Raw genomic sequence first — 229576 nt, 5'->3', positions numbered from 1 at the left:
GAGCATTCCGTTGAAAGCGGCCATATCGGTTTCGGATAAGCCTGCGCCTTCGACTGCCTGATTCAAGGTAGAACCGAAAAACACGATCTGTCGAATCGCTTCACCAAGCTGCTCACGATAGCGGGCTCTCAACGGGTCTGGGCCGCCCATGGACTCGACGATGACCTGATATTTATCGATCGAGCGGCGGTAGGTCCACTCGAACAAATCGATGGCCAAAGTGACGTCGAGTCGCTCGTAGACGCCTATCATCGCCAGCGCGTAATCGCTTTGCTCGACGTCGAGGAAGGACAAGGGTGCGCAATTCGACAACATGAGCGGCATATTTGCGCTCAGGCGACTAGTGCGCTTGTTCCCGTCGACGAAAGGCTGCAGATACGCGAGATTCACCCAAACGAAAAACGCTGCTTCCACAGGATTATGGATTCGAGTCGCTTTATCGATGATTTGCAAAAGCATCTCTTCGAGCAGCTTCGGCACCTGACTCGGCATGTACACCGACCCATGAATGCTAACGATCTTGCTTCGGATAGCACCGAGATCGGCTGCATCCGGCAGAAGATCGCGCATGAGCAGACTCTGCAAATTTCGAACGACAGGCACCGTCATGCCTTCGGTGGGAACCGCATCGACCATGAATTCGATCGCTTCCTTGTGATTCAAAAGCATGGTCGCGTCGCGGTCATCGGATTCCGTTCGTCCCCTTTCGAACAGTTCTCGCGTATCTAGCAGGGTCTTCTGATTGCCTTCGAGTCGCGATGACGACCATGACAAGTCGATGAGCAGTTGTTCCAAAACTTTTCGCGCATATGTTCCGGCAGGCTGTTGATCCTGCGACTTGCCTTTTGAATACAGATCTTCGGCTAGAGCGGCGGGCAGTAGACCGCCGAAATTCGGCCGATAAGCATCGACAAATGAGCGTTGATAAGAGACAGGTTGTCGCATTCCCAGCGGAGCCGACAGCGCGGCAATCAGTTTCCGCGCTTCGTCATCCAACGCACGATAGCGTGTACCGGCAGGCCCGCGGAGCTCCTCTTGCACCTCGACCAACGACGAAGAATTGGTCGTTCGATAGATGGTCGACCTTCCCGCGCCTTGTCGCTCCAGTGAGCCTTGCGCGACCAGCCGGGCCAGAGCACGGTTGACTGTCGGTCTGGACCACGGCCCGATGCTTGCCTCGATGACGCCAGCAGAAACACCGGGATCACCCGCCTCGATGCGTTGCGCTACGCACTGGACGATGGCTAGAAGAAGCGATTGGTCGATCATAACGGCGCCGATGATAAGAATAGCTTAATCTTATCATCGGCCTGATAAGATTGATAAGATTAACGCCGATCTCATCGAATCTCATCAGCGCCCCACCTCACCCCAACAACGCGTCCGCGAACTCTTCCGCGCTGAACGGCTGCAAATCCTCGACCTTTTCTCCAACGCCGATGAAATACACCGGAATCGGCCGCTGACGCGCGATAGCCGCGAGAATGCCGCCTTTCGCCGTGCCGTCCAGCTTAGTCACGATAAGACCCGTCAAGCCGAGCGCGTCGTCGAAAGCCTTCACTTGCGCGAGGGCGTTCTGTCCCGTGTTGGCATCGATCACGAGCAGCACTTCGTGGGGCGCGTCGGGCATCGCCTTGGCGATCACGCGGCGCACCTTGCGCAGTTCTTCCATCAAATGCAACTGCGTCGGCAGGCGGCCGGCGGTGTCGGCCATCATCACGTCTATCTTGCGCGCGCGGGCAGCGCCCACGGCGTCGAAGATGACGGCGGCCGCGTCGCCGCTTTCCTGCGCGATCACCATCACGTTGTTGCGCTCGCCCCAGACCGTGAGTTGTTCGCGCGCGGCGGCGCGGAACGTGTCCCCGGCGGCGAGCAGCACCGACTGATTGAAATGCTGCAGATGCTTCGCCAGCTTGCCGATGCTCGTCGTCTTGCCGACGCCGTTTACACCCGCGATCATCATCACGAGCGGTTGGGCGCGGCCGAGCATCAGCGACTTTTCGAGCGGACGCAGCAAGTCGATCAAGAGCACGCGCAGTGCGGCCTTCACTTGCGTGGCGTCCGTCAAACGCTCGGCGCGCACTTTTTCGCGCAAGGATTCAAGCAGATATTCGGTGGCATCGACGCCCGCGTCGGACATCAGAAGCGCGGTTTCGAGCTCCTCGTAGAGATCTTCGTCGATCTTCGCGCCGACGAAGATTCCCGTGAGGCTCGTGCTCGTCTTCGATAACCCATTGCGCAGACGCGCGAGCCAGGACTTGCGCGCGGCCGGATCGGGCTCGGGCGGCGGCATGATTTCCTCGCTCGCCTGATCGGTCTCGGGCGCGCGCAGCCATTGAGATTCGGTGCGGCCTTGCCAGTATTGCGTAGGCTCTGCGGCCGAAGGCGCCGGTGCTCGATGTGATGATGTGTTTGCAGCTTCAGCCTGATGCGGCTTCGCGTTGCCGCCATGAACATGTTCGTCAGACGCCGCCGGGTCGCCGCGAATAGCTTGCGTGTTCGAGGCCGCCGCGTCTTCACCATGAACATGTTCGCCCGACGCCTCGTCCTCTAATGCAACCGAGGAACCGTCGTCGTCCGCTTCGAGGTTGTCCTCTTCCGGCGTGTCGAGCGGCTCGTCAGCCAGCTTTTTGAATCGTTTGAAGAAGCTGAACATGGTATGTGAGGAGAGCGCGCGTGCTTGCCGGTTCGCGTCTGCGCGCCGATGCGCTCGCGTGTGCGCGGCTCGCGCTGAGATGTGTAAGCCGCGTATTTTATCAGGCGCGGCCCGACGCGCCTGTGCGCCTCCCGGCACGACGCCGCGCTGTGGTAACGTGGGCGCTCACAGCCCGCGCCAGTCGCCAGGAACAGTCAAAACGCCCATCGGCCGGGCCGCGCGCCAGTCTCACTCAATCTCTTTTATGTCCCGTTCGTCCGACACTCGTCCGCATACTCCGGCCCGTTCCTCGGCCTCTTCGAGCCGCGCGTCATCGCGCAGCGGCAAGCCGCACACCATTCGCATCATCGGCGGAAACTGGAAGCGCACGCCGCTGCCCGTCCTCGATCTCGACGGTCTGAGACCCACGCCCGACCGTGTTCGCGAAACGCTCTTCAACTGGCTCGGCCAGGACCTCGATGGCCAGCGCTGTCTCGACCTGTTCGCCGGCAGCGGCGCGCTCGGTTTCGAAGCCGCGTCGCGCGGCGCGGCACGCGTGCTCATGGTCGAGCGTAGCGGCCGCGCGGTCGCGCAACTCAAAGCGAATCAGGCGCGGCTGGATGCGCGCAACATCGAGATCGCCGAAGCCGACGCGCTGCGTCTGGCTCGCAGTCTCGCGCCAGGCTCGTTCGATGTCGTGTTCCTCGATCCCCCTTTCGGCGATCAGGCTTTGCTCTTGCGCGCGCTTGAAATCGCCGCGCCGCTCGTCGCCGCGGATGGCGCGCTCTACGTCGAATGCGGCGATCCGCTGGAACCGGCGAGCATCGACGCTTTGGCGGGCTGGGAAATCACGCGCGAAGGGAAAGCGGGCATGGTTCGCTATCATTTGCTGCGCCGCCAAAATGATGAATAATGCGCGTTCCCCGATCTGACGCGCCCGGCGCGTTCGGACGGGGGCGGGGAAAATGGGCCATCGCTGTCACGCGGTCCAAGGTAAATAAAAGAGGAGAAAGCTCATGGTTGTCGCCGTGTACCCGGGAACGTTCGACCCGCTGACGCGCGGGCATGAAGACATCGTCCGGCGCGCATCGAGCATTTTCGATACGCTGGTAGTCGGCGTGGCCGACAGTCGCGCGAAAAAGCCGTTTTTTTCGCTGCAGGAACGGCTGGATATCGCCCACGACGTGCTCGGGCATTATCCGAACGTCCAGGTAAGCAGTTTCACCGGGCTACTAAAAGATTTCGTGCGCAAGAACAACGCGCGCGTGATTGTGAGGGGCCTGCGCGCCGTATCGGATTTCGAGTACGAGTTTCAGATGGCCGGCATGAATCGCTATCTTTTGCCCGACGTCGAAACCATGTTCATGACGCCGTCGGACCAGTACCAGTTCATTTCGGGCACCATCGTGCGCGAGATCGCCCAGCTTGGCGGCGATGTGAGCAAGTTCGTGTTTCCATCGGTGGAGAAGCGGCTGACCGACAAGGTCGGCGTGGCCGCCCAGAAAGATCCTTCGGCGCCTTGAGCGCCGGGTCCGCGTATCAGCGCTCGCGCGATGCGCGGACTCCATGCCGGAACATCGCCGGCGCAAGAGAGTGAAGCATCATGTCTTTGATCATTACCGACGAGTGCATCAACTGCGACGTGTGCGAGCCCGAGTGCCCGAACGACGCCATTTCGATGGGTACGGAGATCTACGTGATCGATCCGAACAAGTGCACGGAATGCGTCGGCCACTTCGATGAGCCGCAGTGTCAACAGGTGTGCCCCGTCGAATGCATTCCGCGCGACCCGGCGCACGTCGAGTCGCCGGAGCAGTTGATGGACAAATACCGCGCGTTGATGGCGACGAAAGGCGAGTAACCGCCTTATCTCTGTTCTTACGCGCTGGCGAGTTCGGTCAGTGCAGCGACGAGCGCATCGCATTCGTCTAGCGTGCCGACCGTTATCCGCAAATGCTGGTCGATGCGCGGCAGCTTGAAATGCCGCACGAAGATTTCCTTCGTTCGAAGCGCGGTGGCGAGCGCGAGCGCGTCGTGCGCGGGGTGTTTCGCGAAGACGAAATTCGCCGCCGACGGCACCACTTCAAATCCCAGCGCGCTCAATTGCGCTGTCAACTTGTCGCGACTCGCGACGACTTTGCCGCAACTCTCCTCGAACCACGCGCGGTCTTCATACGAAGCGAGCGCCGCTACTTGCGCGAGCCGGTCGAGCGGATACGAGTTGAAGCTGTCCTTCACGCGCGTTAGCGCTTCGATCAGGCTTGCATCGCCGAATGCGAAACCCACGCGCATGCCCGCAAGCGAACGCGCCTTCGAAGTCGTGTGCACGACCAGCAGATTGGGATAAGCATCGACCAGATTCACGGCCGATTCCGCGCCGAAATCCACGTACGCTTCGTCGATGATGACTGGCGCATCCGGATTCGCCTTCAGCAGCACCTCGATTTCGGAGAGCGGCAGGGCGCGGCCCGTCGGCGCATTCGGATTCGGCAACAGCACGCCGCCGCCTGGCGCGCGGTAATCGTCGGTATCGATACCGAAATCCGCGTTCAGCGGGATCGCCTCGTATTCCACACCGTACAACTGGGCATAAACCGGATAGAAGCTGTACGTGATGTCGGGAAAACGAATCGGCCTGTCGTGTTTCAAGAGAGCCTGAAACGCGTGCGCGAGCACTTCGTCCGAACCGTTCCCCGCGAACACCTGCTCCACGCGCAAACCGTGATGCTTCGCCACCGCCTCACGCAACGCGCGCGCGGTCGGATCGGGATACTTGCGCAGCGACGCGCCATCCTTGCCGAGTTCGCGCGTAATCGCCTCGACCACACGCGGCGACGGCGGATACGGATTCTCGTTGGTGTTGAGCTTGATGGGATGTGCCAGCGCGGGCTGTTCGCCCGGCACATAAGGCGTCAGTCGATGGACGATATCGCTCCAGAAACGGCTCACGGTCTGCTCCAGTGGAAGTCAGGGATTGCGATGCAGGTTCATCATCGCGCGTTCGTTTTCGCCCGCGACGACGAAGGGCATGACGGCGAGCGCGCGCTCGATCGACTGATCGATCACGTCCTGCTCTTCGCGGCGCGGCGGCTTCAGCACGAAATTGGCGACGTCCGGCTTCGCGCCCGCACGCGCGCCTTCGGGAATCAGATCACGCGGATGCCCGATGCCAATGCGCAGCCGCCAATATTGCTGCGACGACAGATGCGCGGAAATATCCTTGAGCCCGTTGTGGCCTCCGCTGCCGCCGCCGAGCTTCATCTTGACGGTGCCGGGCGGAAGATCGAGTTCGTCGTGTGCGACGAGAATCTCATCGGGAAGAATCTTGAAGAACTGCGCGACCGCAACCACCGATTGTCCCGAGCGGTTCATGAACGTCTGCGGTTCCAGCAAATGGATTTCATGCCCGTTCAGACGTCCGCGGCCATAGTGACCGTGAAAGCGGCGCTCGTCGCGCAGACTCGCGCCGGCGTCGCGCGCCAATTGGTCGACTAGCCAGAAGCCCGCGTTATGGCGCGTCGCGGTGTATTCGGCGCCCGGATTTCCCAGGCCAACGATCAGCTTGATCATGTCGAATCATCGCAGGCTAAGAAGCCTGCTCGTATCGTTTGGTGTTGATGCGAAAAAAAAACCGCCGAGGCTTGCGCGCCGGCGGGTCACGTCGACCGTCCTTGCGAACGGATCGAGAGGATAGCGATACTTCGCTAGCTGATGCGTTTTACTCAGCAGCCGGCGTTTCACCCGTGGCTTCGTCCGTCGAATCCGACACGACAGCAGCCGGAATGGTCGCCGATGCAACCACCGGGTTTTCCGCTTCGATCGCGATCGTCAGGCTCACGCCCTTCGGCAGCGGGATGTCCTTTGCGTGCATCGTCTGGCCGGCTTCGATGGTCGCCAGATCGATTTCCAGGAACTCGGGCAGGTCTGCCGGCAGGCATTCCACTTCCAGTTCCGTCACGACGTGCGAGATCACCGCGCCCGCGAGCTTCACGGCCGGGTTGGTCTCTTGATTCATGAAGTGCAGCGGCACCTTGGTGTGCAGCTTCTTGTTCGCGTCGACACGCTGGAAATCCACGTGCAGCACCAGTTGCTTGAACGGGTGATATTGCACGTCGCGCAGCAGAACTTGTTGCGAACCGCCAGCGACTTCCAGTTCCAAAATCGACGAATGGAACACTTCCTTCTTCAGCGCGTGCCACAGGGCGTTGTGGTCCAGTTCGACCAGTTGAACGTCCTTGTCCGCACCGTACACAATAGCCGGGGTCTTGCCCGAATTGCGCAGGCGGCGGCTCGCACCCGTACCTTGCTTGCTACGCTCGAAAGCGACGACTTTCATTTGAAACTCCTATATCTGCCCGCGACCAGGCAGTGAAAATCGGGATCAACGAAAATGCGCTGATCCCACAACAACGGCAAGAACCTTCGTTCGTTCCTGCCGATCATGCAAAAACGCGAAGCTCGTGCTCCGCGTTCCTTGCTAATTCTTGCTCAACCTTCCGCGAAAAGCGACATGACCGAGTCGCCGCGCCGGATTCGGGAGAACGTCTCGGCGAGCAGACCCGCGCTCGACAGCGGACGAATCTTCGGGCACGCGAGCGACTCCGCCGACAACGGAATGGTGTCCGTCACCACGAGTTCGTCCAATTGCGACGCCGCAATACGCTCCGCCGCGCCACCCGACAACACCGGATGCGTGGCATAAGCGAAAACCTGCGTCGCGCCGCGATCTTTCAGCACTTGCGCTGCCTTGCAGAGCGTGCCGGCGGTGTCGACCATGTCGTCCATGATGACGCAGGTACGGCCTTCCACTTCGCCGATCACGTTCATCACTTCGGCGACATTCGCTTTCGGACGACGCTTATCGATGATCGCGAGATCCGTATTCAACTGCTTGGCGAGTGCACGTGCGCGCACCACGCCGCCGACGTCCGGCGATACAACCAGCAGATGATCGTGATTTTGCTTACGCAGATCGCCGAGCAAAATGGGCGTGGCGTAAATGTTGTCGACGGGGATGTCGAAGAAACCTTGAATCTGGTCGGCGTGAAGGTCCATGGTGATCACGCGATCGACGCCGGCAATTTCCAGCATGTTCGCGACGACCTTCGCCGAGATGGCCACTCGCGCGGAACGCGGACGGCGGTCCTGACGCGCATAGCCGAAGTAGGGGATGGCTGCGGTGATCCGGCCTGCTGATGCGCGCTTGAGCGCATCGACCATGATCATGAGTTCCATCAGGGTGTCGTTCGTCGGTGCGCAGGTGGACTGCAGAACGAATACGTCTTTACCTCGAACGTTTTCCTGAATCTCGACCATGATTTCGCCGTCGGAGAAACGGCTGACCATCGCTTTGCCGAGAGGAATTCCAAGGATCTTGACGACTTCCTGTGCAAGCGCGGGATTTGCGTTGCCAGTAAATACCATCAGGCCGTCACTGCTCATCGTGCACCTGTCTGCGGCTGGAGGCGAGAGGAAAAACGCGAGAAAAGGAATGGCAGGGGAGGAAGGACTCGAACCCTCGCATGCCGGAATCAAAATCCGGTGCCTTGACCAACTTGGCGACTCCCCTACACAACTTTGAGTCTCGCCGGGAAGTGTAGGACATACCCGGCAAAACGAAACCTATGACGCGAAAGCAAAGAGAGGATGACGTTCCAGACTGCTTGTCACCACGCTCTTCCAGCTTGCCGGGAGTTTGGCTTGCGCCATCTCTGCTTCGGCTCGGCTCGGGAAAGCGGCGAACACGCTTGCTCCAGATCCGGTCATTCGCGCGGGTGCGAGATTGGAAAACCACTCGAGCACCTGTGCAACTTCCGCGTACTTTCTTGCGACTACAGCCTGCATGTCATTTCGACCGAAGCTGTCTGGCCAGTTAGTGTCTGACTTTTGCGCTGCAAGAAAGTCCGTCATTGTGGCGACCTTCGTATCCCTTGTCAAGGCCTTTTCCGAAAAAATCGCCGCCGTCGGGACGTGAACTGAAGGAGTAACTACCAGGAAAAAACGCTTGGACAGAACGACTGCCTGCAGCGCTTCGCCAACACCTTCTGCAAAAGCATTTTGCCCGAAGACAAAAAACGGCACGTCCGCGCCGAGTTGCAGGGCGAGATTCTGCAGAATTTCACGCGAAAGATCAACACCCCAGAGACGATTCAACGCTAAAAGAGTCGTTGCCGCGTCGGAACTTCCTCCACCAAGCCCCGCGCCCATCGGCAGATGCTTGTCGATCTCGAGCTCGACGCCAAAGCGACTGCCGGTGTGCTTCTGCAGCAGGCGCGCCGCGCGCACGACGAGATCGTCCGCTTCGGGTACGCCCGGCACGAGCGTCTTGCGCGTAACGATGCCGTCATCGCGTCGCTTGAAGTGCAGCATGTCTCCCCAGTCGAGCAACTGGAAGACAGTCTGCAGCGAGTGATAGCCATCCGGACGACGGCCCGTGATGTGCAGAAAGAGGTTCAGCTTCGCGGGCGCGAGGCAGTTGCGAAGCGAGTCGTGAGTCGATGACATTTCTGATGCGAAGGCGTTATTGATCGAGCACCAGCTTGATATCGAGCGGCGGTTCCGAGCGGACCAGGTTCACGCGCTTGACGCCCGTCGCGGGCGCGTCGGCATAGGCGAGATAGTCGATGGTCCAGCCGTCCTGTCTGATCTCTTTGGGGCGGCCGTTGTTGGCTTCGGGATCGAGCGTGGTCTGCGCGCGCGAGGTTGGCGCCGCGGACGGCTGCAGCCAGTAGCGCAAGCCCTCGACCGGCAGCGCGAAGCCGAGCGTGTTCTGCATCAGCTCCGACACGTTCTCGGCGTTCACTGGCGGCCGGTTCGGCAGTTCGAGCGTCGCGAGCGACGGCGACGAAGTGACGATCGCCATGGTCTGGCCGAGCGGGTTGCGCAACTGGAGCGTCACGGTGTCCCCGGTTTCCTGCCAGTCGAAGTTGCCGTAGGCGTTGCGCGTCGTGCCGTTCTGGTCGTTGTACTGCACGGCGAAGCGTCCGTGATACGCGCGGCTCGTCTGCGTGGTGAGCGAAGTCGTCTTATCCGATGTGGTCGGCAAACGCGGCTGCAATGCGCAACCGGCAAGCATCAACACGGTCGCGGCCGTAAAACCGAGCGCGCCTTTGCGCATGAAACCGCGCGACGCGCCGGCAATGAAATCGAAAGCCATCAAGAGATCGTTTACCTGAAGTCGTTTGAGCGTTTTGACGAGCGTGTCGTTGTCGGGTTCGAGCTTCTGCGCCTGACGCCACGTGGCGCGCGCCTGATCCTGCTCCCCGGACTTCCACTGCACCTCGCCGAGATGCGCGCCGATCTCCGCGTTCGGCTGAATCTTGTAGGCGTCCGAGAGAATTTTTTCGGCTTCGGCCGCGTTGCCCTGGCGAAAGCGGGCCCAGCCGAGGCTGTCCATGATGAAGGCGTCGTTCGGCGCGAGCGATACCGCCTTCTCGATCAGCTTCACCGCTTCGTCGACGCGCTGGTTGCGATCCACGAGCGAGTAGCCGAGCGCGTTATATGCCTGCGGATTGCTCGGGTCCACGCGCATGAGCTTGCGCAACTGTGTTTCCATTACGTCGTAGTGACCATTCTTTTCGGCGGCCATGGCGTAGTCGTAGGCGAGATCCGGATCGTCCGGGAACGCGGCCACGGCCTTCGCGAGATTCGCTTCCGCTTCGTCGTAGCGATGCGCCTCGAAAAGAATCGCCGAGTCGGTGCGCGCGAGCAATGCGAGGTCGCGCGGATCGGAACTTTGCAGGCCATTGAGAAGCGATCGCGCTTCATCCACCTTGCCTTGCTTCGCGAGCAGTTGCGCGCGCGTGATCTGCGCGGGCAAATATTGCTGGCTCGTGCGCGGAATCTTGTCGAGCCACTGGCTTGCTTGCGCCTCGTCCTTCTGTTCGAGCGACAGTTGTGCGAGGTAGATGTAAGCCTGTCCCGGATCGCCGTTGGGCGACGCCTCCGCAGCCTGCGCGTACTGCTTGAGCAGGTCCTGCGCCTTGTCGAACTGCTTCTTCTGAATGTCGATGAGCGCGAGCGCCATGAGCGGCGTCAGATCTTTCGAGTCGTTCTTGCGCATGATCTCGAACTGCTTCTGCGCGTCGTCGAGCCGGTCCGACGACAGATACAACTGCGCCAGCGCGAGCCGCGCGTCATGCGACTTCGGATTCTTGTCGAGATACTTCTCGAACGAAGCGATGCCTTCCTTGCGCTCTTCCGGGCCCATGCGCGCGAGCGTGAGCGCCGCGGGCAAGTAATCCGGGCGCAGCTTCAACGCCTTTTCCAGCGATGCCTTCGCGCCCGGCTGGTCGTCCGCGAGCAACTGCTGACGGGCGAGCGCGAGTTGCGTTTCGGGCAGATCCAAGTCGTTCGCGGAGAGATCCTTCAGGACATTCAGGCCGCCTACGCGATTCGGTCCGCGTGCAAGCAGCGTCTGCAACGAAAGAATGGCTTCGCCGCGTTGCTCGGCCGGAACCTTGGCGAGTTCGTTTTGCAGCGTGGGCTTCGCGTCGTCGGGCTTGCCGGACACGATCAACAACGAAGCGCTCAACTGCGCGGCGCGCTCGGAATGCGGCGCAAATTGCTGCCAAAGCTGCGCGGAGGTCATTGCGTCGGTGGGGCTCTGCGCGGCAATGGCGATTTCCGTGGCGCGCTGAGCGAAGCGCGGATCATGCGTGTCACGCGCGAGCGAGAGGTAAGTCTGGTAGGCGGGCGCGGCCTGGCCGCGCTGCAAGGCGACTTCCGCCGCCAGAACCTGAAAGACGATCTGGCTGGATGCCGCCACGTTCGGCAAGTCCTGCGACTCCGCGTTATTGACAGGCGCGGTCAGAAGATCAGACGCGTTTTGCGCCGCGGCCTGATCGTCGGTGCTCGGCACGGGTGTCGCGTTCGGTACCTGAGCGTGCGCGGGCGTGAAGGCGATCGCGGACAATGCAACTGCAATCGCGCCGGCCATGCGCGTGAACCGCGCCCTTGACGGTGCATGCGATCGGATGAGGCCGGCCTGACGCAACGTATTCAGTTTGATTTCGAACGGGTTCATGGAAATCCAGACGATGTTTCGGTCGATTGTAACGCGGTGGCTAAAATACCGGCACACTCGTCCCAGCAAGACGCTCTCCAGGAAATATGCCAGAACTGCCGGAAGTAGAAGTCACCCGTCGCGGAATCGAACCTTATGTCGCCGGAAGGCGCGTCGAGCATGTCGATGTGCGTACGCCCGCGCTGCGCTGGCCCATTCCGGCGCATCTCGCAAAGACGCTCGCGCGCCTGAAAATAGGGAAGGTCGAAAGGCGCGGCAAATATCTGCTGTTCGAGACGGCCGAAGGCTGGCTCATCGTGCATCTCGGCATGACAGGCACGCTGCGCGTCTTGCGTAACGTGCCGCGCCCACCGGATGCCGCCAAGCACGATCACGTCGATATCGTGTTCGATGACTTCATCCTGCGCTTTCGCGATCCGCGTCGCTTCGGCGCGATTCTGTGGCACGCACGCGCCGATGGCGACGTCCTCGCTCATCCCTTGCTCGCGAGTCTCGGCGTCGAACCGTTCTCGCCCGAATTCTCGGGCGCGCTGCTGTTTCGCGCGACGCGCGGGCGCAAGGTGTCGGTGAAGCAGGCGCTGCTTGCGGGTGGAATCGTCGTGGGCGTGGGCAATATCTACGCGTCGGAGAGCTTGTTTCGCGCGGGCATTCGTCCGACGACTGCCGCCGGGCGCATCTCGCTCGTGCGTTACGATCTGCTCGCCGATGCCGTGCGCGTGACGCTCGCGGCGGCGATCGAAAAGGGCGGCAGCACGCTGCGCGACTTTGTCGGCAGCAATGGCGAATCGGGCTACTTCCAGCTCGACTATTTCGTCTATGATCGCGCCGGATTGCCCTGCCATGTTTGCGGCACCGCCATCAAGCAAATCGTCCAGGGGCAACGCTCGACGTATTTTTGCCCGCGCTGCCAACGTTGAATTCAATGCTCGCTCTTACAGACTTTTCCGCGCGCCTGATCGCGTGGCAACGCATTCACGGCCGTCACGACCTGCCGTGGCAGAACACGCGCGATGCTTACCGCATCTGGCTCTCGGAGATCATGCTGCAGCAGACGCAGGTCAGCACGGTCATTCCGTACTACGCGCGTTTTCTCGAACGTTTCCCGACCGTGACTGCGCTCGCGGACGCCCCGATCGACGACGTGATGGCGCTCTGGGCCGGGCTCGGATATTACTCGCGCGCGCGCAATCTGCATCGCTGCGCGCAGGTCGTGGCGTTCGAACACGGTGGCGCGTTTCCGCGCACAGTCGAAGCGCTCGCGGAATTGCCGGGCATCGGCCGATCGACGGCGGCGGCGATTGCATCGTTCGCGTTCGCCGCACGCGCGACGATCCTCGATGGCAACGTGAAGCGTGTGCTTGCGCGCGTGTTCGGCGTCGAAGGTTTTCCGGGCGAAAAGCGTGTGGAGAACGCAATGTGGACGCTCGCCGAATCGCTCTTGCCCGATGCCGCCAACAAGGATGAAGTCACCGCCTACACGCAAGGCCTGATGGACCTCGGCGCGACGCTGTGCGTGCGCGGCAAGCCCGATTGCGCGCGCTGTCCGTTCGCGCTGGATTGCGTGGCGAACGTGGAAGGACGTCAGCGCGAGTTGCCGGCGGCGCGTCCGAAGAAAGCGGTGCCGACGCGCAAGACGTGGATGCTGGTGCTGAAAGACGGCGATTCGATCCTGCTAGAAAAGCGTCCGCCGACGGGAATCTGGGGCGGTCTCTGGAGCTTGCCCGAAGCCGCCGACGAAGCCGCGCTCGCGGCCGTGGCGCACAGTTTTGGCGGCGACGCGCACTTGCAGCGGCTTGCGCCGCTTTCGCATACGTTCACGCATTTCAAACTGGAAATCGAGCCGCGTCTCGGCGAAACCCGTGGCACGCCGCGCGAACTAAACAACGCGCAAACCGTCTGGGCGCCGCTTTCCCGGCTCGATGCGTTCGGCGTTCCCGCGCCCGTTCGCAAGCTGCTCGACGGGCTCACCGGCTCGCTCATCTGAAGCGCTAAAGCAGTTGATGATGCTGCATGTAGTGATGCACGACGTCGATACGCGCGCCGGCATCCATCAGTTCCATGAGCTTCTGGCGCGCGCGCATGGGAATCGGCAGGATTTCGGCAAGACGGTTCGACACCCAGGTGGGGTCGTCGAAGAGATAGGGCTCGACGAACGGAAGGTTCTGCGGCTCGCGCGTTTTGATGGTCTCGATGATGCGCTCCAGCACCTCCGCGCACGCGCCGAACTTGGCGAGCGTTTCGGCGCCATGCAGCGGCTGATCCTCGCCCAGCACTTCCGCCGTTCCAACCAGCAGATTGCTCGGGTCGACGCGATGCGTCACGAGCCGAAAGCGTTCCGTTCCGCGCGCCTGCACGAGCAGGAGGCCGAAGGTATCGACATCGCATTCCGTGATTTCGGCAAGACAGCCGATGCTTTCCGGCACCGACGGATCTCCCGGCGACGCGATCTCATGACCGCTCTTTAACAGGCACACGCCGAACGGCGACTTCTCGCGCAGACACGAACGCGCCATGTCGAGATAGCGCGCCTCGAAAATCTTGAGCGGCAGCAGGCCGCCGGGAAAGAGGACGGTGTGAAGCGGAAACAGCGGCAAGTCGGCTAGAACGGGGTTCGAGGACATTGCGCGCCTCCAGTTTGCGACCGCCGACGCGGCGATCAGGTTCGCGTGTGGATTGCGCTGTCATCCACGGGGATGGGCGCGTCACGATGCCGCACGATCACATTGGCGTCGCCGCGAAAGCGCGCGGCCAGCGCCTGTGCGATGTACACCGAGCGATGTTGCCCGCCTGTGCAGCCGATCGCAACCGTGAGATAGCTGCGGTTATCGTCGCGAAAGCGCGGCAGCCATTTGCCGACGAATTCGCCGATGTCGTCGATCATCTCGCCGACCATGGGCTGCGCCGAAAGATAGTCGATGATCGGCTGATCGAGGCCCGTGAACGGGCGCAACTCGCGGTCGTAATAAGGATTCGGCAGTGTGCGCACGTCGAAAACAAGATCGGCGTCGAGCGGCACGCCGCGCTTGAAGCCGAACGATTCGAACATGAGGGTGAGGTCGGCGGCATCGGTTTCGACGAAGCGCTTGACCCACGCGCGCAGGACATTCGCGCGCAGATTGCTGGTGTCGATCTGATGGCCGTATTCGGCCAGGTCGGCCACGAGTTCGCGTTCCCGCTCGATAGCTTCCGCGAGCGAGTTGAGCACGCCGACATCGGCCTCGTGCATGGGTGAACCGGAAAGCGGGTGACGGCGACGCGTCTCGGAGAAGCGCTGAATGAGCGACTGCGTGCTTGCGTTGAGGAACAACACGCGCAGGTCGTACTTGCTAGACAGTGTGTGGATGATGCCGGGGACATCGTCCAGGGAATGGCTCGAACGCGCGTCGATGGCGACGGCGAGACGCTGCTGTCCTTCGCTCGACAGGTAATCGGCCAGCTCGGGCAAGAAGCGCGGCGGCAGATTGTCGACGCAGTAGTAGCCGCCGTCCGCGAGAGCGTTCAGCGCAACCGATTTGCCAGAGCCGGAGATGCCGGTGATCAGGATGATACGCATGGGCTTCGCTTCAATTGCCTTATCTTAGCACTGGCTTCGGGTCCGTTTTTTCGCGCTTCGAGCGTGAACTCGGGCGGGAAATCAGATCAGTTTGCCGGGGAACTGGCTATCCGGGTCCTGCATGGCGAGCCGCTGACGGTCCATGAAGTCCCGCAACGTGTCGATGCCGCGCAATTGCAGGATCGTATTGCGTACCGCCGCTTCTACCAGCACAGCAAGGTTTCGGCCCGCGGCGACTTGAATCGTCACTTTGCTGATCGGCAGACCGAGGACATCCACGGTCTGACTTTCCAGCGGAAGCCGTTGAAACTCGCCATCCGGCCGACGGACCAGTTGCACGATCAGCTTGAGTTTCATTTTGCGGCGCACGGCGGTCTCGCCGAAAATCGTCTTGATGTCCAGCAGACCGAGACCGCGCACTTCGAGCAGATTTTGCAGCAGGGGCGGGCAGCGCCCTTCGACGAAATCAGGACCAAGGCGCACGAAATCCACGGCGTCATCGGCCACCAGACCGTGACCGCGGCTGATCAACTCCAGCCCGAGTTCGCTTTTGCCGAGGCCGGAGTCGCCGGTCAGAAGCACTCCCATACCCAGAATGTCGATGAACACGCCATGCAGCGTGGCGCGTGGCGCGAGAATGCGTGACATGTAAGCGCGCAGACTGTCGATGACCGCAGCCGCGGACATGCGCGTCGTGAAAAGCGGTGTGGACGATCGCGTACAGCGCAGCACGAGTTCCGGCGGCGCGCCGACTTCGCCGGCCACTACCAGAAACGGCGGTTCCAGTGCGATCAGTTCGGCCATGTGGCGCGAACGGTCTTCGTCGGACTGGCGCTGGTAGTAGTTGATCTCGGCGTCGCCGAGCACCTGGATACGGTTGGGGTGAATCAGATTCAGGTGGCCGACCAAGTCCGCGCTGGAGGTCGCGTTGGCAACGGTTTCACTCGAAAACCCGCGTTCCCAGCCTTCGTGCCCAGTCAGCCAACTGAGCTTCAAAGTGGCGGCGTTGTCGTCGAAAATGCTTTGGGCGTTGATGCTGGACGTATCCATGAGGCCGGAACTCCGTTGGAAGCCGGGAGCAGCCAACGCGCGCCGAAGCGAATTGCTTCAATCAGCCGCATGGTGCTGCATTTCACTGCGTTTGACCCGCGTTCAGACCGCGTTTGAAACGATTGTGCCGCAGAAGCACCGCATAAGCGAGACGCCCCAAAAAACCTGGAAAGGGCGGCTGACCTGCTGCAAATGCGGCTCTCGGCAGTGCGAGCGCGCCGCTTACGGCTGCCACTGCGTGAGGACCTGATATAGGGCCTCGCGATTTTCTTCCTTATGCAAACGCTCGCGCGCTTCGCTGTCGGAGAGTAATTGCGCGATCTCCGAGAGAATTTCAAGATGCTGCTGGGTCGCCTGCTCGGGCACGAGCAGGAAGATCAGGAGGGAAACCGGCTGCCCGTCGGGCGATTCGAACGCGACAGGCTCCGCCAGGCGCACGAAGGCGGCGAGCGGCTGCTTCAGCCCCTTGATGCGGCCATGCGGAATGGCGACGCCTTCGCCGAGGCCAGTCGAGCCGAGACGCTCACGAGCGAAGAGATTGTCGGTGACGATGCTGCGGGCGATGCCGTTCTGGTTCTCGAAAATCAGACCCGCCTGCTCGAATACACGCTTCTTGCTGGTAACGGCCAGTCCGAGAACCACGTTCTCGATGGGAAGAAATTTAGCTAAACGATTCATGTTGGCAGGCTGATGCGTGGCCTGATAGCTCCTCATCGTGGCTACTGTAAGCGCTCACGGCGACGATCGGACGGAAAATGCGCTTGGGCTTCCTGCAGCGTATCTGTTTGGTTAACCCCTGTAACAACCGGGCCATTATAGAACAGGGTAATGCGTGATGGTGCGGCGCGCCATTGCCCTATTGCAACTCAATGTGCAGTACAAAACCCGGGAAATCAATGGCTTGTACTGACTCGTCACCGATTCCCAACAAAAAAGCCGCCAAGGCGGGCGGCTTTGCTCTGGTCTGTGCTCTCGATGACTGTTCGGCCAAGGTTGGAGGATTTCCTCCAAACCCGCCCACCGGCTGGCGGCGGGCACGTGCAAAACGACTTCGGATCACGCGACGCGCCGCATTCAGGGCGACGGCGCTTCCAGTTCTTGCGCTTCGGCGCGGTACTTGATGGCCTCGTGAGCGTGGCCCTGGATCTTGTCCTTATGCTTGATGACTTGACGATCCAGCTTGTCCACCATCAGATCGATGGCCGCGTACATATCAACGTCACAACTCTCTATGAAAATGTCCTTGCCCTTCACGTGCAAGTTGATTTCACACTTTTGCCGCTTGTCCTTTTCCCTATGATTGTCGACCGAGAGGACAACGCTGCCGTCGATCACTTGATCGAAGTGACGCAGCACCCTGTCCAGTTTCGTGATCACGTACTCGCGCAACGCAGGCGTCAATTCGAGGTGGTGTCCACTGATCTTCAAGTTCATAGTTGCTCTCCAAGCTGATGGCCGCCAGGCCAAGGCTCGTCCGATACCGGTCGGCGATGCGGCTCCAGAGCGCATGAGCTACGAGCGCGTGAGGAAGGGCGCACCGGCCGGCTCGTCCGCGCATTTGCGCTGCGGCCGGTAAACGTCCGTCGCGACATGCGACAGACTATAGAGACGGGTTAAAGAGACTTGCGCAGATTCACTGCGGGAATTCTCAGTGCCTCGCGATACTTGGCGACAGTGCGCCGCGCAACCACGAAGCCTTGTTCCGCCAGCAGTTCGGCGATGCGGCTGTCTGAAAGAGGAGTTTTAGGGTCTTCCGCTCCTATCAGTTGCTTGATGAGGGCCCGGATCGCCGTGGACGATGCCGCGCCTCCAGTGTCAGTCGAAACATGCGATCCGAAGAAGTACTTAAATTCAAGCGTCCCGAATGGGGTGAGCATGTACTTTCCGGTCGTCACGCGTGAAACCGTCGACTCGTGTAAACCCAGCGTATCAGCTATTTCCCTCAAAACCAAGGGCCGCATGGCGATTTCGCCATGAGCGAAGAAGTTCTTCTGACGCTCGACAATGGCCTGCGCGACGCGAAGAATCGTCTCGAATCTCTGCTGAATATTCTTGATGAGCCAGCGCGCTTCCTGAAGTTGTTGCCGCAACGAACCGCTGCCCGGATCACCACGGTTGTTACGCAAAATGTTCGCGTACAAGTGGTTGATACGCAGCTTCGGCACAATCTCCGGATTCAACTCAGCGGTCCACCCGCCAGACATCTTGCGCACGAGAATGTCCGGTACGACGTAATCGGCTTCGCTCTTGCCATAGGCAGCTCCTGGAAACGGCTCCAATGACTTGATTAGCAAATGCGCGTCCCGCAGCGAATCGTCGCTCGCCTTCAGATGCTTGCGCAGACGCGTGAAATCTCGCGCGGCAAGCAATTCCAGATGATTGTTGACGATGTCCAGCGCAAGCGTGCGCGTGGGCGAACCATCCAGTCGCAGCAATTGCAGCTTCAAACACTCGGATGCCGAGCGGCCGCCCACACCGGGCGGATCGAAACTCTGCAGCAAGGCGAGTGCCGCGCTGAGTTCGTCGACATCGACTTCAAGTTCGTCGGGCAGATCGGCCTGGACTTCTTCGAGCGTGGCCGTGAGATAACCGTCTTCGTCCAATGACTCGATCAGGAACGTAATCAGCGCGCGATCGCGCTGGTTCGCCGACGTCATGCGCAACTGCGCGGTCAGATGGTCACGCAGCGTCGTGGTCGATTCGTGGATTTGCAGCGGCGGGAGATCGTCGTCGTCGGAGGCATTGTTCGAACGGCCATAGTCTTCGAGGTTCCACGAACTCGAATCCGCGCCGTTGTCGGAGCCCATGCCGTTGTATTCGTCGACACCTTGCGGCTCGCCGTTCTCCGAGCGATCGGAACTCGACGTGCTCGATGACGAGCCGTTGCTCATCATGGGTTCGGGCGCCGAATTGTTCGAAGCGGGAGACGAGATCAGCGAGCCGTCTGCCGCGACGCGCAGCGGGCTTGCAATCCAGTCGTCCTCGTTCTCGAGCAGCGGATTTTGCGCGATGGCCATTGCCACTTCCTGCTGCAATTCGAGCGTCGACAACTGCAGCAGCCGGATGGACTGCTGCAGTTGTGGGGTCAGCGCAAGATGCTGCGATAGTCGGAGTTGGAGGCTGGCTTTCATGGCAAATTTTTATTCATTGTAGAGAGTTTGCCACGCGCGCGAAACCTCGCGGCGAATCCAAAAAAGCGTGTGCCGCCTCGGTGGGCGGCACGTAAAAATTGCACTTGCGACTTGATGCGGCGCGGTACACGCGCCTTTCGTCCTATGCGTTACATGCGGAAATGCTCACCCAGATAAACGCGCCGCACGTTTTCATTCTCGATGATCTCGCTCGGCGCACCCGCTGCCAGCACGCTGCCATCGCTGATGATGTACGCGTGGTCGCAAATGCCGAGCGTCTCGCGCACGTTGTGGTCCGTGATCAGCACGCCGATGTTGCGCTGCTTCAGAAACTTCACGATCTTCTGGATTTCCAGCACCGCGATAGGATCGACGCCCGCGAACGGCTCGTCGAGCAGGATGAAGCTCGGGTTAGTTGCAAGCGCGCGCGCAATTTCAACGCGCCGGCGCTCGCCGCCCGACAGCGACAATGCCGGATTCTCACGCAGATGCGCAATCTGCAGTTCATCGAGCAGGGCTTCGGCGCGCTGTGTAATGGCGTCTTTGAACAGGCGTTTGCCCGTTTCGTCCGTCTGCAGTTCGAGCACCGCGCGAATGTTCTGCTCGACGGTGAGCTTGCGAAACACCGAGGCTTCCTGCGGAAGATACGACAAACCGAGATGCGCGCGCTGGTGAATGGGCAGAAGGCTGATCGAGGTATCGTCGAGCACGATTTCGCCCGCGTCGAGCGGCACGAGGCCGACGATCATATAAAACGACGTAGTCTTGCCCGCGCCGTTCGGCCCGAGCAGACCGACGACTTCGCCGCTCTTCACATCGAGCGACACGTCTTTCACCACGGTGCGCGAGCCGTAACGCTTCTTCAGATTGCGCACGACCAGCGAGCTCGACTGGCCTTCCGGCTTACGGTGGGGCATGGCTGGCGAGTTCACTGCTGCGGCGTTCCCTTTAGAGTGTTCGACGGTGCAAGCGTGGCGGGCGGGCCATCCAGCGACGCCGCGTTGCCGCTGCGCGGCGCGAGCATGGCGCGCACGCGGCCGGTCGGATTGCCTGGTGAGGCCACGTCCTTGCCAGCGGTTGCCGTGTAGAAGTCTTTCTGACCGTCGTAGGTGATGACGCTGCCGTGCACTTCGTCCTGCACCTTGGTCAGGCCTTGCAGGCGGCGCACGGTGGCGCGCGTCGTGAGTTTGGTGAAGTCGTTCTTGCCGTCGTAGTCGATACGAACCGCGTTGCCGTCGATGTACTCATCGAGACCATCGCGCTTTTGACGGAAGTACGAGAGATTGTTGCCGGTCGAGGTGCCGGTCGCGTACTGATAGCCCTGTGGATCTTGCGTGACATCGACGCGATCCGCCTTGATGACGATCGTGCCTTTGGTCGCAACGACGTGACCGGTGAACACGTTCTTCTGGTTCAGGTCGTCGTAGGACATGTTGTCCGCTTCGATGTTGAGCGGCTTGTCGCGGTCGGCCTTTTCGGCGTGCGCCGCAGTTGGCAGCGCCAGCATCGCGGTGAGCGAAGTCAGCGAGACCAGGGCGGCCGCGAGCCCGGCCCGCACGGCGTGCGCGGTGCGGCGCGCGAACATTGCGCGCGTGTGGCCGCCATCGGGACGAGGGAAGCTTTGGTTCATGCAGTCACAAAATTCGGAAGGATTTGCCGGGATAACTAGGTTACTTTGACGAGCCGCCATTGATGTCCGACGCGGCTATCGCGCCGCGCACGTTACCAAAGAGCTTCATTTCCCGGGTCACGTTGTTGTAGTTCATGCCGTTGGCCGTCATCACGGACGGGCCGCGCTGAAGTCTAACCGGTTTTTCCGTCTCGATGACATCGTCGTTCACCAGCACGCGAAAATGCTGCGAATCCGCCTGCATCTGCGGATCGCCGAAACCGGCTGCGCGCAGGATGCGGGCGTTGTCGTAGAGATCGACGATGGACACGTCGCCGTTCACCGTGCCGCGCTGCGCCGTCGCCGTGACGGTGGGCTTTTGCGGCTGGAACATGCGCATGGCGGGCAGCGTCAGGTCGCTGTTTTCGTCGTCTTCGTAATGCACCATGGACTTGGCCGTGAGGCGATACTGCGTCGTGCCCGAGGTATCGAGTTCGGAGACGGAAAAATTCTCGGCGAAGTAATCGGCGGTATGACGCTTTGGCTGCTCGGGCGCGGGCGCACCGGACGGCAGCGTGCTCTGCAGAAGCCAATAGGTGATGCCCGCGAGCGCCGCCATGGCGACGAGCGGCAGTAAGGAGGAGAAACGGCCGGGACGAGGCATTGGCTTATTCTCCGAGCGCCGCGGCGAGCAGCGCGTCGTAGCGGTTCTGCGCGCGCAAGATGACGTCGCAGACTTCGCGCACCGCGCCTTGACCGCCACGCGCTTCGGCCACGAAATGCACGCGTTGGATCACTTCCGGATGCGCGTTCGCCGGCGCGGCCGCGAAACCGCAGCGGCGCATCACGGCGAGGTCGGGCCAATCGTCGCCCATGTAGCCGGCTTCGTCGGCGGCTATTTTGGTCGCGGCGAGCAACTCGGCGAGGGCAACGGTCTTGTCCGCGACGCCCTGATAAAGATGCGTGACGCCCAGTTCCTTCGCGCGCGCCGCGACGATGCCCGACTTGCGGCCCGTGATGATCGCCGTCTGCACGCCGACCGACTGAAGCATCTTCACGCCGTGGCCGTCGAGCGAGTTGAACGATTTCATCGCGTCGCCTTCGGCGGTGAAGAAGAGGCTGCCGTCGGTGAAGACACCGTCGACATCGAAAATCATGAGCTTCACGCGGCTCGCGCGTTCGATAGCGGACGCGGCGGATGCGTCAGAAGCGGCGGAAGAAGGCGTTTGCGCCATCAGATCACCTTCTTGGAAAAGAGGTCGTGCATGTTCAGCGCGCCGATCAGTGTCGCGTCGGCGTCCACGACCAGCATCTGATTGATACGAAAGCGCTCCATCAGTTCCACGGCTTCGACGGCAAGATGGTCGGGACCGATCGTGCGCGGATTACGCGTCATGACATCGGCGAGTTTCAGCGCGCGGAAATCGCCGTCGCGCTGCAGGATGCGACGCAGGTCGCCGTCCGTGAAGATGCCTTCCACGTGACGATCGCCGTTGATGACCGCCGTCATGCCCATGCGCTTGGCTGTGATCTGAAAGAGCGCGTCCGATACCGTGGCGTCGAGCGAGACGACCGGCACTTCGTCGCCCACGCGCATTACGTCGCGCACATAAGTCAGGAGGCGCCGGCCGAGCGCGCCGCCCGGATGCGAACGCGCGAAATCCTCGGGACCGAAGCCGCGCGCATCGAGCACGGCGACGGCAAGGGCATCGCCCATGGCAAGCGCGGCCGTGGTGCTGGCCGTGGGCGCGAGATTCATGGGACACGCTTCCTTTTCGACGCGCACGTTCAGATGCATGTCCGCAAGTTGCGCGAGGCTGGATTCGGGCCGTCCCGTAATGGCGATGAGTTTTGCGCCAAGACGCTTGATGAGCGGCAAAATAGCGACGAGTTCCTCGGTTTCGCCCGAGTTGGACAACGCGATGAAAATGTCGTCGGCCGTGACCATGCCCAGGTCGCCGTGGCTCGCCTCAGCCGGATGCACGAAGAACGCCGGCGTGCCCGTGCTTGCGAGCGTGGCGGCGAACTTGCGCGCCACGTGTCCCGACTTGCCGATGCCGGACACGACCACGCGCCCGCGGCAGGCAAGCAGCGTTTCGACTGCGTTCGTGAAGTTTTCGTCGAGAAGTTCTGAAAGCCCGCGAACGGCGTCGGCTTCGATCTGGATCACGTCGCGAGCGAGTCCCAGTGCCCGGTCGCCATTGATTTTCGCTATCATGCGCGGAGTATAGCAAAGGCGTTTCTTCGCCGCGCCGCTCAAGGGCGTGACGCGCCGCCGCCTATCCGCCCCCGCAGGCCCCGGCGTCAGGGGCCTTTCCAAGACACCGTCGCGCGGCCTTCGCGCGTGCCGGAACGCCGACGAACGAGGACGCTGGACGGATGATTTCTCCGCTCGAAATGACGCTGTTGTTGCTGCTCTGCTCAGTGGCAGGCGTCGTCGTATTTCGCTTTTTCAATTTGCCGCCGATGCTCGGTTATCTGACCGTTGGCATCATCGTGGGTCCGCATGCGGCCGGCATCGCGCCGGATAGCGACCGCGCCCAGCATCTCGCCGAATTCGGCGTGGTGTTCCTGATGTTTTCCATCGGACTCGAATTCTCGCTGTCGAAGCTGCGCTCGATGCGGCGCATCGTGTTCGGACTCGGTGCGAGCCAGGTCGGCGCGACCATCGTGCTTGCGCTGCTGTTCGGCTGGATCGCCAACTTCTGGATTCCGATGTCCTGGCAGGCGAGCTTCGCGCTCGGCGGCGCGTTGTCGATGTCCTCGACCGCGATCGTCAGCAAGCTGCTCGCGGAACGGCTCGAACTCGAATCGGAGCACGGTCGCAACATCTTCGGTGTGCTGCTGTTTCAGGATCTGGCGGTGGTGCCGCTGCTCATCATCATCGCGGCGTTCGGCAACGGCAATTCGTCGCAACTCGCGATGTGGCTCGGCATCGCGGCGATCAAGATCGTGGTCGCGTTGACGGTGCTGCTGTTCATCGGCCAGAAGTTCATGACGCGCTGGTTCGATCTGGTCGCGCGCCGGCGCTCGCAAGAGCTCTTCATGCTGAACCTCTTGCTGGTGACACTCGGCGCCGCGTTCATCACCGACAAGTTCGGGCTGTCGCTTGCGCTCGGCGCATTCATCGCGGGCATGTTGATCGCCGAGACACCTTACCGGCATCAGGTGGAAGAGGACATCAAGCCGTTTCGCGACGTGCTGCTCGGGCTTTTCTTCGTGACGACCGGCATGCTCCTGAACCCGCGCGTGATCTGGGAGCATCCGTTCCTCGTGCTCGGCTTTCTGATCCTGCCGATTCTGCTCAAGGCCGTGATGATTACCGGGCTCTCGCGCCTGTTCGGCGCGACGCCGGGCGTCGCCATGCGCACGGGTCTCGGGCTTGCGCAGGCGGGCGAATTCGGCTTCGTGCTGCTGAATCTGATTCTGGATTCGCATCTCGTCGATCCAACCATCCTGCAGGCCATTCTTTCCGCGATGCTGCTGTCCATGCTCGCCGCGCCGTTCATCATCCAGAACGCCGACCGGATCGTGCTGCGGCTGTCGTCGACGGAATGGATGTTGCAATCGCTGCAAATGACGAAGATCGCGACGCAAAGTCTCAAGCAAAGCGGTCACGTGATCATTTGCGGATACGGCCGCGCCGGGCAGAATCTCGCGCGCATGCTGGAGCAGGAAGGCATTTCCTACGTGGCGCTCGACCTCGACCCGGATCGCGTGGCGGCAGCGGCGGCGGCCGGCGAATCGGTCGTGTTCGGCGATGCCGGGCGCCGCGAATCGCTGCTCGCGGCGGGTCTGCATCGCGCGGCGACGGTCGCGATCACTTACGCGAATACGCCATCCGCGATGCGCGTGCTCCACAACATCCACGAACTCGCGCCCACCTTGCCGGTGATCGTGCGTACCGTCGACGACGCCGATCTCGAAAAGCTCACCGCAGCGGGCGCGACGGAAGTGATTCCGGAGATCGTCGAAGGCAGCCTGATGCTGGCGTCGCACACGCTCGTGCTGATGGGCGTGCCGATGCGCCGCGTCGTGCGGCGCGTCGAGGAAATGCGCGACGCGCGCTACAGCATGCTGCGCGGCTACTTTCACGGCGCCGATGACGATGACGACGACGATGGCCACGAGCAGGTGCGGCTACAATCCGTACCGATCGACGAGAAATCGGACGCCGTCGGGCATTCGCTCGACGATCTGGGGCTCGTCGGCAACGGTGTCGAGGTCACCGCGATCCGGCGCCACGGCATCCGGGGCGTCGAACCCGCCCCCGACACCAAGCTGCGCGCGAACGACATCGTCGTCTTGCGCGGCATGCCCGAAGGGCTCGCGCAAGCCGAAGAGCGGCTTTCGCGCAACCGCCGGGCAGCGTAACTTTTTCTCTTCATCGTCAAGGCGGGCGCGGCCTCACAGCGCGGACTTGGAGAAGTCATGTCCTTTACCCCTACGAACGTCACGCCGGACGCCGCGCGTTTCATCAAGGAGCGCGTGCGCACCGTCGAAAACTGGCCGCAGGCCAGGCGTGCAGTTTCGCGACATCACGCCCGTCTTGCAGGACCGGCGCGCGCTGCGCACGTTGATCGACCTGTTCGTGCAGCGTTATATCGATGCAAAACTCGATTCGATCGCCGGTCTCGATGCGCGCGGTTTCATCATCGGGCCGATTCTCGCGTACGAACTGAGCCTGGGTTTCGTGCCGATCCGCAAGAAAGGCAAGCTCCCGTACAAGACGCTCTCACAGTCCTACGAGCTCGAATATGGCAGCGCGACCGTCGAGATTCACGAAGACGCGTGCAAACCGGGCGATCGCATCGTGCTCGTCGACGATCTGGTCGCGACCGGCGGCACCATGATGGCAGGCAAGGTTCTGCTGGACCGGCTCGGTGCGGAAGTGGTGGAAGCGGCGGCGATCATCGACTTGCCGGATTTGGGCGGCTCGAAACTGCTGCGTGAAAGCGGCGTGCCGCTTTACACCGTTTGTGAATTCGCGGGGCATTGAGATGCCGAATTTCCTCCTCTTTCTTGCCGCATCGGTGGCGATTACCGTCGCGCCGGGGCCGGACAATCTGCAAGTGCTTGCGCGCGGCATCTCGCAAGGACGGCTTGCGGGCATCGTGGCGGCGCTCGGCTTTGCGTGCGGCGTGATCTTTCACACGACGCTCGCGGCGCTCGGCATTGCGGCGCTCTTGCGCTCGTCGCCGATGGCGTTCGAGGCCGTGAAGCTTGCGGGCGCGGCTTATCTCGTGTGGATCGGCATCAAGGCTTTGCGCAGCCGTGGCATCGCGACCGCGCATGAACGCGCGAGCCAACCGCTTTCGACCGTGTTCCGGCAGAGCGTGATCGGCAACATGCTCAATCCGAAAGTCACGCTGTTCTTTATCGTGTTCCTGCCACAATTCGTCGATCCGCACGGCGCGCAAAGCGTGATGCTGCAGATGTTCGAACTTGGCGGCGCGTTCATGCTGCAAACGGTCGTGGTGTTCTCGCTCTTCGGCATCGGCGCGGGCATGATCGGTTCGTGGCTCAAGCGCCGTCCGCGCGTGGGCTTGTGGCTGGATCGTCTGGCTGGCGTGACGTTCATCGCGCTCGGGATTCGCGTCGCGTTGAAAGATTGAGGCGGGCGCTTTCGAACGCTCACGAACGCCACGAACACTCACCAGCGCTCACCAGCGCTCACCGAACGCTCACGAGCGCTCACCAACGCTCACCGAACGCTCACGAGCGCTCACCAACGCTCACCAACGCTCACCAACGCTCAAGCCGCGAGCGCAAAAGCCCAGCCTTCGATTCAATTGGCCGCGCTACAATTTTCGGCCTTTCACGGGCCGCCGAGCCTGCCGGAGCCTTCATGTCCCTGCCTTCGATCGCCGCTGCCCGCCATTTCGACGCCACCCTGCATGTGCCTTTTCTGATCGGCGAGGAGCGCGTCGGCTGGATCCGCGCTTTCGATGTCGCATCGCTCACGCGCTGGCCGAACATCTTCGTAGTCGATGCAACCGCGGTGCGGCTGCATCCATCGCTGAACGACGTCGATGCGCGCACGGCCGCGCTTCACGATGTCATCGACACGCTCGCTCAGCAGGGCAAGATTCCCGGCTGGCGCAACGAAACCTACGCGATTCGCAACGACTTCCAAGCAGCGCCGCTCGCGTTCATCGAACGCGCGGCCTCGCGCTTCTTCGGCACGATGACTTATGCGGTGCATCTGAACGGCATCGTAAAATATCGCGATGGCGCGCCGCGGTTGTGGATCGCGCGCCGCAGCGATACCAAGTCCGTCGATCCCGGCAGGCTCGACAACGTGGTCGCGGGCGGCATCGGCTGGGGTATGGATATCGAGCCGACGCTCGCGAAGGAATGCTGGGAAGAAGCGGGCATGCCGGCCGAACTCGCGTCGACGGCCACGCCCGGCGGCACGCTCCACGTGCTGCAGATGATTCCCGAAGGCACGCAGGCCGAGCAGCTTTTCGTCTACGACATCGAGCTTCCGGACGACTTCACGCCGCAAAATCAGGACGGCGAAGTCGGCGAACATCGCCTGGCGCGCATCGAGGATGTCGCGCGCTGGATAGAGGAAGGCGAATTCACCGTCGATGCCACGCTCGCCACCCTCGATTGCCTGCTGCGCCACCGCTGGATCGACGAGGAAGCGTGCGAAGGCATCGCCGCGCTCTACACGCCGCCATCGCTCTAACAATGATTAAGGAGTAACCGGGTCATGTCGACCGAACATAGTTTCATCCTGAAGTTGTCGTGCCCGGACCGTCCGGGAATCGTGCATGCCGTTTCCGGGTTTCTGTTCAATCTCGGCGCGAACATTCTGGACTCGGCGCAGTTCGGCGACAGCCACACCGGCGAGTTCTTCATGCGCGTGCATTTTCAGGAAGTCGGCGGCGATCCCGGCCTCGATGCGCTGCGCACGTCGTTCGGCGAACTGGCCGACACGTTCGGCATGCGCTGGGAGTTGCATGATGCATCGGTGAAGCCGCGCGTGGTCATCATGGTGTCGAAGATCGGCCACTGTCTGAACGATCTGTTGTTCCGTTATCGCACGGGCCAGTTGCAGATCGACATCGCGGCTATCGTGTCGAATCACAAGGATTTTTATCAGCTTGCCGCGAGCTACGACATTCCGTTCCATCATCTGCCGCTTCTCAACGGCACGCCGCAGGCGAAGGCCGCGCAGGAAGCGCGCGTGATGGAGATCATCGACCAGAACGATACAGACCTCGTCGTGCTCGCGCGCTACATGCAGATTCTCTCCACCGAAATGTGCGACAAGCTCGCGGGCCGCGCGATCAACATTCATCACTCGTTCCTGCCGAGCTTCAAGGGCGCGAAGCCGTACTATCAGGCGTTCGATCGCGGCGTGAAGCTGATCGGCGCGACCGCCCATTACGTGACGTCCGACCTCGACGAAGGGCCGATCATCGAGCAGGAAGTAGAGCGCGTCGATCACAACATGACGCCGGATCAACTGACCGCCATTGGCCGCGATGTCGAATGCGTGACGCTCGCGCGCGCGGTGAAGTGGCATGTGGAGCATCGCGTCGTGCTGAATGGGAGCAAGACGGTGGTGTTCCGGTAAGCATCGCCGTCAAAACGAGAAACCCCGCTGAATTCAAAGATTCAGCGGGGTTTTTTTATGTCGATGCACGCTTCAGACGAGCCGCAAATAAATCAGTTCGCGCTTGATATACGCGTAGAAAATCGGCGCGGCGATTACGCCCGGAAGACCGAACGCGGCTTCCATCGCGAGCATGGCGAGCAGCAGTTCCCACGCGCGCGCCTCGATCTGCCCGCCGATGATGCGCGCGTTCAGGAAATACTCGAGCTTGTGAATGACGATGAGAAAGCCGAGCGACGCCACCGCCGTGCCGAACGAAACCGACAATGAAATCCCGACAATGATGGTGTTGGAAATGAGATTGCCGATTACCGGCAGCAGACCGACGATGAACGTGATCAGCACGAGTGTCTTCGACAGCGGCAAACGCTCGTGAAAGAGCGGCAACGCGACCAGCAAATACAGCGCGGTGAAAACCGCGTTGATCGCCGAAATCTTGATCTGCGCGAAGACGATGCGGCGGAAGGCATCCGAGAAGCGCGACACGCGCGTGACGAGCGCGGTGGATAACGGCAACCGATGCGCCTGCTTCGGCGCTCCGACCGCGATGATCGCGCCAATGATCATGCCGATCAGAATATGCCCGAAGCCGCGCGCCATTTCCTTGCCGCCTTGCTGCAATTGCTCGGCGTGCTTGTGCATGAGGTCGGCGGCGCGGTCTTTCATCTGATCGGCATCGACTGGGAGGTAATTGGCGATCCAATCCGGCACGCGCAGCCTTGCGTGCGACGTGATGCTCATCAACTGATCCAGCAATTTTTGCAGGCTCGGCACGTCTTGCTGGAAGTGCTCGATGATGGCTATCGTCGCGAACGTGAGCCCGCCGATGATGATCGTGGAGATGATGACGACGGACACCAGCCGCGCGCCGCGGCTCATGACGTGCCGCTCGATCACGGGCGCGATCATGTGAACCAGTTGGAACACCAGCATGCCGGCGAGCAGTCCGCCCAGCAACTTCAGCTGCAAAACCAGGTACATACCCGCGAACGCCGCCAGATAGCTGCCGATCTCCACGGCGGACAACTTCGGCATGCTCATGTCGCTCGTCAGCCTGACGGGGCGCGCGGGGAGATCCCGTATGCGTCGCTCCTCGTTGGCCGCTTCGTTGCGCTTCGCCATGACTGCGTTCCTTTTCCCTGCTTGCGACGGTTATTCGTGCCGCGTATCGCGGCGCATTTCGAACGGCTATGGCGCGCGGCGCAAGTGGCGCGCCGCAACCATGCTACGCCGCCGACTTGGGCCGTTGCAGCAAGGGTGCCAGATATCTGCCCGTAAAGCTCGCTTTCGATTTCGCGACCTGCTCGGGTGTTCCCTGAGCGATGATCTGGCCGCCGCCCGCGCCGCCTTCCGGACCGAGGTCGATGACCCAATCCGCCGTTTTGATCACGTCGAGATTATGCTCGATGATCACGACCGTGTTGCCCTGATCTCGCAGACGGTGGATCACTTCGAGCAGAAGCGCGATGTCGTGGAAGTGCAGACCGGTCGTCGGTTCATCGAGGATATAAAGAGTCCGACCGGTGTCGCGCTTGCTCAGTTCCAGCGAAAGCTTGACGCGCTGTGCCTCGCCACCCGAAAGCGTGGTCGCCGACTGGCCGAGCCGGATATAACCGAGGCCCACTTCCAGCAGCGTCTTCAGCTTGCGCGCGACGACCGGCACCGGCTTGAAGAACTCGTGCGCGGCTTCCACCGTGAGGTTGAGCACTTCGCTGATGTTCTTGCCCTTGTACTGAATGTCGAGCGTTTCGCGGTTGTAGCGCTTGCCGTGGCACACGTCGCAGGGCACATAGACATCCGGCAGAAAATGCATCTCGACCTTGATGACGCCATCGCCCTGACACGCCTCGCAGCGTCCGCCCTTCACGTTGAACGAAAAACGGCCGGGATCGTAACCGCGCTCCTTCGCGGCCGGCACGCCGGCGAAGAGTTCGCGGATGGGCGTGAACAGTCCGGTATAAGTGGCCGGGTTCGAGCGCGGCGTGCGGCCGATCGGTGATTGATCGACGGCGATCACTTTGTCGAAGTGTTCGAGACCTTCGATGGACTCATACGGCGCGGGCTCGGTCGATGATCCGTACAAATGTTGGGCAACCGCGTGTTGCAACGTGTCGTTGATGAGCGTGGACTTGCCCGAACCCGAGACGCCGGTCACGCAAGTCAGAAGCCCGACGGGCAAATCGAGCGTCACGCGCTTCAGATTATTGCCATACGCCTCGACAATACGAAGCTGCCGCTCGTCCGGCGCGGTCCGCTCGGACGGATAACCGATAGTCCGCTTGCCCGACAAATACTGTCCCGTGATCGAATTCGGGTCTTTCTGCACCTGATTCGGCGTGCCTTGCGCGACGATCACGCCGCCATGCACGCCCGCGCCCGGCCCCATGTCGACGACGTAATCGGCCATGCGGATCATGTCTTCGTCATGCTCGACCACGATCACCGAGTTGCCGATATCGCGCAGATGCTTGAGCGTGGCGATGAGCCGGTCGTTGTCGCGCTGATGCAGGCCGATGGACGGCTCATCGAGCACGTACATCACCCCGGTCAAGCCCGAGCCGATCTGCGACGCGAGCCGGATGCGCTGCGCCTCGCCGCCCGAGAGCGTTTCGGCGCTGCGTTCGAGCGACAGGTAATCGAGCCCGACGTTATTCAGGAACGACAGCCGCGCGACGATTTCCTTGACCACCTTGTCCGCGATCTCACCTTTCGCGCCGTCGAGCCGTAGCGTCTGGAAGTAGCCGAGCGTATCGCGCAACGGCCAGCCGCTGACTTCGTAGATGCCGCGAGCGTCATCGCCGGAACCGACTTTGACGAAACGCGCCTCGCGGCGCAGACGCGTGCCCTCGCAGGCCGGGCACGCCTGATTGTTCTGATACTTCGCCAGTTCCTCGCGCACGGCGGCCGAGTCCGTTTCGCGATAACGACGCTCCAGATTCGGCAGAATGCCTTCGAATGCGTGCTCTCTCACCGAAGCGCGCCCGCGCTCGTTGATGTACGAGAACGGAATGACCTGCTTGCCCGAACCGTACAAAAGCGTCTTGCGCACCTTTTCCGGCAGTTCCTCGAACGGCGCGTCGATGTCGTATTCGTAGAACGCCGCGAGACTTTGCAGCATCTGGAAATAGAACTGATTGCGCCGGTCCCAGCCCTTCACCGCGCCCGCCGCGAGCGAGAGCGAAGGATGCGCGACCACGCGCTTCGGATCGAAAAACGTGATCTGGCCCAAGCCGTCGCATTCCGGGCACGCGCCCATCGGATTGTTGAACGAGAAAAGGCGCGGCTCCAGTTCCGGCAGCGAGTACGAACAGATCGGGCACGCGAACTTCGAGCTGAAGAGCTTTTCGTTCTCGGTATCCATTTCGAGCGCGATCGCGCGGCCATCGGCGAGACGCAGCGCGGTCTCGAACGATTCCGCCAGGCGCTGCTTCATGTCCGGACGCACTTTAAGCCGGTCGATCACCACGTCTATGGTGTGCTTGTCGTTCTTCTTGAGCTTCGGTAGCGAGTCCACTTCATAGATTTTCGCGACGCCTTCGTTCGCCGTGCCGCCGCCCGAACGAATGCGAAAGCGGATAAAGCCCTGCGCCTGCATCTCTTCGAATAGCTCGACGTGCTCGCCCTTGCGATCCACGACGACGGGCGCGAGGATCATCAGCTTGGTTTCCTCGGGCAGCGCGAGCGCGGCATCGACCATCTGCGAGACGCTTTGCGCTTCGAGCGGAATCAGATGATCGGGGCAATAAGGTGTGCCGACGCGCGCAAACAGCAGACGCAGATAATCGTGAATCTCGGTGACGGTGCCGACCGTCGAACGCGGATTATGCGAGGTGGCTTTTTGTTCGATCGAAATGGCCGGTGAGAGGCCTTCGATCAGATCGACATCGGGCTTTTCCATCAGCTGCAGAAATTGCCGCGCGTACGCCGAGAGGCTCTCGACATAGCGGCGCTGACCTTCGGCGTAAAGCGTATCGAATGCGAGCGACGACTTGCCCGACCCGGACAACCCCGTAATCACAATCAGCTTGTGACGCGGCAAGTCGAGATTGACGTTCTTCAAATTGTGGGTGCGAGCCCCACGAATACGAATTTCTTCCACGAGTCTCTTCCGGGTTCTTTCGGGGGTCTTTCGGGCGTCTTTTAGGTCGTGGCGCGGGGTTTCCTGCGACTACCGGACGACAAAGTAAGGGGGCTAAACCTGCTACTATAACGACTTTTGCAGGGTGCGGCGCCCGTGCCAAAAGGCTCTCAGGGGCTCTCAGGGGCTCTCAAGGCTTCTCGGCGGCTTTCCAACGGCTTTTCCGTTTCCCAGGCGCCTTCGCGTTAATGGCCGCAGGTCGTGCGGCGCGCGAGCAGCCGTGTGTCGCATATAGTGCCGTTTCGAGCCAGAACAAGGCGGCCGCGCCGCGCTCCCACGCGTCAGGCCAGTCGCGACCCTCACCCATTTCCGTTCCTGATGTCCAATCCGTCTGCCACGTCCACACGTTTGTCCGCGCCGGAATTGCGCGCAACCGTGTCGCTCGCCGCGATCTTTGCGCTGCGCATGCTCGGCCTCTTCATGATCATGCCGGTGTTTTCCATTTACGCGAAAACCATCCCTGGCGGCGATGACGTGTTTCTCGTCGGCATAGCGCTCGGCGCTTACGGCGTCACGCAGTCCATGCTGTATATCTTCTATGGCTGGATTTCGGACAAGCTGGGCCGCAAACCCGTGATCGCATTCGGCCTGCTCGTGTTCGCGCTCGGCAGCTTCGTGGCGGCGGCGGGGCACTCCATGGCGTGGATCATCGCCGGACGTGTGATTCAGGGCATGGGCGCGGTGTCGTCGGCGGTGATCGCGTTCATCGCCGATCTGACTGAAGAAGAAAATCGCACCAAGGCCATGGCGATGGTCGGCGCGAGCATCGGCGTCTCGTTCGCGGTCGCTATCGTTGGCGCACCGATCCTGTTCCACTGGGTCGGCATGAGCGGCTTGTTCACGGTGATCGGCGTGCTGTCGATCGTCGCGGTCGGCGTGGTCCTGTGGGTCGTGCCGGACCCGCCCGTGCCGCCGGTTCACGTCAAGGCACCATTCGCCGAGGTGCTGCACAACGTCGAGTTGCTGCGTCTGAACTTCGGCGTGCTGGTGCTGCACGCAACCCAAACCGCGCTCTTTCTCGTCGTGCCGCGCATTCTCGAAGCGGGCGGGTTACCGGTCGCCTCGCACTGGAAGATTTATCTTCCGGTGATGGGCCTCGCTTTCGTGATGATGGTTCCGGCAATCATCGCCGCCGAGAAGCGCGGCAAGATGAAAGCGGTCATGTTGAGTGCGATTTTTCTTATCCTGATCGGCCAGTTGTTATTAGGCGCGGCTCCCCATACGCTATGGTCTGTGGCCGCGATCCTGTTTGTGTACTTTTTGGGCTTCAACGTGCTGGAGGCGTCGCAACCTTCGCTTGTGTCCAAACTGGCGCCAGGCACCCGCAAGGGCGCGGCCGCCGGGGTGTACAACACGACGCAGTCTATCGGGCTCGCGCTTGGTGGCGTGATCGGCGGCTGGCTGCTCAAGCTGAATGGCCCGAGTGCGGTGTTCTTCTCGTGTTCGGCGCTGGTGCTGGCATGGTTGATCGTCGCGTCGAAAATGAAGGCGCCGCCGCGCAGGGTCGAGCGCGCGGCGTAGCGAATCTGTATTAATCATATTGAGGCAGTGCGATGTTTCCCGTCCTCTTCCGTGGAAGAGGGTTGAACTGATAACGTCGCATAACTGCTAGTGGGCAAGGAATTTACCGGAGAAATCATGGCATCTGTCAACAAGGTCATTCTCGTAGGCAATCTGGGCGCCGACCCGGAAACGCGCTACCTTCCGAGCGGCGACGCCGTGGCCAACATTCGTCTCGCGACGACCGACCGTTATAAGGAAAAGTCGTCTGGCGAGATGAAGGAACTCACGGAGTGGCATCGCGTGGCGTTCTTCGGGCGTCTTGCCGAGATCGTGAACGAGTATTTGAAGAAGGGCTCGTCGGTGTATATCGAAGGGCGCATTCGCACGCGCAAGTGGACCGATCAGGCGGGGCAAGAGCGCTATTCGACCGAGATCGTTGCCGATCAGATGCAAATGCTCGGTGGCCGCGGCGGAGCAGGCGGCGGCGATGACGGCGGCTACAGCCGCAGCGCGCCGATGGAGCGTTCAGGCGGCGGTGGTGGTGGCGGCCGCGCGCCGGCAGGCGGGCGCGCTGCGGGCGGTGGAGCCAGTGGCGGATCGAGCCGTCCGAGCCAACCTGCGGGCGGCGGTTTTGAAGACATGGACGACGATATCCCGTTCTGACGACTCGCAACAAATTCGTTTAAACACTAAGCCTCCGGCATTAATTGTCGGAGGTTTTTTTTTACCAAAATCGGCAAGGCGCTTTCCGAAATATCGCTTCAAGGCTCTCCGCGATTCCCGCAGCCGTATTACGCTTCTAATTAACCGCGAATATGAGGCTTTATACGGACCAACGAAGAGTCATTGCAGTCTAATCGGAGTAATCCTATGGTGCGCGGATTGTTTGCGTCCTACTTTGACTCATTGAGTTTTTAACGTTTAGTTACTTGCTGCTTTTTGGCATTCTTTTATCGAGTTCAGATGTTTACTCGATGTTTATCGAGTTTAAGCAACGTAGCAGAAGAGAGACTTCGTTGGTTGCATAAAGCAATAAATGCGTTCTAACCAAAATCTAAAAATCAACAACATCATTTAGAGGGGCGACTTTGAAACTTCGCATAGTGCTGGCCGACGATCATCCTTTCGTGGTCCTTGGCGTAAAGGCGCTTTTGAAGGCCGACGAGGGGATCGATGTCGTCGGTGAGGCGAATAATGCGAGCAGTCTCGTGGTCGAACTCGCGAAGACGCCATGTGACGTGCTTGTCACGGATTTCGCCATGCCTGAGCCGGGGCCGGACGCGCTAGACGGATTACGGCTGATTCGTAGAGTCAGGCAAGAGTGGCCAAGCATCAAAATCGTCGTGCTGACGAGCGTCAGTAATGTCGCGATTCTTCGTTCTATTCTGAATGCCGGTGCCATCGGACTCGTGAATAAGGCGGAGGCTATTGAACTCGTGGCGACTGCCGTGCGCCATGCGGGAATCGATCGCCGTTATGTCAGTGGGTCTTTTGTTACCGCGTTAGCGGAAGCGGGCGCCGAAACCGAGTCATCACCAGAGGAACCGCGGCTTTCGCCCCGGGAAGAAGAAGTCGTTCGTTTGTTCGCCAAGGGTCGCACGATCACCGAAATCGCCAAAGCGTTGAACCGCGATGTACGCACTATCAGTCGACAGAAGCGAGATGCGATGAACAAGCTTGGAATCAGAAACGATCCAGGTTTGTTCGCTTTTGTACGCGCTCAAGGACTCGGCTGAGTTATCGGCGTGGTGAGTTCGAATTCGGATGCATCTTATGTTTTTTAATGTTTCGGTATCCGATTCTTATCGGTGTCAAGAATGAATTTGAGTTCGCTCAACGCGTGAAGGTTTTAAGTGATGGAATCATTGAATGAAAGTCAAGTGTTCTCGCATGCCAGGAGAATTCGGTTAGCAATAGCGGACGATCATCCGCTCGTTATTCTTGCTATCGAACGGCTGGCTGGGAATTTTCCCAATGTAGAAGTGGTGAGTCGAAGCATCGATTCCACGCAGCTCGACGAGTGTCTGGCACGCGGCGAATGCGACGTGGCCATCGTCGACTTCTTCATGCCTGGGGGACGCCACGGTGACGGCGTTCAACTCGTGCAGCATATTTCTGCGACTTATCCGAATGTGCATATTGTCGTGCTATCGCGCACCGATAACGCGACGCTCATCAAGCAGGCGCTGGACGCGGGCGCGCACGCGTTCCTCAGCAAAGAGGACCGGCTTGACCTCATCTACGTCGCGATCGTCTCGGTCATTGCCAACGAGACCTATCTCGGACCGGCAATTCGCCGTGCTTTGGCCATTGCAAATACGGAAAGTCACGCTCTGTTCATTCGGCAGAGACTGACTAGCCGGGAAATGGAAGTCATTGAAAACTATGCGCGCGGTGCCAACGTGACTGAGATCGCAAGGAAGCTGGGCCGTAGCGTAAAGACCATCAGCGCTCAGAAATGCGCCGCCATGCGCAAGCTGGATCTGTCCACGGACGCAGATTTGTATCGCTTCGTCGCGGACACGAATCTGATCTGACGCGCGCTTATAAGCAGCTTTGATCGGCCGGCGTAGAGACGCATTGCCCTCGTTAGAAGGGCATGCCGGCTTTTAAAATAAAAGAGACCAATGAAAACAAGAATGCCGCTGAGGGCAATCATCGCCGATGATCACCCAATTGTCGTGAAGGGTATCAAGAGCTATCTCGAACGGGACGGCGCCGTCGAAGTAGTGGCGACGGCGCACGACACCCAAGAGCTGGCCGAAGCGCTGGATTCGACTGCTTGTGACTTCGTCTTTTCTGACATTGGAATGCAGGGGATGGAAGGTGAGAGCAGTTCCATCACATTTCTGAGGCGTTTTTCGAGTCGGATCGAGCGGCCGAGGCTGGTCGTCATCACCATGCTTTCACAAGCTCGAATGCTAGCGGGACTCATACGAATGGGCGTCGACGGTGTGGTCGACAAGCGCGACGGACTGGAGTCTCTCGAAACCGCAATTGCGGCCATCAGCGCAGGCAGACGGTTCGCCTCGCCGCTTGCCATAGATGCGTTGAGCAGCCTTCCAGAAACCATGCCCGCATGTGTCGGCGTATTGAGCCGGCGCGAGTGGGAAGTGTTTCGGCTGTACGCCAGTGGCATGGTGGTGCACGAGATTGCAAGCCGATTCGGACGAAGCAGTAAAACCATTGCTACCCAGAAACGCAGTGGCATGCGGAAGCTGGGTCTAAGTTCGGAGGCCGATCTCGTCGAGTATTTCAGGCAGGTGGGCCTCGTCTGACTGAAGTGAACGGTTGGCGTCATCAGAATTATTTAAGACGGTTCCGATGTCTGCGCCAACGGATGCGTATCAGACTTTACTATTTGACGGCGCCTGCGACAGCCTGTGTTGCAGCGTACAGCAAGATTTCCCATGCGGCGTCCTCTCAACGACGCCGACTTTTACCTTTGAGAGATTCGATTTGAGTTCCGTCGTCGTGCGTTGCTGGTTCCTGCTCGTCGTGCTCCTGTCACCGTATTGCACGGCGGTTCGCGCGGACATTTTCGCGTCCGACGCGCGTGCAACGGCGGCAGATATCTCGCCCGCAAGGGAAAGCATTCCGCCTGTCGATGCGGATGCCTTCATGTTTCGCGCTAACGACGCGCTCTCGAACGTTTATGTCTCGGCAGCGCCGTCCCGCGTTCTGAGCGTTACCGCACTGCGCCTGCTTCCTGCACTGATTGGCGTGCTGGCCGTTTTGATCGTCACGCTTCGGGCATTCGTCCTGTTGCAGCGGGAAATGCGAAAGCGTCTCAAGATCGAACAGCAACTCGCGACGCAGTTGAGCTTCCAGCAGACCATGATGGAAGTCGTGCCGTATCCGCTTGTCGCGAAGGACATGGACAATCGCTACGTCGCGGTCAACCGTGCGTTCGAGGAGGCCCTGGGCGTTCGAAGGACGGATATCGTCGGACAGACGGCGCTCGAAGTGGGCGCGTGGGGAGCAAAGCACAGCCGTTTGCTGCACGATCTCTCTGGTTGCACGCTCGCCACGGGCAAGCGTCAGGAAGTCGAGGCCGAGTTCTTCGACGAGTTCGGCAGATCGCGCTACGGCCTCTTTTGGACCGGTGCATTTCTGGCACCGGACGGCGAGCGAGCAGGCGTAGTCGGCACGATGATCGACATTACCGATATTCGCGACGCGGAGATGCACGCCCGTCGCACGGAGCGGCGCCTGCACGACGTCACGCGCTCGCTCCCCGCTGTCGTATTCCAACTGCGGCGTGCGCGCGATGGCGCTTACAGCCTTCCGTATATCGACGGCGACACGCGGCAATTGCTAGGCCTCGATCTTGGAGCCTTGGCTAACGATCCGCTCAAGGTATTGCGTCAAGTCAATTCCGAGGACGGCGTGCGCCTGCTGGCGGAAATAGAGCGGTCATCGCTTACGCTCGAGCCCTTGCATACGGAATTTCGAGCCGTCGTCGGCGGCGTGACGCGCTGGTTTCGCGCAGACCTCGTCGCTCATTGCGAAGACGACGGCGCCGTGGTCTGGAGCGGATATTGGGTGGATGCGAGCGTCGAGCACGCGCGCGCTGAAGAGCTTGCGCGGGCGAGAGATATCGCGGAGGCCGCATCGAGAGCGAAGGACGATTTTCTCGCCATGATGAGCCACGAAATCCGCACGCCTATGAACGGCGTTCTGGGTCTCGTCGAAGTGTTCGAAAATACGCCGCTCAATCCGGATCAGTCGCAAATGCTCGGCATGATTCAGGATTCGGCCAGCGCCTTGCTTCAGATTCTCGACGATCTCCTGGACTATTCGAAGATCGAAGCAGGCCGTCTGACGATCGAGCCGACCGCGATCGATTTGCGCGAACTCGTCGATAGCGCCGTCGGCTTGCTGGCGGGCAGGGCACACGAAAAGGGCTTGCGCGTGCGAGTCAATGTCGCGCCGGAAGTGGCGGCTACCGTGCAGGGCGACAGCGTGCGTCTGAGGCAGATCATCTTCAACCTGATGAGCAACGCGATCAAGTTCACCAGCGCTGGTGAAGTCGCTGTGCACGTACGGGAAGTGGGATCGACGGAGTCCACTCAGCTGCTCGAACTCTGCGTGAAGGACACGGGCATTGGTATCGCGTCCGAGGCGCAGGCGAGTCTCTTCGAGCCGTTCGTGCAAGCGGAAAAGTCCACTACTCGACGCTTCGGCGGTACGGGCCTCGGACTGACTATCGTCAATCGGCTCGTGGATTTGATGGGTGGCACACTAACGTTGCAGAGCGAAGTAGGCGTCGGCACATCCATGACGCTTCGCCTCGAACTGCCGGTCGAGACTTTGCAGTATCAGATCGACGGCTTGCGCGGCCGGCGAGGCATCGTGGCGATCGACGAAGATCGCGTCGCCGACGCGTTGGTGAACTACGGACAGGCGCTCGGTCTGGTGCTTCAGCGCATTCCGTCGGATAGCCCGAGCCTGATGCTTCTGGAGACGTTCGAAGGCGTCGATATCGTATTTCTGAGCGATACGCACAAGGACAAGCTGCCGTTCGGATCCCGCGTCATTCACGCGACGGAAAAGCCGAAGCCAACGGGTTATCGTATTCTTGAAGACGATATTCGCGTCAGCATCAATCCCATCTCTTGGCGAGGGCTTGGCGCTGCCTGCGTCGCGGCCTTGACCGGCATGCCGCAGATTGCGGCGCGCGCGACAATGGGCCTCGAACCGAAGAAGGAAGCGCCCGACCGCGAGGATGCTTTGCGCAACGGCAGGCTCGTGCTCGTGGCGGAGGATCATCCCGTTAATCAGGAGTTGATTCGCCACCAGCTTTCGTTGCTCGGGTTCGCCTGCGATGTCGTGCAGGATGGCGTCGAGGCGCTCGCGGCGCTCGAACAAACGCATTACGGCTTTCTGATCACGGACTGCCATATGCCGAACATGACCGGCTACGAACTGACGAGACACGTGCGCGCCAACGAAGCGGGAACAGCGGTCCGCCTGCCGATTCTCGGCATCACCGCGAGCACGGCGGCCGAGGAGCGCACCATGTGCCGCGACGCGGGTATGGACGATTGCCTCATCAAACCCACACGGCTCGCGACGCTGCGCGAGCATCTTAACCGGTGGTGGTTGAAGGATACGATCGCGCCAGAACCGGAAGGACGGGCAGTCGGCGGCGCCGAAGCAAGGCACGCGGAAGAAGACGAACTCGACCTTGAAGCGATGGCGCAACTCTGGGGCAGCGAGGCCACCGTCAAGGCGCTTCTCGATGCCTTCGTATCCTCGTTCCGCGACGATCTTGCCGCGCTCGAACCACTGGTCGCACGTGGCACGGTAGAACACTTGCGCGAATGGCATCATCGCGTGTCTGGGGCGGCGAGCGTCTTGCAGTATCGGCCGCTGCTTGATGCGCTGGAAACATTCAGGCGTGACTTGTCGAGTAAGCCACTTGCAATGCGTCGACGGGACGGAAATCTGTTGATCGTTCGCTGCAGGCAATTGCTCGAGCGCATAGAGGCGCAAGGCGCCGAGCTCGTTTAAGCGGTCGAATCACTCAAAGCGCGACGCGAATCAACCGCGTCGCGCTTTTTTCTTTTAGTCGGAAAGACTGGCCGCGCCGATATCGGACGTCGCACGGTCGCGGAAATGCATCAGCGCAAAGTCGACGAATGAACGCGTCTTAGCCGATACGTGTCTGCGTCCCGGATAAACGATCGACACTTCCTTGTCCGCGTCGTTCAGCGTGTAGGCCGGCAGCAGGCGCACGAGCGCGCCCGCTTCGACGTCCTGCCGGACATAGCTCTCGGGCAATACGGCAATGCCCATTCCCAATATCGCCGCCTGCCGCAACATGGGTGAACTGTTCACCGTGTACGACGGGTCGATCGACACTTCCTCGCGCGAACCCGTCGGACTGGTGAATGACCACTTTGATCCGTGAATATCTGTGGACGGCGCGAGAAACTCGTGTTTGACGAGAGCGGCGGGCCGCGCCGGCATGCCGTGGCGCGCAAGATAGTCAGGCGATGCGACCAGTGCCGCGGCGACCTTGAAAAGCGGCCGGTTGATGAGCGTGCCGCTATTGACGAGATGCGGCACGACGATGCCGACATCGAAGCCTTCATCGACGAGATCGACCGGCCGATGGAGCAGCGTAAGACTGAGCTTCACGCTCGGATAGCGATCGCGATAAGCGCGCAGCATGGGCGTGAGTTCGAGCAAGGAAAACGATGCCGATGCAACGAGCTTGAGTGTTCCGGATGGATCGACTGAACTGTTCGCTACTGATGCCTCGATATTCTCGACGTGTTCGATCACTGTTCGGCAGCCATCGGCGTATTCCTTGCCCGCTTCAGTCAGCGACACGCTTCGTGTCGTGCGATTCAGCAAGCGGGTATTGAGATGCGCTTCGAGTAGCGAGACATAGCGCGTGACCACGGCGTTCGAAAGATCGAGCGCTGCGGCCGCACGGCCAAAAGAAGATGTCTCCGCGACTTTGAGGAAGACGCGCATCGCCTGTAATTGGTTCATGAGCGGATGGCCTGGCGAAAGCGTGAACTGCGGGTGATCGGTGCGAAGTTAGCAAGGGCAGGAGTGCCGCCTCGCGTGCGCGATGTTACGTAGCCCGATACATCTTGTGAATAGGATGACTCCGATGTCTTCTCGCTGTCGCTCGTCAGCCACTGTCGCATGTGTGCAACGATGCTGCGCCTGGTCCATCTCGTTAAAGAAAAAGCATTCGGGTAAGTACCAGATGTGTAAGCGTTAAGTCATATTGAAATTCTATTTTTTGATTTATTCGAAAGACCTTTTGCGTGTTCCTTGGTGGTCTCTGCAAAAAGCTGCGCCATACACTTTGGGCTGCCGAATATCGGTGTGAGGCTTTCTCCGGGGCTTCAATCCCAGATGTGCCGCGCCGCGGCCTTAAGCAACTCATCGAGTCTCGTGACTCAATCAAAGGAATTCGCATGAAAAAGAATCTTATCGGAGCCGCAGTGGCCGCTCTGGCTGCATCGTTCGCCACGGCTGCAAGCGCACAAAGCAGCGTCACGCTGTACGGCACGTTGGACGCAGGTTTCACGTTCGTGAACAACGTGCGCTCGGCACCGGGTTCGGACTACAACAAGGCAAGCGCATGGGGCGTCACTGGCAACAACGTGCAAGACAGCCGTTGGGGCCTGACGGGCGCTGAAGATCTGGGCAACGGCATGAAGGCAGTCTTCAGGCTGGAAAGCGGCTTCAACCCGGCAAACGGTAGCGGCGCCGGTGCTGCTCGCCAATCGTATGTCGGCATTTCGACGAACCAAGGCACGGTAACGTTGGGTCGTCAGAACGACGCCGTGGCTGACTACCTCGGTCCTTTGAGCGCAACGGGCACGTTCGGCGGCACGTACTTCGCGCACCCGGACAACCTGGATAACCTGGACGGCAACAACTTCCGTCTCAGCAACTCGGTCAAGTTCCAGAGCGCCAACTATGCTGGTCTGACGTTCGGCGGCGAGTACGGCTTCTCGAACTCGGCAGGCAGCTTCGCGGCGAATCGCGCGTACAGCCTGGGTGCTGGCTACGCTAACGGCCCGATCAAGGCTGGCATTGCTTACACGCAAGCAAACGGCATCAACAGTAACAACGTCGGCGCGATCAACGGTGCTACGGTCGTTCCGCATGTCGTCGGTGATGCGTTTGTAGCAGCCGGTCAGCCGGCAGAGGCAGCAGAAGCCGCATTCGGCACGATCCGTCAACGTACGTTCGGCGCAGGCGCCAGCTACTCGACGAATGCTATGCAATTCGGCCTGCTGTGGACGCAAGTTCGTCAAGACGGCAGCAACTTCGACGCTACGGCCGTCACGAACAACTACGAAGCAAACGCTCGTTACGCTCTGACGCCGGCGCTGTCGCTGGGTGCGGCCTACACGTTCACCAACCAGAAGCTCGGTGCCGTAGGTGAATCCACGCGCGTTCGCTATCACCAGTTCGGCTTGCAGACCGACTACGCGTTGTCCAAGCGTACGGACGTCTACGCTGAAGGCGTGATGCAAATTGCAAGCGGTCTGCCGGAAAACGAATACCCGTCGGCTCAAATCAGCGGTGCAGCAGCATCGTCGAGCAGCCGTCAGGTTCTCGTGACGGCTGGTATCCGTCACCGCTTCTAAAGCGGGCTGAGTTGTAAGCAGTAGCTAGCAGTAGAAAGAAAAGGGCGCCGCGCGGCGCCCTTTTTGCATTCGTGCGCGTGAACGGCGCACACTGAAAAACATCGATCATCCGAATGCTCTACCATGGCGATGCCGTAAGCGCATCAACGATATGAAAGCGAAGCGCTTGGCCGCCACCAAGGAGAGCCAGAATGATCCCGACGTGCAGACCACATGTCCGCTGCATCGCAGCCATGATGTTCACGTTGCTCGCATCCTCGGCGGCATTCGCCGATACCATCGCGCTGAAGGCGAATCTACAGCCATCGAGCGAAGTCCCGCCGCGCGTCAGCAAAGGGCACGGCATGCTCGACGCCACGTTCGACACCGACACCAAGGTCATCACCTGGACCGCGACTTACGCCGAGCTTTCCGGCCCGGTCACGATGGCCCACTTCCACGGTCCCGCGCCCGTCGGTCAGAACGCGAAGCCGCAAGTACCCGCCGACAAACATGCGCTCGCCAGTCCGATGAAAGGTCGGGCCACGCTCACCGAGCAGCAGGTCACGGACCTCATGGCCGGGCAGTGGTATTTCAACATTCACACACAGGAAAACCCGACCGGCGAGCTTCGCGGTCAGGTGATGCCATCGAACTGATCGGCTCGACTCAAAGCCTGAGCCCTCTACGATGAGTTGGCAAAGCGCGTTCGCATGCTGGCTGCTCAAGCGGCAAATGCGGCCGGAAACGGCGAAACCCACACTCGATGTCGAGCGCGCGCGGACCTACGCATCGCGTCGAATCTGGTTGCCGCGTGTACCGAAGGGATGGCGACTCGATATCGAGCCGGATGGCGAATGGTTGCGCCGCGAGAGCGCCGCGCATGATCGACGAACGGTGTTTTATCTCCACGGCGGCGGCTATTACTTTTGCTCGCCGCGCAGTCATCGAGCGATCACGTTCGGTCTTGCGACGCGTGCGGATGCCGACGTGTTTTCGCTCGATTACCGGCTGGCTCCCGAGCATCGCTTTCCGGCCGCGCTCGACGACGCCGTTGCCGCTTACCGCCGCCTGCTCGCGTCGGGCATCGATGCAAAATCGATCGTCATTGCGGGCGATTCGGCCGGCGGTGGCCTCACGCTCGCCACATTGCTCGCGCTTCGCGATGCGCGGGTTCCATTGCCCGCCGGCGCGGTGCTGTTTTCGCCGTGGACCGACCTGACCTGTGGCGGCGCGTCGATGCAAGCAAACGAAGGCCGTGACCCGATGTTCCACGCATCGGTCTTCCCGCGCGTGGCCGCGCTCTATCTCGGCGATGCCGATTCGCGTGATCCCTACGCATCACCGCTTTTCGGCGATTATCGAGGCCTGCCGCCGCTCCTGATTCAAGCAGGCGACACGGAATTGCTTCTCGACGATGCCACGCGCGTTGCGAAGATAGCGCGTGAAACCAACGTGGACGTGCAATTGCAAATCTGGCGCAACGTCCCGCATATTTTCCAAATCTGGGCGCCATTCATGCCCGAAGCGCGCGATGCGCTCACGCAAGCCGCGCGTTTCATATCGACCACGACGAGCGCCGACAACACTCAGCGCCCGCCGATCACCTCGATGGTCTGATAGGCGCGCTCGACCGCCGCCGTTCCGTATTGCCGTTCGAGTCTGCGCACGGTGAAGTGTCCGAGAGCCATCTGCTGAAAATGGTCGATGAACACGGTGTTGACCATGGCGCCGAGAACCGCGCCGATGGCCGGAATCGACTTGGCCGCGACCTGCTCGCTGACCTGCACCGAGAAGCGCGACGCGATGGTCTGCAAGAATTTGAGCAACGCCGTCGAGCCATGACTGCTCAATCCCTTGGCCGCGATTTCGTTGGTCGCGCGCGAGATGGACTGCGCGAGCGCGCCGCGAACGATGAAATAGCCGATGTCGGCGTTATCGTCGTCTTTGTGGGTGCCGCCCATGCCGAGCACCATCATGCATTGCAACTGCGTCTCCACGCGATGCACGTCCTCGCCTTCGCTGCGCGCGATGTCGCAAATTGAGCGAAACATCAACGTGGTCGTGACGGGCAACTCGACCGGCAGCGCAAACAAGCCGAATGCGCCGCCCGCCGCGCCCGTCGTCGCGACGGCGAGTTTGTGCATCAGATTGCGCGGTTTGTCCGGCGGCGGCGCGAGCAGCGAGTCGGACGGCGCGCTGTTGCCGAGCGTGCGCAGCGCAAGCTGCAGGCATTTCTTGAGCGCGACTTGCGTGGCTTCGTCGACTTTCCCCTGAGCCGAGGCTGGAAGCCGTCCCATGAGTTTTTCGATCGGCGCGCCGACCACGCTCGCCAGTTTCATCGTGAGCGAAGGGCTTTCGAGCGCCTCCTTCGCGCGGGACAGAGCGGTGAAATCTTCGGCAGTAAGCGGCGAAGTGATGATGGGCGTCGGTTGCATACGAAAAATGTCCGGGAACGTGCATGAAGAGAGCGGTGGGCCACACGGCTTAGAGCACGCGAGCGTGCTATGATTCCCCATTCTTTGACTCGTCAATAATTGCGTCCACAAAAATGGCCGTTCACACAGCCGCGCATCACTCCAGCGGACAGGTCTTGCCCTTCCGCGAATCGCTCATGGCGATGTTGGGCATCTCTTTCGTCACCATGCTCGTCGCGCTGGACCAGACCGTCGTGGGCACCGCGCTGCCTACTATCGTGGCCGAACTCAAAGGCTTCGATCTCTACGCCTGGGTCGCGACCTCCTATTTGCTGACCTCCGTCATCACCGTGCCTATTTTTGGGCGGCTCGGCGATTACTACGGTCGCAAACCCTTCGTGATCGCTTCGATTATCGTGTTCACGGTGGCGTCCGTGTTGTGCGGACTCGCCAACAGCATGATGTTTTTGGTGCTCGCGCGCGGTTTGCAGGGCATCGGCGGCGGGATGCTGGTTGGCACCGCGTTCGCGTGCATCGCGGATCTGTTCCCGGATTCGGTCGTGCGCCTGCGCTGGCAGGTGCTGATGAGTTCCGCTTTCGGCATCGCCAATGCGGTCGGCCCTTCGCTCGGCGGGATTCTCACGCAGTATTACGGCTGGCGTTCGGTGTTCTACGTGAATCTGCCCGTCGGTGTGCTGTCGCTGTTCTTCGTCTGGCGCTTTTTGCCGCATCTGCGGCATGTCGCGCACGAAGGCAAGATGCGGCTCGACTGGCCCGGCGCCGCGCTGATCGCGGTTGCGCTCGGCGCGCTGCAATTGTTCGTCGAGATGTTGCCGAAGCACGGCATCAGTGTCGAGACGGCGATGCTGTTGGCGGTGGCCATCGTGGCGTCCTACAGCCTGTGGAAGTGGGAACTGCGTTGCAATTACGCGATTCTTCCCGTCGACATGTTCCGCAACAAGAGCCTCGCCGCGCTGTTCACGCTGGCGATTCTCGGCGGCTTCACCATGTTCTCGCTGCTGTTTTACGCGCCGCTGCTGTTCCAAGGCGGCTTCGGCATGTCGCCGAAAGACGCGGGCATGATGATCACGCCGCTCGTCGTGTTCATTACCATTGGCAGTATCGTGAACGGACGAATCGTGACGCGTCTGAAGAACGCGAATCTCATGCTGTACGTGGGTTTCGCGTTTCTCGCCGCGTCGTGTTTCGGCGTGGTGATCGCCACGCATACGATGCCGCGTTCCATGCTGCTCGTCGTCATGCTGATGGGCGGGCTCGGCCTGGGCTTCGTCATGCCGAACCTCACCGTGTTCGCGCAACAGACCGCAGGACGTCAGCATCTGGGAATTGCGACGGCATTGTTGCAATCGCTACGCATGATCGGCGGGATGATCGGCACGGCATTGACCGGCACGCTCGTGAGCCATCTGTACGCGAGCGGCGTGAGCCTCGCGCTTGAACGAGATCACGCAATGCACTGGCTCGGCGATCTTTCCGATCCGCAAATCCTCATCAATCGCGAAGGACAGGACACGCTGCTCGCGCAGCTTGCGGCTGCTGGTCATAACGGCGCGATGCTGCTCGAATCCGCGCGCGAATCGCTGGTGGCGGCAATCCACATCGGCCTGGCGGTCGCGGCCGTCGTCGCGGTCGTTTCGCTCTGGCAGTCGCGCCGCGTGCCGCCCGTGCGCTTGAAACGAACGCTCGAACCGGTCATCCTCGCCGAATGAATTACAACGGAATCGAGAGCATGAACGAACAGGAACGTATCGCTGTGGTGCAGCAGTTCGGGCGGACGTATCGCGCTTTCATGTCGGCGTTCGAAGCAGCCGTCGGCCAGCCGATGCCGCGCTGGCGGATTCTGTTCGCCTTGCATGAGCACGAGGGCGAGGTGTCGCAGAAGAAACTCGTCGAACGCCTGCGCGTGGACCCGGGCGCGCTGACTCGTCAGTTGAAGACGCTGGAAGGTCTCGGCTGGGTCGTGCGCAGCGTGGATGTCCGCGACAATCGCGTGTCGAATGTCGCGCTGACAGCGCAAGGCCGCGCGGCGGCGGAAGAGGGCATGCCGCGCCGCACGGCGTTTCTGCACGACACCATGGCATCGTTGCCGGACGACGCCATCGAGGCGCTGTCGGGCGCACTTCATATGCTCGAAGCGCGCATTCAGGAAGTCGCGGTGCAAAACGCGGCGAACGCCGCACTCGTCGATACCGCCGCCGAAAAAGCCTGACGCGTCAAAAGAACGTTTCGATCACTTCGGTGACGCGGTATTTAGGATCGACCACGAGCACCTGACGCCACTTGTCGAACGTGAGACACGGGTGCGAGATGTCGAAGGCGATCATGTCGCCGACCTTGAGGTCATCGCCGGGCTTGATGCGCAAGTAAGCGTGCTGGTCCATCAGGCCGAAAATTTCCCAGCCTTCATCCGTCGAGATATCGCGTGGCGCTTCCGTGCCCGGACGAAAATGCTTCGCCGGTTCCGGCAAGCCCGCGTCGAATGCGGAATCGCGCTTGCCGAGCCCGATGATCGCGCGGTCCGGCTCGGGAATGGACTGCACGTACGCCCACAATTGCAGCGCGGGTTTAAGCCCTTGCCCCATCTTCTTCGCGATGGGATTGCGCGCGAAGATTTCGTTCTGCGCTTTCTTGTAGATGCCGACGTCGTGCGTCAGATAGCAGCCGGGGCGCAGTACGACTTCAATGGCGTCGCTGTTCGCCTTGGCGAATTCGTCGGCGACGACGTCGTACCATGCCGATCCCGCGCCCGAGAGAATTGCCGGCTTGCGCGCGATCTTGCCAGCATCGATCAAGGCGCGGGTGGTGTCGACGGCGCTCTTCAAAAAGTCGCGTACCTTCGATTCGTCCTGCAAGACGCCTTCGTATAGTTCGATTCCCGCCAGTTCGATCGTGCCCGGCCAGCGCGCGATGGCCGCGAGCACGGCTTCGCGCTGCGCGTCGTCGCGCACGCCCGTGCGTCCGCCCGGCACGCCGAGTTCGATCAGCACGTTCAGCTTCTTGTGCACGTCGCTGAAGAATGCGCCCAGTTGATCGACGCCATCCGCTGAATCGACGAGACAGAAGAACTCGAAGTTCGGGTCCGTCAGCAACTCGGCGATCATGCCCATGTTGCGTTTGCCGACGAGCTGATTCGCCAGCAGGATGCGATACACGCCGCCGCGATACGCCGCGCGCACCTGATGCGCCGTGGCGAGCGTGATGCCCCACGCGCCGGTGTCGAGTTGGCGGCGAAAGAGTTGCGGCGCCATGGTGGTCTTGCCGTGCGGCGCGAGCTTCACGCCGTACTCTTCGACGAACGCCTGCATCCACTTCAAATTGTGTTCGATGCGCTCTGCATACAGCACGGCGGCAGGCAAGCTCACGTCCTCTTCGAGCAGGTTCCATTGCAGACGCGCCGCGTCCGTCAGATTGATGCCCGTGCCCGGTACCATGCCGAGACCCTTGCCAAACGGGTCGATTGTCGCGTTCTGATAGTTTGTAACTTTCATGTGCTGCTACTCCATCGTCCGGATGAATAGATTCTGTCGGTACTTAAAATGGCGTCGCGGTTGACGGCATCATGTTACCCAAAGTAGCATTCTCGTTGAAATGTTATTTAGTAACATACACCGTGGGTTAACCCTGTCAGCACTATGAACGGCCACGCCGATTCGCTCACCTTCGATATCGTCGCGCGCATCGCGCAACGCGCGCCCGAATTGCGCAGCGCCGAGCGCAAGGTCGCCGCGCTGATCCTCGACGATCTCACGGGCGCGTCGCGGGCGAGCATCGGCGCGCTTGCGGACAAGGCGGAAGTAAGTATCGCCACGGTCACGCGCTTTGCGAAAGCGGTCGGCTGTCAGGACGTGCGCGAACTCAAGCTGCGGCTCGCGCAGGCGGCGGGCGTCGGGCAACGCTTTCTGAAGCCCGAACCGGACGCCGTGCCTGAAACACTCGCCGCGCGTATCTTCGAGGAGGTGCAGGCCACGCTCGCACAGAATCAGGGTGCGCTGCGTGCCGCGCCCATCGCGCAAGCCGCCGATGCACTCGCGGCTGCGTCGATGATCTACGTGTTCGGCATGGGCGGCGGCTCGACCGCGCTCGCCGACGAGATGCGCTTTCGTCTCGTGCGGCTCGGGCGGCCGGTGGCGTCGTATCAGGACGGACTGCTGCAGCGCATGGTGGCATCGACGTTATCGAGCGAACACGTCGTTGTCGCGCTGTCCGTGACGGGGCAGACGCCGGAGATGCTTGAAAGCTGCCGGATCGCGCGTGAATATGGCGCGTGCGTGATCGCGTTGACCGCGCCGGCGTCGCCGCTGGCGAAGCTCGCGGACTGGCTCATTCCGGTCATCGCGATAGAAACGGATTTCATCTACAAGCCGTCGTCGTCGCGTTACGCAATGATGATGGCGCTCGATCTGCTGGTCACCGAACTCGCGGTGAAGCAGGCCGATCATAGCCGTGAACTGCTGCGCCGCATGAAGCACGCGCTCGATGCGCATCGTGGCGGCGGCGAGCGGCAACCTTTGGGAGACTGACATGGAATCGCCCTCGAAGCAGAAGGCCGATACGTTGATCATCGGTGCGCGTGTGATCGACGGCACGGGTGCGCCCGCCGTCGAGCGCGATGTCGCGGTGCGCGATGGCCGCATCGTCGCCATCGTGGCGCCCGGCGCACTCGCCAACTGGAACGCCGATGAAGTGTTCGACGCGCAGGGCAAGGTGCTGGCGCCCGGTTTCATCGACGTCCATACGCACGACGACACGCACGTGATCCGCTCGCCGCAGATGATGCCGAAGATCACGCAAGGCGTGACCACGGTGATCGTCGGCAATTGCGGGATCAGCGCGTCGCCGGTGACGTTGAAGGGCAACCCGCCCGATCCGATGAATCTGCTCGGCGACGCCGACGCGTTCAAATATCCGACCTTCGCCGCTTATGTCGATGCCGTCAACGAAGCGCGTCCCGCCGTGAATGTCGGCGCGCTGATCGGCCATACGGCGCTGCGCAACAATCACATGGACCGGCTGGATCGCGCGGCGAACGGCGCTGAAGTGGAAGGCATGCGAGCGCAACTCGAAGAAGCGCTGGATAACGGCGCGCTGGGGTTATCGAGCGGGCTGGCTTATGGTTCGGCGTTCAACGCGCCGCCAGAGGAAGTGGAGGCGCTTGCCGAGCCGCTTGCCAAGGCAGGCGCGCTATACACGACGCACATGCGCACCGAGTTCGATGCAATTCTCGATGCAATGGAAGAGGCGTATCGCGTCGGTCGCCATGCGCGTGTGCCGGTGGTGATTTCGCATTTGAAGTGCGCGGGACCGTCGAACTGGGGACGCAGCGTGGAAGTGCTGAAGTCGCTCGAAACGGTGCGCGAAGGTCAGCCGCTCGGTTGCGATTGTTATCCGTATAACCGCAGTTCGTCGACGCTGGATCTGAAGCAGGTGACGGGGGATATCGACATCACCATCACGTGGTCGGAGCCGCATCCGGAGATGGCGGGCAAGCTGATTCGCGAGGCAGCGGCCGAGTGGAACGTGAGCCAGCAGGATGCGGCGAAACGCTTGCAGCCGGCGGGCGCGGTGTATCACAACATGTCGGAAGACGATGTGCGGCGCATTCTCGCGCATCCCGCGACGATGGTTGGCTCGGATGGCTTGCCGAACGATCCGCTGCCGCATCCGCGCTTGTGGGGCGCGTTTCCGCGCGTGCTTGGCCACTACGCGCGCGATACGGCGCTGATGCCGCTCGAAGAAGCGGTGCGCAAGATGACGAGCCTGACGGCGCGGCGTTTCAGCCTGCCCGAGCGTGGCGAAGTGAAAGTGGGTTATCACGCCGATCTGGTCGTGTTCGATCCCGAGCGTGTGCGCGATGCCGCGACCTTCGCGAAGCCGCAGCAGGCGGCGGACGGCATCGACGCGGTGTGGGTGAATGGGGTTTTGACGTATCGCGATGCCGCCGTGACCGGCGCGCGCGCGGGACGTTTCGTGGCGCGCGGCGCGGCATCCAAGCTGGATGCGCAGGGTGCGTTTTGAATTCTTTACGATTGAATCAAGGAGTTGAACGATGAAGCGATATGGCGTTGAAGGCGGCAAGGGACAAGGCGGCGCGCATATGCCTTTTGCACGCGCGGTAGAGGCCGATGGCTGGCTCTTCGTGTCGGGCCAGACGCCGATGGAGAACGGCGAAGTGATCAACGGCGGAATCGTCGAGCAGACGCACAAGGCAATTCAAAACGTGATCGCCATTCTGACGGAAGCGGGATATGGCACGGAGCATGTCGTGCGCTGCGGCGTCTGGCTGGACGATCCGCGCGACTTCGCTTCTTTCAACAAGATCTTCAAGGAGTACTTCGGCGCGAATCCGCCGGCGAGAGCTTGCGTGGTGTCGTCAATGGTGATCGATTGCAAGGTCGAGGTGGATTGCGTGGCTTATAAGAAGGCGTCGGCTTGAACGTCAATGCGGCTCCGGGAAGTCGGAGCCGCATTGACGAGCTTCACTGCCGCGCCAACCGCGCATTATCCGGCATCGGCAAATTGAAATTCGTCCGGAACGGATTGATATCCAGCCCGCCGCGCCGCGTGTAACGCGCGTACACTGCGAGCCTTTCCGGCTGACATTCCCGCATCACGTCCATGAAAATGCGCTCGACGCATTGCTCGTGAAAGCCGGTATGTCCGCGAAACGAAATCAGATAGCGCAGCAAACCCGCGTGATCGATCTGCCCGCCGTAGTAGCGAATCTGCACGCTGCCCCAATCCGGCTGTCCCGTCACCGGGCAATTCGACTTCAGCAGATTCGAATACAACGTCTCGTCGACCGGTGCTTCGCCATGCGTCGCGCTCAACAGTGAAGGATCGGGCATATAGATGTCCGTATCCAGATCGAGCCTGTCGAGCGACAAGCCATCGAACTCTTCCATCGCGAGCTTGCCGAAATCTGCCGGCGCGGCAAGTTGCACCGATACGGTCGCTCCGCAGATCGCCGATACGTCGCGCTTGATGGCCGCGCGCACGTCGTCGATGGAGTCGAACTTCGTCTGCGCGAACGAGCCAAGGTAAAGCTTGAACGACTTCGATTCGACGATATTCGGCGAATCCGCCGGCACGAAGAACGTCGCCACCGCGATCTGCGGCTTGCCGCGCGCGTTCAGCCACGAAAGCTCGTAAGCGTTCCAGATGTCGGTGCCGAAGAACGGCAGCCGCGCGCCGACGCCGATGGCATCGCGCGCGCTCTTGCGCTCTATCGGAAACAGCAGCGACGCATCGTACTGTTCGGTGTAGTGGACGGGCTTGCCGAGCGGAGATTGTTCGGGTGTCATGTTGCGTTCGCTATGCCGCTGAGAACATGCCCTGTCGGACTCACGCCGCGGGCCGATTCACAATGGCGAATTTGATCGTCGAAGAAAAAGTCGGGCTCGAATTCACGCAGGAATTCGCCCTTGTCCAGACCGCCCAGGAACATCGCTTCGTCGATTTCGATGTCCCACGCCATCAACGTCCGGATCGCGCGCTCGTGCGCGGGAGCGGAACGCGCGGTGACGAGCGCGGTGCGGATATGCATGGCCGCCTGCTCGCCTTCATTCGCGGCGGCAATGCGTTGCAGTTTGTTCAGCGCTTCGAGCAGCGGCTTCAACGGTCCGCCCGGCAGCGGCAGATCTTTCTTGTTCGTTTCATGGCCGACGAAGGCCAGCAAACCGTCGGCCTGAAACACGCGCTCGGCTTCATCGGAGAAGAGAACGGCGTCGCCATCGAACGCAATGCGAATTTCATCCGCGTAACGGCTCGCTGCGCGCGGCGTTTCCGGCAGCACGCGCGCGGCGGGAAAACCGGCGGCGAGCGCGTCGCGTACATCGTCGGGATTCGCCGATAAAAACAGCGACGCACGCAGCGGTTTCAAGTAGCTGAAGGGCGAACGGCCGCGCGTGAACACGCCGCGTTCGATCGCCAGTCCATGCTCACGGCACGAATGGAACGCGCGCAGGCCGCTGATAGGATCGCTGCGCGAAAGGATCACTACTTCCACGCGCTGCTCGCCCGCATTGAGCGCGAGCAGTTTGCGAATGAGCCCGAACGCCACGCCCGGTTTCGCGGGATTGTCCAGCCGCGAGCGTTGCAGCGCTTCGTAACGCGCCAGATCGCCCGCCTCGAACACGCTGTTTTCTTCCTCGAAGTCGAAGAGCGCGCGCGACGAAATCGCGACGACGAGTTTGTCTTCGAGCGTGAACTTGGACATGAAGTCTCGACTTACGCCAGGAACAGCTTGTAGACGGGGTTCTGCTGCTCGTCCCACCACGGATAACCGAGCGTCGCGAGAAAGCGCTCGAACTCTGCGTTATCCGCCCGCGGCACCTGAATGCCAACGAGAATCGAGCTGTAGTCCGCGCCTTGATTCCGATAGTGGAAGAGGCTGATGTTCCAGTCCGGCGCCATCGACGAAAGGAAGCGCATGAGCGCGCCCGGCCGCTCGGGGAATTCGAAACGCAGCAGGCGTTCGTCATGCGCGAGCGGCGAATGGCCGCCGACCATGTAGCGGATGTGCTGCTTCGAGAGTTCATCGTGCGACAGATCGACCGTCGCGAACCCGTGCTCGATAAACGCCGAGCGCATCTGCACCGTCTCGTTGCGCGACTTGATCTGCACGCCGACGAAGATATGCGCGGCGGCCGCATCCGCGATACGGTAGTTGAACTCGGTCACGCTGCGATCGCCGACGAGTTCGCAAAAGCGTTTGAAGCTGCCGCGTTCCTCGGGAATCGTCACCGCGAACACGGCCTCGCGCGCCTCGCCCACTTCCGCGCGTTCCGCCACGAAGCGCATGCGGTCGAAATTCATGTTCGCGCCGGAAGTCACCGCGATCAACGTCTTTCCTTCGATACCTTCGCGTTCCGCATAGACCTTCGCGCCCGCAACCGCGAGCGAGCCCGCCGGTTCGAGCACGCTGCGCGTGTCCTGGAAGACGTCCTTGATGGCGGCGCAAAGCGCGTCGGTATCGACGGTGATGACTTCATCGAGCAACTCGCTGCACAGGCGGAAGGTTTCCTCGCCGACGAGCTTCACCGCCGTGCCGTCCGAAAACAGGCCGACTTCGCTCAAGGTAACGCGCTCGCCCGCCTCGATGGATTGCGCCATCGCGCAGGAATCCTCGGTCTGCACGCCGATGACCTTGATCTCCGGCCTGATCGCCTTGACGTACGCCGACACGCCCGCCGCCAAGCCGCCGCCGCCTATCGGCACGAAGATCGCGTGAATCGGACCTTGATGCTGGCGCAGGATTTCCATGGCGACGGTGCCTTGTCCGGCGATCACGTCGGGATCGTCGAACGGATGGACGAAGGTGAGGCCGCGCTCTTCCTGGAGCTGCACGGCGCGCGCGTAGGCGTCGCTATACGATTCGCCCGCCAGCACCACTTCGACGGTCGAGCCGCCATGCGCGCGGATCGCGTCGATTTTCACTTGCGGCGTGGTCGTGGGCACGGCGATCACCGCGCGACAGCCGAGCCGCGCCGCCGACAAAGCCACGCCCTGCGCATGATTGCCCGCCGACGCCGTAATGACCCCGCGCGCCAGAACGTCGGCGGGCAGGTTGGCCATCTTGTTGTAAGCGCCCCGAATCTTGAAGGAGAACACCGGCTGGTTGTCCTCGCGCTTGAGGTAGACGGCGTTATGCAGGCGCGCGGACAGACTGCGCGCGGGTTCGAGCTCGCTCTCGCGCGCGACGTCATAGACTCGCGCGGTCAGCACTTTCTTCAGGTAGTCGGGATGTGTCATGCGTCGAAATCGTCGCGCAGGCCGGCCGCGCGCTGCTTTTTTGAGGGCGAAAGCATGAATGATAGCGCGGAAGAAGCAGCATTCCGGCTAAGACGCCTTATCGCCGACCGACCGGCCGGGAGTAAAAGCGCGGAAAATGCCCGAAACATGTCGTGAACGGGCACGCAAATGCCCCTTCTGCCTGCTAGCCGTCACGAACGGCCTTTTTCGCGATGGGTTAGAATTTCGTTTTACAAATCAGGATCGGCAGATGCACTGGCAGCTTCGGATCGATTTACTGGCGTATGTCCCCCGCGAGCTTCACGCTGCGGCGGAGCGGCATGCGCGCCATGCGCGATCGTGGCGTTGATCCGGACTCATTGAAGGCGCCGTGTCGCATCTGGCTCGTCATTACATCCGTGTCATTGCCGGATTTGCGCGATGCGGCGGCCTTCCTACAGAACAGTCTCATCCAAAAATCTGCGCCCCCACGCGCATCGCCGGTGACTTTGCGCTTCCTGACGCGCTCGCCGGCTCACCGAACCGTCGAACATGAACGCACCTCAAGCCTTCGATCCGAACGGCGCCCATGCCGCCTTGCCGCTCGACGTCGAGCCCCGTCTGCGCGAAATTCCCTATAACTACACGTCGTTTTCCGATCGCGAGATCGTCATGCGGCTGCTCGGCGACGAAGCCTGGGCCGCACTCGACGAACTGCGCGGCGAAAGACGCACCGGCCGCTCGGCGCGCATGCTGTACGAAGTGCTCGGCGACATCTGGGTCGTACGCCGCAATCCGTATCTGCAGGACGATTTGCTCGACAACCCGAAGCGTCGAGTCTTGCTCGTCGAAGCGCTGAACCATCGGCTGGCTGAAATCGAAAAGCGCCGTAACGCCGATCTATCGCAACACGGCGACGACGCAGGCCAGGAACGCGCCGCACGCGTGCAACTGCTGGTCGCGGCCGCGCGCCGCGCCGTGGACGACTTCTCCGCCGAATTCGGCCGCATGGCCGAGTTGCGCCGCCGCGCGTCGCGCGTGCTGGGCAAACAGACGCAGAAGGACAACATCAAGTTCGACGGTCTGTCGCGCGTTTCGCACGTCACCGACGCCACCGACTGGCGTGTCGAATATCCGTTCGTCGTGCTCACGCCGGACACCGAGGCGGAGATCGCGGGTCTCATCAAGGCGTGTTTCGAGCTCGGCCTCACCGTGATTCCGCGTGGAGGCGGCACGGGCTATACCGGCGGCGCGATTCCGCTCACGCCGTTTTCCGCGGTCATCAACACGGAAAAGCTCGAACAACTCGGGCCGGTGGAGATGACCGATCTTCCGGGCGTCGATCACAAGGTCGCGACCATTTTCTCCGGCGCGGGCGTGGTCACGCGACGCGTCACGGAAGCGGCGGAGCAGGCGGGCTTCGTGTTCGCCGTCGATCCGACATCGCTCGATGCATCGTGCGTCGGCGGCAATGTCGCGATGAACGCGGGCGGCAAGAAGGCAGTGCTGTGGGGCACGGCGCTCGACAATCTCGCCTGGTGGCGCATGGTGGACCCGGAAGGCAACTGGCTCGAAGTCACGCGCCTCGAACATAACTGCGGCAAGATCCACGACATTCCGGTGGCGCGCTTCCGGCTCGACTGGTTCGACGGCACACGCGCGCCCGGCGAAAAGCTCCTGAAAACCGAGGCGCTCGATATCGCCGGCCGCACGTTCCGCAAGGAAGGGCTCGGCAAGGACGTCACCGACAAGTTCCTCGCGGGCTTGCCGGGCGTGCAGAAGGAAGGTTGCGACGGGCTCATCACGTCGGCGCGCTGGATTCTGCACAAGATGCCCGCGCACACGCGCACCGTCTGTCTCGAATTTTTCGGCCAGGCGCGCGACGCCATTCCGAGCATCGTCGAGATCAAGGATTATCTGTTCGAGACGTCGAAGCAGGGCGGCGCGATTCTCGCGGGACTCGAACATCTGGACGAGCGCTATCTGCGCGCGGTCGGCTATGCGACCAAGAGCAAGCGCAACGCGTTTCCGAAGATGGTGCTGATCGGCGATATCGTCGGCAACGACGCCGATGCCGTCGCGCAAGCCGCCTCCGAAGTCGTCCGGATGGCGAATGGCAAGAGCGGCGAAGGCTTCGTCGCGGTGAACGCCGAGGCGCGCAAGCGCTTCTGGCTCGACCGTTCGCGCACGGCCGCCATCGCGAAGCACACCAACGCGTTCAAGATCAACGAAGACGTGGTGATCCCGCTCAATCGCATGGGCGAGTACACGGACGGCATCGAGCGCATCAATATCGAGCTGTCGATCAAGAACAAGCTGCAACTGGTCGACGCGCTCGAGGCGTTCTTCAAGACCGGCAAGCTGCCGCTCGGAAAGAGCGACGACGCGAACGAGATTCCGTCCGCCGAATTGCTCGAAGATCGCGTGCAACAGGCGCTCGATTTGATGAAGCGCGTGCGTGAGCGCTGGACTTTCGTCGGCGACAAGCTCGACATGTCCTTGCGCGAGGCGCAGCACTATCTCGTGAATCTCGGCTACGAAGGGCTCGCCGAGAAGTTCGCGGATCGCGTCGATACCCAGCCGGATGCGAGCGTGTTCCACGTCGCGCAAGACCGCACCGTGCGCATCTCATGGAAGACGGAGATTCGCGGCGAATTGCGCCAAATCTTCAACGGCGGCGAATTCAAGCCGATCCTCGACGAAGCGCAGGCCATCCACAAGCAAGTGCTGCGCGGCCGCGTGTTCGTCGCGTTGCACATGCACGCGGGCGACGGCAACGTGCACACCAACATTCCGGTCAACTCCGACAACTACGCGATGCTGCAGGACGCGCATCACGCGGTGGCGCGCATCATGAAGCTCGCGCGTTCGCTGGACGGCGTGATCTCGGGCGAGCACGGCATCGGCATCACGAAGCTGGAGTACCTGACCGATGACGAAATCCGCGATTTCCGCGATTACAAGAAGCGCGTCGATCCGCAGGGGCGCTTCAACGCGGGCAAATTGCTCGAAGGCGCGGACTTGCGCAACGCGTACACGCCGAGCTTCGGCCTGATGGGCTATGAGTCGCTCATCATGCAGCAGTCGGATATCGGCGCGATTTCCGAATCGATCAAGGACTGCCTGCGCTGCGGCAAGTGCAAGCCCGTGTGCGCGACGCACGTGCCGCGCGCGAACCTGCTCTACAGCCCGCGCAACAAGATTCTCGCGACTTCGCTGCTCATCGAGGCGTTCCTGTACGAAGAGCAGACGCGCCGCGGCGTGTCGATCAAGCATTGGGACGAATTCAACGATGTCGCCGATCACTGCACGGTCTGCCATAAGTGCGTGACGCCGTGCCCGGTGAAGATCGATTTCGGCGATGTCACCATGAACATGCGCAATCTGCTGCGCAAGATGGGCAAAAAGAAGTTCAACGCGGGCAACGCGGCGGGCATGTTCTTCCTCAACGCGACGAATCCGCAGACGATCAACGTCGCGCGCACCGCGATGATGGGCGTGGGCTACAAGGCGCAGCGTCTGGGCAACGACATCCTCAAGAAGTTCGCGAAGAAGCAGACGGCCAAACCGCCCGCGACGGTCGGCAAGCCGCCGGTGGTCACGCAGGTGATCCACTTCATGAACAAGAAGATGCCGGGCAATCTGCCTAAAAAGACGGCGCGCGCGCTGCTGGATATCGAGGACAACAAGATCGTTCCGATCATCCGCAATCCGCAGAAAACCACGGTGGATTCGGAAGCCGTGTTTTATTTCCCTGGTTGCGGTTCCGAGCGTCTGTTCTCGCAGGTCGGGCTCGCCACGCAAGCCATGTTGTGGGAAGCGGGCGTGCAGACCGTGCTGCCGCCGGGCTATCTGTGCTGCGGCTATCCGCAGCGCGGCGCGGGACAGTTCGACAAGGCCGAGAAGATCGTCACGGACAACCGCGTGTTGTTCCATCGCGTGGCCAATACGCTGAACTATCTGGATATCAAGACCGTGGTCGTGTCGTGCGGCACCTGTTACGACCAGCTCGCGGGCTATGAATTCGAGAAGATCTTCCCGGGATGCAGGATCATCGACATCCACGAGTTCCTGCTCGAAAAGAACATCAAGCTCGATGGCGTGAAGGGCACGCGCTACATGTACCACGACCCGTGTCATTCGCCGATCAAGACGATGGACCCGGTCAAACTCGTCAACGAGCTGATGGGTTCGCAGCAGGACGGCTACAAGATCGAAAAAAATGATCGCTGCTGCGGCGAGTCGGGCACGCTCGCGGTGACGCGGCCGGACATCTCCACGCAAGTGCGCTTTCGCAAGGAAGAGGAAATGCGCAAGGGCGCGGCGAAGTTGCGCGGCATTCCGCTCGTCGCGGAGGCGGGCGCGAACGCCATCAACATGGCGAACGCCTCGGCCGGTGCGGCGGGCGCGCAGCCGGGTTCGGTGCTGAAAGCGGGCGATGGTCCGCAGCCGGACAATGCCGTCACCGACGTCAAGATCCTCACGAGCTGCCCGTCCTGCCTGCAGGGTTTGTCGCGCTACAACGAGGACGCCAACACCGAGGCGGATTACATCGTCGTGGAAATGGCGCGCAAGGTGCTCGGCGAGAACTGGATGGAACAGTATGTCGAGCGCGCTAACAATGGCGGTATCGAGCGCGTACTGGTGTAATAGCGAAATCGGGTTTCGATTCGCTAGAGGTTTGAGATGGACTGTGTGTTTTGCCGTGAAGACGGCGGCGAGGTACTGTGGGCGGACGACGCATTGCGCGTCGTCCTCGCCGATGAGGCCGACTGGCCCGGCTTGTGCCGCGTGATCTGGAGCGCGCATATCGCCGAGATGTCGGATCTGCAAGACGACGACCGCGCGCGCTTGATGACCGCCGTCAACTGCGTCGAGCGCGCCATGCGGCGCATTCTCGTGCCGGAGAAGGTCAATCTGGCGAGTCTCGGCAATCAGGTGCCGCACGTGCATTGGCACGTCATTCCGCGCTTTTCCAACGATTCCCGCTTTCCTCTGCCCATTTGGGCGCCGCGTCAGCGCACCGTTTCCGAAGCGCAGCTTTCGAAGCGCCGCGCGCAGGCCACCTTGCTGCGCGAAGCCGTGCGCCATGAGCTGAATCAGGTCTTCGGCTCTCCATAAGACAACATCATCAAAAGCCAGGGCTCCCCATGAGCGGACTCACTTCCACGACGCCGATTCCCACCGGCGTCGTCGTGCATTCGAAATCCCGCGTGCTCGAACTGCGATATGCGGACGACACGTCGTATCGCGTGCCATTCGAACTGCTGCGCGTTTATTCGCCTTCCGCCGAGGTGCAGGGCCACGGTCCCGGCCAGGAAACGCTACAGACCGGCAAGCGCGATGTCACGCTGATCGGCGTCGATGCGGTCGGTCACTACGCGCTGCAGCTGAACTTTTCGGACGGGCACAATACCGGCATCTATTCCTGGGACATTCTTCACAAGCTGGCAACGCGGCAGGACGATTTGTGGCGCGAGTATCTGGCGAAACTGGAAGCTGCCGGCCTCGACCGCGACGCGCCCATGACGGCGAAGGCGTCCGGCGGGCATTGCCACTAAACTCGAACTCAATCCAAATACGCGGCATAACGCCGCGGACCCGGCGCGATGCTTGCGCGGGTACACGACAAACGACAGGCGAGGAATCAGCGCGATGAGCAAGACCCACTTCGGATACGAAACGGTCGACGAGCAGGACAAGGCGAAGAAAGTGGCGGGCGTGTTCCACTCCGTCGCGGGCAACTACGACTTGATGAACGACCTGATGTCCGGCGGACTGCATCGGATCTGGAAGCATTTCACGATCGGGCAGGCGCGAGTGCGGCCGGGCTACAAGGTGCTGGATCTGGCAGGCGGCACGGGCGATCTGGCGATGGCTTTCGCGAGGCAAGCGGGCGAAAGCGGCGAAGTCTGGCACACAGACATCAATGAATCGATGTTGCGCGTCGGGCGCGACCGCTTGGTCGACAAAGGCGTGATTACGCCCGCGCTCCTGTGCGACGCTGAGAAGATCCCCTTCCCGGACAATTATTTCAATGTGGTTACAGTCGCCTTCGGTCTACGCAACATGACCCACAAAGAGCGCGCGCTTGCAGAAATGCAGCGTGTGCTGAAGCCCGGTGGTCGTTTGCTCGTTCTGGAGTTCTCGAAGGTTTGGGAGCCGCTGAAGAAGCCGTACGATATCTACAGTTTCAAGATTTTGCCGTGGCTTGGCGAGAAAGTCGCGAAGGATGCGGACAGCTATCGCTACCTTGCGGAATCTATCCGCATGCATCCCGACCAGGAAACTTTAAAAACAATGATGGAACAAGCTGGCTTGGATCGAGTCGAATATTACAATTTGTCAGGTGGCGTGGTAGCGTTACACGTCGGGACCAAATTTTAGTGTTCCACTCTTAATAGGATTCGAAATGTCCGATTCGCGCATACCCCAATCCCGGGGTTTCCTGAGCAGCATGTTCAGGAAGGCCGGAATCTTGGCGCTCGCTGGCGTTATCACGGTTGGCGCAATCTACACTGAAGATGCAGATGCCCGTCGCATGGGCGGCGGCCGCAGCATGGGCCGTCAGTCGGCAACTGCCACGCAGCAGCATCAGGCGACGCCGCCGTCACAGTCCATGCAGCAAGGCCAGGCCGCGCAGGCTCAGCGCGCACCGGCCGCGCCCGCCGCGGCGGCGGCCGCGCAACCGGCACGCAACCGCTGGCTCGGACCGCTCGCAGGTTTGGCGGCGGGTCTCGGCATCGCGGCGCTGTTGTCGCACTTCGGCTTGGGCGAAGCCTTCGCCGGCGCCATGGCCAATATGATCATCATCGGCTTGATCGTGCTCGCGGCCGTCATGCTGTTCCGCTTCTTCATGCGCCGCCGTCAAGCGAATCAGGGCAACACGCCCGCATACGCCGGCGCTTCGGGCGCGGCGTCGCCTTACGGCGCAATGGCGCGCACCGACTTGAACCAGGAGCCGCCGCAAACGCCGCGTTCCACGAGCCTCGGCGCGACTTATATCGATTCGCCGAACCAGCCGCCGGTGACAAACCCGAACGTGCCGGCTGGCTTTGACACGGAAGCGTTCGTGCGGAACGCAAAGGTCTACTTCGTGCGCCTGCAGGACGCGTGGGATCGCGGCAATGTCAACGACATCCGCGAGTTCACGACGCCCGAAATGTTCGCCGAAGTGAAACTCGACGTCGATGCGCGCGGCAGCACGCCGAACCGTACAGACGTCGTGCAACTTAATGCCGATCTGCTCGGCGTCGAAGACCGCGCGAACGAGTATCTGGCAAGCGTGCGTTTCCACGGCCTCATTCGCGAGTCCGAGGGTTCAGCGGCCGAACCGTTCGTCGAAGTGTGGAATCTCTCGAAGCAGAAGACGGGCAACGAAGGCTGGCTGTTGGCAGGTATTCAGCAAGTCAGTTGAGTTGTCGATCCAATTGCGCCCGGTCGAAAGACCGGGGGCGCGGCCGGTATCACGCCGGTTGCGAAGGTAGAATAGAAACCCGCGCCGGTCACCGCTGGCGCGGGTTTTTTCATCTCAGAGCCGATGACGAACGCAGACGAATCCGCCCGTTTCGCAGTAAATCCTGCCTTCAAGACCGCATCCGGTGCCTTCTCGGCCGCGGTGAACCATCTGCTCGTGCGCGAGCCGTGGGCGCTCGAACGCGTCAAGCCTTACGCCGGCAAGTGCGTCAAGCTGACTTGCGGACCTGTTCCCATCGCGCTCGTGGTGCAACCGGGCGGTCTCTTTGCCGCGACGAGCGAAGGTGAAGCCGGGCGTTTCGATGTCACCATCGCGGTTCCGCTCGACGCGTTGCCCGCGTTCCTGCAAGGCGGCCAGGCGGCCGTGATGAAGCACGTTCGAATCGAAGGCGATGCCGAATTCGCCACGACGCTCGCCAAACTCGCCGAAAACTTGCGCTGGGACCCGGAAGAGGATCTGGCGCGCGCCATCGGCGACGCGCCCGCGCATCGCGTCGGGCGAATCGCGCGGACGGTTCAGGAGCAGGCGCAACGCACCGGCCGCAATCTGCTGGATACGGTCGCCGAATATCTGCTCGATGAACGTCCGCAACTCGTACGCAAAAGCGCGCTCGACGGTTTCAACGCCGAGGTTTCCGCGACGCGCGACGCCCTGGCGCGCCTCGAAAAGCGCATCGAAAGACTGGAAAGACGACAACCGGAACGCGGCGCCTCAGCGCGGCCCGGTGGCGAGTCCGTGCGCGACTCGCGCGAATAACGAGCTGAAGCGAAACCGAATATGCGTTTTCTGCGTTTCCTCAAAATATTCTTCACGATTGTCCGCTTCGGGCTCGACGAGCTGGTGATGAGCGGCATCAACGATCGTCGCGTGCGCTATCTCATGCGCGTCACGACGTTCGGCCGCAAATTCGAAGTGGCGCGTGGCATCCGGCTGCGCCTCGCACTGGAAAGTCTCGGCCCGATCTTCGTAAAGTTCGGTCAGGTGTTGTCGACGCGGCGCGATCTGCTGCCCGTCGATATCGCGGATGAACTCGCCAAGCTGCAGGATCAGGTTCCGCCCTTCGATTCGGCGGTGGCAATGGAGATCATCGAAAAATCGCTGGGTGCGCCTATCGAAGTGTTGTTCGACGATTTCGAGCGCGTGCCGGTGGCGTCGGCTTCCATCGCGCAAGTGCATTTCGCGAAAATCAAGCACGGCGAGCACGCGGGCAAGTCGGTCGCCGTGAAGGTGTTGCGCCCCGGCATGCTGCCGGTGATCGATTCGGATCTCGGCTTGCTGCGCGATGCCGCGACTTGGGCCGAACGCCTGTGGCCGGACGGACGGCGGCTGAAGCCGCGCGAAGTCGTCGCCGAATTCGACAAGTATCTGCACGACGAACTCGACCTCATGCGCGAAGCCGCCAACGGCAGTCAGTTGCGGCGCAATTTCGCGGGTCTCGATCTGCTGCTCGTGCCGGAAATGTACTGGGATTTGTCCGCGCCCACGGTGCTCGTGATGGAGCGCATGGTCGGCGTGCCGATCAGCCAGGTTGAAACGCTGCGCGCGGCGGGCGTCGATATTCCGAAGCTGGCGCGCGAAGGCGTGGAGATTTTCTTCACGCAAGTGTTCCGCGACGGCTTCTTTCACGCCGACATGCACCCCGGCAATATCCAGGTGAGTCTCGATCCGGCAACCTTCGGGCGCTATATCGCGCTGGACTTCGGCATCGTCGGGGCGCTGTCGGACTTCGACAAGAACTATCTCGCGCAGAACTTTCTGGCGTTCTTCAAGCGCGACTATCATCGCGTCGCCACGCTGCACCTGGAATCCGGCTGGGTGCCACCGAGCACGCGCGTCGAGGAACTGGAAAGCGCGATCCGCGCCGTGTGCGAGCCGTACTTCGATCGCGCGCTCAAGGATATTTCCCTCGGTCAGGTGTTGATGCGGCTTTTCTCGACGTCGCGTCGTTTCAACGTCGAGATTCAGCCGCAACTCGTGCTCTTGCAGAAGACGATGCTGAACGTCGAAGGCCTGGGTCGTTCGCTCGATCCTGAACTCGATCTGTGGAAGACCGCGAAGCCGTATCTCGAACGCTGGATGAACGAACAGATCGGCTGGCGCGGCTGGTACGAACGTCTGCAGTTAGAAGCGCCGCAATGGAGCAAGACCATTCCGCAGTTGCCGCGCCTGATTCATCACCTTCTGGCCGAGCATCACGACGCGCCCAAAGGCAGCAGCGACGAAACCATGCGCCTCTTGCTCGCGGAGCAAAAGCGCACGAACCGCTTGCTGATTACGCTGCTCGCGGTCGGACTCGTTGCCATGGCGGGTGCGGGCGTGGTTATCGCCCAGTTGTGGCTGGGGCACGGCGGATGAGCGATCCCAACGTCCCAACTTTCGATCATCGCGATCCCAATTCGCCTGATTTCTGGGACGAACGCTTCGACCGGCGTTTCATGCCGTGGGATCAGGCGGGCGTTCAGGAGGCGTTCAAGGCGTTTGTGGCGTCGCGCGCTCTGCACAATGTGCTGATTCCCGGTTGCGGCAGCGCGTATGAAGCGCTTTATCTGGCCGAGCGAAGCTGGACGGTGCGCGCGATCGACTTCTCGCCGGTCGCCGTCGCAACGGCACGCGCGCAACTGGGCGCGTATGGGAAAAACGTCGAAGAGGCGGATTTCTTCGCGTATCAGCCGCCGTTTTCGCCCGCGTGGATCTACGAGCGCGCGTTTCTTTGCGCGCTGCCGAAAAACCGCTGGGCCGATTACGCGCAGCGCATGGCCGATTTGCTCGAACCCGGCGCGCTGCTCGCGGGCTTCTATTTCCTCGGCGCGACGCCGAAAGGTCCGCCGTTCGGCATCGAACGCGATGAACTTCACGCGCTTCTTACGCCGCGCTTCGAACTCATCGACGAGCGGGAAGTTCGAGACTCCATTCCCGTATTTGCCGGACGCGAACGCTGGATGACCTGGCGGCGCGCTTGAAATTCGGCATCGACGCCTCCGTTTAGCGGCAGGAAGTCGTAGCCGGAAACCCCCGAAAATCGCGGGTCAAAATCCGTTTGCGGCTATAATTCAAGGCTTTGCAAGCGTCGACAGATCATTGTAGGGATAGCACCATGCCGATTTACGCGTACCGCTGCGCCTCCTGCGGCCACGAAAAAGACGTGCTTCAGAAAATGAGCGACGCACCGCTCACGCAATGTCCCGCTTGCGGACAGGCCACGTTTTCGAAACAGGTCACTGCCGCCGGATTCCAGTTGAAGGGTTCGGGCTGGTATGTCACCGATTTTCGCGGCGGCAATAACGGCGGCAAGGCCAAGGACGCGGCGGCGCCCGCCAAATCGGAGAACGGCTCTTCGGATGCGCCCGCGGCTTCGTCGGAAGCTGGCAGTTCAGGCAATGCAAACGCTTCGAATGACGCCGGCGCGAAGGCGTCGTCCTCAGAAGCGTCGAAGCCCGCAAGCAGTACGCCTTCTTCCGGCACATCCACGTCGGGCGCGGCCTGAGCGGCTGAACGCAAGAGCGCGGCCATTGCGCGATATGCATGCCGTCCGGCATCTCCGGGCGAATATCGCTGTCGCGCTCGTCGATTCGGGCATCCGCCAGCCGTTTCGAACTGAAACGGTGCAACCTTCGGCTAAGACCTTAGCGACTACAACGTGACGACAAAAAAGACTACGCTGAAATCCGTGTTTCTGACTGGCCTGCTCGTGTTGGTGCCTTTGGCCATCACGCTGTGGGTGCTCGGCCTCGTCATCGGAACCATGGATCAGACGCTGCTCCTGTTGCCCGAATCATGGCAGCCCGAGCGCATCTTCGGTTTCCATTTGCCTGGACTGGGCGCGGTACTGACCATCGCGTTCATTTTTATCGTCGGCTTGCTGACGCAGAACTTCATCGGGCAGAAACTCGTATTGTGGTGGGACGCCATCGTGCGCCACATTCCGGTGGTTGGGCCGCTGTACACGAGCGTGAAGCAAGTGTCGGACACGCTGCTTTCGTCGAGCGGCAATGCGTTTCGCAAGGCGTTGCTCATCGAATATCCGCGCAAGGGCTCCTACACCATCGGGTTCCTGACGGGCATTCCGGGTGGCGACGTCCTGAATCATCTGGAGGGCGATCACGTGAGCGTCTATGTGCCGACCACGCCGAATCCGACCTCCGGCTTTTTTCTGATGATGCCGAAAAGCGAAGTCGTCGAACTGGATATGACCGTCGACGCCGCACTGAAGTACATCGTCTCGATGGGCGTGGTAGCCCCGGCGCCGAGCGCACCGATCCCGGTCGCGCCTGCCCGCCGCCCCACCGAGCCGCCGATGTAATGCCGGCACGCGCGCCAAACGTGAGTCAGTCAGTCAATCAAGAACATGACCACAGCGCGCGAGCCGTTGATCAACGAACAACGAAAGACACAAACATCATGTCGATGCGATCTGAATACTGCGGTCTGGTGACCGAGGCCCTGCTGGGCCAAACCGTTTCGCTGTGTGGCTGGGTGCATCGCCGCCGCGATCACGGCGGCGTTATCTTCATCGACTTGCGCGATCGCGAAGGGCTCGTTCAGGTCGTCTGCGACCCGGACCGCGCCGATATGTTCAAGGTGGCCGAAGGCGTGCGCAACGAGTTCTGTGTGCGCGTTCAGGGCGTGGTGCGCAACCGTCCGGAAGGCACGATCAACACCAATCTGACGAGCGGCAAGATCGAAGTGCTGTGCCACGAGCTGACCGTGCTGAACGCATCGGTCACGCCGCCGTTCCAGCTCGACGACGACAACCTCTCCGAAACCACGCGCCTCACGCATCGCGTGCTCGACCTGCGTCGTCCGCAGATGCAGAAGAACCTGCGTTTGCGTTATCGCGTGGCGATCGAAGTGCGCAAGTATCTCGACGCGCAAGGTTTCATCGACATCGAAACGCCGATGTTGACCAAGAGCACGCCCGAAGGCGCGCGCGATTACCTGGTGCCGTCGCGTGTGAACGCGGGCCAGTTCTTCGCGCTGCCGCAATCGCCGCAATTGTTCAAGCAATTGTTGATGGTCGCGAACTTCGACCGTTACTACCAGATCACCAAGTGTTTCCGCGACGAAGACCTGCGCGCCGACCGTCAGCCGGAATTCACGCAGATCGACTGTGAAACCTCGTTCCTGACGGAACAGGAAATTCGCGATCTGTTCGAGAACATGATCCGCCACGTCTTCAAGGAGACGATGGACGTCGCGCTGCCCGAGAAATTCCCGGTCATGCTGTACTCGGAAGCCATGCGTCGTTTCGGCTCCGACAAGCCCGACCTGCGCGTAAAGCTGGAATTCGCGGATCTCACCGACGCGGTGAAGGACGTCGACTTCAAGGTGTTCAGCATGCCCGCCAACTCGAAAGACGGCCGCGTGGCCGCCTTGCGCGTGCCGAAGGGCAGCGAACTTTCGCGTGGCGATATCGACGGCTACACGGAATTCGTGCGTATCTACGGCGCGAAGGGTCTTGCGTGGATCAAGGTCAACGACAAGGCGCGTGGTCGTGACGGCCTGCAGAGCCCGATCGTCAAGAACCTGCATGACGCAGCGCTCGCAGCCATTCTCGAGCGTACCGGCGCGCAAGACGGCGACATCGTTTTCTTCGCGGCGGATCGCGCGAAGGTCGTGAACGACAGCCTCGGCGCGCTGCGCCTGAAGATCGGTCATTCGGAATTCGGCAAGTCCACGGGTCTGCTGGAAACGGGCTGGAAGCCGCTGTGGGTGATCGACTTCCCGATGTTCGAATATGACGAAGGCGAGAACCGTTACGTGGCCGCGCATCATCCGTTCACGAGCCCGAAGGACGAGCATCTCGAATATCTCGAAACCGATCCGGGCCGCTGTCTCGCGAAGGCGTACGACATGGTTCTAAACGGCTGGGAAATCGGCGGCGGCTCGGTGCGGATCTTCCAGGAAGACGTGCAGAGCAAGGTGTTCCGCGCGCTTAAGATCGGCGCTGAAGAAGCACGCCTGAAGTTCGGCTTCCTGCTCGACGCGTTGCAGTACGGCGCGCCGCCGCATGGTGGCATTGCGTTCGGTCTGGATCGTATCGTCACGCTGATGTCCGGCGCCGATTCCATCCGCGACGTGATTGCGTTCCCGAAGACGCAGCGCGCGCAGGACTTGCTCACGCAAGCGCCGAGCGAAGTGGACGAGCGCCAGTTGCGCGAGTTGCATATTCGCTTGCGTCAGCCGGAGCAGAAGGCGCAGTAACCCGCGTTCGCTACAGCACGATGAAGAAGGCGCCAAGTGCGCCTTTTTCCGTTTTTGCGTTACAGTCATTCGCCATAGAGGCACACAATGAAACGCGCGCATAAACCGTCATGCTCAAGCCGCCGAAAATCCCTGAATCCGTACTCGTCGTCATTCACACGCCAATGCTCGACGTGCTCATCATCGAACGCGCGGATCACGAGGGCTTCTGGCAGTCCGTGACGGGTTCGAAGGACCGTATCGACGAGCCGCTTGCCGAGACCGCCGCGCGCGAAGTGCAAGAGGAAACGGGGATCGTGATCGGCAGTCCGCTCGTGCCGGAGAACGCGTTGCTCGACTGGAATCACAGCATTCAGTACGAGATCTATCCGCGGTGGCGGCATCGCTATGCCGAAGGCGTCACGCACAATACCGAACACCAGTTCAGCCTGCTCGTGCCGCACTGTCTCGAAGTGACACTCGCGCCGCGCGAACACACTTCACACTTGTGGCTGCCTCTGCGCGAAGCCGCGGATCGCTGCTTCTCGTGGTCGAACCGCGAAGCCATTCTGCAATTGCCCGAGCGCCTCGCGGCGCATAGCCGGTGATGGACATTCGCCCGCGACGCAAATTCAAGCGGCTGCGCGAGGCGCTCTTCTCGGGCCGTCGGCCGTCGCGCCTGTGCTTCACGTCGGGCAATCACGTTCGTATCTTCAAGTGCGGCGTGCAGTTCTTCCCGGCGTTGATAGAGCGCATCGACAATGCGCGCACGTCGGTGTCGCTGGAAACGTATATCTTCGCCAACGACGACATCGGCCGCGCCGTCTCCGATGCGCTCGTGCGCGCGGCCCAACGCGGCGTGACGGTGCGCGTGATCACCGATGGCATAGGCACCGACAGCAAACTGCCGATGTTCACGCTCTGGAAGGAAAGCGGCGTCGAGCATCGCATTTACAATCCGCATCTTTTGTTCGGGCCGCAAGGATGGTCGCGCACGCATCGCAAGCTCGCGATCGTCGACGAGACTTACGCGTTTTGCGGCGGCATCAATATCGTCGACGATTACGATCAGAACGGCACGCGCCTCGAACAACCACGCTGGGACTTCGCGATGGAAGCGCAAGGTCCGGTAGTGAAGGACGTAGGCGAAGCGATCGATTTGCAATGGCAACGTATTCGTCTTGGCGTGAAACCGCGTCAGCCGCGCCAGCCGGGATGCGAGCCCGAGCCGCAGCAAAGCCGCTGGAGCGCGCGCCGTTCGATGCGCGCGCGCAAACGCGCCCAGCTCGGCGAAATCCACGCGGTCGATCAGCCGTGCGTCGCTTTCGTCGCGCGCGATAATCTGTTGAACCGGCGAGCCATCGAGAAGGCGTATCTGCGTGCCATTTCGCATGCGGAAAGCGAAGTGCTGCTCGCGAATCCTTACTTCATGCCTGGACGCAAACTGCGGCGTGCGCTCGTGTATGCGGCACGGCGCGGCGTGCGCGTTTCACTGCTGATTGGCCGCAAGGAATTCGTGGCGCTCGACTACGCCACGCCGTTTCTCTATGGCAACCTGCTCAAGCACGGCGTGCGTATCGCCGAATATGAGAAAACCATGCTTCACGGCAAGGTCGCCGTCGTGGATTCCGACTGGGCAACCATCGGCTCCTCCAATTTAGACGCGCTCAGTCTCGTCTTGAACAACGAGGCCAACATGGTGCTCGTGAATCACCCGGAAATCGCCGGTTTGCACGACGCCATCCTCAACGCCTTCGACGAAGGCCGTCCTATCGACCAGAAGCATTACGCCGCGCGCCCCGTCACCGAGCGCATCCTGAGCTGGTTTGCCTACAACACGTATCGTCTGATGATGAAAGTCATCACGATCGGTCAATACGACTGATCACTACGATTTCGGCTCCCGATTCGTGTAGATTGCTGCTGACCAGCAGCAAATTGTTCCTTCATGCACCGCAACATGACCGGTTCAGAAAATGGGAACTCGGGCAGTCACTAGCATGCAGTTATCAATTAAAAAGGGACAATCGAGCGGCTAATGTTGAGACTTATCCTATTGACGTTGGCGGCGGGTTAGAAACGGTTTTCTAATAATTTTCTTGTTTCATTGGCGACTGGCCATAATAATAGAACGGCCGTTCGTTTTAAATCGGGTCACGAGAGGACGGTAGAGACATCATGCGAAAAGGCGAACAGACGCGGGCCGCGATTCTCGACGCAGCGCTTGAATTGGCGAGCCGGGACGGGCTGGAAGGGCTAACCATCGGGTTGCTGGCCGAGCGGATGCAAATGAGCAAGAGCGGAGTGTTTGCGCATTTCGGATCGCGCGAAGATTTGCAGGTGGAAGTGGTACGCGAGTATCACCGCCGCTTCGAGGACGAAGTGTTCTTCCCGAGCCTGCGAGAGCCGCGCGGATTGCCGAGGCTGCGCGCCATGATGGATCGCTGGATGGAAAAGCGTATCCAGGAGGTGACCACGGGCTGCATCTATATCAGCGGCGCGGTGGAGTACGACGACCGCGCGGCGAGCGCCGTGCGAGAGCAACTGGTAAGCAGCGTGACGACCTGGCGAGAGGCGCTCTTGCGCGCAATTCGCCAGTCGAAGGACGAGGGGCATTTGAAGCCGGATACCGATCCGCAACTGATGCTCTTCGAGTTGTACAGTTTCACGCTCGGCCTGCATCACGACGCGCGCTTCCTTCACTTGCCGGAAGCCGTGCAACTGACGCGGGATGCGCTGGAAAAAACGATCGATTCGTATCAGTCGCCGGAATCGACCGCGCGCGTGCACAGCAGTATCGCGGCAAGCGTGGGCGCCACGGCGACTTTAGCTTCACCACAACCCGATAGCCGTTAGCGGCGCCGCACGAATCGCACAACGATTTGGCGGCGCCTGACGAGAAGCCCGAAGAAACTGGAGAGACTCATGGGACAGTACGCCGCCCCGTTGCGCGACATGCAGTTCGTGTTGCACGAATTGCTCGATGTCGAAGCAGAACTGAAGAACATGCCGAAGCACGCCGATCTCGACGCGGACACCATCAATCAGGTGCTCGAAGAAGCCGGCAAGTTCTGCGCCGAAGTCGTCTTTCCGCTCAACCAGAGTGGCGACCGCGAGGGCTGCACGTATGAAGGCGATGGCGTCGTGCGCACGCCCGCCGGTTTCAAGGAGGCGTATCGCCAGTATGTCGAGGCGGGCTGGCCCGCGCTCGGCTGCGATCCCGAGTTTGGCGGACAGGGCTTGCCCGCGTTCGTAAACAACGCGCTCTACGAAATGCTCAACTCCGCGAATCAGGCCTGGACGATGTACCCCGGCCTCTCGCATGGCGCGTATGAATGTCTGCACGCGCATGGCACGCCGGAGCAAAAGAGCACGTATCTGTCGAAGCTCGTTTCGGGCGAATGGACCGGAACGATGTGTCTGACCGAGCCGCATTGCGGCACCGACCTCGGCATTCTGCGCACGAAGGCCGAGCCGAACGGCGACGGTTCCTTTGCGCTCACCGGCACGAAGATCTTCATTTCGAGCGGCGAGCACGACATGGCGGAGAACATCGTCCATCTCGTGTTGGCGCGTCTGCCGGGCGCACCTGCCGGCACCAAGGGCATTTCGCTTTTCATCGTGCCGAAGTTCGTGCCGGACGCGAACGGCGCACTGGGCGAACGCAATGGCGTCAAGTGTGGATCGATCGAACACAAGATGGGCATCCACGGCAACGCCACCTGCGTGATCAATCTCGATGGCGCGAAGGGCTGGCTCGTCGGCGAAGAGAGCAAGGGCTTGAACGCCATGTTCGTGATGATGAACGCGGCACGCCTGGGTGTCGGCATGCAGGGTCTTGGTCTCACCGAAGTCGCGTATCAGAACTCGCTCGTCTATGCAAAAGAGCGCTTGCAGATGCGCTCGCTCACCGGTCCGAAGGCGCCGGAGAAGCCGGCCGATCCGATCATCGTGCATCCGGACGTGCGGCGCATGCTGCTCACGCAAAAAGCCTATGCCGAAGCGGGGCGCGCGTTTGCTTATTGGGCGGCGCTCAATATCGACAAGGAACTTTCGCATGCGGATGAAGCGGCGCGTCGCGAGGCGGCGGATTTCGTCGCGTTGCTCACGCCCGTCATCAAGGCGTTTCTCACCGATAACGCGTTCGAAGGCACGAACATGGCCATGCAGATTTACGGCGGTCATGGCTTCATCTCCGAATGGGGCATGGAGCAGTACGTGCGCGATGCGCGCATCAACATGATCTACGAAGGCACGAATTCCATTCAGGCGCTCGATCTGCTCGGCCGCAAGATTCTCGGCGACATGGGCGCGAAGTTGAAGCGCTTCGGCAAGCTGGTCGCGGATTTCGTCGAGGAAGAGGGCGTTAAGCCGGAGATGCAGGAGTTCATCAATCCGCTCGCGGATATCGGCGACAAGGTGCAGAAGCTCACCATGGAGATCGGCATGAAAGCCATGCAGAATCCCGATGAAGTGGGCGCGGCTGCGGTGCCATATCTGCGTACGGTCGGGCATTTGGTGTTTTCTTATTTTTGGGCGCGGATGGCTCGAGTCGCGCTCGATAACGCTTCTTCTGACGATGCTTTTTATAAAGCCAAGCTCGCTACCGCACGGTTTTACTTCGCCAAGCTGCTGCCCGAGACAGCCTCTACTATTCGTGCTGCTCGCGCGGGGGCCAAGCCTATGATGGATTACGACGAGGCTTTGTTTTGATTTTTTTTAGGGGAGCCTGTGCTGCTTTCGTGCGGTTACATGCAGTAGCCGCCTCCCCGGCGGAGGGGTAACTTTCTTTGCTGCTGCAAAGAAAGTCACCAAAGAAAGCAGCTTCTGAACCCGCTTCTGAAGCACAACTGGTTCCCCGCTATTCACCACAAACCCTTTGAGCGCTCCCAATGTCCAACGCCTCAGGTTCATCTCAGGGCGAGCCCGCCTTCTGAAGAACAACCGGTTTCCCGCTATTTATCACAGGCCCATTGAGCACTTCCAATGACTAACGTGTTTTGTTCATTAGTTTTGGCGCTCATTGGGTAGCGCGCAGCCATTCGATACAAGTCGCGCACAACCCCTTTTTTTGGAGGCTTATTCGTGGGCACTCTCAACATTCGCAAAGTCGCCGTGCTCGGCGCCGGCGTAATGGGCGCGCAAATCGCCGCGCATCTGATCAACGCTCGCGTACCCGTGCTGCTATTCGATCTGCCAGCCAAGGAAGGTCCCAAGAACGGCATCGCGCTCAAAGCCATCGACAATCTCAAGAAGCTCTCGCCCGCGCCGCTCGGTATCAAGGACGACGCGAACTTCATCGAGCCGGCTAACTACGAAGACGATATCGCCAAACTCGCCGAGTGCGATCTCGTCATCGAAGCCATCGCCGAACGCATGGACTGGAAGCACGATCTCTACAAGAAGGTCTCGCCGCACATCGCGCCGCACGCCATCTTCGCAAGCAATACGTCCGGCCTCTCGATCACGGAACTGTCGAACGGCTTTTCGGATGAACTCAAGGCGCGCTTCTGCGGCGTGCATTTCTTCAATCCGCCGCGCTACATGCATCTGGTCGAACTCATTCCGACCGCAACCACGCAACCGCATATCCTCGATCAACTCGAAACGTTCCTGACGAGCGTGGTCGGCAAGGGCGTGGTGCGCGCGAAAGACACGCCGAACTTCATCGCGAATCGTGTCGGCGTGTTCTCGATTCTCGCCGTGATCGCCGAAGCGGAAAAGTTCGGTCTGCGCTTCGATCAGGTCGATGACCTCACGGGTTCGCGTCTCGGTCGCGCCAAGTCCGCCACCTTCCGCACCGCGGATGTCGTCGGTCTCGACACGATGGCGCATGTCATCAAGACGATGCAGGACAACCTGCCGGACGATCCCTTCCTGCCCATCTACGCCACGCCGCCCGTGCTCGCGAAACTGGTGGAAAACGGCGCACTCGGCCAGAAGACGGGCGCCGGTTTCTATCGCAAGGAAGGGCGCGCGATCAAGGTGCTCGATCCGAAGACCGCGCAATACGTCGATGGCGGCGCGAAGGCCGATGAACTCGTCGGCCGCATTCTGAAGCGTCCGCCCGCCGAGCGCTTCAAGCTGCTGCGCGAGACGGACAATCCGCAGGCACAGTTCCTCTGGGCGATTTTCCGTGACGTGTTCCACTACATCGCGGTGCATCTCGAATCGATCGCGGATAACGCGCGCGACGTCGATCTCGCCATTCGCTGGGGCTTCGGCTGGAATCAAGGGCCGTTCGAAAGCTGGCAAGCCGCGGGCTGGCAGCAGATCGCGAAGTGGGTGCAGGAAGATATCGATGCAGGCAAGGCGCTCTCGAAAGCGCCGCTGCCCGCGTGGGTGCTCGACGGTCCCGTCGCGGAAAAAGGCGGCGTGCATACGAGCGAGGGTTCGTGGTCGCCGCGGGAACGCCGCTTCGTGCCGCGCTCGAGCTTGTCCGTGTACGAGAAGCAAGTATTTCGCGCGCCGCTCGTCGGCGAGACCGGCGCCGATCCCAAGACCTTCGGCAAGACGCTCTTCGAAACCGAAAGCGTGCGCGCCTGGCTCGATGACGAGCAAAGCGATGTCGTCATCGTGTCGTTCAAGACGAAGCTGAACACCATTGGCCCGGGCGTGATCGACGGTCTCACGCAAGCCATCGAACTCGCCGAGAAAGCGTATCGCGGCGTGGTGATCTGGCAGCCGACTTCGCTTGCGCTCGGCGCGCCGGGCGGTCCGTTCTCGGCGGGGGCGAATCTCGAGGAAGCCATGCCCGCGTTCATGATGGGCGGCGCGAAGGGCATCGACCCGTTCGTGAAGAAGTTCCAGCAAGGCATGTTGCGCGTGAAGTACGCGAATGTGCCGGTCATCGCTGCCGTGTCGGGCATCGCGCTTGGCGGCGGTTGCGAGTTGCTGCTGCATTCGGCCAAGCGCGTGGCGCACGTCGAAAGCTATATCGGTCTCGTCGAAGTAGGCGTGGGTCTCGTGCCTGCGGGCGGTGGCCTGAAGGAAGCCGCGTTGCGCGCCGCCGATGCCGCGAACGCCGTCAACGCAACGACCGATCTGCTCAAGTTCCTGCAGAAGTCGTTCGAGAACGCCGCGATGGCGAAGGTTTCCACCTCCGCTTTCGATGCCCGCGCGATGGGTTATCTCAAGCCCACGGACACCATCGTCTTCAACGTGCACGAGTTGCTCGACATCGCGAAGAAGGAAGCGCGCGCGCTCGCCGATACCGGCTACCGCCCGCCCTTGCGCGTGAGACAGGTGCCGGTGGCGGGCCGCTCGGCGATTTCGACCATCAAGGCGTCGCTCGTCAACATGCGCGATGGCCGCTTCATCAGCGAGCACGACTATCTGATCGCGAGCCGCATAGCGGAAGCCATGTGCGGCGGCGACGTCGAAGCCGGCAGTCTCGTCGATGAAGAATGGCTGCTTGCGCTCGAACGCCGCGCGTTCGTCGAGTTGCTCGGCACGCAGAAAACGCAGGAACGGATCATGGGCATGCTGCAGACCGGCAAGCCGGTTCGTAACTGAACACGCGACCTATTGGAGCTGCAAATAATGAGCAAGCAATTGCAAGACGCATATATCGTCGCCGCGAGCCGCACGCCTATTGGCAAGGCGCCGCGCGGCGTGTTCAAGAACACGCGCCCGGATGAATTGCTGGTTCACGCCATCCGCTCGGCTGTGGCGCAAGTGCCCGGACTCGACACGAGCGTGATCGAAGACGCGATCGTCGGCTGCGCCATTCCCGAAGCCGAGCAAGGGCTGAACGTCGCGCGCATGGGCGCCTTGCTCGCGGGTCTGCCGAACACGGTCGGCGGCGTGACGGTGAACCGCTTCTGCGCATCGGGTCTGACGGCGCTCGCGATGGCCGCGGACCGCATCCGCGTGGGCGAATCCGACGCGATGATCGCAGGCGGCTGCGAGTCCATGAGCATGGTGCCGATGATGGGCAACAAGCCGTCGCTGTCGCCGCATATCTTCGATCGCAATGAGGACGTCGGCATTGCGTACGGCATGGGGCTGACCGCCGAGCGCGTGGCCGAGCGCTGGAAGGTGAGCCGCGAGGCGCAGGACGCGTTCGCGGCGGAGTCGCATCGGCGTGCGTTGGCGGCGCAAAAGGCGGGCGAATTCGCCGATGAAATCGCGGCTTACACGCTCAACGAACGCTTCCCCGATCTCGCTTCGGGCGAAGTGCGCGTGAATGCCCGCGAGATCGCGCTCGACGAAGGTCCGCGCGCCGATACGAGCGTCGAAGGTCTCGCGAAGCTGCGCGCGGTGTTCGCGAACAAGGGCTCGGTGACGGCGGGCAACAGTTCGCAAACTTCCGACGGCGCGGGCGCGTTGATCGTCGTGTCGGAGAAAGTGTTGAAGCAATCCAACCTCACGCCGCTCGCGCGCTTCGTGAGCTTTGCAGTGCGCGGCGTGCCGCCGGAGATCATGGGCATCGGGCCGAAAGAAGCGATTCCCGCTGCATTGAAGGCCGCCGGTCTCAAGCAGGATGACATCGATTGGATCGAACTCAACGAGGCATTCGCGGCGCAGTCGCTCGCGGTGATTCAGGACCTCGGGCTCGATCCTTCGAAGGTCAATCCGCTCGGCGGCGCGATTGCGCTCGGGCATCCGCTCGGCGCGACCGGCGCGATTCGCGCGGCGACCGTCGTACATGGCCTGCGCCGCCGCAATCTGAAGTACGGCATGGTGACGATGTGCGTCGGCACCGGAATGGGCGCTGCCGGCATCATCGAGCGGCTGTGATGACGTGGTCCGCCAGCGCGTCGAGCGTTAGCGGACCATCACGACAGGAGACGGAAGATGGAGATTCTCATCGAACGCGCGGATGGCGTGCTCTGCATCGTGCTGAATCGCCCCGAGAAGAAGAACGCGATCACGGCTGCGATGTATCAGGAGATGGCCGACGGTCTTTACGAAGCCGAGAAAGATCCTTCCGTGCGCGCCGTGCTGATTCGCGGCAACGGCGGCGCTTTTAGCGCGGGCAACGACCTCGAAGACTTTCTCAACGATCCGCCCAAAGACCAGGACGCGCCCGTGTTTCAATTCCTGCGCCGCCTGAGCGCGATGCCGAAGCCGGTGGTTGCGGCGGTATCGGGTGTGGCGGTAGGTATCGGCACGACGATGCTTCTGCATTGCGATCTCGTCTACGCGGCCGAGGGCGCGAAGTTCTCGCTGCCGTTCGTGCAGCTCGGCTTGTGTCCGGAAGCGGCATCGAGTCTATTGTTGCCGCGTATCGCCGGATACCAGCGTGCGGCGGAAAAGCTGCTGCTCGGCGAAGCGTTCGATGTCAAGGAAGCCACCGAAATGGGCTTTGTCAACGGCGTGCTCGCTGCCACCGAACTCGATGCCTACGCGTTTGGCAAGGCGAGGAAGCTGGCCGCGTTGCCGGCGTCGTCGCTGCGCACGACCAAGTCCTTGCTGAAGGGCGCACAGGCGGCGGAAGTCACCGCGCGCATGGGCGAGGAAGCGGGGCACTTTGCGCGCATGCTCGCCGCGCCGGAAGCGCGTGAGGCGTTTCAGGCGTTCTTCGAGAAACGCAAACCGAACTTCAGCGCGTTCGAATAAAGCCTGCGCAAAACGCCTGAAGCGCGCTCAGTCCGCGTCGTACTCGACGAAGCTGTTTTCGCGCGCGAAGCTGACGAGCCTCAGGCTCGCTTTCTTCGCGATGGCGATGGCAAGCGAAGTCGGCGCGGAGATAGTCGCGATCATCGGAACGCCAACGCGCGCCGACTTGCGCACGAGTTCGTAGCTTGCGCGGCTCGACAGAAACACGAAGCCTTGCGTCGTGTCCACACGCTGCAGCACGAGATGGCCGATGAGTTTGTCGAGCGCGTTATGGCGGCCGACATCCTCGAACGCGTGCAGCACTGCGCCTGTTTCGTCGCTCCATGCAGCGGCGTGCAGGCCGCCGGTGAGCTTCGTCAGCCGCTGATGCGCGGGCAGATCGCGCGCGGCGCGTTCGATGGCATCGGGCGCGAGCTTCGCGAGAAAGCCAGTATCCGGCACGGCTTCGGGCTGCAAATCCAGCAAGTCGATACTCTCGATCCCGCACACGCCGCAACCCGTGCGGCCCGCCAATGCGCGCCGCTTGTCCTTCAGCGAAACGAACGCCTGCTGCACGACTTGCAAGTGCACTTCGGCATGAGGCAGCGCGTCTGCTTCATCACGGTAATAGACTTCTATGTCGTGGATGTCGCTGCCCCGCTCGACAATACCTTCCGTCAGCGAGAAGCCCACCGCGAAGGCTTCGAGATCGCGCGGCGTGCACATCATGACCGCGTGCGAAATGCCGTTGTAGACGAGCGCAACGGGCCATTCCTGGCCCACGTTATCCGTGACGATCGCGCTCTCGCCCTTGCGATGTCTGCGCACGTTGCGTTCGACATAGCCGGGTTGATCGTCGGTATCGAGTCGACTCACTTGCTGCTCCTTCTTTACCGCATGGCCGCCGCGTTCAAGTAAAGTGTGGGTATGACACTTGCTGCCATGTCATGCTGTCCGCGTTTTCAAAAGCGCGCGCCAGCGGTTCATTTGCAACGGTTCCAGCCAGATTCAGAGCCCTACAATAACTTAAGCGGGCGATGCGCGCCGCGCGCGCCCCTCAATCCAACGAGGCTAACGTCATGGGACTTTACGACGCCGCTCGTCTCTTCGGCTTCGAGGTTGAATCCTCGGACAACTTGCGTTTCATTCCGCTTGCCGTGCGCTTCAATCTGGATCGCTTTGGCATGCGTATCGCGCTCGAGGAATGGCAACAGCTTCCGTATGAAGATCGCGCGTTGCTTGCACGCTTTCCCGTGGAAGACGATGCGGAACTCGAAAAGAACTTCGATCTCGCGCTCGAGGAGATGCTGAAAACACATGCCAATGCCACGCCGGAACAAATCGAGCGCGACACCGATCCCGTCTGGGCACATGCCGATGCCGTGCCTGAATCCGTGATTCGTCAGAGCAGTCTAGCTGGTGTGAGCGCGCCGAGCTTGTCGCGCTGGGGCAAGCTCGATCGCTTCCAGCGTTACGCGCTAGCCAAGCTCTCGCGCAACGCAGACAAACTCAATCACGACTTCTTGCCGGCCATGCGCGAATTCGGCCTGACCGAATAGACGTCTGCGAAAAGGTCAATCGAGTGCGGGCAACACGCGCGGGCGACGATCGCGATCCGTGGCGACATAAGTCAGTGTCGCCTCCGTCACCTTGACCACTTCTTCCGCGAGACTCATGCGCTGCGCATAGACCTCGACGGATATCGTCACCGACGTGTTGCCCGTCTTGACGATGTCCGCGTAGAAGCTCAGCAGATCGCCGACGAATACCGGATGCTTGAAGAGAAACGAGTTCACGGCGACGGTCGCCACGCGTCCGTTCGCGCGCCGGCTCGCGGGAATGGAACCCGCGATATCCACCTGCGCCATGATCCAGCCGCCGAAGACATCGCCGTGCACGTTGGCGTCGGCGGGCTGCGGGACGACACGCAGGGCGACCGGCTTTTGGGGAAGACTGGATTCTTGGGGCATGGAAAGGGTCCGGTGTTGCGTCGCAGCGGCCGTGAGCGGGGCCTTGAACCTTCTGCGACAATGCATATGTATAGATGACTCGCGAGCAGCAAGCCAGCGAGTCTCGCGAATTGTACCGGGATAGCACGCGTAGATCGCGCTCCCGCAAGAACCCCCAAGCGTCTGAAACGCCGCCCCCGCGCAACGTGCCCGAAGGCGCCCGAAAAATACGACTCATGCGCCGCATCCCCACGAGAGAGACGGACGCGCCTGCCAAGGGCTCGCGCCGCGACTGGCAGACGATCCGCTCGCTGTTGCCTTACCTCGCCACGTACAAGGTGCGCGTGGCGTTCGCGCTTGCGTGTCTCATCGGTGCGAAGGTGACGAACCTTGGCGTGCCTATCGTGATGAAGCATATCGTCGATAGCCTCTCGTCCGTGCAGCATCTCACTGCACTCGGCCGCGCGCAGGACGCGCCGGGGCTCGTGCTGATTAGCGGAATCGGGTTGCTGGTCATCGCTTATGCGCTCGTGCGGCTGTCGACTTCGATCTTCACCGAACTGCGCGAACTGCTCTTTGCGAAGGTCACGGAGAGCGCGGTGCGCCAGCTTGCGCTCAAGGTGTTTCGGCATCTGCACGCGCTGTCGCTGCGCTTTCATCTGGAGCGGCAAACGGGCGGCATGTCGCGCGATATCGAACGCGGCACGCGCGGCATTCAGCAACTCGTGTCGTATTCGCTCTACAGCATTCTGCCGACGCTCGTCGAAGTGGGGCTCGTGCTCACCTTCTTCGCGACGAAGTACGAAGCGTATTACGCCATCGTCACGTTCATCGCGTTAGTGACGTATATCGTGTTCACTGTGAAGGTGACGGAATGGCGAACGCATTTTCGCCGCACGATGAACGATCTCGATTCGAAGGCGAACGCCCGCGCGATAGATTCCCTGCTCAACTACGAGACGGTGAAGTACTTCGGCAACGAAGAGTGGGAAGCGCGCCGCTACGACGAGAACCTGCAGCGCTATAGAACGGCGGCGATCCAGTCGCAGCGTTCCTTGTCGATGCTCAACTTCGGGCAGCAGACGATCATCGGCACGGGGCTCGTGTTCATTCTCTGGCGCGCGACACAGGGCGTCATGGCCGGACGGCTCACGCTCGGCGACCTCGTGCTCATCAACACCTTCATGCTGCAGTTGTATATTCCGCTGAACTTTCTCGGCGTGGTGTACAGGGAATTGAAGCAGGCTTTGACCGATACCGACCGCATGTTCACGCTGCTCGGCGCGGGCCGCGAAGTGCCGGACGCGCCCGATGCGCGGCCGCTTGCGGTGAAGGGCGCGGCGGTGCGCTTCGAGAACGTGAACTTTGCCTACGAGGCGGCGCGGCCCATCCTGCATGGCATCGACTTCGCCATTCCCGCTGGCACGACGACGGCGGTGGTGGGTCATAGCGGCTCCGGTAAATCGACGCTGGGACGGCTGCTGTTTCGCTTCTACGATCTCGACCGCGCGGCGGGCGGCCGCATTCTGATCGATGGTCAGGACATTCGCGACGTGACGCAGGATTCGTTGCGCGCGGCAATTGGAATCGTGCCGCAAGACACCGTGCTTTTCAACGACTCGATCTACTACAACATTGCTTACGGAAAGCCCACTGCATCGCGCGACGAAGTGATCGCGGCGGCGCGCGCGGCGCATATCCATGACTTCATCGAAACGCTGCCCGCGGGTTACGACACGCCGGTCGGCGAACGCGGCCTCAAGTTGTCGGGCGGCGAGAAGCAGCGCGTGGCCATCGCGCGCACGCTTTTGAAAAATCCGCCGATCCTCATCTTCGACGAAGCCACTTCCGCGCTCGATTCGAAGTCCGAGCGCGCGATCCAGCATGAACTCGATAACATCGCTCGCGAGCGGACCACGCTCATCATCGCGCACCGGCTTTCGACGGTGGTGCATGCGCAGCAGATCATCGTGATGGATCACGGGCGCATCGTGGAGCGCGGCACGCACGCGGAACTGCTGCGTGCGGGTGGTCTCTTCGCGCAGATGTGGGCGCTTCAGCAGCAGCGCGGCAGCGATGATGTCGCCGCGATGGGGCAGCGGGATACGGCGGGGGTTTGATCGCCCTCGCCTCGGAATACGCGCTACTCCATCGCATGCGCGCCGTTCATCGCCATGCCTTCGGCCCCGAGCGCCGCCGTCGATGACCAACGCAGCCACTGCGCGCGCAGCACGAACAGCGCACCGAACGCGCACGTAGCGATCACGCCGAAAGTCGCGAAGCCCATCTGATAGCTGCCGGTGCTTTCCTTCGCAATGCCCATCACCACCGGCAGATAGAATCCGCCGATACCGCCCGCCGCGCCTACGATCCCCGACAGCAAGCCCGTCTTGCCCTTCCAGCGATGCGGCACGAGCTGAAACGTCGAGCCGTTGCCAAGCCCGAACGCGATATACAGGCAAATCAGCAATGCCAGACCGCCGGCGACAGGCGGCATCCAGATGGCGAAGGCAAAGTCGCCCACGGCGATCACGGCAAGCAGCACGAGCAGCGCACGCACACCGGTTACGCGATCCGCGACATAGCCGCCAAAGGGCCGCACGATCGCGCCGAGAAACGCCAGCAGCGACATGAAAAGCCCGGCTTCGAGCTTGGGCATCTGATAGAGCGAAGTAAGCAGCAGCGTCACATACGACGACATGCCGACGAAGCCGCCGAACGTGATGCTGTAGATGAGCATGATGACCCACGTATCGCGCTCGCGCAGCACGGTGCGATACCGGCCCGGCAACACCGCGATGGCGATGATCGCGCCCATCACCGGCAGCAGCAACACGCCTGTGCGTCCTGCACCGAAGACGCCGCCGCTCACCGCCAGCACCAGCACGATGAGGCTCACGAGCGTCACCGCGAAACTCGACAGCGCGCGCCATGTGCTGCCGCTTTTCTCGCCGAGATCCGATGCCCACGCGTACAGCGCGATGGCGGTCAGCGCGAGCAACGGCAGCGCTGCGGCGGTGGCGAGCTGCCAGCCGAACGCATCGGCGAGATGCGGGAACAGGAAGCCGTCGAGCACCGCGCCGATGTTGCCCGCAGCCGCGAGACCCAGCACCAGCCCCTGGACCTTCGGCGGATAATTGCTGCCGGCCATCGGCAACGCGACGGCGAAGCTCGCGCCGCCCATGCCGAGGAATACGCCGAGCACGAGCAAGAGCGCATACGACGGCGCGCCGGGCAACAACGGCAGCACGATCGACGGAATCGACGAGAGCACCACGCCCATCAGCGCGACGCGACGGCCATCGGTCGATTGATAGAGGTTGCCGAGCGTCACGCGCAGAATCGCCGCCGCGAGCACCGGCACCGCGACGAGAAAGCCCTGCTGCGCCGCTGTCATCGCGATGTCCCGGCCGATGAACGGCGCGAGCGGTCCATACAGCACCCAGACGGTGAAGCCCGTATCGAAGTACAGGAAACAGGCGAGCAGCGAGCGCCAGTTGCCGCTCTTGAGCGATGCGATCAGATTGGACATTGCGAATTCCAGATGTAGGCGTGTGGCGAAGTGCTTCTGCCTGGTTGACCGATCAGCATGCAGCGCATAGGCGAGCAATCGGCTTGAGCGGGACCAGGAAAATTTGCAAGCACCATGCCAAAGAAATGTGTGCGCAATCGGCTGGCTGCGCGACGCCCTTATCGGCGAGGCTTGAGGGCATGTGCCGCTTACGCTTGCGAGCCGCTTGCCCGCCTTATGTCCACGCGACGAGGCGCGCGCTGCGGCACCGCGTTCGTGCGCGAGCCGCATGGGTATGGTGCGTCGCGCTTGCGTGAGGTTCATGGGGCGTGCAGGGCGCATCCCTATAAAATGCTTTCTTCGCCGCATAGCGCGCGCATGGCGCTCATCCACGATGGAACTCAAATGGCTCGAAGACTTCGTCTCGCTCGCGGAGACGCGCAGCTTTAGCCGCTCGGCAGAACTTCGGCATATCACGCAGCCCGCGTTTTCGCGGCGCATCCAGGCGCTCGAAGCGTGGCTCGGCACCGAGCTCATCGACCGTTCGGTGTATCCGACGCGTCTCACGCAAGCCGGTCAGGTCTTCTACGAGCAAGCGCTCGCCATGCTTTCGCAGTTTCACGAAGCCCGCATGCTGCTGCGCGGTCAAGGCGGCGTGCCCGCGGCGACCATCGAGTTCGCGGTGCCGCACACGTTGTCGCTGACTTATTTCCCGCGCTGGCTCGAACACGTCGAAGCGCGGCTTGGGCGCATCCGTACACGCTTGCGCGCGCTCAACGTGCACGACGCGGTGCTGTCGCTCGTCGAAGGCGGCTGCGATCTCGTGATGGGCTATCACCATCCGAGTCATCCCGTCGCGCTCGATCCCGCGCGTTACGACATGCTCACGCTCGGTAGCGAACCGATCAGTCCATTCTCCGCGCCCAACAAGGGCGGACGCGCGCGCTACACGCTGCCCGCAAGCGCGGATGCGCCCGCGCCGTATCTGTCCTACACGCAGAACGCGTATCTCGGCCGCATGACGGAGGTAATCATCGCGACGGCGCCCACGCGCCTCTATCTCGACAAGGTCTACGAGACCGACATGGCCGAAGGCCTCAAGGCAATGGCGCTTGCCGGTCACGGTGTCGCGTTCCTGCCGCACAGCGCGGTCGAAGACGCAGTGGAAGAAGGCAAGCTGATCCGGCTCGACAGGGGAACACGCGGCACGAGCGCCGGTCAGTTCACGCTAACGATGGAGATCCGCCTCTACCGCGACAAACTGGCCGCTCAAGGGGAGGAACCGCGTCAGGCGTTGATCCGCGCGCTATGGGATGCAGTAGGCGAAGAAGTGCTCGATGCATCGGCGCAAAAGCCCGGTGGATAAGCGTTTGCAACGTTATGCAAGAAACGCATGATCGAATGAGCAAACGGCATTGGCATTGCGCACGCTGTTTTTCGACAATGGGCGCATTCCTTCACCGCTGGAGCATCAATTGTCCTCTTCGAAGCACTCGCTGCAAGCGCCGGACGCCAAACACGCGATCCCGTCGTACCTCCATGCCGACGATCTCGGCCCCTGGGGCAACTACTTGCAGCAGGTCGATCGCGTCGCACCGTATCTCGGTTCTCTCTCCCGTTGGCTTGAAACCCTCAAGCGCCCGAAGCGCATTCTCATAGTCGATTGCCCGATCGAACTCGACAACGGCACCGTCGCGCATTTCGAAGGCTATCGCGTGCAGCACAACACGTCGCGCGGTCCCGGCAAGGGCGGCGTGCGTTATCACCAGGACGTGACGCTTTCCGAAGTGATGGCTTTGTCCGCGTGGATGTCGGTAAAGAACGCGGCAGTGAACGTGCCGTACGGCGGCGCGAAAGGCGGTATTCGCGTCGATCCGCGCTTGCTCTCGCGTGGCGAGCTCGAACGCCTGACGCGCCGGTACACGAGCGAGATCGGCATCATCATCGGGCCGAACACGGACATTCCCGCGCCGGACGTGAACACGAACGAGCAGATCATGGCTTGGATGATGGACACGTACTCCATGAACCAGGGGCAAACGGCTACGGGCGTCGTGACCGGCAAGCCGATCGCGCTTGGCGGCTCGCTCGGCCGCAAGGAAGCGACAGGGCGCGGCGTGTTCGTCGTCGGCTCGGAAGCGGCGCGTCGCATGGGGCTTGAGATCGAAGGCGCGCGTATCGCGGTGCAGGGTTTCGGCAACGTCGGCGGAATCGCGGCGCGGCTGTTCCAGGAAGCGGGCGCGCGGGTCATCGCGGTGCAGGATCACACGGGCACGCTGTACAACTCGAAGGGTATCGACACGCTCGCGCTCGCCGAGCACGTCGCGCAGAACGGCGGCGTTGGCGGCTTTGCTGGCGCCGATCCGGTATCGGCGGACGAGTTCTGGACCATCGAGACCGACATCCTCATTCCGGCCGCGCTGGAAGGCCAGATCACCGAGAAGAACGCACCGAAGATCAGAACGAAGATCGTCGTGGAAGGCGCGAACGGCCCGACCACGACGGCCGCCGACGACATCCTCCACGACAAGGGCGTGCTCGTAATCCCCGACGTCGTGGCGAATGCGGGCGGTGTGACGGTGTCGTATTTCGAATGGGTGCAGGACTTCTCCAGCTTCTTCTGGACCGAGGACGAGATCAACCAGCGGCTCGAACGTGTCATGCGTGAAGCGTTTGCGGCGGTTTGGCAAGTGGCGAGCGAGCATAAGGTTTCGGTGCGCACGGCGGCCTTCATCGTGGCCTGTACGCGCATTCTCATGGCGCGTGAAATGCGCGGCCTGTATCCCTGATCGCATGGCCACGCGCTCGTGTCGGATGTGGCATGAGGCAAGCGGCTCGCATGACGCGTGCCGCATGAACGATCGATGAAATTTGCGGGCGACGCTCCTTCGGGACGTCGCCCGCATTTGCATGAGGATTGCTATAACATCGCGGTTTTCTGTCGCGACGCGGCTCGACTGAAGTAAGTGCTCAAGCGCCAATGCCGGTGACCTTTCCGCCGACATCCCGAAAATAAGACAGAGTGGGTTAACAATCATTCTTTCAGAATAATTACCCTGCTAAACTTGCCCCGATTTTTGCCACAGGAGATCGAACACATGAAGATTAAAAAAGCTGCGCTGCTCATCGCCGCGCTCGGATTCATCGCGGCTAGCGCTCACGCGCAAGACGCCGGGACGCTCAAGAAAATCAAGGACACGGGTGTGATCTCGCTGGGGCATCGCGAGTCGTCCATTCCTTTCTCGTACTACGACGACAAGCAGAACGTCGTCGGCTATTCGCATGAGTTCGCGCTGCAGGTCGTGGAAGCGGTCAAGCAGAAGCTCAACATGCCGAATCTGAAGGTGAAGCTCACGCCGGTCACGTCGCAAAACCGTATTCCGCTCGTGCAGAACGGCACGGTGGACCTCGAGTGCGGCTCGACCACGAACAACGCGGAACGTCAGCAGCAAGTGGCCTTCTCGAACACGATTTTCGTGATCGGCACGCGCCTCATGACCAAGAAGGATTCCGGCGTGAAGGACTGGGCGGACCTGAAGGGCAAGACGGTCGTGACGACCGCCGGCACGACTTCCGAGCGCCTGCTTCGCAAGATGAATCAGGACAAGAGCATGGGCATGAACATCATCAGCGCGAAGGATCACGGCGAATCGTTCCTCACGCTGTCGACCGGCCGCGCCGTCGCGTTCATGATGGACGATGCGTTGCTCGCGGGCGAACGCGCCAAGTCCAACACGCCGAACGATTTCGTGATCGTCGGCTCGCCGCAATCGCATGAAGCGTACGGCTGCATGATGCGCAAGAACGACTCCGAGTTCAAGAAGGTCGTGGACGACGCCATCGCCAAGGTGGAAACCTCGGGCGACGCCGACAAGATCTACAAGAAGTGGTTCGAAAGCCCGATTCCGCCGAAGGGCCTCAACCTCAACTTCCCGGAAAGCGACGACATCAAGGCTCTCTTCAAGAGCCCGAATGACAAAGTAATCGACTAACCGGTTCGACTATCGAGCGAACGAGACGGAAGGAGCTTGCTTCTTCCGTTTCTTTTTGGAGTGAGGTCCATGTCTTACCACTGGAACTGGGGCATTCTGCTGAGTCCGGTTTCGACCGGCGAGCCCACCACGTATCTCGGCTGGCTGATTTCCGGCTTCTGGGTGACGATTACCGTGTCGCTCGCGGCTTGGGTGATCGCGCTTGTGGTCGGCTCGTTGTTCGGCATCTTGCGCACGGTCCCGAATCGCTTCCTGGCGGCCATCGGCACTGTCTATGTCGCGATCTTCCGTAATATTCCATTGATCGTGCAGTTCTTCGTCTGGTATCTGGTGATACCCGAGTTGCTGCCGCCTTCCATCGGCAACTGGTTCAAGCAACTGCCGCCATCGGCGCAGTTCTTTTCCTCGTCGATCATTTGTCTCGGACTCTTCACCGGCGCGCGCGTGTGCGAACAGGTGCGCTCGGGCATCAGCGCGCTGCCGCCTGGTCAACGCAACGCGGGTCTCGCGATGGGTTTCACGCAATGGCAGACGTATCGCTATGTGTTGATGCCGGTCGCTTATCGCATCATCGTGCCGCCGCTCACGTCGGAATTCCTCAACGTGTTCAAGAATTCGGCGGTCGCGTCGACCATCGGTCTGCTCGACCTTTCGGCGCAGGCGCGGCAACTCGTCGACTACACGGCGCAGACGTATGAGTCGTTCATCGCGGTGACGCTCGCCTACATGCTCATCAACCTCGTCGTGATGAACCTGATGCGCTGGGTAGAAGCGAAGACCCGGTTGCCTGGCTACATCGGAGGCAAGTAATGCATCAATTCAACTGGAGCGGCATTGTGGGCGCGTGGCCCACGCTGTGGACGGGCGCCATCATCACGCTGCAGATCACGGTGCTCGCCATCGTGATCGGCATTGTCTGGGGCACGGTGCTCGCGCTGTTTCGTCTGTCGGGCGTGAAGCCCTTGCAGTGGTTCGCGAGCGCTTACGTCACGGTGTTCCGCTCGATTCCGCTCGTGATGGTGTTGCTGTGGTTCTTCCTGATCGTGCCGCAGTTGCTGCAGAATGTGCTCGGCTTATCCGCCGATATCGACATTCGCCTCGCTTCCGCGATGGTCGCGTTCTCGCTCTTCGAAGCTGCGTACTATTCGGAGATCATTCGCGCGGGCATTCAGGCGGTGGCGCGCGGTCAGGTGAACGCGGCGTTCGCACTCGGCATGACCTACGGCCAGGCGATGAAACTCGTCGTGCTGCCGCAGGCTTTCCGCGCAATGGTGCCGCTGTTGCTCACGCAGGCGATCGTCCTGTTCCAGGATACGTCGCTCGTCTACGTGATCAGTCTCGCGGACTTCTTCCGCACGGCGACGAACATCGGCGACCGCGACGGCACGACCGTCGAGATGGTGCTGTTCGCCGGCGCGTGCTATTTCGTGGTTTGCGTGTTGGCATCGGCACTCGTAAAAAGTCTTCAGAAAAAGGTCGCAAGATGATCTCTATCAAGAATGTTTCCAAGTGGTATGGGCAGTTCCAGGTGCTGACGGACTGCACGACCGAAGTGAAGAAAGGCGAGGTCGTCGTGGTGTGCGGCCCGTCGGGTTCGGGGAAGTCGACGCTCATCAAGACCGTGAACGGGCTGGAACCGTTTCAGAAGGGCGAGATCACCATCAACGGTCAATCGCTCACGGACAAGAAGACCAATCTCTCGAAGCTGCGTTCGAAGGTCGGCATGGTGTTCCAGCATTTCGAGTTGTTTCCGCATCTGTCGATCGTGCAGAACCTGACGCTCGCGCAGATCAAGGTGCTGGGCCGTTCGAACGACGAAGCGACGACGAAGGGTCTCAAACTGCTCGATCGCGTGGGCCTGCGCGCGCACGCGGACAAGTTTCCGGGCCAGCTCTCGGGCGGTCAGCAGCAACGCGTGGCGATTGCCCGCGCGCTGTCGATGGACCCGATTGCCATGCTCTTCGACGAACCGACCTCCGCGCTCGATCCCGAGATGATCAACGAAGTGCTCGACGTGATGGTCGAACTCGCGCAGGAAGGCATGACCATGATGTGCGTGACGCACGAAATGGGCTTCGCGAAGAAGGTCGCGCATCGCGTGATCTTCATGGACAAGGGATTGATCGTCGAGGACGACCAGAAGGAAGCGTTCTTTGCGAATCCGAAGTCGGATCGCGCGAAGGACTTTCTGGCGAAAATCCTGCACTGACGCGTTTTAGCGGCGTCATGCAAAACGGCCTTCCGTGAGGAAGGCCGTTTTTATTCAGCGTTCGATTCGTTTTATTCGATCCCGAGTTCGGTTTCCACCGACGCCGTCGACTGAATTTCCTCGATCTTCAGCGCCGATCCTACGCACGCTTTGGCAAGCGGCTCGGCGGCCTTCTTCGCGACTTCATCCGGCACCGGAATGTTCACCGTGCGCGAGAGCGCGCCTTTCTGGAACATGGCGAGATCGCCGGGCGCAAAACGCGTCCAGACTTCGTTATCGGTGAGCGGCGAGGTGGCGATGACCGCCACGCGATCTTCCGGCGTCGTGTACTTGGCGAAATCGATCGACATGTCCGCGTCGATCAGATGCGCGGTCGAAAACGGCCAACTGCGAACCAGATAGTACAAATGCGTCGAGCAGTGCGAGAAGAGCGCCTGGCCGTTGGACATCAGGAAATTGAACACGCCGTGCTTCGTGATCTCGCCTGTGAGTGAAGCGAGCGCGTCGAACAATTCTTCCAGCGGCGGCTGCGAGCGCGGAAACGCCTTGCGCAAACCTTCCAGCAGCGTGCAAAAGGCAAGCTCGCTGTCCGTGTTGCCGACGGGTTGATACAGGCCGTTCAGTTCGGGCGCGTAGTCTTTGAGATCGCCGTTGTGCGCGAAGATCCAGTGCCGTCCCCACAACTCACGCAGGAACGGATGGCAGTTTTCCAGCAGGATATGCCCTTGCGTCGCCTTGCGAATATGCGCGATGGTGTTCTTCGATTTGATCGGATAGCGCTTCACCATCTCCGCGAGCGGCGACTTGGCGGACGATTCATGGTCGATGAAAAGCCGGCACGCCTTGTCCTCGAAGAACGCGATACCCCAGCCGTCCGCGTGGTGATCCGTGACCCCGCCACGCGCGGCGAACCCGGTGAACGAGAACGTCACATCGGTCGGTTCGGCGCAATTCATTCCGAGAAGTTGGCACATGTTGCTGAAAGCGAGAGCCGGTAAGGGCATTGAGCCCGTTGTTACAATACGTCCGACAAGCATATCACCGGGGCAGTCATCCAAAATTCGAACGGCGTCGGGCAAAACGCGGCGTTGTCAATTTTCCACGGATGTTTTTGCCAGGTCTTTAGATCTCCCGACTCCAACGTTTCCGCCGCCATCACGCCATGTCCAATTCCGCCTCGCCCGATTCGCTCACGACACTCACGATTGCGCGTCCCGACGACTGGCATCTGCACGTGCGCGACGGCGCGATGCTCGCCGCCGTCCTGCCGCATACGGCGCGCCAGTTCGGTCGCGCGATCATCATGCCGAATCTGAAGCCGCCCGTGACGACCACGGAAATGGCCGCGGCTTATCGCGAGCGCATTCTGGCCGCGCTGCCGAAAGACGGCGCCGCCGCGCGTTTCGAGCCGCTGATGACGCTTTATCTCACCGACAACACGCCGCCTGACGAGATCCGCCGGGCGCGGGAAAGCGGCTTCGTGCACGGTGTGAAGCTTTATCCGGCGGGCGCGACGACCAATTCGGACGCGGGCGTGACGAGCCTCGGCAAATGCGCGAAGACGCTCGAAGTCATGCAGGAAACGGGCATGCCGCTGCTCATCCACGGCGAAGTGACCGATGGCGATATCGATATCTTCGATCGCGAGAAGGTGTTCATCGACCGCGTGCTGTTGCCGCTGCGCCGCGATTTCCCCGCGCTCAAGGTGGTGTTCGAGCACATTACGACGAAGGACGCCGCCGATTACGTGCGCGACGCCGAAGGTCCCGATGGCACGATCGGCGCGACCATCACCGCGCATCACCTGCTGTTCAACCGTAATGCCATTCTCGTGGGCGGCATCCGGCCGCATTACTACTGCCTGCCGGTGTTGAAGCGCGAGACGCATCGCGTGGCGCTGGTCGAGGCGGCGACTTCCGGCAACGCGCGCTTTTTCCTCGGCACGGACAGCGCGCCGCATCCGAAAGGCTTGAAAGAGCACGCGTGCGGTTGCGCGGGCTGCTACACGGCGCTCCACGCGCTCGAACTCTATACGGAAGCCTTCGATAAAGCCGGCGCGCTCGACAAACTGGAAGGTTTCGCGAGCTTTCATGGCGCGGATTTCTACGGCCTGCCGCGCAGCGCGGAGAAAGTGACGCTCGAGCGTGCATCGTGGACGCTGCCCGCCGAGTTTTCCGTCGGCGACGAAGAGGTCGTGCCGCTGCGTGGCGGGGAATCGATCGGATGGCGCTTCGTGGAGGCAAGTTGAGTGAGCGGCGCGTCGGGGGCGGCGGCTGAAGACGGCGTTGGCCGTTTCGCGGCAATAGACTGGACGCGCCCGTGGTTACCATCGATCGAAACGCGCGGCAGGCGCTGGCAAGCCGCCGCGCTCGATAGCCCGGCGCGCTATTTGTCCGTCATGAACGACGACGCCCGAGCCGCCGCGCATGTCACGGGGCGCGCTCGGCCGCTCGCGTTTATCGCGCAGGAAGCCTTGCCGGACGGGGCGTCGTATGAAGGGCATATCGCCGAAACGGGATGCGTGCCCACGCGCCATAACCTCCACGATTTTTTCAACGGCCAGATGTGGTTTGCGTATCCGCGCGTCAAGGCGGCGCTCAATGCGCGACAGGCCGAGCAGATCGAGACGCGCGGTATCGGTCCGACGCGCGGCGGCGTGCGCGATGCACTTACGCTTTTCGACGAAAACGCGGTGTTTTTCGCGTACTCGGACGCAATGCTCGCCGATGCCTTGCGCCGCTTCGACTGGCGTGCGCTTTTCATCGAGGGCCGTGCGGCGTGGGGTAAGCGCTGTGAGGCGCGCATTTTCGGACACGCGCTGCTGGAAAAACTCGTTGCGCCGTACAAGGCGTGCACGGGTCACGCGTGGCTCGTGCCGGTGCCCGCTGACTACTTCTCTCTTGACGATACCGCCCGCCGCGCCTTGCTCGATGAACGCGTAACGGCAAGCCTGAATGCCGGGACGATCGAAAGCCGCGCTTTCTCGCCGATACCGGTGCTTGGCGTGCCGGGCTGGTGGCAAGCAAACGAATCCCCCGAGTTTTACGACGATACGACAGTGTTTCGTTCGGGCAGACGCAGCGCGTGAGACGTCGCGGCCAACGCAGCGCGCACGATTCGCCAGGCAAAAAGCTATTCCTCGAGATGCGGTAGACACCCGATGCTAGAATCGACCCCGCAAAGCAGGCCAGGCAGTCGCGGCTTCGACGTTTCGTGCGTCGAGGGCGAGGAAAGTCCGGACTCCACAGGGCAGGGTGATGGCTAACGGCCATCCGTGGCAACACGCGGAACAGGGCAACAGAAAGCAAACCGCCGATGGCTCCTGGCGCAAGTCGGGAGATCAGGTAAGGGTGAAACGGTGCGGTAAGAGCGCACCGCGGCCATCGTGAGACTGGCCGGCACGGTAACCTCCACCCGGAGCAATTCCAAATAGGCAGGCGCGCATCTTCGAGATGCAGGACGGTGCCCCCGTTCGTCTGCGGGTAGGAAGCTTGAGCGCGTCAGCAATGGCGCGCCTAGAGGAATGACTGCCACGCGCGATCGCTTTCGGGCGTATTGCGTGCACAGAATCCGGCTTATCGGCCCGCTTTGTCGTATTCCAAAAGAAAGAGCCGGCGTCACGCGCGTGACGCCGGCTCTTTTTTGCTTGCGCGCTCGCTCAGACTTCGACGATATCGAACGAATGCGTCAGTTCCGCGGTCTTCGCCAGCATGATCGACGCCGAGCAATACTTGTCATGCGACAGGTTGATCGCGCGCTCGACGGTCGCCGGGTTCAGATTCTTGCCCGTGACCGTAAAGTGAAAGTGAATCTTCGTGAAGACCTTGGGATCTTCGCTCGCGCGATCGGCCTTGAGCGTGACGGAGCAGCCTTGAATCTCCTGGCGGCTCTTTTTCAGGATCATCACCACGTCGTAGGCGGTGCAGCCGCCGGTGCCAAGCAGCACCATTTCCATCGGACGCGGCGCGAGATTGCGTCCGCCGCCTTCGGGCGCTCCGTCCATCGTAACGATATGACCGCTGCCCGTTTCGGCCGCGAACGCCATGCCGTCCGGTCCCATCCAGCTCACTTTGCTTTCCATGCTCAGGCTCCAGCGTTCTACGTTTACAGGGGTTTCATTGTAGCGGCTCGCGGTCGTCGGGATGGCTGCGCATGCACGCATATACCGGTTGACGAGCAAACCTCTACGTGAGGGTATTGCCGCCGGATAACAGATTCGCGAAGTGGAGGAAGGACTCTAGCGGGTTAAATCGCTATGGATGACCGCTGAATCCGTTCTATCGCGATGATTTAAAAGATGAAGTTGCGCGCACTGCACGGTAACCGAAATTTCACATTATGAACTCATCTTTCACGATGCAAATCTTCTTGCCTCCCCGCATGACCGTGCCTATACTCGTCTCATTGGTTGTCGCAGTTAGACACATCTACCGCGTCTCCTCCACCTCCTCCTTTGGTGGATTAAGCCCGAGCCCTCAGCGCTCGGGCTTTTTTTTCGCCCACAGCGCCCATGCGGCGGGCCCAAAAGCGTCATTCTTTTGACCTCCGCGACTATTTCCCTTTATAATTCAAAGTTCTCTTCGTTCCACGCCCGCGAAGAGAAGCCAGGGAGAGCCTGCAGCGCGTCCTGAACGCAAGTTCTTGAACGCTCATATAAGCAGGACCGAACAAAGGTAAAGGCTGAAAACAGCCAAGGGCAGATTTAAATTTTTGGATCGATCATGAAGACGTTTTCCGCAAAAGCCCATGAGGTGACGCGTGAATGGTACGTGATTGACGCGACGGATAAGGTTCTCGGCCGTGTCGCCAGCGAAGTGGCACGCCGTCTTCGCGGCAAGCACAAGCCTGAATTCACCCCGCACGTCGACACTGGTGATTTCATCATCATCATCAACGCCGGCAAGCTGAAGGTCACGGGCAATAAAGCTACGGACAAGAAGTACTATCGTCACTCGGGCTACCCGGGCGGCATCTATGAAACGACGTTTGGCAAAATGCAAGAGCGTTTCCCGGGCCGCGCGCTCGAGAAGGCCGTGAAGGGCATGCTGCCGAAGGGTCCGCTCGGCTACGCAATGATCAAGAAGCTGAAGGTCTACGCCGAAGCAACGCATCCGCATACGGCTCAACAGCCTAAAGCGCTCGAGATCTAAGGGGAGCCCACATGATCGGTAACTGGAACTACGGTACGGGCCGCCGCAAGAGCGCCGTCGCTCGCGTCTTCATCAAGTCGGGCAAGGGCGATATCGTCGTCAATGGCAAGCCCATCGCCGACTACTTCTCGCGCGAAACCTCGCTGATGATCGTGCGTCAGCCGCTGGAACTCACGAATCACGCAAGCACGTTCGACATCAAGGTCAACGTGTCGGGCGGCGGTGAAACGGGTCAGGCAGGCGCGGTTCGCCACGGCATCACCCGCGCGCTGATGGACTACGACGCAACGCTCAAGTCGCAACTGTCGAACGCTGGCTTCGTCACCCGCGACGCGCGTGAAGTGGAACGTAAGAAGGTCGGTTTCCACAAGGCACGCCGCCGGAAGCAGTTCTCGAAGCGTTAAGCGCTTTGGCGCTTCGCCTCCGTCTTACTGGACGCGAAGTTGCCCGAAAAAGCCGCCCGCACCGCACGTGCCGGCGGCTTTTTTTGTTCTGACGCGCGCTGCGCCAAATTGTGTCGAATTTGCTTTAGCCCATTGATTTCATGGACATCGAGCACGATGTTAGGAAGAGCCCTACAATAGCGGTTAGAAGCTTAATTGGAGAATTCGAATGAGCACTGTGAGCGACACCCCCACGACCGAGATGCCTTTGCCCTTCGTCTTCACCGACGCGGCCGCGGACAAGGTCAAGCAATTGATCGATGAAGAAGGCAATCCGGAACTGAAGCTGCGCGTGTTCGTGCAGGGCGGCGGATGCTCGGGCTTCCAGTATGGTTTTACGTTCGACGAAGCCGTCAACGAAGACGATACCGTAATGGACAAGGCGGGCGTGCAATTGCTCGTCGATTCGATGAGCTATCAATATCTCGTCGGCGCGGAGATCGACTATAAGGACGACCTCAATGGCGCGCAGTTCGTGATCAAGAATCCGAACGCCACGACCACTTGCGGTTGCGGATCGTCGTTCTCGGTCTGAGTTCGGTTTAGCGGTCGAATGAAAAACGGAGCCTTCGGGCTCCGTTTTCGTTTCCAGGCTTTAGTGGGCTCAGTGCGGATAGATTGCGCCGAGCACGCGTTCGCCCGCTGCGCCTGTCACGGCTGCCAGATTGCCGGGCTTGCGCGCGACGCAGCGCATTGCGAGCCATGCGAAGGCAAAAGCCTCGACCTGTTGCGGCGGCACGCCGAGCGCGTCGGTCGTCATGACGGGAACGCCCGCCACGCCGCTTTCTTCCAGCGCCTGTTGAAGCATCCTGAGCAACACCGGATTACGCGCGCCGCCGCCGCAAACGTAGACCGCGCGGGCGTCGGATGCGTGACGCTCGATCTCGCGCGCCACCGAAGTCGCCGTCAGCGCGGCGAGCGTGGCTTGTACATCGGCGGGAGCGAGGCCCGTGAACGCCGCGAGTTTGGCGTCGAGCCATGCGGGATTGAACAAGTCGCGCCCGGTACTCTTGGGCGGTGCTTCCTGAAAGAACGGTTCATCGAGAAACGCGTTCAGGAGCGCCTGATCGACTTGACCCGATGCCGCGAATTGTCCGCCATCGTCATAGGGTCTTTGCAGATGACGAAGCGCCCATTCGTCGAGCAGCGCATTTGCCGGGCCGCAGTCGAAGCCGCGTACCGCGCCGCTCGACGAGAGAATCGTGATGTTGCTGATACCGCCGAGATTGCAGACCACGCGCGTTTCGTTTTTCGCGCCGAAGAGCGTCGCGTGAAACGCCGGCACGAGCGGCGCGCCCTGGCCGCCGGCGGCGACATCGCGGCTGCGGAAATCTGCTATTACGTCGATGTTCGTCATTTCCGCCAGCAACGCGGGATTGTTGATCTGGCGCGTGTAACCCTTTTCCGGCCGATGCCGCACCGTCTGGCCATGCACGCCGATTGCGCGCACCTTTGTGGACGAATAGCCGCTCATGCTCTGCAACTCGTGGCAGCAAACGGCGTAGCGCGTGGCGAGCGCGTTGGCGGCGAGCGCCTCGCGTTCAAGCTCGTTGGCGCCGGGCGCTTGCAGTTCGAAAAGCGCGTCGCGCAAACCCTTCGAGAACGAGACGTGAGCCTCGCCAAGAACAACGGGCGTCTTGCCGGTCGCGAACTGCACCGCGACGCCATCGACGCCATCCATGCTCGTGCCGGACATCAAACCGAAGTACACGCCGTCCGCCGCGCCGCTTTCGATTACCTCGGTCTTTTTACCCACGCTGCTCTCCTTCGATTCGCTCGAGTCCGCTAAGCCGCGATTATCCGCGTAACTGGCCGAATCGTTAAGCGGCGTCAAAAGCCTCGTTCTGCAATTCGGGCGCGATTGCTGGCCGAAAGGGCGCGAAAGGGCACGTCATCGCGTAAAATCGTCGGCTCGAACCTGCAATTGCACTCATTTTCGCGAATGTCGCCGCGTTGTTCGGACGGCTTCGTCATCGGCGTTAGTGCCGCCCGCGACCGCTCATTTTGACCTCACAAGCCGCAAAGCATGACCACTGAATCCAACGCACCTGCCGCGCAAGCCTTTCCGATTACCGACGAAGTGCGCAACGCGCTCGCCATCGCCAAGCGCGGTTGCGATGAACTGCTGATCGAAGACGAATTCGCGCAGAAGCTCGCCAAAAGCGCGGCCACGGGCAAGCCGCTGCGCATCAAGCTCGGCCTCGATCCGACGGCGCCGGACATTCATATCGGCCATACGGTCGTGCTGAACAAGATGCGCCAGTTGCAGGACCTCGGGCATCAGGTCATTTTTCTGATCGGCGATTTCACTTCGCTGATCGGCGATCCCTCCGGCCGCAACGCCACCCGCCCGCCGCTCACACGCGAGCAGATCGAAAACAACGCAAAGACGTATTTCGAACAGGCCGCGCTCGTGCTCGACCGCGAGAAGACCGAGATTCGCTACAACAGCGAATGGTCGATGCCGCTCGGCGCCGACGGCATGATCAAGCTGGCATCGCGCTACACGGTCGCGCGCATTTTGGAACGCGAGGATTTCACCAAGCGCTTTCAGGGCGGCGTGCCCATTTCCATCCACGAGTTGCTTTACCCGCTGATGCAAGGCTACGACTCCGTCGCGCTGAACGCGGACCTCGAACTCGGCGGCACGGACCAAAAATTCAATCTGCTTGTCGGCCGCGAATTGCAAAAGCAATACGGTCAAGAGCAGCAATGTATTCTGACGATGCCGCTGCTCGAAGGTCTCGATGGCGTCGAGAAGATGTCGAAGTCGAAGCACAATTACGTTGGCATCAGCGAGAAGCCGACGGAGATGTTCGGCAAGCTGATGAGCATCTCCGACGTGCTCATGTGGCGATATTTCGAACTGCTGTCTTTCCGCAGCATCGAGGAAATCGCGGGCTTCAAGAAGGAAGCGGAAGGCGGCCGCAATCCGCGCGACTTCAAGGTGTTGCTGGCGCAGGAGATCGTCACGCGCTTTCATTCGGCGCCAGATGCCGAGCGCGCGCTCGAAGACTTCAATCATCGCGCGAAGGGCGGCGTGCCGGACGATATCCCGAGCGTCACGCTCGCGGGTGCGCCGCTCGCGATCGGTCAGTTGCTCAAGCAGGCGGGACTCGCGCCATCGACGAGCGAAGCGCTGCGTAACATCGAGCAGAACGGCGTGAAGATCGATGGCGTGACTATCAACGACAAAGGCTTGAAGGTCGAGGCGGGCGAGTTCGTCGTGCAAGTCGGCAAGCGCCGTTTTGCGCGGATCACGTTGACCGCATGATTGCGCTCATCCAGCGCGTGGCGCGCGCCGACGTGCGCGTGGGCGAGCGTGTCACGGGCGCCATCGGCGCAGGCTTGCTCGCGCTGGTCTGCGCCGAGCGCGGCGACAACGAAGCAACCGCCGACAAGCTGCTGGCGAAGATGCTTGCGTATCGAGTCTTCAGCGACGCTGCCGGCAAGATGAATCTTTCCGTGCAGAACATGGATGGCGCGGGGCGCGCGGGCGGCGTCTTGCTGGTGTCGCAATTCACGCTTGCCGCCGATACGTCGAGCGGCTTGCGTCCGAGCTTCACGCCCGCCGCGCCGCCCGACGAAGGCAAGCGCCTCTTCGACCACTTCGTGCGCGAGGCGCGCAAGAAGCATCCGGTGGTCGAGACCGGCGAATTCGGTGCGGACATGCAGGTATCGCTCGTGAACGACGGGCCGGTCACATTCTGGCTGCAAGTGCGGCCGCAACCGGAAACGCCATGACCACTCAGATCCTTTTCATTCGCCACGGCGAAACCGACTGGAATCGCATCAAGCGCATACAAGGGCATATCGACATTCCGCTCTCCGAGCACGGGCGTCTGCAGGCCGAGCAACTGGGCCGGCGCTTGGCGCGCGAGGGCGGGCTCGATGCGGTCTATTCGAGTGACCTGCAACGCGCGCAGCAAACGGCGCGTCCTTTCGCGGATGCGCTCGGGCTCGAACTGTGTCTTTCGAAGGGACTGCGCGAGCGCTTGTACGGCGCGTTTCAAGGTCACGACAGCGACGAGATCAGCGAGAAGTTTCCTGCGGAGTTTGTCGAGTGGCAAACTCGGGACCCGGGTTTTACGCCGCCGGGTGGCGAATCACAGCGGGTGTTTTATCACCGTGTCGTGCATGCAATGGAGCCTATCCTAGCCGCGCATCCGGGCGGGCGCATTGCGTGCGTGGCGCATGGCGGCGTGCTGGACTGCATCTATCGGTTTGCTAAGAAGCTGTCGTTGCAGGACGCTCGCGACTGGCCGTTGTTGAATTGCAGCGTCAATGTCGTGGATTACGACGGGGATGCGGCGAGGGTGGTTTCGTGGGGCGACGTTTCGCATCTGGCGACGGATACGGACGACGATGGGTTGCGAAAGCAAGCCTAACCCTCACCCCTTCGCATCCCAAAGCTCGCGAATCGGCCCTGCATCGGGCGCAGCCAGCCCGAAGTGCCGATAAGTCAGCAACGTCGCCACGCGCCCGCGCGGCGTGCGTTGCAAATACCCTTGCTGAATCAGATACGGCTCCAGCACGTCTTCGATGGTATCGCGCTCTTCGCCGATAGCCGCCGCGAGATTGTCCACGCCCACCGGGCCGCCATCGAACTTCTGCAGGATGGCTTCGAGCAGCTTGCGGTCCATCAGGTCGAAGCCGACGGGGTCGACATCGAGCATCTTCAGCGCGGCATCCGCGACTTCGGCGGTAATGTTGCCGTCCGCTTTCACCTCGGCGAAATCGCGCACGCGGCGCAGCAGCCGGTTCGCGATACGCGGCGTGCCACGCGAACGCCGCGCAATCTCGAGCGCGCCCTCGGGCACGATCTCCGCCTTCAGCAACGAAGCCGAACGCGACACGATACGCGCCAGTTCGCTCGCGTTATAAAACTCGAGCCGCGACACAATGCCGAAGCGGTCGCGCAGAGGATTGGTCAACATGCCCGCGCGCGTGGTCGCGCCGACGAGCGTGAACGGCTGCAGATCCAGTTTCACGCTACGCGCGGCCGGGCCTTCGCCGATCATGATGTCGATCTGATAATCCTCCAGCGCCGGATAAAGAATTTCCTCGACGACCGGCGAGAGCCGATGAATCTCGTCAATGAACAACACGTCATTCGCTTCGAGATTGGTGAGGAGGGCAGCGAGGTCGCCCGCGCGTTCCAGAACCGGCCCCGAGGTCTGTCGCAAATTAACGCCCATTTCCCGCGCGATGATGTGCGCGAGTGTCGTCTTGCCAAGACCCGGCGGCCCGAACAGCAGTACATGATCAAGCGCTTCCGAACGGCGCTTGGCCGCCTCGATGAAAATCTCGAGCTGGCCGCGCACCTTTTCCTGGCCAACGTATTCGTCGAGCTGGCGCGGTCGCAACGCGCGCTCGAAGGCTTCTTCGTTCGGCGAGACGGGCGTGGCCGCGATGATGCGCTCAGCGGCGAGTTTGTCGGTTTCGATCATCCGTCGATTGTACAGCGAGCTTTCCCGCGATGAACCTGGCCGAACGGCCTAATGGCGCAACACACGAAACGCCCGCAGAATCAGCCTTTCGAGAGCGCCTTGAGCGCGAGCTTGATGCCCTCGGAGACGCCGGTTCCGGCAGGCACGTTCTTGATCGCGGTGAGCGCTTCTTTCTCGGAATAGCCGAGCGCAAGCAGGGCATTGAGGATGTCGGAGGCGTGATCGGACTGCGAAGCCGCGCTTGCCATTGCGCCGAGATCGGCGCCGAGCTTGCCCTTGAGTTCGAGCAGCAGACGTTCGGCCGTCTTCTTGCCGATGCCCGGGACGCGCGTGAGGCGCGCGGCGTCCTGCGTCGTCACCGTTTGCGAGAGCTCCTGCACGCTCATGCCGGAGAGCACGGCCAGCGCCATGCGCGCGCCGATGCCGCTGATCTTTAACAACTCGCGAAACGTCGAACGCTCCTGCGCGGTGAGAAATCCGTACAGCAGATGCGCGTCTTCACGCACGATCATCTGCGTGAGCAGGACGACCTTCTCGCCGGCATGCGGCAGGTTGTAGAAGGTGCTCATCGGCACGTCGATTTCGTAGCCGACGCCGCCGCAATCGACGAGCAGATGCGGCGGATTTTTTTCTAGCAGAACGCCGGCAATGCGACCGATCATATTTGCAGTAAGTATCGAGGTTGATTAGCCGATGAGACGACCGCGCCTGACGCGCAAGCCTTTTTTCGCCAGCGACGGCGCGATGGTGCCGAGCGCCGCGAGGCCGGTGCCGCCATGCGCATGGCAGATCGCCATGCCGAGCGCATCCGCTGCGTCGGTGCTGGGTACGCCTGTCAGGCCGAGCAGACGCACGACCATCTGCTGCATTTGCTCCTTGGTGGCGCGGCCATAGCCGACCACGGCTTGCTTCAATTGCAGCGCGGTGTATTCCGCGACCGGCAGGCCGCTCGCCACCATGCCGCAGATGGCCGCGCCGCGCGCCTGGCCAAGCAGCAGCGTGGACTGCGGATTCACGTTCACGAAGACTTTTTCGATCGCCGCCTGATCTGGATTGTGCTGCCCGATGAGCGTGGAAATGCCCTCGAAGATGGTGTTCAGACGCGAAGGCAAGTCTGCGTCGGCTGTCTTGATCACGCCGCTCGTCACGTAGGTGAGCGAGTGCCCGGACTTGTCGATGATGCCGAAGCCGGTCACGCGCAAGCCCGGATCGATGCCTAGAATTCTCATGTTTGCGGAAATGCGCTCCGGCGTGGCGGTCGTTCGAAATGAAATTGGCCTATTTGTGCCGCCAATTAGCAGGCAGCGCAAACAGGCCAATAATAAAGGATGCCGCAGCGATTAATGGCGGAAATGACGCGTGCCGGTGAGAATCATCGCAACATTGTGCTCGTCGGCGGCGGCGACCACTTCGTCGTCGCGCATGGAGCCGCCTGGCTGGATCACGCAGGTCGCGCCTGCATTGACCACCACGTCGAGCCCGTCGCGGAACGGGAAGAACGCGTCCGAAGCCACGGCCGAGCCGGTCAGCGTGAGACCCGCGTTCTGCGCCTTGATGCCCGCAATGCGCGCCGAATCCACGCGGCTCATCTGCCCCGCGCCGACGCCAAGCGTCATGCCGCCGCCGCAGAACACGATGGCGTTCGACTTCACGAACTTCGCCACGCGCCACGCAAACATGAGGTCGTCCATTTCCTTGGGCGTGGGGTGGCGCTTCGTCACCACGCGCAGTTCATGCGGCTGCACGTTTTTCGAATCGAGCGATTGCACCAGCAGCCCGCCGCCCACGCGCTTCAGGTCGAACGCGTTATGACCGTCGCCGAGCGCGATCTGCAAGAGACGCACGTTCTGCTTGGCCGCGAACACCGCGCGCGCGGCATCGCTGAACGAAGGCGCGATCAGCACTTCGACGAACTGCTTGGCTACGGCCTGCGCCGCCGCTTCGTCCACTTCGCGATTGAACGCGATGATGCCGCCGAACGCCGACGTAGCATCGGTCTTGAACGCCTTCGAGTAGGCTTCGTGCGCGTTTGCGCCAAGCGCCACGCCACACGGATTCGCATGCTTGATGATGACGCAGGCGGGCGCGTCGAAGGTCTTCACGCATTCCCATGCCGCGTCGGAATCGGCGATGTTGTTGTACGAGAGTTCCTTGCCCTGCAACTGCTCGTAGTTAGCGAGCGCGCCAGCGGGCACCGCGAGATCGCGATAGAACGCCGCGCTCTGATGCGGATTCTCGCCGTAACGCAGATCCTGCACCTTCTCGAAAGCGACGTTGAAGGTTGCCGGATACGTATTGCGAGTTGCGTGCTGAAGCTCTTCGGTCAGACTCGTCAGATAGTTCGTGATCGCGCCGTCGTATTGCGCGGTATGCGCGAACACTTTGGTGGCGAGACGGAAGTTCGTCTTGTAGGCCACGCTGTTGTGATTCGCGCGCATTTCGTCGAGCACGGTGGCGTAATCGGCCGGATCGACGATCACGGTGACATCGCGATGATTCTTCGCCGCCGAGCGCAGCATGGTCGGCCCGCCGATATCGATGTTCTCGATGGCGTCTTCCAGCGAGCACTCTTCCTTCGCCACGGTCTGCACGAACGGATACAGATTCACCACCAGCAGATCGATGGTCGGAATGTCGTGCTTTTCCAGCGCCGCCATGTGCTCCGGCAGATCGCGGCGCGCGAGAATGCCGCCGTGAACCTTGGGATGCAGCGTCTTCACGCGCCCATCGAGCATTTCCGGAAAGCCGGTGTAGTCGGCGACCTCCGTGACGGGCAAGCCCGCGTCGGCCAGCAGTTTCGCCGTGCCGCCGGTCGAGAGGAGCTTGACGCCAAGCTCCGCCAGCGATTTGGCGAAGTCGATGATGCCGGATTTGTCGGAAACGGAAATGAGCGCTTGCTTGATCATGGTGAACACTGAAACCAAAAAGGATAGCCAGGCCAGACCAGGGCGGACGCCCCGGTCCGATGAATCAAATCAATCCGTGCTGCTGAAGCTTCTTGCGTAATGTGTTGCGGTTGATGCCGAGATACTCGGCCGCAAGCGACTGGTTGCCGCCTGCCTGCTCGAGCACCACTTCGAGCAGCGGTTTTTCCACGCACGAAATCACCATGTCGTAGACGTCGTGCGGGTTGGAGCCGTCCAGATCCTGAAAATAATTGTCCAGGCTCTGGCGGACGCATTGTTCGATGTTATGTCTGCTCATGCGGCTTTTTGTCGGTCTATGTCGTGATGCCCGCCGCACGATTCTTCGGCAGCCGCGTCGCAGTCGTCGCCGCTCTCGTCGACATAGACCAGACGGTCGGACAACGCTTTTTGCGCGTCGAAGAATTCGTTGACCGCGAGCAATTGTTCTTTGGTCGTGTCCAGCGTATTCATCCGGTGCCGGAAGGTGTTGGCGCCGGAAAGGCCGCGAGTGTACCAGCCGATATGCTTGCGCGCAGTCCGTACGCCCGTGAATTCCCCGTAGAAAGCGTAGTGATCTTCGAGGTGCTCGTTCATCACCTGCTGGATCTCTTCGATGAGCGGCGGCGGCAGCCGTTCGCCCGTCGTCAGAAAATGTTCGATCTCGCGAAAGAGCCACGGTCGACCCTGCGCCGCGCGGCCGATCATGATCGCGTCCGCGCCCGTCACCGTCAGCACGTGCCGCGCCTTCTCGGGCGTCGTGATGTCGCCGTTCGCGACCACTGGAATCTTCACCGCGTTCTTGACGGCCGCGATGGTCTCGTATTCGGCGTCGCCCTTATAGAGGTCCGCGCGCGTGCGGCCATGCACGGTGAGCATGGAGATGCCGGCATCTTCCGCGATCCGCGCGATGTTCAGCGCGTTCTTGTTCTCGCGATTCCACCCCGTGCGAATCTTGAGCGTGACGGGCACGGCATCCGGCCCTACGCCGACGGCCTGAACCACCGTCTCGACGATACGCGCCACGAGTTCTTCGTTCTGCAGGAGCGCGGAACCCGCCGCGACGTTGCAAACCTTCTTGGCGGGACATCCCATGTTGATGTCGATGACCTGCGCGCCGTTCGCGACGTTGTGGCGCGCGGCTTCGGCCAGCATCTGCGGGTCGGCGCCCGCGATCTGAACGGAGATTGGCTCGACTTCGCCCGCGTGGTTGGCGCGCCGCATGGTCTTTTCGCTCTTCCACAACTGCGCGTTCGAAGCGACCATCTCCGACACCGCGTAGCCCGCGCCCATGCGCTTGCAGAGCTGACGGAACGGACGGTCGGTGACGCCTGCCATCGGGGCGACGAACAGGTTGTTGCGCAGAATGTGTGAACCAATGCTTGGCATGAAGGCTTGGGCGTGGCGCCGACGACATGAAGCAAGGCGCCATGAAAAGCGCCGCGCTGCGTCGAGCGTTTGCTAGTGCTGAAGGGAAACGCGTATTTTAACGCGAAGCGGGTGCTGAAATTAAGAGCAATCGCGCGCAAGTCTTTAAATCTTCTATGAAAGCGGACAAGCTCATAGAGGATAAGTCGGGCTTTGTGCTGACGAATGAGGCGGCGTCGCGTCGTGCGACCCGCCGCCGAATACAGATAGAAAGCGGATCAGCGTCTTTGCCCGAACATCATCTGACGGGCGAGCGCCGTCTTCAATGGCGGCAGGAACTCGAGCGCCGTCAAGGCAAGCCCGCGCATCGCGGCAAGCGGAGCGAAGTCCATCGTGAAGATGCGCGCGAGCGTATCGGTGGCGCCGATCGTCAGACGCCGGTCGAGCGCGCGGCGTTGAGCGAAGCGCAGAAGCGCAAGCGGACGCGCGCCATCGGCGGACAAGGCATCCGACAGCGCGCGTGCATCGCGCAAGCCCAAGTTCAGTCCTTGACCCGCGACCGGGTGCAAGGTCTGCGCCGCGTTGCCAATTGCGACCGTGCGGCGATCCACCAGCGCGTGGAGCGCGGTGAGCCCGAGCGGAAACGCCGCCCGCGACGCGATGCGCGTGAAGCGGCCCATGCGCGTACCGAAGGCATCGCCGAGTTCGGCGAGAAACGCCGAGTCGTCGAGCTGCATGCGCCGCGCGGCTTCATCGGGCGAACCGCACCAGACGAGCGAATAGTCCGCGTGACGCGCGCCGCCGCAGGGCAGCAACGCAATCGGACCTTCGCGCGTGAAGCGCTCCCATGCCACGTTCGCCTGAGGCTCCGATACGCTCACCGTACCGACGATCGCCGTTTGCGCGTAATCGCGCGCGTGCCGTTCGTTCGAGACGGCGCTCTCGCCCGAAGTCTGCTGATACAGCCCGCCTTCTGCGTTCACCAGCACGCGCACGCGGATCGTGCGTTCGCCCGCCGACGACTTGAGCGGCAAGGTGACGCCCTCGTCGTCCTGCAGCGGCGGCAGCGCGGAGGTCTCGGTGAGCCAGTCCACGTTCGTTGCGCGCACCCCGCTGGCAAGCGCACTGACGAGCGAACCGTAGCGCACCACGTAGCCCAGCTCGGGCAACTCGTGTTCGTCGTGCTCGATCAGCGTGCGGCCGAAGTGCCCGCGCTGCGACACGTGGATGCGGCGGATCGGCGTGGCATCGGCGGGAAAGCCGAGCGGCTGAAGCATCACGCGGCTGCCATGCGAGAGCGCGAGCGAACGCGGATCGCTCGCGGCGGCTTCAGGCGTGCGTGCGTCGATCAACGCGATCGACAAGCGTTGCGTGGCGCTGCGCCGCGCAAGCCAGCCCGCAAGCGCGAGCCCGACCGGCCCCGCGCCGACAATGGCGATGTCATGGTCGAAATGCCCTTCGTCGTGCACGGGCCTGGTCGTGTCGTTCATATCAGTCTTGGTTCGATTCGCGCATCAGCGCTTCGATTTCGTCGGCATCGACGGGCACCTCGCGGGTGAGCAGCTCGCAGCCATTAGGCGTGACGATGGCGTCGTCCTCGATACGAATGCCGATGTTCCAGTAGCGCTCGGGCACGTCTTCGGCGGCGCGCACGTAAAGGCCTGGTTCGATGGTGAGCGCGTTGCCCGCGGCGAGCGTGCGCCACTCGCGCGCGCCCTGCGCATCGCGCGGGCCGTCGGCGTTGCGATAGTCGCCCGCGTCATGCACGTCCATGCCGAGCCAGTGCCCCGTGCGATGCATGTAGAAGCGCGCGAAGGCGCGTTCGCCGATCACGTCGTCGATAGTGCCGAACTTCGCTTTATCGAGGATGCCGGTATCGAGCAAACCTTGCGACAGCACTTTCACCGCAGCCTGATGCGGCGCGTCGAAACTGACGCCGGCGCGGGTCGCTTCGATGGCGGCGCTTTGCGCGGCCAGCACGATGTCGTAAAGCTCGCGCTGCGGCGGCGTGAACAGACCGCTTGCCGGGAAAGTGCGTGTGATGTCGGAGGCGTAGCCGTCGAGTTCGCAGGCGGCGTCGATGAGGATCAGGTCGCCATCCCGCGCGATGGCATTGCCCGCCGGATAGTGCAGCACGCAGGCATTCGCCCCCGCCGCGACGATGGAACCGTAAGCGGGCGCCTGCGCGCCGCGTCGGCGGAACGTATAGAGCAGTTCGGCTTCGATCTCGTATTCGTGCATGCCGGGACGACACGCACGCATGGCGCGCCGATGCGCTTCGGCGGAAATCGACCCGGCGCGTCGCATGATCGCGATTTCGTGCGCGTCTTTCACGAGCCGCATCTCGTCGAGCAGCGGCAGGAGATTGCGTGCCTCTTCCGGCGCGCGAACACCGCTGCGGCCTTGCGCGCGCACGGCGGCGAGCCAGCCGCGCACTTGCGCGTCCACTTCCGCCGATGCCCCGAGCGCGTAGTACAACGCGGGTCTATCCGCGATGAGACGCGGCAACTCCTCGTCGAGCGAATCGATGGCGAAGGCGGCATCGAAACCGAAGGCATCGCGCGCGGCTTCGGGGCCAAACCGAAAGCCTTCCCAGGTTTCGCGCTCGGCGTTCTTTTCGCGGCAAAAGAGGATGGATGCAGGCTCGCCGTCTTGCGCGCTCGCGTTCAGCACGAGCGTCGCCTCGGGCTCGGTGAAGCCTGTCAGATAGTAGAAATAGCTGTCGTGGCGAAAGGGGTAGTCGGCGTCGCGATTACGCAAGACTTCCGGCGCGGTAGCCACGACGGCGATGCCCCCGCCTTGGGCGCGCATCGCGGCGAGCACGCGTTCGCGGCGGCCGCGATAGACGTCGACGGCGATGGGGCTGGCGAGTTCGGTGAGTGAGTTCATTCGCCGATTGTAGCGCCGGGCTTCGATGCAGGGGGACTCGGCCATTCGGCCTAGTGGTGAGTCGGTGAGTGCGGTGAGGGTAGGGCGGAATGTGCGGCCGAGTGGAGCGCGCGGGGCGTATGTGCTTTCGTCGCGGACGAATCGGCGCGCGGAATGTCGATTTTCGGCGATGCGCAGGGTCTCAGGCCCGATGGATCTACGCAGCATCACGGATTGATTCGTCGCATGTCTTCGACCTCCGTGGTGCGCACTGTCGGCAGTCGAGTCACCGAAGCGAAGCGGCGAACGCCGCACTGCGACGTGTCGCCTACTCGCAAACCAAGCTGCTTACTCTTCGCTCGTCCGATTCCGCACGCTGCCCGCGATCAGATCGAAGCGGAACAAACGGCATTCGAGCGCGCCATTGAAGAGCGGCGTCTTGGTCGATTCGCGCAACCGCAACATGCCCGGCAGCTTGCGGTCCGAGGTCAGCACGTAGGCGCGCCAGCCCGGGAAGCGTTGCTTGAGCGCGTTGCCGAAGGAGATGAAGAATTCGGTATCGGCGGGATCGGGTTGAGCGCGCGCGAAGGCTTCTTCGTCGTCACGATCGTCGCGACGCGAGCGCGGCGTGTCGCGAATCTCGCCGCGCGGGCCGCGTCCACGCACTTCGATCCGCTCGCCATACGGCGGATTCGCCACGAGAATGCCGGGCGCTTCCGTGGGCGGCATCATGTTGCGGGCATCGACCTGTTTGAGCTGCAGGTTCGATACACCGGCGCGGCTCAGATTGGCACGCGCCTTTTCCAGCATGTCGCCGGAGATGTCGCTGCCGAAGATGTTCAACTCCGAGCGCGCGGAGCGCGCGGCGCGCTTCGCTTCGCCAGCGGCCGACTTGAGCTTCTGCCACATGCCCGGATGAAACGGCTTGAGCTTCTCGAAGCCAAAACGCCGTTCGCTACCCGGCGCGATATCGAGCGCGGTCTGCGCGGCTTCGGCGAGGAAGGTGCCGCTGCCGCACATCGGATCAAAGAGCGGCGTGCCGGGCGTCCATCCCGTGAGACGCAGGATGCCGGCTGCAAGATTTTCGCGCAGGGGCGCCGCGCCCTTGTCCAGACGCCAGCCGCGCTTGAAGAGCGGCTCGCCGGAGGTATCGAGATAGAGCGTGCATTCGTTCACCGTGAGGAACGCGAACACGCGCACGTCCGGCTGCGCGGTGTCGATGCTCGGGCGCGCGCCGGCGACATCGCGCAGGCGGTCGCAGACGGCATCTTTGACACGCAGCGTCGTGAATTCGAGGCTCTTCACCGGCGACTTGATGGCGGTGAGATCGACGCGCATTGTCTGGCTCGGCGTGAACCATTGCTCCCAGCGCTGCTGGTGCGTGAGTTCGTAGATATCGTGTTCGTTACGATACGGGCCCTGCGCGATCTTCAAGAGCACGCGGCTCGCAATACGCGAATGCAGATTCGCCGCCATGCCCGCGACCCAGCCGCCCCGGAAGTGCACGCCACCGGGAACCTGTGCGCCGACGGCAAGCGTTCCGCCGCCGGATAACGGCGCGCTTGCGACATGGCGCTCCCCGATCTCGGCGAGCTCGGCGGCAAGCGGCGCTTCGAGACCGCGCGGGCAGGGGACAAACCAGTCGAAGAGGGGGGAGGACATGAGGGGGCTTTCGTTTGCGTGAATCGGAAGGCGACATTGTACGCGGCAGGTGGTTCGGCCGACCGGCGGCGCATTTCAGACGATTCACGTTGTGTACCAGCCGCTTAACATTTACCGTCGCACCGCCGTTGCTTTCATGGCGGCCAGATAGTAGCTCGTCCAACTTGTCGGGAAAAAAAGATGGAAGCCGCAGTGCAGCATGTACTAGACGCGCTCAGAGATGCAGAGCCACTCAGAGCGAAAGCTCTTGAGAAAGAAAAAAAGCCGCAACATCAAAAGAGAAAGCGGCTAACAAGTATTGTCTTTTATGGAGGTTTCTTCGTTGTCTTCCTCGCAGGGTTTTTCGCTTGGATGGCAAAACATCAATTTCTGCCTGGGAGGACGGGTTGGCTGCTAACCTTTACTGTCGTCTGGTTGATCTGGCTGGTTTCCAATCTTGTTATCGCTTGGCCAGAAAGCGGCCAATTAAAGCTAGCCTTTCAGTTTAGGCAGTACGAGAACCTGCGCGAACGAAAAGAGTTCGAGCACGATATGACGTTTGCCAGCAGGTTAGCTGCATTTCCAACAGCAGACTTGCAGAGCGCCACCGAATGGATTCGTATTGTCTCCGAGCGTCGAAAAGCCGCCATTGCACGATGCATTGGGTCCGTCGACAAAATCGCGCTATCGGCACTAGTCGCGACTCTTGTCGAAGCGAGTGGAACCCTTAAAGGTGTGGATGCGATTATTCACTTTAAGAGCTTCGAGGCTGCAGCAGCGGGTCTCGTCGCGCTGGGGACCACTTCTACGCAAGTGGGTTTTGCCATCGGTGCGCTCTTCCTGATCAGCGTGGTCGCGCGTTACGACTATCATCGTGATCTGCTCTCGCTCGCAATGCGGATTCAAGATTTTCATAACTGATGCTTGCCTGGTCCAGATGCTCCCTCGGACCAGGCAAAAATGAACGTCAGCCCCTCAATCCACCGCCTTCATCATATCCTCCACCACCTTCTTCGCGTCCCCGAAAACCATCATCGTCTTGTCCATATAGAACAGTTCGTTATCGAGCCCGGCGTAGCCCGCCGCCATCGACCGCTTGTTCACGATGATCGTGCGCGCCTTGTACGCTTCAAGAATCGGCATGCCTGCAATCGCCGATTTCGGGTCGGTCTTCGCCGCAGGATTCACCACGTCGTTGGCGCCGAGCACGAGCACCACATCCACCTGCCCGAACTCGCTGTTGATGTCGTCCATCTCCTGCACCATTTCGTAGGGCACTTCCGCTTCGGCGAGCAGTACGTTCATGTGCCCCGGCATGCGCCCGGCGACCGGATGAATCGCATAGCGCACGTCGATGCCTTTCTCCACGAGCTTGTCCGTCAGTTCCTTCAGCGCATGCTGCGCGCGCGCCACCGCAAGCCCGTAACCCGGCACGATCACCACGCTTTCCGCATTGCCGAGCATGAAGGCCGCGTCATCGGCGGAACCGGATTTCACCGGGCGCTGTTCCTGCGCGCCGCCCACCGCCGGGCCGCCCGCTTCGCCGCCGAAGCCGCCGAGAATCACGTTGAAAAAGGAGCGGTTCATCGCCCGGCACATGATGTAGGACAGAATCGCGCCCGACGATCCCACCAGCGAACCCGCGATGATCAGCATCGGATTGTTGAGCGAGAAACCAATGCCCGCCGCCGCCCAGCCCGAGTACGAATTGAGCATGGACACGACCACCGGCATATCCGCGCCGCCAATCGGAATGATGATGAGCACGCCCAGCGCGAACGCGATCAACGTCATCACGATGAACGGCAACCATGATTGCGTCAGCATGAAAATCACGCCGAAGCCGATCATCGCCACGGCAAGGAGCAAGTTGATGAGATGCTGTCCCGAATACGTGACGGGCGCGCCCTGAAAGAGCCGGAACTTGTACTTGCCCGACAGCTTGCCGAACGCGATCACCGAACCGGAAAACGTGATCGCCCCGACGAACGTGCCGATGAACAACTCGACGCGATTGCCGTACGGCATGTAATAGCCCGGCGGCGCAAGGCCGAACGCCGAAGGTTCCGACACCACGGCATACGCAATGCAGACCGCCGCGAGCCCGATCAGCGAGTGCATCGCGGCGACGAGTTCGGGCATCTTCGTCATCTCGACTTTCGCCGCGATATAGGCGCCCGCCGCGCCGCCGATCAGAAGCGCCGCGAACAAGAGCGTGAGTCCGAGCGAGAGATTGGAACCGAGATAGGAAGCCTGCTTCGCGATGAGCGCGAGCGTGGTGACGATGGCGATCGCCATCCCCGCCATGCCGAACGTATTGCCGATGCGCGCGGTCTTCGGATTGGACAAGCCCTTCAGCGCCTGAATGAAGCATACCGAAGCGACGAGATACAGAAGAGTGACGACGTTCATGCTCATTTACGCGCCCTCCTTCTTGATGAGTTTTCTCGGCTCTTTGCGCTTGAACATTTCAAGCATTCGCCGGGTCACGAGAAAGCCGCCGAACACGTTCACCGCCGCAAGCAGCACCGCGAGCGTGCCGAAGAACTTGCCAGCGCCGCCGATTGTCAGACCGACCGCGAGCATCGCGCCAACGATGACGATTGCCGAGATTGCATTCGTCACCGCCATCAAGGGTGTGTGCAGCGCGGGCGTGACGTTCCAGACCACGTGGTAGCCGACGTAAATCGCCAGCACGAAGATGATGAGATTGATCACCGTGTGATTGATGACGTCCATGTTGATCTCCGTGTGCTTTTAAGCCGCCGGGCGCGTGACTTGCCCGTCGCGGCACTGAAGCGTGGCCGCGACGATATCGTCCGCAAGGTCGATGTTGAGCGTGCCTTCCTTCGTGATGATCAGCTTCAGGAAGTCGAGCAGGTTGCGCGCGTAGAGCGCGGAGGCGTCGGTGGCGACCATCGACGCCAGATTCGTGAAGCCTACGATATGCACGTCATGCTTCATCACCACCTGATCGACTTCGGTGAGCGGACAGTTGCCGCCTTTACGGCCGTCGAATTCGGGTCCGCGTCCCGCCGCGAGATCGACGATCACCGAGCCCGGTTTCATATGCTTGACCGTTTCCACGGACAGCAAGGTGGGCGCGGGACGGCCGGGAATCAGCGCGGTCGAGATGACGATATCCGCCGCCTTCGCGCGTTCATGCACCTGCGCCGACTGACGCGCGAGCCAGCTCGGCGGCATGGGCCGCGCGTAGCCGCCCACGCCTTCCGCCGCCGCGCGTTCCTCGTCGGTTTCGAAGGGGACATCGACGAACTTCGCGCCCAGGGATTCGATCTGCTCTTTCACGGCTGGCCGCACATCCGACGCTTCGACCACGGCGCCCAAGCGCTTGGCCGTCGCAATCGCCTGCAGTCCCGCGACGCCCGCGCCCAGCACGAGCACGCGCGCGGCTTTCACGGTGCCGGCGGCGGTCATCAGCATCGGCATGAAGCGCTGGTAATACTGGCAGGCGACGAGCACCGCCTTGTATCCCGCGATGTTCGCCTGCGACGACAGCACGTCGAGACTCTGCGCGCGCGTCGTGCGCGGCGCGGCTTCGAGCGCGAACGCCGTCACGCCGGTGGCGGCGATCCGCGCGGTGTTTTCGGTATTGAATGGATCGAGCATGCCGATGACCACGGCGCCCGGCGTGAGCCACGCGAGTTCGTCGATGCCCGGAGACTGAACTTTCAGAACGAGTTCGGCGGAAAAAGCGGTGGCGGCATCGACGAGATCGGCGCCCGATTGCGCGAAGGCGTCGTCGACATAACTTGCTCGCAAGCCCGCGCCGCTTTGCACCGAAACACGATGCCCCTGAGTGACGAGTTTCTTGACCGTTTCGGGCGTGGCGGCGACACGCGCCTCGTTCGCCCCCGTTTCAGCAGGCACTCCGATGTGCATATTCGAATCCTCCTGTCTTCTCGCTTCCGCGCCGGGGCTGGCGTCAGGAAACTCGGGGCTGAGTTTCGTTTCAAATGCTGGAATCAACGGCTGTCTCCACTGTAACCGAAGAATGAGCCGATCCGGCACTCGTTCTTTCCCGCCGAGGGTTGTCACTCGTTCTCACGAGCGAGCTTCGAAGGCGCCGGGCGCGATGAGCGTCGGCACGATAAAATATCGAACATGAAATCAGATACTTGGGCTCCTCACGTCACGGTGGCTTCGGTCATCGAAGCCGATGGACGCTTCCTCGTCGTCGAGGAGCACACATCCGGCGGCCTGAAAATCAACCAGCCTGCCGGTCATCTGGAAGCAGGCGAATCGCTGGTTCAGGCAGCTATCCGCGAGACGCTGGAAGAAACGGCGCATCGCTTCGAACCCGAGGCCTTCGTCGGCGCGTACATGACGCACTTCACGCGGGCGAGCGGCGATGTCACGTATCTGAGCTTTACGTTTTGCGGCAAGTCGCTCGGCGAGACGGCGGGGCGGGCGCTGGACGAAGGCATTGTCCGCGTGATGTGGTTGACCGCCGACGAGCTCCGCGCGATCAGCGAGCGGCATCGGACGCCGCTCGTCATGCAGCGGGTCGACGATTATTTATCCGGGCGGCGCGTGCCGCTCGATTTCATTCATACGCATTCGGTCGCGCCGGTCGCGCCTCTTAAGCAGACTTGAGCCGCGGTATTCCTATGAGCAAGCGCAGAGTAGTGGTGGGCATGTCGGGCGGCGTGGATTCGTCGGTCACGGCATGGCTTCTGAAAGAGCAGGGTTACGACGTCGTCGGCCTCTTCATGAAGAACTGGGAAGACGACGACGACGGCGAATATTGCTCGACGCGTCAGGACTGGATCGACGTGGTGTCGGTGGCGGATCTGCTCGGCATCGACGTGGAAGCCGTGAACTTCGCCGCGGAATACAAGGACCGCGTCTTCGCGGAGTTCCTGCGCGAGTACTCGGCCGGCCGCACGCCGAATCCGGACGTGCTGTGCAATGCCGAGATCAAGTTCAAGGCGTTCCTGGATCACGCGATGTCGCTCGGCGCGCAAACCATCGCGACCGGGCATTACGCGCGCGTGCGCGAGCAGGACGGCCTGTTCCAGTTGCTCAAGGCGACCGATTCCACGAAAGATCAGTCGTACTTTCTGCATCGGTTGAATCAGCAGCAGTTATCGAAGACGCTGTTTCCGCTCGGAGAAATTCCGAAGACGCAGGTCCGCGAGATCGCGGCCCGGATCGGTTTGCCGAACGCGAAGAAGAAGGATTCGACCGGTATCTGTTTTATCGGCGAACGGCCGTTTCGCGAATTCCTGAATCGCTATTTGCCGACCAAGCCCGGTCCGATGGAGACGCCGGATGGCAAGGTCGTCGGCGAGCATATCGGACTGGCGTTCTATACCTTTGGGCAGCGAAAGGGCATTGGTATCGGCGGCGCGAAGGACGGCAGCGGCGAGCCGTGGTTCGTCGCGGGCAAGGACATGGCAAGCAACACGCTTTATGTCGTGCAGGGGCATGACCATTCGTGGCTCTTGTCGAACACGCTGGAAGCGGGAAACACGAGTTGGGTCGCCGGATTCGCGCCGGAAGAAGGCGCGGCTTGTGGCGCGAAGACGCGCTACCGGCAACAGGATGCCGCATGCCATTTCTCGCGCGCCGACGATGCCCGCTTCGCGCTCCATTTCGACGACGCGCAATGGGCGGTGACGCCGGGGCAATCGGCGGTGCTGTATCAGGGCGATGTGTGTCTTGGTGGCGGCATCATCGAACAGGCGGCTTCGGGGCAGACTTCCGCGATGAGCGCGGAGCAGTTGGCCACGCAGGCGCTTTGACGCTTATCGGCGAGTTTTCCGGATCATCGAAACTCGCCGACTTCCACCGACGCAATAAAGCTTTTTTGATACAAGTGCTTGACTGTCTATCTAGCGATAGATAAATTCTCCGACGTGGGATGCGATAACTATTGTTAGTGTCAGAAAATCCGGAGACTGCGCAATGGACAAGAACACCGTACGCGAAGCACTGCTGGAACATGCACAGACGCTCATCATGACGCGCGGGTACAACGGCTTCAGCTATCGCGACTTGTCCGAGTTGGTCGGCGTGAAGACGTCGAGCATCCATTACTACTTTCCCGCCAAGGAAGACCTGGCGCTGGAAGCCGTGAATGCCTACAGCGCGGATGTCATGTCGTCGGTCTATGCCATCGACAGTTCCGCGGCGGCCGACAAAAAACTCGATCGATACACGAAACTGTTTGGGCGCATTCTCGGCGACGGGAAGCAAGTGTGCCTGTGCGGCATGCTTTCGGCGGATTTCGATTCGTTACCCGAAAAGGTTCGTCAAGCCGTGCAGGGTTTTTTCAAGGCGAACGAGAATTGGCTGGCGAAAGTGCTCGCGGAAGGTGAAGCGCAAGACACGCTCGATGCGGGTGGCAAGCCGGAAGCGGCGGCGCGCGCCTTATATGCTGCATTTCAAGGCAGTTTGCTTGCTTGCCGGCTGTTTCAAACGCGCGCCAGACTGGACGAAGTTGTCGACGCTGTCAGACGGTAGATAACCCTGTGGATAACTATGTGGATTTCATGGGTTTTCGCGTTGTGTAACCTATCTCTAGGTAGATAGATTTTGACTGGAAGTGTTTTACTTTGCCTTCGAATCGGGTCGGTGCGGACAATTGAGCGGCAGTAGCCGCCGTTTAAAGCTTGCGGCTTGAATTCCGTCGCATATTAATTATGTGCAACGGCTTAAACGTTACGAAAATCTATCTAGGAGTAGATTCAATTTGAATTGCGGATTAGTGACGATTTCGTGCAGCAGTCGTCGTATGAAGCAAGCCGCAAAACAATCGGAAATTTGCCGCGATTATCGTGACAAGATCGATTTGCTAATGCTGAATGGGCCACGCGTAGCTTTTAACAAAGCAAACGCGGCCATCGAGGCCGCGTCAATCCGGGAAGCGAAGCGTCCGCTCGCGTTCAAGCCGGCGCCGTATCCACGAACGACTGCCGTTGCGCAAGCCGCGCGTAAAACTTATCGAGCGCCGGGTGCGCATCGCGCCAATTCAACTCCGGCAGGCGGAAATCCAGATAACTGAGTGCGCAACCACAGGCGATATCGGCAAGTGTGAAGCGGTTCGCCGAGCACCATTGTTTCGAGCCAAGACCGCGCGCCATTGCGCGAATGCCGTCGTCGATCTTCAAACGCTGCCGCTTGATCCACGCCTCGCTGCGCTGTCCTTCCTCACGCAGCACGCCTTCCAGGCGAATCAGCACGGCGGCGTCGAGCATGCCGTCGGCGAGCGCTTCCCAGCAGCGCACTTCGGTGCGCTCGCGGCGTTCCTGCGGCAGAAGCTTGCCGACAGGCGTGAGCGTATCCACGAACTCGCAGATCACGCGCGAATCGAACACCGCTTCGCCGTCGTCCAGAATCAGGCAGGGCACCTTGCCGAGCGGGTTGTAGTCGTGGATCTTGGAATCGGATGCCCATACGTCCTCGAGCACCAGTTCGCAATCAATCTTCTTCTCTGCCATGACGATCCGAACCTTGCGGACGTATGGACTTGTGTGCGAACCGATCAGTTTCATTATCTATCTTCGCGATCATTTCTTAATGCAGTCGAGAATGATCTTAACGGACGCACGCAAGCCATCGGCAAATTACAGGGGACGCCGCGCGTGGGTGTCGTCTGGTGACAACGCCGCCAGATTCCCCGCCGGGCACGGCAAGAGCGGCGCACTCGGCGGGCTGGCGGGCGTCTTGCCCTTTGCAGAAGACGAGACGGCGGGCGCGGGCGGCAGCGCGGCGACACTTCGCACGCCGCTCGAAATCGCCGATGCAATCTCGCTCACCGCCTGCCGATGCCCGTCGACGAGCGCATCGAAACCATCGCCGACGCGTTCCTGCGCCACGGTCCGGCACGTGAGCGTCGTCTGCGCTCCCGCCGATGTCTGCACGCTCCACACGGCGTCGATCACGGCCCGCGAGCCCGGCCACGATTCGAAGCGCTGCACGTTCACCTTCACGCGATACAGCGGCGTTCCTTCCGGCCGCGCCGTGCCCGAGACATCGATTGCCCCGAGCTGGCGTGTCAGATCCGCGGACAGCGCGCGCCGCATTTCGTCGGACGGCAGCGAGGCCCAGCGTTCCGTTTCGAGCACCTTGACCTGCGCGGGGCTCGTCTGCACGACCAACTGGTTGCGCGTGACCTGCTGCGGCATGTCCACCGGCGCGAGTTCGAAATAGAGCGAGGCCGGCTGCGCGGGCGCCGCGCCCGGCGCGTCCGTTCCGGTGAGCGTGTAGAAGCGGCTCGACGGCGACGAGGCGCAGGCGGCGAGCACGCCTGCCGCGCCCAGAGTCAACAACGACGCGACGAACCTCATGGTTTTTCTCCCGTTTTCCCGCGCAACAGCGATTCCGGATGGCGTTCCAGATAATCGGCGAGCGCATTGAGCGATTGCAGCGTCCGCGTGAGTTCCTGCATGGCCTGACGCACGTCGGACTGGACCGGCGAATCTTGCGAAAGCGTCGACTGCGCCGCGCCGAAGGTTTTCTGCGCCTCGGTCAGCGTGCTGCGCATTTCCGGCACGACTTCCGTATCGAGTTGCTTGAAGAGCGCATTGGCCTGCTTGAGCGAGCCGTTCAGATTCGTGCCGATCTCGTCGAACGGAATCTTGTCGAGCTTGCGGGCGATGTCGGCGATCTGCAATTGCAATTCGTCGAGCGTGTTCGGCACGGTCGGCAACTCGATCGGGTCTGTGTTGGCGAGCACCTTCGCGGCCGGCGCCTTCGGGAAGAAGTCGAGCGCGACGTAAAGCTGGCTCGTCAGCAAATTGCCCGTGCGCAACTGGCCGCGCAGACCGCGCTTGACGAGCAGATTGAGCATGTCCTGGCTCGCCGGCGACCCCTTGTCGGGGAGCGCTTCCTTCGCGCGCCGGCCGAGGCGGTCCGGATAGAGGTCGATCGTCACCGGCATCATGAAGGAATGCGATTCCTGGTCGTAGCGCACGCCGATACCCGTCACCTGACCGAGCACGATGCCGCGGAAATCGACCGGCGCGCCGACCGACAAGCCGCGCAGCGACTGATTGAAGTTCATCACCACGTGCACGGGTTCGCCGTCCGGATCGCGCATGGCGTCGGCCTGGTCGGCGGCGAGGCGGAACGTGGAGTTGTCCTTTGCCTGCGCGCCCGACTGCTGGTTCGGCGGCGTCTGGAACGCAATGCCGCCGAGAATCACCGTCGCGAGCGACTGCGTGTTCAGCGTGAAGCCGCTCGAATCCAGGCGCAGATCCACGCCGCTCGCATGCCACCAGCGCGAATTGCCGCCTACGTATTGATCGTAGGGCGAATTGACGAACACTTGCATGGTGACGCCGGTGCCGTCCTTGTCGAGCGAAAACGCCGTCACCTGACCGACCTGCACGCGCCGGTAATAGACCGGCGAGCCGATATCGAGCGAACCGAGAGATTCTCCGTGCAGCGTGAAAGTGTGGCCTTTCTGATCCGCCGTGACGGCGGGCGGCGTCTCCAGCCCGACGAAATAGCTCTGATCCTCGGAGGACTTGCCCGCATCGACACCGATATACGCACCCGAGAGCAAGGTGGACAACCCCGTCACCCCGCTTGCCGCCACGCGCGGGCGCACGACCCAGAAGCGCGTGTCCTTCACGGCGAAATCGGTGGCTTCCTTGGTGAGTTGCACATCGACGAGTACGCGTGAATGGTCTTTCGACAACGTGATCGATTTGACCGTGCCGATATCCACGTCCTTGTACTTCACCTTGGTCTTGCCGGTCTCGAGCCCTTCCGCGCTGACGAAGCTGATGGTCACCGTCGGTCCACGGCTCGTCACGGTCTTGACCACCAGAAAGATGCCGATCAACGCCGCCACGAGCGGAATGACCCACACGAGCGAAGGCAGCCAGCGGCTGCGTGGCTCGATCACCGGTTCCGGCAGATTGGGCGGCAGTCCGCCGCCTTGTTTCGACGGCTCGTCACCACGCGTGGATTCGTTCGGCCCGTTCGGCCCCTGGCCACTAGTCATGTTTCTTTCCTGACGGTTCTATGTTGTCCCATATGAGGCGCGGGTCGAATTGCATGGATGCGAGCATGGTGAGCACGACCACCGAAGCGAAGGCGATGGTTCCCGGTCCCGCCGTGATGACCGCGAGCGACTTGAAACGCACCAGCGCGACGGTGAGCGTGACCACGAAGACGTCGAGCATCGACCATCGTCCGATGCCTTCGACGATTCTAAAGAGCGTGGTCCGCTGGCGCGGTCGCCACACCGAGCGTCGCTGTACGCTGATGAGCAGGAAGCCGAGCGTGGCGAGCTTCATCATCGGTACGAGAATGCTGGCGATGAAGATGATTGCCGCGAGCGGATAGTCGCCATCGTTCCAGAAGAGCGCGACGCCCGACATGATGGTGTCGTCCTCGGAGCCGAGAATGGACGACGTGTGCATGACCGGAAACAGGTTCGCCGGAATGTACAAAATCGCCGCGCTGATAAGAAGTGCCCACGTGCGCGCGATGGCATCCGGGTGCCGCCGGTGCACGACCGCGTCGCAGCGCGTGCAGCGCTGTCTTTCGATGGTATGCGCGAGCGGCTGCACCAGACCGCATGCGTGGCACGCCACGACGTTCTGGCGCGATGCCGTGGTGTAGAGCGTAGGCGGCGGCGCTTCGGGTTCATCGACGGCCGCGCTGGTTTGATCCGGATTCATGATTTCTGCCTCACCGTCGGTGCGATGCGTTGTCTGCGTTCCGCGCGCTTGGGCAGCTTTTCGGCGATATCCCACAGCCGTTGCGGATCGAAGCTCACGACCACGGCGACCATCAGCGTCAGCGCGCCGAAAGCGAACAGCGCGGCTTCGGGAATCACGCGCGCGAGACTCACCATCTTCACGAGCGTGACGAGCACGCCGAGCATGAACACCTCGATCATTCCCCACGGACGCACGAACTGAATGGTGCGTAACGTGGCATTGAAGCCCGGCGGCACGTAACCCGCGCGCAGTGGCACGAGCACGTAGAGCAGCGCGAGCAGTTCGGCGAGCGGCGCGAAGATGGTGGCGAAGAACACCAGCACCGCGATGATCTCCATCTGCTCGTTCCACAAGGAAACGATTGCGCCGATCAGCGTGGTCTGCGAAGTGATGCCGTTGGCGTCCAGTTCGACGATGGGAAACGCCTGCGCGATCACGAAGGTGATCAGCGCGGCGAGCGTCATGGCGCTGATGCGATCGAGATTGCCCGCGATACTGCGATAGAGCAGCGCACCGCAACGCGGACAGCGCGCCGACGTATGCCGGGGCAACGCGCGCTTCTTGAAAAGCGCGTCACACTCGTGGCACGCAATGAGTTCATCCGGTTCGTTCTCGTTCATGGTCTGAAGCCGAGCCTTCTGATGCGGGTTGATCTGGCGCCGCGAAGATCGGCTCGGAGCGAGCACAGCAAATTACGAGCCAGCGCGATCGGAAGCAGCATGGTAACAAACGTCGCGGGACTGACGCTTATCTGGCGGCGCGGACAGGTGGTGGACGCGGTGAAACGAGCGCGGGAATATTGGCGCATGCTCCATCGTTATTCCTCATTGGGCGTCGGTCGGGCGTCGGTCGGGCGTGTGATTGGCGTCTTGCAGGGCGTGCGGGCGACTGAAGCCGAATGATCAATCGACCGTTGCATGGGCGGAATAGTTCGTTGCAACAGTGCGACGTAGCAGCAAAAGAGCGCGCAGCGTCAATAGCGGCGGGGCTTTGCGGCTATTGGGCAGACACCTCGCACGCGCTGGCAATTCCGTATTGTTGATGTAGGATTGCGGCCTTGAAGACCCGTCGTTCCGGACGGCCAGCCGCATAACGATGAATATCAGGGTGAAGCAATATGGAAAGCAGCGTTCGCATCGCGTCGGCTCAGTCGACCGGACGATACAGCGCCACGGCAATCGGCCTGCACTGGCTGATTGCGTTGCTGATCGTATGCGGCTTTTATCTCGGCTGGATCATGACGGACATCCCGGGTTTCACGCCGACCAAGCTCAAGTATTTTTCGTGGCACAAGTGGATTGGCGTGACCGTGTTCGCGCTTGCCGTTCTGCGGCTCGTGTGGCGCGCCACGCATCGCGCGCCGCCCATGCCCGCCGACATGCCGGGCTGGCAGAAGGGCGCGGCGCATCTCACGCATTTCCTCCTTTACGCACTCATGCTGGTGATTCCCGCATCGGGTTATCTTTATAGTTCCGCGGCCGGCTTGCAGGTGGTTTATCTCGGCGTGTTGCCGTTGCCAACCATCATCGGGCCGGACAAGGCTTTGAAGGCGACGCTGAGAATCGTGCATATTGCGCTGAACTACACGTTGCTCTTCTTCGTCGTGATGCACGTGCTCGCGGCACTCAAGCATCATTTCGTCGATCGCGATGGCTTGCTCGGCCGCATGCTTCCGTTTCTGCGCTAAGCCGCCGATGCGATTGTTTCCTGTGCGTTGGCAAGGCGTTTCCCGCCTGCTGTTTGTTCCAGCATTCTTTTGATTTCCAATACCGGATGTTCGTCGGACCCGATCAGGAAAAGGTACACATGAAAGTGAAACTCAATCGTTGGATGCTGGCCGCCGTATCGGCGAGCTCGCTTGCGCTCGCCATCGGCGCACATGCGCAAGTGGACGTAAGCAAGAGCAGCGTGACCGCGACATCGAAGCAGATGAACGTGCCCACGGACGGCAAGTTCAACAAGTTCACGGCGCAGATTTCGTTCGATCCGGCCAAACCCGCCGCCGGCAGCGCGAATATCACGATCGATACCGGCAGCTACGATCTCGGCGACGACGACTACAACAAGCAGGTGCGCGGCAAGGAATGGTTCGATGCCGCGACCTATCCGACCGCCACGTTCGTTTCGAGCGCCATTGCGCCGGCGGGCGGCAATCAATACAAGGTGACGGGCAAAATCACCATCAAGGGCAAGTCGCAGACGGTCACGGTGCCCGTGACCATCACGCAGCAGGGCGCAACGGAAACGTTCGACGGCTCGCTGCCGATCAAGCGCAACCAGTTCGACATTGGAACGGGTGAATGGAAAGACACGTCGGTGGTCGCCGACGATGTCGTCATCAAGTTTCATATCGTCGCCGCGAAGAAGTAAGCGGCCGACTCAAGCAAATCAAAGCCAACTCATTGCATCGCAACGATTCAACCAGGAGAAGCACTTGAACAAACTTTCCGTTTTCGCCGCAGGCGCGCTTGCAGCAAGCCTTTCGTTCAGCGCAATGGCCGCTGACACCTACCAGCTCGATCCGAACCACACGTATCCGAGCTTCGAATCCGATCACTTCGGCGGCGTGTCCACGTGGCGCGGCAAGTTCAACAAGAGCAGCGGCACCGTCGTGCTCGATCGCGCGGCGAAGACCGGCACGGCTGAAGTGACGATCGACATTGCATCGATCAACACCGGCAACGCGAAGCTCGACGAGCATCTGCAAAAAGCCGAATTCTTCGATGTCGCCAAGTACCCGACCGCGGTGTACAAGGGCACGTCGATCCGCTTCAACGGCGACACGCCGGTTGAAGTCATCGGCACGCTGACCATGCACGGCGTGACCAAGCCGCTCAACCTGAAGCTCGACACCTTCAAGTGCTTCGTCAATCCGATGATGAAGAAGGAAGTGTGCGGCACGGAAGCGTCGGCGACGTTCGATCGCGGCGACTTCGGCATGGACTACGGCAAGTCGTACGGCTTCAGCCTGAAGACGACGCTGCATATCCAGGCCGAAGGGGTGAAGCAGTAAGTTTCATCGAGTGTGGGATGAAACCGCCTCGCGTGCTGTACGTGAGGCGGTTTTTTTGCGCCCGCGCCAAATGCAAAGGGCCGGTCTCCTTTCGAAGACCGGCCCTTTGCTTGTCCATCGTTACGACGCGCCTTAAACCTGAGCGCCCGCGTTCGGATCGTTCGGATCGAACCTGTCCTTCTTGTCCTTGACGAGATCTTCGCGCTTCACGCCCAGCCACATCGCGAGCGCGGCAGCCACGAACACCGACGAGTAGATACCGAACAGAATACCCACCGTCAGCGCCAGCGCGAAGTAATGCAGCGTCGGACCGCCGAAGAAGAACATCGAGAGCACCATCATTTCCGTACAGCCGTGAGTGATGATGGTTCGCGACATCGTGCTCGTGATCGCGTGGTTGATGACCTCGATCACCGTCATCTTGCGCTGCTTGCGGAAGGTTTCACGAATCCGGTCGAAGATAACCACCGACTCGTTAACCGAATAGCCGAGCACCGCGAGAATCGCCGCCAGCACGGACAGCGAGAACTCCCACTGGAAGTAAGCGAAGAAGCCGAGAATGATCACCACGTCGTGCAAGTTGGCGATAACGCCCGCCACCGCATACTTCCACTCGAAGCGGAACGACAGATAGATCACGATGCCGATCACCACGCAAGCCAGCGCCAACAGCCCGTTGGTCACGAGTTCCTTGCCCACCTGGGGCCCAACGAACTCGACACGTTGCAGTGTGACTTGCGGGTCGTTGACCTTGAGCGCGGTGATCACCTGATCGCTCTGCTGCGCCGACGTGAGGCCTTGCTTGATCGGCAAACGGATGAGCACGTCGCGCGATGTGCCGAAGTTCTGCACTTGCGCATCGGCGTAACCGAGCCTGGCCATGGTGCCGCGCACGGGTTCGAGCGGCACGGCTTGCGGATACTGCACCTCGATGACCGTTCCGCCCGTGAACTCCACCGACAGATGCAGGCCTCGATGCACGAGGAAAAAAACAGCCGCGAGGAACGTGATGAGCGAGATCGCGTTGAAGATCAACGCGCGCTGCATCAACGGCAAGTCGCGGCGAATGCGGAAGAATTCCATGTTTCGTTTCTCCGGGGTTCAGTCAATCAGCGGGGCGAACCCGGTTTTTCCTCATCGATGCCAGGACCAGAACGGCGGCGCACGCTCGGCTTGCCGCCGCGCGCAGGCGTCTGAACCTGAGCACGCGGCGCCGCGACGGGAACAGCCGTCTTGGTCTTGCCTTTCACCGTCTTGATGATTTCGTCGACGGGCGAATCGTCACCGCGTTGGGCGGCGAGATACGCGGCCGCCGCAGCTTCGGTGTTGCCGCCTTCCGGGCGCCACACTTGACCGATAGCCAGCGACTTCAGCTTCTTCTTGCCGCCGTACCACAGGTTCACGAGGCCGCGCGAGAAGAACACCGCCGAGAACATCGAGGTCAGAATGCCGATACAGTGCACGACCGCGAAGCCGCGTACCGGACCCGAGCCGAACGCGAGCAGCGCGAGACCGGCGATCAGCGTGGTGACATTCGAGTCGAGAATGGTCGCCCAGGCGTGTTTGAAACCTTCCTGTATCGCCGTTTGCGGCGGCGCGCCGTTACGCAGTTCTTCGCGGATACGTTCGTTGATCAGCACGTTCGCGTCGATCGCCATGCCGAGCGCAAGCGCAATAGCCGCGATACCCGGCAAGGTCAGCGTGGCCTGCAGCATGGAGAGGATCGCGACGAGCAGCAGCAGGTTGACCGACAGCGACAACATGGAGATCAGGCCGAACAGCATGTAGTACACGATCATGAAGATGGCGATCGCGGCGAAACCGTACTGCACCGAATCGAAGCCCTTCTTGATGTTGTCGGCGCCAAGGCTCGGCCCGACCGTGCGTTCCTCGATGATGTCCATTGGCGCTGCGAGCGAACCGGCGCGCAAGAGCAGCGCGAGATCCGTGGCGGCTTGCGGCGTCGGCTGGCCGGTAATCTGGAAGCGGTCGCCGAGTTCGGACTGGATGGTCGCGACCGTCAGCACTTCGCCCTTGCCCTTTTCGAACAGAACCATGGCCATCGGCTTGCCGATGTTGTCGCGCGACACGCTCGACACCGCGCGGCCGCCGGCCGAGTCGAGGCGAAGATTCACGGACGGACGCTGATGATCGTCGAAGCCCGTGGACGCGTCGATGATGCGGTCGCCCGTGAAGATGATCTGCTTGCGCAGGAACACGGTGCGGTCGCCCTGCTTGAACGCTTCGTCGCCCGGCGGCACCGGGTCGGTTGCGTTTCCGTAGGTGTTCACGGGATCGGCGAGACGTGCTTCGAGCGTCGCCGTGCGGCCGATGATGTCCTTTGCCTTCGCCGTGTCCTGCACGCCCGGCAGCTCGACGACGATCCGGTCCGAACCCTGTTGCTGAATCACGGGCTCGGCCACGCCGAGTTCGTTGACGCGGTTATGCAGCGTCGTGATGTTTTGCTTGAGCGCGCCGTCTTCCACCGTGCGCTGCGTGCCCGGCGTGAAGGTGCCGACCACCTGGTAGCCGTCGCCGCCCTGACGCGTGGTCCATTGCAATTCGGCGACGCCCGTCGTGAGCAACGTGCGCGCGTTGTCGGCCGCGGCCGCATCGGCGAAATTCACCACCACCGATTGCCCCACGCGATTCACGCCGCCATCGCGGATATTGCGGTCGCGCAGGTAAGTGCGCGCGTCGGCGGCGTCGGAATCGAGTTTCTTGTTGAGCGCGCCGGCCATGTCCACTTGCAGCAGGAAGTGCACACCGCCGCGCAAGTCGAGACCGAGGTACATCGGCAATGCATGCAGCGCGGAGAGCCAGCGCGGCGATGCGCTCTGCAGGTTCAGCGCGACGATGTACTGCGGGTCGGTCGGGTCGCTGTTCAGCGCCTTCGTGATGATGTCTTTCGCATGCAATTGCGTGTCCGTGTCTTTCAGACGCACACGAATGTTCGCACTCGCCGACGAGTTGTCGAACGTGACTTCGTCGGACTGGATCTTTGCCGCGGCGAGCGCGCTCTCGACAGTCGAAAGCGTGGCGGAGTCGAGCTTCACGGTTGCCTTGCCGCTCGATACCTGCACGGCAGGCGCTTCGCCGAAGAAATTGGGAAGCGTGTAGACGAGACCGATGACGAGCGCCACCAGCATCACGACATACTTCCAGAGGGGATAACGATTCATGGGGATGGCCGAACGGAAAGTTGGCTGCGGGGGAGGGGGCGTCCGGCGTCATGCGCTGCGAACCGCATGGGAAGACCCGGTGGCTCGGTGGCGAGGCCGCGCCGGACGCGAAGGAACGTGGCCTTACAGCGCTTTGATGGTGCCCTTCGGGAGAATGGTCGTGACGGCAGCCTTCTGCACGGTGATTTCCGTGCCTTCGGCGATTTCCACGCCAACGTAAGCTTCCGACACCTTCGTGACCTTGCCGACGATGCCGCCGTTCGTGACGACTTCATCGCCCTTGGCCATGGCCGACAGCATGTTGCGATGTTCTTTCTGACGCTTCATCTGCGGACGGATCATGATGAAGTACAACACGGCGAACATCAGGATCAGCGGCAGGAAGCTCATCAGGCTCGATTCCGCGCTGCTGGCGGTGCCTTGTGCAAAGGCATTGGAAATGAACGACACGTTGGTCTCTCCGTTAATACGTTCAGAATTGCGTTCGAAATGACGTTCGCAAATGCGTTTGAAAACCTGGGCCAGAAATTAGCCCGATATTCTACCACTCGCAGCGCCCCTCAAATGGCTGGAATGCGCTTTGGCATCAAGCCGTTACCGCGACTTTCGAGAGTCCGTTGCGAGCGACGGAAAGGCGATTGTAATGCTTGTCCGGGCGATATCCGTCCCGCCTTAGTCGACGCCGCGCGCCCGATTCTCCGCGAACGTCTTGCGAAATGCCTCGAACGTGTGTGTTTCGATCGATTGGCGCACTTCGCCGATAAGTTCCAGGTAGTAATGCAAGTTGTGAATGGTGTTCAGCTGCGCGCCCAGAATTTCCCCCACGCGATGCAGATGGTGCAGATAAGCGCGCGTGAAATTGCGGCACGTATAACAACCGCAGCTTTCGTCGAGCGGCTTTTGCGAGTTCTTGTGCGTCGCGTTCTTGATCTTGAGGTCGCCGAAGCGCGTGAAGAGCCAGCCGTTGCGTGCGTTGCGCGTGGGCATCACGCAATCGAACATGTCGACGCCTGCGGCCACGCCCGCGACCAGATCTTCCGGCGTGCCGACGCCCATCAAATAATGCGGCTTGTCGGCGGGCAGCTTCGGGCCGATGTGATCGAGCACGCGCATCATGTCCTCCTTCGGCTCGCCGACCGAAAGGCCGCCTATGGCGAGCCCATGGAAGCCTATTTCCGAGAGACCCGCGAGCGACTCGTCGCGCAAGTCCTCGAACATGCCGCCCTGCACGATGCCGAACAGCGCGTTCGGATTGCCGAGCCCGTTGAACTCGTCGATGGAACGCTTCGCCCAGCGCATGGACATGCGCATGGAGTCGGCGGCTTCCTGGTGCGTCGTCGTTACGCCGTTTGTGGCGTAAGGCGTGCACTCGTCGAACTGCATGACGATGTCTGAATTCAGCACCTTCTGAATCTGCATCGACACTTCGGGCGAGAGAAAAAGTTTGTCGCCATTGATCGGCGAAGCGAACGTCACGCCTTCTTCCGTGATCTTGCGCAGTTCGCCCAGCGAAAACACTTGAAAGCCGCCTGAATCCGTGAGAATGGGACGGTTCCATCCCATGAACCTGTGCAGCCCGCCATGCGCGCCGATGGTCTCGAGACCCGGACGCAGCCAAAGATGAAACGTATTGCCGAGGATGATCTGCGCGCGAATCTCTTCGAGTTCGCGCGGCTGGATTGCCTTGACGGTGCCGTAGGTACCGACCGGCATGAAGATCGGCGTTTCGACGACGCCGTGATTCAGCGTCAGACGGCCGCGACGCGCCTGTCCGTCGGTGGCGAGCAGTTCGAACTTGAGGCCGTTGTCGGGCGGAGTGTGATTCTCGGTCATTGTGGTTCCTGGGCCGCCGGGGAGCGCAGAGATTGTCGCCATGGTAAGCGCTGTCGCTGGCCATGGAAGTCAAGCCGTCAGCTTCGGTCGATACGTCCGGCGCGTAGATGGTTAAGTTTGGGAATGGCGAGTCAAAAGCATGGCATCGCCATAACTGAAGAAGCGGTATTTCTCGTCGATGGCGTGCTGGTAAGCCGCGCGGATCGCGTCCATGCCGGCGAAGGCGGACACGAGCATCAGGAGCGTCGACTTCGGCAAATGGAAATTGGTGACGAGCCGGTCGACCACGCGGAAGGTGTAGCCCGGCGTGATGAAGATATCCGTCTCGGCGCTCGTCGCGGCGAGCGGGCGGCCGGCTTCGGCGGCGTCGCGGGCGGCGGCTTCCAGCGCGCGCATGGACGTCGTGCCCACGGCGATCACGCGATTGCCGCGCGCCTTCACCGCCGCGATTTTATCGACGAGCGACTGCGGCAACTCGTACCACTCGCTGTGCATCTTGTGCTCGGCGATATTGTCCACGCGTACCGGCTGAAACGTGCCCGCGCCGACGTGCAGCGTGAGCGTGGCGCGTTCGACTCCACGCGCGTCGAGCCGGGCGAAGAGGGCATCGTCGAAATGGAGGCCCGCTGTCGGCGCCGCCACCGCGCCGGGATTCGCTGCGTAGACGGTCTGATAACGCGTTTCGTCGTAGGCGTCGGGGTCGTGCTCGATATACGGCGGAAGCGGCAAGCGCCCGTATTGCTCGATGAGCGTCAGGCACTCGGCCGGAAAATGCAGCGTATAGAACGGTTCGACGCGCTCACCGACGGTGACATCGAATGCATCGGCGAGGCGAATGGTCGTGCCCGGCCCGGGACTCTTGCTCGCGCGAATCTGCGCAAGCGCGGTGGTTGCGCCCGTCAGACGCTCTACCAGCACTTCCACGCGTCCGCCACTGGCCTTCTGGCCGAGGAAGCGCGCCTTGAGTACTTTGGTATCGTTGAAGACGAGCAGGTCGCCGGCGTCGAGCCGGTTCGGCAGATCGGAGAAACGCCGGTCGATGAGCGTGGCCGGCGAAACGCGATTATCCACTTCGAGCAGACGGCTCGCGCTGCGCTCGGTGAGCGCACTCTGCGCGATCAGCTCGGGCGGCAGATTAAAATCGAAATCGGAAAGCGTGAACATGGCGTTTGATAGTTGCCCGATGTTGCTTGAGGGCGGCACAGGCGCGCCGACCAAAACCCCATATTGTACTTGCGAAGAGAGCAGATGCCCTTGTCCGACCGCCGCGTGACTTCTCCCGACGAAGCGTTTCCAAGCGCCAAAGACAGCGGCGCGCGTGTCGAAGGGAAGGCCGCGCGCACGCGGACGAAAGCGGCGAAGCCGGTGATAACGGGCACGATCCAGCCGGAGGGCGAGGTGCGGGCGTCCGCGCTCGACGACGGTGATTCGCAGCCGACTGCTTCGGCGGCGAAGGCTCAAGGCGCGGGTTTCGACAGCACCGCCGAAACCTTCGAGGAGCCGAGCGTGGCGGATGCGCACTCCACTCGCGCCGCCCGACCCGCGTCGGCCGCGAAAACTGGGAACGCGGGTCTGACCAGCGCCGGCAAAACCGCGCCCAAGCTCGTCAAACCCGCCGACAAGCTCGCCAAGCTCGGCTTGAAGACCGACATCGACCTCGTCTTGCATCTGCCGATGCGCTATGAAGACGAAACGTCGCTCACGCCAATCGCCGAACTCATTCCCGGCGACATCGCGCAGACGGAAGGCGTCGTGTTCGATAACGAGATCGCGTATCGGCCGAAGCGGCAATTGCTCGTGAAGATTCGCGACGATGCCGGCGACGACCTGACGCTGCGCTTTCTCAACTTCTACGGTTCGCAAGTCAAGCAGATGTCCGTCGGCGTGCGCCTGCGCGTGCGCGGCGACGTGCGCGGCGGCTTTTTCGGCCTGGAGATGGTGCACCCGGTCGTGCGCCCCGTCGATGACGACACGCCGCTGCCGCAAGCGCTCACGCCCGTCTATCCGGCGACCGCGGGCGTCTCGCAGGCGTATCTGCGCAAGGCGATCGACAGCGCGCTCTCTCGCGTGTTTCTGCCGGAGTTGCTGCCCGAGCCGATCGCGCGCGCGCATCTCGCCCCGCTCAACGTGCCCGGCCTGCTCGACGCGGTGCGCACACTGCATCATCCGCGCGCGGATTCCGACGAAACCGCGCTCATCGACGGCACGCATCCGGCGTGGACGCGCATCAAGTTCGAGGAACTGCTCGCGCAGCAGTTGTCGCTCAAGCGCGCGCACGCCGAACGCCGCACTCGCGCCGCGCCCGCCATGCCGCGCCGTGCCGCCGGCGATACCGCCTCGCTCGTCGTGCGTCTCCTGAAAGCGCTGCCGTTTTCGCTGACCGGCGCGCAGCAGCGCGTCAGCGCGGAAATCGCGCACGAACTGACGCTCGCGCATCCGATGCAACGTCTTTTGCAAGGCGATGTCGGCAGCGGCAAGACCATCGTTGCGGCGCTCGCGGCGGCGCAGGCCATCGACGCCGGTTATCAGGCCGCGCTCATGGCGCCGACCGAAATTCTCGCGGAACAGCACGCGCGCAAGCTGCGCGGCTGGCTCGAACCGCTTGGCGTGTCGGTCGCGTGGCTCGCCGGCAGTCTCAAAGCCCGGGACAAACGCAGCGCAAGCGAGGCCGCCGCGCTCGGCACCGCGCACCTCGTCATCGGCACGCACGCGATCATTCAGGACTCGGTCGAGTTCGCGCGTTTGGGCCTCGTGATCGTGGATGAGCAGCATCGCTTCGGTGTCGCGCAGCGGCTTGCGCTGCGGGCGAAGGCGCAGAAAGCATCGAACGGGGCGAAGGACTTCCAGCCGCATCAGCTGATGATGTCCGCGACGCCGATCCCCCGAACGCTCGCCATGACCTATTACGCCGATCTCGATGTCTCGACCATCGACGAACTGCCGCCTGGCCGCACGCCGATTCTCACGAGAATCGTCTCCGACAGCCGCCGCGACGAGATCATCGGCCGCGTGCGCGAGGCGGCGCTGACTGGTCGGCAAGTTTATTGGGTGTGTCCGCTGATCGAGGAAAGCGAGACGCTGCAGTTGCAAACCGCCGTCGAGACTTACGAAACGCTCGTCGCGGCGCTGCCCGAACTGCGCGTCGGGCTGGTTCACGGTCGGCTTGCGCCCGCTGAAAAGGCGGCGGTCATGGACGCCTTCTCGCGCAACGAAGTGCAATTGCTGGTCGCGACCACGGTGATCGAAGTGGGCGTGGACGTGCCGAATGCATCGCTGATGGTGATCGAGCATGCGGAGCGTTTCGGGCTCGCGCAGCTGCATCAGTTGCGTGGACGCGTGGGGCGCGGCAGCGCCGCTTCGGTGTGCGTGCTGATGTACGCGAATCCGCTCTCGCAAACCGCGCGCTCCCGGTTGCAAACGATGCGCGAAACGACCGATGGCTTCGAGATCGCCCGCCGCGATCTTGAAATTCGCGGTCCCGGCGAGTTTCTCGGCGCGCGCCAGTCCGGTGAGGCGATGCTGCGTTTTGCCAGCCTCGAAAACGACGGCTGGCTGATCGAACCCGCGCGCGCGGCCGCGGATCGCATGCTCGAAGCGTTCCCAGACGCCGTTACGCGCCATCTCACCCGCTGGCTGGGCGTGCGCGAACAGTATCTAAAAGCGTGATGGGTGAACTTGAGCGGGCGTCGTCGGTCCCTATTTGCTAAATACACAGCCGCGTTTGCAATAGCCGCGAGAGTTGTCGAATTGCGCTTGGCGGGTGTATAAGATAAACCTATCGAATCAATGTATTCCATTGGCCTCCAATGACGCTCACTGAACTTAAGTACATCGTCGCGGTTGCGCGCGAGCGGCACTTTGGCCGCGCCGCCGAAGCGTGCTTCGTCAGCCAGCCGACGCTGTCGGTGGCAATCAAGAAGCTCGAAGACGAACTCAACGTGCAGATCTTCGAGCGCGGCACGAGCGAAGTCAGCGTGACGCCCATCGGCGAGCAGATCGTCACGCAGGCGCAGCGCGTGCTCGAGCAGACGCTAGCCATCAAGGAAATCGCCAAACAGGGCAAGGACCCGCTTGTCGGACCGCTGCGCCTAGGCGTCATTTATACGATCGGGCCGTATCTGCTGCCGACGCTCGTCAAGCAGATGATCAAGGCGGTGCCGCAGATGCCGCTAATGCTCCAGGAAAACTACACGCTCAAGCTGATCGAACTGCTGAAGCAGGGTGAGATCGATGTGGCGATCATGGCGCTGCCATTTCCCGAAACGGGCCTCATGGTGCGCGCGCTGTACGACGAGCCGTTCGTCGTTGCCATGCCTTCGGGTCATGCGTGGGAAAACCGCGCGAAGATCGATCCGGACGATTTGAAGCAGGAAACCATGCTGCTGCTCGGCAGCGGCCATTGCTTCCGCGATCACGTTCTCGGCGTGTGTCCGGAGCTGATGCGCTTCTCGCAGAACGCGGACGGCATTCAAAAGACCTTCGAAGGCTCGTCGCTGGAAACCATCCGGCATATGGTGGCAAGCGGCGTCGGCATCACGGTCCTGCCGCGTATGTCGGTGCATGAAGTGAAGCCGCACGCGGCGGGCATCGATTCCGGCCTGCTTAGTTACGTCGCGTTCGATGACCCCGTCCCGGACCGGCGCGTCGTGCTGGCGTGGCGCAAGAGCTTCACGCGCGTGCCTGCCATCGACGCGATCAGTGATGCCATCGCTGCCTGTGATTTGCCTGGCGTGAGAAAGCTGGACATACCGGTGGCGGTGAACTGACTCCGCCGTAAGTTTGACGTGTCATCGCAAAGCCGTGCCTTCATCGAAGTCACGGCTTTTTCATCTTGGTGGCGCCCCCAGCTATCGAATAGATAAATTCAATCAAATTTTTGTTTTCGATAGTTTTCTATAAGATTTCTCCATCGACAGCGCTTGGCCACTCCGGCCAAGCCCACGGAGGAACGTCATGCACCGCCACGCCGCCATCGCCAAATCATGGAACGAACTGCGCCACGTCGCCGTGCGCGTTCTAGCGGACTTCGCCCGCGTCGCCTGAAACTCGGCGAACCGTCGCATCACTCATCTCAAGCCAACGCAAAAACAGGAGTATCACGATGACCAACGAACGCCTCACGACTGCCGCTGGCGCACCCGTCGGCGACAATCAGAATTCGCAAACCGCCGGTCCGCGCGGTCCCGTGACCTTGCAGGATTTTTGGTTGATCGAAAAACTCGCGCATTTCGACCGCGAAGTGATTCCCGAGCGCCGCGTGCATGCAAAGGGTTCGGGCGCCTTCGGTACGTTCCGCGTCACGCACGACATCTCGCGCTATACGAAAGCCAAGATTTTCTCGGAGATCGGCAAGGAAACGCCGATTTTCATGCGCTTCTCGACGGTGGCAGGCGAACGCGGCGCCGCCGATGCCGAACGCGACGTGCGCGGCTTCTCCATCAAGTTCTACACCGAGGAAGGCAACTGGGACGTGGTCGGCAACAACACGCCGGTGTTCTTCATCCGCGATCCGCTGAAATTTCCCGACTTCATCCACACGCAGAAGCGCGACCCATACACGAACACGCGCAGCAATGTCGCCGCTTGGGATTTCTGGTCGCGTCATCCAGAATCGCTGCATCAGGTGACGATTCTCATGAGCGATCGCGGTATTCCGAAGAATTATCGGCAGATGCATGGCTTCGGCTCGCACACGTTCTCGTTCATCAACGCCGATAACGAGCGCTTCTACGTGAAGTTCCACTTCAAGTCGCAGCAGCCGCTCGAAAACTACACGGATGCCGAAGCCGGCGCCGTGATCGCGAACGATCGGGAAAGCGCGCAGCGCGATCTGGTCGACAACATCGATCGTGGCGAGTTTCCGCGCTGGAATTTCCGCATTCAGGTGATGAGCGAGGAGGAAGCGGCGCGCTATCGCATCAATCCGTTCGATGTCACCAAGGTGTGGCCGCACAAGGACCATCCGCTGATCGATGTCGGCGTGATCGAATTGAACCGCAATGCGCAGAACTATTTCGCGGAAGTCGAGCAGGCCGCGTTCACGCCCGCCAACGTGGTGCCGGGCATCGGCTTCTCGCCGGACCGCTTGCTGCAAGGGCGCCTCTTCTCTTATGGCGACACGCAGCGCTATCGGCTCGGCATCAATCATCATCAGATTCCGGTGAATGCGCCGCGCGTGCCGGTGGCGAATGCATTTCATCGCGATGGCGGAATGCGCGTCGACGGCAATCTCGGATCGCGCGTCAATTACGAGCCGAACCGCTTTGGCGAATTCGCGCAGGACGCGAGCGTGAACGAGCCGCCGCTCGCGGCGGGGACGGTGTATCGCTTCGATCACCGTGAGGACGACGACTACTACAGCCAGGCAGGCGCGCTTTTCCGTCTCTTCGACGAAGCGCAGCGCGAGCGGTTCTTCGGCAATATCGCGCGGCATATCTTCGGCGTACCGGATGAGATCGTCGCGCGTCAGATCGAACACTTCCGCCGCGCGGACCCGGCTTATGCGGCAGGCGTGATAGATGCTCTTATCAAGCTCGGACAGAAAGTAACCGTGAAGCAGGATGAGGAAGATACGGCGGCCGCGTGATCGGCCAGGGAGAAACGACCATGAATCAGGCATTCAACACCATCGAGCAGGCCATGAAACATATCGAAGCCACTAGTCGCAAAGTGCGCGTGACGCTTGCGTTTGGCGCCGTCGCGATGGGTTACGGGCTCGTCGTTGCCAGTGCATTGCATGGCGCGGGCGCGGGCGTTTTCGCCTGAGGCAGGACGTCTATCGACACGAAGACAGGCCGCTCTGTCAGCACCACGCGGCGGCCTGTCTTCCACGCATGCAAAGCCGCGCCATATAAAAAAGTGACCTTGTTTCTACGATAAACTAGCGGACGGTCTGTAGCTTCGCGCCTCGCTTGAGCAATAGGCGCACTCAACGTTCGAATCACACTTTCACGGAGTCAATATGGCGAATAAAGACGCTGCACCTCCCGTCAACATCGGCATCAACGACGAGGATCGCAAGAAGATCGCCGACGGGCTGTCCCGTCTGCTGGCCGACACGTACACGCTATACCTGAAGACGCATAATTTTCACTGGAACGTCACGGGGCCGATGTTCAACACGCTCCATCTGATGTTCGAGACGCAATACAACGAACTCGCACTCGCCGTGGATGCCATCGCCGAACGTATTCGCGCGCTGGGCGTGCATGCACCGGGCAGCTACAAAGACTTCGCGCGGCTGTCGACCATTCCGGAAGCGGATGGCGTGCCCTCGGCCGAAGAGATGATTCGCCAGTTAGTGCAAGGTCAGGAAGCGGTGGTGCGCACGGCGCGCGAAATCTTCCCCGCGACGGACGCCGCCAACGACGAGCCGACCGCCGACTTGCTCACGCAGCGCATGCAGACGCATGAGAAGACCGCGTGGATGTTGCGCGCCATGCTGGCCTGACGTCTCGGCTTCAAACGCTTGGAAAGCTTCAAACGCTTCGATGAAAACCCCGTGCGCGGGGTTTTTTTGTGGGCGCAATGCGCGGGCTTGCGCCAGCACGCTGGTCTAAAATAGGCCATCGAACTTTCGCTGCCTTGCCATGCTCGCCCGCCTTCCGCTGTATATGCGCCTCGTGCGCCTGGATAAACCCATCGGCAGCCTGCTGCTGTTGTGGCCGACGCTCAACGCATTGTGGATCGCGTCCAACGGGCATCCTTCGCCAATGCTGCTCGTCATCTTCGTGATCGGCACCATTCTCATGCGCTCGGCGGGCTGCGCCATCAACGACTACGCCGACCGCGATTTCGACCGCTACGTGAAGCGTACGGCCGAGCGTCCGATCACGTCGGGCAAGATCAAGGCATGGGAAGCGGTGGCGCTCGCGGCGGCTTTATCGCTCCTTGCGTTTTTGCTGATACTGCCGCTCAACACACTCACGAAAGAACTGTCGGTGTTCGCGCTGTTCGTCGCGGGCAGCTATCCCTTCACCAAGCGATTCTTCGCCATACCGCAGGCGTATCTCGGCATTGCGTTCGGCTTCGGCATTCCCATGGCGTTTGCCGCCGTGCAGAATCACGTGCCCGCGCTCGCGTGGATCATGCTCGCGGCCAACGTGTTCTGGTCGGTGGCCTACGACACCGAATACGCCATGGTCGATCGCGACGACGACATCAAGATAGGCATCCGTACATCGGCGCTCACTTTCGGGCGATACGACGTGTTCGCCGTCATGCTTTGCTATGCCGTAACGCTCGCCATCTATGTGGGCATAGGCGTGGCGCTTGGCTTTGGCTGGGCGTACTGGCTTGGCTGGCTTGCCGCCGCGGCATGCGCCGTCTATCACTACGCGCTGATTCGCGAGCGCGACCGCATGGGATGTTTCGCTGCGTTCAAACATAACAACTGGCTCGGCGGCATGTTGTTCGTGGGAATTGCGCTGCATTACGCGCTGGCTTGATGCGCCGTTAATCTTGCCGACGCATCTTTATGACAGTTTTCGGGCCATCGACTGATTGCGTCAATCCATCCAGTGGCTAGACTCTTGCGGATTTACTTACACGCTTAAAACCGCATGAGTCACATCGAGCGCCCCATCGCCTTCATTCTGGCCGCGTCAAACCATGGCACGCTGATCGTCAATCGCAACGACTTCAACGCCGTGCAGAACGCCGTATCGAACTACACCTACGGCGTCGGGCATCAGATCCTCAGCAAGTCCAGCTTTGATCCGCAAGAAGTGCAGTTCGTGCTCTCTCTTCTCGCGCTGCGTCGTCGTTATTTCGGTGACGGCGTATTCGCCATAGACGGCGGCGCGAATATCGGCGTGCATTCCGTGGAATGGGCGCGTCACATGAACGGTTGGGGACGCGTGCTGAGTTTCGAGGCGCAGGAGATCATCTACTACGCGCTGGCCGGCAATCTCGCGCTCAACAACTGCCTCAATGCGAGGGCCAGGCTGGCTGCATTGGGTGAGTCCGTGGGCGAGATCGGCATTCCGCAACCGGATTACTTCTCTTCGGCGAGCTTCGGCAGTCTGGAAATCAGGCCGCGCGAGCACACCGAGTTCATCGGCCAGGCTATCTCTTACGATGCCGCCGCAAGCACGACGGTGCCGATGATCAGTATCGACTCCCTGAAGCTCGAACGCGTCGATCTTCTGAAGATCGACGTCGAAGGCATGGAAATGGATGTGTTGAGAGGCGCGCGCGAGACCTTGCTTCGATGCAAGCCTGCGCTTTTGGTCGAATGGATCAAGGGCAGCGAGAACGATATTCGCGACTATCTGAGAGGCGTTGGCTACGAGACGTTCTATTCGGTCGAACCGAATGTGCTTGCCATCGCCAAGGGTGATCCGCTGCATGCTCATTTGAACGAGCGCGATGGCGTGCTCAATATCGGTTTAGCGAGCTCGCGCGGCGGCGGTGAGCGCGAGCGAATCCTTCAATGCGCGGGTGCGAAGCCCGCGCACCTCGAAAGATTTACGTGTTGCCGTGCCGCCAGTTCCTTTTGTGCGCATGCGAGTTGCCAGCGCACCGCGCACGATTCACGTTTTCACAAGCCGCCCAACTCGTCACCCATCTCCTTCGCGCGCGCCTGCGCCGCGAGCGCGCCACGCACGATGGCGTCCTTCACACCTTCAGCCTCGAACGATGCCAGCGCCGCCGCCGTCGTGCCGCCTTTCGATGTCACCCGTTCGCGCAGCACGCTCGCCGCTTCGCCCGATTGCGCGGCAAGCTGTGCCGCGCCGGTGAAGGTCGCCACCGCGAGTTCGCGGCCCTGGGCTTCGTCAAGGCCGAGTGCGCGCGCGGCTTCCTGCATCGCTTCGATGAAGTAGAACACGTAGGCCGGACCGCTACCGGAAACAGCGGTGACGGCATCGAGTTTCGCTTCGTCGTCGAACCAGACGGAGGAGCCCACCGCTTCCAGAACTTGCGATGCCAGCGCCTTCGCGTCATCGCTCACGCCCGGCAGCGCGGCGAGTCCGGTCACGCCCATGCCGATCAGCGCGGGCGTATTCGGCATGGTCCGCACGATCTGCGTATAGCCGTTCAGCCAGCGCGACAGATCCGTCGCGCGAATGCCCGCCGCGATGCTGATGATGGTTTGCTGCGACAGATGCGGCGCGAGCGATTCGGCCACGCTCTTGAGCACTTGCGGCTTCACGGCCAGCAGGATCGCGTCGTAGGCCGCGAGTTTCTCGTCGATGGCCGCGCCCGTCGCAATGCCGAACTGCTTCGCGGTGCGTTCGCGCGCTTCGTCGTTGATATCGACGGCATAGATATCCGCCGGCGCGACGCCGCGCTTGACCAGACCGCCGATGAGCGCAGCAGCCATGTTGCCGCCGCCGATGAATGCAATTTTCATGGTGAAGTAGTCGAGAGTGAAATCAATGCGAATAGTCGCGCGCGCCGAAGATCGCGGTGCCAATGCGCACCATGGTCGCGCCTTCGAGCACGGCGGCTTCGAGGTCGGCGGACATGCCCATGGAAAGCGTGTCGAGATCGAGACCGTCTGCGCGCAGCTTGTTCATGAGTTCGCGAAGGCGCGCGTGCGGCTCGCGTCGCGCGTCGAGTGTGTCGGCGGCTTCGGGAACGGCCATCAGGCCACGCAAGCGCACGGCAGGAAGCGCCGCGACCGCATGCGCGAGCGCGGCGGCTTCTGCCGGTTCCACGCCGCTCTTCGAAGCCTCGCCGCTCACGTTGACCTGCACGCAGACATTGAGCGCGGGCGTGCCTTCGGGCCGTTGCGCGGACAGCCGCTCGGCAATCTTCAGCCGGTCGATGGAATGCACCCAGTCGAACTGCTCGGCGACGAGCTTGGTCTTGTTCGATTGCAGCGGCCCGATGAAGTGCCACTCGATGTCGCTGCGTAAGTCGGCGAGCGTGGCAATCTTCGCGATGCCTTCCTGCACGTAGTTTTCGCCGAACGCGCGCTGGCCGGCAATGAACGCGGCGCGCACGTCTTCGGCGGGAAAGGTCTTGGAGACGGCGAGAAGCTGCACGGACGCGGCGTCGCGCGAGGCGTCCGCCGCGGCCTTCGCGATACGCTGCCGGACTTCTTCGAGATGTTGAGCGATAGACATGCTGGCCGCCTGAAAAGCAATCCAGCCATTATACGAAGCGCTCAACCGTAAAGCAGATGCTCGAGCAACTGAATCCAGTGCGCGACGGGCGTGGACGTGCCGCTTTGCAGATGCGCGATACACCCGACATTCGCCGACACGATCATCTGCGGCTCGGTCTTTTCCAGCCGGTCGAGCTTTTGATTGCGCAGCGTGTATGAAAGCTTTGGCTGCAGCACCGAATACGTGCCCGCCGATCCGCAGCAGAGATGGCTATCCGCGGGCAAACGCACTTCGAGCCCGAGCGCGGTCAGCAGATGCTCGACGCGTCCGCGAATCTGCTGCCCGTGCTGCAAGGTACACGGCGGATGGTAGGCGACCGTATGCACGCTGCGGCGTCTTGCCAGCGCGATGAGTTCTTCCTCGTACATCGGCAGGATTTCGGCGAGGTCGCGCGTAAGCTCGACGATGCGCGCCGCCTTGTCGGCGTAGACCGGATCGTCGCGCAAGAGGTGCGCGTATTCCTTCACCGTCGCGCCGCAACCCGACGCGTTCATCACGATTGCCTCGACGCCGTTCTCCACATACGGCCACCATGCGTCGATGTTGTTGCGCACGTCGTCGAGCGCTTCGTCGTTGTAGCCGAGATGCAGGCGGATCGCGCCGCAGCAGCCCGCATCCGGCGCGGTGACGATCTCGATGCCGAGCGCGTCGAATACGCGTGCGGTCGCCGTGTTGACGTTGGGCATCATGGCCGGTTGCACGCAGCCGGAAAGCATCAGCATCTTGCGCTCGTGTTTGCGCGTGGGCGCGGCGAGCGGCTTCTCCGGGACGGGAATCTTCGCGCGCAGATTGCGTGGCAGGATGCCGCGAAACTGCTGGCCGAGTTTCATCGCCGGCGTGAAGAGCGTGCTGTTCGGCAGAAAGCTCGCCAGCAAGCGCCGCTGCAAACGCTGGCGCATGGGGCGCTCGACTTTCTCTTCGACCACCTTGCGGCCGATCTCCACGAGCCGTCCGTACTGCACGCCCGACGGACACGTGCTCTCGCAATTGCGGCAGGTGAGGCAGCGATCCAGATGCAGTTGCGTGCTGCGCGTGACCGGCGCGCCTTCGAACATCTGCTTCATCAAATAGATGCGCCCGCGCGGTCCGTCGAGTTCGTCGCCGAGAATTTGATAGGTCGGGCAAGTCGCCGTGCAAAAGCCGCAATGGACGCATTTGCGCAGGATGGCGTCGGCTTCGTCGCCATCGGCCGTGCCGCGGATGAAATCGGCGAGATTGGTTTGCATCGAGGCGCCTAGAAATCGGGGTACAGCCGGGCGCGATTGAACACGCGCGCCGGATCGAACGCCGCCTTCAGCCCGCGATGGATTTTCATCAGCGGCGCGGGCAACGGCGTGAACACGCCCGCATTGCGGTCATACGCGGAACCGGCGCGGAAGATGGTCGCGTGGCCGCCGGCTTGCTTCGCGCTGATACGCACGGTCTGCGGGTCGGTGTCCGTGATCCACCAGCGCTGCGCACCGCCCCATTCCATGAGTTGCGCGCCCGGCAGATGCAGCGGCTCCGCAATGGACGGCAACGCGAGCCGCCAAAGCGCCGAGCGCGGCTGAATGACCGCGAAGAACGGATCGGTCTGCTCGCGCATGCCGATCCAGAAACGGTCGGCTTCGACGGCGTCGACCACCTCGCCGCCGAGCGTGTTGCGCGCGGATTTAACAGCATCTTCCGCGCCCGCGAGACGTAGCGCGAGCGTGCCGTCGCGCCACGCGCTGCCGGTGACCGGCAAGGGATGACCGCCCCATTCGTTGAGCTTGCGCACGCCGTCCGTTGCATGCATGTCGAATTTGAGCGTGGCTTCGGCGACGGGGCGAGGCAGCACCTTGATCGACAGTTGCAGCATGAGGCCGAGCGTGCCGAGCGAGCCCGCGAGCAGGCGCGCGACGTCATAGCCCGCCACGTTTTTCACCACTTGGCCGCCGAAGTGCAGCACTTTTCCGTGCCCGTTCATCACCACCGCGCCGAGCACGAAATCGCGCGGCGCGCCGGTCCATGCGCGACGCGGGCCGGCAAGTCCCGCCGCGATGCAGCCGCCGAAGGTCGCGTTGCGGCCAAAGTGCGGCGGCTCGAAGGGCAGCATCTGCCCGTGCTCCCTGAGCGCGGCTTCGATTTCCGCGAGCGGCGTGCCGCTCTTCGCGGTGATCACGAGTTCCGCCGGATCGTATTCGACGATGCCGCGATGCGCGCGCGTGTCGAGAATCTCCCCTTGGAGCGTCTGTCCGTACCAGTCCTTCGTCCCGCCGCCGCGAATGCGCAGCGGCGTGCCGGTCTCGGTGGCGTGTGCAATCCGCTCCGACCAGCCGGCGACGATGTCGTCCTGTTCCATGGGTGTCCCGCTTGATTGATGCTTTTTCTATTCCGTCTCGTCCGGTCGATTGTACCGGGCGCTTAACGCAGCCACAGTCGGACAAACGTGGATAGCGGGATCGCGCACTCGTCAAAAGCGCGGAATCTCCGGGTGCGGCAAAAGCCCGCCGCGAATGTGCATCTTCCCGTATTCGGCGCAGCGCGCGCGCGTGGGAATGCCCTTGTCGGGATTGAGCAGGCCGGGCGGATCGAACGCGCGCTTTACCGCGTGAAAGGCGTCGCGCTCCTCGGGGGAGAACTGCACGCACATCGAATTGATCTTCTCGATGCCCACGCCGTGTTCGCCCGTCACCGTGCCGCCCAGTTCCACGCAGGTTTCGAGGATATCGCTGCCGAACGCCTCCGCGCGATGCCATTCGTCGAGATCGTTGCCATTGAAGAGAATGAGCGGGTGCATGTTGCCGTCGCCCGCATGGAACACGTTGATGCAGCGAAGCGCGTACTTCTGTTCCATCTCTTCGATCCGCTTGAGCAGCGGCCCGATGGAGCGGCGCGGCACCGTGCCGTCCATGCAGTAATAGTCGGGCGACATGCGGCCGGCAGCGGGAAAGGCGTTCTTGCGGCCCGACCAGAACTTGAGCCGCTCGCTTTCCGTGCGCGAAATCTGGATGCGCGACGCGCCGAACTCGCGCAGCACCGCCGTCATGCGGACGATTTCCTCGGCGACTTCGTCGTGCGTGCCATCGGATTCGCACAGCAGGATGGCGGCGGCGTCCAGGTCGTAGCCAGCGTTGACGAATTGCTCGACGGCGCGCGTCGCGGGCTTGTCCATCATTTCAGAGGCCGGCCGGGATGATGCCTGCCGCGATGATCGCCGCGACCGCGTTGCCGCCTTTGACCACGTCGTCGAAGCTCGCCATGATGACTTGCGCTGTCTGCGGCTTCGGGATCAGCTTGACGGTGATCTCGGTGACGATGGCGAACATGCCTTCGCTGCCGATCAGCACGGCGAGCAGATCGAGGCCGGGCGCGTCGGGTCCGAGCGAGCCGAATTCGACGGCATCGCCGTCCATGGTGACGGCGCGCACGCGCAGTACGTTATGCACGGTGAGGCCGTATTTCAGGCAATGCACGCCGCCCGAATTTTCGGAGACATTGCCGCCGATAGTGCACGCGATCTGCGACGATGGATCCGGCGCGTAGTAGAGCCCGTAAGGGGCGGCGGCCTCCGATATGGCGAGATTGCGCACGCCCGGCTGAACCGTCGCGGTGCGCGCGTACGGATCGACTTCGATGATCTTGCGAAAGCGCGCAAGCGACAACACGATGCCATGACGGATCGGCATCGCGCCGCCCGAGAGCCCCGTGCCCGCGCCGCGCGGCACGATCGGCACGTCGAGGCGCGCGCAAATCTGCACGACGCGCTGCACCTGCGCTTCGGTTTCCGGCAATGCGACCGCAAGCGGCAGACGGCGATACGCCGCGAGACCGTCGCACTCGTATGGCGCCGTGTCTTCCTCGCGAAACAGGAGGCAATGCGTGGGCAGCACCGCCATCAGCGCCTGCACGACATCGCGCTGACGCGCCGCGAGTTGTTCCTCGGAGAACCGCGGCGCGTCCGCGTGCGGCAGATTCGGCGAAGTGTCGGTCACGAGTGCGGTCTTGAGCTCGTCGGGTGCGTTCATGTCTCCTCCGGGCGCTCGGCGGCGCTTCGTTCGGTTTGATCGACGCAGATGCTCTTCGTCGACGAATGATTCGGATACCGCGGTCCATCTTGCCCGCTTGCGGCGACAGCGTCCATTGCCGTCGCCGTGTGCGCAAAATGGAGCGCAAACCGCGCGATTACTGCTCGAACGCGAAGATCTTGCCCGGATTCATGAGGTTTTTCGGGTCGAGCGCGTGTTTGATCGAGCGCATCACGGCGATGGCGTCCTCGCCGTGCTCCTCGATCATGAAGCCCATCTTGTGCAAGCCGACGCCGTGTTCGCCCGTGCAGGTGCCGCCGACCATCAGCGCGCGTTCGACGATGCGGTGATTCAGCCGTTCGGCTTCCGCTAGTTCCTCGGGCTTGGCCGGATCGAGCAGCATGGCGACGTGGAAGTTGCCGTCGCCGACATGGCCGACGATTGGGCAGGGAAGCGGCGAATCCACCAGGTCTTTTTCCGTTTCCTCGACGCATTCCGCGAGACGCGAGATCGGCACGCAGACATCCGTGGTGACGGCGCGGCAGCCGGGTTTCAGTTGCAGCATCGCAAAGTAGGCGTTGTGGCGCGCGTTCCAAAGACGACTGCGGTCTTCGGGACGGGTCGCCCATTCGAAACCGGTGCCGGCGTTCTCGGCGGCGATGTCCTGCACCGTTTGTGCTTGCTCCTTGACGCCCGCTTCCGTGCCGTGAAATTCGAAGAACAGCGTCGGCGATTCGGCGAGCGTCAGATTCGAATGACGATTGATTGCGCGCACGGCGAGCGAATCGACGAATTCGACGCGCGCAATGGGCACGCCCATCTGAATGGTTTCGATGACGGCGCGCACCGCATCGCCCATCGACGGGAAAGCGCAGATGGCGGCGGAAATGGCTTCGGGCTGCGGATAAAGCCGCACGGTGATTTCGGTGATGACACCGAGTGTGCCTTCCGAGCCGACGAAAAGACGCGTCAGGTCGTATCCCGCCGACGATTTGCGCGCGCGCGTGCCGGTTTTGATGACTCGGCCATCGGCGGTAACCACCGTGAGGCCGAGCACGTTTTCGCGCATCGTGCCGTAGCGCACGGCGTTGGTGCCGGAAGCGCGCGTTGCCGACATGCCGCCGATGCTCGCGTCCGCGCCGGGATCGATCGGGAAGAAGAGGCCGGTGTCTTTCAGCGCTTCGTTCAGTTGCTTGCGCGAAATGCCGGGTTCGACGGTGACCGTGAGATCTTCGGCGTTGATCGAGATGACGTTTTTCATCTCCGACAAGTCGATGGAAACGCCGCCTTGCACTGCCAGCAGATGCCCTTCGAGCGACGAGCCGTTGCCGTAGGGAATGATCGGCGTGTCGTGTTCGGCGCAAAGTCTGACGATGGCCTGCACGTCATCTGTGCTGCGCGCGAAGACGACGGCGTCGGGCAGTTGCGGGTCGAACGGGGATTCGTCGCGGCCGTGGTGCTCGCGCACCGCCTGGGCGGTGGAAACGCGCTCCGCGAATCTTGAGCGCAGCGCATCGAGCAGGGCGGCGGGGAACGGGCGGCGGAAGGCGGTTCGTGCGGCTTCGGCGGGGTGGTTCACGGTGTCTCCGGGGCAGCTTGGGCGCTGCGATTGTTCGGTCGATTTTCGCGGCGGATTCGTCGCGTGTTGCTTATTCGTGTCACTAAACGCTTCAGGCGACGGATCGAGCACGTTGCGTTTTGCGCGCCGGTGCTTAATCGTCGCGCTCGTTGGGCTGCTGCGCTCGGCGTGGTCGAGTGCTTGCTTCACGACTTCCATCTCATTTTACGCCGATGGAATGGAGGGCGGCAGGCGGGTAAAACCGTGGGACCGCGTGCCTATAATGGGTCGGAGTTTCGGCGCGGTTCAAAGCATGAACGCGCGTTTCGAGCGATGAATCAACGAGCAAGGAGAAAACGATGGGCAACCGTCTGAGCAAGATCGCCACCCGTACCGGCGATGATGGCACCACGGGGCTCGGCGACGGCCGTCGCGTTTCCAAGGACGATGCGCGGATTGCCGCAATCGGCGATGTCGATGAATTGAATTCGACTTTGGGCGTATTGCTATGCGAACCGCTGCCAACGGACGTGCGCGATGCGTTGACGACGATTCAGCACGATCTCTTCGATTTAGGCGGCGAGTTATCGATTCCCGGGCATTCGATGATCGAGGAATCGCATTTGGCGCAGCTCGATGACTGGCTCGCGGAATACAACGGGACGTTGCCGCCGTTGGCTGAATTCATTCTGCCGGGCGGATCGAGAGCGGCGGCAGTGGCGCATGTGGCGCGGACGGTTTGCCGAAGAGCGGAGCGGTCGATCGTGGCGCTGGGGAAAATCGATAAAGCCGGAGTAAATGAAGCGCCGAGGCGGTATGTCAATCGGCTGTCGGACTTGCTTTTTGTCCTGGCGCGGGTTTTGAATCGCGCGGATGGCCAGAACGATATTTTGTGGAAGCATCAGCGCGACGCGGCAACCGATTAACCGTGAACAAATAGACAACGGCCGCTGAGTTAGCGGCCGCTGTCTATATCTTAATTACCACCGCCTCGCGCAATGCGCCGCTGTTTAACCGACGCTGCCAATCCTTCGAGTACAGTCACGCTCTCATCCCAGCCGATGCAAGCATCCGTCACGCTTTGTCCGTAAGTCAGCTCGCATCCCGGCTTGAGGTCTTGCCGGCCGCCAACCAGATGCGATTCAATCATCACGCCGATAATTCGCTCATCGCCGGAAGCGAGTTGCTTGCCAATATCCTCGCAAACCGGAATCTGATTCTCGTGTTTCTTCGAGCTATTCGCGTGACTCGCATCGATCATCAAGCGGGCCGCTAATCCCGCCTTGCCGATATCGCTGCAAGCCGCATCGACACTAGCGGCATCGAAATTCGGCGATTTACCGCCGCGTAAAATGATATGGCAATCCTCGTTGCCGGCGGTGGAAACGATCGCCGAATGTCCGCCCTTCGTGACCGACAGGAAATGATGCGGCTGCGAAGCGGCCTTGATAGCATCGACGGCAATCTTGACGTTTCCATCCGTGCCGTTTTTAAAGCCCACCGGACAAGACAATCCCGATGCAAGCTCACGGTGAACCTGAGATTCGGTAGTCCGCGCCCCAATCGCGCCCCACGAAATCAGGTCCGCAATGTACTGCGGACTAATCATATCCAGATACTCGGTGCCAGCGGCAAACCAAGCTCGTTGATATGCATGAGCAATTCCCGCGCAGCCCGCAATCCATCATTGATCTTGAAGCTGTTATCCATATACGGATCGTTGATCAGCCCTTTCCAGCCCACCGTGGTACGCGGCTTTTCGAAGTACACGCGCATCACGATTTCCAATTCGCCCGCGAAGCGCTTACGCTGCTCGATCAGTCGTCCCGCATATTCCATCGCCGCCTTGGGATCGTGAATGGAGCACGGTCCGACGATCACGATCAAGCGATCATCCATTCCGTGCAGTATGCGATGCATCGACTTGCGCGCGTTGTAAATCAGTTCCGACACGGGTTCGGCGCAAGGGAATTCGCGGATCAGATGCGCGGGAGGCGTCAGTTCTTTCAGCTCACGAATGCGGACATCGTCGGTATTGTGCGGGGGCATTTCTTTTCTCCTGCGTCTCTTTCAATCAAAACCAACGTGTGAAGGGCGAAAAAAAACCGCCAGACTCGCTGGCGGTTTTTCGGGAATTTGGTTTTGCGTACTTACCGTACTTGCAACGACCCCTCTCCATCCGCCAGCGGCTTGAGATGCCAAAAGAAATAAAAGTAAAACTTGGCGGTCATGGCTTAAGAGAGAAAAGTCTGTCGCAAAAAAATCAGGTAGCTGCTTTTATAACCGCAAACACGCGGCGCTGGCAAGCCTTCCAATCGAAGAACGCGGGATTCCCGCATCGCCGGCCCGTGCAATCGCAAACCCAGCCCGAAGCGACGCGGAAAGCCCGCATCGAGAAACATCAAACCGTGCCGCCCACCGTCATTTTTTCGATGCGCAACGTCGGTTGCCCAACGCCCACCGGCACGCTCTGGCCTTCCTTGCCGCACACGCCGACGCCCGTATCCAGCGACATGTCGTTACCGATCATCGTTACGTATTTGAGCGATTCCGGTCCGCTGCCGATCAAGGTCGCGCCCTTCACCGGATACGTGATCTTGCCGTCCTCGATCATGTACGCCTCGGACGCCGAAAACACGAACTTGCCGTTGGTGATATCCACCTGTCCGCCGCCGAAATTCACCGCGTACAAGCCTTTCTTCACCGAAGCCAGAATTTCCTTCGGGTCCTTGTCGCCGTTGAGCATGTACGTGTTGGTCATGCGCGGCATCGGCAGGGCGGCGTACGATTCGCGGCGCGCGTTGCCCGTCACGGGCATTTTCATCAAACGCGCGTTGAGCGAATCCTGAATGTAGCCCTTGAGAACACCGTCCTCGATCAGCGTCGTGCACTGCGTCGGATTGCCTTCGTCGTCGATGTTGAGCGAGCCGCGCCGATTCGGCAGCGTGCCGTCATCGACCACGGTCACGCCCTTCGCCGCGACCTGTTCGCCGATACGACCCGCGAACGCCGACGATCCCTTGCGGTTGAAGTCGCCTTCCAGCCCGTGCCCGATTGCTTCGTGCAAGAGCACGCCCGGCCAGCCCGGCCCGAGCACGACGGTCATGGCGCCTGCGGGTGCCGGACGCGCTTCGAGATTCACGAGCGCCGCGTGCACCGCGTCGTCGACGTAGCGGTTCAGGATGTCGTCGGTGAAATAGCCGTAGTCGAAGCGTCCGCCACCGCCGCCCGTGCCGATCTCGCGGCGTCCGTTTTGCTCGGCGATCACCGTGACCGATACGCGCACGAGCGGTCGCACGTCGGCGGCGAGCGCGCCGTCGCTGCGCGCCACCAGCACGACGTCGTATTCACCGGCGAGCCCGGCCATGACTTGCGTGATGCGCGGATCGCGGCCGCGCGCCATCTGCTCGACGCGCTCCAGCAGCTTCACCTTCGCGTCGGAATCGAGCGAATGCAGCGGATCGGCGGGCAAATACAGATCGCGGCCCGACACGCCCGTGAGCGTGCTCGCCGACTTGATTTTGTGCTTGCCGCCGCCCGCCTTGGCGATCGCGCGTGTTGCGTGCGCCGCCTGGCGAATCGATTCGGGCGAAAGATCGTCGGAGTAGGCGAAAGCCGTGCGCTCGCCCGAGACGGCGCGCACGCCGACGCCCTGATCGATGCTGAAGCTGCCCGATTTGACGATGCCTTCTTCCAGACTCCACGCTTCGCTGCGCGTGGACTGAAAATAGAGGTCGGCGTAATCGACGCGATGCGTGAAAATTTCCGCAAGCGTACGCGTGATAAGCCCCTCGTCGAGGCCATACGGCGTAAGCAAAACGTCCTTCGCCGTGACCAGATTCCTAATGCCGGGTTCGATGATGTTCATGCGGTGCCTGTTGCGAGTTCGGTGATATTTCAGACCATTCTAATGGCTGACGGGGTTCGGTCATGTGCGGAGAAAAAATCGCGCTTTCAAGACCGTCGGAAAACCTATTTTCAAGATACTTAGCGCGCGCGTCTCAGCCGATCACGCGATGCCGATACGCCGGCAAGCTCTGTCGCACTGACGCGATGCGCGCCGGATCGATCTGGCCGGCCACGACGCCCGCGCCTTCGTCGCGCACGTCGATGATTTCGCCCCAAGGGTCGATCAGGATGCTGTGGCCGAAAGTGCGCCGGCCGTTTTCATGTTTGCCGCCTTGTGCCGCGGCGAGGACGTAGCACTGGTTTTCAATGGCGCGGGCGCGTAGCAAGATTTCCCAATGTGCCTTGCCGGTCGTGTAGGTGAACGCGGAGGGGACGACCATCAACGCGCAGTCGCCCATTTTTCGGTACAGCTCCGGGAATCGCAGGTCGTAGCACACCGAAAGGCCGACTCGTCCGAATGGCGCGTCGAAAGTCCGCACTTCGCTGCCGGGGCAGATGGTGCGCGCTTCGTCGAACGATTCCTCGCCTTTCTCGAAATTGAAGAGGTGAATCTTGTCGTAGCGCCCAACCTGCTTGCCGGCGGGGTCGAACACGAGCGTGGTGTTCAGCACGCGATCCGGCTCCGCCGACTGCAACGGCAAAGTCCCACCGATCACCCACACGCGATGCTCGCGCGCTGCATCGGACAAGAATTGCTGGATCGGACCCGCGCCCGGCGTCTCGCGAATGGCGAGTTTGTCGGTGTCCTTGAAGCCCATGTAGCAGAAGTATTCGGGCAGGAGCACGAGTTGGGCGCCGTCGCGCGCGGCTTCCGCGATCAGCCTGGCCTCTGGTCAGGTTGCGATCGCGGTCCGGCGCGCTGACCATCTGCAGCGCGGCGACGCGGAAAGTCGCGCTTTCGCTCGATTTATCGTTCATATTTTTGTGCGCGTTTGCCAAAAAAGGTGACGAAAATAGGGCGGAACCGTGCCGCCTTCACGGAGCGACTGCTGGTACGGTAGCAGGGACAGCGGCGGCGGCAGGTGTTTCGATCTTACCCTGATCGCCCCGCAGGCGCTGAACGACGGGTTTGGACCAGGGACCGGTGATCGAATAGTCGAGTTCGAACGCCTTCTGGATGGACTTCGACAATGCGAGATCGGCGGCCAGCGCGCCCAGACCGAGCAGCGGATTGATGACCGCCGCGCCGATTGCGACCGCGCCCGCGCCGACGGTCGGTATGACCTTAACGTGCAAATCCTGCGTGCGTTGTGGCAGGTCGACGAGCCCTTGCATCTGCACGCGCGCGGGCGATGTGATCATCACCAGATCGTCCGTCCTCGCGATGCCCTGTTCGATATGCGCGTCGCCCGTGACTTTCTCGAACGGCAGTCCCTTGCCGACGACATCCTGAAAATGCAGCGTGAGCAGATTCGCAAGGCTGCGCAAGCTGAAGATGCCGAGCCATTTCGCGGCGCCGGGCGCGCGCAGAATTTGGCCGTGACGCAAATCGACAGCGACGTTGCCATCGAGCGAATTTGGATCGACTGTCGTCGGGCCGCCGTTCCACGCCGCGTGACCGGACACCGTGCCCGCGCCGTGATTGACCGTGCGCGGCAGACCGAAGCGGTCGATCAACTGACCGGCGTCGTTCACGTCGAGCTTGAAGTCGAGTGCCGTGCGGCGCGGAAGGGTGTCGTCGTTCGCGGGATTCACGGCGGTCGAGACCACGCCGCCCGGCAGCGTGCGCCACGTCGCGTTTGCAGTGAGCGTGGCGTCGGGGTTCGCGAGTTCGAGCTTGTCGAGCGTCCAGACGGGTTGATCGGCGACGACTTCGTTATGCGCATCGACCTGAAGCCGGCCGAGATCGTGCTCGCGATATACGAGCTCGTTCACGGTGAGATCGATCGCGGGCATGTTGCGCGGCGGCTTGCTCACGATGCGTTCGTCCGGCGCGTTCGTCGCCGCTATCTTCTCGGGAATGACCACTTTGTCGAGGCGCGCCTGCAATGCGCCCGGACTTCCCTTGAGCGCGCCCGGCGTGAACGCGAGCGTGCCCGTCACCTGATTCGACGCCACGTTCGCCTGCCATTTGCGATTCGCCGGCTCTTCGTTCGCGCCGATCCGCACGTTGTCCCAGCGGCGGTCGAGCAGCTTGAGCGTGGTGAAGTGGATGTCGGCACGCGTCGGGATGAACTGCCTGACCATATCGTTCATCGGTGGCGAGGCGGGCGCGGCCGTATCGGCCACGGGTGAAGCGCTCGCGGATGCGTTGATATCGGCGATGAACTTGCGCCACGCGTCGGCATCGAGCGTGTCCATATCGACGGATGCCGACACGCCTTCGGCGGGCAACGCCGCCGGCTTGTTCACGGCGATCGCGCCGCGCGCGACCTTCAGCCGGGCGCGCATGTTCATCGGCTCGGCGGGGTTCTGCGGATCGACCGTGACCTGCGCGCGGCCGATTTGCTGCAGCGAGTAATGCGCCTGCACGGGCCCGAACGTGAGTTGCGCGTCATGCAGATCCGAAGGCCCGCTAGGCGCGGGCTGAAAGGTGAACGCGAACGGCATGGGCGTGCCCTTTGCCTTGCCGAACGGCGCGGGCAGATCGAAGCCGATGCCCGTCAGATCCGAACTCGCCTGCACGACGGGCAACGCGTTCTTCACGCCATGCACGTGCGCCTGATACGGCGCGGAACCGTCGATGCGCTTCAGGAACTGCGCGACCTGCGGCGTGATGCGCGTGTTCAGACGCTGTGCCGCGTCCACGCCGATGCGCCCGTTCACATCGAACGTGTAGCTGCCGTCCGGTTGCACGCCGCCTTTCGCGCGCACGTCGCCGCCGAGCAGTTGCGCGTTCAGTCCGTCGAGCGTCACGGTCTTCGCCGCGAAATTCGCCTTGCCGCGCAGATGTTCGAGCGGCGGCAGATTGCCATAAGCGACTTCGTTGTCCGCGAACGTGAGCGAGCCTTTGTATTCGGTGCGAAGCGGCGGCGCGGGCGGCGGCGGCCGGAATCGCGGAATGCCGAGCGTGAGCGCGAGCGCGGCATCGCCTTTAGCTTGCAGTTTGCGCGTGGCGTGCTTGGCCATCAGGCCGAGCGAACTGTCGTCGACATACTGAAGCATGTCCGAGAGCGGTCCGCGTGCTTGCCCGTCGATCCACAGTTTCGATTCGCGGTCGCCGGTATCGTCGATTCGCCCGCTCAGATTCGATACCTTCACGCCACGATAATGTCCGCGCTCGACATCGAAGCGCAGCTTGTTTTGCGCGAGCTTGAACGTGCCGTCGATCCCGTCGAAACCCGGCCAGATGCTCGGCATGCCGTTGGCGAGTTTGCGCGGCGGGAACGGCGTCGGATCGAAACGGCCGCCGGTGAACGGCGCCTCGATGCGAAACACGCCCGCGTCCGGCGCCTTCGCATACGGGAACTTGGTGAGGTCGCCATGCACTTCGAGCACGCTGTTGCGCGCCACGCCCGCTTGCAGCGCATGCCCGAGATAGACGCGCACGCGTTCGTTGAGACTCGTCGGCAGATAGCGCACGAGCCTTGTGACCTGCATGTGCGCGATCTTCGCCTTGAGATCGAGATTGCCGCGCCCGTGGCCCTGATTCCAATATGAAGCGGTGACGTCGCCTTCGGCATCGGCGTTCTTCACACGCAGCGTGTCGAGGTGAATGGTGAACGCGCGGCGCAATTCGCCGGGCGCGATTTCATCGGCGACGGTCCAGGTTGCGTGGCCTTGCAGCGTATCGAAGGTCAGACGCGGATCATCGAACGCGCCGGGAATGGTGATGGCCGCATTTTTCGTATCGATGTCGACAGCGCCTTGCGCCTCGTTGGCATCGACATGACCCCACAGGTTTTCGATGCCCGGAATGCCCGCACGCGGATGGTTGTTCACGGTAAGTCCCGGCGGCGGTTCCTGCGCCTGCACGCTGATGCCCTGCAAGTCGGCCTTGAGCGTGAAGTGCAAGAGCTTGGCGTCGCCTTTTTCGTGCTGCTGCTTTACCTCTTCTTCATTGCGCGGCGCCGCGCGCTCCGTGTAGATCGAGTAGTTCGCAATCTGCCCGCGCGGATTGAAGCGCACGAGTTCGTTGAGCACGCGCGGCGGCACGGGCAGCGCCCGTACGAAGTCCGCGAGGATGCCGAGATCGACGTGATCGCCCGCGACGCGAAACATCAATCCCTTGCCAACCGATGCCGGCCGGTACGTGCCCGTGAGCGTATGCGCCGCCAGAAGACGCGCGACCGGCGTGCCGTCCGAGAGCGCGGGCTGACCGAGTTCGGCATGGATGTCGGACAGATTCAGCGTGTAGGCCGTGTCGTTCTTGTCGATGGTCCAGTCGAAGCGCGCAATCGGCAATTCGAGGCGCGGCTGCGTGGCGCGCACGCGCAGCGCGACGTTGCCGCCGTTCAGATCGCCGCCTGCCTTTTGCAACTGGCCGCGTGCGAAGTCCACCCAGATACGGTTTTCGACGCGGCCATCGTAGATCTGAAAAGGCAGCTTCACGTAGCGGCCGAGCGTCGGCAGGTCGAGCGGCCCGGTGGAAACGTAGAGACGTCCGGTCCAGTTCGCGGGTGCGCCCATCGCGGTGAACGGCTCGTGGCGAAAGTCCGCGCGCACATCGAGCGGGCCGTGCAGCACGTCGCCGTCGGCGGGTGCATCGAGTGCGAGCCGATGCCGCAAGCCGTCGTTGAGGATGGTCAGTTGCAGGCGCTTGAACGCCACTTCGGGCGCGTCGCGTTCGGCATCGCGCCAACGCAGCGTGCCGTCGCGCAGACGAATGCGGTCTTGTCCGAGCAGCCAGTTCGTGAACGCGCCAGAACCCGTGCGATGCGTGGGAATAGGCACGCCCGCGACGGTCAGTTCGCCCTTGGCATTGCGCGCGACGATGACATCGGGACCATCGACGGTCAGATCGGCAAGCTTCGGCCGAAGATGCAGCAGCGAGCCCCACGCAATGCTCGCGCGCGCATGCGGCACCGCCACGCCGGGCGATCCGTCGGCGGCGTCGATACGCAGATTGTCGATCAGAAAGGTGGGTTGCGCACCCGCCATGACCGCCGTGATCCGGCCGATATGTAGCTGCGCGTGAATGCGCGAGGAGACGAGTTGCTCGATGCGCGGCCGGAACGAATCGACCTGCGGCAACACGATATAGCGCAGCGCGAGATAGATGCTCGCAACCGCGAAGTACACCACGGCTGCGAACACGAGAACGATTTTGAAGACGCGTGAAAGCACGCGCTCGGCGTTGCCGCTGGGCTGGGCTTGTCCAACTTCGGTCGGGTCGACGGATCGTCTGCTGTCGGACATGCTGCGGCTAGTCGGCGATATGGTAGTTTTGCGTGTTTGACGCTGCAATGTAACACAGGGAAAAGCGGGCAAGGCTTGGCCGCGCCGCTCTGGAAAAGTCTCTCGGAGCCGCTTCGGACAAGCCTCGCGGACCGTTGGTTCAAACCGCTTCGCTGCCGGTGTACGATCAGCATCTGTACCAAGCAACGAGCGAGCCTACCCTTTCATGACCGACGCGAAACTCCTCAGTTCCAGCTATTCCAACTACGCGTCGCGCGCCTATTCGGCGCGTCCGGAACTAGCCTCCGATGTCGCCCAGTGGGCAAGGACGCCGATCACGCGGCAATGGATCGAAGCGCGCCTCGACGCTCATTGCGTGCCGTGCGTCGAGACCGGCACGCTCGATGAAGCCGCGCTCAAGACGGCGTTGCGCCGCTTACGCATGGAGGTTTTCTGCACGGCGATGGAGCGCGATCTAGCGGGCACGGCGGATGTCGCCGAAGTCACCGGCGCAATGACGGATCTCGCCGAAGTAACGATCCAACGCGCCATCGCGGTACTCGCGGCCGACCTCGAAGCGCTCTTCGGCGAGCCGCGCTCACCCGAAGGCGAACGGCTTACGCTCGGCGTCGTCGGCATGGGCAAGCTTGGCGGGCGCGAACTGAACGCGTCGTCGGATATCGATCTGATCTTCGTTTATGAAGACGATGGCGAAACCGCCGGCGGCAAGCGCTCGCCGCTCTCGGTGCAGGAATTCTTCACACGGCTCGGGCGGCGCGTGATCGGCGCGCTCGCGGAGATGACGCAAGACGGCTACGTGTTTCGCGTCGACATGCGGTTGCGTCCCAACGGCGATTCGGGTCCGCTCGTGTGCAGTCTCGGCATGCTCGAAGAGTATTTCTATGTGCAAGGGCGGGAATGGGAACGCTACGCGTGGATCAAGGGGCGCGTCGTCTCGGAGACGAAGAGCGATGCCGCGCGCCGTCTCGTCAAACAACTCGAAGCCATTGCGACGCCGTTCATCTATCGGCGATACCTCGACTACGGCGTGATCGCCGCGATTCGCTCGCTGCATCTGCAGATTCGGCAGGAAGCGCGGCGGCGCGCGTCCATGCGCCCCGACAAGGCCGACGACATCAAGCTCGGACGCGGCGGTATCCGCGAGATCGAGTTCAGCGCGCAGGTTTTCCAGTTGATTCGCGGCGGACAGGCGGCGGATTTTCGCATTCGTCCGACGCTCAAGGTGCTCGAACGCGCCGCCGCGCACGGGCTGATCGCGCAGAACGTGTGCGACTCGCTCACCAACGCGTATCTGTTTTTGCGCACGGTGGAGCATCGGCTGCAGTATCGCAACGACGCGCAGACGCATGCCATGCCGGTTGCCGACGACGAGCGCGCGTTGCTCGCGTCATCGCTCGGATTTGCGAACTACGCCGCGTTGATGGACAAGCTCGATGCGCATCGCGAATTCGTCGAACAACAGTTCGATGCCATCTTCGCCGACAAGATCGGCGGTGAAAACGGCTGCGGCGTGTCGGACGATTCGGCTGCATCGTGGATCTGGAGCAGCGCGCTCGCCGACGATTCCGCGCAGGAAGAACTCGCCGGCCGTCTGTCCGAACTCGGCTTCGCGGACCCGGCGCCGGTGCTCGCGCGTCTAACGGGCGTGTGGAACTCCACGCGTTACGCGAGCCTGAACGAGCACAGCCGCGAGCGCTTCGACGTGGTCGCGCAGCGCGCGCTCGAAGTCGTGCAGTCGATCGATGCCGCGCGTCGCGGCGATGTGATCGCGCGGCTTTTCGACTTGCTCGAAGCCATCGGCAAACGCGGCGCGTATCTCGCGCTTCTGACTGAATATCCGGCGGCGCTCGAACGCGTGCTGTCCGTGTTGTCCGGCTCGCGCTGGGCGGCGGGTTATCTCATTCGCCATCCGCAATTGCTGGACGAATTGCTCGATGACGAAGCCATTGCCAGCCCGTTCGACTGGGACGGGTTCAAGCGTTCGCTGCTCGCCCGGCTTGCGGCAGCGGAGGACGCGGAGCATCAGATGGACTTGCTGCGTCACGCGCATCAGGCCGAAGTATTCCGCATTCTGCTGATCGATCTGGCGGGACATCTGTCGGTGGAACATGTGAGCGACCGTCTGTCCGAACTCGCCGATGCCGTGCTCGACGTAACCGTGCAGACGGTTTGGCGGCAGTTTCCGAAGCGGCATCGCGATACGCCGCGCTTCTCCGTCATCGCGTATGGAAAGCTCGGCGGCAAGGAACTGGGTTATGCGTCCGATCTCGATCTGATCTTTCTCTACGACGATCCCGACGATTCGAACGACAGCGCCGCCGACATTTACGCGATGTTCGCGCGCCGTCTCATCACGTGGCTCACGGCGGCGACCGGCGCGGGCACGCTGTTCGATGTGGACTTGCGTCTACGGCCGAACGGCGAATCGGGTTTGCTGGTGACGAGTCTGGAGTCGTTTCGCCGCTATCAGATTCGTGAAGGCGATGCCGCGAATACCGCGTGGGTCTGGGAGCATCAGGCGCTTTCGCGCGCTCGCTACAGCGCCGCCGACGCCGAGATCGGCGCGCAATTCGAAGCCATTCGCGCGGACGTGCTGGTGATGGAGCGCGATGCGGCATTGCTTGCCCGCGAGATCGTCGCGATGCGCGAGCGTGTGGCGGCGGGGCATCCCAATCGCAGCGAATTGTTCGATCTGAAGCACGATCGCGGCGGGATGGTGGATATCGAGTTCATCGTGCAGTACTGGGTGTTGCTGCACTCGCGCGAGCATCGCGAGTTCGTGCGCAATGCGGGCAATATCACCTTGCTCAAGATCGCGGCGCAGAGCGGGTTGATCAGCGCGGACGAAGCGGAAACGATTGGCGCGGTGTACCGGCACTACCGCAAGCTGCAGCACACGCTGCGGCTCGATGGAATGGAGAAGGCGCGCGTCGCGCCGGATGCGGTAAAGGGCGAAAGGGAAGCGGTGACGGCGTTGTGGAGACGCGTGTTCTCGATTGCCGAGTAAGGTGGAAGGCGGCGCAGCGTTTTTGCGCCGCCTCGTTCGCCCGCGCCTCAAGCCGCGAGCATCTCCTTTGCATGCTTGCGTGTCGTCGCCGTGATTTCGATTCCTCCAAGCATCCGCGCCACTTCTTCGATGCGTTTCGACTTGTCGAGCGGCGTCACCGTGCTGACCGTGCCGCCGGCATCGTCGGAAGTTTTCGCCACCTGGAAATGCTGATCGCCGCGCGCCGCGACTTGCGGCAAGTGCGTGACGCACAGCACTTGCCGGTCGCGTCCGAGTTGATGCAAGAGCCGTCCGACCACTTCCGCCACGCCGCCGCCAATGCCCGTATCCACTTCGTCGAAGATCAGCGTGGGCGTCGGGCTCGCGGTGCTCGCGATCACGGCGAGCGCGAGGCTGATGCGCGCGAGTTCGCCGCCCGATGCGACCTTCGCGAGCGGCCGTAACGCGACGCCAGCGTGGCCCGCCACGCGAAACTCGATCTGTTCCAGGCCGTTTGCGCCGCCTTCCGCAAGCGGCACGAGCGCGACTTCGAAGCTGCCGCCCGCCATCGACAATTCCTGCATGCCTTCGGTGACTGCCTTCGACAAAGTCTTGGCCGCTTTCGCGCGCGCCTTCGACAGCGCTTTTGCATCCGCGAGATAAGCGTCCTTCGCTTTCTCGGCGACGGCGTTGAGCGCGTCCAGGTCTGCGGCGGCATCGAGTTCGGCTAGCTGGCTGCGGCGCGCTTCATGTTCCTCGGGCAGCGCTTCGGGCTGAAGGCGGAACTTGCGCGCCGTCGAGTGAAGCTGATCCATGCGACGCTCGACCTGCGCGAGCCGGTCAGGATCGAGTTCGAGGCGCTGCGCGTAGTGCGAAAGCGAGTACGACGCTTCCTGCAACTGAATCTCGGCGGGTTCGAGCGAGGCGAGCACGTCGCTCAACGCGGGATCGATATCGGCCAGATCGCGCAGCTTCGTGATGATGGCTGCGAGTTGGGAAATCATGGCTTCGTCGGATTCGGACAATGCGGACAGCGCGCTCTGCACGCCGTCGATGAGACTTGCCGAGTGCGAGAGCCGATGATGCTCCGCGCTCACTTCCTCCCATTCGCCCGGCTGCGGCGCGAGCTTGTCGAACTCGCTCAACTGCCATGCGAGACGCTCGCGTTCCAGTTGCAGTTCGCGGTCGCGGCTTTGCGCGGCTTCTACGGCCTGCTGGGCCTCGCGATACGCACGCCACGCGCGATTCACGGTGCTCGCTGTGTCGACGAGACCGGCGTGCGTGTCGAACAGTTCGCGTTGCGCGTCGGGGCGCATCAGCAATTGATGCGCGTGCTGGCCGTGGATGTCGACGAGCATTTCGCCCACTTCGCGCAGTTGCGTGAGCGTGGCCGGCGTGCCGTTGATGAACGCGCGCGAGCGGCCGCCGGAATCGATCACGCGGCGCAACATGACGGTGTCGCTGTCTTGCGAGAGCGCGTGCTCGTCCAGCCAGCGCGCCACTTGCGCGTGCGTGGTGAATTCAGCGGTAATGTCGGCGCGCGCTTCGCCCGTGCGCACGACGCTCGCGTCGGCGCGGGCGCCGAGCGTGAGCGCGAGGGCGTCGATCAGGATGGATTTGCCTGCGCCGGTTTCACCCGAAAAAACCGTGAAGCCGGAGTCGAACTCGATATCCAGCGCGGCAACGATAACGAAGTCCCGAATGGAGAGATGACGGAGCATGGACGCTTGGAAAGGGCGTGGTGAGCGCTTCAGAGGGCGGAGTCTTGCGAGGGATGCTCGTTCCAGTGCAGCTTTTTGCGCAACGTGGCGTACGTGCTGTAGCCGACCGGATGCAGCACCGGCACCGTGTGCCGTGAGCGCCGCACTTCGATGGCGTCGTTCAGCTCGACGGCCGTGAACGACTGCATGTCGAAGTTCACGTTGACATCGCGCCCGCCGATGAACTGAATGGTCACCTTGGAGTCGTCGGGCAGCACGATCGGACGGTTCGAGAGCGAATGCGGCGCGATCGGCACGAGCACGAAGCCCTGCAACTGCGGATGAAGAATCGGCCCCGCCGACGAAAGCGCGTAGGCGGTCGAGCCGGTGGGCGTCGCGACGATCAGACCATCCGAGCGCTGGTTGTACATGAAGTGGCCATCCACCGACACGCGCAGTTCCGCCATGCCTGAAAAGCCGCTGCGATTGACCACGACATCGTTGAAGGCGAGCGCGTGATAGATGGGCTTGTCGTTGCGCACGATACGCGCTTCGAGCAGGCTGCGTTCCTCGCGCTCGAACTGTCCGGCGAGCATCTGCGGCACGATCTCGCGCATCTCGGTGAGCGGGATGTCCGTGATGAAGCCGAGCCGCCCGTGATTCACGCCGATGAGCGGCGTCCTGTACGGCGCAAGTTGGCGGCCCACGCCGAGCATGGTGCCGTCGCCGCCCAGCACGACCGCCACGTCCGCGCGCGCGCCGATTTCGGCGACCGAGAGCGCCGGGTAATCGGTCACGCCGACATCCTTCGCGGTGCCGGCCTCGAACACGACCTCGAAACCCTGCTTCGAGATCAGCTCCGCGAGCAGGCGCAGCGGCGTCTCGATGCCGGGCGTATTGGTGCGCCCGATGAGCGCGACAGTCTTGAATTGGCCAATTTCCATGCCGGCATTACACCATAGGTGGAAGGCGAAAAGAACCGTGCGCGAAGGGTGGCTGCGACGCCACCCGATCACGCCGGGGCACGCCCGTTGTTTATCGCTAGAATGGAGCGGACATTGAATCGCTCGACAAGCGATTCATCGCGGCGGGTACGTTCGCCGCGCCACGACACGTTAGGCTAAAATTTCCCCATGCTAGACCCACGTGCACAAACCCTCCTCAAAACGCTGATCGAGCGCTACATCGCCGAAGGTCAGCCGGTCGGTTCGCGCACGTTATCACGGCATTCCGGCCTGGAGCTGAGTCCCGCGACCATTCGCAACGTGATGTCGGACCTGGAAGACCTCGGCCTCGTCGTCAGCCCGCACACGTCGGCGGGACGCATTCCCACGCCGCGCGGCTATCGGCTCTTCGTCGACACCATGCTCACCGTGGAAGCGCCGCAAGACGAAGCCATGACCACCGCCGTCAAGACGCGCCTGCAAGGCGAGGAGCCGCAGAAGATCGTCGCGGCGGCGGCGAGCGTGCTGTCGAGTCTCTCGTCGTTCGCGGGCGTGATCCTCACGCCGCGCCGCAGTCACATGTTCAAGCAGATCGAATTCATGCGGCTGTCGGACAAGCGCATTCTGCTTATCATCGTGACGCCCGAAGGCGACGTGCAGAACCGCATGATGGCGACGCAGCGCGACTATTCGCCGTCGCAACTCACGGAAGCCTCCAACTACATCAACGCGCATTTCGCGGGCCTGTCCTTCGACGAAGTGCGTCTGCGGCTGCGTCAGGAAATCGACGAATTGCGCGGCGACATGACCGCGCTCATGCAGGCCGCCGTGGTCGCGAGCACCGCCGAAACCGATCCGGGCGAGACCGTGCTGATTTCCGGCGAGCGCAATCTGCTCGAAGTGGCGGACCTTTCGTCCGACATGGCGCGGCTGCGCAAGCTGTTCGATTTGTTCGACCAAAAGACGAGCCTCCTGCAATTGCTGGATGTTTCGAGTCACGCGCAGGGCGTGCAGATTTTCATCGGCGGGGAATCTAATCTGGTGCCGATCGAGGAAATGAGCGTCGTGACCGCGCCGTATGAAGTCAACGGCAAGATCGTCGGCACGCTCGGCGTGATCGGACCCACGCGCATGGCCTACAACCGCGTGATTCCCATCGTCGATATCACCGCACGCCTGTTGTCCATGTCGCTCAGTTCTCAATAGCTTTTCCTTCAGCCCATCATGCCGGCCCGCGCGCCGCGCCGCCACTAGGCCGTTCGGCCAATGATGCGGCGTGAAACGCGCCGCTATAATGGGTTTCACCTTTCGACCACTTCCGGCCGCCTTGCCCTATGCGTTTCGATCTCGAGTTGCCTTCGCAGCCTAGCGCTTCGCATCGTGTCGCGGTGCTGCTGATCAATCTCGGCACGCCGGACGCGCCCACGCCGCGTGCCGTGCGCAAGTATCTGGCGCAGTTCCTGTCTGATCCGCGCGTGGTCGAGATTCCCTCCTTGCTCTGGCAGATCATTCTGCGGTTGATCATCTTGCCGTTTCGCGGGCGCGCGTCGGCAAAGAAATATGCGCAGGTCTGGATGGCGGAAGGCTCGCCCTTGCGTGTCTATACGGAGAAGCAGGTCGAGGGCTTGCGGCGCCTCTTTGCGGCAAACGACTACCACGTGCTCGTCGACTACGCGATGCGCTACGGCACGCCGGGCATCGGCGTCATGCTCAATCAGCTCAAGCTCGAAGGCGCCGAGCGCATTCTCCTGGTGCCGATGTATCCGCAGTACTCGTCTTCGACCACCGCGACCGCTTTCGACGACGCCTTTACCGCGCTCAAGCGCGTGCGCAATCAGCCCGAGATTCGCACCATTCGTCATTACGCGGATCATCCGGCGTATATCTCCGCGCTTGCAGAGCAGGTGCGCGATTACTGGCGTCATCACGGCGTGCCGGATTTTGCCGCCGGCGACAAGCTCGTGCTGAGTTTTCACGGCGTCCCCAAGCGAACCATGGATCTCGGCGACCCATATCACGACCAGTGTCAGTTGACGGGCTCGCTGCTCGCCTCCGCGTTGGGGCTCACGCCGGTGGAATGCCGCGTCACGTTCCAGTCGCGCTTCGGCCGCGCGGAATGGCTGCAGCCATACACCGCGCCGACGCTCGCGGAACTCGGCGCGGCGGGTGTTGCGCGCGTGGACGTTTTTTGTCCGGGCTTCACGGCGGATTGTCTTGAGACGATCGAGGAAATCGGCATCGAGGTGCGCGACGAATTTCTGCACGCAGGCGGCAAGCAGTTTCACCGCATTCCTTGCCTGAATGCATCGCCGGCGTGGATCAAGGCGCTGGGAGAAATCGCGGCGCAGAATCTGCAAGGCTGGCCGGTGCAGGCCGTGCAGCCATTGACGGTTGCCGCCTGAACGAACGGTTATTCATGAACTACACGATTTCGACGGAACCGGGCGCGCGTCTGCGCATCGACAAATGGCTTTGGGCAGCGCGCTTCTTCAAGACGCGTTCGCTCGCGAGCGACGCGGTGGAAAAAGGCCGCGTGAAGATAGGCGGGGCGAACGTGAAGCCGTCGAAGGACGTGCGCGTCGGCGATCTCGTCGAGATCGATATTGAGCGGATCGTCTGGCAAGTGGAAGTAAAGGGCGTGTGCGACGTGCGCGGACCGGCTAGCGTGGCCCAGACGCTTTACGCGGAAACGGAAGAGGGCCGAGTGAAGCGGTTAGCCGAAGCCGAGCGGCGCAAGACGTTTCGCGAGCCGGCTGCCGGAATTCAGGGCAGGCCGACGAAGCGCGACCGGCGCATTATCGACAAACTGGCAGGTTCGGATTGAAGTAGTTTTCGATGGTCGCATGAACGCCGCCGTACTCGGTGTTACGGGCGGTGACAGCGCCGGACATACATATGGTGGTCGTTCCCGCAACCAGTACCAGAGCGACCACCGCGATAGCAAAGGTCAGTTTCATGGTACCCCCGGTGAGCGGGATAACCGGTTGCGAAAACCGGAAGGAAACGGGCAAGGGCTTGAGCGGTTACTGCATTCGTAGGATTAGGGTTAACGTGTTCCTGCGACGCATGTTCGAAGTGTAGGCGAACAACGCAATCGCCTCAATCTGATTTTTGCGTACTGCGACGAAACGCCCATTACGAAGTGTTTCTCGAGTCAAATGTGGCGAATTTGCACTTAACGCGTCATGCCGCCGACAAGCGTGGCCCGCCGTTGTCCGATGTTTGAAGCGCACGCGAAAAAAGCTAAATTTCGTCCGAAAAATCGCTTCTGGAGCCTTGAAAATCCCTCGGATGCCCCAAATTCCGCCGCTAGTGCGAAAAAGCCTGGCCTGGTTCTCGGCGGTAAGAGGACTCCCGGCCGATCGCATCCATTTCACTCACAGCAATACATTCAGCGACATGGAAAACACGCAAGAGAATCCAGCGAGCCAGAACCCCACGCCCGCAGACGAAACCGCGCGCCAGGCCGCCGACCCGACCCAAGCCGGCGCAACCGGAGCGCCGACGGGCGCCGATGCGCCGCAAGTCGCGCCGGACGCGAACGAAGCCGCGCTGGCCGAAGCGCAGGCGAAGATCGCCGCGCTCCAGGAAGAGTTCCTGCGCGCCAAGGCGGAAACGGAAAACGTGCGTCGCCGCGGTCAGGACGATGTGCAGAAGGCGCACAAGTTCGCCATCGAAAGCTTTGCCGAACATCTGCTGCCGGTACTCGACAGCCTCGAAGCCGCGCTTGCCGATCAATCGTCCGATCTCGTCAAGGTGCGGGAAGGCGTCGAACTCACGCTGCGTCAACTGACCGCCGCGCTGGAAAAGGGGCGCGTCACCGCGCTGAATCCGGTAGGCGAGAAGTTCGACCCGCATCGTCACCAGGCTATTTCCATGGTGCCGGCCGAGCAGGAAGCGAATACCGTCGTGTCCGTGCTGCAAAAGGGCTACGTGATTTCGGATCGCGTGCTGCGTCCGGCTCTCGTCACCGTCGCCGCACCGAAGTAACGCGCCGCGAGAACGCCATGGCCGCCTCGGAGAATCGCGTTCCCGTCGATGCCACCGCGTTTTCGGTCTTCGCCATGCAGGAGCTCGACGCCCCCGGTTTCGACGCCGCGCTGGCTTCGGCGGGAGATGATCTGGCCGTCGTGTTCTTCTGGGGCGTCGACTGCTTCAACTGCGAAATCGCCAAAAAAGCGATGCTCGCGAAGCCCGATGAAATCCGCGCGCTCGGACTGAAGTGGTTTCACAGCAATGTCTACGAGCATCGGGAACTGGGACGGCGCTTTTTGCTGCATGGCGTGCCGACGTGGTTTTTCTTTCATCGCGGCAAGCGTCTTGGGCGCGCCACCGGCTGGCATGGTCTCGCGCAATTCGAAGCGGCGGTCGCGGCGGCGCGGGAAAAGATCCGCGGCAAGGCTTCCGAGTGAAAAAAAGATATAGACCGCATCGCTTTCAGGGTCTTGAAAACGAAATCCGCGTTCTTATCTTGCGTACAGGTATGAATATTTGGGCGTTCGGCCCGGTAAATCGGCCGCAAAAGCCGGCGTTTTCCGGCCGCAGCGCTAAAGCGATCAAAGCTAGGAGAGTATAAAAAATGGGCAAAATCATTGGTATCGACCTCGGCACCACGAACTCGTGCGTGGCGCTGATGGAAGGCAATCAGGTCAAGGTCATCGAGAACTCGGAAGGCGCGCGCACCACGCCGTCGATCATCGCGTATGTCGACGACAACGAAATCCTGGTTGGCGCACCTGCCAAGCGTCAGTCGGTTACGAATCCGCGCAACACGCTTTATGCAGTGAAGCGCCTGATCGGCCGCCGCTTCGACGAGAAGGAAGTGCAGAAGGACATCAGCCTGATGCCCTACAAGATCGTCAAGCACGACAACGGCGACGCATGGGTCGAAGCGCACGGCAAGAGCCTCGCGCCGTCGCAGATTTCCGCTGAAGTGCTGCGCAAGATGAAGAAGACCGCTGAGGACTACCTCGGCGAGCCGGTTACGGAAGCCGTCATCACGGTCCCGGCGTACTTCAACGACAGCCAGCGTCAGGCAACGAAGGACGCAGGCCGCATCGCCGGTCTGGAAGTGAAGCGCATCATCAACGAACCGACGGCAGCCGCGCTCGCCTTCGGTCTCGACAAGGCCGAAAAGGGCGACCGCAAGATCGCCGTGTTCGACTTGGGCGGCGGCACGTTCGACATCTCGATCATCGAGATCGCGGACGTGGACGGCGAAATGCAGTTCGAAGTGCTTTCGACCAATGGCGACACGTTCCTCGGCGGTGAAGACTTCGACCAGCGCATCATCGATTACATCATCGGCGAGTTCAAGAAGGAACAAGGCGTCGATCTGTCGAAAGACGTGCTCGCGCTGCAACGCCTGAAGGAAGCGGCGGAAAAGGCGAAGATCGAACTGTCGTCGACGGCTCAGACCGACATCAACCTGCCGTACATCACGGCTGACGCGTCGGGTCCGAAGCACTTGAACCTCAAGTTCACCCGCGCCAAGCTCGAAGCGCTCGTCGAAGAGCTGATCGAGCGCACGATCGAACCGTGCCGCACCGCCATCAAGGATGCGGGTGTGAAGGTCGGCGATATCGACGACGTGATCCTCGTCGGCGGCATGACGCGTATGCCGAAGGTGCAGGAGAAGGTGAAGGAATTCTTCGGCAAGGAACCGCGCCGTGACGTGAACCCGGACGAAGCCGTGGCCGTTGGCGCCGCGATTCAAGGTCAGGTTCTGTCGGGCGACCGCAAGGACGTGCTCCTGCTCGACGTGACGCCTTTGTCGCTCGGCATCGAGACGCTCGGCGGCGTGATGACGAAGATGATCAACAAGAACACGACCATCCCGACGAAGCACGCGCAAGTGTATTCGACGGCGGACGACAACCAGGGCGCCGTGACCATCAAGGTGTTCCAGGGTGAGCGCGAGATGGCCGCGGGCAACAAGCTGCTTGGCGAGTTCAACCTCGAAGGCATTCCGCCTTCGCCGCGTGGCGTGCCGCAGATCGAAGTGACTTTCGACATCGACGCGAACGGCATTCTGCACGTCGGCGCGAAGGACAAGGCAACGGGCAAGGAAAACAAGATCACCATCAAGGCGAACTCGGGTCTGACGGACGCGGAAATCGACAAGATGGTGAAGGACGCCGAAGCCAACGCCGAGGAAGATCACAAGCTGCGTGAACTGGCCGATGCCCGCAACCAGGGCGACGCGCTGGTCCACAGCACGAAGAAGGCGGTTGCCGAGTACGGCGACAAGGTCGAAGCCGGCGAGAAGGAAAAGATCGAAGCTGCGTTGAAGGAACTCGAAGACGCGCTGAAGGACAACGCGAGCGACAAGGCGACCATCGAAGCGAAGGTCGAAGCACTGGCGGCGGCATCGCAGAAGCTCGGCGAAAAGATGTACGCCGACATGCAGGCGCAGCAAGGCGCGGCGGGCGCGGCGGCAGGTGCGGCCGGTGCAGCGGGCGCGGGTGCATCGGCGGAAGCGGGTGCGAGCCAGCAGCACGATGACGTGGTCGACGCCGACTTCAAGGAAGTGAAGAAGGACTAAGCCGGAGGGCGCGTGAGTGGCGACATTCATGCGCCCTTGGTCGTTTCGCGGCGCGTATGCGTCACGCGAAGACCGGCATCGGGACGCGTCTAGCGTCTGACGTGGAACGCGCCTGGCGAGCCTGACGGCTCTCCGGGCACGTTGTTTTTAGAGGCGTCTTGCTTCGAGCCGAGTTTTGGGGCGAGGCGTCAGAGGTTTCAAGCGCGGGTCGAATGGCCCGGAGCATCTCAGAGGAACCGTCGGGTTAGAAGCGCGGCGGAATCGAACCGACATGGCGAAACGGGATTACTACGACATTCTGGGCGTCGCGAAAAACGCGAGCGACGAAGAGATCAAGAAGGCGTATCGCAAGCTCGCGATGAAGTATCACCCTGACCGCAACCCGGACAACAAGAAGGCCGAGGAGAATTTCAAGGAGGCGAAGGAAGCCTACGAAATGCTCTCCGACCAGCAGAAGCGCGCGGCCTACGATCAATACGGCCACGCTGGCGTCGATCCGAACATGGGCGGCGCGGGCGCGCAGGGCTTTGGCGGTTTTGCCGATGCCTTCGGCGACATCTTCGGCGACATCTTCGGGCAAGCCGCAGGCGGCGCGGCGCGTGGCGGCCGCGCGGGTCCGCAGGTGTATCGCGGTGCGGATCTGCGCTACAGCATGGAGATCACGCTGGAGCAGGCGGCGCACGGCTACGACACGCAGATTCGCGTGCCGAGCTGGGCCAACTGCAATGTTTGTCACGGCTCGGGCGCGAAGCCCGGCACGAAGCCCGAGACTTGCCCGACTTGTCATGGTCAGGGCCAGGTGCGCATGTCGCAGGGTTTTTTCAGCATCCAGCAGACGTGCCCGAAGTGTCACGGCAGCGGCACCTATGTTCCGGACCCGTGCACGAACTGCCACGGCGCGGGCAAGGTGAAGGAAACGAAGACGCTGGAAGTGAAGATTCCGGCGGGCATTGACGACGGCATGCGTATCCGCTCCGCCGGCAACGGCGAGCCGGGTCTCAATGGCGGTCCGAGCGGCGACTTGTATGTGGAGATCCACATCAAGCAGCACTCGGTGTTCGAGCGTGACGGCGACGACCTGCATTGCCAGATGCCCATTCCGTTCACCACGGCGGCGCTGGGCGGTGAGATCGAAGTGCCGACGCTGGCGGGCCGCGCGAGCTTCACGGTGCCGGAAGGCACGCAGTCGGGCAAGACGTTCCGGTTGCGCGGCAAGGGGATCAAGGGTTTGCGTTCGAGCATCGCGGGCGACTTGTATGTGCATGTACAGGTCGAAACGCCCGTGAAACTCACCGATCAGCAGCGCGATCTGCTCAAGCAGTTCGAGAAGTCGCTGACGGAAGGCGGCGCGCGCCACAGCCCGCAAAGCAAGAGCTGGTTCGACCGCGTGAAAAGCTTCTTCGATTGATGTGTAAGACGTGGCACGACCGGCAGCGAGTGTTGCCATGAAGACTGAAGAGCGCGGCGCGGTGTTCGCGCTGCTCGACGACTGCGAAGCGACCGCCGAAAGGCGGTCGAGTCGTTTGTACACGGGATTCGTGCGCGCCCATGTCTGCGAAGACGGGCGCATGCTCGACGCCGTATGCGCGGCCATCGATGCCGATTTGCAGAGCGGCCTGCATGCGCTCGTCGTCGCGGATTACGAGTTCGGGCGCAATCTCCAGTTCGGCGGTATCGGGCGCGGCGCGGATCGTGCGTTGCGAGTGCTTATGTTCCGCGAGTGCGCGCCCATGTCTCGCGACGAAGCCAGCGCGTGGCTTGCATCGCGAGATGGCGGTTGTGAGACGCCCTCGGTGGCGGGCGTGGCGGGCATCGAGCCGAGCATCACGCGCGACGAATTCGATACCGCCATCGCCGCCGTTCATCACGCGCTGCGCGAAGGCGAGTCGTATCAGATCAACTTCACGTTCCGGTTGAATTTCGATGTATTCGGCACGCCGCTCGCGTTGTATCGGCGTTTGCGCGAGCGTCAGCCGGTGCGCTTTGGCGCGTTCATCGCCATGCCGGACGGCCGCGTGGTCGTCTCGTGTTCGCCGGAGTTGTTCGTCGAGAAGCAAGGAGCGCTTTTGCGCGCGCGGCCGATGAAAGGCACCGCGCCACGCGACTCCGATCCCGCCGCGCTCCACGACGACCCGAAGAATCGCGCGGAGAATGTGATGATCGTCGACCTGTTGCGCAACGACATGTCGCGCGTGGCGGCGACGGGCTCGGTGCATGTGCCGGCGTTGTTCTCGGTCGAGGCTTATGCGTCGGTGTGGCAGATGACGTCGACCATCGAGGCGCGCATGAAACCGGGCGCTTCGTTCGCCGATATCGTCCGCGCGCTGTTTCCCTGCGGCTCGATCACGGGCGCGCCGAAATACCGCACGATGCAGCTCATCGACGAGATCGAGAGCACGCCGCGCGGTCTTTATACCGGCGCGATCGGCTGGCTCGATACGCGCGGCGACTTTTGTCTGTCGGTCGCGATCCGCACGCTCGTCGTGGATGCCGACGGCACGCGCGGCGTGATCGGTATCGGCGCGGGAATTGTGCTCGATAGCGATGCCGCGAGCGAGTACGAAGAGTGTCTGTTGAAGGCGCGCTTTCTGACGGGCGCGGCCCCTGGCTTCGAGTTGTTCGAGACGACGTACGCCACGCGCGATGACGGTGTGCGCCACGCCGCGCGTCATCTTTCGCGTTTGAAGGCGAGCGCCGCGTGGCTTCGTTTTCCGTTCGATGAGCGCAAGCTGGACGCGCAACTCGCGCAACATCGTGCGGGCTTCGAGGCGGGCGCGCCGTATCGGTTGCGGATCGCGCTCGACAAGAGCGGACGCTTTGCATTGACGAGCGCGCGGCTTGCGCCGTTGGCGTCGGATAGCGTGGATGTGTTGCTCGCTTCGGATCGCGGGTTTGCGCCGCGATACTCCGGCGACGCGCTGTTGCGTCACAAGACGACGCATCGTGCCGACTACGATCGCGCGTGGAAAGCGGCGGAAGCGGAGGGCGCGTTCGACATGCTCTTTTGCAACGAACGCGGCGAGATTACGGAAGGCGGGCGGTCGAGCGTGTTTGCGCGCATCGACGGAAAGTGGTGGACGCCGCCTATCGAGGCGGGCGTGCTGCCGGGCGTGATGCGCGCGGTGTTGATCGAAGAACTTGATGCCGCCGAGCGCGTAATGACGACCGAAGACCTCGAGGGCGCCGATGAGTTGCTCATCAGCAATGCGTTGCGCGGCGGGGTGAAGGCGCGTCTGAGACGGTGACGGCTCGCGATCTCGACAAGCCGTCAGCGCGTCAGGAAATCACCACTCGGCTACGCTTCCATCCGCATGCCGCCAGACCGGATTGCGCCACCGGTGACCGATTTTCGCCATTTCGCGCACCTTCTCTTCATTGACCTCGATTCCCAGCCCCGGTCCTTGAGGAATCGCGACCATCCCGTCCGCATAAGCGAACACTTCGGGATTCTTGATGTAGTCGAGCAGGTCATTGCCCTTGTTGTAGTGAATGCCGAGGCTCTGCTCCTGAATGAACGCGTTGTAGCTCACGGCGTCGATCTGTAGACACGTAGCAAGCGCAATCGGCCCGAGCGGACAATGCAGCGCGAGCGCGACGTCGTACGCTTCGGCCATCGAGGCAATCTTGCGGCACTCGGTCAATCCGCCGGCATGCGACGCGTCCGGCTGAATGATGTCCACATAACCGCCCGCGAGGATGTGCTTGAAGTCCCAGCGCGAATAAAGCCTTTCGCCGAGCGCGATGGGCGTGCTCGTCTGACTGACGATATCGCGCAGCGCCTCGACGTTTTCCGACAGCACGGGTTCTTCGATAAACATCAGCTTGAACGGATCGAGTTCACGCGCGAGCACCTTCGCCATCGGCTTGTGCACGCGGCCATGAAAATCGACGCCGATGCCCACGTTCGGTCCCACCGCTTCACGCACGGCGCGCACGTTGTCGATGACGCCTTGCACCTTGTCGAAGGTATCGATCATCTGCAGCTCTTCCGAGCCGTTCATCTTCACGGCCTTGAACCCGCGTTCGACGACCGCGCGCGCGTTGTTCGCGACATCGCTCGGACGGTCGCCGCCGATCCACGAATACACCTTGATCTTGTCGCGCACTTGTCCGCCGAGCAGCGCGTGAACCGGTACGCCATGATGCTTGCCGAGAATGTCCCAGAGCGCCTGATCGACGCCTGCAATCGCGCTCATGCCGATAGGCCCGCCGCGATAGAAGCCCGAGCGATACATCACTTGCCACAGGTCTTCGATATGTCGCGGGTCTTTGCCGATGAGATAGTCGGCGAGTTCATCGACGGCGGCGGCGACGGTATGCGCGCGTCCTTCGACAACGGGTTCGCCCCAGCCGGTGATGCCCTCGTCGGTTTCGATCTTGAGGAAGCACCAGCGCGGTGGAACGATGAAGGTTTCCAGTTTCGTGATTTTCATGGACGTCTCCTAAACGGGTTCGCTATCTTAGCAAAACGCGGCTTGAAGTAGTATTAATAGTACTATTGGCGGATTGGCGGATTGGCGGATTGGCGGATTGGCGGATTGGCGGATTGGCGGATTGGCGGATTGGCGGATTGGCGGATTGGCGGATTGGCGGAAAGGCGGAAAGGCGGAAAGGCGGCAGGCGGAAAAGCGGAAAGGCGGAAAGGCGGAAAGGCGGAAAGGCGGAAAGGCGGATTGGCGGATTGATGGATTGGCGGAATGGCGGAAAGGCGGATTGGCGGATTGGCGGAATGGCGGAATGGCGGATTCGCGCGGACTCGCTAGGTGTCGGGTGGTGAGTAGGCGTAGTAGGAGTCGTGAGTGGCTTGATGGTTAAGTGACCAAGGTGCAAGGTGAAACAGCAGAGTGGCGAAGCCGCGGATCGGTGCACGAGCAGTTGGATGGTGAAGCGGTGGAACTATGGCGACACTTGCGCATGCACCATCCGCTATCCATGCAAAGCCGCTTCGTTCCAAGAAAACCGCTTCAGCACACCCAGCCAATGCCCGATAATCGTGCGCAAACGAGCAGGAGAACGAGATCATTCATCGCGATTTACACGGCCGCGTCGCTCACGAACTCGGCATGGCCATTTTGCGCGGCGATTTCGCGCCGCAGACTTCGTTGCCGCGCGAGGCCGAATTGATGGAGCGCTTCGGCGTGAGCCGCACGGTGCTGCGCGAGGCGCTGCGCACGCTCACATCGAAAGGGCTGATCGAATCGCGGCCCAAGGTCGGCACGCGCGTGCGCGCAAAGGACGCGTGGAATCTGCTCGATGCCGACATGCTCGACTGGTACTCGCGCGTGGCGCCGCCGCTGCAATTCGCGCTCAAGCTGCAGGAGATGCGCGAGATGATCGAGCCATACGCAGCCGCGCTCGCCGCTGACAATCACGAAGCGCAGACGCGCGAGCGGCTCACGAACGCGCATCAGGCGATGGTCGGCGCGCAGAACGTCGACGAATGGGTACGCGCCGATCTGGATTTTCATTTGTGCGTGCTGGCCGCCTGCAGCAACGAGTTGCTGATTCCGCTTGGCGCGCTGATCGAACGCACGCTGGAAGGCCAGCTTCGGCTGAACGCGAAGCGCGCGGAGGTGTACAACGCGTCGCTTGCCGAACACACGGCGGTGTTCGATGCGATCATCGCGCGCAATGCCGGCGCCGCTCGCCGCGCAATGGCCGATCTGCTCGGCGTGACGCGGTCGCGGATCGAGAGTTGAGGCGTGCGTCGGTGGATCATCGTGCGCGATGCCGCGCGGCGCACGACGCACGACGCACGACGCACGACGCACGGCGCACGCCGGCCAATCGGCTTTGGCGTGACGCAATCGCAGATAGCAGACAGCAGACAGTAGATTGAGGCGTACATCGGAGGCATGAACCATCTGTCCTGCGACCTCGGCATGTGTTGTCGCCGAACCGGCTGGCGTTCATCGGCAAGAAGGCAATGCGCGCCTTCTTCCTCGCACATCACACCGCAGTGACAGCGCCACGCACGCACGACCCAAACGCCCCGCTGACACCGCTACATTCAGGCAAACCATTCACGATCGCGATAAAGTGGAGCCCTTGCGCACCGCACCGAAAGCACGCCCGCATCGAAGAACCGTGCGCTAGCTCGTGAAGGAGTTTGAATGCCGCACGTCCCGACTTCGCTTGCGTCGTCGTGGGGCGCGTGGGCCGTGTTCGTCAGCGTCCTCGCGACGCAACTTGGCGTGCCGGTCCCCGCCGCGCCGATGCTGATTCTCGCCGGCTCGCTCGTCGCGTCCGGCGAGTCGTCCTTTTGGCCGATGCTCGGCGCGGCCGTGCTCGCGGTGCTCATCGCCGATTCGCTCTGGTTCGCGGCAGGCCGTCTCTACGGCCGACGCTTTCTCAATTCGCTGGTGCGCTTCTCCCTCTCGATCGACTCCACGCTGCGCACCGCGCGTCGCTGGTTCGAACGCTTCGGCGTGCCGCTGCTTGCGTTGTCCAAGTTCGTTCCCGGACTCGGGCTCGTGTCGGCGCCGTTGCTAGGCACCACGCAGATCGACGTGCGCGTGTTCGTGTTGTGGGACTTGATCGGCGCGACCGCCTGGGCCAGTTTCTGGATTCTGGGCGGCGCGGCGCTGCAGGAGCAGATCGCGCGCCTCGTCGTGCTGGTTCGCGCGAACGGCGCGACCGTGATCGATATTCTCGTGCTCGCGGGCGTCGGTTTCATCCTGTATCGATGGGTGCGGCGTGTGCAGTTTCACCAGTGGCTGGAGAAGTATCACATCACGCCCGACCAGCTCGACGCCATGATGCAAAGCGATACGCCGCCCGTCATCTACGATGCACGGCCAATCGACATACGCCGCAAGGAGCCGTATCGCATTCCGGGCGCGGTCGCGCTGGATCTCGATTCCCCCGGCCGCGTCGATCAGTTGCTGTCGGAGCACGAAGTCGTCGTGTATTGCGTCTGCCCGAACGAAGCGACGGCCAAGTCTATCTCGCGTCGGCTGCGCGCCAAGGGTTTCACCAACGTGCGTCCGCTCAAGGGCGGCCTGGACGCGTGGGAGAAGCACGGCTATCCGATCGAATCCATTCCGCCGGAAAAGCCGCACGTCGATACGCACGAAGACAGCGACATGGACGACATGGTCACGATCCGCGCGACGGCGCCCGAGTAATCGAAACTCGGGCGGTCCTGCCGCGCCGGCTTACTCGGGTGATAGCCGCAAGCGCCCATGCTCCAGGTCGGCGCTCGAATAAAAATTCAAGCGTTCCCGCCGCGCCGGTTGACGAGCGCGATGCCCGCAAGCACCATCGCCGCGGCGACCATGAAGCGCGCGGTGAAGTGCTCGCCGAGCAGCAACACGCCGAAGGTCACACCGAAAATCGGCGTCAGAAACGAAAACACGGAGAGCCGCGACGCCATATAGCGCGTGAGCAGCCAGAACCAGGTCAGATAGCTCACGAACGCCACCACCACGGCCTGATAAACGAGACTTGCGATAGCGAGCGGCGGCAGCGCGTCGACATGAGTTTGTCCGGTGACGGCCGCGAGCGCGAGCAGCATGACCGCCGATACCGCGAGCTGATAGAAGAGCGTCTTGCTCGCACTCGTTCGCGCGAGTGACGAGGCGCGCACGACCACCGTCGTCGCGGCCCAGAAGAGGCCCGCCATGACGCCGAGCGCATCGCCTGCGATGCCGCGCAAGGTCGATGCGCTTTGCGGCGCGCCGTGCAGAAAGCCATCCGCGAAGGCAAGCGCCATGCCGCAAAACGCGAGCATGATGCCGCACCACTGCGTGCGCGCAAGCCGCTCGCCGGCGACGAACCAATGCAGGCCAAGTGCGGTGAAACAGGGCGCGGTATAGAGAAAGACGGCCATGCGCGAGGCTGTCGTGAGACTCAGGCCGAAGAAAATGCAGACGAATTCACCGCCGAACAATATGCCGGCAAGGATTCCGGCGGGCAGGGTATCGTCGCGCTGAAGGAGCGGCACGCCGCGCGTGCGCGTCCAGATCAACACCAGAAAAGTGGCGATGAGCGAGCGTACGCCCGCTTGCAGCATCGGCGGAATGAAGCTGTTCGCTTCCTTGATGGCGACTTGCTGAAAGCCCCACACGCCGCACAGCGCAATCATCACGGCGACGGCCGTGAGGTCGGGCGCGCGGCGCAGGGCGAAAGAGGATGTGCTCATGTTTACGCATCGACGTCGCACTGTTTTGGAGCGTCGATTGTGCCAGCGAAGTGGTGACGCTGCCCGTGAAAAACCAGAAGTAGCACGACGGTGATGCGAAAGCGTGACCGGCCTTACGTTCGAGCGCGATGATTACGGCCGGCTTAGCCGTGGTCGGTCATGCGCCCACAGCCTGACGTTCGAACACGCCGAGTTCGGCTTGACGACTAGCGCCGCTGTGCACAAGCGCACGTCGTTTGGAAGCGGTAAGCACGGTCTGCTTGAGCAAACGGCATCACTTCGCCGCTTCCGATTTCCGCAATCGCCCTGAATCGAACGTCCAACGTCGGACGTCAATCAGGAATGTTTTTCGATCAACTCGACCTTGTACCCGTCCGGGTCTTCGACGAACGCGATCACCGTCGTGCCGCCCTTCACCGGACCGGCTTCGCGCGTGACCTTGCCGCCGGCTTCGCGGATACGGTTGCACGCGTCGGCGGCGCTGTCCACTTCCAGCGCGATATGACCATATGCCGTGCCCATCTCGTACTTCTCAACGCCCCAGTTGTAGGTCAGCTCGAGCACGCTGGTCTCGCTCTCATCGCCGTAACCGACGAAGGCGAGCGTGTACTTGTACTCGGTGTTCTCGCTTTGACGCAGCACTTTCATGCCAAGAATGCGCGTATAGAAATCGATGGAACGTTGCAGATCGCCGACGCGCAGCATCGTGTGAAGGAGTCGCATGGTGGGGTTCCTGTTGTTTGATTGCGAAAAGACGACACGCCCGGTTCATTTTTATCGATTGGTCGGGCGGCGCGGTTCTCGTCTCGAATTGTACCGGGCACCCGCGGCGCGCGCTGACGGGCGCTCAAAGCGCGGGCAGCAGATCCGGCGGATGATGCTTGAGCGTATGCCGGGCTTCGCGGAACTCGGGAAAGATGGATTCGACGGTCTGCCAGAAACGCGGACTGTGGTTCATCTCGCGCAGATGCGCAAGCTCGTGCGCGACCACATAGTCGATGATCGACATCGGAAAATGAATGAGCCGCCAGTTCAGGCGAATCTTGCCATCGCTCGAACAACTGCCCCAGCGCGTCGCCGCCGACGAAAGCGCATACGCCCGGTATTCCACGCCGAGCTTTCGTGCATAGACCGCGAGCTGCTCGCCGAAGATGCGCTTCGCTTCGCTTTGCAGCCAGCCTTGCACGCGGTCCTTGATCTGCTGCGCATCCGCGAGTGCGGGAAGCGGCACACGCAGCACGCCGGTCTCGTCATCGAACGAAAGCGATCCCGCGCCCGCATTCAGCGCCACGCGTATGGTCTTGCCGAGATACGGAAACTGCGCGCCGTCTTTCCAGTCGATGCGCGGCAACGCGCGCTCTTCCACACGCGTCTGCCATTCGGTCAGCTTCTTGAAGATCCAGCTTTGCTTGCCGCCGATCGCGCTTTCGATATCGGCGATCGTCACCCAGCGCGGCGCGGTGATGGTGAGTCCGGTGCCATCGATGCAAAAGCCGATGGTGCGCCGCGCCGACCGCTTCAGCCTATAGTCGAGCGCGCGCGCACCCAGGACGATGCGGCGCTGACGCACGCCTTCCGGCAGTGGTGCGCTTGAAGGAGGAACTTCGCCGCGCAGAGGCGCGGGCGCCGTGGATGGCGCACAGAACTCGGGCGCATGCTCGAACGGTAGATCGAGTTGCAGGGTATCGAGCGCGACGGCGGGGCGCTGTCGCGAAGGTTGCTTCTGCATCGGCTCGGCTTTGCGCTCCCGGCGCAGGAATGACGAGAAGAACGAGAAAGGCACGCCGCGGCTCGATCGGATGCGAATGCGAACGACCGCGTCAGCGGCCAGCGCCCGCCGCGCCAGGTTCACCCGGTCGCACGTCGGGCGTCGCATACGCGAGCGGATCGATGCGGCGCATTTCTATTTCGATCCAGCTCTCGACTCGCGTGTTCACTTCCTCGGGTGTGAGTCCGGCAGTGTCGATCGGCTGGCCAATCGACACCGTGACTATACCCGGATATTTGATGAACGAATTACGCGGCCAGAGCCGCCCCGCGTTATGCGCGATAGGCACGACCGGCGCGCCCGTCGCCACCGCGAAGCGCGCGCCGCCCGTCTTGTACTTGCCCTGCGTGCCGGTGCGTGTGCGCGTGCCTTCCGGAAACATGATGACCCACGCGCCTTCGTCCATGCGCGCACGGCCTTGCCGCGCGACGGAAACGAACGCATCGCGGCCTTGCTTGCGGTCGATATTCACCATCTTCAGGAGTCCGAGCGCCCAGCCGAAGAACGGCACATAGAGCAGCTCGCGCTTGAACACATAGCAGAGCGGACGCGGCATGAGCGCCGGAAACGCGAGCGTCTCCCAGGCCGATTGATGCTTCGACAACAGCACCGCCGGACCATGCGGCAGATTCTCCATGCCGACGATCTCGTAGCGAATGCCGACCAGATAGCGCAACACGACGATGGTCGACTTGCACCAGCCGGCCGCCATCCAGTAACGCTTGTCGGCCCGCATGAAGGGGAACGCGATGAAGCACGCGGTCGCGTACGGCACGGTGTACGCGACGAAGTAGAGCATCAACAGCAACGAACGGATGAAGCGCATGGAAGGTCAGTGATGCGGCGGCCGGTCAGTCACGATGCCGCGCGAGATAGTCGAGCGCAAAGGCGCGCAGATCCTTGTGAACGCTTAAGCCTTCGGGCAGATTGCCTTCCGCGAGCGTAATCGGTCCCTTGCCGGTCAGAACGAGATGCACGGGAAAGCCGAGCGCCGCGCCGGCTTGCAGGTCGCGCAGCGAGTCGCCGACGACCGGCGTGTCTTCCGGGTCGATCTCGAAGCGCTCGATGATCTGCTGCAACATGCCAGGCTTCGGCTTCCTGCAATCGCACTGGTCTTCGGCCGTATGCGGACAAAAGAAGATGGCGTCGATACGCCCGCCGACTGCCGCCGCCGCGCGATTCATCTTCTGATGCATGGCGTTGAGCGCGGCCATGTCGAACAGGCCGCGCCCGATCCCCGACTGATTCGATGCGATCGCCACGCGAAAACCGGCCTGATTCAGCCGCGCGATGGCTTCGAGACTGCCGGGAATAGCGACCCATTCGTCCGGCGACTTGATGAAGGCATCGGAGTCGACGTTGATGACGCCGTCGCGATCGAGAATGACCAGTTTGCGATTCATCGTCGTCATGCGGCCAGTTTGGAGATGTCCGCGACGCAGTTCATCTGCTGATGCAATGCGTTGAGGAGCGCGAGGCGGTTGTTACGCAACGCCGGGTCTTCCGCGTTCACCATCACGTCGTTGAAGAACGTGTCGACGGGAGCGCGAAGGGCGGCGAGCGCGGTCAGCGCTTCGGTGTAGTTGCGTGCGGCGAGCTGGCTCTGCACGCGCGGCGTGACACTTTCGATCTGCGCGTAAAGGTCTTTCTCCGCAGCCTCGACGAGCAGGTCGGGGTTGACCGCCGTCGGCACGCCTTGCTCGGACTTTCTGAGAATGTTCGAGATGCGCTTGTTGGCCGCCGCGAGCGATGCCGCCTCTGGCAACGAGGCGAATTCGCGCACGGCATCCAGACGCGCGACGATGTCGTCGAGACGCGTAGGATTCAGGCTCAGCACGGCGTCGATCTCGCTCGCGTTGAAGCCGCGTTCGCGCAGAAGACCACGCAGACGATCGAGGAAGAACGCGTAGATTGCTTCGGTCGAATCCGCGACTTGCGGCATGCCGGCGAATTGGCGTTGGGCCGCGTTGACGAGCTCGCGCAGGTCGATCGGCATCTTCTTTTCGAGCAGGATGCGCAGCACGCCGAGCGCATGACGGCGCAGCGCGAACGGATCTTTCTCGCCCGTCGGCGCAAGGCCGATGCCCCAGATGCCGACGATGGTTTCCAGCTTGTCCGCGAGCGCCACCGCGCAACCGACGCCGGTGGACGGCGTGTCGTCGCCCGAGAAACGCGGCTGATAGTGCTCCGAGCATGCGAGCGCCACTTCCTCCGGTTCGCCGTCGTGGCGTGCGTAGTACGTGCCCATCGTGCCCTGCAATTCGGGGAATTCGCCGACCATGTCGGTGAGCAAGTCCGCCTTCGCAAGACGCGCGGCGCGGCGCGTGAGCGCGGCATCGACACCGACGAGCGGCGCGATCTCGCCCGCGAGCGCTTCGAGACGCTCCACGCGCTGCAAGGCCGAGCCGAGCTTGTTGTGATAGACGACGTTCGCAAGTTGCGGCACGCGGTCTTCGAGGCGCTTCTTCTTGTCCTGCGTGAAGAAGAACTTGGCATCGGCGAGACGCGGACGCACCACGCGCTCGTTGCCTTCGATGATCTCGCCGGGCGTCTTCGTATCGATATTGGAGACGATCAGAAAGCGCGAGCGCAGCTTGCCGTCCTGGTCCGTGAGCGCGAAATATTTCTGGTTGGTCTGCATCGTGAGGATGAGACATTCCTGCGGCACCTGCAGGAACTCGTCGTCGAACCGGCACTGATACACGACCGGCCATTCGACCAGCGCGTTCACTTCGTCGAGCAGCGCTTCGGGCATCACGACGCGATCTTCACCCGCGAACGCCTGCAATTGCGTGCGAATGGATTCGCGGCGGTCGTCGAAATTGGCGACGACATGGCCCTTGGTGCGCAGCGTTTCGGCGTAGTCGTCCGCGCGAGCGATCGCAACGAAGCCTTCCGACATGAAGCGATGACCGATGGTCGTGTCGCCCGCATCGACGCCGAGCGCGCTGACCGGCACGATATCGCGGCCATGCAACGCGACCAGACGCTGCACCGGACGCACGAACTGCACGCTCGCGCCGTCCGGACGCTGATACGTCATGACCTTTGGAATCGGCAACTTGGCCAAGGTTTCGTCGAGCGCGGCTTGCAAGCCTTCGGTGAGCGTTGCGCCCGGCGCCGCGTAGCGCAGGAAGAACGCTTCGGCCTTGCCGTCCTGCGCGCGTTCGAGTTCGCCAATGGGGAAGTCGGGAAAGCCGAGCGCCGCGAGCTTCTTGGCGAGCGGCGGCGTGGGATTGCCGCTCGCGTCGAGCGCGACGGTCACGGGCAGCACCTTCTCGCGCACCTGCTTTTCCGGGGCGACGTTGCGCACGTTTTCGATCAGCACGGCGAGACGGCGCGGCGTGGCGTATTTTTCGAACGATGCCGCGCCTTCGATCAGATCGCGCGCGGCCAGACGTTCGACGATGCCTTCGGCGAAAGCGGTGCCGAGACGCGCGAGCGCCTTCGGTGGCAGTTCTTCGGTCAACAGCTCGACGAGCAGAGAAGCGGAAGTGGATTGCGTCATTGTTCTGTCGTCTCTCGTCAAGCTTGTTCGGTGTTGCCGGGATTGCTTTCGACTTTCAACGCGGGCGCCCAGGCGGGACGCGCCGCTTCCTCGCTGTCGGTGATGAGCCCGGCTGCGGCGTGCACGGGATTGCCGAGCATCGGGAAGCCGAGCGCTTCGCGCGAATCGTAATACGCCTGCGCGACGAGTCGTGACAACGCGCGGATGCGGCCGATATACGCCGCGCGCTCCGTCACGGAAATGGCGCCGCGCGCGTCGAGCAGATTGAATGTGTGGCCGGCCTTGAGCACGAGTTCGTAGGCGGGCAGCGCGAGCTTCGCTTCGATCATCTTCTTCGCTTCGGCTTCGTAGCTGTTGAAGAAGGTGAAAAGCAGATCGACGTTCGCGTGTTCGAAGTTATACGTGGACTGTTCGACTTCGTTCTGGTGATAGACGTCGCCATACGTAAGGCGCCGCAGTTCGCGGCCATTCGGGCCGTCTTCCTGCCATTCGGTCCAGATGAGGTCGTAGACGTTATCGACCTTTTGCAGATACATCGCGAGACGTTCCAGACCGTAGGTGATTTCGCCGAGCACCGGCTTGCAGTCGAGACCGCCTGCTTGCTGGAAGTACGTGAACTGCGTGACTTCCATGCCGTTCAGCCAGACTTCCCAGCCGAGACCCCAAGCGCCGAGCGTGGGATTTTCCCAGTCGTCTTCGACGAAGCGCACGTCGTTCTGCTTCAGATCGAAGCCGAGCGCTTCTAGCGAGCCGAGGTAGAGATCGAGGATATTTTCCGGCGCGGGCTTGAGCACCACTTGATACTGATAGTAGTGCTGCAGGCGGTTCGGGTTCTCGCCATAGCGGCCGTCCTTGGGGCGGCGCGACGGCTGCACGTAGGCGGCACGCCACGGTTCCGGGCCGATGGCGCGCAAAAACGTATGAACGTGCGAGGTGCCGGCGCCGACTTCCATGTCGATCGGCTGAAGAAGCGCGCAGCCCTTGTCGTTCCAGTAGGACTGCAGCGTCAGGATGATTTGCTGAAAGGTGAGCATGATTGCCTTTGATGCGGACCGGACGCGGCCGTGGACGCAGACGTCATGGTGCTCGTGACGGCACGGACCCGAGGCTCGGCGGAATACCGAAACTCTCGATTCTAGCGTATGGCGGGGTGGGGGAGCTTGCGTATGGGTTGCCGAGCGCGGATAAGGTGTCGGACCGATCCCATGCGCGGTGAGCCTTCGCGTGACTCGGTAGCTTGGATCGATGCGGCGCGCGCACCGGCATGAGCGCATGCCGCAGTCGCATTTACAAGCGTTTTCTCCCCGGCGCAAACGCAAATGCCAACGCCAGCAACAACAGCGAAACGGCAATCACGGTGACGTTCCCGCTCGTCACATAAGGCGTGCGCCCCGACATTCCCTGCACTGTCGCCTCCAGCACGCCTGTCGTGAACGTCGGCAGACGCGAGACGATATCGCCGTTCGCCGCGATCACCGCGGTCATTCCCGTGTTGGTCGCGCGCAGCATTGGCCGGCCGGTTTCGATCGAACGCATGCGTGCGATCTGCAAGTGCTGGTCGAGCGCGATCGTATTGCCGAACCACGCGAGATTGGTCGAGTTCACCAGCACGCCCGCAGGCGCTTCCTGCTCGCGGATCGTATGCGCGATCTCTTCGCCGAAAATGTCCTCGTAACAGATATCGACGGCTACGGGCTGGTTATGCACGAAAAACGCCTTCTGCGCGATCGGCCCGCGCGCGAGATCGCCGAGCGGAATGCCCATCAGTTGCACGAACCAATGAAACCCGAGCGGCACGAACTCGCCGAACGGCACGAGATGATGCTTGTCGTAGCGATAGACATCGAGCGTTCCCGGCGTGATGCCGAAAAGACTGTTCGTGAAGTCGGTCACGCGGCCATCGGGCAGAACCGTTACGCCAATTGCACCGAACAGGATCGATGACTTCGTATTGTCGGCGAAGCTGCGAATCTTGGCGGCGAAATCATGCGGCACCTGAACAGCCAGCACCGGCAGCGCGGTTTCGGGTGTCACGATGAGATCGGCGGATTTCTCCTTGATGAGCCGCTCATAAAGCGCGAGCGATGCATCCACACCCGCCTGTTCGAACTTCATCTCCTGTTTGACATTGCCTTGCAGGAGCCGCACGGTGAGCGGCGCGTTGGCGGGCGTCGTCCACTGCACGAGCGAGAGCAGCATGCCGGCGACGATCAGCGCGAGCGCAACCGCGCCCGGTACAAAACGCGCAGCGCGCGTTCGGCTGACTTGATAGATCGTTTGAACGATCAGCGCGGCGACGAGCGCCAGCACCCATGCGACGCCATATACACCGACGACCGAACCGAAGCCCGCGAGCGGTCCATCGACTTGCGCATAGCCGCTTGCGAGCCACGGAAAGCCCGTGAACACGAGCCCGCGCAACCACTCGCCGATAGCCCACGCGCTCGCGAAGGCGAACGCGCCGTGCCAGGTGGGCACGTAGCGCGACGCGGTTTCGATATCTTGCACGGTGGCCGCATCTTCATCGCCGAAACGCGCGCGCCCTGCGACGAGCGCCCAGAGCGCGCTCGATAACGCCGGATACATCGCGAGATACAGGCAAAAGAGCGCGACTGCGGCCGCCGCGAGCGGCGCGGCCATGCCGCCGTACACATGCATGCTGACATAGAGCCACCACACGCCCGTGACGAAATTGCCGAAACCGAACGCCCAGCCGGTTGCCGCCGCGCTCTTCCAACTGGTCGTGCGTGAGAGCCACGCGAAGAACAGCGTGAAGAGCAGGAGCTCGATCCAGCCGCCATGCGGCGTCGGCGCGAACGAAAGCGTGTTGGCCGCGCCGAGCACGGCGGCCACGAGGTAATGCCAGAAGGGAAGAGCGCGGGGCGTATTGCCGGTTGCGGATTCAGATGCCGCGCGTCGGCGCGAGAGAAGACGGAACGATGAGTCGGTCATGGAATACGTGGTTGACGGCGGAGCCGTGCGGGAGCGGAGGCGTGGTTGTGGTTTGCGATCGAGACTTTATCAATCGCGCACCCCTCAATCCCGCAGCTCATCCTCGTCATCGGCATCATGCCGGCGATGCTGCGCCACGCTCGGCACGCGCCTCACGAGCAGCACGTGAATCTGCCGCGCATCGCCACGCAGTATCTCGAACACGAAGTCGTCGATGCGCACCTTCTCGCCGCGATGCGGCACGCGCCCGAAACGATGCGTGACGAGCCCGCCGATGGTGTCCACTTCCTCGTCGGAAAAGTCGCTGCCGAATTGCTCGTTGAATTGTTCGATGCCCGTCAGCGCGCGCACCCGATACTTTCCGTCCGGCGACGCGATGATATTGCCCGCTTCCTCGTCGAAATCGTATTCGTCCTCGATATCGCCGACGATCTGCTCCAGCACGTCTTCGATGGTGATGAGGCCCGCGACGCCGCCGTATTCATCGACGACGATGGCAATGTGATTGCGGTTCACACGAAAGTCGTGCAGCAGCACGTTCAGACGTTTCGATTCCGGAATGAATACGGCGGGGCGCAGCATGCCGCGCACATCGAACTCTTCTTCCGCGTAATAACGCAGCAAATCCTTCGCGAGCAGGACGCCGATGATGTTGTCGCGATTGCCCTCGAACACCGGATAGCGCGAGTGTGCTTTTTCCAGCACGAACGGGATAAATTCCGCGGGCGTTTCGGCGATGTTGATGGCGTCCATCTGGGCGCGCGGCACCATGATGTCGCGCGCGCAGAGATCGGACACCTGAAAGACGCCTTCGATCATCGAAAGCGAATCGGCGTCGAGCAGGTTGCGTTCGTGCGCGTCCTGCAGCACTTCGAGAAGCTCGTCGCGCGACTCGGGTTCGTGCGAGATGAAGTCGGTCAGGCGTTCGAGCAACGAGCGCTTTTCCGGCGGTTTTTCGGAGTGTCGTCGACTGGGATAGGGTTCGTTCATAGCGGAGCGCCCGGGAATGCCCGGGCGCGTTTTAGCGGAAAGTTAAGCATACACCAAGGAAAATAGCGGCCGGGGTGAAGCGGCGCGCGCGCTTCTCCTGCGAAGGAGATGCTAGCCGAGAATTATGCGAGATGTGTGTCTCGTGCGCGGATTGGCCATCCGGACGATCTTCGTACGATGCCCGAGCGCGCGCCTTCACTCCGCGTTTTGCCCCTTGCAGCGCCGCAACAGCGCTTCCAGCGCGCGGTCCGGCATGCCGCTTTCGCGCAGCGCCACGACCGTGCGGCTCACGTAATCGAGCGTCGTGCCATAACGGCCGCTCGCGCAGCCGAGCACGGTCCGAACGATCGGGTCCGCGAGCTTGCCCGTGTACGACACCACGTCGCGACGCATCACGAAGGCAAGCGCATCGACGCGCCGGCCGTCGATCAGCGTGCACGGCAGCCACGCGGGACGGTATGAGCCCATTGCCATTTCGCGTCGCCAGAGCACTTCGAGATGTTCGTGCGCCTCGGTTCCGGACAGGCGAAACGCCATGCCGGTGCACGAGCCGCCGCGATCGAGCGCGAGCACGAGGCCCGGCTGTTCCGGCGTGCCGCGATTCACGCGCGACCATAAGTAGAGCCCGCGATGATACCCATGCACCTTGCCGCGCACGGCTTCGAGCGTCGGCAAGCCGGGGTTCCAGATGAGCGATCCATAGCCGAAAAGCCAGATGTCGGATTTGCCGTCCCAATCGGCAAAAGTCACCGCGCGCGAGGCGGCGAGCTCCTCGTCGGTGAGAAGCGCGGAGTTGCCCAGCACCGGCGGATAGTCGGGGCACGGCGTGGCGGGTTCGTAAAAGGGCGTGGGTTCAGGCGTCTTGTCGTTCACGGCGCGTGGCAAGGCATCTCGATGAAGACCGGGGATCAGACGAGCGGCACGTAGGGATCGGTGAAACCCAGAAACTGCATGATATCCGTCTCGATCGATTCCATCTCTTCCGCCTCGCTTTCGACCTCGTGGTCATAGCCTTGCGCATGCAGCGTGCCATGCACGATGAGATGCGCGTAATGCGCGGCGAGCGGCTTGCCTTGCTCGGCGGCCTCGCGCTCGACGACCGGGCAGCAAAGAATGAGATCGCCGGCGACCGGATCTTCTTCCGACTCGGCATAGGCAAAGGTCAGCACATTGGTCGCGTAATCCTTTTGCCGATACGTCCGGTTCAGCATGCGGCCTTCTTCTTCATCGACGAAACGCACGGTCAATTCGGCGTCCGCGAAGAGCGAAGCCTTGATCCAGCGCGCAACCGTCGCACGCGGCAACAGCGCCTTGTGCGACGGATACGCTTTCGCGGCAGGAAACTGCAGCGTCAAAGTGAGGCGAGGCATGACTTCACTCGGACCTTTGCCGCGCTTCCGCGATTGCCGCATCTTTCTGCGATTGCGCGTCGTAAGCCTCGACGATGCGCGCGACCAGCGGATGGCGCACCACGTCCGCCGACGTGAAGTGCGTGATCGCGATGCCGCGCACTTCCGCCAGCACATGCTGCGCTTCGATCAGGCCGCTCTTGTGTCCGCGCGGCAAATCGACCTGCGTGGTGTCGCCGGTTACGACCGCCTTCGAGCCGAAGCCGATACGCGTGAGGAACATCTTCATCTGTTCGGGCGTGGTGTTTTGCGCCTCGTCCAGAATGATGAACGCGTGGTTCAGCGTGCGCCCGCGCATGTAGGCGAGCGGCGCGATTTCGATCATCTGGCGCTCGAACATCTTGGCGGTCTTGTCGAAGCCGAGCAGGTCGTAGAGCGCGTCGTAGAGCGGGCGCAGATACGGATCGACCTTTTGCGCGAGATCGCCCGGCAGGAAGCCGAGCCGCTCGCCCGCTTCCACGGCGGGTCGCGTAAGCACGATGCGCTTGACCTGATCGCGTTCGAGCGCGTCCACCGCGCAGGCAACCGCGAGATAAGTCTTCCCCGTGCCCGCCGGCCCGATGCCGAAGGTCACGTCGTGCGCGATGATCTGCTTCAGATAATCGCGTTGCGCGGGCGTGCGGCCACGCAAATCGGCGCGGCGCGTGTAGAGCTTGGGACCGTGGTCTTCTTCGTCGCCCAGGTCGATGGTGGCGCTGGGTTCGTCGAAGGGATGGTCCGGATCGCCGCGAAAACGCGGATCAATCGGCGCTTCTTCTTCCTTCGCCTTCGCGCGGCGCGTTGCGTGGCGCGCTTCGACCAGCGCGAGCTGGATATCGTCCACCGAGAGCGGATCGCGCGCGCGGTTGTAGAAGTTTTCGAGCGCGGTAAGCGCAACCTTTGCGCCACGGCCGCGAATGGCGATCTTGTGGCCACGCCGCGAAAGCGTCACGTCGAGCGCTTGCTCGATTTGCCGCAGGTTCTCGTCGAGCGGGCCGCAGAGGTTGGCGAGCCGCGCGTTGTCATCGCGCGGAGCGGTAAATTCCAGATGCTGCTGAGGAGCGTTCTTCAAGGCGAAGGGGGTGTCCTTAACTTAGTTGGCCAACTCGGGCGTCGCCGCCGTATCCGGCGCGAGCACCAGTGCGCCGCGCAACGAGTGCGGGTACGCGTGATTGATCTCGACGTCGATCATTTGGCCGATCAGGCGCTTGTGAGCCGAAAGCGGCGCCGGGAAATTGACCACGCGATTGTTCTGCGTGCGCCCGGCGAGCTCGCTCGGGTCCTTGCGCGACGGACCTTCCACGAGAATACGCTGCACCGAGCCGAGCATGGAATTGCTGATCTTGACGACGTTTTCCTCGATAGTCGCCTGCAAATGTTGCAAGCGCTTGAGCTTGACTTCGCGCGGCGTGTCGTCGTGCAGATTCGCGGCGGGCGTGCCGGGACGCGGGCTGTAGATGAACGAGAAACTCGTGTCGTAGCTCATCTCGTGAATGAGCGCCATCATCTTGTTGAAATCGTCTTCGGTTTCGCCGGGGAAGCCGACGATGAAATCCGTCGACAGCGAAAGGTCCGGGCGAATGGCGCGCAGCTTGCGGATCACCGATTTGTATTCAAGCACGGTATAGCCGCGCTTCATCGCCATGAGAATGCGGTCGGAACCATGCTGCACCGGCAAATGCAAATGGCTCACGAGCTTCGGCACCTTGGCGTAGGTATCGATGAGGCGCTGCGTGAATTCCTTCGGATGCGACGTCGTATAGCGAATGCGCTCGATGCCCGGCACTTCCGCGACATACTCGATGAGCGTGGCAAAGTCGGCGATTTCCTGCGAACCGAGCGTCAGCGCGCCGCGATACGCGTTCACGTTCTGGCCGAGCAGCGTGACTTCGCGCACGCCCTGGTCTGCCAGGCCGGCGATTTCGGTGAGCACGTCGTCGAGCGGGCGCGAGACTTCCTCGCCGCGCGTGTAGGGCACGACGCAATAGCTGCAATACTTGCTGCAGCCTTCCATGATCGATACGAACGCGCTCGGGCCTTCGACGCGCGCGGGCGGCAAGTGATCGAACTTTTCGATTTCCGGAAACGAGATGTCCACCTGCGCGCGGCCGGTCGAGCGGCGCTTGTCGATCATGGCGGGCAGGCGATGCAGCGTTTGCGGACCGAACACGAGATCCACGTAAGGTGCGCGCGAAACGATGGACGCGCCTTCCTGGCTCGCGACACAACCGCCTACGCCAATCAGCAGATTCGGGTTTGCTTCCTTCAATTCGCGCACGCGGCCGAGGTCGGAAAACACTTTTTCCTGGGCCTTCTCACGCACCGAGCACGTGTTGAACAGGATGACGTCCGCATCTTCAGGCGTGTCGGTCTTGACGAGCCCTTCCGCCGCGCCGAGCACGTCGACCATCTTGTCGGAGTCGTACTCGTTCATCTGGCAGCCGAAGGTCTTTACATATACTTTCTTGGTCATGAATGGTCGCCGGTCGCAGTGGTTAACCTGGGGGCGCTAAAAGAGATTGAGAGGGTTTTGCGCGTGAGTGCCGCGCTTTTGCAGCAATCTGCACGGCTTCTACTTGTAATTAGGCCGATATTATAGCTCTGGCGACAAATCCTGACGAAGCCCGACGCGCTCGGGCGGATACGCCAGATCGCCAAGCAGTTCGCCCGTGGTCGTCTCGAAGCGTTCGATCAGAAAATCCAGCAGCACGCGCACGCGCGGCGCCATATATCGATTGGCGTGGAAGAGCGCGTGTACGGGCGCTTCGTGCGTGCACCAGTCGGGCAGAATCAACTGCAGCGCGCCCGAGCACACGTCGGCGGCAATGTCCCAGATCGACTGATGCGCGATGCCATGTCCCGCCAGCGCCCACGCGCGCGCGATTGCGCCGTCGTTGGTTTCCCAGGCATCGGCGACGGGCAAGGTGTAGGAATAGCGCTCCTCGCCGCGCACGAAAGCCAGTTCGTTGAGGGTTCCCGCAGCGGTGAAAATCACGACGAAGTGGTGCCCGGTTAGTTCGGCGGGCGTTTGCGGCACGCCTTTGCGCGCGAGATAGTTCGGCGACGCGCACAGCACGCGCCGATTCGGCGCCAGCGAGCGTGCCGCGAGCCCGCTGTCCGGCGGCGCGCCGAAGCGAATCGCCAGATCGATTTCCTCCTGCAGCAGATTCGACACCGAGTCCGACAGCGTGAGCGCGAAGCTCACGTCCGGATGCAGGCGGCTGAAGTCGTCGAGCCAGCCGCGCAGCATGTGCCGGCCGAAATCCGACGTCGCGGAAATGCGGACTTTGCCGCGCACGCGATTTTGCCCGGCTTGCAGCGCCGCTTCGGCGTCGTCGATAGCCTGCAGCGCGATACGGCAATGCTGCAAGTACAGCCGCCCTTCGTCCGTCAGGCGCAATTGGCGCGTGGTGCGCTCGAAGAGCCGCGCGTGCAGCGCTTTTTCCAGCTTGATGAGCCGCGCGCTCGCCGCCGCTGGCGACAAGCCGAGTTTGCGTCCCGCCGCCGACAGGCTGCCGAGCGTGGCGGCTTCGGTGAAAAGGCGCATGTCGCCTAGCCGATCCATTGTCATCTTCAAATCCGGTTTGACAATGATTCAAAGGCTAGCCCAATTATCAACGACGCGCCATGCGGTCACAATCGGTCCAACTCGTTTCAGGTTCAACGCCATGCAACTCGATCACGTGACTATCGTCGCGCCGGACTGCGATTCGATGATGCGTTTCTTCGTCGATATCGCCGGGATGTCGGTGGGTCCGCGACCGCCATTCGGTGTGAGCGGCTACTGGCTGTATCTCGGCGCGCGGCCGGCCGTGCATCTGATCGCGAAGGGCGATGCGTCTGTCGCCGCGCACCCCGATGCGACGCGCATCGACCATCTCGCGCTGCGTATCGACGACGAAGCCGAGTGGCGCACGCTCATCGACCGTCTCGAATGTCGCGGCTACGCCTATCGGATCGCGGAAGTGCCGCTTGCGCGCGAACGTCAGCTTTTCGTGCGGCTTGCGCCGGGCGTGGTTGTCGAGTTCGTGACCGCGCGCCATTGATCTATTTCGGAGCATGACCATGCCTTTACCTCTTCTCGCGCTGGCGATCAGCGCGTTCGCCATCGGCACGACCGAGTTCGTCATCATGGGCTTGCTGCCCAACGTCGCACGCGATCTTTCCGTGTCGATTCCATCGGCAGGGCTGCTCGTCACGGGCTATGCGCTCGGCGTGGCAGTCGGCGCGCCGCTGCTCGCCGTGCTTACGAGCAAAATGCCGCGCAAGCTCGCGCTGCAATTGCTGATGCTCGTGTTTATCGTCGGCAACGTGTTTTGCGCGCTCGCACCGAACTACGGTTTGCTGATGATCGCGCGCGTCGTGACCTCGTTCGCGCACGGTTCGTTCTTCGGCATCGGCGCGGTGGTCGCGGCGTCGCTCGTGCCCGCCGACAAGCGCGCGAGCGCCATTGCGCTCATGTTCACCGGCCTCACGCTCGCGAACGTGCTGGGCGTGCCGTTCGGGACGTTCGTCGGTCAGGAACTGGGCTGGCGCGCGACGTTCTGGATCGTCGCCGGTCTCGGCTTGCTGTCCGCGCTCGGCGTGACCGCGCTCGTGCCGAATCGTCACGATGCGGCACCAAGCGGACTCGGCCGCGAAGTACGCGTGTTGCGCGACCCGCAGGTTTGGCTCGCGCTGACGATGACCGTGCTCGGCTTCGGCGGCGTGTTCGTCGTGTTCACGTATATCGCGCCGATTCTCGAACAGGTCGGCGGCTTCTCGCCGCGCGGCGTGACGCTCGTGCTCGTGCTGTTCGGCATCGGGCTTACGGTCGGCAATACGATTGGCGGCAAGCTCGCGGACCGCGCGTTGATGCCTTCGCTGATGGGCATTTTGCTGGCGCTTGCCATCGTGATGGCCGTGTTCGCGAAGACGAGCCACAGTCAGGTCGGCGCGATCGTGACGATCTTCGTCTGGGGCATCGCGGCGTTCGCGACGGTGCCGCCGTTGCAGACACGCGTGGTCGAGAAGGCGAAGGACGCGCCCAATCTTGCTTCGACGTTGAACATCGGCGCGTTCAATATTGGCAATGCGGGTGGCGCCTGGCTCGGCGGCGCGGTACTGACGCATGGTTATGGGCTCGATGTGTTGCCTTGGGCGGCGGCGATGGTCGCAGTGGCCGCTCTTGGGGTGACGTGGTTCGCGGCGCGCTTCGATGCGCCGCAGGTCAGGTCGGGGGTGAAGGCGGCGGATTCGAATGCTTAACCATCCGCCCACGCCTTCGCCGCCTTCACCGCCCGCTGCCATCCCGCGAGAGACGCCTCGACATCGGCGGTGGGCATCGTCGGTGTGAACTGCCGCTCAAGTTGCCACTGCGATTTCAGCTCGTCGATATCCTTCCAATATCCGACCGCGAGCCCCGCGAGATAAGCCGCGCCAAGCGCGGTCGTTTCGGCGATGCGCGGTCGCACCGCATCCACACCCAGGATGTCCGCCTGAAACTGCATCAACAGATCGTTGGCGCAAGCACCGCCATCCACCCGCAATTGGGCGATGCGTATGCCCGAATCCGCTTCCATCGCGCGCAAGACATCGACCGATTGATAAGCGATCGAATCCAGCGCCGCCCGCGCGATATGGGCGGAAGTCGTCCCGCGCGTCACGCCGAACAGTGTGCCGCGAGCCCGCGCGTTCCAGTGCGGCGCGCCCAAGCCAGCGAAAGCGGGCACGAGATACACGCCATCGCTATGCGGCACGCCGCGCGCAAGGGCTTCGACGTCACTCGCGCGGCGAATTAGTCCCAACTCGTCGCGCAGCCATTGCACGACCGCGCCCGCAATAAAAATACTGCCTTCGAGCGCATAGTTCACCGTATCGCCGATTTGCCAGGCAATCGTCGTCACGAGATTGTTGCTCGACTCGATCGGCGTTTCGCCCGTGTTCATCACGAGGAAGCAGCCGGTGCCGTAAGTGTTCTTCACCATGCCGGTATCGATACACATCTGGCCGAACAACGCGGCATGCTGGTCGCCGGCAATGGACGCGAGTGGAAGATCGGCCGCGAACACGGTGCCCTGCGTCGTGCCATACACCTCAGATGAACTGCGTACTTCCGGCAGCATGCTGCGCGGTATCTCGAATGCCTCGAGCAGTTCGTCGTCCCAGCGGCGCGCGTGGATGTCGAACAGCATGGTGCGCGACGCATTGGTGATGTCGGTGACATGCAAACCGCGCCGCGTGAAATTCCACACGAGCCAGCTATCCACCGTGCCGAACGCGAGCCGTCCCTGCTTCGCCTTGTCGCGCGCGCCTTCGACGTTATCGAGAATCCAGCGGATCTTGCTCGCTGAGAAATACGCGTCGATGGGCAACCCCGTCTTCGCGCGCACCATGGCTTCGAGCCCGCGCGCCTTGAATTCGTCGCACAGCGAGGCCGTGCGCCGGTCCTGCCAGACGATCGCGTTATAGATCGGCTTACCCGTTTCCCGATCCCACACGATGGTCGTTTCGCGCTGATTTGTGATGCCCACCGCCGCAATCGACGACGCGCTCAAACCCGCCCGCGTCACGGCTTCGGCGGCGACGCCCGCCTGAGTCGACCAGATTTCCTGCGGATCGTGCTCGACCCAGCCCGCTTGCGGATAAATCTGCTGAAACTCCTTCTGCGCCACCGAAACGACATTGCCATTCCTGTCGAACAGCATGGCCCGCGAACTGGTCGTGCCCTGGTCGAGCGCGAGGACGTACTGATCCTGCATGGTCATCTCCCGAAAGTGCACGGATCGGCGTGCTTGTGAAATCGAGCGATGCCGTGCGAGGTCTGCATGCGCAATCTATCGGACGCGCGGCATGCGTACAACCTGGCCGGATGGCATAGGCCATTAGCACATAGCGCCGTAAGGAGCCGTTCGCGCCAAGGAAACCGTAAGAATGCCTATGCCATTTGGCCGAGTGGCGCGAACTCGCGGTTCGTCCGATACTGGCAACTCGAAATCGGGCAACGGGTGAATGCAATGCGAATGCGGGTTCTGTCAGGCGTGCTGGGCGTGGCCGTGCTGGCCGGCTGTGTAGCGACGCCTAATATCGACGGATCGAGCGGTGCGCCGTCGTTCAGCGCGTTGCAGGAGATGTGCGGGACCACGCAGGTGGACTATGGCGGGGACGCGCCGTCCGTCTACACGGCGTTCTTCGACGCTTACGTGGCGCAACGGCGCGGCGGGTTATCGAAGGATCGCTATTGCGCGTTTCAGGGGACGATCGCCGCGCGCTACGGCGTATATCGCGCGAATTCGGGGCCGGAGGCGCAAAGTGCGTGGGCCAGGTTCTTTCTGGATCAGCGTGCGCAGGCTTTGAGCTGGCGTGCGGCAGTCGATCCGACGCTGCGGGCAGGATAGGACGCGGCGCAGATAAGTCCGCGTCCGACATCGCTTGGGAAGCGAAGGCTAGGAGAACCGCTTGAATGCCTTGATGGTGGAGTCGCCAGTTGCGGTAAGGCGCCATTGTTGTCGGCCCGAAGCCAGGTTCTCGAGTTGAACGAGTTGACGTTCGAGCAATGCATCGAGTTCATCGCGTTCCATGTCGACCTGATTGGGCTCTTCCTGAACCAGCAGCAGCGTGGCGAATTCGTGCGGACTCAGCATTCGTGTTCTCCATTAAGACCGAACGGCAAGGCGACCGGCTTTGTGAGCCGGGTCTCTTTGCTTCTAAGCGTTTAATTGGAAGACTTCAATCTGCCGGGCAGTCGCGTTGTCGTGTGCTGCGTTTGCCAGGAATTCGGATTGTAGGCAAGCGTCTGAAGAGTGCCAAACTCCCGGTGAAAATTTTGGCTTTGACATTTCCTCGTCGCGCAAGCGGGTCCCAAGTCAGCCGAACTTGAAGAAATTACTTGAAGGTTTTGCCGCACTGCAAACACCTCAAACTAGGTCTTTTTCAGCGCCATGCGATTGACTCATCAATTGCGGCGACAAATGAATTTGCTTTGAATTAAGCAGACAATGCACCATTCGTTCTTTTGAACTGTCGGCTGATCGACGCGGCAAGCCGTCAGACCAGAGCGGCTCGCTGTTAATCCGGACATCAATCACATGACTCGTTTCAACTGGCAGAACCCTTATCCGACTCCGCGCTTGCCGGTTTTTGCGCGCAATATCGTTTCGACGTCGCATCCGCTGGCCGCTCAAGCTGGTTTACGCATGCTCTGGAAGGGCGGTAACGCCGTGGATGCGGCCATCGCCGCAGCGGCCGCTATCACGGTCGTCGAGCCGGTTTCATGCGGGCTCGGCGGCGACGCGTTCGCGCTGGTCTGGGATGGCAACCAATTGCATGGACTGAACGCTTCGGGCGTGGCGCCAGCGGCCTGGAACGTGGACTACTTCCGCACCAAATACGGCGAAGAGAACGGTCTTGCCCGTCAGCCCAAACGCGGCTGGGACGCGGTGACGGTGCCCGGCGTCATCGCCGGATGGGAAGCGCTTCACGCGAAGTTCGGTTCGCTGCCATTCGCCGATTTGATGGAACCTGCCATCGAAATCGCGGAGCGCGGACACGCGGTGGCCAGCATCGTCGCCTATAAATGGGCGGCCGCCGTGCCTGAACTGAAAGACCAGCCAGGCTTCGCGGATGTCTTCATGCCGCGTGGACGCGCGCCCGAAGTCAGCGAACTCGTGCGTTTTCCCGGCCATGCGAACACGTTGCGACGGCTCGCGGAGCGCGGCCCGCGCGCGTTTTACGAAGGCGAAAGCGCCGAGCGCATCGCTGCGTTCTCGCGGCAGGGCGGCGGCGCCATGACCATGGACGATCTCCGAAATTACCGCGCCGAGTGGGTCGAGCCGATTCAGAAGGATTATCGCGGCTACACCGTGCACGAGATTCCGCCGAACGGACAGGGAATCGCGGCGCTCATCGCGCTTGGCATCCTCGACAAGTTCGATGTCCGCGCGCTGACCGTCGACCGCATCGAGTCGCAGCATCTGCAGATCGAGGCGATGAAACTCGCGTTCGCGGATGTATATCGCTATGTCGCCGATCCGCGCTCGATGGAAGTCACGCCCGAGCAAATGCTCGACGACGCCTACCTTACGGAACGCGCCAAGCTGATCGATCCGAACAAGGCAAGGCATTTCGACTTCGGCATGCCGAAAGCGGGCGGCACCATCTACATGTCGGTCGCCGACGAGCGCGGCATGATGGTGAGCTTCATTCAATCGAACTACATGGGTTTTGGCTCGGGCGTGGTCGTGCCGGATACGGGCATCTCGCTGCAAAACCGCGGTTGCGGGTTCTCGATGGACCCGAAGTCAGCGAACGTGGCCGAGGGCGGCAAGCGGCCGTTCCACACGATCATTCCTGCGTTCCTCACGCAAGAAGTGGATGGCCGGCGCGAGGCCGTCATGAGCTTCGGCGTAATGGGCGGCGACATGCAGCCGCAAGGACATCTGCAGTCGATCGTGCGCATGCTCGACTACGGGCAACAGCCTCAGGCCGCCTGTGACGCGCCGCGCTGGAAGGTGAATCACGATTTCACGATCGATATCGAAGCGACACTCGACCTCGAAACGGCCCGCGCGCTCGAAGGGCTCGGCCACACCATCAAGTCGGTCGACGATCCATACATGGATTTCGGCTCGGGGCAATACATCTGGAAGCTGGATCGCCACGATCCAGAGCGTGGTTACGTTGCCGCAAGCGACAGTCGACGCGACGGGCTAGCGGCCGGCTTCTGAGCATGCACGCGCCGGCAGCTAATCACGGCGGCAGGCGCGTCGTCGACGCCAGATCGCGCAACCTCCCTTGGCGGCACATTTCGTGCTCCTTCGTGCGCCAGCCGTTCTTGCGCATCGACTCGTGAGAATTTGACATAGACGGAACTGCGCTGATGCGGCGCAAGTCTGTCCCCATGTCTGCAAATTCATTGCGGGACGGCTAAGATGGAAAAACAAGCCGTTAAGACGCGAAGTTGAAGTCGCCCGAGCCGAATGGTTCGCGGCGTCGCCTGAACCTCGGCCCGCTCTTGTTGGCCGATGGCGCGTTCAGTCCATCCAGGGAGCGCGATACATGCACACCGATAGTACCCATGTGATGCCGTGGCGCATCGAAGACATCGATCTCAACCGGATCGATCGTCAGAAGGCGGCATCCAACGAACATCTTCTTTTGCTGTTGTGCGCATGCTCATTCATCGAGAGCGGCACGGATCTCTACACGAGCAATCTCAGCAAGTATTTTCACGATGACCCCGAGATTTCGGCGTGGCTGAACGACGAATGGGAGCCCGAAGAAATGCAGCACGGCCGGGCGCTCAAGATTTACATCAACCACATCTGGCCGGAATTCGACTGGGACCGGGCTTTCAAGAGCTTCTTCGACGAGTACTCGCTAACGTGTTCCTACGAAGCGTTTGAGAAAAAGCGTGCGCTCGAAATGGTGGCACGGTGTGTTGTCGAAACGGGCACGGCCACGCTGTATCGCGCGATCAACGACTGCTCGGACGAGCCGGTGTTGAAGGAGATCACCGACAACATCCGCACAGACGAAGTGCGCCACTACAAGCACTTTTTCCGCTTCTTCAAGAAGTGGAACAAGATCGAAGGCAACGGGCGTCTCGCCGTGCTTGGCGCGTTGATCCGTCGCGTGATGGAACTGAAGAGCGAAGACTCGGAGATCGCGCTACGGCACGTGTTTGCGGTGCGTTATCCCGAGCGCGTCAAGGACTCGAGCTATAACCGCGAACTGTTCGCGCAGGTGAACGCGCTCGTGCGGCGCAATCTCTCGGCGGATCAGTGCATCAAGATGCTATTGAAGCCGCTCGATCTGCCCGCGCGCATTCAGCCGGGCGTTCACTATCCGCTTGCCAAGATCACGCAGTTGTTTTTCCGCTAATCAGGACGATGCCCGCTCAGGTTCATGCGGGCATTCGGTGGATCTGCCTTTCAAGTCATTTCCCCCATGACCGATGCCACGCCGCGTCAGGCCGAACTCTCGTCGCAAACGCTTTTCGATGAATGGCCGCCTGAACTCAGGACGCTCTTCGATGGCACGCTGACCGGCGCACCCGTCGGCTTCACGGCGTCGCTATGTGCCGTCGACAGCGGCGGGCGCGTCCGCACCGCGCTCCTAAGTGCGGGCGAGCTGCTCGCGCCGGACGCGCGCACGCTCGTGTTCGCGTTGTGGCGCGGCTCGCGTACCGCGCAGGCGATCGCCGCGAGCGGGCGCGCGACCATCGCCTTCGTATTCGACGAAGCGTTCTTTCAGGTTCAGCTGGATACGCGCCGCGTGGCGCTCGACGATGTCCCGCTCGCATGCTTTGTCGCCACGATCGAAAGCGGCGAAGCGCAACGTGTCGCCTATGCGCGTTTGAAGAGCGGGATTACGTTCGAACTGACGGAGACCGAGAGCGTGCCCACGCGCTGGCGTGAGCAGCTTGACTGGCTGAAGCGGGCAGCGAGCGCTGCCGCCTGAAACACACCTACGAATACTTAACGTCCGCGGCCGCCCGAGCGCATGCCGTCGCGCCGCGCGCCGCCGCTGTCGCTGCGCGCCTTGCCGCCGAGCAGCGCGCCGGGATTACCGGCCTTTGCGTTCGGATTCGCCGCGCGTGCCGCATCCGGACGGCGCGTTGCCGCGCCTGCATTGGCGTTGGGAGCGGCGGGCTTCGCGCCGGCAGGCTTGGGACCGCGTGCATCGCGGCCATCGCGTGAATTCGCTGCTTGCGATCCGCCGTTGCGATTACCGTTCGCCGGCTTGCCACTGCCGCGCGCTTCGCCAGATGCCGCGCCGCTTGCACGGCCGCCATCGCGTCGCGCTTCGCCGCCACCGCGCTTCGCTTCGCCTTCGCGTCGTGGGGCGCTGCTGCGCTTCGCTTCGCCGCCTTCACGCGGACCGCCGCGCCCTTGGCTGCGGCGCTGAATCGGTTCGGGACGCGCATCCGGGTCCGGCTCGAAGCCGGGAATCACTTCCTGCGGAATCGGGCGCTTGATCAGACGCTCGATGTCCTTCAGCAACTGAAGCTCGTCCACACAGACGAGCGATACCGCTTCGCCATCCGCGCCCGCGCGACCCGTGCGGCCGATACGGTGTACGTAATCTTCCGGCACGTTCGGCAAATCGAAGTTGACCACGTGCGGCAACTGATCGATATCGATACCGCGCGCCGCGATGTCGGTGGCGACGAGCACCTGCAAGGTCTGATCCTTGAACTCGGCCAGCGCACGCGTACGCGCCGACTGACTCTTGTTGCCGTGAATCGCAAGCGCGCTGATGCCGTCCTTGCCCAATTGCTCGGCAAGCCGGTTCGCGCCGTGCTTCGTGCGCGTGAACACGAGCACCTGGAACCAGTTGTTCGTGCGGATCAGATGCGTGAGCATCTCGCGCTTGCGGTCGCGATCCACCGGATAAATCTTCTGTTCGATACGCTCGGCCGTCGTATTGCGGCGCGCGACTTCGATCAGCGCGGGCGAATCGAGCAGGCTGTCGGCCAGCGCCTTGATTTCATCCGAGAAAGTAGCCGAGAAAAGCAGGTTCTGACGCTTCGCGGGCAGGCGCGCGAGCACGCGCTTGATGTCGTGAATGAAGCCCATGTCGAGCATGCGATCGGCCTCGTCGAGCACGAGAATCTCGAGCTGCGACACGTCGATGGTCTTCTGCTGCATGTGATCGAGCAAACGTCCCGGCGTTGCCACGACGATATCGACGCCGCGCTTCAACGCGTCGATCTGCGGGTTGATGCCCACGCCGCCGAACATCACGGTCGACTTGAGCTTCAGATATTTGCCGTAGGCGCGCACGCTTTCCTCGACCTGCGCGGCGAGTTCGCGCGTCGGCGTGAGGATGAGCGCGCGGATCGGACGCTTCGTTCCGGCGGCAGCGGGCGCCAGTTGCGAAAGACGTTGCAGGATGGGCAGCGTGAAGCCGGCGGTCTTGCCCGTGCCGGTCTGCGCGCCCGCCAGGAGATCGCCGCCCTTCAGAACGGCGGGGATGGCCTGGAGCTGGATCGGGGTCGGAACGGTGTAGCCCAGTTCGTTGACAGCGCGTAGCAGAGGTTCGGACAGGCCGAGTGAATCAAAGGACATAAGGGATTTTCGAATTCGTTGTGTCGAACGGCGTGCATGCGAATGACGTTGCGGCGAACCGTGGTTCTGCCGGTTGCGCGCATGTGCGACGCTCGGAAAAAAATCGGGCGGCTTGCCATCGAGCGTTCATCGATTTATCGACGAGCGCGAAGCGTTGCCGCGGGGATTCGACGCGTTATCAAGACACGCCGGCTGGCCGTAAGTTGCATCGATGAAGCCGCGATGCCCGGGCTCACTCGCTGTTCGCCGCTTCACGCGACATAGCGCGCGACGCTCACGAACTGACAGAGACTGCCCGCCAGCACGAACAGATGCCAGATACCGTGGCCGTGCCGGATACGCTCGTCGTTGATGAAAAAGTAGATACCGGCGCTATAGATCACGCCGCCCGCCACCAGCCACGCGGTGCCCGCGGGCGGCAGCGCCGTCACGAGTGGACGGACGGCTACGAGCGCGAGCCAGCCCATCAACACGTACAGCACCATCGAAACGCTGCGGGTTCGGCGCCCGAGCGTGAGTTCCTGCGTAATGCCGAGAACCGCGAGGCCCCAGCTTACGCCGAATAGCGACCAGCCCCAGGGACCGCGCAATGTCACTAGTGTAAACGGTGTGTAGCTGCCTGCTATCAGCAAATAAATTGCCGAATGGTCGCACTTTTGCAGAATCGACTTCAAGCGAGGCGAGCGCACGCAGTGGTACAGCGTCGAAATCAGGTAGAGCGCGCAGAGCATGGCGCCATAGATGGCGAAGCTCACGACCTTGTAGGCATCGCCGTCCAACGCACCCATTACGACGAGCGCCACCAGACCGGCGATCGACAAGACCGTGCCGATCAAATGGCTGATGCTGTTGAAACGCTCGCCTACGTACATGCCCGATCCATACCGAAAGACGCGCCGGTGACGCGCCACAAAAGACAAGGGGCGCGGCCTAAGTTGAAGGCTGCGCCCCAATGCGTATTGTACGCTGTCTTTCCCGAATGTCAGTCGAGCGGCGCCGAACGCAGATTACTCACCTGCTGCGGCGACACCGGCGTGCCGTGATTGCCCCACGACATACGGATGTACGTCACGACCGCGGCCACTTCCGTATCCGACAGCGACTGCGCGAACGGCGGCATGCCGTGCGGCATCGGGTTGCCACCCGTGCTCGGCGGATAACCCCCGTTGAGCGTCATGCGGATCGGGTTGACCGCCGACGGCATCTGAATGGACTGGTTATTCGCGAGCGGCGGATATGCCGGCGGCTTGCCAAGACCATTCTCCTGGTGACACTTCGCGCAGTTCTCGGTGTAGACCTTCTTGCCCATGGTCAGCAATTCGCCGCCGAACTTCTCGGAGGTTTCGAGCTGCAACGACTCCGGCGCTTCCTTCTTTTGCGGAATCGACTTGAGATACGTCGAGATCGCGTTGATGTCGCCGTCGGTCATGTACTGCAAGCTGTTGTGGACGACTTCGGCCATCGGGCCGAACACCGCGCCACGCTGCGACACGCCGGACTTCAGCAAGTCGTTGATGTCCTTGATGTCCCAGTCGCCGAGACCGGCTTCCTTGTTCGACGTCAACGACGGCGCATACCAGTTTTGCAGCGGAATCAGACCGCCGGCAAATGCCGCCGAGCTGACCGGACCGCCCATGGCGTTGATCGACGTATGGCACATGGCGCAATGGCCGAGGCCTTCGACCAGATACGCGCCGCGGTTCCATTCGACCGATTTGGTCGGGTCCGGCTTGTACTCGCCTTCGCTGAAGAACAGGGTGCGCCAGCCGATCAGCAGATTGCGGTTGTTGAACGGGAAGCGCAGTTCATGCGGACGGCTCGCTTCGTTGACCGGCGGGACGGAGCGCAGATACGCGTAGATCGCGTCCGAGTCGGCGCGCGTGACCTTCGTGTAGCTCGTGAACGGGAAGCCTGGATAGAGCAGACTGCCGTCCTTCGAGCGGCCAGTGTGCATCGCGCGGTAAAAGTCGTCCGACGTCCATTTGCCGATGCCGAATTGATCGTCCGGCGTGATGTTCGGCGTGAACATGGTGCCGAACGGCGTCGCCATGGGCAGGCCGCCCGCGAATTCCTTGCCGCCGCGCACCGTGTGGCACGCGATACAGTCGCCGGCGCGCGCGAGGTATTCGCCTTGTTTGATCAGCGCGGCTTTGTCGGTAGGCGTCGCCGCGACGGCGCCGCCCGAATGCAGGTTGTCGCCGCCCGACCAGAGGACGGCGGCGGCTGCGACGGCTGCCACCACGACAGCCGAGGAGAGTGCGAACAGGGACTTGCGTTTCATTATGTTGTCGCTCCAGACGCCTTATTGCGGTTCGCTGCCGCAGGTCAGCGGCATCTTCAACGAGCCAGCGGGCGCGGGCACCGGGTTGGCGGGTGCGGTTTGCGTTGAGAGCCAGGCGGCGACGGCGGTCACGTCGTCGTCGGTCAGGCGCGAGGCGATTTGCTGCATGCAGTCAGGCGCTTTCGCGTGGCGCGTGCCCGATTTCCATGCGCCGACTTGCGCGCTGATGTAATCCGAGTGCAACCCGACGAGGCCCGGAATGGCCGGCTGCATGCCGGTCAGACCCTTGCCGTGACAGGCCGCGCAGGCGGGAATGTTCTTCGATGCATCGCCGTTCAGCACGATTTGCTGGCCGCGCGCAAGCGTGGAAGCCGAAACATTCGTCTTGGCGGGCGGCGGATACGGCGGGCGCTGGCTCGAGAAGTATCCGGCAATCTGATGAAGGTAGTCGTCCGAGAGATACGTGACGAGGTAGTTCATAGGCGGATACTTGCGCCGGCCTTCGCGGAAATTCTGGAGCTGGTTGTACAGATAATCGGCAGGCTTGCCGGCAAGACGCGGGAAATAGTCATTGTCCGTGCCTTCGCCATGAACACCGTGACATGCCGTGCAGCCTTGCACGCGCGCTGCCATGGTGTCCGGGGCGATCGGCTGGTTCTGCGCCTGGGCTTGTGCCTGACCCGCGCCGAATACGCCGGCGCTGCTGACGACGGCCAAAGCGAGCAGCGGACGAAAAATGCGTCTTGAAAACACGCGACACTCCATGAAATTCGGGGACCTGCCGAGCTTCGTGCGGCTCGGTGCGAAGGTGGCGAACCACGGCCACGCGTTGGGTGGCGGAGGGTGGCGGGCCACGGCCATAGTGGCTCGACGAGCCTCTGATGCGACGCGGAATTCTATCATCGATGCATGATGATGACTATTTGACACAACTTTCCGCCCTCACTGAGGCGCAATCGCGACAATCTGCCGCGTCGCAACCAAGAACTTTGACATAGCGCAACACACATGCAGGTCGACAAAGCATCGACTTTATTGTGCGAAAACGGGGTCGCTGCACTCTATTCTCACGGCAAGCTTAGGAAGCTCGATGCGCAGGTTCAAGACCTTTCAATGGTGCCGCGCAAGGTGCGTTCGTTTAGACTGCGCGGGCCGAGACTCGCAGGTTCTTCCATGATCTCCCCAGCCTTACATCCAACAATTGGCGTTCCCGAAGCGTCCACGGCGGCGCCATGAACGGCGATTTCGACTTCCTCTGGCTCGCGCAGGTCGTATTCGGAGCATTGAGCGATACCGCGTTTGCCTGTGCGCTTGGCGCGGCGCTCTTCGACGCGTGGCTCTGCGGCGAAAGAGCGCACGCGGTCGTTTCGCCTGCGCATCGGGGTTGGCGGCATGCAGCGCGTGCCGGAACCGTGGCCGCAATTACCTTCGTGGCTTGCAACTTCGTGTGCTTGTGGCTTCAGGCCGCGGCGATGAGCGGTTCGCCTGTCAGCGATGCGGGCGCGTCGCTGTGGCTCGTCGCGACTAGCACGCAAGCGGGCATCGGCTGGCTGGTGGCGTTGGCGGGCGGCCTGGTGATCGTGCTGGCCTGCGCGACGGGCAGACCGCAAGGCGCATCGAAGACAGGGTTCGCGATCTTCGGCGCGCTCGTGGCCGCTGCAGGGAAAGCGGCTATCGGCCATGCCGCCGATGCCGGCGCGTTTTCCCTCGCCGAAGCCGTGCAGACGCTGCATCTGCTTGCCACGGGCGTGTGGGGCGGGATCGTCATCGTGGGCGCGCTGGCGGTGTTGCCGGCGCTCGGGACATCGGTGGCGCGTGCGTCGTTGATTCGCATCGTCGCGCGCATGTCGCGGGTGGCGACGCTCGCGGTGATCGTCATCATCGCGACGGGCGTGTTCAACGCGTGGCGCGGCACGGACGGATCGGCGGCGGTGCTTGTCGACAGCAACTGGGGGCACGCGCTGATCGTGAAAACGGGACTGGTTCTGGCGGCGCTCGCCTTGGGCGCGCTCAACCGCTGGTCGGTGTTGCCGCGCCTGCAGCGCACGGCATCGACGATGGATGCGCACACGGTCATCAACGTGATGCGCCTTGAAGCGGTGCTGATGCTTTGCGTGTTCGCCACGGCGTCGGTGTTGTCTCACGGCGTGCCAGGCGCGGCGCTCGCCGGCTGAACGCGTTTCGAACGGTTACTCGTATCCCAGCCGATGGCTGACGATCGGCGCACAGAAGAGCGCCACCGCGCAGCCGATCACTTTCCCCTGCAATTCGACATAAGCCGTGTGCGAGCTTGCAACGAGCAGCACTTCGAGCATTTGCGGCGCGCAGAAAATGCCCGCCACGCCAATGAACCAGTTGGTAACGACAGGAATGCGCCAGCCACGCTGCGCGCCAATTGCCGCCGCAACGACGCGCGCGACGCCGAAAGCGACGAGCGCGCCGACGGCCATCTGCGCGCGGATATATTCATCGGGAAGGACTTGCCACATGGCTGTTCTCGTTCTTGGTGACTGTTCGCAGCTTACTTTGCAAGAATCTCGCCATATGTACGACAAAACGCAATCGGCGTCAAAAAAATCAGAAGGTGTGTTCCGGGCCGGGGAATGTGCCTTCACGCACTGCGCGCACGTACGCGTCGACCGCCGCGAAAATGGTCGGCTGTCCCTGCATGAAATCTTTGACGAAACGCGGACGCTTGCCGTGGAAGATGCCGAGCATGTCGTGCAGCACCAACACCTGTCCCGAGCAGTCGATGCCCGCGCCAATGCCGATAGTCGGAATCGCCAGACTCTCGGTCACTTCGCGCGCGAGCAGCGTCGGCACGGCTTCGATCACGAGTAAGCGGGCGCCCGCCTGCTGGAGCGCCAGCGCGTCGCGGCGCATTTGCTCGGCGGCCGCTTCGGACTTGCCCTGCACCTTGAAACCGCCGAACGCGTGCACCGATTGCGGCGTGAGACCGACGTGTCCGCATACGGGAATCGAACGCTCGACGAGAAAGCGCACCGTGTCCGCAAGCCATTCGCCGCCTTCGAGCTTCACCATCTGCGCGCCGGCGCGCATCAGTTGCACGGCGTTGGCGTAGGTTTCCTCGCGCGATCCGATGGTGCCGAACGGCATATCCGCGACGATCAGCGCGCCCTTGCTGCCGCGCGCCACGCAAGCCGTGTGATACGCGATGTCCGCGAGCGTGACCGGCAGCGTCGTCGCATGGCCCTGAAGCACGTTGCCGAGCGAATCGCCGATCAGCATGACGTCGACGCCCGCGCGATCGAGCAGCGCGGCGAAGCTCGCGTCGTAGCACGTGAGCATCGCGATTTTTTCGCCGGCTTCACGCATGGCCTGGAGTTTCGGGACGGTGATCGCCGAACGGCTCGTTTCCTGCAAGTACGTCATGGTCGTTTCAAAACTCGATTAGGGGAAAACAGCAGCAAGCCTGGCGCTCAGACCGACACGCCTTTCACGAAAGATTCCTTGCGTCCGCGCATGGTCTCGATGCGCTCGACGAGCAACGCGAGATCTTCTTCCGATGTCAGCGGGTTCAGATGCTCCGCGTTCACCGTGAGCAGCGGCGTTGCATCGTAGTGATAGAAGAACTCGTTATACGCATCGCACAGTGCGCGCAGATACGAATCCGAAATCTGCAGTTCCATGGGCAGCGCGCGTTTTTGAATGCGCGAAAACAGCACTTCGGGACTCGCCTGCAGATACACGACGAAATCCGGCGCGGGCCCGGTCGTACCGATGCGTGAGGCCAGGTCCTTGTACAACTGGAACTCGTCGTCGGGCAGCGTGAGGCGTGCGAAAAGCTCGCTCTTCTGCGTGAGAAAGTCCGCGATCAACGGCGTGTGGCCGGTGAGCATTTCCGCGGCTTCGCGCGTCTGCGTCACGCGCTGCAACGCGAAACTCAGTTGCGTCGCGAGCGCATGGCGCGTGGTGTCGCGATAAAAGCGTTCGAGAAACGGGTTGTCCTGCGGGCGCTCGAACAGCGTGCGCATGGACCAGCGTTCGGCGAGCAAGGTTGCAAGCGTGGTCTTGCCCACGCCGATCGGACCTTCGATTGCGATATAGCGGTGCGGCGGGCGCAGTTGCGGCGCGGTGACAGTGAGAGGCGGAGCGCTCATCGGCAATTGGGTTTGGTGGCGGCAGCGGGTGCCTCTGCTGCACTGGATGGAGCGGCGCGCGTGAGCACCTGACATTGGCAGGTCGCGACCTGCTCGATACGCTGATCGGCGACGCCCGCGAGAAATGCATTGGCGCGGCCGCGTTGCGGAATGACGAGCTCGGGTTCAAGTTCGAGCAGCGGCACGAGCACGAACGCGCGCTCCGTCATGCGCGGATGCGGCACGATCAGGTCCGCTTCGTCGACGCCCGACTGGCCATACAGCAGGATGTCGAGGTCGAGCGTGCGCGGCGCATTGCGATACGGCCGCTCGCGCCCGAATTGTTCCTCGATGTGGTGACACAAGCGCAAAAGCGCGCGCGCCGGCAACGATGTTTCGAGCTTCACGACGCAATTGAAATAGTCGTCGCCCGAAGAGTCGATCGGCGCGGTGCGGTAAAGGCTCGATTTGGCGAGCACGGTGATCGTGTGCTGCTGGGCGAGACACACGACTGCGTCTTTCAGGGTCTGGCGCGCATCGCCGAGATTCGCTCCCAGGCCCAGATAAGCAATCGTCATGGCAGAAGTCCTACGCCGTCGTTCGGCGAAAAGCGGGTAGATCCCGGCGATACGGCCCGGGGGCAAACCTGTATTCGCTACTGTAACGAAAAGCGGCGCTATTCGTTGTCGGTGCCTTCGACGGGGCCCGAGTCGCTCGCCGCGCCTGCTTCGTGTGCTTCGTGCTCCACGGTCTCGCCGTTCTTGCGCTTCGCGTTGCTGCGCCGCCGGCGTTTCTTCGGACCGCGATCTTTCGTGCCGCCTTGCGAAAGCAATGCTTCGCGCTCGGCGTGATCGGCTTCGATGAAATCGGTCCACCATTGACCGATCTCGGCATCCAGTTCGCCCGACTCGCAACGCAGCAGCAAGAAATCATAACCCGCTCTGAAGCGCGGATGTTCCAGCAGCTTCAAGGCGGTGCGGCCGCGCTTTTCGAGCCGATGCTGAAGCCCCCAGATCTCGCGCATATCCGACGAAAAACGCTTGTGAATGGCGAGCTTTTCGGTCTGCATGTCGAGCACGTCGTCCATTGCGCGATGCAGCGCCGGCACCGGATAGTCGCCGGCTGCGGTGAACTGTTGCCAGCGCGTCTGCACGTCGTGCCAAAGCAGCGTGGCGAAGAGAAAGCCCGGCGACACCGGCTTGCCCGCGCGCACGCGTTGGTCGGTGCTCGTCAACGCGAGCGTGACGAACTTCTCGCCATGCGGTTGCTCCAGCACGACGTCGAGCAAAGGCAGGACGCCATGATGCAGCCCTTCCTTGCGCAGACGCGTGAGACACGCCAATGCGTGACCGGAAAGCAAGAGCTTAAGCATCTCGTCGAACAGACGCGCGGCGGGCACGTTGTCCATGAGATCGGCGAGTTCTTGAATGGGCGCGCGCGTGGCGTCGTCAATTTCGAAGCCGAGCTTGGCCGCGAAGCGCACGACGCGCAGCATCCGCACCGGGTCTTCGCGATAACGCGTGGCCGGGTCGCCGATCATGCGCAACAGGCGCGCGCGGATGTCGGCCATGCCGTCGTGATAATCCAGCACGGTTTGCGTGGCCGGATCGTAGTACATCGCGTTGATGGTGAAGTCGCGGCGCGTGGCGTCTTCGTGCTGCTCGCCCCACACGTTGTCGCGCAAGACGCGGCCGCTCGCGTCGACCGCGTGCGTGCGCGTGTCGAGTTCGCTGCGCTTGTAGCGGCGTGGCGCCTCGGCGGCGGGCGCGGTTTGCGCGGACGGTGCATCCACGAGCGCGCGGAACGTGGAAGTCTCGATGATCTCCTGCCCGAACTGCACGTGCACGATCTGAAAGCGCCGCCCGATGATGCGCGCGCGCCTGAAAAGCCGTTGCACTTCGTCGGGCGTGGCGTCGGTCGCGACATCGAAGTCTTTAGGCGCGACGCCGAGCAGGAGATCGCGCACCGCGCCGCCGACGATGAACGCGCGATGCCCCGCCTGTTGCAGCCCGTCGGTCACGCGCACCGCGTTCTTCGAGATGAGCGAAGGATCGATGCCATGAACATCCGACGACAGGATGACCGGCACGCTCGGATCGCGCTTGGGCGGCGCGACGGTTTTCTTGCGCGTGCTCTTGCGAGCCGGTTTCGTTTCTGACGAAGCGCTGGCTTGAACGTCGCCATCGGTGGTATCGGCGCTTTCTTGTCCGAACAGCTTGCGGATGAGTTTTTTAATCACGTGTATCGAAGAGGTTCAGAATGCGCCAGCCTTTGGCTTGCGCATGCGCGCGCAGGGTGTCGTCGGGATTGGTTGCGACCGGGTCGGTCACGCGTTCGAGCAACGGGATGTCGTTGTGCGAATCGCTATAAAAATAGCTGTGTTTGAAGTCGGCGAGCGACTTGCCGAGCGTGCCGAGCCATTCCTCGACCCGCACGATCTTGCCTTCGCGATAACTCGGCGTGCCGGTCGGCCGGCCCGTGAGCGCCCCTTGCGGGTCGTTGTCGACGGTTTCGAATTCGCAAGCGATCAGCGTTTCGATGCCGAACGCTTCCGCGATAGGCGCGGTGATGAACGCGTTGGTCGCGGTGACGAGGCAGCAGAGATCGCCATTATCCTGATGCTCGCGCACGAGCGTGACGGCAGCCGGGACGATGCGCGGATTGATCACCTCGCGCATGTACTGCGCGTGCCAGTCGTCTAGTTGCTCGCGCGAATGCTTGGCAAGCGGCCCCAGCATGGCGTGCAAATACGCGTTGATATCGAGCACGCCCGCCTGGTATTGAGCGTAGAAGGCATCGTTTTGCCGCGCGAAGCTGTCTGCATCGACGATACCGAGCTTGACCATGAAGCGGCCCCATTCGTGGTCGCTGTCGGTGGGAATGAGCGTGTGGTCGAGATCAAAGAGGGCTAGGTTCATGGGAGCGCATTTTACTTGAAGCGGGTCGGAGCGTTGTCTGTAGCGGCGTGCGCGTGAGGCTCGCCGAACAGGTCGATGGAATCGGGCGATGCGCTTTCCGTCTCGGACCCGGCCAGGTCCCACGAAGGCTGGCCGAAGCGCGCGAGCACGGTGCGCAAAAGCGGCATGGTCACGGCGCGCTTTTTTTCGAGCGAGAAGCGGTCGAGTTCGTCGAGCAGCGCCATGAGACTCGGCATGTCGCGCCGGAAGTGCGTGAGCAGATAAGCGGGCACGCCTTCGGCCAGCACGATACCGCGCTCGCGCGCCGCGTGCCGCAGCACCGACGCCTTGGCGTCATCCGCGAGCGGCAGCAGATGGAACACGAGGCCCCAGCCGAGCCGCGTGCGCAGGTCCTCGCGCACGGCGAGCTGCATTGGCGCGACGTTGCCGGTCGCGACGAGCGCGCTCGCGGGGTAAGCGCGCACTTCGTTGAAGAGATTGAACAGCGCGATTTGTTGCGCGGGCGAGAGGCCGTCGCAATCGTCGACGGCGTAGAGCGTTACGCGCGGATCGAAACCGAACGCGTTCAGCGCGCTTTGCGGGCTCAGAAAGCGCGCGCGGCCGTTCGCCTCGTACACGAGCGCGTGCAGCAGATGGCTGCGGCCGCTGCCGGCTTCGCCCCAGATATAGAACGTGCGATCCGCGACGGGTCCGGCCGCGAGCGCGCCTTCGAGCTCGCGCAGGCGCGTCACCAGTTCGTGGTTGCTCGCGGCGAAGAAGTTGTCGAAGGTGGCGGGCGGTGGTGTGCCCAGGTCGAGCGTCAGTTGGCGTTGCACGTGAGAAAGGAGTCGGTTCGGGCTGTTTGGGCGGATCGGTTGTGTCTTCGTCTTGTCTTCGTCGTGTCTTGAAAACAGGCGGTTCGGGTGCGCCGATGTTCGAAACGCCGCCGCTGGCCGCCTTTCGCGCGCGGCGCCGCTGCTTTCGCCGGACCGCATTCGATCTCGAAAAGAGCGCCGGCAGGCTTCGATGCACGCGCGGGAAAACCAGCCGGACGGCTGTCATCGGGTAAAATCGCATTTTACCGACCTTCTTGCGCTCCCCCCATGAATCAACCGAAATCCGCCCCTGATGCTCCCGGTTTGTCGTATCGCGATGCGGGCGTCGACATCGACGCAGGCGACGCGCTCGTCGACCGGATCAAGCCGTTCGCCAAGAAAACCTTGCGCGAAGGCGTGCTGGGCGGCATCGGCGGATTCGGCGCGCTGTTCGAAGTGCCCAAGAAGTACAAGGAACCGGTGCTCGTGTCGGGCACGGACGGCGTCGGCACCAAGCTGCGTCTCGCGTTCGAACTGAACCGGCACGACACGGTGGGCCAGGATCTCGTCGCCATGAGCGTGAACGACATCCTCGTGCAGGGCGCGGAACCGCTTTTTTTCCTCGATTATTTCGCCTGCGGCAAGCTGGACGTGGATACGGCGGCGGACGTGGTGAAGGGCATCGCGCAGGGTTGCGAATATGCGGGCTGCGCGCTGATCGGCGGCGAGACAGCGGAAATGCCGGGCATGTACCCGGACGGCGAGTACGACCTCGCGGGCTTCGCGGTCGGCGCGGTGGAGAAGAGCAAGATTATCGACGGCAGCACGATCAAGCCGGGCGATGTCGTGCTGGGTCTGGCGTCGAGCGGTATCCATTCGAATGGGTATTCGCTGGTGCGCAAGATCATCGAGCGGGCGAATCCCGACTTGAACGCCGATTTCGACGGCCGTTCGCTCGCCGACGCGCTGATGGCGCCCACGCGCATCTACGTGAAGTCGCTGCTGTCGGCCATGCAGACCGTGACCGTGAAGGGCATGGCGCATATCACGGGCGGCGGTCTCGTCGAAAACATTCCGCGTGTGCTGCGCGAAGGGTTGACGGCTGAGCTGGATCATCGCGCTTGGCCTTTGCCGCCGCTGTTCGCATGGCTGCAGAAGCACGGCGGCGTCGCGGATGCGGAGATGCATCGCGTGTTCAACTGCGGCATCGGCATGGCGGTGATCGTCGCGGCGGATGACGCGCAGGCAGCCACGGGCTTGCTGTCGGCAGCGGGTGAACAGGTTTGGCAGATTGGTGTGGTGCGGGAAAGCGCGGAAGGGGAGGCGCAGACGGTGGTGGTTTGAAGGCTTGCCGCGTTGTGATGTCGGTGTTGAAAACCCTCGCTGGTGGCGGGGGTTTTTGTTTTTCAACTACAGCAACGACATTACTCAGACGGCTGCGCGAGGACGCGTTCGAGTTCGGGCAGCGCGCTTTGCACCGTTTCCCAAACAATGTCCAGATTCGTATCGAAATAGCCGTGTGTCATGCGATTGCGCATGCCGCGTAGCTTTTCCACGGTACGGCAGCGTTGCTTTCCGCGAAGTCGGGAAACTCGGCCTCAATTTGAACCGCGGCTTCCCCTATTACGATGAGGTTCAGAATAACTGCCTGCTGAACCATCCGATTCGCGACGAAGTCTGCCTTGCTCAGCTTCTGAACGTAGCCGCGTGCAGTTCGCGAAGCGTCCAGCAGATGGTCGATATAGTCGGTCAGGCGCAACTGGCGCTGTTTTGCATTCATACCGCGCGCGCCTCACTCAGAACAACGGATCGAAACTTCATTGGCAAGTCTTGCGGTGTCACGACGTCCACCGGCACGCCGAGCAGTTCTTCCAGTTCGACCTGAATTGCTCCAAGGTCGAAAAGCGTCGCTCCTTGTAGAGCATCAACCAAAATGTCGAGATCGCTGCCGTCGTCGTCTTCGCCGTGAAGAACCGAGCCGAATACCCGCGGATTTGCCGCATGGTTGGCCGCGATGATGCGACGAACGTCGTTGCGATGCACTTCGAGCGCTGATGAAGGTTTGGTCATGGGACGGAACGATAAGAAGCCACGCATGAATGATAACGCGGCTTTGCCTTGAGGCATGAAGCGCAAGCGAGAACCGGTTCCGCCGCTTTTCTTGACGCCACTCACCCCGCGACCGCCAACACCGTCGCCACCGCCCGCTCCGTTGCATCCCCCGCGCAACAATCCACCACCGCCCGCTCCGGTATCGAACGCAGCCATGTCAACTGCCGCTTGCACAACTGCCTTGTCGCGAAGACGCCCTTATCGCGCATTTCGTCGTAGCGTGTCGCGCCGTCGAGATACTCCCATGCTTGCCGATAACCCACGCATCGCATCGACGGCATCGACAGATCGAGGTCGCCACGGGCGCGCAGCCGCTTCACTTCGTCGATGAAACCGTGCGCCAGCATCGCATCGAAGCGTGCCGCGATACGCGCATGCAGCACCGCGCGATCGGAAGGTTCGAGTGCAATCGGCACGAAGCGATACGGCGCATCGCCCGAAGACTCGCGCGGCGCGGCAAGCAGCGCCGACATCGGCTGCCCGGTGAGCATGAACACTTCGAGCGCGCGTTGAATGCGCTGCGAGTCATTCGGCGCGAGACGCGCGGCGGTTTGCGGATCGATTAACGCAAGTCGCGCATGCAACGCCGGCCAGCTGTCGCGCGCGGCATCGGCATCCAGAAGAGCGCGCGTATCGGCATCGGCGGGAGGCAAGTCGTTCAAGCCCTGCGTGAGCGCCTTGAAGTACAGCATCGTGCCGCCGACCAGCAGCGGCACATGCCCGCGCGCGACGATTTCGCCGACGAGCCGCAGCGCATCGTCGCGAAACTGCGCGGCGGAATAGCTCTGTGAGGGATCGATGATATCGATCAGATGATGCGCGGCCAGCGCGCGTTCTTCCGCGTTCGGCTTGGCCGTGCCGATATCCATCTCGCGATAAACCAGCGCCGAATCCACGCTGATAATCTCGACCGGCCGCGCAGAGCGCGCGGCAAACGCAAGTGCCGCCGCTGTCTTCCCCGATGCCGTCGGCCCCAATAAACACGCGATGGAACGAGCCGTCATTGTCCGCGCATGAAGAGGCGGTCGAGGTCCGCGAGCGTGAGTTGGAACCACGTCGGCCGGCCGTGATTGCATTGATCGGCGCGTTCGGTTGCTTCCATCTGGCGCAAAAGGCCATTCATTTCATCGAGCGTAAGGCGCCGGTTGGCGCGCACGGCGTGATGGCACGCGAGCGTTCCAAGCAACTCGTGCTGACGCTCGGTGAGCACGCGCGACCCGCCATACGCCTGCAAATCCGCCAGCACGGCGCGCGCAAGCGCTTGCAGATCGGCATCCTTGAGCAGCGCGGGAACTGCGCGAATGGCAATCGATGTCGGCGAGAGCACGGCCAGATCGAAGCCGAGCGCATCGAGCGTGGCGCGCTCTTCCTCGACGATGCCGATCTCGACCGCATCCGCCGTCATCGATACCGGAATGAGAAGCGGCTGCACGGCGATCGCACGATCCGCAAGCGCATTCTTGAACTGCTCGTAGAGAATGCGTTCGTGCGCGGCGTGCATGTCGACGATCACGAGTCCGCGCGCGTTTTGCGCAAGCACGTAGATGCCGTGAATCTGCCCGACGGCGAAGCCGAGCGGCTGGTCATCGGCGTGATCGAGCGGAGCGGGTCGCGGCGCATAAGCCGGCGCGCTTTCGCCGGCCCACGCCACCGAAGGCGACGCCTCGGGCGTGGCGTTGTCCTTGCGGCCGAAGAGCGCGTCGTACAGCGCAAGCGGCTGCGCGACAGGCAAGGTGCCCTGCGTCATGCGCGACTGGCGCATCCATGACGTGCCGTTTTCGCCGCGCATCGGCGCCGTATCGCCGCTGCCCGTGGCATAAGGCTTTGCGCTGAACGAAGCCGGTCCGGTCGGCGACAACTGCGCCGCATGCCCGCCTGACGTGGTTTCCGGCGACGCGCCCGCTTGCCGCGCGAGCGCGCGCTGCACGGCATGAAACACGTATTGGTGAATCGAGCGCGAATCGCGAAAGCGCACTTCGATCTTCGACGGATGCACGTTCACATCCACCGATTCGGGCGGCAAGTCGAGAAACAGCACATAGGCCGGATAGCGATTGCCATGCAGCACGTCTTCATAGGCCGCGCGCACCGCGTGCGTAAGCAGCTTGTCGCGCACGAAGCGGCCGTTGACGAAGAAATACTGCTGATCGGCGCGTCCGCGACTGGCGGTCGGCAGGCCCGCGCAACCGTAGACGGCGAGCGGCCCGGCGCGTTCATCGAGCGGCAGATGCGCGGTTTCGAACACCTCGCCGAGGATCTTCGCGACGCGCGTCCGCGGATCGCTCGCGTTCCAATGCTCGACGGCCTTGCCGTTGTGCATCACCGAAATGGCGACGTCCGGGCGCGCGAGCGCCATGCGCCGGATCACATCGAGGCAATGCCCGAGTTCGGTCTGTTCGCTCTTGAGGAACTTGCGCCGCGCGGGCGTGTTGAAGTACAGCTCGCGCACTTCCATGGTGGTGCCGACCGTGCCGGCTGCCGGGGAAATGGCGCCCGTTTGCGCGTCGATGCGCGTCGCGTGCGAGCAGCTCTCAGTGCGGCTCGTGATGAACAACTCCGCGACGGAAGCGATGGAGGCAATTGCCTCGCCGCGAAAGCCGAGCGTGGCGACGGCTTCCAGGTCCGCGAGCGAGCGGATTTTGCTGGTCGCGTGGCGTAAAAGCGCGAGCGGAAGTTCGTTGGGCGGAATGCCGCTGCCGTCATCGGCAATGACGATTCGCTTCACGCCGCCTTCATCGAGCGTGATGCGCAGGGTGCGCGCGCCTGCATCGAGCGCGTTTTCCAGCAGTTCCTTCACGACCGATGCCGGCCGTTCCACCACCTCGCCCGCCGCGATCTGGCTGATGAGCTGGTCGGGAAGCGGCGCGATGGCGCGCGAACCGCGCGCGGCGTCTGCGGTCAATGTGTAGGCGGAGGGATCGTTGAGTTCGGCCATCCCGAATTATAGCGATTCGCATCCGAGCGTCCCGATGCGCGATTTTGGCGGCAAAAGGGCGTCGAGACGGCGTCTGGATGAGCGCTTCCTAATTGAAGGCGCGTTTGCGTTCGGTATCATGGCGCGACCTTCCACGGTTCTTGACGGCGGGCAGATTCCTGTCGCGCCGGGCCATTTTTTTCGAGGAAAGCTTTTGGACACGCTGCTGCAATTTCTAGGGATGATCCTTCACATCGACAAGTCGCTCGGTGTCTTTATCCAGCACTACGGCGCTTGGGTTTATGCGGTGTTGTTCCTCATCGTGTTCTGCGAAACCGGGCTCGTCGTATTCCCGTTCCTGCCGGGCGATTCGCTGTTGTTCATCGGCGGCGCGTTTGCCGCGTCCCACGCGATGGACTTGAGCGCGCTCATCGTGCTGCTGCTCGTGGCGGCTGTTCTGGGGAACACGGTGAATTACTGGATCGGGCGTGCTATCGGCCCGAAGGTGTTCGACACCAACATTCCCGTGCTGGAGCGCTTTCTCGACCGCGCGGCGCTGCAGAAGACCCACAACTTTTATGAGCATCACGGCGGCAAGACTATCGTGATCGCGCGCTTCGTGCCGGTGGTACGGACCTTCGCGCCGTTCGTGGCGGGCGCTTCGTCGATGAATCACACGCGCTTTCAGTTCTTCAATATTCTGGGCGCGCTGGTTTGGGTCCTGTTGCTCGTGCTACTCGGCTACTTCTTCGGCAACATTCCGTTCATTCGGCAGTATTTGAACGTGATCGTGCTGGTGGGAATCGGCGCGGCAGTGGTGCCGATCGCGCTGGGTGCGCTTTGGAAGCTGACGCGGCGGCGCTCGAAGGCGTAAGCCGTAACGGCGATTGCTGCTTCGGGGCACTTAAATCGAGCGAGACGCGTGTTACTGCGCGCCTCGCTCGATGCGTTTTATCCGCGGCGAATCAGGCGGATAAGGAACAGCAGCACGACTGCGCCGATCACCGCCGTCACGAGCGAGCCGAAGATGCCGCCGCCGAACGAGATACCGAGCGTGCCGAACAGCCAGCCGCCGATCAGACCGCCGACCACGCCGACGATAATGTCGACGATCACGCCGAAGCCGCTGCCGTTCATGATGAGACCGGCGAGCCAGCCCGCGACGCCGCCGATGATCAGCCAGAGGATGATTCCGTGTTGCAAGAAATTCATGAGAAAAAACTCCGAGAGATTGGATGATTGCAGGACTGCAGGAAGCTCCTGCTTTCGAGCGCGGTGAATTTAGCCCAAAGAACGGCCACGCGGACCGGCCTGAGTGTCAAGTTTTGTCGATGCCACGGCTCGCGCCAGACACGGCAAGCGCGTCGAAGATAGTGTGTAATTTGATCAAAATTTAGAATGCCGAAACGCCCGGTGCACCGAATGGCCACGTGTGTCGTTTATGTCACGACGGCGGAATTGTTTCGGTAATGTTTTATGCTGGCGGATGTTGATCGTTTCACTTATTGCAACAGGAGCGGCGCGACGCATTGCTGTAATCGGCGCTGTGGGCTTTGAACACGCTGCAAGAGACTAGAACAAGAGAATGAGAACGTTGGTGTCGATGCAAATGGAAGGTTTCAAGCTATTTAGCCGCGCGGGCATCGCGGGGGCAGCGGTCGCGGCAATGCTCGCCGGATGTTCCTCCACACCGCGCACGCCCGCGCCTATCGTCGAGAGTTCGGCGTCGAGCGCGCCGCCTGTCGTTCAGACGACGTCGCCTGCCGTCATTCCCGCGCCGGTCGTGCCGCTCAACGCGCCGCCAGCGGAGCCGGGCTTCTATCGCGTGAAGCCGGGCGACACGCTTTACGGCATCGCGCGAAACTACAAGCAGAAGCCCGACGACCTCGCCAAATGGAACACGCTGCCCGAAAGCAAGCAGGTGAATATCGGACAGTTGTTGCGCGTGGTGCCGCCGGGCGCAGCCGTGGCATCCGCGAGCACGGCGCAAAAGAAAGACATGCCGCCGCTCATTCCCACACCGCAGAAGTCATCGAGCGACAAGACCGAAAAGTCCGTCGTGCAAAAGCCCGCGCCCGAAGCCAGCGAAGAACATGTGAGCGCGGCCAGGGGCACGTTCGTGTGGCCCGCGAAGGGCGAGGTCGTGCGCAAGTTCGGCGCGAGCGGCAACAAGGGAATCGATATCTCCGGCAAGGTCGGGCAGCCCGTGAAGGCGGCAGCCGGCGGCAAGGTCGTGTATGCGGGCAGCGGCTTGCGCTCGTATGGGCGCATGATCATCGTGCGGCATGGCAACGATTTTCTGACCGCCTACGCCTATAACGACAAGCTGCTCGTGCACGAAGGCGATACGGTCAAGCAAGGTGCGACCATCGCCGACATGGGCACGGGACCGAGCGGCTCTCCGGAACTGCATTTCGAAGTACGCAAGTCGGGCGCGGCGGTTGACCCGTTGCCCCTGCTTGGCGCAGGTGGTTGAAGAATGAAGGTTGAAAAATGAAGGTCGAAGGAGAGTGATGGTGAAGAAAGTCATGGGCGCGGCATGTGTCGCGCTGTCATTGCTTGCTGGCTGCGATCAGCAGCAAAGCGAGGATGGGTTGAACAAGCTCAAGGCAATTTTCAATGCCGTGAAGCCCGACAATCTGCTGCTGAAGGATTTGCAGCCTGGCGTCACGACCGAGGCGCAGATTCGCAGTCAGATGGGCGACCCGGAAATCGAACGGACTTTCACCGACGGTTCCAAGCGGCTCGAATATCCGCGCGGCCCGGCGGGAACGAACACCTATTTCGTCGACCTCGACGCCGACGGACTCTTCGTGTCGGTGACGCAGGTTCTGACCGCGGCGAATATCGCGAAGGTAAGGCCCGGCATGACGCAGGATGAAGTGCGCCGGTTGCTTGGCAAGCCGACCACCGTCGCGGAGTATCGACTGAAGCAGGAACGCGTGTGGAGTTGGCACTGGCTCGAAGATGGCGTGAATCGCGACGCCATGTTCAACGCGCATTTCGACCCGAACGGCATCGTGGTGACGACTTCGCGCTCGGAGGCGGAGGGCGGCGGACGTCATTGAGAGGTTGCAGAGGCAATGAACAATCAGAATAACGACAAGAGACGAAACGCCTTGATGAATGACGCCGCGCGCTATCGCGACCGTTATCTGCAAGACGCGAACGATGCGACGCTCACGCTCTGGGCTTGCGACCGTGGTCATCACTGGGACGACGCGGTAGATGCGGCTCAGAACATTCGTTGCATGAACTGCGCGTCGCACCGGCGCGAGGTCGAGATGCAGCGCTTGCATGGCATCGCGCAGATGCGCGGCGGTGCGCTGTTATCGCCGGGCCGTGCCGACATCAAGGCGCCGCCTTCCTGGCGATGCGCGTGGGGACACGTCTGGGATGCGGATATCGAATCCGCGCAGCGTTCATGGTGTGCGGAGTGCGGCCGGACGGTGTTCTCGAAGTACCGCTGAGTCGCGCAAAAAAGAAAAGCCGGCGAGTGCCGGCTTTTGAGCTTCTTTGTCGGAGCGATGGCGTGGTTCGCCTGCTACTCGCCGGGCTGTTGGCAAAACCGTGCGCTCTTTATTCGTTACCTGCCTGGCGCGCCTGTGCCTTTACCCACAACTCGGTCGAATGCCGCCCATCTTCTTTGTGGTCCGTTTGCGCTTGAATCGACTTCCCCCGTGCGCAGACACAGTATCGAGGCAACGGTTTTGTATGAGTGTTCGTTCTCGAACACACGCAAGCAAGATGCGTGGCGGATAAACCCTTAACCGTCCGATCGGCTTTCGACTAAGCCAGTTCTTCGTGTTTGGCCTCGTGACGCAAGTTCGCCGCGACGAGCGATTGCGTGACCATGCGTGCTTCGGCTTGCGCGATGTGTTCGAGCGTCGCGTCTTCGAGCTGGTCGGCATAGATGGCGAGTGCATCGCACAGGTTGGCGTGCGCCGCGTCGTCGAGCGTCCACTCGCCCGTGCCGATGTGCCGCTCGTCCAGTTCGACGAGCGCTTCGTAGGCTGCGGTGATGTCGTCGGCGTGATCCGTCACGTGACCGAGCTGGCCGAGTTCTTCCGCGATCAGCAGATGCCGGCACAGCGCCATGAAAAGCGGCTTCGAGCCGTGTCCGCGCCGGAGGGCGTCGAGTGCGGCATAGGCTTGAAGCAGCATGGCGTTGGTCATCGGTTCGCGGGCGGCGCGGCTATAGGTCAGCGCGCGCAACAGCGGCGACATGGCAGGACGGCCGGACTTCATATTCGTCGATTTTTTCTTCACGGAATTCTCCGGAACAGGTTCTTGCTCGCGCACCCGAACCGGCGGGCCGGGACGCTTCGTGCAATGAGCATGGAAACATCATCGCACTCGATAATTAGTGTTGTCTTAAGACGCGTCAGGCTATGCAAAGGCGCGCCGTTCTCAAGCCGGGCTCAGCGATTCACCCGCCACGCGCACTCGCTCGCCGACCGCGACGCCGGGCGCGCTGTCGTAATTGAAGCTGCGCACGCTGCCATCGTTCATGCGGACTTGCACCTGATACGTCGTCGTCTTGTGGACGACATGTTCGATCTGATTGCCCGCGAGCCCGCCGCCAAGTGCGCCGATGATCGTCGCCGCCGTGCGTCCGCGACCGTTACCGATCTGCGTCCCCGCCAAACCGCCGACGACCGCGCCGCCTATTGCACCGAGACCCGTGGTGGGTTGCGCGGTCTGCACCGCGTTCACCGCCATGACCTGGCCGGGCATACGGATCGTACGCCGGTTGGGCTTCGACCGCTGCGGGCGCCGCGGCCGCCACGCTATGTGCCGTCGTCGACGCCGGTTTCAAGTGATGCCCGCGAACCGCACGCGGCAATCGATCCGCGTCGCTTCCAGTCAGAGCCGGCGCGCTTGCGGGCGACGCCTTGGCGACTTGCGCATCTACCAGCGGCGAAGCCGTCACGGCCGTCGCGGTGGCTTTCGATGACGGCAGAAGGCCGGTCATCGCGGCCACGCCTGTACCGCAAGCGAGGATCACCGAGACGGCCGCCGCCGCCATGAGCGGATGAATACGTGAGGGCTTTTGATCGAACTGGGGTACGGCGTTCATGGCAGCGTCTCCGTTGAGTGCTTGCAAGGCATTGATGCCTGCCTGCTATAACGCCGCGTTTGCTACCCGGTGGACGCGTTCGGTGTGACATTTGTAAGCAAACATCTCCGCTTGATTCGAACGAGGAGGCGTTTGAAGCGTCGCGTCACTTCGCGGCGGGCAAGTCACGCGTGTCGAGTGTCATGGCGACGAGCGCGAAAACCAACGAGATGCGGAAAGGCGCCGGTTATGCGCGAAGACGGAACGCTGGCATGCCGGGAAGCGCGCCGAAAGCAAAAAGCCGCTGATCCTTGCGGAACAGCGGCTTCTTTTGATGCTGGTGGCGAATCAGGGATTCGAACCCCGGACCTGCGGATTATGATTCCGTCGCTCTAACCGACTGAGCTAATTCGCCGAAAGAAGCGAGATTATGGCGATAGGTGAAACCGCTGTCAACCCCTGCCGCTCGTTTTATTCAAGCGGCAGGAAAGCGCCAGGAAAGCACCATCGTCATCAATCTTCGTCATAGACATTCGTCTTGCGCGTGTCCTTGACGAACAACATGCCGATTACGAACGTCGCCAGCGCAATCACAATCGGATACCACAAGCCCGAATAGATATCGCCTCTCGCGGCGACGATAGCGAAAGCCGTCGCAGGAAGAAATCCACCGAACCAGCCATTGCCGATGTGATACGGCAACGACATCGACGTGTAGCGAATTCGCGCCGGGAACATCTCGACCAGCATTGCCGCGATCGGGCCGTAGACCATCGTCACGAAGATCACGAGGATGGTCAGAACGACGATCGCCATCGGCCAGTTGATGAGCGCCGGATCGGCCTTCGCCGGGTAGCCCGCGCTCTTCAACGTGCCGGCAAGCGTCTTGTCGAAGGCCGCGCCTTGTGCCTTCGCGTCGGCCGCCTTGCCGTCGTAGGTGTTCACCACCGTTTCGCCCACCTTGATCTGCGCGAGCGTGCCCGCCGGTGCCGCGACGTTTTCGTAGTTGAGACCGGCCTTGGACAGCGCGCTCTTCGCGATATCGCACGACGACGTGAACTTCGACGTGCCCACCGGATTGAACTGGAACGAGCACTCGTCCGGGTTGGAGATCACGACAATCGGCGACTTCTGCGTGGCGGCTTCGAGCGTCGGGTTGGTGTAGTGCGCGAGCGCCTTGAAGAGCGGGAAGAAGCTCAACGCGGCGATCAGGCAGCCCGCCATGATGATCGGCTTGCGGCCGATCCGGTCCGAAAGCGACCCGAAGAACACGAAGAACGGCGTGCCGATCAAAAGCGCCACCGCGACCATGATATTCGCGCTGGTGCCATCGACCTTGAGGGTTTGCGTGAGGAAGAAGAGCGAGTAGAACTGCCCCGTGTACCACACGACCGCCTGACCCGCCGTCAAACCGAACAGCGCCAGCAACACGATCTTCAGGTTCTTCCATTCGCCGAACGCTTCGGTCAGCGGCGCCTTCGAAGTCTTGCCTTCGGACTTGATGCGCTCGAACACCGGCGATTCATGCAGCTTCATGCGAATCCACACCGACACCGCGAGCAGCAGGATCGACACGAGGAACGGAATACGCCAGCCCCAGGCACCGAACTGTTCTTCGCCAACCATCGTGCGTACCGCCAGAATCACGATCAGCGAGATGAAAAGGCCAAGCGTCGCCGTGGTCTGGATCCACGCGGTCCATGCGCCGCGCTTGTTGGCCGGTGCGTGCTCCGCGACGTAGGTCGCCGCGCCGCCGTACTCGCCGCCGAGCGCGAGGCCCTGCAGCAAGCGCATCGCGATGAAGATGACCGGCGCCGCAATGCCTATGGTCGCGTAGCCGGGCAGGAAGCCGATCAGAAACGTCGACAGACCCATGATGACGATGGTCACGAGGAAAGTGTATTTGCGCCCGACCATATCGCCGAGCCGCCCGAACACGATCGCGCCGAACGGACGCACCGCGAAACCCGCCGCGAAGCCGAGCAGCGTGAAGATAAAGCCAGCGGTCGGATTGACGCCCGAGAAGAACGTCTTGCTGATGTAGATGGCAAGCGAGCCCGCCAGATAAAAGTCGTACCACTCGAACACCGTGCCGAGCGACGAAGCGAAGATGACCTTCCTTTCCTCGCTCGTCATCGGTGCGTGGGAAATGCGCCCCTCAACCGTAGCCATGAATCGTCTCCTGATTTGAATTCGCGTACGTGTCGGAAACGCCCGAGGCGCTCCGGTGCAACGATTATTGGAACGAAAACTTACGGCGTTCTGACTCGCCCGGATACGTGTCGAATCGGCGCATAAAGTACATCTTCGGCTAACCATCTGCTAATTTCTTTTTATCTCGCTCATTCTTGCGTCAATGCGCGTTTTATGTTGTTTGCCGAGGTGTTGGGCGCTGAGCCGCCTCAGGGTTTGTCCCGCATAGGAAAAACCCGCTGTAAGCTCACGCGAACCAGCGTTCCGGCCAGTCGCGGCGCTTCCTGATACACATGATCTTCGATGACGAGCGTGCCGCCGTGCATCGCCGTGATCTCCTTGACAATGGCGAGACCGAGGCCGCTGCCGTCGCCCTCGCGTCCGAGAATGCGATAGAAACGCTCGAGCACGCGCTCGCGTTCGGCGCTCGGAATGCCAAGTCCGGTGTCTTCCACTTCGAGATGAACGTGATCGAGATCGTGCTCGCCGGTCCGCACGCGCACGGTCACGCGTCCGTTCGGAGGCGTGTAGCGGATGGCGTTATCGATCAGATTCGACAGCAATTCACGCAGCATCACCGCGTTGCCCTCTACTTCGACGGGATACGCGGGCTCCTCGTAACCGATATCGATACCCTTCGCGAGCGCCGCCTGCACCCAGTCGCGCACGGCGAGCCGCGCGAGATCGGTCAGTTCGACGTGCGAGAAAATCTGCCCCGTCGCGCGATTTTCCGCGCGCGCCAACGCGAGCAATTGCGTGACGAGCCGTGCCGCGTGCTCGGAACTCGTGGCGATCTGTTCGAGCGAGCGCTGCACTTCCGTCGATACCTCTTGGCGCAACGCAAACTCCGCCTGCATGCGCAGGCCGGCGAGCGGCGTTTTCATCTGATGCGCGGCGTCGGCGATAAAGCGCTTCTGAAACTCCATGTTCTGTTCGAGCCGCACGAGCAAATCGTTGAACGACGCCACGAGCGGCGCGATCTCGGGCGGCGCGCGGGCCGCTTCGAGCGGCGAGAGGTCGTCCGGACGCCGCGCGCGAATGTTCGACTGCAGCGCGTGCAGCGGCGCGAGCCCGCGCGAGAGGCCGAACCACACGAGCACGATGGCGAGCGGCAGGATCACGAACTGCGGAAGGATCACGCCTTTGATGATGTCGTTGGCGAGCTGGCTGCGTTTGTCCAGCGTCTCGGCGACCTGCACGAGCACCGGCTGCGTCTCGGCTGGATCGCGTCCCGGAGCGAGACCGGGCACATCGACCGTCGTATAGGCGACGCGAATGTCGTTGCCGCGCAGGGCGTCGTCGCGAAATTCGACGATGCCCGGCTGCGGACGATCGTCGTCATGCGGCAAGGGCATGTCACGGTCGCCGCCGACCAGTTCGCCGCGCGTGCCGAGCACTTGAAAGAACACGCTGTCGACGTTGTCGGCGCGCAGGAAATCGCGCGTGACATCGGGTAGACGCAGTTCGGCGACGCCGTTCACCGGCTGGATTTGGCGCGCGAGCATGTAGACGTCGGCTTCGAGCGCGCGGTCGAACGGACCGTTGGCAATCGACTTTGCGACCAGATACGTCACCGCGATGCTCATCGGCCAGAGCAGCAGAAGCGGCGCAAGCATCCAGTCGAGAATCTCGCCGAAGAGCGAGCGCGGATGCGTTTCGTTGTCGGGTTCGAGTTCGTCGGGAGGCGCGAACGGGTTGGCGTAGCGCGCGTCGCGCTTGGCGTCGGTGTCGCTTTCGGTGGCGGCGTGGTCGTGTCCGTGCCCGGCTTCGCTTGGTTCGGTGGAAACGGGCGACGCCATGCGCGGCTACTTGTATTGAGGGCTGGCGGGCAGGGAATCGCTCGCCGCGGGTTGGGCAACGGCGCCGTTGTCGACGGTGGCGACGGCTTTTTCCAGCGTGTAGCCGAGCCCGCGCACCGTGATGATGCGCGCGCCGCTCGCTTCGATTTTTTTGCGCAAGCGGTGCACGTAGACCTCGATTGCGTTGTTGCTTACTTCTTCACCCCACTCGCATAGATGATTCACGAGCTGTTCCTTCGACACGAGCCGCCCGATGCGCTGGAGCAGCACTTCGAGCACGCCGAGTTCGCGCGCGGACAGGTCTACGACTTGCTCGCTGATATGCGCGACGCGTCCGACCTGGTCGAACGCCAGCGAACCATGCTTCACGACAGTCGGACCGCCACCCGCGCCGCGTCGCGTCAACGCTCGAACGCGCGCTTCGAGCTCGTTGAGCGCGAAGGGTTTGGCCATATAGTCATCGGCGCCGAGGTCGAGTCCCTTCACGCGTTCGTCGACACTGTCGGCCGCCGTCAGGATCAAAACCGGCATCTGCGAATTGCGTGCTCGCAGGCGGCGCAGCACCTCCAGACCGGGCATGAGCGGCAGGCCGAGATCGAGAATCAGGAGGTCGAAAGTTTGCAGCGAAAGGGCGGTATCTGCCTCGACGCCATGCTTCACATGGTCGACGGCGTATCCCGATTGGCGGAGTGATCGAATGAGACCGTCCGCGAGTATGCTGTCGTCTTCGGCAATGAGGATTCGCATCGTGTTGTGCGCCTTCGTGCGCGGCAAAGCGCAGTCATTGCCGACACCGCATTTCGCCCGGCGCGGCGGTCTCCAGGTGTTTTGCGGTTTTTGCGCGGTGCGCGCGGCGTGGAAAAAAGACTGCGTCGCGCGATCGGGCTTGCAAAAACTACTGTTTTTTTATACAGTGTCTGCGGGAGTGCTACAGACGGGCTCGAGTTCGTTTCGAGCTTGCCGGCACCCGCCTCAGACGCCGTTCATCATAGCAAAGGACGATTCATGGAAGAAAGCAAGAAAGGCCCGGCTGGCATGACTGCGGAGAAGGGCAAGGCATTGGCCGCCGCGCTCGCGCAGATCGAAAAGCAATTCGGCAAAGGGTCGATCATGCGGCTCGGCGCAGGCGAGGTGGTGGAAGACATTCAGGTGGTCTCGACAGGGTCGCTCGGTCTGGATATCGCGCTTGGCGTCGGCGGCTTGCCGCGCGGCCGTGTCGTGGAAATCTACGGGCCCGAATCGTCGGGCAAGACCACGCTCACGCTGCAGGTGATCGCCGAGATGCAAAAGGTCGGCGGCACGGCGGCGTTTATCGACGCGGAACACGCGCTCGACGTGCAATACGCGCAGAAGCTCGGCGTGAATGCGCAGGAACTGCTGATCTCGCAGCCGGACACGGGCGAGCAGGCACTGGAAATCGCGGATGCGCTGGTGCGCTCCGGCTCCATCGACATGATCGTCATCGACTCCGTCGCGGCGCTCGTGCCGAAGGCGGAAATCGAAGGCGAAATGGGCGACTCGCTGCCTGGTTTGCAAGCGCGCCTGATGTCGCAAGCGCTGCGCAAGCTGACCGGCACCATCAAGCGTACGAACTGCCTCGTCATCTTCATTAACCAGATCCGCATGAAGATCGGCGTGATGTTCGGCAACCCGGAAACCACCACGGGCGGCAACGCGCTGAAGTTCTATTCGTCGGTGCGCCTGGACATTCGCCGTATTGGTTCCATCAAGAAGAACGACGAAGTCATCGGCAACGAAACGCGCGTGAAGGTCGTGAAGAACAAGGTCTCGCCGCCGTTCCGCGAAGCCATTTTCGACATTCTTTATGGCGAAGGCATTTCGCGTCAGGGCGAGATCATCGACCTGGGCGTGCAGGCCAAGCTGGTCGACAAGGCAGGTGCCTGGTACAGCTATAACGGCGAGCGTATTGGTCAGGGCAAGGACAACGCGCGTGAATTCCTGCGCGAGAACCCGGACATCGCCCGCGAGATCGAGAACAAGATCCGCGAGTCGCTCGGCGTGGCAGCAATGGCTGACGCCGTGGCGCCGGGCGCCACGGTGGCGGACGAGTGAGTTGTCGCTTAATCGTTACGTGGTCGTCACGTGGTCGTCGCGCAGTCGTCACGTAGTCGTCGTCTCGTTGTTTAGATACTCACTTGGTCACTGACGATGTTGAAGCGCCGGTTCGGATCGAAGGCTGGCAGAACGGACGGAAGGTTCGGGCGGTCTGCTGGTTCTGATGATCCGAACGGCGCGAGTGATCCTCAGTCGCGTGACACTCAGTCGCGCGATTCGGCGAAGGCGTTGCGTGGTGGCTGGCGGCGAGAGTTGCCGGTGAATGCGCGTGATGCTGCTGAGTTGGACGCAAGGGCGGCCGATGTTGATGCTGCTGCTGTCCGGGAAAGTCAGACATCGTCGTCCGAAGATCGCCGGGCGCGTCTGGAGCAAGCCCGCGCGTTGCTGATGCAGGCAGCGTCCATTCGTGAGGGCAACGCACCGTCGAGGAACGCAACCTCCAAGCCGGCAGTGGAAACGCCGACTCTGGCGACCAACCGTGCGCAGAACGCGTCACCCTTGGTAAGCCGGATTGCCAATCCAAACCAATCATCTGCAATCGACGCCTTCGAAGACGCCGATCCTTTCGAGCCCTTCGAGCAGTGCGCGCCGGATGCAGGCGTCAGCACGGCATCCGAATCGGTCTACAGCCGTTCAAGTCAACGCGCTCGCAAAACTTCCGCTGCCGAAGTCAAAGATTCCAGACGTCCGCAACGTTCGCTCAAAGGACGCGCGCTCGCTTACCTGTCTCGTCGGGAATATAGCCGCGCGGAGTTATCGCGCAAGTTGCGACCCTACGTCGAAGAAGCCGATTCGCTCGAAACACTGCTCGATAGCCTCGAACGCGACGGCTGGCTCTCGAACGAGCGCTTTGTCGAAAGCGTCGTGCATCGAAGAGCGGCGCGCATGGGCGGCAGCCGGATCATCCACGAATTGAAGCGTCATGCAGTGGGAGAGACGCTCATCGGCGAAACCGCCGACAAACTCGCGCAGACCGAAACCGCGCGAGCGCAGTCCGTATGGGCGAGGAAGTACGGCGTCGTACCGGAAACGCCCGCGGAGCGTGCGAAGCAAGCGCGCTTTCTCGCGGCGCGCGGCTTCTCCATGAGCACGATCAGCAAGGTGTTGAAGGGAAGCGACGAAGACTGGACCGACGAAGTCATCGACGATTGATGGCGAACGCCGTCTAGTTCAGTGCGGGCGCACTCGAGCACCATGTGATTGCCCGAGCGCCGCGTGCATACATTTCATGCTTTCACATGCTGGACTCATGGCGAAGCCGCTTTCCATCACGACGTGGTTCAAAACCATTCACACGCGAAGCGTTAGGTTAATTATTCCATGCTCCACGCGCTTGCCTCGTCGTGCTGGCGGATTTCGACCGCTGAGTAATCTCAGGTTTCGCGCGCATGCAAAGAGTTCGGGCTCATGTTTCCACATCCGCGTGTTGAGCTTCTAGTCCACCAAAGTAAGAAGTGATTTCAAACGACCGCGTGCATGCAAGCTCCGAGGCGGGAAGAAAATCCCGCACCGCGCCGAAGCGTTAATAAGCACAGGCTTTCAAGCTTTCCCCGCGCACGTTTCTGGTGCCTGAGTCATCCCCGGCTTGAAATACCCAATATGCTAAAATTCCACGGTTTTCCCGTTCCGGCTTTGGTCCAGCATGCCTCTTTCCCCGCCCGTTTCCCGACAATTGCGCCATCGTCGCGCGATTCGGATTGAAGCGTTCGAGCGAGATGACGGCCTATGGGACATCGAAGCCGTCCTAACCGACGAGAAGACGCGCGACTTTCAACTCGTGACGGGCGTGCGGCCCTACGGTCAGCCAATCCATGAACTCTGGCTACGCATCACCATCGACCGCGAACTCACTATCGTCGACGCAGAAGCGTCCTCGGAGTGGGCGCCTTATGCTGGTCTCTGCGCCGAGTCCAATCCCGCCTATCGCTCGCTCATCGGGCTCAATCTCCTTAAGAATTTTCGCCGCGAAGTCAATCAGCGTATTGGCGGCGCGGCTGCTTGCACGCATCTCACCGAGTTGTGCGCCGTCCTGCCGACTGTCGCCATCCAGGGATTCGCGGGTCAGGTCTGGAACACCGAATCGGGTAATCCGTTCGATTCGAAGGACGCAAAGGCAGCATCGGACACACCGCCGTTTCAACTCGGGCGCTGTCACGCATTGCGCTTCGACGGCCCCGCGGTCGAGGAGTACTATCCGCGCTGGTTCGAGCGCGCAGGCACAAACGACACCAAGCCGCGCGATACCTAGCGCGCACGCGGCGATCAGCATTCAAACAAGAATCGATGAAATCAGCGGTTCAGCAAATCGAAGTTCACTCCAACTCTCAGACTGAAGGAATCACGCATGAAGATTCACGAGTACCAGGGTAAGGAAATCCTGCGGAAATTCGGCGTCGCGGTCCCGCGCGGCAAACCCGTGTTCTCGGTGGATGATGCGGTCAAGGCCGCGGAAGAGCTGGGCGGCCCGGTATGGGTCGTCAAGGCGCAGATTCACGCTGGCGGCCGTGGTAAGGGCGGCGGCGTGAAGGTCGCGAAGTCGATCGATCAGGTCCGCGAATACGCGAACCAGATCCTCGGCATGCAGCTCGTCACGCACCAGACCGGTTCCGAGGGCCAGAAGGTGAACCGTCTTCTGATCGAAGAAGGCGCGGACATCAAGAAGGAACTTTACGTCGGCCTCGTGCTCGACCGCGTATCGCAGAAGGTCGTCGTGATGGCGTCGAGCGAAGGCGGCATGGACATCGAGGAAGTCGCGGAAAAGACGCCCGAGTTGCTGCACAAGCTGCCGGTCGATCCCGCCACGGGCTTGAAGGACGCCGAAGCGGACGATCTCGCGCGCAAGATCGGCATTCCCGATGCATCGTTGCCGCAAGCACGCACCATTCTGCAAGGTCTCTACAAGGCGTTCTACGAGACGGATGCATCGCTCGCGGAAATCAACCCGCTGATCCTGACCGGCGACGGCAAGGTCATCGCGCTCGACGCCAAATTCAACTTCGACGCGAACGCGCTGTTCCGTCACCCGGAAATCGTCGCGTATCGCGATCTCGACGAAGAAGATCCGGCTGAAGTCGAAGCGTCGAAGTTCGACCTCGCGTACATCTCGCTCGACGGCAACATCGGCTGTCTCGTGAACGGCGCGGGTCTGGCCATGGCCACGATGGACACCATCAAGCTGTTCGGCGGCGAGCCGGCCAACTTCCTGGACGTCGGCGGCGGCGCCACGACCGAGAAGGTAACCGAAGCCTTCAAGCTGATGCTCAAGAATCCGAACCTGAAGGCGATCCTCGTCAACATCTTCGGCGGCATCATGCGCTGCGACGTGATCGCGGAAGGCGTGATGGTCGCGTCGAAGGCCGTGGACCTGAAGGTGCCGCTCGTCGTGCGCATGAAGGGCACGAACGAAGACCTCGGCAAGAAGATGCTCGCGGACTCCGGTCTGCCGATCATCTCCGCCGACAGCATGGAAGAAGCCGCGCAGAAGGTCGTCGCGGCGGCCGAAGGCAAGTAAGCGCGCCCGCTTCCTAGTCTGACAAGAGCGTTCCACCAGACACGAATGGCGGCGCGGGCTTTCCATATGAGAAAGCGTCGCGACGCCAAACGAACAGAGGTCACTACATGTCGATTCTGATCAACAAAGACACGAAGGTCATCACGCAGGGCATCACCGGCAAGACCGGTCAGTTCCATACGCGCGCCTGCCGCGAATACGCGAACGGCCGCGAAGCGTACGTCGCGGGCGTGAACCCGAAGAAGGCCGGCGAAGATTTCGAAGGCATCCCCATCTACGCGAGCGTGAAGGAAGCGAAGGCCGAAACGGGCGCAACCGTATCGGTGATCTACGTTCCGCCCGCGGGCGCCGCCGCCGCGATCTGGGAAGCCGTCGAGGCCGATCTCGATCTCGCCATCTGCATCACGGAAGGCATTCCGGTTCGCGACATGCTGGAAATCAAGGACCGCATGCGCCGCGAAAATCGCAAGACGCTGCTGCTCGGACCGAACTGCCCCGGCACGATCACGCCGGACGAACTGAAGATCGGCATCATGCCGGGTCACATCCACCGCAAGGGTCGCATCGGCGTGGTATCGCGCTCGGGCACGCTGACGTATGAAGCAGTGGGTCAGTTGACGGCGCTGGGTCTTGGCCAGTCGTCGGCGGTCGGTATTGGCGGCGATCCGATCAACGGTCTCAAGCACATCGACGTGATGAAGATGTTCAACGACGATCCGGAAACGGACGCCGTCATCATGATCGGCGAGATCGGCGGTCCGGACGAAGCGAACGCCGCTTACTGGATCAAGGACAACATGAAGAAGCCGGTGGTTGGCTTCATCGCGGGCGTCACGGCGCCTCCGGGCAAGCGCATGGGTCACGCAGGCGCGCTGATCTCGGGCGGCGCGGACACGGCCGATGCCAAGCTCGAAATCATGGACGCGTGCGGCATCAAGGTCACGAAGAACCCGTCGGAAATGGGTCGTCTGTTGAAGTCAGTGATCTAAGCGGGTTTATCGGCAGAACGGCCTGGGGTT

At 61.9% G+C, this 229576-nt stretch carries 202 protein-coding genes, 2 tRNA genes, 1 other RNA gene and 9 pseudogenes (1 of these 214 running past the window's edge); 104 read left to right on the top strand and 110 right to left on the bottom strand.

From position 1 onward, the window contains the following. Together P9292_RS24425 and ftsY are read right to left on the bottom strand one after the other, a co-directional pair. Positions 1-1269, bottom strand: the 5' portion of a protein-coding gene (locus P9292_RS24425) for a Fic family protein (RefSeq protein WP_309961637.1). Its footprint begins 99 nt before the window's first position; 1269 of the gene's 1368 nt are visible here — the first part of the coding sequence; it begins with the start codon at positions 1267-1269; its stop codon lies beyond the left edge, outside the window. Between the two features lie 97 nt (positions 1270-1366). Continuing rightward, positions 1367-2656, bottom strand: coding sequence for a signal recognition particle-docking protein FtsY (gene ftsY, locus P9292_RS24420; RefSeq protein ID WP_309961635.1), 1290 nt, complete (start codon positions 2654-2656; stop codon positions 1367-1369). A gap of 244 nt (positions 2657-2900) precedes the next feature. Here ftsY and rsmD point away from each other — a divergent pair, with 244 nt between their 5' ends. The 3 genes from rsmD to P9292_RS24405 all read left to right on the top strand — a co-directional run bounded on the left by rsmD (position 2901) and on the right by P9292_RS24405 (position 4496). Then, entirely contained in the window at positions 2901-3548 is a 648-nt protein-coding gene (gene rsmD, locus P9292_RS24415) for a 16S rRNA (guanine(966)-N(2))-methyltransferase RsmD (RefSeq protein WP_244826905.1), read from the top strand. Positions 3549-3651: 103 nt separating this feature from the next. Further along, positions 3652-4158, top strand: a complete 507-nt coding sequence (coaD, locus tag P9292_RS24410) for a pantetheine-phosphate adenylyltransferase (RefSeq protein ID WP_244826906.1) — start codon at positions 3652-3654, stop codon at positions 4156-4158. Between the two features lie 80 nt (positions 4159-4238). Then, on the top strand, positions 4239-4496 hold the full coding sequence (locus P9292_RS24405) for a YfhL family 4Fe-4S dicluster ferredoxin (RefSeq protein WP_244826907.1): 258 nt from the start codon (positions 4239-4241) through the stop codon (positions 4494-4496). A 17-nt stretch (positions 4497-4513) separates the two neighbouring features. Here P9292_RS24405 and hisC read toward each other — a convergent pair whose 3' ends face one another. From hisC to P9292_RS24365, 8 genes and pseudogenes are all read right to left on the bottom strand, one after another. Further along, positions 4514-5584, bottom strand: coding sequence for a histidinol-phosphate transaminase (gene hisC / locus P9292_RS24400; protein ID WP_309961632.1), 1071 nt, complete (start codon positions 5582-5584; stop codon positions 4514-4516). An 18-nt stretch (positions 5585-5602) separates the two neighbouring features. Then, positions 5603-6205: an aminoacyl-tRNA hydrolase gene (gene pth / locus P9292_RS24395; protein ID WP_244826909.1), complete on the bottom strand. Its 603-nt coding sequence runs from the start codon at positions 6203-6205 to the stop codon at positions 5603-5605. A gap of 148 nt (positions 6206-6353) precedes the next feature. Continuing rightward, on the bottom strand, positions 6354-6971 hold the full coding sequence (locus P9292_RS24390) for a 50S ribosomal protein L25/general stress protein Ctc (protein ID WP_244826910.1): 618 nt from the start codon (positions 6969-6971) through the stop codon (positions 6354-6356). 152 nt (positions 6972-7123) lie between these two features. Next, entirely contained in the window at positions 7124-8077 is a 954-nt protein-coding gene (locus P9292_RS24385) for a ribose-phosphate pyrophosphokinase (protein WP_309961629.1), read from the bottom strand. A 50-nt stretch (positions 8078-8127) separates the two neighbouring features. After that, positions 8128-8204, bottom strand: a tRNA-Gln gene (locus P9292_RS24380). Between the two features lie 53 nt (positions 8205-8257). Then, positions 8258-9139 (bottom strand): 4-(cytidine 5'-diphospho)-2-C-methyl-D-erythritol kinase, encoded by an 882-nt coding sequence (ispE, locus tag P9292_RS24375; protein WP_309961627.1) that lies wholly within the window; start codon positions 9137-9139, stop codon positions 8258-8260. 16 nt (positions 9140-9155) lie between these two features. Further along, positions 9156-9704, bottom strand: a pseudogene (gene lolB, locus P9292_RS24370) (lipoprotein insertase outer membrane protein LolB); the annotation flags it as partial. Between the two features lie 90 nt (positions 9705-9794). Next, positions 9795-11660: pseudogene (locus P9292_RS24365) on the bottom strand (tetratricopeptide repeat protein); the annotation flags it as partial. An 86-nt stretch (positions 11661-11746) separates the two neighbouring features. On the opposite strand from P9292_RS24365, the gene mutM reads away from it, so the two are divergent. Together mutM and mutY are read left to right on the top strand one after the other, a co-directional pair. Continuing rightward, positions 11747-12577: a bifunctional DNA-formamidopyrimidine glycosylase/DNA-(apurinic or apyrimidinic site) lyase gene (gene mutM / locus P9292_RS24360; RefSeq protein WP_309961626.1), complete on the top strand. Its 831-nt coding sequence runs from the start codon at positions 11747-11749 to the stop codon at positions 12575-12577. A gap of 5 nt (positions 12578-12582) precedes the next feature. Continuing rightward, positions 12583-13644 (top strand): A/G-specific adenine glycosylase, encoded by a 1062-nt coding sequence (gene mutY, locus P9292_RS24355; protein ID WP_309961624.1) that lies wholly within the window; start codon positions 12583-12585, stop codon positions 13642-13644. A 4-nt stretch (positions 13645-13648) separates the two neighbouring features. Here the strand turns inward: mutY and P9292_RS24350 are convergent, their stop codons facing one another. The 11 genes from P9292_RS24350 to kdsD all read right to left on the bottom strand — a co-directional run bounded on the left by P9292_RS24350 (position 13649) and on the right by kdsD (position 23221). Continuing rightward, entirely contained in the window at positions 13649-14281 is a 633-nt protein-coding gene (locus tag P9292_RS24350) for an LON peptidase substrate-binding domain-containing protein (protein WP_244826917.1), read from the bottom strand. 35 nt (positions 14282-14316) lie between these two features. After that, positions 14317-15213 (bottom strand): RNase adapter RapZ, encoded by an 897-nt coding sequence (gene rapZ / locus P9292_RS24345; protein WP_250462862.1) that lies wholly within the window; start codon positions 15211-15213, stop codon positions 14317-14319. Positions 15214-15294: 81 nt separating this feature from the next. Beyond that, positions 15295-16263, bottom strand: a complete 969-nt coding sequence (gene hprK / locus P9292_RS24340; protein WP_061172712.1) for an HPr(Ser) kinase/phosphatase — start codon at positions 16261-16263, stop codon at positions 15295-15297. A 222-nt stretch (positions 16264-16485) separates the two neighbouring features. Continuing rightward, positions 16486-16941, bottom strand: coding sequence for a PTS IIA-like nitrogen regulatory protein PtsN (ptsN, locus tag P9292_RS24335; protein WP_244826919.1), 456 nt, complete (start codon positions 16939-16941; stop codon positions 16486-16488). A gap of 396 nt (positions 16942-17337) precedes the next feature. Continuing rightward, entirely contained in the window at positions 17338-17697 is a 360-nt protein-coding gene (hpf, locus tag P9292_RS24330; RefSeq protein ID WP_244826921.1) for a ribosome hibernation-promoting factor, HPF/YfiA family, read from the bottom strand. Positions 17698-17876: 179 nt separating this feature from the next. Continuing rightward, positions 17877-19394 carry an RNA polymerase factor sigma-54 gene (locus P9292_RS24325; protein ID WP_244826922.1) on the bottom strand — a complete coding sequence of 506 codons (1518 nt, stop codon included), beginning with the start codon at positions 19392-19394 and terminating at the stop codon, positions 17877-17879. A 149-nt stretch (positions 19395-19543) separates the two neighbouring features. Then, positions 19544-20311 carry an LPS export ABC transporter ATP-binding protein gene (gene lptB, locus P9292_RS24320; RefSeq protein WP_309841267.1) on the bottom strand — a complete coding sequence of 256 codons (768 nt, stop codon included), beginning with the start codon at positions 20309-20311 and terminating at the stop codon, positions 19544-19546. 11 nt (positions 20312-20322) lie between these two features. After that, the gene (gene lptA, locus P9292_RS24315) at positions 20323-21024 is read right to left on the bottom strand and encodes a lipopolysaccharide transport periplasmic protein LptA (RefSeq protein WP_244826924.1); all 702 of its coding nucleotides are present in this window, start codon (positions 21022-21024) and stop codon (positions 20323-20325) included. Between the two features lie 40 nt (positions 21025-21064). After that, positions 21065-21667 (bottom strand): LPS export ABC transporter periplasmic protein LptC, encoded by a 603-nt coding sequence (gene lptC, locus P9292_RS24310; RefSeq protein WP_244826925.1) that lies wholly within the window; start codon positions 21665-21667, stop codon positions 21065-21067. Between the two features lie 4 nt (positions 21668-21671). Then, positions 21672-22238 (bottom strand): HAD family hydrolase, encoded by a 567-nt coding sequence (locus P9292_RS24305; protein WP_244826926.1) that lies wholly within the window; start codon positions 22236-22238, stop codon positions 21672-21674. After that, the gene (gene kdsD / locus P9292_RS24300; protein WP_244826927.1) at positions 22238-23221 is read right to left on the bottom strand and encodes an arabinose 5-phosphate isomerase KdsD; all 984 of its coding nucleotides are present in this window, start codon (positions 23219-23221) and stop codon (positions 22238-22240) included. Before kdsD ends, P9292_RS24305 begins: the two co-directional genes overlap by 1 nt. Positions 23222-23382: 161 nt before the next feature. On the opposite strand from kdsD, the gene P9292_RS24295 reads away from it, so the two are divergent. From P9292_RS24295 to purU, 5 genes and pseudogenes are all read left to right on the top strand, one after another. After that, the gene (locus tag P9292_RS24295) at positions 23383-25377 is read left to right on the top strand and encodes a monovalent cation:proton antiporter family protein (protein ID WP_250462867.1); all 1995 of its coding nucleotides are present in this window, start codon (positions 23383-23385) and stop codon (positions 25375-25377) included. Between the two features lie 57 nt (positions 25378-25434). Next, a pseudogene (locus tag P9292_RS24290) lies at positions 25435-26002 on the top strand (adenine phosphoribosyltransferase). A gap of 1 nt (position 26003) precedes the next feature. After that, entirely contained in the window at positions 26004-26618 is a 615-nt protein-coding gene (locus tag P9292_RS24285; protein ID WP_309841275.1) for a LysE family translocator, read from the top strand. Between the two features lie 233 nt (positions 26619-26851). Continuing rightward, the gene (locus P9292_RS24280) at positions 26852-27697 is read left to right on the top strand and encodes a DUF4743 domain-containing protein (protein ID WP_309961621.1); all 846 of its coding nucleotides are present in this window, start codon (positions 26852-26854) and stop codon (positions 27695-27697) included. Between the two features lie 24 nt (positions 27698-27721). Continuing rightward, positions 27722-28591 (top strand): formyltetrahydrofolate deformylase, encoded by an 870-nt coding sequence (gene purU, locus P9292_RS24275; RefSeq protein ID WP_244826932.1) that lies wholly within the window; start codon positions 27722-27724, stop codon positions 28589-28591. Positions 28592-28663: 72 nt separating this feature from the next. On the opposite strand, the gene P9292_RS24270 is transcribed toward purU, so the two are convergent. Beyond that, positions 28664-29752, bottom strand: a complete 1089-nt coding sequence (locus tag P9292_RS24270) for an AI-2E family transporter (protein ID WP_244826933.1) — start codon at positions 29750-29752, stop codon at positions 28664-28666. A 103-nt stretch (positions 29753-29855) separates the two neighbouring features. Continuing rightward, on the bottom strand, positions 29856-32729 hold the full coding sequence (uvrA, locus tag P9292_RS24265) for an excinuclease ABC subunit UvrA (RefSeq protein ID WP_250462882.1): 2874 nt from the start codon (positions 32727-32729) through the stop codon (positions 29856-29858). A 357-nt stretch (positions 32730-33086) separates the two neighbouring features. On the opposite strand from uvrA, the gene P9292_RS24260 reads away from it, so the two are divergent. From P9292_RS24260 to P9292_RS24235, 6 genes are all read left to right on the top strand, one after another. Then, entirely contained in the window at positions 33087-34289 is a 1203-nt protein-coding gene (locus P9292_RS24260) for an MFS transporter (protein WP_309961618.1), read from the top strand. Positions 34290-34406: 117 nt separating this feature from the next. Further along, positions 34407-34934, top strand: coding sequence for a single-stranded DNA-binding protein (locus P9292_RS24255; protein WP_309961616.1), 528 nt, complete (start codon positions 34407-34409; stop codon positions 34932-34934). Positions 34935-35359: 425 nt separating this feature from the next. Then, positions 35360-36007: a response regulator transcription factor gene (locus P9292_RS24250; RefSeq protein WP_309961614.1), complete on the top strand. Its 648-nt coding sequence runs from the start codon at positions 35360-35362 to the stop codon at positions 36005-36007. Between the two features lie 120 nt (positions 36008-36127). Beyond that, entirely contained in the window at positions 36128-36808 is a 681-nt protein-coding gene (locus tag P9292_RS24245; RefSeq protein ID WP_309961612.1) for a response regulator transcription factor, read from the top strand. 90 nt (positions 36809-36898) lie between these two features. Further along, on the top strand, positions 36899-37549 hold the full coding sequence (locus tag P9292_RS24240) for a response regulator transcription factor (RefSeq protein ID WP_309841280.1): 651 nt from the start codon (positions 36899-36901) through the stop codon (positions 37547-37549). A gap of 181 nt (positions 37550-37730) precedes the next feature. Further along, positions 37731-40787, top strand: a complete 3057-nt coding sequence (locus P9292_RS24235; protein ID WP_309961609.1) for an ATP-binding protein — start codon at positions 37731-37733, stop codon at positions 40785-40787. A gap of 54 nt (positions 40788-40841) precedes the next feature. On the opposite strand, the gene P9292_RS24230 is transcribed toward P9292_RS24235, so the two are convergent. Next, positions 40842-41777 (bottom strand): LysR family transcriptional regulator, encoded by a 936-nt coding sequence (locus P9292_RS24230; protein ID WP_309961607.1) that lies wholly within the window; start codon positions 41775-41777, stop codon positions 40842-40844. Between the two features lie 437 nt (positions 41778-42214). On the opposite strand from P9292_RS24230, the gene P9292_RS24225 reads away from it, so the two are divergent. The 3 genes from P9292_RS24225 to P9292_RS24215 all read left to right on the top strand — a co-directional run bounded on the left by P9292_RS24225 (position 42215) and on the right by P9292_RS24215 (position 44998). Then, positions 42215-43399, top strand: coding sequence for a porin (locus P9292_RS24225; RefSeq protein WP_309961604.1), 1185 nt, complete (start codon positions 42215-42217; stop codon positions 43397-43399). A gap of 191 nt (positions 43400-43590) precedes the next feature. Next, positions 43591-44037, top strand: a complete 447-nt coding sequence (locus P9292_RS24220; RefSeq protein WP_309961602.1) for a CHRD domain-containing protein — start codon at positions 43591-43593, stop codon at positions 44035-44037. Between the two features lie 31 nt (positions 44038-44068). Then, positions 44069-44998, top strand: a complete 930-nt coding sequence (locus P9292_RS24215; RefSeq protein ID WP_309961600.1) for an alpha/beta hydrolase — start codon at positions 44069-44071, stop codon at positions 44996-44998. Here the strand turns inward: P9292_RS24215 and P9292_RS24210 are convergent. Then, complete coding sequence (locus P9292_RS24210; RefSeq protein ID WP_244826944.1) at positions 44968-45816, bottom strand: EcsC family protein; 849 nt, start codon at positions 45814-45816, stop codon at positions 44968-44970. The two genes, P9292_RS24215 and P9292_RS24210, sit on opposite strands and share 31 nt — an antisense overlap. Before the next feature lie 113 nt (positions 45817-45929). On the opposite strand from P9292_RS24210, the gene P9292_RS24205 reads away from it, so the two are divergent. Both P9292_RS24205 and P9292_RS24200 read left to right on the top strand, forming a co-directional pair. After that, positions 45930-47525, top strand: coding sequence for an MDR family MFS transporter (locus tag P9292_RS24205; protein ID WP_309961596.1), 1596 nt, complete (start codon positions 45930-45932; stop codon positions 47523-47525). 20 nt (positions 47526-47545) lie between these two features. Next, complete coding sequence (locus P9292_RS24200; protein WP_250462921.1) at positions 47546-48025, top strand: MarR family winged helix-turn-helix transcriptional regulator; 480 nt, start codon at positions 47546-47548, stop codon at positions 48023-48025. 4 nt (positions 48026-48029) lie between these two features. On the opposite strand, the gene P9292_RS24195 is transcribed toward P9292_RS24200, so the two are convergent. Further along, positions 48030-49304: an amino acid deaminase gene (locus tag P9292_RS24195; protein WP_250491753.1), complete on the bottom strand. Its 1275-nt coding sequence runs from the start codon at positions 49302-49304 to the stop codon at positions 48030-48032. Positions 49305-49448: 144 nt separating this feature from the next. Here P9292_RS24195 and P9292_RS24190 point away from each other — a divergent pair, with 144 nt between their 5' ends. From P9292_RS24190 to P9292_RS24180, 3 genes are read left to right on the top strand one after another with little or no spacing between them, the layout of a single operon-like run. Then, complete coding sequence (locus tag P9292_RS24190; RefSeq protein ID WP_250462928.1) at positions 49449-50336, top strand: MurR/RpiR family transcriptional regulator; 888 nt, start codon at positions 49449-49451, stop codon at positions 50334-50336. Position 50337: 1 nt separating this feature from the next. Beyond that, complete coding sequence (locus tag P9292_RS24185) at positions 50338-51831, top strand: D-aminoacylase (protein ID WP_309961593.1); 1494 nt, start codon at positions 50338-50340, stop codon at positions 51829-51831. Between the two features lie 31 nt (positions 51832-51862). Next, positions 51863-52249 (top strand): RidA family protein, encoded by a 387-nt coding sequence (locus tag P9292_RS24180; protein ID WP_244826950.1) that lies wholly within the window; start codon positions 51863-51865, stop codon positions 52247-52249. 43 nt (positions 52250-52292) lie between these two features. Here P9292_RS24180 and queF read toward each other — a convergent pair whose 3' ends face one another. Genes queF through ilvA form a run of 3 tightly spaced genes read right to left on the bottom strand, consistent with a single transcriptional unit; the run spans position 52293 to position 55566 of the window. Next, positions 52293-53117, bottom strand: a complete 825-nt coding sequence (queF, locus tag P9292_RS24175) for an NADPH-dependent 7-cyano-7-deazaguanine reductase QueF (protein WP_244826952.1) — start codon at positions 53115-53117, stop codon at positions 52293-52295. Then, positions 53114-54031, bottom strand: coding sequence for a 5'-nucleotidase (locus tag P9292_RS24170; RefSeq protein ID WP_250462936.1), 918 nt, complete (start codon positions 54029-54031; stop codon positions 53114-53116). The genes queF and P9292_RS24170 overlap by 4 nt, the downstream gene beginning before the upstream one ends. A gap of 11 nt (positions 54032-54042) precedes the next feature. Beyond that, positions 54043-55566, bottom strand: a complete 1524-nt coding sequence (gene ilvA / locus P9292_RS24165; RefSeq protein ID WP_244826954.1) for a threonine ammonia-lyase, biosynthetic — start codon at positions 55564-55566, stop codon at positions 54043-54045. A 531-nt stretch (positions 55567-56097) separates the two neighbouring features. Here ilvA and P9292_RS24160 point away from each other — a divergent pair. From P9292_RS24160 to P9292_RS24075, 18 genes are all read left to right on the top strand, one after another. After that, positions 56098-60195, top strand: coding sequence for an FAD/FMN-binding oxidoreductase (locus tag P9292_RS24160; RefSeq protein WP_309961592.1), 4098 nt, complete (start codon positions 56098-56100; stop codon positions 60193-60195). Between the two features lie 36 nt (positions 60196-60231). Continuing rightward, entirely contained in the window at positions 60232-60666 is a 435-nt protein-coding gene (locus P9292_RS24155; protein ID WP_309961590.1) for an HIT family protein, read from the top strand. A gap of 29 nt (positions 60667-60695) precedes the next feature. After that, positions 60696-61106, top strand: coding sequence for a gamma-butyrobetaine hydroxylase-like domain-containing protein (locus P9292_RS24150; RefSeq protein WP_250525367.1), 411 nt, complete (start codon positions 60696-60698; stop codon positions 61104-61106). Positions 61107-61200: 94 nt separating this feature from the next. Then, positions 61201-61932: a bifunctional demethylmenaquinone methyltransferase/2-methoxy-6-polyprenyl-1,4-benzoquinol methylase UbiE gene (ubiE, locus tag P9292_RS24145; RefSeq protein ID WP_244826958.1), complete on the top strand. Its 732-nt coding sequence runs from the start codon at positions 61201-61203 to the stop codon at positions 61930-61932. A 25-nt stretch (positions 61933-61957) separates the two neighbouring features. Further along, on the top strand, positions 61958-62962 hold the full coding sequence (locus P9292_RS24140) for a Tim44 domain-containing protein (RefSeq protein ID WP_244826959.1): 1005 nt from the start codon (positions 61958-61960) through the stop codon (positions 62960-62962). Between the two features lie 123 nt (positions 62963-63085). Next, positions 63086-63778, top strand: a complete 693-nt coding sequence (locus tag P9292_RS24135; RefSeq protein WP_309961587.1) for an SCP2 sterol-binding domain-containing protein — start codon at positions 63086-63088, stop codon at positions 63776-63778. A 21-nt stretch (positions 63779-63799) separates the two neighbouring features. Then, positions 63800-65377, top strand: a complete 1578-nt coding sequence (ubiB, locus tag P9292_RS24130) for a ubiquinone biosynthesis regulatory protein kinase UbiB (RefSeq protein ID WP_309961586.1) — start codon at positions 63800-63802, stop codon at positions 65375-65377. Beyond that, positions 65374-65982: a methyltransferase domain-containing protein gene (locus P9292_RS24125; protein WP_309961585.1), complete on the top strand. Its 609-nt coding sequence runs from the start codon at positions 65374-65376 to the stop codon at positions 65980-65982. Before ubiB ends, P9292_RS24125 begins: the two co-directional genes overlap by 4 nt. 134 nt (positions 65983-66116) lie before the next feature. Further along, on the top strand, positions 66117-66506 hold the full coding sequence (locus P9292_RS24120) for an FmdB family zinc ribbon protein (RefSeq protein WP_250491764.1): 390 nt from the start codon (positions 66117-66119) through the stop codon (positions 66504-66506). Positions 66507-66659: 153 nt separating this feature from the next. Next, positions 66660-67322: a DUF502 domain-containing protein gene (locus tag P9292_RS24115; RefSeq protein ID WP_244826964.1), complete on the top strand. Its 663-nt coding sequence runs from the start codon at positions 66660-66662 to the stop codon at positions 67320-67322. A gap of 98 nt (positions 67323-67420) precedes the next feature. Next, positions 67421-69223 carry an aspartate--tRNA ligase gene (aspS, locus tag P9292_RS24110; protein ID WP_250491765.1) on the top strand — a complete coding sequence of 601 codons (1803 nt, stop codon included), beginning with the start codon at positions 67421-67423 and terminating at the stop codon, positions 69221-69223. Between the two features lie 110 nt (positions 69224-69333). Further along, positions 69334-69810 carry a dihydroneopterin triphosphate diphosphatase gene (gene nudB / locus P9292_RS24105; protein WP_244826966.1) on the top strand — a complete coding sequence of 159 codons (477 nt, stop codon included), beginning with the start codon at positions 69334-69336 and terminating at the stop codon, positions 69808-69810. Next, positions 69810-71087, top strand: a complete 1278-nt coding sequence (locus tag P9292_RS24100) for a phospholipase D-like domain-containing protein (protein WP_309961583.1) — start codon at positions 69810-69812, stop codon at positions 71085-71087. The genes nudB and P9292_RS24100 overlap by 1 nt, the downstream gene beginning before the upstream one ends. A gap of 293 nt (positions 71088-71380) precedes the next feature. Next, a complete protein-coding gene (locus P9292_RS24095; protein ID WP_244826967.1) occupies positions 71381-72058 on the top strand; it encodes a TetR/AcrR family transcriptional regulator in 678 nt (225 codons plus the stop codon). Between the two features lie 69 nt (positions 72059-72127). Further along, a complete protein-coding gene (locus P9292_RS24090; RefSeq protein ID WP_309961582.1) occupies positions 72128-73915 on the top strand; it encodes an acyl-CoA dehydrogenase C-terminal domain-containing protein in 1788 nt (595 codons plus the stop codon). A 372-nt stretch (positions 73916-74287) separates the two neighbouring features. Then, the gene (locus tag P9292_RS24085) at positions 74288-76717 is read left to right on the top strand and encodes a 3-hydroxyacyl-CoA dehydrogenase/enoyl-CoA hydratase family protein (RefSeq protein ID WP_250462968.1); all 2430 of its coding nucleotides are present in this window, start codon (positions 74288-74290) and stop codon (positions 76715-76717) included. Positions 76718-76744: 27 nt separating this feature from the next. Continuing rightward, on the top strand, positions 76745-77944 hold the full coding sequence (locus P9292_RS24080) for an acetyl-CoA C-acyltransferase (RefSeq protein ID WP_309961579.1): 1200 nt from the start codon (positions 76745-76747) through the stop codon (positions 77942-77944). A gap of 57 nt (positions 77945-78001) precedes the next feature. After that, the gene (locus P9292_RS24075) at positions 78002-78766 is read left to right on the top strand and encodes an enoyl-CoA hydratase (protein ID WP_250491769.1); all 765 of its coding nucleotides are present in this window, start codon (positions 78002-78004) and stop codon (positions 78764-78766) included. A gap of 27 nt (positions 78767-78793) precedes the next feature. Here the strand turns inward: P9292_RS24075 and fdhD are convergent, their stop codons facing one another. Beyond that, positions 78794-79621 carry a formate dehydrogenase accessory sulfurtransferase FdhD gene (gene fdhD / locus P9292_RS24070; protein ID WP_309841322.1) on the bottom strand — a complete coding sequence of 276 codons (828 nt, stop codon included), beginning with the start codon at positions 79619-79621 and terminating at the stop codon, positions 78794-78796. Between the two features lie 203 nt (positions 79622-79824). Here fdhD and P9292_RS24065 point away from each other — a divergent pair, with 203 nt between their 5' ends. Continuing rightward, entirely contained in the window at positions 79825-80304 is a 480-nt protein-coding gene (locus P9292_RS24065) for a nitrate reductase associated protein (RefSeq protein WP_244826973.1), read from the top strand. A gap of 15 nt (positions 80305-80319) precedes the next feature. Here P9292_RS24065 and P9292_RS24060 read toward each other — a convergent pair whose 3' ends face one another. Further along, positions 80320-80715 (bottom strand): acyl-CoA thioesterase, encoded by a 396-nt coding sequence (locus P9292_RS24060; protein WP_244826974.1) that lies wholly within the window; start codon positions 80713-80715, stop codon positions 80320-80322. Between the two features lie 215 nt (positions 80716-80930). Between P9292_RS24060 and P9292_RS24055 the strand changes: the two genes are divergently transcribed. Beyond that, entirely contained in the window at positions 80931-82814 is a 1884-nt protein-coding gene (locus tag P9292_RS24055; RefSeq protein WP_250462979.1) for an ABC transporter ATP-binding protein/permease, read from the top strand. Positions 82815-82837: 23 nt separating this feature from the next. Here the strand turns inward: P9292_RS24055 and P9292_RS24050 are convergent, their stop codons facing one another. After that, positions 82838-84226: an MFS transporter gene (locus tag P9292_RS24050; protein WP_309961577.1), complete on the bottom strand. Its 1389-nt coding sequence runs from the start codon at positions 84224-84226 to the stop codon at positions 82838-82840. A 373-nt stretch (positions 84227-84599) separates the two neighbouring features. On the opposite strand from P9292_RS24050, the gene P9292_RS24045 reads away from it, so the two are divergent. The 6 genes from P9292_RS24045 to P9292_RS24020 all read left to right on the top strand — a co-directional run bounded on the left by P9292_RS24045 (position 84600) and on the right by P9292_RS24020 (position 90406). Further along, positions 84600-85571 carry a LysR family transcriptional regulator gene (locus tag P9292_RS24045; protein WP_244826978.1) on the top strand — a complete coding sequence of 324 codons (972 nt, stop codon included), beginning with the start codon at positions 84600-84602 and terminating at the stop codon, positions 85569-85571. Between the two features lie 109 nt (positions 85572-85680). Further along, entirely contained in the window at positions 85681-86994 is a 1314-nt protein-coding gene (locus tag P9292_RS24040) for a Glu/Leu/Phe/Val dehydrogenase (RefSeq protein ID WP_309961575.1), read from the top strand. A gap of 309 nt (positions 86995-87303) precedes the next feature. Beyond that, positions 87304-88197, top strand: coding sequence for a glutamate/aspartate ABC transporter substrate-binding protein (locus tag P9292_RS24035; RefSeq protein ID WP_309961573.1), 894 nt, complete (start codon positions 87304-87306; stop codon positions 88195-88197). Positions 88198-88266: 69 nt separating this feature from the next. Further along, positions 88267-89007: an amino acid ABC transporter permease gene (locus P9292_RS24030; RefSeq protein WP_250462988.1), complete on the top strand. Its 741-nt coding sequence runs from the start codon at positions 88267-88269 to the stop codon at positions 89005-89007. Next, the gene (gene gltK, locus P9292_RS24025) at positions 89007-89684 is read left to right on the top strand and encodes a glutamate/aspartate ABC transporter permease GltK (protein WP_244826982.1); all 678 of its coding nucleotides are present in this window, start codon (positions 89007-89009) and stop codon (positions 89682-89684) included. The genes P9292_RS24030 and gltK overlap by 1 nt, the downstream gene beginning before the upstream one ends. Further along, positions 89681-90406, top strand: a complete 726-nt coding sequence (locus tag P9292_RS24020; RefSeq protein WP_244826983.1) for an amino acid ABC transporter ATP-binding protein — start codon at positions 89681-89683, stop codon at positions 90404-90406. Before gltK ends, P9292_RS24020 begins: the two co-directional genes overlap by 4 nt. A gap of 71 nt (positions 90407-90477) precedes the next feature. On the opposite strand, the gene P9292_RS24015 is transcribed toward P9292_RS24020, so the two are convergent. Next, the gene (locus P9292_RS24015; RefSeq protein ID WP_250462994.1) at positions 90478-91380 is read right to left on the bottom strand and encodes a class II glutamine amidotransferase; all 903 of its coding nucleotides are present in this window, start codon (positions 91378-91380) and stop codon (positions 90478-90480) included. 188 nt (positions 91381-91568) lie between these two features. Here P9292_RS24015 and pyrC point away from each other — a divergent pair, with 188 nt between their 5' ends. The 3 genes from pyrC to rnpB all read left to right on the top strand — a co-directional run bounded on the left by pyrC (position 91569) and on the right by rnpB (position 94000). Next, the gene (gene pyrC, locus P9292_RS24010) at positions 91569-92654 is read left to right on the top strand and encodes a dihydroorotase (protein ID WP_309961570.1); all 1086 of its coding nucleotides are present in this window, start codon (positions 91569-91571) and stop codon (positions 92652-92654) included. Next, the gene (locus P9292_RS24005) at positions 92655-93494 is read left to right on the top strand and encodes a DUF3025 domain-containing protein (RefSeq protein WP_309961568.1); all 840 of its coding nucleotides are present in this window, start codon (positions 92655-92657) and stop codon (positions 93492-93494) included. Between the two features lie 91 nt (positions 93495-93585). Next, positions 93586-94000: RNase P RNA component class A (gene rnpB, locus P9292_RS24000), an RNA gene on the top strand. Positions 94001-94064: 64 nt separating this feature from the next. On the opposite strand, the gene P9292_RS23995 is transcribed toward rnpB, so the two are convergent. After that, positions 94065-94487: an OsmC family protein gene (locus P9292_RS23995; RefSeq protein ID WP_244826987.1), complete on the bottom strand. Its 423-nt coding sequence runs from the start codon at positions 94485-94487 to the stop codon at positions 94065-94067. A gap of 640 nt (positions 94488-95127) precedes the next feature. On the opposite strand from P9292_RS23995, the gene rplM reads away from it, so the two are divergent. The 3 genes from rplM (at position 95128) to erpA (ending at position 96534) form a co-directional block, all read left to right on the top strand. Then, a complete protein-coding gene (rplM, locus tag P9292_RS23990; RefSeq protein WP_244826988.1) occupies positions 95128-95556 on the top strand; it encodes a 50S ribosomal protein L13 in 429 nt (142 codons plus the stop codon). Positions 95557-95567: 11 nt separating this feature from the next. Continuing rightward, entirely contained in the window at positions 95568-95960 is a 393-nt protein-coding gene (rpsI, locus tag P9292_RS23985; RefSeq protein WP_244826989.1) for a 30S ribosomal protein S9, read from the top strand. A gap of 208 nt (positions 95961-96168) precedes the next feature. Then, positions 96169-96534 (top strand): iron-sulfur cluster insertion protein ErpA, encoded by a 366-nt coding sequence (erpA, locus tag P9292_RS23980; protein ID WP_244826990.1) that lies wholly within the window; start codon positions 96169-96171, stop codon positions 96532-96534. Positions 96535-96603: 69 nt separating this feature from the next. Here the strand turns inward: erpA and P9292_RS23975 are convergent, their stop codons facing one another. Then, the gene (locus P9292_RS23975; RefSeq protein ID WP_309964158.1) at positions 96604-97734 is read right to left on the bottom strand and encodes an anhydro-N-acetylmuramic acid kinase; all 1131 of its coding nucleotides are present in this window, start codon (positions 97732-97734) and stop codon (positions 96604-96606) included. A gap of 291 nt (positions 97735-98025) precedes the next feature. On the opposite strand from P9292_RS23975, the gene tyrS reads away from it, so the two are divergent. Genes tyrS through P9292_RS23960 form a run of 3 tightly spaced genes read left to right on the top strand, consistent with a single transcriptional unit; the run spans position 98026 to position 100387 of the window. Further along, the gene (gene tyrS / locus P9292_RS23970; RefSeq protein ID WP_309961566.1) at positions 98026-99273 is read left to right on the top strand and encodes a tyrosine--tRNA ligase; all 1248 of its coding nucleotides are present in this window, start codon (positions 98026-98028) and stop codon (positions 99271-99273) included. Then, positions 99270-99743 carry a D-aminoacyl-tRNA deacylase gene (gene dtd / locus P9292_RS23965; protein ID WP_244826992.1) on the top strand — a complete coding sequence of 158 codons (474 nt, stop codon included), beginning with the start codon at positions 99270-99272 and terminating at the stop codon, positions 99741-99743. Before tyrS ends, dtd begins: the two co-directional genes overlap by 4 nt. Then, positions 99740-100387, top strand: a complete 648-nt coding sequence (locus tag P9292_RS23960) for a histidine phosphatase family protein (protein WP_309961563.1) — start codon at positions 99740-99742, stop codon at positions 100385-100387. The genes dtd and P9292_RS23960 overlap by 4 nt, the downstream gene beginning before the upstream one ends. A gap of 3 nt (positions 100388-100390) precedes the next feature. Here P9292_RS23960 and ruvB read toward each other — a convergent pair whose 3' ends face one another. The 9 genes from ruvB to P9292_RS23915 form a co-directional block, all read right to left on the bottom strand. Beyond that, positions 100391-101449, bottom strand: coding sequence for a Holliday junction branch migration DNA helicase RuvB (gene ruvB, locus P9292_RS23955; protein WP_244826994.1), 1059 nt, complete (start codon positions 101447-101449; stop codon positions 100391-100393). Between the two features lie 80 nt (positions 101450-101529). Next, the gene (gene ruvA, locus P9292_RS23950) at positions 101530-102111 is read right to left on the bottom strand and encodes a Holliday junction branch migration protein RuvA (protein WP_244826995.1); all 582 of its coding nucleotides are present in this window, start codon (positions 102109-102111) and stop codon (positions 101530-101532) included. A gap of 24 nt (positions 102112-102135) precedes the next feature. Further along, positions 102136-102678, bottom strand: a complete 543-nt coding sequence (ruvC, locus tag P9292_RS23945; protein ID WP_244826996.1) for a crossover junction endodeoxyribonuclease RuvC — start codon at positions 102676-102678, stop codon at positions 102136-102138. Positions 102679-102789: 111 nt separating this feature from the next. Beyond that, a complete protein-coding gene (gene purH / locus P9292_RS23940) occupies positions 102790-104355 on the bottom strand; it encodes a bifunctional phosphoribosylaminoimidazolecarboxamide formyltransferase/IMP cyclohydrolase (RefSeq protein WP_309961560.1) in 1566 nt (521 codons plus the stop codon). Between the two features lie 64 nt (positions 104356-104419). Beyond that, entirely contained in the window at positions 104420-104653 is a 234-nt protein-coding gene (locus tag P9292_RS23935; protein WP_040052966.1) for a Fis family transcriptional regulator, read from the bottom strand. Continuing rightward, positions 104650-105741, bottom strand: coding sequence for a tRNA dihydrouridine synthase DusB (gene dusB / locus P9292_RS23930; RefSeq protein ID WP_309961558.1), 1092 nt, complete (start codon positions 105739-105741; stop codon positions 104650-104652). Before dusB ends, P9292_RS23935 begins: the two co-directional genes overlap by 4 nt. 257 nt (positions 105742-105998) lie before the next feature. Beyond that, the gene (locus tag P9292_RS23925; RefSeq protein ID WP_309961556.1) at positions 105999-107210 is read right to left on the bottom strand and encodes a UbiH/UbiF/VisC/COQ6 family ubiquinone biosynthesis hydroxylase; all 1212 of its coding nucleotides are present in this window, start codon (positions 107208-107210) and stop codon (positions 105999-106001) included. A gap of 1 nt (position 107211) precedes the next feature. Further along, entirely contained in the window at positions 107212-108609 is a 1398-nt protein-coding gene (locus P9292_RS23920; RefSeq protein WP_309961554.1) for an aminopeptidase P N-terminal domain-containing protein, read from the bottom strand. Between the two features lie 327 nt (positions 108610-108936). Then, positions 108937-110250 carry a class I SAM-dependent RNA methyltransferase gene (locus P9292_RS23915; protein WP_309961552.1) on the bottom strand — a complete coding sequence of 438 codons (1314 nt, stop codon included), beginning with the start codon at positions 110248-110250 and terminating at the stop codon, positions 108937-108939. A 180-nt stretch (positions 110251-110430) separates the two neighbouring features. Here P9292_RS23915 and P9292_RS23910 point away from each other — a divergent pair, with 180 nt between their 5' ends. Then, on the top strand, positions 110431-111150 hold the full coding sequence (locus tag P9292_RS23910; RefSeq protein WP_309961550.1) for a hypothetical protein: 720 nt from the start codon (positions 110431-110433) through the stop codon (positions 111148-111150). Between the two features lie 54 nt (positions 111151-111204). Here P9292_RS23910 and P9292_RS23905 read toward each other — a convergent pair whose 3' ends face one another. From P9292_RS23905 to P9292_RS23895, 3 genes are read right to left on the bottom strand one after another with little or no spacing between them, the layout of a single operon-like run. Then, positions 111205-112647 carry an NAD(P)(+) transhydrogenase (Re/Si-specific) subunit beta gene (locus P9292_RS23905; protein ID WP_244827002.1) on the bottom strand — a complete coding sequence of 481 codons (1443 nt, stop codon included), beginning with the start codon at positions 112645-112647 and terminating at the stop codon, positions 111205-111207. Then, positions 112648-112968, bottom strand: coding sequence for an NAD(P) transhydrogenase subunit alpha (locus P9292_RS23900; RefSeq protein WP_244827003.1), 321 nt, complete (start codon positions 112966-112968; stop codon positions 112648-112650). It abuts the gene before it with no gap. 18 nt (positions 112969-112986) lie between these two features. Continuing rightward, entirely contained in the window at positions 112987-114132 is a 1146-nt protein-coding gene (locus P9292_RS23895) for a Re/Si-specific NAD(P)(+) transhydrogenase subunit alpha (protein ID WP_250491784.1), read from the bottom strand. 222 nt (positions 114133-114354) lie between these two features. Between P9292_RS23895 and P9292_RS23890 the strand changes: the two genes are divergently transcribed. From P9292_RS23890 to P9292_RS23880, 3 genes are all read left to right on the top strand, one after another. Further along, the gene (locus P9292_RS23890) at positions 114355-114846 is read left to right on the top strand and encodes an NUDIX hydrolase (RefSeq protein WP_309961548.1); all 492 of its coding nucleotides are present in this window, start codon (positions 114355-114357) and stop codon (positions 114844-114846) included. Positions 114847-114860: 14 nt separating this feature from the next. After that, positions 114861-115997, top strand: coding sequence for a tRNA 2-thiouridine(34) synthase MnmA (mnmA, locus tag P9292_RS23885; protein ID WP_309961546.1), 1137 nt, complete (start codon positions 114861-114863; stop codon positions 115995-115997). Between the two features lie 163 nt (positions 115998-116160). Then, entirely contained in the window at positions 116161-116718 is a 558-nt protein-coding gene (locus P9292_RS23880) for a TetR/AcrR family transcriptional regulator (protein ID WP_244827007.1), read from the top strand. Between the two features lie 422 nt (positions 116719-117140). On the opposite strand, the gene P9292_RS23875 is transcribed toward P9292_RS23880, so the two are convergent. The 5 genes from P9292_RS23875 to P9292_RS23855 all read right to left on the bottom strand — a co-directional run bounded on the left by P9292_RS23875 (position 117141) and on the right by P9292_RS23855 (position 121552). Next, a complete protein-coding gene (locus P9292_RS23875; RefSeq protein WP_244827008.1) occupies positions 117141-117749 on the bottom strand; it encodes a glutathione S-transferase N-terminal domain-containing protein in 609 nt (202 codons plus the stop codon). Positions 117750-117821: 72 nt separating this feature from the next. After that, positions 117822-118544, bottom strand: a complete 723-nt coding sequence (locus P9292_RS23870) for a membrane integrity-associated transporter subunit PqiC (protein ID WP_250491787.1) — start codon at positions 118542-118544, stop codon at positions 117822-117824. Continuing rightward, positions 118541-120208, bottom strand: a complete 1668-nt coding sequence (locus P9292_RS23865; RefSeq protein WP_250463054.1) for an intermembrane transport protein PqiB — start codon at positions 120206-120208, stop codon at positions 118541-118543. Before P9292_RS23865 ends, P9292_RS23870 begins: the two co-directional genes overlap by 4 nt. Then, positions 120201-120890 carry a paraquat-inducible protein A gene (locus tag P9292_RS23860; protein ID WP_250463056.1) on the bottom strand — a complete coding sequence of 230 codons (690 nt, stop codon included), beginning with the start codon at positions 120888-120890 and terminating at the stop codon, positions 120201-120203. The genes P9292_RS23865 and P9292_RS23860 overlap by 8 nt, the downstream gene beginning before the upstream one ends. Then, complete coding sequence (locus tag P9292_RS23855) at positions 120887-121552, bottom strand: paraquat-inducible protein A (protein WP_250463059.1); 666 nt, start codon at positions 121550-121552, stop codon at positions 120887-120889. The genes P9292_RS23860 and P9292_RS23855 overlap by 4 nt, the downstream gene beginning before the upstream one ends. A gap of 99 nt (positions 121553-121651) precedes the next feature. Between P9292_RS23855 and P9292_RS23850 the strand changes: the two genes are divergently transcribed. The 4 genes from P9292_RS23850 (at position 121652) to P9292_RS23835 (ending at position 123945) form a co-directional block, all read left to right on the top strand. After that, complete coding sequence (locus P9292_RS23850) at positions 121652-121834, top strand: hypothetical protein (protein ID WP_309961543.1); 183 nt, start codon at positions 121652-121654, stop codon at positions 121832-121834. A gap of 215 nt (positions 121835-122049) precedes the next feature. Next, positions 122050-122619, top strand: a complete 570-nt coding sequence (locus P9292_RS23845; RefSeq protein WP_309841360.1) for a cytochrome b — start codon at positions 122050-122052, stop codon at positions 122617-122619. Between the two features lie 119 nt (positions 122620-122738). Continuing rightward, positions 122739-123302, top strand: a complete 564-nt coding sequence (locus P9292_RS23840) for a YceI family protein (RefSeq protein WP_244827014.1) — start codon at positions 122739-122741, stop codon at positions 123300-123302. Between the two features lie 124 nt (positions 123303-123426). Further along, complete coding sequence (locus P9292_RS23835; protein ID WP_244827958.1) at positions 123427-123945, top strand: YceI family protein; 519 nt, start codon at positions 123427-123429, stop codon at positions 123943-123945. A gap of 132 nt (positions 123946-124077) precedes the next feature. Here the strand turns inward: P9292_RS23835 and secF are convergent, their stop codons facing one another. The 5 genes from secF to queA all read right to left on the bottom strand — a co-directional run bounded on the left by secF (position 124078) and on the right by queA (position 130124). Continuing rightward, positions 124078-125028: a protein translocase subunit SecF gene (secF, locus tag P9292_RS23830; RefSeq protein WP_250463062.1), complete on the bottom strand. Its 951-nt coding sequence runs from the start codon at positions 125026-125028 to the stop codon at positions 124078-124080. A 26-nt stretch (positions 125029-125054) separates the two neighbouring features. Beyond that, positions 125055-127127, bottom strand: coding sequence for a protein translocase subunit SecD (gene secD, locus P9292_RS23825; RefSeq protein ID WP_309961541.1), 2073 nt, complete (start codon positions 127125-127127; stop codon positions 125055-125057). Positions 127128-127250: 123 nt separating this feature from the next. Beyond that, positions 127251-127577: a preprotein translocase subunit YajC gene (gene yajC, locus P9292_RS23820; protein WP_244827017.1), complete on the bottom strand. Its 327-nt coding sequence runs from the start codon at positions 127575-127577 to the stop codon at positions 127251-127253. A gap of 222 nt (positions 127578-127799) precedes the next feature. Continuing rightward, positions 127800-128960 carry a tRNA guanosine(34) transglycosylase Tgt gene (gene tgt / locus P9292_RS23815; protein WP_309961539.1) on the bottom strand — a complete coding sequence of 387 codons (1161 nt, stop codon included), beginning with the start codon at positions 128958-128960 and terminating at the stop codon, positions 127800-127802. Positions 128961-129071: 111 nt separating this feature from the next. Beyond that, positions 129072-130124 (bottom strand): tRNA preQ1(34) S-adenosylmethionine ribosyltransferase-isomerase QueA, encoded by a 1053-nt coding sequence (gene queA / locus P9292_RS23810; protein ID WP_309841366.1) that lies wholly within the window; start codon positions 130122-130124, stop codon positions 129072-129074. Positions 130125-130208: 84 nt separating this feature from the next. Between queA and recG the strand changes: the two genes are divergently transcribed. The 7 genes and pseudogenes from recG to P9292_RS23775 form a co-directional block, all read left to right on the top strand. Continuing rightward, on the top strand, positions 130209-132626 hold the full coding sequence (gene recG / locus P9292_RS23805; protein ID WP_309961537.1) for an ATP-dependent DNA helicase RecG: 2418 nt from the start codon (positions 130209-130211) through the stop codon (positions 132624-132626). A gap of 140 nt (positions 132627-132766) precedes the next feature. After that, entirely contained in the window at positions 132767-133726 is a 960-nt protein-coding gene (locus P9292_RS23800; RefSeq protein WP_244827021.1) for a hydrogen peroxide-inducible genes activator, read from the top strand. A 335-nt stretch (positions 133727-134061) separates the two neighbouring features. After that, entirely contained in the window at positions 134062-135546 is a 1485-nt protein-coding gene (locus tag P9292_RS23795; protein WP_250463071.1) for a catalase, read from the top strand. A 20-nt stretch (positions 135547-135566) separates the two neighbouring features. Next, the gene (locus tag P9292_RS23790; protein WP_244827023.1) at positions 135567-135725 is read left to right on the top strand and encodes a hypothetical protein; all 159 of its coding nucleotides are present in this window, start codon (positions 135567-135569) and stop codon (positions 135723-135725) included. A gap of 196 nt (positions 135726-135921) precedes the next feature. Next, positions 135922-136410 carry a Dps family protein gene (locus tag P9292_RS23785; protein WP_244827024.1) on the top strand — a complete coding sequence of 163 codons (489 nt, stop codon included), beginning with the start codon at positions 135922-135924 and terminating at the stop codon, positions 136408-136410. A 139-nt stretch (positions 136411-136549) separates the two neighbouring features. Further along, positions 136550-137407, top strand: a complete 858-nt coding sequence (gene ubiA / locus P9292_RS23780; protein WP_244827025.1) for a 4-hydroxybenzoate octaprenyltransferase — start codon at positions 136550-136552, stop codon at positions 137405-137407. Positions 137408-137521: 114 nt separating this feature from the next. Next, a pseudogene (locus tag P9292_RS23775) lies at positions 137522-138193 on the top strand (FkbM family methyltransferase); the annotation flags it as partial. 308 nt (positions 138194-138501) lie between these two features. Here P9292_RS23775 and proC read toward each other — a convergent pair. The 7 genes and pseudogenes from proC to P9292_RS23740 all read right to left on the bottom strand — a co-directional run bounded on the left by proC (position 138502) and on the right by P9292_RS23740 (position 145642). Further along, complete coding sequence (gene proC, locus P9292_RS23770; RefSeq protein WP_309961535.1) at positions 138502-139314, bottom strand: pyrroline-5-carboxylate reductase; 813 nt, start codon at positions 139312-139314, stop codon at positions 138502-138504. 22 nt (positions 139315-139336) lie between these two features. Beyond that, entirely contained in the window at positions 139337-140032 is a 696-nt protein-coding gene (locus P9292_RS23765; protein ID WP_309961533.1) for a YggS family pyridoxal phosphate-dependent enzyme, read from the bottom strand. 41 nt (positions 140033-140073) lie between these two features. Next, a complete protein-coding gene (gene glcF / locus P9292_RS23760; protein WP_244827029.1) occupies positions 140074-141300 on the bottom strand; it encodes a glycolate oxidase subunit GlcF in 1227 nt (408 codons plus the stop codon). 8 nt (positions 141301-141308) lie between these two features. After that, positions 141309-142397, bottom strand: coding sequence for a glycolate oxidase subunit GlcE (gene glcE, locus P9292_RS23755; protein ID WP_309961531.1), 1089 nt, complete (start codon positions 142395-142397; stop codon positions 141309-141311). A gap of 111 nt (positions 142398-142508) precedes the next feature. Beyond that, positions 142509-143219, bottom strand: a pseudogene (locus tag P9292_RS23750) (FAD-linked oxidase C-terminal domain-containing protein); the annotation flags it as partial. Further along, positions 143215-143934, bottom strand: coding sequence for an FAD-binding protein (locus P9292_RS23745; RefSeq protein ID WP_309964156.1), 720 nt, complete (start codon positions 143932-143934; stop codon positions 143215-143217). The pseudogene P9292_RS23750 and the gene P9292_RS23745, both read right to left, overlap by 5 nt. A 286-nt stretch (positions 143935-144220) precedes the next feature. Continuing rightward, on the bottom strand, positions 144221-145642 hold the full coding sequence (locus P9292_RS23740) for an FAD-binding oxidoreductase (protein WP_250491797.1): 1422 nt from the start codon (positions 145640-145642) through the stop codon (positions 144221-144223). A 338-nt stretch (positions 145643-145980) separates the two neighbouring features. On the opposite strand from P9292_RS23740, the gene P9292_RS23735 reads away from it, so the two are divergent. Then, a complete protein-coding gene (locus P9292_RS23735; protein WP_309961529.1) occupies positions 145981-146547 on the top strand; it encodes a cob(I)yrinic acid a,c-diamide adenosyltransferase in 567 nt (188 codons plus the stop codon). A gap of 50 nt (positions 146548-146597) precedes the next feature. Here P9292_RS23735 and aroG read toward each other — a convergent pair. The 4 genes and pseudogenes from aroG to P9292_RS23715 all read right to left on the bottom strand — a co-directional run bounded on the left by aroG (position 146598) and on the right by P9292_RS23715 (position 154828). After that, positions 146598-147670, bottom strand: a pseudogene (aroG, locus tag P9292_RS23730) (3-deoxy-7-phosphoheptulonate synthase AroG). Between the two features lie 352 nt (positions 147671-148022). Then, a complete protein-coding gene (gene tldD, locus P9292_RS23725) occupies positions 148023-149489 on the bottom strand; it encodes a metalloprotease TldD (protein ID WP_309961527.1) in 1467 nt (488 codons plus the stop codon). Positions 149490-149622: 133 nt separating this feature from the next. Then, a pseudogene (locus tag P9292_RS23720) lies at positions 149623-150448 on the bottom strand (carbon-nitrogen hydrolase family protein). Between the two features lie 57 nt (positions 150449-150505). Continuing rightward, positions 150506-154828: a YhdP family protein gene (locus tag P9292_RS23715; protein ID WP_309961526.1), complete on the bottom strand. Its 4323-nt coding sequence runs from the start codon at positions 154826-154828 to the stop codon at positions 150506-150508. Positions 154829-155033: 205 nt separating this feature from the next. Here P9292_RS23715 and glnE point away from each other — a divergent pair, with 205 nt between their 5' ends. Then, positions 155034-157835, top strand: a complete 2802-nt coding sequence (gene glnE, locus P9292_RS23710; RefSeq protein WP_309961524.1) for a bifunctional [glutamate--ammonia ligase]-adenylyl-L-tyrosine phosphorylase/[glutamate--ammonia-ligase] adenylyltransferase — start codon at positions 155034-155036, stop codon at positions 157833-157835. 47 nt (positions 157836-157882) lie between these two features. On the opposite strand, the gene recN is transcribed toward glnE, so the two are convergent. Further along, complete coding sequence (recN, locus tag P9292_RS23705; protein ID WP_250508576.1) at positions 157883-159535, bottom strand: DNA repair protein RecN; 1653 nt, start codon at positions 159533-159535, stop codon at positions 157883-157885. A gap of 29 nt (positions 159536-159564) precedes the next feature. Continuing rightward, on the bottom strand, positions 159565-160458 hold the full coding sequence (locus P9292_RS23700) for an NAD kinase (protein ID WP_309961520.1): 894 nt from the start codon (positions 160456-160458) through the stop codon (positions 159565-159567). Positions 160459-160647: 189 nt separating this feature from the next. Here P9292_RS23700 and hrcA point away from each other — a divergent pair, with 189 nt between their 5' ends. From hrcA to P9292_RS23685, 3 genes are all read left to right on the top strand, one after another. After that, the gene (gene hrcA, locus P9292_RS23695; protein WP_244827041.1) at positions 160648-161664 is read left to right on the top strand and encodes a heat-inducible transcriptional repressor HrcA; all 1017 of its coding nucleotides are present in this window, start codon (positions 160648-160650) and stop codon (positions 161662-161664) included. Positions 161665-161792: 128 nt separating this feature from the next. Beyond that, entirely contained in the window at positions 161793-162860 is a 1068-nt protein-coding gene (gene hemH / locus P9292_RS23690; protein WP_244827042.1) for a ferrochelatase, read from the top strand. 14 nt (positions 162861-162874) lie between these two features. Further along, a complete protein-coding gene (locus P9292_RS23685; RefSeq protein WP_244827043.1) occupies positions 162875-163282 on the top strand; it encodes an RNA-binding S4 domain-containing protein in 408 nt (135 codons plus the stop codon). On the opposite strand, the gene P9292_RS23680 is transcribed toward P9292_RS23685, so the two are convergent. Continuing rightward, on the bottom strand, positions 163254-163415 hold the full coding sequence (locus P9292_RS23680; protein ID WP_309961518.1) for a hypothetical protein: 162 nt from the start codon (positions 163413-163415) through the stop codon (positions 163254-163256). The two genes, P9292_RS23685 and P9292_RS23680, sit on opposite strands and share 29 nt — an antisense overlap. Before the next feature lie 442 nt (positions 163416-163857). On the opposite strand from P9292_RS23680, the gene grpE reads away from it, so the two are divergent. The 5 genes from grpE (at position 163858) to pabB (ending at position 170247) form a co-directional block, all read left to right on the top strand. Next, positions 163858-164448: a nucleotide exchange factor GrpE gene (gene grpE / locus P9292_RS23675; protein ID WP_244827044.1), complete on the top strand. Its 591-nt coding sequence runs from the start codon at positions 163858-163860 to the stop codon at positions 164446-164448. Between the two features lie 17 nt (positions 164449-164465). Next, positions 164466-164870 carry a thioredoxin family protein gene (locus P9292_RS23670; protein WP_250463096.1) on the top strand — a complete coding sequence of 135 codons (405 nt, stop codon included), beginning with the start codon at positions 164466-164468 and terminating at the stop codon, positions 164868-164870. A 167-nt stretch (positions 164871-165037) separates the two neighbouring features. Further along, entirely contained in the window at positions 165038-167002 is a 1965-nt protein-coding gene (gene dnaK / locus P9292_RS23665; protein WP_250463099.1) for a molecular chaperone DnaK, read from the top strand. A gap of 271 nt (positions 167003-167273) precedes the next feature. Continuing rightward, the gene (gene dnaJ, locus P9292_RS23660) at positions 167274-168410 is read left to right on the top strand and encodes a molecular chaperone DnaJ (protein ID WP_244827046.1); all 1137 of its coding nucleotides are present in this window, start codon (positions 167274-167276) and stop codon (positions 168408-168410) included. A 37-nt stretch (positions 168411-168447) separates the two neighbouring features. Further along, positions 168448-170247: an aminodeoxychorismate synthase component I gene (gene pabB, locus P9292_RS23655; RefSeq protein ID WP_309961516.1), complete on the top strand. Its 1800-nt coding sequence runs from the start codon at positions 168448-168450 to the stop codon at positions 170245-170247. Between the two features lie 39 nt (positions 170248-170286). Here the strand turns inward: pabB and dgoD are convergent, their stop codons facing one another. Further along, complete coding sequence (dgoD, locus tag P9292_RS23650; protein ID WP_244827048.1) at positions 170287-171435, bottom strand: galactonate dehydratase; 1149 nt, start codon at positions 171433-171435, stop codon at positions 170287-170289. Between the two features lie 585 nt (positions 171436-172020). Between dgoD and P9292_RS23645 the strand changes: the two genes are divergently transcribed. The 3 genes from P9292_RS23645 to P9292_RS23635 all read left to right on the top strand — a co-directional run bounded on the left by P9292_RS23645 (position 172021) and on the right by P9292_RS23635 (position 174129). Continuing rightward, the gene (locus P9292_RS23645) at positions 172021-172701 is read left to right on the top strand and encodes a FadR/GntR family transcriptional regulator (protein WP_309964153.1); all 681 of its coding nucleotides are present in this window, start codon (positions 172021-172023) and stop codon (positions 172699-172701) included. Positions 172702-172704: 3 nt separating this feature from the next. Then, the gene (locus P9292_RS23640) at positions 172705-172836 is read left to right on the top strand and encodes a hypothetical protein (RefSeq protein ID WP_309961514.1); all 132 of its coding nucleotides are present in this window, start codon (positions 172705-172707) and stop codon (positions 172834-172836) included. Positions 172837-173115: 279 nt separating this feature from the next. Continuing rightward, positions 173116-174129 (top strand): DedA family protein/thiosulfate sulfurtransferase GlpE, encoded by a 1014-nt coding sequence (locus P9292_RS23635; RefSeq protein ID WP_244827051.1) that lies wholly within the window; start codon positions 173116-173118, stop codon positions 174127-174129. Between the two features lie 86 nt (positions 174130-174215). Here the strand turns inward: P9292_RS23635 and P9292_RS23630 are convergent, their stop codons facing one another. The 14 genes from P9292_RS23630 to P9292_RS23565 all read right to left on the bottom strand — a co-directional run bounded on the left by P9292_RS23630 (position 174216) and on the right by P9292_RS23565 (position 189316). Beyond that, a complete protein-coding gene (locus tag P9292_RS23630) occupies positions 174216-175145 on the bottom strand; it encodes a DMT family transporter (RefSeq protein WP_309961512.1) in 930 nt (309 codons plus the stop codon). A 336-nt stretch (positions 175146-175481) separates the two neighbouring features. After that, complete coding sequence (gene gloA / locus P9292_RS23625; RefSeq protein ID WP_244827053.1) at positions 175482-175868, bottom strand: lactoylglutathione lyase; 387 nt, start codon at positions 175866-175868, stop codon at positions 175482-175484. 124 nt (positions 175869-175992) lie between these two features. Next, entirely contained in the window at positions 175993-176874 is an 882-nt protein-coding gene (locus P9292_RS23620; protein ID WP_244827054.1) for a M48 family metallopeptidase, read from the bottom strand. A 91-nt stretch (positions 176875-176965) separates the two neighbouring features. Next, positions 176966-177739 carry a lysophospholipid acyltransferase family protein gene (locus P9292_RS23615; RefSeq protein WP_309961510.1) on the bottom strand — a complete coding sequence of 258 codons (774 nt, stop codon included), beginning with the start codon at positions 177737-177739 and terminating at the stop codon, positions 176966-176968. 25 nt (positions 177740-177764) lie between these two features. Further along, positions 177765-178325, bottom strand: coding sequence for a D-glycero-beta-D-manno-heptose 1,7-bisphosphate 7-phosphatase (gene gmhB / locus P9292_RS23610; protein ID WP_250463113.1), 561 nt, complete (start codon positions 178323-178325; stop codon positions 177765-177767). Then, entirely contained in the window at positions 178322-180421 is a 2100-nt protein-coding gene (glyS, locus tag P9292_RS23605) for a glycine--tRNA ligase subunit beta (RefSeq protein WP_250463116.1), read from the bottom strand. Before glyS ends, gmhB begins: the two co-directional genes overlap by 4 nt. Positions 180422-180438: 17 nt before the next feature. Further along, on the bottom strand, positions 180439-181455 hold the full coding sequence (gene glyQ, locus P9292_RS23600; protein WP_244827058.1) for a glycine--tRNA ligase subunit alpha: 1017 nt from the start codon (positions 181453-181455) through the stop codon (positions 180439-180441). A gap of 253 nt (positions 181456-181708) precedes the next feature. Then, on the bottom strand, positions 181709-183373 hold the full coding sequence (gene lnt, locus P9292_RS23595; protein ID WP_309961506.1) for an apolipoprotein N-acyltransferase: 1665 nt from the start codon (positions 183371-183373) through the stop codon (positions 181709-181711). Between the two features lie 84 nt (positions 183374-183457). Then, a complete protein-coding gene (locus tag P9292_RS23590; protein WP_244827060.1) occupies positions 183458-184363 on the bottom strand; it encodes an HlyC/CorC family transporter in 906 nt (301 codons plus the stop codon). A 195-nt stretch (positions 184364-184558) separates the two neighbouring features. Continuing rightward, the gene (locus P9292_RS23585) at positions 184559-185236 is read right to left on the bottom strand and encodes a gamma-glutamylcyclotransferase (protein ID WP_244827959.1); all 678 of its coding nucleotides are present in this window, start codon (positions 185234-185236) and stop codon (positions 184559-184561) included. A 35-nt stretch (positions 185237-185271) separates the two neighbouring features. After that, entirely contained in the window at positions 185272-185733 is a 462-nt protein-coding gene (gene ybeY, locus P9292_RS23580) for an rRNA maturation RNase YbeY (protein ID WP_309961503.1), read from the bottom strand. 4 nt (positions 185734-185737) lie between these two features. After that, positions 185738-186823, bottom strand: coding sequence for a PhoH family protein (locus P9292_RS23575; RefSeq protein ID WP_250463127.1), 1086 nt, complete (start codon positions 186821-186823; stop codon positions 185738-185740). A 21-nt stretch (positions 186824-186844) separates the two neighbouring features. Continuing rightward, entirely contained in the window at positions 186845-188224 is a 1380-nt protein-coding gene (gene miaB, locus P9292_RS23570) for a tRNA (N6-isopentenyl adenosine(37)-C2)-methylthiotransferase MiaB (RefSeq protein ID WP_244827063.1), read from the bottom strand. A 120-nt stretch (positions 188225-188344) separates the two neighbouring features. Continuing rightward, entirely contained in the window at positions 188345-189316 is a 972-nt protein-coding gene (locus P9292_RS23565; protein ID WP_409015410.1) for a LysR family transcriptional regulator, read from the bottom strand. Positions 189317-189419: 103 nt separating this feature from the next. Here P9292_RS23565 and P9292_RS23560 point away from each other — a divergent pair, with 103 nt between their 5' ends. Then, positions 189420-189797, top strand: a complete 378-nt coding sequence (locus P9292_RS23560; RefSeq protein ID WP_250525405.1) for a VOC family protein — start codon at positions 189420-189422, stop codon at positions 189795-189797. 19 nt (positions 189798-189816) lie between these two features. Continuing rightward, the gene (locus tag P9292_RS23555; protein ID WP_250525406.1) at positions 189817-190998 is read left to right on the top strand and encodes an MFS transporter; all 1182 of its coding nucleotides are present in this window, start codon (positions 189817-189819) and stop codon (positions 190996-190998) included. Here P9292_RS23555 and glpK read toward each other — a convergent pair. Further along, complete coding sequence (glpK, locus tag P9292_RS23550) at positions 190995-192491, bottom strand: glycerol kinase GlpK (RefSeq protein ID WP_309961499.1); 1497 nt, start codon at positions 192489-192491, stop codon at positions 190995-190997. The two genes, P9292_RS23555 and glpK, sit on opposite strands and share 4 nt — an antisense overlap. A 261-nt stretch (positions 192492-192752) precedes the next feature. Between glpK and P9292_RS23545 the strand changes: the two genes are divergently transcribed. Further along, positions 192753-193127, top strand: coding sequence for a hypothetical protein (locus P9292_RS23545; RefSeq protein ID WP_309961497.1), 375 nt, complete (start codon positions 192753-192755; stop codon positions 193125-193127). Positions 193128-193175: 48 nt separating this feature from the next. On the opposite strand, the gene P9292_RS23540 is transcribed toward P9292_RS23545, so the two are convergent. Continuing rightward, positions 193176-193373: a hypothetical protein gene (locus tag P9292_RS23540; RefSeq protein ID WP_244827069.1), complete on the bottom strand. Its 198-nt coding sequence runs from the start codon at positions 193371-193373 to the stop codon at positions 193176-193178. Between the two features lie 444 nt (positions 193374-193817). Between P9292_RS23540 and ggt the strand changes: the two genes are divergently transcribed. The 3 genes from ggt (at position 193818) to P9292_RS23525 (ending at position 197190) form a co-directional block, all read left to right on the top strand. Further along, positions 193818-195455 carry a gamma-glutamyltransferase gene (ggt, locus tag P9292_RS23535; protein ID WP_309961495.1) on the top strand — a complete coding sequence of 546 codons (1638 nt, stop codon included), beginning with the start codon at positions 193818-193820 and terminating at the stop codon, positions 195453-195455. 331 nt (positions 195456-195786) lie between these two features. Then, positions 195787-196611 carry a ferritin-like domain-containing protein gene (locus P9292_RS23530; protein ID WP_309841443.1) on the top strand — a complete coding sequence of 275 codons (825 nt, stop codon included), beginning with the start codon at positions 195787-195789 and terminating at the stop codon, positions 196609-196611. Positions 196612-196677: 66 nt separating this feature from the next. Further along, positions 196678-197190, top strand: coding sequence for a hypothetical protein (locus tag P9292_RS23525; RefSeq protein WP_309961493.1), 513 nt, complete (start codon positions 196678-196680; stop codon positions 197188-197190). 17 nt (positions 197191-197207) lie between these two features. Here the strand turns inward: P9292_RS23525 and P9292_RS23520 are convergent, their stop codons facing one another. The 4 genes from P9292_RS23520 to P9292_RS23505 all read right to left on the bottom strand — a co-directional run bounded on the left by P9292_RS23520 (position 197208) and on the right by P9292_RS23505 (position 201846). After that, entirely contained in the window at positions 197208-198800 is a 1593-nt protein-coding gene (locus tag P9292_RS23520) for a DEAD/DEAH box helicase (protein WP_250463151.1), read from the bottom strand. A gap of 251 nt (positions 198801-199051) precedes the next feature. Continuing rightward, positions 199052-199672 carry a PAQR family membrane homeostasis protein TrhA gene (gene trhA / locus P9292_RS23515; protein ID WP_250463154.1) on the bottom strand — a complete coding sequence of 207 codons (621 nt, stop codon included), beginning with the start codon at positions 199670-199672 and terminating at the stop codon, positions 199052-199054. A 110-nt stretch (positions 199673-199782) separates the two neighbouring features. Then, on the bottom strand, positions 199783-201081 hold the full coding sequence (locus tag P9292_RS23510) for a cytochrome c (RefSeq protein WP_250463157.1): 1299 nt from the start codon (positions 201079-201081) through the stop codon (positions 199783-199785). A 21-nt stretch (positions 201082-201102) separates the two neighbouring features. Next, positions 201103-201846 carry a cytochrome c gene (locus P9292_RS23505; RefSeq protein WP_244827960.1) on the bottom strand — a complete coding sequence of 248 codons (744 nt, stop codon included), beginning with the start codon at positions 201844-201846 and terminating at the stop codon, positions 201103-201105. 467 nt (positions 201847-202313) lie between these two features. Between P9292_RS23505 and P9292_RS23500 the strand changes: the two genes are divergently transcribed. Next, positions 202314-203255, top strand: a complete 942-nt coding sequence (locus tag P9292_RS23500; protein WP_309961491.1) for a CopD family protein — start codon at positions 202314-202316, stop codon at positions 203253-203255. A 15-nt stretch (positions 203256-203270) separates the two neighbouring features. On the opposite strand, the gene P9292_RS23495 is transcribed toward P9292_RS23500, so the two are convergent. From P9292_RS23495 to hda, 7 genes are all read right to left on the bottom strand, one after another. Beyond that, positions 203271-203570, bottom strand: a complete 300-nt coding sequence (locus tag P9292_RS23495) for a hypothetical protein (RefSeq protein WP_250463162.1) — start codon at positions 203568-203570, stop codon at positions 203271-203273. Between the two features lie 88 nt (positions 203571-203658). Beyond that, complete coding sequence (gene panB, locus P9292_RS23490) at positions 203659-204474, bottom strand: 3-methyl-2-oxobutanoate hydroxymethyltransferase (protein ID WP_244827078.1); 816 nt, start codon at positions 204472-204474, stop codon at positions 203659-203661. 47 nt (positions 204475-204521) lie between these two features. Continuing rightward, positions 204522-205202 carry a deoxynucleoside kinase gene (locus tag P9292_RS23485; protein WP_244827079.1) on the bottom strand — a complete coding sequence of 227 codons (681 nt, stop codon included), beginning with the start codon at positions 205200-205202 and terminating at the stop codon, positions 204522-204524. Further along, positions 205199-205759, bottom strand: a complete 561-nt coding sequence (gene folK, locus P9292_RS23480) for a 2-amino-4-hydroxy-6-hydroxymethyldihydropteridine diphosphokinase (protein ID WP_309961489.1) — start codon at positions 205757-205759, stop codon at positions 205199-205201. Before folK ends, P9292_RS23485 begins: the two co-directional genes overlap by 4 nt. A 98-nt stretch (positions 205760-205857) precedes the next feature. Continuing rightward, positions 205858-207420, bottom strand: coding sequence for a polynucleotide adenylyltransferase PcnB (gene pcnB / locus P9292_RS23475; RefSeq protein ID WP_309961487.1), 1563 nt, complete (start codon positions 207418-207420; stop codon positions 205858-205860). Continuing rightward, the gene (locus P9292_RS23470) at positions 207413-208099 is read right to left on the bottom strand and encodes an HAD family phosphatase (protein WP_244827082.1); all 687 of its coding nucleotides are present in this window, start codon (positions 208097-208099) and stop codon (positions 207413-207415) included. The genes pcnB and P9292_RS23470 overlap by 8 nt, the downstream gene beginning before the upstream one ends. 11 nt (positions 208100-208110) lie before the next feature. Next, the gene (gene hda / locus P9292_RS23465) at positions 208111-208914 is read right to left on the bottom strand and encodes a DnaA regulatory inactivator Hda (protein WP_244827083.1); all 804 of its coding nucleotides are present in this window, start codon (positions 208912-208914) and stop codon (positions 208111-208113) included. Positions 208915-209181: 267 nt separating this feature from the next. Between hda and purM the strand changes: the two genes are divergently transcribed. Next, on the top strand, positions 209182-210237 hold the full coding sequence (gene purM, locus P9292_RS23460; RefSeq protein WP_309961485.1) for a phosphoribosylformylglycinamidine cyclo-ligase: 1056 nt from the start codon (positions 209182-209184) through the stop codon (positions 210235-210237). 80 nt (positions 210238-210317) lie between these two features. On the opposite strand, the pseudogene P9292_RS23455 reads toward purM, so the two are convergent. From P9292_RS23455 to mutL, 4 genes and pseudogenes are all read right to left on the bottom strand, one after another. Continuing rightward, a pseudogene (locus P9292_RS23455) lies at positions 210318-210673 on the bottom strand (DUF86 domain-containing protein). Further along, positions 210670-210963 (bottom strand): nucleotidyltransferase family protein, encoded by a 294-nt coding sequence (locus P9292_RS23450; RefSeq protein WP_250463250.1) that lies wholly within the window; start codon positions 210961-210963, stop codon positions 210670-210672. Before P9292_RS23450 ends, P9292_RS23455 begins: the two are co-directional and overlap by 4 nt. Before the next feature lie 101 nt (positions 210964-211064). Continuing rightward, positions 211065-212009 (bottom strand): tRNA (adenosine(37)-N6)-dimethylallyltransferase MiaA, encoded by a 945-nt coding sequence (gene miaA, locus P9292_RS23445; protein WP_309961483.1) that lies wholly within the window; start codon positions 212007-212009, stop codon positions 211065-211067. Further along, positions 212006-213940, bottom strand: coding sequence for a DNA mismatch repair endonuclease MutL (gene mutL / locus P9292_RS23440; RefSeq protein ID WP_309961481.1), 1935 nt, complete (start codon positions 213938-213940; stop codon positions 212006-212008). Before mutL ends, miaA begins: the two co-directional genes overlap by 4 nt. Before the next feature lie 193 nt (positions 213941-214133). Between mutL and P9292_RS23435 the strand changes: the two genes are divergently transcribed. Continuing rightward, a complete protein-coding gene (locus tag P9292_RS23435) occupies positions 214134-214793 on the top strand; it encodes a VTT domain-containing protein (RefSeq protein WP_244827087.1) in 660 nt (219 codons plus the stop codon). A gap of 77 nt (positions 214794-214870) precedes the next feature. Here the strand turns inward: P9292_RS23435 and P9292_RS23430 are convergent, their stop codons facing one another. After that, positions 214871-215122: a GlsB/YeaQ/YmgE family stress response membrane protein gene (locus P9292_RS23430; protein WP_244827961.1), complete on the bottom strand. Its 252-nt coding sequence runs from the start codon at positions 215120-215122 to the stop codon at positions 214871-214873. Between the two features lie 382 nt (positions 215123-215504). On the opposite strand from P9292_RS23430, the gene P9292_RS23425 reads away from it, so the two are divergent. The 3 genes from P9292_RS23425 to P9292_RS23415 are packed head-to-tail and all read left to right on the top strand — an operon-like array spanning position 215505 to position 217389. Beyond that, a complete protein-coding gene (locus tag P9292_RS23425; protein WP_309841476.1) occupies positions 215505-216395 on the top strand; it encodes a peptidoglycan DD-metalloendopeptidase family protein in 891 nt (296 codons plus the stop codon). Between the two features lie 37 nt (positions 216396-216432). Continuing rightward, positions 216433-216987 (top strand): outer membrane protein assembly factor BamE, encoded by a 555-nt coding sequence (gene bamE / locus P9292_RS23420; protein ID WP_244827089.1) that lies wholly within the window; start codon positions 216433-216435, stop codon positions 216985-216987. A gap of 54 nt (positions 216988-217041) precedes the next feature. Continuing rightward, positions 217042-217389 (top strand): hypothetical protein, encoded by a 348-nt coding sequence (locus P9292_RS23415; protein ID WP_244827090.1) that lies wholly within the window; start codon positions 217042-217044, stop codon positions 217387-217389. Positions 217390-217708: 319 nt separating this feature from the next. Here P9292_RS23415 and P9292_RS23410 read toward each other — a convergent pair whose 3' ends face one another. The 6 genes and pseudogenes from P9292_RS23410 to P9292_RS23385 all read right to left on the bottom strand — a co-directional run bounded on the left by P9292_RS23410 (position 217709) and on the right by P9292_RS23385 (position 223717). Next, positions 217709-218188: a hypothetical protein gene (locus P9292_RS23410; RefSeq protein ID WP_309961478.1), complete on the bottom strand. Its 480-nt coding sequence runs from the start codon at positions 218186-218188 to the stop codon at positions 217709-217711. A gap of 141 nt (positions 218189-218329) precedes the next feature. Further along, positions 218330-218999, bottom strand: a pseudogene (locus P9292_RS23405) (glycine zipper 2TM domain-containing protein). Between the two features lie 317 nt (positions 219000-219316). Beyond that, a tRNA-Met gene (locus P9292_RS23400) sits at positions 219317-219393 on the bottom strand. Positions 219394-219491: 98 nt separating this feature from the next. Then, positions 219492-221150, bottom strand: coding sequence for an MFS transporter (locus P9292_RS23395; RefSeq protein WP_244827131.1), 1659 nt, complete (start codon positions 221148-221150; stop codon positions 219492-219494). A gap of 230 nt (positions 221151-221380) precedes the next feature. Then, positions 221381-222970: a sensor histidine kinase gene (locus P9292_RS23390; protein ID WP_250525427.1), complete on the bottom strand. Its 1590-nt coding sequence runs from the start codon at positions 222968-222970 to the stop codon at positions 221381-221383. A 6-nt stretch (positions 222971-222976) separates the two neighbouring features. Beyond that, positions 222977-223717 carry a response regulator transcription factor gene (locus P9292_RS23385; protein WP_309961474.1) on the bottom strand — a complete coding sequence of 247 codons (741 nt, stop codon included), beginning with the start codon at positions 223715-223717 and terminating at the stop codon, positions 222977-222979. Positions 223718-223975: 258 nt separating this feature from the next. On the opposite strand from P9292_RS23385, the gene recA reads away from it, so the two are divergent. The 5 genes from recA to sucD all read left to right on the top strand — a co-directional run bounded on the left by recA (position 223976) and on the right by sucD (position 229546). Beyond that, positions 223976-225043 (top strand): recombinase RecA, encoded by a 1068-nt coding sequence (recA, locus tag P9292_RS23380; protein ID WP_284502972.1) that lies wholly within the window; start codon positions 223976-223978, stop codon positions 225041-225043. A 453-nt stretch (positions 225044-225496) separates the two neighbouring features. Continuing rightward, on the top strand, positions 225497-226198 hold the full coding sequence (gene recX, locus P9292_RS23375) for a recombination regulator RecX (RefSeq protein ID WP_409015193.1): 702 nt from the start codon (positions 225497-225499) through the stop codon (positions 226196-226198). A 490-nt stretch (positions 226199-226688) separates the two neighbouring features. Then, the gene (locus tag P9292_RS23370; RefSeq protein WP_250463302.1) at positions 226689-227294 is read left to right on the top strand and encodes a DUF2889 domain-containing protein; all 606 of its coding nucleotides are present in this window, start codon (positions 226689-226691) and stop codon (positions 227292-227294) included. A gap of 81 nt (positions 227295-227375) precedes the next feature. Continuing rightward, positions 227376-228557, top strand: coding sequence for an ADP-forming succinate--CoA ligase subunit beta (gene sucC, locus P9292_RS23365; protein ID WP_309845133.1), 1182 nt, complete (start codon positions 227376-227378; stop codon positions 228555-228557). Between the two features lie 107 nt (positions 228558-228664). Continuing rightward, positions 228665-229546: a succinate--CoA ligase subunit alpha gene (gene sucD / locus P9292_RS23360; RefSeq protein WP_159835338.1), complete on the top strand. Its 882-nt coding sequence runs from the start codon at positions 228665-228667 to the stop codon at positions 229544-229546. Positions 229547-229576 lie beyond the last annotated feature (30 nt).

It is taken from the genome of Caballeronia sp. LZ001, assembly GCF_031450875.1.
Taxonomy (GTDB): Bacteria; Pseudomonadota; Gammaproteobacteria; order Burkholderiales; family Burkholderiaceae; genus Caballeronia.
This window is presented reverse-complemented; position numbering and strand designations above follow the sequence as displayed.

Bases quoted from the DNA above. Each gene is read 5' to 3' on its own strand.
- ruvC (WP_244826996.1), bottom strand. From the start codon at position 102,678: ATGAGAATTCTAGGCATCGATCCGGGCTTGCGCGTGACCGGCTTCGGC.
- P9292_RS23785 (WP_244827024.1), top strand. From the start codon at position 135,922: ATGGCGAATAAAGACGCTGCACCTCCCGTCAACATCGGCATCAACGAC.
- mutL (WP_309961481.1), bottom strand. From the start codon at position 213,940: ATGGCCGAACTCAACGATCCCTCCGCCTACACATTGACCGCAGACGCC.
- P9292_RS23875 (WP_244827008.1), bottom strand. From the start codon at position 117,749: ATGAAACTGATCGGTTCGCACACAAGTCCATACGTCCGCAAGGTTCGG.
- P9292_RS23835 (WP_244827958.1), top strand. From the start codon at position 123,427: ATGGCCGCTGACACCTACCAGCTCGATCCGAACCACACGTATCCGAGC.
- P9292_RS23390 (WP_250525427.1), bottom strand. From the start codon at position 222,970: ATGGCGTCGCCCGTTTCCACCGAACCAAGCGAAGCCGGGCACGGACAC.
- nudB (WP_244826966.1), top strand. From the start codon at position 69,334: ATGCTCAAGCCGCCGAAAATCCCTGAATCCGTACTCGTCGTCATTCAC.
- P9292_RS23615 (WP_309961510.1), bottom strand. From the start codon at position 177,739: ATGCGCTTCATCCGTTCGTTGCTGTTGATGCTCTACTTCGTCGCGTAC.
- erpA (WP_244826990.1), top strand. From the start codon at position 96,169: ATGAGCACTGTGAGCGACACCCCCACGACCGAGATGCCTTTGCCCTTC.
- P9292_RS24160 (WP_309961592.1), top strand. From the start codon at position 56,098: ATGAACGCACCTCAAGCCTTCGATCCGAACGGCGCCCATGCCGCCTTG.
- P9292_RS24155 (WP_309961590.1), top strand. From the start codon at position 60,232: ATGGACTGTGTGTTTTGCCGTGAAGACGGCGGCGAGGTACTGTGGGCG.
- pyrC (WP_309961570.1), top strand. From the start codon at position 91,569: ATGTCCAATTCCGCCTCGCCCGATTCGCTCACGACACTCACGATTGCG.
- P9292_RS23935 (WP_040052966.1), bottom strand. From the start codon at position 104,653: ATGAGCAGACATAACATCGAACAATGCGTCCGCCAGAGCCTGGACAAT.
- P9292_RS24325 (WP_244826922.1), bottom strand. From the start codon at position 19,394: ATGAAAGCCAGCCTCCAACTCCGACTATCGCAGCATCTTGCGCTGACC.
- P9292_RS24020 (WP_244826983.1), top strand. From the start codon at position 89,681: ATGATCTCTATCAAGAATGTTTCCAAGTGGTATGGGCAGTTCCAGGTG.
- dtd (WP_244826992.1), top strand. From the start codon at position 99,270: ATGATTGCGCTCATCCAGCGCGTGGCGCGCGCCGACGTGCGCGTGGGC.
- ybeY (WP_309961503.1), bottom strand. From the start codon at position 185,733: ATGCCTCGCCTCACTTTGACGCTGCAGTTTCCTGCCGCGAAAGCGTAT.
- gloA (WP_244827053.1), bottom strand. From the start codon at position 175,868: ATGCGACTCCTTCACACGATGCTGCGCGTCGGCGATCTGCAACGTTCC.
- rplM (WP_244826988.1), top strand. From the start codon at position 95,128: ATGAAGACGTTTTCCGCAAAAGCCCATGAGGTGACGCGTGAATGGTAC.
- P9292_RS24185 (WP_309961593.1), top strand. From the start codon at position 50,338: ATGGAATCGCCCTCGAAGCAGAAGGCCGATACGTTGATCATCGGTGCG.
- queF (WP_244826952.1), bottom strand. From the start codon at position 53,117: ATGACACCCGAACAATCTCCGCTCGGCAAGCCCGTCCACTACACCGAA.
- hrcA (WP_244827041.1), top strand. From the start codon at position 160,648: ATGCTAGACCCACGTGCACAAACCCTCCTCAAAACGCTGATCGAGCGC.
- ruvB (WP_244826994.1), bottom strand. From the start codon at position 101,449: ATGATCGAAACCGACAAACTCGCCGCTGAGCGCATCATCGCGGCCACG.
- P9292_RS23510 (WP_250463157.1), bottom strand. From the start codon at position 201,081: ATGAAACGCAAGTCCCTGTTCGCACTCTCCTCGGCTGTCGTGGTGGCA.
- P9292_RS23565 (WP_409015410.1), bottom strand. From the start codon at position 189,316: ATGGATCGGCTAGGCGACATGCGCCTTTTCACCGAAGCCGCCACGCTC.
- glcF (WP_244827029.1), bottom strand. From the start codon at position 141,300: ATGCAAACCAATCTCGCCGATTTCATCCGCGGCACGGCCGATGGCGAC.
- recA (WP_284502972.1), top strand. From the start codon at position 223,976: ATGGAAGAAAGCAAGAAAGGCCCGGCTGGCATGACTGCGGAGAAGGGC.
- P9292_RS23735 (WP_309961529.1), top strand. From the start codon at position 145,981: ATGGGCAACCGTCTGAGCAAGATCGCCACCCGTACCGGCGATGATGGC.
- P9292_RS23960 (WP_309961563.1), top strand. From the start codon at position 99,740: ATGACCACTCAGATCCTTTTCATTCGCCACGGCGAAACCGACTGGAAT.
- tgt (WP_309961539.1), bottom strand. From the start codon at position 128,960: ATGACCGAGAATCACACTCCGCCCGACAACGGCCTCAAGTTCGAACTG.
- hprK (WP_061172712.1), bottom strand. From the start codon at position 16,263: ATGGATACGTCCAGCATCAACGCCCAAAGCATTTTCGACGACAACGCC.
- P9292_RS23850 (WP_309961543.1), top strand. From the start codon at position 121,652: ATGGTAACAAACGTCGCGGGACTGACGCTTATCTGGCGGCGCGGACAG.
- lptA (WP_244826924.1), bottom strand. From the start codon at position 21,024: ATGAACCAAAGCTTCCCTCGTCCCGATGGCGGCCACACGCGCGCAATG.
- P9292_RS24050 (WP_309961577.1), bottom strand. From the start codon at position 84,226: ATGTCCAATCTGATCGCATCGCTCAAGAGCGGCAACTGGCGCTCGCTG.
- tyrS (WP_309961566.1), top strand. From the start codon at position 98,026: ATGACCACTGAATCCAACGCACCTGCCGCGCAAGCCTTTCCGATTACC.
- ispE (WP_309961627.1), bottom strand. From the start codon at position 9,139: ATGTCATCGACTCACGACTCGCTTCGCAACTGCCTCGCGCCCGCGAAG.
- P9292_RS23745 (WP_309964156.1), bottom strand. From the start codon at position 143,934: ATGGCGGTGCTGCCCACGCATTGCCTCCTGTTTCGCGAGGAAGACACG.
- P9292_RS23505 (WP_244827960.1), bottom strand. From the start codon at position 201,846: ATGGAGTGTCGCGTGTTTTCAAGACGCATTTTTCGTCCGCTGCTCGCT.
- gmhB (WP_250463113.1), bottom strand. From the start codon at position 178,325: ATGACGACGATGAATCGCAAACTGGTCATTCTCGATCGCGACGGCGTC.
- P9292_RS23415 (WP_244827090.1), top strand. From the start codon at position 217,042: ATGAATGACGCCGCGCGCTATCGCGACCGTTATCTGCAAGACGCGAAC.
- P9292_RS24180 (WP_244826950.1), top strand. From the start codon at position 51,863: ATGAAGCGATATGGCGTTGAAGGCGGCAAGGGACAAGGCGGCGCGCAT.
- pabB (WP_309961516.1), top strand. From the start codon at position 168,448: ATGAAGACTGAAGAGCGCGGCGCGGTGTTCGCGCTGCTCGACGACTGC.
- lptB (WP_309841267.1), bottom strand. From the start codon at position 20,311: ATGCCCCACCGTAAGCCGGAAGGCCAGTCGAGCTCGCTGGTCGTGCGC.
- P9292_RS23495 (WP_250463162.1), bottom strand. From the start codon at position 203,570: ATGTGGCAAGTCCTTCCCGATGAATATATCCGCGCGCAGATGGCCGTC.
- P9292_RS23560 (WP_250525405.1), top strand. From the start codon at position 189,420: ATGCAACTCGATCACGTGACTATCGTCGCGCCGGACTGCGATTCGATG.
- coaD (WP_244826906.1), top strand. From the start codon at position 3,652: ATGGTTGTCGCCGTGTACCCGGGAACGTTCGACCCGCTGACGCGCGGG.
- P9292_RS23715 (WP_309961526.1), bottom strand. From the start codon at position 154,828: ATGTCCGACAGCAGACGATCCGTCGACCCGACCGAAGTTGGACAAGCC.
- lnt (WP_309961506.1), bottom strand. From the start codon at position 183,373: ATGACCGACTCATCGTTCCGTCTTCTCTCGCGCCGACGCGCGGCATCT.
- miaA (WP_309961483.1), bottom strand. From the start codon at position 212,009: ATGACGGCTCGTTCCATCGCGTGTTTATTGGGGCCGACGGCATCGGGG.
- panB (WP_244827078.1), bottom strand. From the start codon at position 204,474: ATGACGTACTTGCAGGAAACGAGCCGTTCGGCGATCACCGTCCCGAAA.
- P9292_RS24030 (WP_250462988.1), top strand. From the start codon at position 88,267: ATGTCTTACCACTGGAACTGGGGCATTCTGCTGAGTCCGGTTTCGACC.
- kdsD (WP_244826927.1), bottom strand. From the start codon at position 23,221: ATGATAGCGAAAATCAATGGCGACCGGGCACTGGGACTCGCTCGCGAC.
- P9292_RS24405 (WP_244826907.1), top strand. From the start codon at position 4,239: ATGTCTTTGATCATTACCGACGAGTGCATCAACTGCGACGTGTGCGAG.
- P9292_RS23630 (WP_309961512.1), bottom strand. From the start codon at position 175,145: ATGAGCACATCCTCTTTCGCCCTGCGCCGCGCGCCCGACCTCACGGCC.
- P9292_RS24385 (WP_309961629.1), bottom strand. From the start codon at position 8,077: ATGAGCAGTGACGGCCTGATGGTATTTACTGGCAACGCAAATCCCGCG.
- P9292_RS24200 (WP_250462921.1), top strand. From the start codon at position 47,546: ATGAACGAACAGGAACGTATCGCTGTGGTGCAGCAGTTCGGGCGGACG.
- P9292_RS24190 (WP_250462928.1), top strand. From the start codon at position 49,449: ATGAACGGCCACGCCGATTCGCTCACCTTCGATATCGTCGCGCGCATC.
- P9292_RS23485 (WP_244827079.1), bottom strand. From the start codon at position 205,202: ATGAGCGCTCCGCCTCTCACTGTCACCGCGCCGCAACTGCGCCCGCCG.
- sucD (WP_159835338.1), top strand. From the start codon at position 228,665: ATGTCGATTCTGATCAACAAAGACACGAAGGTCATCACGCAGGGCATC.
- P9292_RS23765 (WP_309961533.1), bottom strand. From the start codon at position 140,032: ATGTCTATCGCTCAACATCTCGAAGAAGTCCGGCAGCGTATCGCGAAG.
- P9292_RS24075 (WP_250491769.1), top strand. From the start codon at position 78,002: ATGGAGATTCTCATCGAACGCGCGGATGGCGTGCTCTGCATCGTGCTG.
- P9292_RS23620 (WP_244827054.1), bottom strand. From the start codon at position 176,874: ATGCAGAAGCAACCTTCGCGACAGCGCCCCGCCGTCGCGCTCGATACC.
- bamE (WP_244827089.1), top strand. From the start codon at position 216,433: ATGGTGAAGAAAGTCATGGGCGCGGCATGTGTCGCGCTGTCATTGCTT.
- recN (WP_250508576.1), bottom strand. From the start codon at position 159,535: ATGCTCCGTCATCTCTCCATTCGGGACTTCGTTATCGTTGCCGCGCTG.
- ubiB (WP_309961586.1), top strand. From the start codon at position 63,800: ATGCGTTTTCTGCGTTTCCTCAAAATATTCTTCACGATTGTCCGCTTC.
- P9292_RS23470 (WP_244827082.1), bottom strand. From the start codon at position 208,099: ATGAACCTAGCCCTCTTTGATCTCGACCACACGCTCATTCCCACCGAC.
- secF (WP_250463062.1), bottom strand. From the start codon at position 125,028: ATGGAATTCTTCCGCATTCGCCGCGACTTGCCGTTGATGCAGCGCGCG.
- P9292_RS23880 (WP_244827007.1), top strand. From the start codon at position 116,161: ATGGACAAGAACACCGTACGCGAAGCACTGCTGGAACATGCACAGACG.
- P9292_RS23855 (WP_250463059.1), bottom strand. From the start codon at position 121,552: ATGAACGAGAACGAACCGGATGAACTCATTGCGTGCCACGAGTGTGAC.
- P9292_RS24060 (WP_244826974.1), bottom strand. From the start codon at position 80,715: ATGCCCCAAGAATCCAGTCTTCCCCAAAAGCCGGTCGCCCTGCGTGTC.
- P9292_RS24255 (WP_309961616.1), top strand. From the start codon at position 34,407: ATGGCATCTGTCAACAAGGTCATTCTCGTAGGCAATCTGGGCGCCGAC.
- P9292_RS23870 (WP_250491787.1), bottom strand. From the start codon at position 118,544: ATGAGGTTCGTCGCGTCGTTGTTGACTCTGGGCGCGGCAGGCGTGCTC.
- P9292_RS23845 (WP_309841360.1), top strand. From the start codon at position 122,050: ATGGAAAGCAGCGTTCGCATCGCGTCGGCTCAGTCGACCGGACGATAC.
- ilvA (WP_244826954.1), bottom strand. From the start codon at position 55,566: ATGACACATCCCGACTACCTGAAGAAAGTGCTGACCGCGCGAGTCTAT.
- P9292_RS23385 (WP_309961474.1), bottom strand. From the start codon at position 223,717: ATGCGAATCCTCATTGCCGAAGACGACAGCATACTCGCGGACGGTCTC.
- P9292_RS24220 (WP_309961602.1), top strand. From the start codon at position 43,591: ATGATCCCGACGTGCAGACCACATGTCCGCTGCATCGCAGCCATGATG.
- dgoD (WP_244827048.1), bottom strand. From the start codon at position 171,435: ATGAAAATCACGAAACTGGAAACCTTCATCGTTCCACCGCGCTGGTGC.
- P9292_RS23450 (WP_250463250.1), bottom strand. From the start codon at position 210,963: ATGACCAAACCTTCATCAGCGCTCGAAGTGCATCGCAACGACGTTCGT.
- P9292_RS23920 (WP_309961554.1), bottom strand. From the start codon at position 108,609: ATGAACTCACTCACCGAACTCGCCAGCCCCATCGCCGTCGACGTCTAT.
- queA (WP_309841366.1), bottom strand. From the start codon at position 130,124: ATGTTCACGCTTTCCGATTTCGATTTTAATCTGCCGCCCGAGCTGATC.
- dusB (WP_309961558.1), bottom strand. From the start codon at position 105,741: ATGCCAAGCATTGGTTCACACATTCTGCGCAACAACCTGTTCGTCGCC.
- P9292_RS23700 (WP_309961520.1), bottom strand. From the start codon at position 160,458: ATGGAAATTGGCCAATTCAAGACTGTCGCGCTCATCGGGCGCACCAAT.
- P9292_RS23540 (WP_244827069.1), bottom strand. From the start codon at position 193,373: ATGCTGAGTCCGCACGAATTCGCCACGCTGCTGCTGGTTCAGGAAGAG.
- P9292_RS24035 (WP_309961573.1), top strand. From the start codon at position 87,304: ATGAAGATTAAAAAAGCTGCGCTGCTCATCGCCGCGCTCGGATTCATC.
- purM (WP_309961485.1), top strand. From the start codon at position 209,182: ATGAATCAACCGAAATCCGCCCCTGATGCTCCCGGTTTGTCGTATCGC.
- P9292_RS23895 (WP_250491784.1), bottom strand. From the start codon at position 114,132: ATGCACATCGGAGTGCCTGCTGAAACGGGGGCGAACGAGGCGCGTGTC.
- P9292_RS24350 (WP_244826917.1), bottom strand. From the start codon at position 14,281: ATGTCCTCGAACCCCGTTCTAGCCGACTTGCCGCTGTTTCCGCTTCAC.
- P9292_RS24230 (WP_309961607.1), bottom strand. From the start codon at position 41,777: ATGAACCAATTACAGGCGATGCGCGTCTTCCTCAAAGTCGCGGAGACA.
- P9292_RS23795 (WP_250463071.1), top strand. From the start codon at position 134,062: ATGACCAACGAACGCCTCACGACTGCCGCTGGCGCACCCGTCGGCGAC.
- recG (WP_309961537.1), top strand. From the start codon at position 130,209: ATGCCCTTGTCCGACCGCCGCGTGACTTCTCCCGACGAAGCGTTTCCA.
- gltK (WP_244826982.1), top strand. From the start codon at position 89,007: ATGCATCAATTCAACTGGAGCGGCATTGTGGGCGCGTGGCCCACGCTG.
- P9292_RS24260 (WP_309961618.1), top strand. From the start codon at position 33,087: ATGTCCAATCCGTCTGCCACGTCCACACGTTTGTCCGCGCCGGAATTG.
- proC (WP_309961535.1), bottom strand. From the start codon at position 139,314: ATGAAAATTGCATTCATCGGCGGCGGCAACATGGCTGCTGCGCTCATC.
- hemH (WP_244827042.1), top strand. From the start codon at position 161,793: ATGCGTTTCGATCTCGAGTTGCCTTCGCAGCCTAGCGCTTCGCATCGT.
- P9292_RS23995 (WP_244826987.1), bottom strand. From the start codon at position 94,487: ATGGAAAGCAAAGTGAGCTGGATGGGACCGGACGGCATGGCGTTCGCG.
- folK (WP_309961489.1), bottom strand. From the start codon at position 205,759: ATGACGATTGCTTATCTGGGCCTGGGAGCGAATCTCGGCGATGCGCGC.
- P9292_RS24095 (WP_244826967.1), top strand. From the start codon at position 71,381: ATGCGAAAAGGCGAACAGACGCGGGCCGCGATTCTCGACGCAGCGCTT.
- pth (WP_244826909.1), bottom strand. From the start codon at position 6,205: ATGATCAAGCTGATCGTTGGCCTGGGAAATCCGGGCGCCGAATACACC.
- P9292_RS24100 (WP_309961583.1), top strand. From the start codon at position 69,810: ATGGACATTCGCCCGCGACGCAAATTCAAGCGGCTGCGCGAGGCGCTC.
- P9292_RS24210 (WP_244826944.1), bottom strand. From the start codon at position 45,816: ATGCAACCGACGCCCATCATCACTTCGCCGCTTACTGCCGAAGATTTC.
- ggt (WP_309961495.1), top strand. From the start codon at position 193,818: ATGACTCGTTTCAACTGGCAGAACCCTTATCCGACTCCGCGCTTGCCG.
- ruvA (WP_244826995.1), bottom strand. From the start codon at position 102,111: ATGATCGGTCGCATTGCCGGCGTTCTGCTAGAAAAAAATCCGCCGCAT.
- P9292_RS23530 (WP_309841443.1), top strand. From the start codon at position 195,787: ATGCACACCGATAGTACCCATGTGATGCCGTGGCGCATCGAAGACATC.
- P9292_RS24305 (WP_244826926.1), bottom strand. From the start codon at position 22,238: ATGGCGCAAACGCCTTCTTCCGCCGCTTCTGACGCATCCGCCGCGTCC.
- ptsN (WP_244826919.1), bottom strand. From the start codon at position 16,941: ATGAATCGTTTAGCTAAATTTCTTCCCATCGAGAACGTGGTTCTCGGA.
- glyS (WP_250463116.1), bottom strand. From the start codon at position 180,421: ATGACGCAATCCACTTCCGCTTCTCTGCTCGTCGAGCTGTTGACCGAA.
- P9292_RS24125 (WP_309961585.1), top strand. From the start codon at position 65,374: ATGAGCGATCCCAACGTCCCAACTTTCGATCATCGCGATCCCAATTCG.
- P9292_RS24015 (WP_250462994.1), bottom strand. From the start codon at position 91,380: ATGTGCCAACTTCTCGGAATGAATTGCGCCGAACCGACCGATGTGACG.
- ftsY (WP_309961635.1), bottom strand. From the start codon at position 2,656: ATGTTCAGCTTCTTCAAACGATTCAAAAAGCTGGCTGACGAGCCGCTC.
- P9292_RS24390 (WP_244826910.1), bottom strand. From the start codon at position 6,971: ATGAAAGTCGTCGCTTTCGAGCGTAGCAAGCAAGGTACGGGTGCGAGC.
- secD (WP_309961541.1), bottom strand. From the start codon at position 127,127: ATGAATCGTTATCCCCTCTGGAAGTATGTCGTGATGCTGGTGGCGCTC.
- P9292_RS23860 (WP_250463056.1), bottom strand. From the start codon at position 120,890: ATGAATCCGGATCAAACCAGCGCGGCCGTCGATGAACCCGAAGCGCCG.
- P9292_RS24055 (WP_250462979.1), top strand. From the start codon at position 80,931: ATGCGCCGCATCCCCACGAGAGAGACGGACGCGCCTGCCAAGGGCTCG.
- mutY (WP_309961624.1), top strand. From the start codon at position 12,583: ATGCTCGCTCTTACAGACTTTTCCGCGCGCCTGATCGCGTGGCAACGC.
- P9292_RS23900 (WP_244827003.1), bottom strand. From the start codon at position 112,968: ATGGACGTCATCAATCACACGGTGATCAATCTCATCATCTTCGTGCTG.
- P9292_RS24270 (WP_244826933.1), bottom strand. From the start codon at position 29,752: ATGGCGAAGCGCAACGAAGCGGCCAACGAGGAGCGACGCATACGGGAT.
- trhA (WP_250463154.1), bottom strand. From the start codon at position 199,672: ATGTACGTAGGCGAGCGTTTCAACAGCATCAGCCATTTGATCGGCACG.
- P9292_RS23685 (WP_244827043.1), top strand. From the start codon at position 162,875: ATGAACTACACGATTTCGACGGAACCGGGCGCGCGTCTGCGCATCGAC.
- P9292_RS23500 (WP_309961491.1), top strand. From the start codon at position 202,314: ATGAACGGCGATTTCGACTTCCTCTGGCTCGCGCAGGTCGTATTCGGA.
- P9292_RS23790 (WP_244827023.1), top strand. From the start codon at position 135,567: ATGAATCAGGCATTCAACACCATCGAGCAGGCCATGAAACATATCGAA.
- ubiE (WP_244826958.1), top strand. From the start codon at position 61,201: ATGAGCAAGACCCACTTCGGATACGAAACGGTCGACGAGCAGGACAAG.
- dnaJ (WP_244827046.1), top strand. From the start codon at position 167,274: ATGGCGAAACGGGATTACTACGACATTCTGGGCGTCGCGAAAAACGCG.
- P9292_RS24215 (WP_309961600.1), top strand. From the start codon at position 44,069: ATGAGTTGGCAAAGCGCGTTCGCATGCTGGCTGCTCAAGCGGCAAATG.
- P9292_RS23680 (WP_309961518.1), bottom strand. From the start codon at position 163,415: ATGAAACTGACCTTTGCTATCGCGGTGGTCGCTCTGGTACTGGTTGCG.
- P9292_RS23800 (WP_244827021.1), top strand. From the start codon at position 132,767: ATGACGCTCACTGAACTTAAGTACATCGTCGCGGTTGCGCGCGAGCGG.
- P9292_RS24140 (WP_244826959.1), top strand. From the start codon at position 61,958: ATGTCCGATTCGCGCATACCCCAATCCCGGGGTTTCCTGAGCAGCATG.
- P9292_RS24135 (WP_309961587.1), top strand. From the start codon at position 63,086: ATGACGAACGCAGACGAATCCGCCCGTTTCGCAGTAAATCCTGCCTTC.
- P9292_RS23635 (WP_244827051.1), top strand. From the start codon at position 173,116: ATGCCGCACGTCCCGACTTCGCTTGCGTCGTCGTGGGGCGCGTGGGCC.
- ubiA (WP_244827025.1), top strand. From the start codon at position 136,550: ATGCTCGCCCGCCTTCCGCTGTATATGCGCCTCGTGCGCCTGGATAAA.
- P9292_RS23590 (WP_244827060.1), bottom strand. From the start codon at position 184,363: ATGAACGAACCCTATCCCAGTCGACGACACTCCGAAAAACCGCCGGAA.
- mnmA (WP_309961546.1), top strand. From the start codon at position 114,861: ATGAGCAAGCGCAGAGTAGTGGTGGGCATGTCGGGCGGCGTGGATTCG.
- grpE (WP_244827044.1), top strand. From the start codon at position 163,858: ATGGAAAACACGCAAGAGAATCCAGCGAGCCAGAACCCCACGCCCGCA.
- P9292_RS23395 (WP_244827131.1), bottom strand. From the start codon at position 221,150: ATGGCTACGGTTGAGGGGCGCATTTCCCACGCACCGATGACGAGCGAG.
- P9292_RS23925 (WP_309961556.1), bottom strand. From the start codon at position 107,210: ATGAACGACACGACCAGGCCCGTGCACGACGAAGGGCATTTCGACCAT.
- purH (WP_309961560.1), bottom strand. From the start codon at position 104,355: ATGATCAAGCAAGCGCTCATTTCCGTTTCCGACAAATCCGGCATCATC.
- P9292_RS24245 (WP_309961612.1), top strand. From the start codon at position 36,128: ATGGAATCATTGAATGAAAGTCAAGTGTTCTCGCATGCCAGGAGAATT.
- purU (WP_244826932.1), top strand. From the start codon at position 27,722: ATGTCGACCGAACATAGTTTCATCCTGAAGTTGTCGTGCCCGGACCGT.
- lptC (WP_244826925.1), bottom strand. From the start codon at position 21,667: ATGCCTCGTCCCGGCCGTTTCTCCTCCTTACTGCCGCTCGTCGCCATG.
- P9292_RS23910 (WP_309961550.1), top strand. From the start codon at position 110,431: ATGGAAGCCGCAGTGCAGCATGTACTAGACGCGCTCAGAGATGCAGAG.
- P9292_RS24195 (WP_250491753.1), bottom strand. From the start codon at position 49,304: ATGAAAGTTACAAACTATCAGAACGCGACAATCGACCCGTTTGGCAAG.
- hpf (WP_244826921.1), bottom strand. From the start codon at position 17,697: ATGAACTTGAAGATCAGTGGACACCACCTCGAATTGACGCCTGCGTTG.
- P9292_RS23905 (WP_244827002.1), bottom strand. From the start codon at position 112,647: ATGAGCATGAACGTCGTCACTCTTCTGTATCTCGTCGCTTCGGTATGC.
- P9292_RS24225 (WP_309961604.1), top strand. From the start codon at position 42,215: ATGAAAAAGAATCTTATCGGAGCCGCAGTGGCCGCTCTGGCTGCATCG.
- glpK (WP_309961499.1), bottom strand. From the start codon at position 192,491: ATGCAGGATCAGTACGTCCTCGCGCTCGACCAGGGCACGACCAGTTCG.
- rapZ (WP_250462862.1), bottom strand. From the start codon at position 15,213: ATGCGTATCATCCTGATCACCGGCATCTCCGGCTCTGGCAAATCGGTT.
- P9292_RS24170 (WP_250462936.1), bottom strand. From the start codon at position 54,031: ATGTCCAAGTTCACGCTCGAAGACAAACTCGTCGTCGCGATTTCGTCG.
- P9292_RS24150 (WP_250525367.1), top strand. From the start codon at position 60,696: ATGAGCGGACTCACTTCCACGACGCCGATTCCCACCGGCGTCGTCGTG.
- tldD (WP_309961527.1), bottom strand. From the start codon at position 149,489: ATGAACATCATCGAACCCGGCATTAGGAATCTGGTCACGGCGAAGGAC.
- P9292_RS24065 (WP_244826973.1), top strand. From the start codon at position 79,825: ATGGGACTTTACGACGCCGCTCGTCTCTTCGGCTTCGAGGTTGAATCC.
- rpsI (WP_244826989.1), top strand. From the start codon at position 95,568: ATGATCGGTAACTGGAACTACGGTACGGGCCGCCGCAAGAGCGCCGTC.
- P9292_RS24285 (WP_309841275.1), top strand. From the start codon at position 26,004: ATGCCGAATTTCCTCCTCTTTCTTGCCGCATCGGTGGCGATTACCGTC.
- P9292_RS23520 (WP_250463151.1), bottom strand. From the start codon at position 198,800: ATGTCCTTTGATTCACTCGGCCTGTCCGAACCTCTGCTACGCGCTGTC.
- P9292_RS23890 (WP_309961548.1), top strand. From the start codon at position 114,355: ATGAAATCAGATACTTGGGCTCCTCACGTCACGGTGGCTTCGGTCATC.
- rsmD (WP_244826905.1), top strand. From the start codon at position 2,901: ATGTCCCGTTCGTCCGACACTCGTCCGCATACTCCGGCCCGTTCCTCG.
- P9292_RS23840 (WP_244827014.1), top strand. From the start codon at position 122,739: ATGAAAGTGAAACTCAATCGTTGGATGCTGGCCGCCGTATCGGCGAGC.
- P9292_RS24090 (WP_309961582.1), top strand. From the start codon at position 72,128: ATGGGACAGTACGCCGCCCCGTTGCGCGACATGCAGTTCGTGTTGCAC.
- P9292_RS23545 (WP_309961497.1), top strand. From the start codon at position 192,753: ATGCGGGTTCTGTCAGGCGTGCTGGGCGTGGCCGTGCTGGCCGGCTGT.
- P9292_RS23670 (WP_250463096.1), top strand. From the start codon at position 164,466: ATGGCCGCCTCGGAGAATCGCGTTCCCGTCGATGCCACCGCGTTTTCG.
- P9292_RS23555 (WP_250525406.1), top strand. From the start codon at position 189,817: ATGCCTTTACCTCTTCTCGCGCTGGCGATCAGCGCGTTCGCCATCGGC.
- glcE (WP_309961531.1), bottom strand. From the start codon at position 142,397: ATGGAACAGGACGACATCGTCGCCGGCTGGTCGGAGCGGATTGCACAC.
- miaB (WP_244827063.1), bottom strand. From the start codon at position 188,224: ATGACCAAGAAAGTATATGTAAAGACCTTCGGCTGCCAGATGAACGAG.
- P9292_RS23915 (WP_309961552.1), bottom strand. From the start codon at position 110,250: ATGTCCTCCCCCCTCTTCGACTGGTTTGTCCCCTGCCCGCGCGGTCTC.
- dnaK (WP_250463099.1), top strand. From the start codon at position 165,038: ATGGGCAAAATCATTGGTATCGACCTCGGCACCACGAACTCGTGCGTG.
- mutM (WP_309961626.1), top strand. From the start codon at position 11,747: ATGCCAGAACTGCCGGAAGTAGAAGTCACCCGTCGCGGAATCGAACCT.
- P9292_RS23370 (WP_250463302.1), top strand. From the start codon at position 226,689: ATGCCTCTTTCCCCGCCCGTTTCCCGACAATTGCGCCATCGTCGCGCG.
- glyQ (WP_244827058.1), bottom strand. From the start codon at position 181,455: ATGCTCACCTTTCAGCAAATCATCCTGACGCTGCAGTCCTACTGGAAC.
- P9292_RS24080 (WP_309961579.1), top strand. From the start codon at position 76,745: ATGAGCAAGCAATTGCAAGACGCATATATCGTCGCCGCGAGCCGCACG.
- P9292_RS24120 (WP_250491764.1), top strand. From the start codon at position 66,117: ATGCCGATTTACGCGTACCGCTGCGCCTCCTGCGGCCACGAAAAAGAC.
- P9292_RS24045 (WP_244826978.1), top strand. From the start codon at position 84,600: ATGGAACTCAAATGGCTCGAAGACTTCGTCTCGCTCGCGGAGACGCGC.
- P9292_RS23525 (WP_309961493.1), top strand. From the start codon at position 196,678: ATGACCGATGCCACGCCGCGTCAGGCCGAACTCTCGTCGCAAACGCTT.
- aspS (WP_250491765.1), top strand. From the start codon at position 67,421: ATGTCGATGCGATCTGAATACTGCGGTCTGGTGACCGAGGCCCTGCTG.
- P9292_RS24240 (WP_309841280.1), top strand. From the start codon at position 36,899: ATGAAAACAAGAATGCCGCTGAGGGCAATCATCGCCGATGATCACCCA.
- P9292_RS24280 (WP_309961621.1), top strand. From the start codon at position 26,852: ATGTCCCTGCCTTCGATCGCCGCTGCCCGCCATTTCGACGCCACCCTG.
- P9292_RS23865 (WP_250463054.1), bottom strand. From the start codon at position 120,208: ATGACTAGTGGCCAGGGGCCGAACGGGCCGAACGAATCCACGCGTGGT.
- P9292_RS23425 (WP_309841476.1), top strand. From the start codon at position 215,505: ATGAGAACGTTGGTGTCGATGCAAATGGAAGGTTTCAAGCTATTTAGC.
- glnE (WP_309961524.1), top strand. From the start codon at position 155,034: ATGACCGACGCGAAACTCCTCAGTTCCAGCTATTCCAACTACGCGTCG.
- P9292_RS24205 (WP_309961596.1), top strand. From the start codon at position 45,930: ATGGCCGTTCACACAGCCGCGCATCACTCCAGCGGACAGGTCTTGCCC.
- P9292_RS24295 (WP_250462867.1), top strand. From the start codon at position 23,383: ATGATTTCTCCGCTCGAAATGACGCTGTTGTTGCTGCTCTGCTCAGTG.